183 protein-coding genes, 1 tRNA gene and 4 pseudogenes are annotated in these 219770 nt (G+C 62.0%); 96 read left to right on the forward strand and 92 right to left on the reverse strand.

Translation table 11 applies throughout. The annotated features are described in order from the left end of the window. Positions 1–188, forward strand: a 188-nt coding sequence (locus AC0L2B_RS15080) for a hypothetical protein (protein WP_473746028.1), incomplete at its 5' end; no start/stop codon positions are given. 158 nt (positions 189–346) lie between these two features. Here AC0L2B_RS15080 and AC0L2B_RS15085 read toward each other — a convergent pair. The 5 genes and pseudogenes from AC0L2B_RS15085 to AC0L2B_RS15105 form a co-directional block, all read right to left on the reverse strand. Beyond that, positions 347–522, reverse strand: a pseudogene (locus AC0L2B_RS15085) (YciI family protein); the annotation flags it as partial. An 11-nt stretch (positions 523–533) separates the two neighbouring features. Beyond that, a complete protein-coding gene (locus tag AC0L2B_RS15090; RefSeq protein WP_473745902.1) occupies positions 534–908 on the reverse strand; it encodes a PRC-barrel domain-containing protein in 375 nt (124 codons plus the stop codon). 160 nt (positions 909–1068) lie between these two features. Further along, positions 1069–1425: a hypothetical protein gene (locus tag AC0L2B_RS15095; protein ID WP_473745903.1), complete on the reverse strand. Its 357-nt coding sequence runs from the start codon at positions 1423–1425 to the stop codon at positions 1069–1071. Between the two features lie 520 nt (positions 1426–1945). After that, entirely contained in the window at positions 1946–2122 is a 177-nt protein-coding gene (locus tag AC0L2B_RS15100) for a hypothetical protein (RefSeq protein WP_023799002.1), read from the reverse strand. Positions 2123–2680: 558 nt separating this feature from the next. Further along, positions 2681–3273 (reverse strand): annotated as a pseudogene (locus AC0L2B_RS15105) (divalent metal cation transporter); the annotation flags it as partial. 349 nt (positions 3274–3622) lie between these two features. Here AC0L2B_RS15105 and AC0L2B_RS15110 point away from each other — a divergent pair. Then, positions 3623–4360 carry a DUF4336 domain-containing protein gene (locus AC0L2B_RS15110; protein ID WP_023801607.1) on the forward strand — a complete coding sequence of 246 codons (738 nt, stop codon included), beginning with the start codon at positions 3623–3625 and terminating at the stop codon, positions 4358–4360. Positions 4361–4398: 38 nt separating this feature from the next. Here the strand turns inward: AC0L2B_RS15110 and AC0L2B_RS15115 are convergent, their stop codons facing one another. The 3 genes from AC0L2B_RS15115 to AC0L2B_RS15125 form a co-directional block, all read right to left on the reverse strand. Further along, positions 4399–4806, reverse strand: a complete 408-nt coding sequence (locus tag AC0L2B_RS15115; protein ID WP_473745904.1) for a hypothetical protein — start codon at positions 4804–4806, stop codon at positions 4399–4401. Beyond that, positions 4803–5210: a hypothetical protein gene (locus tag AC0L2B_RS15120; RefSeq protein WP_473745905.1), complete on the reverse strand. Its 408-nt coding sequence runs from the start codon at positions 5208–5210 to the stop codon at positions 4803–4805. The genes AC0L2B_RS15115 and AC0L2B_RS15120 overlap by 4 nt, the downstream gene beginning before the upstream one ends. A gap of 769 nt (positions 5211–5979) precedes the next feature. Beyond that, positions 5980–6333 (reverse strand): KTSC domain-containing protein, encoded by a 354-nt coding sequence (locus AC0L2B_RS15125; protein ID WP_473745906.1) that lies wholly within the window; start codon positions 6331–6333, stop codon positions 5980–5982. 103 nt (positions 6334–6436) lie between these two features. Between AC0L2B_RS15125 and AC0L2B_RS15130 the strand changes: the two genes are divergently transcribed. Further along, the gene (locus AC0L2B_RS15130) at positions 6437–6697 is read left to right on the forward strand and encodes a DUF2934 domain-containing protein (RefSeq protein WP_473745907.1); all 261 of its coding nucleotides are present in this window, start codon (positions 6437–6439) and stop codon (positions 6695–6697) included. 262 nt (positions 6698–6959) lie between these two features. On the opposite strand, the gene AC0L2B_RS15135 is transcribed toward AC0L2B_RS15130, so the two are convergent. Both AC0L2B_RS15135 and AC0L2B_RS15140 read right to left on the reverse strand, forming a co-directional pair. Next, on the reverse strand, positions 6960–7856 hold the full coding sequence (locus tag AC0L2B_RS15135; protein WP_473745908.1) for a hypothetical protein: 897 nt from the start codon (positions 7854–7856) through the stop codon (positions 6960–6962). Between the two features lie 242 nt (positions 7857–8098). Beyond that, positions 8099–8299: pseudogene (locus AC0L2B_RS15140) on the reverse strand (protein-L-isoaspartate(D-aspartate) O-methyltransferase); the annotation flags it as partial. Positions 8300–8450: 151 nt separating this feature from the next. Here AC0L2B_RS15140 and AC0L2B_RS15145 point away from each other — a divergent pair. The 10 genes and pseudogenes from AC0L2B_RS15145 to AC0L2B_RS15190 all read left to right on the forward strand — a co-directional run bounded on the left by AC0L2B_RS15145 (position 8451) and on the right by AC0L2B_RS15190 (position 19892). After that, entirely contained in the window at positions 8451–9107 is a 657-nt protein-coding gene (locus AC0L2B_RS15145; RefSeq protein ID WP_473745909.1) for an ABC transporter ATP-binding protein, read from the forward strand. After that, positions 9107–11515, forward strand: a complete 2409-nt coding sequence (locus AC0L2B_RS15150; RefSeq protein ID WP_473745910.1) for an ABC transporter permease — start codon at positions 9107–9109, stop codon at positions 11513–11515. Before AC0L2B_RS15145 ends, AC0L2B_RS15150 begins: the two co-directional genes overlap by 1 nt. Next, on the forward strand, positions 11505–12560 hold the full coding sequence (locus tag AC0L2B_RS15155; protein ID WP_473745911.1) for a lipocalin-like domain-containing protein: 1056 nt from the start codon (positions 11505–11507) through the stop codon (positions 12558–12560). The genes AC0L2B_RS15150 and AC0L2B_RS15155 overlap by 11 nt, the downstream gene beginning before the upstream one ends. Before the next feature lie 403 nt (positions 12561–12963). Beyond that, positions 12964–13362, forward strand: coding sequence for a hypothetical protein (locus AC0L2B_RS15160; RefSeq protein WP_473745912.1), 399 nt, complete (start codon positions 12964–12966; stop codon positions 13360–13362). 30 nt (positions 13363–13392) lie between these two features. Then, positions 13393–14757 (forward strand): annotated as a pseudogene (locus tag AC0L2B_RS15165) (putative bifunctional diguanylate cyclase/phosphodiesterase); the annotation flags it as partial. A 129-nt stretch (positions 14758–14886) separates the two neighbouring features. Beyond that, a complete protein-coding gene (locus tag AC0L2B_RS15170) occupies positions 14887–15408 on the forward strand; it encodes a ubiquinone biosynthesis methyltransferase UbiE (RefSeq protein ID WP_473745913.1) in 522 nt (173 codons plus the stop codon). Further along, entirely contained in the window at positions 15405–16583 is a 1179-nt protein-coding gene (locus tag AC0L2B_RS15175; protein ID WP_091594694.1) for a class I SAM-dependent methyltransferase, read from the forward strand. The genes AC0L2B_RS15170 and AC0L2B_RS15175 overlap by 4 nt, the downstream gene beginning before the upstream one ends. Continuing rightward, positions 16580–18967 (forward strand): SpoIIE family protein phosphatase, encoded by a 2388-nt coding sequence (locus AC0L2B_RS15180; RefSeq protein WP_473745915.1) that lies wholly within the window; start codon positions 16580–16582, stop codon positions 18965–18967. Before AC0L2B_RS15175 ends, AC0L2B_RS15180 begins: the two co-directional genes overlap by 4 nt. 2 nt (positions 18968–18969) lie before the next feature. Next, positions 18970–19533 (forward strand): slr1658 superfamily regulator, encoded by a 564-nt coding sequence (locus AC0L2B_RS15185; protein WP_473585521.1) that lies wholly within the window; start codon positions 18970–18972, stop codon positions 19531–19533. Between the two features lie 20 nt (positions 19534–19553). After that, positions 19554–19892 carry a slr1659 superfamily regulator gene (locus AC0L2B_RS15190; protein WP_473745917.1) on the forward strand — a complete coding sequence of 113 codons (339 nt, stop codon included), beginning with the start codon at positions 19554–19556 and terminating at the stop codon, positions 19890–19892. Positions 19893–19992: 100 nt separating this feature from the next. Here the strand turns inward: AC0L2B_RS15190 and melA (AC0L2B_RS15195) are convergent, their stop codons facing one another. The 6 genes from melA (AC0L2B_RS15195) to melA (AC0L2B_RS15220) all read right to left on the reverse strand — a co-directional run bounded on the left by melA (AC0L2B_RS15195) (position 19993) and on the right by melA (AC0L2B_RS15220) (position 29094). Further along, positions 19993–21366: an alpha-galactosidase gene (gene melA, locus AC0L2B_RS15195; protein WP_473745918.1), complete on the reverse strand. Its 1374-nt coding sequence runs from the start codon at positions 21364–21366 to the stop codon at positions 19993–19995. Between the two features lie 23 nt (positions 21367–21389). Next, complete coding sequence (locus AC0L2B_RS15200; RefSeq protein WP_091594922.1) at positions 21390–23060, reverse strand: ABC transporter ATP-binding protein; 1671 nt, start codon at positions 23058–23060, stop codon at positions 21390–21392. A gap of 13 nt (positions 23061–23073) precedes the next feature. Next, positions 23074–24201, reverse strand: coding sequence for an ABC transporter permease (locus tag AC0L2B_RS15205; protein WP_473745920.1), 1128 nt, complete (start codon positions 24199–24201; stop codon positions 23074–23076). Beyond that, on the reverse strand, positions 24198–25211 hold the full coding sequence (locus tag AC0L2B_RS15210) for an ABC transporter permease (protein ID WP_473490982.1): 1014 nt from the start codon (positions 25209–25211) through the stop codon (positions 24198–24200). The genes AC0L2B_RS15205 and AC0L2B_RS15210 overlap by 4 nt, the downstream gene beginning before the upstream one ends. A 122-nt stretch (positions 25212–25333) precedes the next feature. Next, positions 25334–27418, reverse strand: a complete 2085-nt coding sequence (locus tag AC0L2B_RS15215) for an ABC transporter substrate-binding protein (RefSeq protein ID WP_473745921.1) — start codon at positions 27416–27418, stop codon at positions 25334–25336. 203 nt (positions 27419–27621) lie between these two features. Continuing rightward, entirely contained in the window at positions 27622–29094 is a 1473-nt protein-coding gene (gene melA / locus AC0L2B_RS15220) for an alpha-galactosidase (RefSeq protein WP_473745923.1), read from the reverse strand. A 230-nt stretch (positions 29095–29324) separates the two neighbouring features. On the opposite strand from melA (AC0L2B_RS15220), the gene AC0L2B_RS15225 reads away from it, so the two are divergent. The 5 genes from AC0L2B_RS15225 to AC0L2B_RS15245 all read left to right on the forward strand — a co-directional run bounded on the left by AC0L2B_RS15225 (position 29325) and on the right by AC0L2B_RS15245 (position 34304). Next, positions 29325–30191 (forward strand): helix-turn-helix domain-containing protein, encoded by an 867-nt coding sequence (locus tag AC0L2B_RS15225; protein WP_473585548.1) that lies wholly within the window; start codon positions 29325–29327, stop codon positions 30189–30191. 172 nt (positions 30192–30363) lie between these two features. Further along, positions 30364–30552 (forward strand): hypothetical protein, encoded by a 189-nt coding sequence (locus AC0L2B_RS15230; RefSeq protein WP_473745924.1) that lies wholly within the window; start codon positions 30364–30366, stop codon positions 30550–30552. A 104-nt stretch (positions 30553–30656) separates the two neighbouring features. Beyond that, positions 30657–31871, forward strand: a complete 1215-nt coding sequence (locus tag AC0L2B_RS15235; protein ID WP_473508194.1) for a glycosyltransferase family protein — start codon at positions 30657–30659, stop codon at positions 31869–31871. Between the two features lies 1 nt (position 31872). Beyond that, positions 31873–33117, forward strand: coding sequence for a glycosyltransferase (locus tag AC0L2B_RS15240; protein ID WP_287139471.1), 1245 nt, complete (start codon positions 31873–31875; stop codon positions 33115–33117). Further along, a complete protein-coding gene (locus AC0L2B_RS15245) occupies positions 33114–34304 on the forward strand; it encodes a glycosyltransferase family protein (protein WP_473745925.1) in 1191 nt (396 codons plus the stop codon). The genes AC0L2B_RS15240 and AC0L2B_RS15245 overlap by 4 nt, the downstream gene beginning before the upstream one ends. Positions 34305–34395: 91 nt before the next feature. Here the strand turns inward: AC0L2B_RS15245 and AC0L2B_RS15250 are convergent, their stop codons facing one another. After that, entirely contained in the window at positions 34396–35067 is a 672-nt protein-coding gene (locus tag AC0L2B_RS15250) for a methyltransferase domain-containing protein (protein ID WP_473746018.1), read from the reverse strand. 82 nt (positions 35068–35149) lie between these two features. Between AC0L2B_RS15250 and AC0L2B_RS15255 the strand changes: the two genes are divergently transcribed. The 4 genes from AC0L2B_RS15255 (at position 35150) to AC0L2B_RS15270 (ending at position 39983) form a co-directional block, all read left to right on the forward strand. Then, positions 35150–35509 carry a hypothetical protein gene (locus AC0L2B_RS15255; RefSeq protein WP_473745926.1) on the forward strand — a complete coding sequence of 120 codons (360 nt, stop codon included), beginning with the start codon at positions 35150–35152 and terminating at the stop codon, positions 35507–35509. A gap of 17 nt (positions 35510–35526) precedes the next feature. After that, positions 35527–38241: an ABC transporter transmembrane domain-containing protein gene (locus tag AC0L2B_RS15260; RefSeq protein ID WP_473745927.1), complete on the forward strand. Its 2715-nt coding sequence runs from the start codon at positions 35527–35529 to the stop codon at positions 38239–38241. Between the two features lie 302 nt (positions 38242–38543). Beyond that, complete coding sequence (locus AC0L2B_RS15265; protein WP_091594718.1) at positions 38544–38993, forward strand: cyclic nucleotide-binding domain-containing protein; 450 nt, start codon at positions 38544–38546, stop codon at positions 38991–38993. Between the two features lie 135 nt (positions 38994–39128). Beyond that, entirely contained in the window at positions 39129–39983 is an 855-nt protein-coding gene (locus tag AC0L2B_RS15270; RefSeq protein WP_128168946.1) for an MBL fold metallo-hydrolase, read from the forward strand. Position 39984: 1 nt separating this feature from the next. Here AC0L2B_RS15270 and AC0L2B_RS15275 read toward each other — a convergent pair whose 3' ends face one another. Then, entirely contained in the window at positions 39985–40749 is a 765-nt protein-coding gene (locus AC0L2B_RS15275; RefSeq protein ID WP_473745928.1) for a polysaccharide deacetylase family protein, read from the reverse strand. After that, positions 40746–41834 carry a glycosyltransferase family 4 protein gene (locus AC0L2B_RS15280; RefSeq protein WP_473745929.1) on the reverse strand — a complete coding sequence of 363 codons (1089 nt, stop codon included), beginning with the start codon at positions 41832–41834 and terminating at the stop codon, positions 40746–40748. Before AC0L2B_RS15280 ends, AC0L2B_RS15275 begins: the two co-directional genes overlap by 4 nt. Before the next feature lie 73 nt (positions 41835–41907). On the opposite strand from AC0L2B_RS15280, the gene AC0L2B_RS15285 reads away from it, so the two are divergent. The 8 genes from AC0L2B_RS15285 (at position 41908) to AC0L2B_RS15320 (ending at position 52911) form a co-directional block, all read left to right on the forward strand. Continuing rightward, positions 41908–43086: a DUF3095 domain-containing protein gene (locus AC0L2B_RS15285; RefSeq protein ID WP_473609567.1), complete on the forward strand. Its 1179-nt coding sequence runs from the start codon at positions 41908–41910 to the stop codon at positions 43084–43086. A gap of 111 nt (positions 43087–43197) precedes the next feature. After that, a complete protein-coding gene (locus tag AC0L2B_RS15290; RefSeq protein WP_473746019.1) occupies positions 43198–44541 on the forward strand; it encodes a nucleotide sugar dehydrogenase in 1344 nt (447 codons plus the stop codon). A gap of 205 nt (positions 44542–44746) precedes the next feature. Continuing rightward, the gene (locus tag AC0L2B_RS15295) at positions 44747–46087 is read left to right on the forward strand and encodes an adenylate/guanylate cyclase domain-containing protein (RefSeq protein ID WP_287360017.1); all 1341 of its coding nucleotides are present in this window, start codon (positions 44747–44749) and stop codon (positions 46085–46087) included. Positions 46088–46252: 165 nt separating this feature from the next. Then, positions 46253–48148: an ABC transporter ATP-binding protein gene (locus AC0L2B_RS15300; RefSeq protein WP_473745930.1), complete on the forward strand. Its 1896-nt coding sequence runs from the start codon at positions 46253–46255 to the stop codon at positions 48146–48148. Further along, the gene (locus tag AC0L2B_RS15305; RefSeq protein ID WP_473745932.1) at positions 48145–50043 is read left to right on the forward strand and encodes an ABC transporter substrate-binding protein; all 1899 of its coding nucleotides are present in this window, start codon (positions 48145–48147) and stop codon (positions 50041–50043) included. Before AC0L2B_RS15300 ends, AC0L2B_RS15305 begins: the two co-directional genes overlap by 4 nt. Positions 50044–50045: 2 nt before the next feature. Continuing rightward, the gene (locus AC0L2B_RS15310) at positions 50046–51044 is read left to right on the forward strand and encodes an ABC transporter permease (protein ID WP_023797971.1); all 999 of its coding nucleotides are present in this window, start codon (positions 50046–50048) and stop codon (positions 51042–51044) included. Further along, positions 51041–52222, forward strand: coding sequence for an ABC transporter permease (locus AC0L2B_RS15315; protein WP_091594734.1), 1182 nt, complete (start codon positions 51041–51043; stop codon positions 52220–52222). Before AC0L2B_RS15310 ends, AC0L2B_RS15315 begins: the two co-directional genes overlap by 4 nt. 209 nt (positions 52223–52431) lie before the next feature. Further along, on the forward strand, positions 52432–52911 hold the full coding sequence (locus tag AC0L2B_RS15320) for a class I SAM-dependent methyltransferase (RefSeq protein WP_473745933.1): 480 nt from the start codon (positions 52432–52434) through the stop codon (positions 52909–52911). Between the two features lie 51 nt (positions 52912–52962). On the opposite strand, the gene AC0L2B_RS15325 is transcribed toward AC0L2B_RS15320, so the two are convergent. Beyond that, on the reverse strand, positions 52963–54378 hold the full coding sequence (locus tag AC0L2B_RS15325; RefSeq protein WP_473535942.1) for a DUF5939 domain-containing protein: 1416 nt from the start codon (positions 54376–54378) through the stop codon (positions 52963–52965). A gap of 191 nt (positions 54379–54569) precedes the next feature. Here AC0L2B_RS15325 and AC0L2B_RS15330 point away from each other — a divergent pair, with 191 nt between their 5' ends. The 5 genes from AC0L2B_RS15330 to AC0L2B_RS15350 all read left to right on the forward strand — a co-directional run bounded on the left by AC0L2B_RS15330 (position 54570) and on the right by AC0L2B_RS15350 (position 61724). Then, complete coding sequence (locus AC0L2B_RS15330; RefSeq protein ID WP_023797975.1) at positions 54570–55394, forward strand: hypothetical protein; 825 nt, start codon at positions 54570–54572, stop codon at positions 55392–55394. 74 nt (positions 55395–55468) lie between these two features. Beyond that, complete coding sequence (locus tag AC0L2B_RS15335) at positions 55469–55993, forward strand: GNAT family N-acetyltransferase (RefSeq protein ID WP_128168936.1); 525 nt, start codon at positions 55469–55471, stop codon at positions 55991–55993. A gap of 58 nt (positions 55994–56051) precedes the next feature. Beyond that, complete coding sequence (locus AC0L2B_RS15340) at positions 56052–57437, forward strand: hypothetical protein (RefSeq protein WP_473745934.1); 1386 nt, start codon at positions 56052–56054, stop codon at positions 57435–57437. 287 nt (positions 57438–57724) lie between these two features. Continuing rightward, positions 57725–61024: an ATP-binding protein gene (locus AC0L2B_RS15345; protein WP_473746021.1), complete on the forward strand. Its 3300-nt coding sequence runs from the start codon at positions 57725–57727 to the stop codon at positions 61022–61024. Between the two features lie 19 nt (positions 61025–61043). Further along, the gene (locus AC0L2B_RS15350; RefSeq protein ID WP_091594747.1) at positions 61044–61724 is read left to right on the forward strand and encodes a peroxiredoxin-like family protein; all 681 of its coding nucleotides are present in this window, start codon (positions 61044–61046) and stop codon (positions 61722–61724) included. A gap of 1 nt (position 61725) precedes the next feature. On the opposite strand, the gene AC0L2B_RS15355 is transcribed toward AC0L2B_RS15350, so the two are convergent. Next, positions 61726–64734, reverse strand: coding sequence for a trifunctional glycosyltransferase/class I SAM-dependent methyltransferase/polysaccharide deacetylase (locus tag AC0L2B_RS15355; RefSeq protein WP_473745935.1), 3009 nt, complete (start codon positions 64732–64734; stop codon positions 61726–61728). Positions 64735–65649: 915 nt separating this feature from the next. On the opposite strand from AC0L2B_RS15355, the gene AC0L2B_RS15360 reads away from it, so the two are divergent. From AC0L2B_RS15360 to AC0L2B_RS15375, 4 genes are read left to right on the forward strand one after another with little or no spacing between them, the layout of a single operon-like run. Then, a complete protein-coding gene (locus tag AC0L2B_RS15360) occupies positions 65650–66312 on the forward strand; it encodes a coiled-coil domain-containing protein (protein ID WP_091594751.1) in 663 nt (220 codons plus the stop codon). A gap of 7 nt (positions 66313–66319) precedes the next feature. Next, entirely contained in the window at positions 66320–69385 is a 3066-nt protein-coding gene (locus tag AC0L2B_RS15365; RefSeq protein WP_473745936.1) for an OmpA family protein, read from the forward strand. 29 nt (positions 69386–69414) lie between these two features. Then, positions 69415–69888 carry a Rab family GTPase gene (locus AC0L2B_RS15370; protein WP_036262255.1) on the forward strand — a complete coding sequence of 158 codons (474 nt, stop codon included), beginning with the start codon at positions 69415–69417 and terminating at the stop codon, positions 69886–69888. A gap of 3 nt (positions 69889–69891) precedes the next feature. Beyond that, positions 69892–70962, forward strand: a complete 1071-nt coding sequence (locus AC0L2B_RS15375) for an adenylate/guanylate cyclase domain-containing protein (protein WP_473745937.1) — start codon at positions 69892–69894, stop codon at positions 70960–70962. A gap of 9 nt (positions 70963–70971) precedes the next feature. Here AC0L2B_RS15375 and AC0L2B_RS15380 read toward each other — a convergent pair whose 3' ends face one another. The 5 genes from AC0L2B_RS15380 to AC0L2B_RS15400 all read right to left on the reverse strand — a co-directional run bounded on the left by AC0L2B_RS15380 (position 70972) and on the right by AC0L2B_RS15400 (position 75299). After that, a complete protein-coding gene (locus AC0L2B_RS15380) occupies positions 70972–71703 on the reverse strand; it encodes an amino acid ABC transporter ATP-binding protein (RefSeq protein ID WP_077380278.1) in 732 nt (243 codons plus the stop codon). Then, positions 71684–72343 carry an amino acid ABC transporter permease gene (locus AC0L2B_RS15385; protein WP_473745938.1) on the reverse strand — a complete coding sequence of 220 codons (660 nt, stop codon included), beginning with the start codon at positions 72341–72343 and terminating at the stop codon, positions 71684–71686. The genes AC0L2B_RS15380 and AC0L2B_RS15385 overlap by 20 nt, the downstream gene beginning before the upstream one ends. Beyond that, positions 72340–73044, reverse strand: a complete 705-nt coding sequence (locus AC0L2B_RS15390) for an amino acid ABC transporter permease (protein ID WP_473745939.1) — start codon at positions 73042–73044, stop codon at positions 72340–72342. Before AC0L2B_RS15390 ends, AC0L2B_RS15385 begins: the two co-directional genes overlap by 4 nt. Positions 73045–73116: 72 nt before the next feature. After that, on the reverse strand, positions 73117–73923 hold the full coding sequence (locus AC0L2B_RS15395) for a transporter substrate-binding domain-containing protein (protein ID WP_128247125.1): 807 nt from the start codon (positions 73921–73923) through the stop codon (positions 73117–73119). A 449-nt stretch (positions 73924–74372) separates the two neighbouring features. After that, complete coding sequence (locus tag AC0L2B_RS15400; protein ID WP_473745940.1) at positions 74373–75299, reverse strand: SMP-30/gluconolactonase/LRE family protein; 927 nt, start codon at positions 75297–75299, stop codon at positions 74373–74375. Between the two features lie 223 nt (positions 75300–75522). Between AC0L2B_RS15400 and AC0L2B_RS15405 the strand changes: the two genes are divergently transcribed. Beyond that, on the forward strand, positions 75523–76566 hold the full coding sequence (locus AC0L2B_RS15405) for a LacI family DNA-binding transcriptional regulator (RefSeq protein ID WP_473746022.1): 1044 nt from the start codon (positions 75523–75525) through the stop codon (positions 76564–76566). Positions 76567–76598: 32 nt separating this feature from the next. Continuing rightward, positions 76599–77027 carry a GlcG/HbpS family heme-binding protein gene (locus AC0L2B_RS15410; protein ID WP_473745941.1) on the forward strand — a complete coding sequence of 143 codons (429 nt, stop codon included), beginning with the start codon at positions 76599–76601 and terminating at the stop codon, positions 77025–77027. Between the two features lie 9 nt (positions 77028–77036). On the opposite strand, the gene AC0L2B_RS15415 is transcribed toward AC0L2B_RS15410, so the two are convergent. Further along, on the reverse strand, positions 77037–78068 hold the full coding sequence (locus AC0L2B_RS15415) for an L-idonate 5-dehydrogenase (RefSeq protein WP_473745942.1): 1032 nt from the start codon (positions 78066–78068) through the stop codon (positions 77037–77039). Positions 78069–78079: 11 nt separating this feature from the next. Then, entirely contained in the window at positions 78080–79021 is a 942-nt protein-coding gene (locus AC0L2B_RS15420) for a 2-hydroxyacid dehydrogenase (protein ID WP_473746024.1), read from the reverse strand. Between the two features lie 125 nt (positions 79022–79146). Between AC0L2B_RS15420 and AC0L2B_RS15425 the strand changes: the two genes are divergently transcribed. The 8 genes from AC0L2B_RS15425 (at position 79147) to AC0L2B_RS15460 (ending at position 87049) form a co-directional block, all read left to right on the forward strand. Beyond that, positions 79147–79911: an SDR family oxidoreductase gene (locus AC0L2B_RS15425; RefSeq protein ID WP_473745943.1), complete on the forward strand. Its 765-nt coding sequence runs from the start codon at positions 79147–79149 to the stop codon at positions 79909–79911. After that, complete coding sequence (locus tag AC0L2B_RS15430) at positions 79880–80446, forward strand: gluconokinase (protein WP_473745944.1); 567 nt, start codon at positions 79880–79882, stop codon at positions 80444–80446. Before AC0L2B_RS15425 ends, AC0L2B_RS15430 begins: the two co-directional genes overlap by 32 nt. A gap of 3 nt (positions 80447–80449) precedes the next feature. Next, complete coding sequence (locus tag AC0L2B_RS15435; RefSeq protein WP_473745945.1) at positions 80450–81340, forward strand: NAD(P)-dependent oxidoreductase; 891 nt, start codon at positions 80450–80452, stop codon at positions 81338–81340. Between the two features lie 37 nt (positions 81341–81377). Then, positions 81378–82919, forward strand: a complete 1542-nt coding sequence (locus AC0L2B_RS15440) for a sugar ABC transporter ATP-binding protein (protein WP_473745946.1) — start codon at positions 81378–81380, stop codon at positions 82917–82919. 18 nt (positions 82920–82937) lie between these two features. After that, on the forward strand, positions 82938–83990 hold the full coding sequence (locus tag AC0L2B_RS15445) for an ABC transporter permease (protein WP_128168922.1): 1053 nt from the start codon (positions 82938–82940) through the stop codon (positions 83988–83990). Between the two features lie 45 nt (positions 83991–84035). After that, on the forward strand, positions 84036–85154 hold the full coding sequence (locus tag AC0L2B_RS15450) for an ABC transporter substrate-binding protein (protein ID WP_473745947.1): 1119 nt from the start codon (positions 84036–84038) through the stop codon (positions 85152–85154). A gap of 264 nt (positions 85155–85418) precedes the next feature. Continuing rightward, positions 85419–85766: a hypothetical protein gene (locus AC0L2B_RS15455; protein ID WP_128247119.1), complete on the forward strand. Its 348-nt coding sequence runs from the start codon at positions 85419–85421 to the stop codon at positions 85764–85766. A gap of 323 nt (positions 85767–86089) precedes the next feature. Next, positions 86090–87049: a DMT family transporter gene (locus AC0L2B_RS15460; RefSeq protein WP_473508170.1), complete on the forward strand. Its 960-nt coding sequence runs from the start codon at positions 86090–86092 to the stop codon at positions 87047–87049. A gap of 23 nt (positions 87050–87072) precedes the next feature. Here the strand turns inward: AC0L2B_RS15460 and AC0L2B_RS15465 are convergent, their stop codons facing one another. From AC0L2B_RS15465 to AC0L2B_RS15565, 21 genes are all read right to left on the reverse strand, one after another. Next, positions 87073–87879, reverse strand: a complete 807-nt coding sequence (locus AC0L2B_RS15465) for an ABC transporter permease (RefSeq protein ID WP_027153180.1) — start codon at positions 87877–87879, stop codon at positions 87073–87075. 21 nt (positions 87880–87900) lie between these two features. Continuing rightward, the gene (locus tag AC0L2B_RS15470) at positions 87901–88884 is read right to left on the reverse strand and encodes an ATP-binding cassette domain-containing protein (RefSeq protein ID WP_473519150.1); all 984 of its coding nucleotides are present in this window, start codon (positions 88882–88884) and stop codon (positions 87901–87903) included. Between the two features lie 182 nt (positions 88885–89066). Further along, positions 89067–89576, reverse strand: coding sequence for a superoxide dismutase family protein (locus AC0L2B_RS15475; protein WP_473519149.1), 510 nt, complete (start codon positions 89574–89576; stop codon positions 89067–89069). Between the two features lie 131 nt (positions 89577–89707). Next, positions 89708–90484 (reverse strand): sulfite exporter TauE/SafE family protein, encoded by a 777-nt coding sequence (locus AC0L2B_RS15480; protein WP_473519148.1) that lies wholly within the window; start codon positions 90482–90484, stop codon positions 89708–89710. A gap of 286 nt (positions 90485–90770) precedes the next feature. Beyond that, positions 90771–91886 carry an AI-2E family transporter gene (locus AC0L2B_RS15485; protein WP_473519147.1) on the reverse strand — a complete coding sequence of 372 codons (1116 nt, stop codon included), beginning with the start codon at positions 91884–91886 and terminating at the stop codon, positions 90771–90773. Positions 91887–92352: 466 nt separating this feature from the next. Continuing rightward, positions 92353–93864 carry an L-piperidine-6-carboxylate dehydrogenase gene (gene amaB, locus AC0L2B_RS15490; protein WP_473491036.1) on the reverse strand — a complete coding sequence of 504 codons (1512 nt, stop codon included), beginning with the start codon at positions 93862–93864 and terminating at the stop codon, positions 92353–92355. Positions 93865–94096: 232 nt separating this feature from the next. Beyond that, the gene (locus tag AC0L2B_RS15495; RefSeq protein ID WP_473745948.1) at positions 94097–95368 is read right to left on the reverse strand and encodes an RNA polymerase sigma factor; all 1272 of its coding nucleotides are present in this window, start codon (positions 95366–95368) and stop codon (positions 94097–94099) included. Beyond that, complete coding sequence (locus AC0L2B_RS15500) at positions 95365–95739, reverse strand: YciI family protein (RefSeq protein ID WP_473508169.1); 375 nt, start codon at positions 95737–95739, stop codon at positions 95365–95367. The genes AC0L2B_RS15495 and AC0L2B_RS15500 overlap by 4 nt, the downstream gene beginning before the upstream one ends. A 116-nt stretch (positions 95740–95855) precedes the next feature. Further along, positions 95856–96962 (reverse strand): DNA topoisomerase IB, encoded by a 1107-nt coding sequence (locus AC0L2B_RS15505; RefSeq protein WP_473508168.1) that lies wholly within the window; start codon positions 96960–96962, stop codon positions 95856–95858. A 157-nt stretch (positions 96963–97119) separates the two neighbouring features. After that, a complete protein-coding gene (locus AC0L2B_RS15510; RefSeq protein ID WP_091594789.1) occupies positions 97120–98004 on the reverse strand; it encodes a transglutaminase family protein in 885 nt (294 codons plus the stop codon). A gap of 21 nt (positions 98005–98025) precedes the next feature. Then, positions 98026–100431, reverse strand: coding sequence for a circularly permuted type 2 ATP-grasp protein (locus AC0L2B_RS15515; RefSeq protein ID WP_473519146.1), 2406 nt, complete (start codon positions 100429–100431; stop codon positions 98026–98028). 6 nt (positions 100432–100437) lie between these two features. Beyond that, on the reverse strand, positions 100438–103833 hold the full coding sequence (locus AC0L2B_RS15520; RefSeq protein ID WP_473745949.1) for a transglutaminase family protein: 3396 nt from the start codon (positions 103831–103833) through the stop codon (positions 100438–100440). Positions 103834–103956: 123 nt separating this feature from the next. After that, positions 103957–105162, reverse strand: coding sequence for an acyl-CoA dehydrogenase (locus AC0L2B_RS15525; RefSeq protein ID WP_023798013.1), 1206 nt, complete (start codon positions 105160–105162; stop codon positions 103957–103959). 332 nt (positions 105163–105494) lie between these two features. After that, on the reverse strand, positions 105495–107807 hold the full coding sequence (locus AC0L2B_RS15530; protein ID WP_473745951.1) for a Tex family protein: 2313 nt from the start codon (positions 107805–107807) through the stop codon (positions 105495–105497). Between the two features lie 128 nt (positions 107808–107935). Next, positions 107936–109117 (reverse strand): serine hydrolase domain-containing protein, encoded by a 1182-nt coding sequence (locus tag AC0L2B_RS15535; protein WP_287121829.1) that lies wholly within the window; start codon positions 109115–109117, stop codon positions 107936–107938. Positions 109118–109198: 81 nt separating this feature from the next. Continuing rightward, complete coding sequence (locus tag AC0L2B_RS15540; RefSeq protein WP_473745952.1) at positions 109199–110395, reverse strand: serine hydrolase domain-containing protein; 1197 nt, start codon at positions 110393–110395, stop codon at positions 109199–109201. Between the two features lie 66 nt (positions 110396–110461). Beyond that, on the reverse strand, positions 110462–111496 hold the full coding sequence (locus tag AC0L2B_RS15545) for an ABC transporter substrate-binding protein (protein ID WP_287053316.1): 1035 nt from the start codon (positions 111494–111496) through the stop codon (positions 110462–110464). 13 nt (positions 111497–111509) lie between these two features. Further along, entirely contained in the window at positions 111510–112316 is an 807-nt protein-coding gene (locus AC0L2B_RS15550; protein WP_287053270.1) for an ABC transporter permease, read from the reverse strand. Then, entirely contained in the window at positions 112309–113229 is a 921-nt protein-coding gene (locus AC0L2B_RS15555) for an ABC transporter permease (protein ID WP_287053271.1), read from the reverse strand. Before AC0L2B_RS15555 ends, AC0L2B_RS15550 begins: the two co-directional genes overlap by 8 nt. Continuing rightward, positions 113229–114323, reverse strand: a complete 1095-nt coding sequence (locus AC0L2B_RS15560; RefSeq protein WP_473745953.1) for an ABC transporter ATP-binding protein — start codon at positions 114321–114323, stop codon at positions 113229–113231. Before AC0L2B_RS15560 ends, AC0L2B_RS15555 begins: the two co-directional genes overlap by 1 nt. A 125-nt stretch (positions 114324–114448) precedes the next feature. Beyond that, complete coding sequence (locus tag AC0L2B_RS15565) at positions 114449–116116, reverse strand: amidohydrolase (RefSeq protein WP_287053273.1); 1668 nt, start codon at positions 116114–116116, stop codon at positions 114449–114451. A 141-nt stretch (positions 116117–116257) separates the two neighbouring features. On the opposite strand from AC0L2B_RS15565, the gene AC0L2B_RS15570 reads away from it, so the two are divergent. Then, positions 116258–117289 carry a histone deacetylase family protein gene (locus tag AC0L2B_RS15570; protein ID WP_473745954.1) on the forward strand — a complete coding sequence of 344 codons (1032 nt, stop codon included), beginning with the start codon at positions 116258–116260 and terminating at the stop codon, positions 117287–117289. A 156-nt stretch (positions 117290–117445) separates the two neighbouring features. Here AC0L2B_RS15570 and AC0L2B_RS15575 read toward each other — a convergent pair whose 3' ends face one another. From AC0L2B_RS15575 to AC0L2B_RS15590, 4 genes are read right to left on the reverse strand one after another with little or no spacing between them, the layout of a single operon-like run. Continuing rightward, complete coding sequence (locus AC0L2B_RS15575; RefSeq protein ID WP_287121835.1) at positions 117446–117994, reverse strand: dihydrofolate reductase family protein; 549 nt, start codon at positions 117992–117994, stop codon at positions 117446–117448. A gap of 40 nt (positions 117995–118034) precedes the next feature. Beyond that, the gene (locus tag AC0L2B_RS15580; protein WP_287121836.1) at positions 118035–118199 is read right to left on the reverse strand and encodes a hypothetical protein; all 165 of its coding nucleotides are present in this window, start codon (positions 118197–118199) and stop codon (positions 118035–118037) included. Positions 118200–118235: 36 nt separating this feature from the next. Continuing rightward, a complete protein-coding gene (locus AC0L2B_RS15585) occupies positions 118236–119162 on the reverse strand; it encodes an SRPBCC family protein (RefSeq protein ID WP_287053278.1) in 927 nt (308 codons plus the stop codon). Beyond that, entirely contained in the window at positions 119159–119503 is a 345-nt protein-coding gene (locus AC0L2B_RS15590; protein ID WP_287053279.1) for an ArsR/SmtB family transcription factor, read from the reverse strand. Before AC0L2B_RS15590 ends, AC0L2B_RS15585 begins: the two co-directional genes overlap by 4 nt. Positions 119504–119787: 284 nt before the next feature. Here AC0L2B_RS15590 and AC0L2B_RS15595 point away from each other — a divergent pair, with 284 nt between their 5' ends. After that, positions 119788–121431 (forward strand): MFS transporter, encoded by a 1644-nt coding sequence (locus AC0L2B_RS15595; protein WP_128183510.1) that lies wholly within the window; start codon positions 119788–119790, stop codon positions 121429–121431. 68 nt (positions 121432–121499) lie between these two features. On the opposite strand, the gene AC0L2B_RS15600 is transcribed toward AC0L2B_RS15595, so the two are convergent. Beyond that, positions 121500–122501: an NADP-dependent oxidoreductase gene (locus AC0L2B_RS15600; protein ID WP_473745955.1), complete on the reverse strand. Its 1002-nt coding sequence runs from the start codon at positions 122499–122501 to the stop codon at positions 121500–121502. A 126-nt stretch (positions 122502–122627) separates the two neighbouring features. Between AC0L2B_RS15600 and AC0L2B_RS15605 the strand changes: the two genes are divergently transcribed. Further along, positions 122628–123230 carry a TetR/AcrR family transcriptional regulator gene (locus AC0L2B_RS15605; protein ID WP_473745956.1) on the forward strand — a complete coding sequence of 201 codons (603 nt, stop codon included), beginning with the start codon at positions 122628–122630 and terminating at the stop codon, positions 123228–123230. Further along, positions 123227–124093: an alpha/beta fold hydrolase gene (locus tag AC0L2B_RS15610; RefSeq protein ID WP_473745957.1), complete on the forward strand. Its 867-nt coding sequence runs from the start codon at positions 123227–123229 to the stop codon at positions 124091–124093. The genes AC0L2B_RS15605 and AC0L2B_RS15610 overlap by 4 nt, the downstream gene beginning before the upstream one ends. A gap of 206 nt (positions 124094–124299) precedes the next feature. Here AC0L2B_RS15610 and AC0L2B_RS15615 read toward each other — a convergent pair whose 3' ends face one another. Beyond that, positions 124300–125721, reverse strand: a complete 1422-nt coding sequence (locus AC0L2B_RS15615) for a coiled-coil domain-containing protein (RefSeq protein ID WP_473746025.1) — start codon at positions 125719–125721, stop codon at positions 124300–124302. Positions 125722–126109: 388 nt separating this feature from the next. Between AC0L2B_RS15615 and AC0L2B_RS15620 the strand changes: the two genes are divergently transcribed. After that, on the forward strand, positions 126110–126394 hold the full coding sequence (locus AC0L2B_RS15620) for an SCP2 sterol-binding domain-containing protein (RefSeq protein WP_023798033.1): 285 nt from the start codon (positions 126110–126112) through the stop codon (positions 126392–126394). Positions 126395–126456: 62 nt separating this feature from the next. Here AC0L2B_RS15620 and AC0L2B_RS15625 read toward each other — a convergent pair whose 3' ends face one another. Then, positions 126457–127065, reverse strand: a complete 609-nt coding sequence (locus AC0L2B_RS15625) for a GNAT family N-acetyltransferase (protein WP_473745958.1) — start codon at positions 127063–127065, stop codon at positions 126457–126459. Positions 127066–127161: 96 nt separating this feature from the next. Then, the gene (gene odc2, locus AC0L2B_RS15630; protein ID WP_091594841.1) at positions 127162–128295 is read right to left on the reverse strand and encodes an ornithine/lysine decarboxylase; all 1134 of its coding nucleotides are present in this window, start codon (positions 128293–128295) and stop codon (positions 127162–127164) included. A gap of 544 nt (positions 128296–128839) precedes the next feature. Between odc2 and AC0L2B_RS15635 the strand changes: the two genes are divergently transcribed. The 4 genes from AC0L2B_RS15635 to AC0L2B_RS15650 all read left to right on the forward strand — a co-directional run bounded on the left by AC0L2B_RS15635 (position 128840) and on the right by AC0L2B_RS15650 (position 132831). Further along, positions 128840–130039: an amidase gene (locus tag AC0L2B_RS15635; protein WP_473745959.1), complete on the forward strand. Its 1200-nt coding sequence runs from the start codon at positions 128840–128842 to the stop codon at positions 130037–130039. 1 nt (position 130040) lies between these two features. Beyond that, positions 130041–130940: a LysR family transcriptional regulator gene (locus AC0L2B_RS15640; protein ID WP_473745960.1), complete on the forward strand. Its 900-nt coding sequence runs from the start codon at positions 130041–130043 to the stop codon at positions 130938–130940. Positions 130941–131024: 84 nt separating this feature from the next. Next, the gene (locus AC0L2B_RS15645) at positions 131025–131693 is read left to right on the forward strand and encodes a DUF1007 family protein (RefSeq protein WP_023798037.1); all 669 of its coding nucleotides are present in this window, start codon (positions 131025–131027) and stop codon (positions 131691–131693) included. A gap of 58 nt (positions 131694–131751) precedes the next feature. Beyond that, a complete protein-coding gene (locus AC0L2B_RS15650; RefSeq protein WP_473746026.1) occupies positions 131752–132831 on the forward strand; it encodes a nickel/cobalt transporter in 1080 nt (359 codons plus the stop codon). A 281-nt stretch (positions 132832–133112) separates the two neighbouring features. Here the strand turns inward: AC0L2B_RS15650 and denD are convergent, their stop codons facing one another. The 4 genes from denD to AC0L2B_RS15670 form a co-directional block, all read right to left on the reverse strand. Further along, positions 133113–134084, reverse strand: coding sequence for a D-erythronate dehydrogenase (denD, locus tag AC0L2B_RS15655; protein ID WP_473745961.1), 972 nt, complete (start codon positions 134082–134084; stop codon positions 133113–133115). Position 134085: 1 nt separating this feature from the next. After that, positions 134086–134292 (reverse strand): hypothetical protein, encoded by a 207-nt coding sequence (locus tag AC0L2B_RS15660; protein WP_473508140.1) that lies wholly within the window; start codon positions 134290–134292, stop codon positions 134086–134088. 62 nt (positions 134293–134354) lie between these two features. Then, positions 134355–135332 carry a cation diffusion facilitator family transporter gene (locus tag AC0L2B_RS15665; protein ID WP_473745962.1) on the reverse strand — a complete coding sequence of 326 codons (978 nt, stop codon included), beginning with the start codon at positions 135330–135332 and terminating at the stop codon, positions 134355–134357. A 186-nt stretch (positions 135333–135518) separates the two neighbouring features. Next, positions 135519–136202, reverse strand: coding sequence for a GNAT family N-acetyltransferase (locus tag AC0L2B_RS15670; protein WP_473745963.1), 684 nt, complete (start codon positions 136200–136202; stop codon positions 135519–135521). An 82-nt stretch (positions 136203–136284) separates the two neighbouring features. Between AC0L2B_RS15670 and AC0L2B_RS15675 the strand changes: the two genes are divergently transcribed. Continuing rightward, complete coding sequence (locus tag AC0L2B_RS15675; protein ID WP_473745964.1) at positions 136285–137469, forward strand: pyridoxal phosphate-dependent aminotransferase; 1185 nt, start codon at positions 136285–136287, stop codon at positions 137467–137469. Between the two features lie 33 nt (positions 137470–137502). After that, the gene (locus AC0L2B_RS15680; RefSeq protein ID WP_023798044.1) at positions 137503–137883 is read left to right on the forward strand and encodes a YciI family protein; all 381 of its coding nucleotides are present in this window, start codon (positions 137503–137505) and stop codon (positions 137881–137883) included. A gap of 193 nt (positions 137884–138076) precedes the next feature. Here the strand turns inward: AC0L2B_RS15680 and AC0L2B_RS15685 are convergent, their stop codons facing one another. The 3 genes from AC0L2B_RS15685 to trhO all read right to left on the reverse strand — a co-directional run bounded on the left by AC0L2B_RS15685 (position 138077) and on the right by trhO (position 141077). Next, the gene (locus AC0L2B_RS15685; RefSeq protein ID WP_473745965.1) at positions 138077–138832 is read right to left on the reverse strand and encodes an SDR family oxidoreductase; all 756 of its coding nucleotides are present in this window, start codon (positions 138830–138832) and stop codon (positions 138077–138079) included. Positions 138833–139110: 278 nt separating this feature from the next. Further along, entirely contained in the window at positions 139111–139908 is a 798-nt protein-coding gene (locus AC0L2B_RS15690; protein ID WP_473745966.1) for a tellurite resistance TerB family protein, read from the reverse strand. A gap of 245 nt (positions 139909–140153) precedes the next feature. After that, positions 140154–141077 carry an oxygen-dependent tRNA uridine(34) hydroxylase TrhO gene (gene trhO / locus AC0L2B_RS15695; protein WP_473745967.1) on the reverse strand — a complete coding sequence of 308 codons (924 nt, stop codon included), beginning with the start codon at positions 141075–141077 and terminating at the stop codon, positions 140154–140156. A gap of 191 nt (positions 141078–141268) precedes the next feature. On the opposite strand from trhO, the gene AC0L2B_RS15700 reads away from it, so the two are divergent. Next, complete coding sequence (locus tag AC0L2B_RS15700) at positions 141269–141907, forward strand: 2-dehydro-3-deoxy-phosphogluconate aldolase (protein ID WP_473745968.1); 639 nt, start codon at positions 141269–141271, stop codon at positions 141905–141907. A gap of 156 nt (positions 141908–142063) precedes the next feature. Here the strand turns inward: AC0L2B_RS15700 and mepK are convergent, their stop codons facing one another. Both mepK and AC0L2B_RS15710 read right to left on the reverse strand, forming a co-directional pair. Continuing rightward, complete coding sequence (gene mepK, locus AC0L2B_RS15705; RefSeq protein WP_473745969.1) at positions 142064–143965, reverse strand: peptidoglycan L,D-endopeptidase MepK; 1902 nt, start codon at positions 143963–143965, stop codon at positions 142064–142066. Positions 143966–144341: 376 nt separating this feature from the next. Then, on the reverse strand, positions 144342–145871 hold the full coding sequence (locus AC0L2B_RS15710) for a sigma-54-dependent transcriptional regulator (protein ID WP_473491089.1): 1530 nt from the start codon (positions 145869–145871) through the stop codon (positions 144342–144344). Positions 145872–146062: 191 nt separating this feature from the next. Here AC0L2B_RS15710 and AC0L2B_RS15715 point away from each other — a divergent pair, with 191 nt between their 5' ends. The 4 genes from AC0L2B_RS15715 to AC0L2B_RS15730 all read left to right on the forward strand — a co-directional run bounded on the left by AC0L2B_RS15715 (position 146063) and on the right by AC0L2B_RS15730 (position 150984). After that, positions 146063–147901, forward strand: a complete 1839-nt coding sequence (locus AC0L2B_RS15715; RefSeq protein WP_419694623.1) for a M3 family oligoendopeptidase — start codon at positions 146063–146065, stop codon at positions 147899–147901. A 359-nt stretch (positions 147902–148260) separates the two neighbouring features. Further along, the gene (locus AC0L2B_RS15720; RefSeq protein ID WP_473745970.1) at positions 148261–149052 is read left to right on the forward strand and encodes a proton-conducting membrane transporter; all 792 of its coding nucleotides are present in this window, start codon (positions 148261–148263) and stop codon (positions 149050–149052) included. Positions 149053–149227: 175 nt separating this feature from the next. Beyond that, the gene (locus AC0L2B_RS15725) at positions 149228–150373 is read left to right on the forward strand and encodes an aminodeoxychorismate synthase component I (RefSeq protein WP_473745971.1); all 1146 of its coding nucleotides are present in this window, start codon (positions 149228–149230) and stop codon (positions 150371–150373) included. After that, positions 150322–150984, forward strand: coding sequence for an aminotransferase class IV family protein (locus AC0L2B_RS15730; RefSeq protein ID WP_473745972.1), 663 nt, complete (start codon positions 150322–150324; stop codon positions 150982–150984). The genes AC0L2B_RS15725 and AC0L2B_RS15730 overlap by 52 nt, the downstream gene beginning before the upstream one ends. A 128-nt stretch (positions 150985–151112) precedes the next feature. Here the strand turns inward: AC0L2B_RS15730 and aztD are convergent, their stop codons facing one another. Further along, positions 151113–152324 carry a zinc metallochaperone AztD gene (gene aztD, locus AC0L2B_RS15735; protein WP_473745973.1) on the reverse strand — a complete coding sequence of 404 codons (1212 nt, stop codon included), beginning with the start codon at positions 152322–152324 and terminating at the stop codon, positions 151113–151115. Positions 152325–152405: 81 nt separating this feature from the next. Next, positions 152406–153389 (reverse strand): zinc ABC transporter substrate-binding protein AztC, encoded by a 984-nt coding sequence (gene aztC, locus AC0L2B_RS15740; RefSeq protein WP_473745974.1) that lies wholly within the window; start codon positions 153387–153389, stop codon positions 152406–152408. 358 nt (positions 153390–153747) lie between these two features. Between aztC and AC0L2B_RS15745 the strand changes: the two genes are divergently transcribed. The 9 genes from AC0L2B_RS15745 to AC0L2B_RS15785 all read left to right on the forward strand — a co-directional run bounded on the left by AC0L2B_RS15745 (position 153748) and on the right by AC0L2B_RS15785 (position 162927). Then, entirely contained in the window at positions 153748–154128 is a 381-nt protein-coding gene (locus AC0L2B_RS15745; protein ID WP_128183636.1) for a Fur family transcriptional regulator, read from the forward strand. A 90-nt stretch (positions 154129–154218) separates the two neighbouring features. Continuing rightward, positions 154219–155223, forward strand: coding sequence for a CobW family GTP-binding protein (locus AC0L2B_RS15750; RefSeq protein WP_473745975.1), 1005 nt, complete (start codon positions 154219–154221; stop codon positions 155221–155223). Positions 155224–155295: 72 nt separating this feature from the next. Then, positions 155296–155556, forward strand: a complete 261-nt coding sequence (locus AC0L2B_RS15755; RefSeq protein ID WP_473745976.1) for a nitrate reductase — start codon at positions 155296–155298, stop codon at positions 155554–155556. A gap of 368 nt (positions 155557–155924) precedes the next feature. Beyond that, on the forward strand, positions 155925–157370 hold the full coding sequence (locus AC0L2B_RS15760; RefSeq protein WP_473745977.1) for a homospermidine synthase: 1446 nt from the start codon (positions 155925–155927) through the stop codon (positions 157368–157370). Between the two features lie 197 nt (positions 157371–157567). Continuing rightward, positions 157568–157939, forward strand: a complete 372-nt coding sequence (omp10, locus tag AC0L2B_RS15765) for an outer membrane lipoprotein Omp10 (protein ID WP_091594946.1) — start codon at positions 157568–157570, stop codon at positions 157937–157939. 178 nt (positions 157940–158117) lie between these two features. Then, the gene (locus tag AC0L2B_RS15770) at positions 158118–160139 is read left to right on the forward strand and encodes a 5'-nucleotidase C-terminal domain-containing protein (RefSeq protein WP_473745978.1); all 2022 of its coding nucleotides are present in this window, start codon (positions 158118–158120) and stop codon (positions 160137–160139) included. Positions 160140–160287: 148 nt separating this feature from the next. Further along, complete coding sequence (gene hemH, locus AC0L2B_RS15775) at positions 160288–161352, forward strand: ferrochelatase (protein ID WP_473745979.1); 1065 nt, start codon at positions 160288–160290, stop codon at positions 161350–161352. Between the two features lie 149 nt (positions 161353–161501). After that, on the forward strand, positions 161502–162452 hold the full coding sequence (locus tag AC0L2B_RS15780) for an SPFH domain-containing protein (RefSeq protein WP_091594884.1): 951 nt from the start codon (positions 161502–161504) through the stop codon (positions 162450–162452). 4 nt (positions 162453–162456) lie between these two features. After that, positions 162457–162927, forward strand: coding sequence for an NfeD family protein (locus AC0L2B_RS15785; RefSeq protein WP_473745980.1), 471 nt, complete (start codon positions 162457–162459; stop codon positions 162925–162927). A gap of 78 nt (positions 162928–163005) precedes the next feature. Here the strand turns inward: AC0L2B_RS15785 and AC0L2B_RS15790 are convergent, their stop codons facing one another. After that, complete coding sequence (locus AC0L2B_RS15790) at positions 163006–164007, reverse strand: KpsF/GutQ family sugar-phosphate isomerase (protein ID WP_473745981.1); 1002 nt, start codon at positions 164005–164007, stop codon at positions 163006–163008. A gap of 162 nt (positions 164008–164169) precedes the next feature. Between AC0L2B_RS15790 and AC0L2B_RS15795 the strand changes: the two genes are divergently transcribed. Continuing rightward, positions 164170–165900 (forward strand): outer membrane beta-barrel protein, encoded by a 1731-nt coding sequence (locus AC0L2B_RS15795; protein WP_473745982.1) that lies wholly within the window; start codon positions 164170–164172, stop codon positions 165898–165900. A 68-nt stretch (positions 165901–165968) separates the two neighbouring features. Here AC0L2B_RS15795 and galU read toward each other — a convergent pair whose 3' ends face one another. Then, the gene (gene galU / locus AC0L2B_RS15800) at positions 165969–166874 is read right to left on the reverse strand and encodes a UTP--glucose-1-phosphate uridylyltransferase GalU (protein WP_023798070.1); all 906 of its coding nucleotides are present in this window, start codon (positions 166872–166874) and stop codon (positions 165969–165971) included. A gap of 212 nt (positions 166875–167086) precedes the next feature. Here galU and AC0L2B_RS15805 point away from each other — a divergent pair, with 212 nt between their 5' ends. Then, complete coding sequence (locus AC0L2B_RS15805) at positions 167087–168310, forward strand: lytic murein transglycosylase (RefSeq protein WP_091594951.1); 1224 nt, start codon at positions 167087–167089, stop codon at positions 168308–168310. 127 nt (positions 168311–168437) lie between these two features. Next, the gene (locus tag AC0L2B_RS15810) at positions 168438–169673 is read left to right on the forward strand and encodes an SGNH/GDSL hydrolase family protein (protein ID WP_473745984.1); all 1236 of its coding nucleotides are present in this window, start codon (positions 168438–168440) and stop codon (positions 169671–169673) included. A 35-nt stretch (positions 169674–169708) separates the two neighbouring features. Here the strand turns inward: AC0L2B_RS15810 and AC0L2B_RS15815 are convergent, their stop codons facing one another. Both AC0L2B_RS15815 and gltB read right to left on the reverse strand, forming a co-directional pair. Further along, the gene (locus AC0L2B_RS15815; protein WP_473745985.1) at positions 169709–171163 is read right to left on the reverse strand and encodes a glutamate synthase subunit beta; all 1455 of its coding nucleotides are present in this window, start codon (positions 171161–171163) and stop codon (positions 169709–169711) included. Positions 171164–171307: 144 nt separating this feature from the next. After that, entirely contained in the window at positions 171308–176056 is a 4749-nt protein-coding gene (gene gltB / locus AC0L2B_RS15820; RefSeq protein WP_473745986.1) for a glutamate synthase large subunit, read from the reverse strand. A gap of 588 nt (positions 176057–176644) precedes the next feature. On the opposite strand from gltB, the gene AC0L2B_RS15825 reads away from it, so the two are divergent. Continuing rightward, a complete protein-coding gene (locus tag AC0L2B_RS15825) occupies positions 176645–177697 on the forward strand; it encodes a threonine aldolase family protein (protein WP_473745987.1) in 1053 nt (350 codons plus the stop codon). Between the two features lie 70 nt (positions 177698–177767). Here AC0L2B_RS15825 and AC0L2B_RS15830 read toward each other — a convergent pair whose 3' ends face one another. Continuing rightward, a complete protein-coding gene (locus AC0L2B_RS15830) occupies positions 177768–178232 on the reverse strand; it encodes an Hsp20 family protein (RefSeq protein WP_023798077.1) in 465 nt (154 codons plus the stop codon). Between the two features lie 562 nt (positions 178233–178794). Here AC0L2B_RS15830 and AC0L2B_RS15835 point away from each other — a divergent pair. Then, positions 178795–179769: an alpha/beta fold hydrolase gene (locus tag AC0L2B_RS15835; RefSeq protein ID WP_473745988.1), complete on the forward strand. Its 975-nt coding sequence runs from the start codon at positions 178795–178797 to the stop codon at positions 179767–179769. A 111-nt stretch (positions 179770–179880) separates the two neighbouring features. Here AC0L2B_RS15835 and AC0L2B_RS15840 read toward each other — a convergent pair whose 3' ends face one another. The 3 genes from AC0L2B_RS15840 to AC0L2B_RS15850 all read right to left on the reverse strand — a co-directional run bounded on the left by AC0L2B_RS15840 (position 179881) and on the right by AC0L2B_RS15850 (position 182742). Further along, on the reverse strand, positions 179881–180423 hold the full coding sequence (locus AC0L2B_RS15840) for a DUF1579 domain-containing protein (RefSeq protein ID WP_473745989.1): 543 nt from the start codon (positions 180421–180423) through the stop codon (positions 179881–179883). A 120-nt stretch (positions 180424–180543) separates the two neighbouring features. Continuing rightward, the gene (hisN, locus tag AC0L2B_RS15845) at positions 180544–181317 is read right to left on the reverse strand and encodes a histidinol-phosphatase (RefSeq protein WP_091600418.1); all 774 of its coding nucleotides are present in this window, start codon (positions 181315–181317) and stop codon (positions 180544–180546) included. Between the two features lie 468 nt (positions 181318–181785). After that, positions 181786–182742, reverse strand: a complete 957-nt coding sequence (locus AC0L2B_RS15850) for an N-formylglutamate amidohydrolase (RefSeq protein WP_091600417.1) — start codon at positions 182740–182742, stop codon at positions 181786–181788. 147 nt (positions 182743–182889) lie between these two features. Between AC0L2B_RS15850 and cpdR the strand changes: the two genes are divergently transcribed. Together cpdR and AC0L2B_RS15860 are read left to right on the forward strand one after the other, a co-directional pair. Further along, positions 182890–183252 carry a cell cycle two-component system response regulator CpdR gene (gene cpdR, locus AC0L2B_RS15855; RefSeq protein ID WP_006199474.1) on the forward strand — a complete coding sequence of 121 codons (363 nt, stop codon included), beginning with the start codon at positions 182890–182892 and terminating at the stop codon, positions 183250–183252. A gap of 118 nt (positions 183253–183370) precedes the next feature. Continuing rightward, positions 183371–183445, forward strand: a tRNA-Val gene (locus tag AC0L2B_RS15860). A 678-nt stretch (positions 183446–184123) separates the two neighbouring features. Here the strand turns inward: AC0L2B_RS15860 and fcl are convergent. Together fcl and AC0L2B_RS15870 are read right to left on the reverse strand one after the other, a co-directional pair. After that, on the reverse strand, positions 184124–185086 hold the full coding sequence (gene fcl / locus AC0L2B_RS15865; protein WP_473745990.1) for a GDP-L-fucose synthase: 963 nt from the start codon (positions 185084–185086) through the stop codon (positions 184124–184126). 143 nt (positions 185087–185229) lie between these two features. Next, the gene (locus AC0L2B_RS15870; protein ID WP_473745991.1) at positions 185230–186384 is read right to left on the reverse strand and encodes a dihydrodipicolinate synthase family protein; all 1155 of its coding nucleotides are present in this window, start codon (positions 186382–186384) and stop codon (positions 185230–185232) included. 240 nt (positions 186385–186624) lie between these two features. Between AC0L2B_RS15870 and AC0L2B_RS15875 the strand changes: the two genes are divergently transcribed. From AC0L2B_RS15875 to AC0L2B_RS15935, 13 genes are all read left to right on the forward strand, one after another. Beyond that, positions 186625–187668: a LacI family DNA-binding transcriptional regulator gene (locus tag AC0L2B_RS15875; protein ID WP_473745993.1), complete on the forward strand. Its 1044-nt coding sequence runs from the start codon at positions 186625–186627 to the stop codon at positions 187666–187668. Beyond that, entirely contained in the window at positions 187665–188675 is a 1011-nt protein-coding gene (locus AC0L2B_RS15880; protein ID WP_473745995.1) for a Gfo/Idh/MocA family protein, read from the forward strand. The genes AC0L2B_RS15875 and AC0L2B_RS15880 overlap by 4 nt, the downstream gene beginning before the upstream one ends. After that, positions 188672–190273: an acyl CoA:acetate/3-ketoacid CoA transferase gene (locus tag AC0L2B_RS15885; protein ID WP_473745996.1), complete on the forward strand. Its 1602-nt coding sequence runs from the start codon at positions 188672–188674 to the stop codon at positions 190271–190273. The genes AC0L2B_RS15880 and AC0L2B_RS15885 overlap by 4 nt, the downstream gene beginning before the upstream one ends. Continuing rightward, positions 190266–191042 carry an enoyl-CoA hydratase/isomerase family protein gene (locus AC0L2B_RS15890; RefSeq protein WP_473745997.1) on the forward strand — a complete coding sequence of 259 codons (777 nt, stop codon included), beginning with the start codon at positions 190266–190268 and terminating at the stop codon, positions 191040–191042. The genes AC0L2B_RS15885 and AC0L2B_RS15890 overlap by 8 nt, the downstream gene beginning before the upstream one ends. A 26-nt stretch (positions 191043–191068) precedes the next feature. Next, on the forward strand, positions 191069–192580 hold the full coding sequence (locus AC0L2B_RS15895; RefSeq protein ID WP_473745999.1) for an aldehyde dehydrogenase family protein: 1512 nt from the start codon (positions 191069–191071) through the stop codon (positions 192578–192580). 59 nt (positions 192581–192639) lie between these two features. Next, on the forward strand, positions 192640–193893 hold the full coding sequence (locus AC0L2B_RS15900; protein WP_473746000.1) for an ABC transporter substrate-binding protein: 1254 nt from the start codon (positions 192640–192642) through the stop codon (positions 193891–193893). 144 nt (positions 193894–194037) lie between these two features. Then, a complete protein-coding gene (locus tag AC0L2B_RS15905; RefSeq protein WP_473746001.1) occupies positions 194038–194994 on the forward strand; it encodes a carbohydrate ABC transporter permease in 957 nt (318 codons plus the stop codon). Further along, a complete protein-coding gene (locus tag AC0L2B_RS15910) occupies positions 194991–195935 on the forward strand; it encodes a carbohydrate ABC transporter permease (RefSeq protein ID WP_473746002.1) in 945 nt (314 codons plus the stop codon). Before AC0L2B_RS15905 ends, AC0L2B_RS15910 begins: the two co-directional genes overlap by 4 nt. 4 nt (positions 195936–195939) lie before the next feature. After that, on the forward strand, positions 195940–197055 hold the full coding sequence (locus AC0L2B_RS15915; protein WP_473746003.1) for an ABC transporter ATP-binding protein: 1116 nt from the start codon (positions 195940–195942) through the stop codon (positions 197053–197055). A gap of 5 nt (positions 197056–197060) precedes the next feature. Next, a complete protein-coding gene (locus tag AC0L2B_RS15920) occupies positions 197061–198563 on the forward strand; it encodes a GMC oxidoreductase (protein ID WP_473746004.1) in 1503 nt (500 codons plus the stop codon). Between the two features lie 208 nt (positions 198564–198771). Then, positions 198772–199533: a 3-ketoacyl-ACP reductase gene (locus AC0L2B_RS15925; RefSeq protein WP_473746005.1), complete on the forward strand. Its 762-nt coding sequence runs from the start codon at positions 198772–198774 to the stop codon at positions 199531–199533. A gap of 12 nt (positions 199534–199545) precedes the next feature. After that, positions 199546–201174, forward strand: a complete 1629-nt coding sequence (locus tag AC0L2B_RS15930; protein WP_473746006.1) for a GMC family oxidoreductase — start codon at positions 199546–199548, stop codon at positions 201172–201174. 10 nt (positions 201175–201184) lie between these two features. Further along, positions 201185–201499: a Dabb family protein gene (locus AC0L2B_RS15935; RefSeq protein WP_128173795.1), complete on the forward strand. Its 315-nt coding sequence runs from the start codon at positions 201185–201187 to the stop codon at positions 201497–201499. 130 nt (positions 201500–201629) lie between these two features. Here the strand turns inward: AC0L2B_RS15935 and AC0L2B_RS15940 are convergent, their stop codons facing one another. The 14 genes from AC0L2B_RS15940 to AC0L2B_RS16005 all read right to left on the reverse strand — a co-directional run bounded on the left by AC0L2B_RS15940 (position 201630) and on the right by AC0L2B_RS16005 (position 216817). Further along, a complete protein-coding gene (locus tag AC0L2B_RS15940) occupies positions 201630–202475 on the reverse strand; it encodes an EamA family transporter (RefSeq protein WP_473746007.1) in 846 nt (281 codons plus the stop codon). A gap of 7 nt (positions 202476–202482) precedes the next feature. Next, the gene (locus AC0L2B_RS15945; protein ID WP_473746008.1) at positions 202483–203397 is read right to left on the reverse strand and encodes an endonuclease/exonuclease/phosphatase family protein; all 915 of its coding nucleotides are present in this window, start codon (positions 203395–203397) and stop codon (positions 202483–202485) included. Between the two features lie 95 nt (positions 203398–203492). Next, positions 203493–205043: a cation:proton antiporter gene (locus AC0L2B_RS15950; RefSeq protein WP_473746009.1), complete on the reverse strand. Its 1551-nt coding sequence runs from the start codon at positions 205041–205043 to the stop codon at positions 203493–203495. Between the two features lie 212 nt (positions 205044–205255). Then, positions 205256–206320, reverse strand: coding sequence for an ABC transporter ATP-binding protein (locus tag AC0L2B_RS15955; protein WP_287285612.1), 1065 nt, complete (start codon positions 206318–206320; stop codon positions 205256–205258). Positions 206321–206349: 29 nt separating this feature from the next. Further along, positions 206350–207144 (reverse strand): ABC transporter permease, encoded by a 795-nt coding sequence (locus AC0L2B_RS15960; RefSeq protein ID WP_128173799.1) that lies wholly within the window; start codon positions 207142–207144, stop codon positions 206350–206352. Then, positions 207141–208049, reverse strand: a complete 909-nt coding sequence (locus AC0L2B_RS15965) for an ABC transporter permease (protein WP_128173800.1) — start codon at positions 208047–208049, stop codon at positions 207141–207143. The genes AC0L2B_RS15960 and AC0L2B_RS15965 overlap by 4 nt, the downstream gene beginning before the upstream one ends. A 59-nt stretch (positions 208050–208108) precedes the next feature. Continuing rightward, positions 208109–209215, reverse strand: a complete 1107-nt coding sequence (locus AC0L2B_RS15970) for an ABC transporter substrate-binding protein (RefSeq protein WP_473746010.1) — start codon at positions 209213–209215, stop codon at positions 208109–208111. A gap of 243 nt (positions 209216–209458) precedes the next feature. Then, a complete protein-coding gene (locus tag AC0L2B_RS15975) occupies positions 209459–210631 on the reverse strand; it encodes an iron-containing alcohol dehydrogenase (RefSeq protein WP_473746011.1) in 1173 nt (390 codons plus the stop codon). Positions 210632–210649: 18 nt separating this feature from the next. Then, a complete protein-coding gene (locus tag AC0L2B_RS15980) occupies positions 210650–212089 on the reverse strand; it encodes an aldehyde dehydrogenase family protein (protein WP_473746012.1) in 1440 nt (479 codons plus the stop codon). Further along, a complete protein-coding gene (locus AC0L2B_RS15985; RefSeq protein WP_473609636.1) occupies positions 212067–212480 on the reverse strand; it encodes a type II toxin-antitoxin system VapC family toxin in 414 nt (137 codons plus the stop codon). Before AC0L2B_RS15985 ends, AC0L2B_RS15980 begins: the two co-directional genes overlap by 23 nt. Then, on the reverse strand, positions 212480–212932 hold the full coding sequence (locus AC0L2B_RS15990) for a DUF7662 domain-containing protein (protein WP_473609635.1): 453 nt from the start codon (positions 212930–212932) through the stop codon (positions 212480–212482). The genes AC0L2B_RS15985 and AC0L2B_RS15990 overlap by 1 nt, the downstream gene beginning before the upstream one ends. Before the next feature lie 60 nt (positions 212933–212992). Then, the gene (locus tag AC0L2B_RS15995) at positions 212993–214363 is read right to left on the reverse strand and encodes a glutamine synthetase family protein (protein WP_473746013.1); all 1371 of its coding nucleotides are present in this window, start codon (positions 214361–214363) and stop codon (positions 212993–212995) included. 96 nt (positions 214364–214459) lie between these two features. Continuing rightward, a complete protein-coding gene (locus AC0L2B_RS16000; protein ID WP_473746014.1) occupies positions 214460–215974 on the reverse strand; it encodes an amino acid permease in 1515 nt (504 codons plus the stop codon). A 21-nt stretch (positions 215975–215995) separates the two neighbouring features. Beyond that, a complete protein-coding gene (locus AC0L2B_RS16005) occupies positions 215996–216817 on the reverse strand; it encodes an N-formylglutamate amidohydrolase (RefSeq protein ID WP_473746015.1) in 822 nt (273 codons plus the stop codon). A gap of 152 nt (positions 216818–216969) precedes the next feature. On the opposite strand from AC0L2B_RS16005, the gene AC0L2B_RS16010 reads away from it, so the two are divergent. Then, positions 216970–217797, forward strand: a complete 828-nt coding sequence (locus tag AC0L2B_RS16010; protein WP_473746016.1) for a MurR/RpiR family transcriptional regulator — start codon at positions 216970–216972, stop codon at positions 217795–217797. A 181-nt stretch (positions 217798–217978) separates the two neighbouring features. Then, a complete protein-coding gene (locus AC0L2B_RS16015; RefSeq protein ID WP_473746017.1) occupies positions 217979–219529 on the forward strand; it encodes a Fic family protein in 1551 nt (516 codons plus the stop codon). Positions 219530–219770 lie beyond the last annotated feature (241 nt).

Consider the following 219770-nt stretch of genomic DNA (forward strand, 5'->3'; position numbering starts at 1 on the left):
TCGCGCCATCGCCGACATCTGCCGAAATCCGAAATCCCCATAGCCATCGCCTGTGGCCCGCGGGTTCCTTCCTCGGGACTTTCGTACGCCTGCCGGCGCCCGAAACTCTTCACGACAGCCGACTGGCAGCTTTGGGCTGCGAATATTCAAGATCGGACATTCAGGTTGGTGTGGGCGTCGTGACCTGACCCTGACCGGACCTTCCGGGACCGATTGTACTTTCAGAAACCGGACATTCGGGCCCAACCAGCGCGCATGACCCTAATCGGCCATTCCGGCCGCCTATTGGCGTCACGGAAGCGGACGTTTGCGGCTGGTGGAAGTAGCCGGGGCATTTCGAAGCTAAAAAACGGGCGGTCTCGCGCACCACGATCGCCCCCATCCGAGCGAGCGAGTCCCGCTCCGCGATCTCCATCGCCTCCGCAAGGTTCTTCGCTCGATGAGCAGGAAGCCACCCAGATGCTCCTTGGTCTCTGCGAAGGGCCCGTCGGTCCAACTCGCCTTGCCGGCACGAACGCGCAATGGAGGCTTCGCTACACCCAATACGGTCTGACGCCGTAGTAGTCGTAAACGCGGCGGCCACTCTCGGCATTCCAGTCGAAATCCCGGTCGCGAGCATAGCGCGGAGCGCCTTCAACTTGCTCCTTCGTGATGTCAATGCGGAAGCCTGCAAGGCTCTCGTCATAGTCGAGCTTCTGCCACGGCAGCGGATAGTAGTCGTCGCCAATTCCAAGAAAACCACCAAAGCTGAGAACGGCATAGGATACCCTGCCGCCCCTCTTCTCGAGGATCAGCCTTTCGACCTGCCCGATGTGATTTCCCTGGATGTCATAGACGTTGGTGCCGACGACCATGTCGCTGGCGATAAGATCGTGGGTCTCACGAATGTCGGGGTCCTGGTTTGTCATGATTTGCTCCTTCCCGTCGGTATGGAGCAAAAACGGGTCCATGCCCTCGAAGTTCCAAGGATTGTGCGGACCAGCCGTTAGCAATCTTCTGGCTTGAGCGAGCGAACCATCCGGGTGACGACCGGATCGTAGGCAACTTTTGACTCCATGCTGTAGTCCATCAGAAACATGGCGGCGCGATCGCCGCAACCGTTATGCCTCTGACATATCGGATCTGGTCGTCTTTGATCCCCGAGTAACTTGCCCATTCACGCGTCAGCCGCCGATAGATGAATTTCCAGCCTTCTTTTTCGTCCTGACTGATCTGTTTCTTGACCTGAGGCAGGAAGTCGCTTTCGGCGACGTCGGTGCCCCAGACGGCGAGGAGGGCTCCGTCGGGGGATTGGAAGGCCGCGCCATCGCCGTCCTTTGAACGATGCAACAGTTCGAACTCGGGCGGCACGTCGAAAACAAACCCAAACCTTTCGATGCCGAACTGCTGCCTTTCCTGCGCCCCCGCCTGAGCGAAGGAGAGCATTAGCGCCGAGAAAACCAGCAGGGTTCGGCCCCATGGCCCGGTTCTCTTGTTTACATTACACTAATGTAAACTGCGACAATGTAGGGATGTTCCGTTTTCAAGAATCGACTCTTCAGTAGCCGCACAGGAGACGATTTTCACTGTCGCCGGAGGTTGGTAGAGTTGCACGTCGCGACCGGAAGAGGTCGCGAAATCGATGCCGCCAGGTGAAGTTCTAAACGGCAGTTTCAGACAGATCGGTTGTGCAGAATCGGCCGTTGACGTCCCAACCGGCAGAGTTGTTTAGCGCTCTAAGTCCGACCTCAATGCATATCCAAGGCTTGGTGCGGGAAACCGGCATCGCCGCCGAACAAGGTCGCGAGTTCCGTGAACTTGGCAAGCGGCAAATGACCGACAAGCCTGAAGTCACTGATGCGGGTGAGAACAGGCTGTGTAGGTGCTGCGGTCGGTGACCGTCAACGATCCGAATGTAAGGGTCTAGGCAGCAGGGCCGCGATACGGTTGCGGCCCTGACGTCTGATCAACCCTTGAGACGATCCTTGATCTTGTCCTCGGTCTTCCCAAGGCCCTTCTTGGTGCTTTCGTCAAGCTTGCCGGCAGTTCCGCCGGCACTCATTTTCTTGTCACCAGCCGGTTTGCCAGGCTTTGCCTTCACTTCGCCGCTTTTCGCAGAGCGCTTCACTTCATCCTTGTTCATGGTTTCTCTCCCATAGCTGGGAAACCAACATGCGCTCTCACTGAAAGTTCCAGTAGCCAAGGAAAATAAGCATGGCCGGCTCCGAAATGAAATCGATCGCACATCTCACGCGTGAACGAAGGAAAATGGGTGCGTCGATGAACGCGTTCGACGGAATGCCAAGATGGCCGGATAGTCGAAAATGCGATCAATTGGGAGCAACTCCGCCATGCCGCCAAGGTCAGGCCCCGGTCCAGGTGGGCAAGATGGACGCGGTGATGTCCAACCCGGTTTCCGCAGCGTGGGATCGACCCGCGTAATCGGCATTTGAATTCCACAGCCGGTAGACGCCTTCCCATCGGCTCGCTGCGCAATCGGCTGCATCTTTGCCCCGCAGGCATCCCTCACGCCTGACGGCGTAGTCTAGCGGTTGGATCGGGCATCATGCCGGAATGGCTAACGCTGACCAACGAAACGGCTTGCCCGATCGCCAAATACTGTGAAGGACATGCAGGCAGGCCGCGAAGATTGACCGAATTTGATTTGCCAGGGAATCGGGCCCCTCCTACGCCCGGCACGTCAGGCGAAGGCGGCCACCCCCATCGTTACAACAGCCACAGCCATCACGACGGTGGTCAGCCATCCAAGCGATTTGAGCACCCCGGTGACGACGAACTGCCCGAGCACATCCCGGCGTGTGGCGAAATACATCATGATCCCCATGACCGGAACGGCGACGATGCCGTTTATCACCGCCGTCCAGACAAGCGCCTTTATCGGATTTATCGGCGTGAAGTTGAGCACCGCCCCGATCACGGTCGCGAGCATGATTGTTCCGTTGAAGGCTTTTGCTTTCATGGGCTTTTCGCGTCAGCCCGGTGGGCCAGCGTAGCGCTTCGCCGATCGCGTAAGCTGTGCCGAGCCGGCCAGAACAGGCACTGCAAGGAGGCCCGTGCCGACGATGCCCAGGGCGAAAAGCGTCGAAGCAAGGGGCCGGCAAGAGGGCGCAGCGCTTCCGCCGCCTGTGCCGAGGTCTCTATCTCGGTGATGCCGCCCGGGTGCAGCGTGGACGCCGCGGTCAGAATAATCGCCAAGCCGACGATGTTGGAGGTTGCCATCCCGGCCATCGTGTCGAAGCTTATACGTTCAAGAGCAGCCGGGCCTTGGGCGGGCTAATAATCGGGATGTTAGCATCATGAACCTTTATCCTGTGTTCTCCTATCCGGATGACAACCAGTGTCCGCAAAAGGGGTCGACTCCGGCCGGTGGCTGAAGGTCAGCTAACGAGGCGCGCTGCGAATGACCGGTAGTGGCGCAACCACGACCCTTCTTGGGATGTCGGCTTTCAGGAAGGGGCAACGCTGATCTCAATGTCCGATTTTGAGCGCAAAGCTGCCGTTGGTCCGTTGCAACATAATGATTTGCTTTGGCCAGCAGACGAACTAGGCCGTCACGCATTTCCCCGGAACAGATCCTCTCGAAGCGTGTTGCGCCAGCTCCAAGCTAAATTGGAGCACAACCATAAAGCCCGAAGACGCCACCTACCCTCCTCTTGATGTCGCCAAGCCTGTCGCTCCGGGGGTCTGGATCGTCGACAGCGGACCGCTGAGCGTGATGGGCATTCCAGTCCCGGTGCGCATGACGGTTATCCAGCTCGGGAATGGCGGTCTCCTGCTGCATTCACCAACACGGTTCGCTTTTGAGCTGAGAGAGCAACTCGAGCAGATTGGCCCGATACTGCATCTGGTTGCGCCAAACAGTGCACACTGGACCTTCGTCAAGGAGTGGCAGGACCATGTGCAGGGAGCGCCGACATGGGCCGTTCCGGGCTTGCGCCATCGGGCAAAGGTCCGCCGGGCCGGCGTCAGGATCGATCACGATCTGGCCGCTGCGGCGCCGGACGCCTGGTCGAAAGATCTCGATCAGGTTGTCGTTCCAGGAGCCGGTAGGTTCACCGAAGTCGCATTCTATCACAAGAACAGCCGAACTATGGTGCTTACGGATCTAGTTCTGAATCTCGAGCCGGAAAAGCTGCCATTCATCATCAGGCCGGCGGCGCGCCTCTTAGGCGTCACGGCACCTGGGGGGAAGGCCCCCATTTACCTGCGGATGATCATCAAACGGAAGCATGAGCAGGCGAAGGCGGCCGCGGAGCGCCTCGTGGCTTTCCAGCCAAAGCGCGTGATCTTCAGCCATGGCCGGTGGTTCCACAAGGATGGGACGACATTACTTCACCAGTCGCTGGCCTGGCTTCTCTGAGGGCGGCCGCAGAGAAGATTGTCAGCAGGAACTAGCCATCAACTCCCGTTGCCGTTCCCATTCGACGGGCAAACCCCTGACGAGCGCCTGGAGCTGAACCCCACGGGCTGCCGTCCGTCGAGTATGGCTTCGACCAGATCGGGCGCGAGCAGCGTCAACTGGAGCACATGGGATACGAAGGAGCGGTCAAGCCTTTCGGCCGCGGCAAGTTCGATCACTGTGGCGAACTCGCCTGTTTCCAGCATGTGTTTCCACCGGAACGCCCGCGCCAGCGCCCGGATCAGAGTGTTGTCTATGGGTGGCCGTGCTGGGGTCCATTGCTGTGCGCCGGCGGGCGAGATGATGATCTTGCGGCCACTACGCTTGCGCAGGGTCAGCGGCAGATGGACGGTGAGCGATTTGCCGTCAGGGCTGAGTTCGGCATATTTGGCCCCCGACGGCATCATGCGGTCCTCCTGTGCTCCGGCTGCTGTCGCAGCTCCGTCGCGAGGCTGGCCATGCCTTCCGTCCGAAGCCGGATGGAAATGCCCTCGACGGCGACATCCACCCGCTCGACCAGAAGCTGGACGATGCGGGCCTGCTCGGCCGGGAAGAGCTCATCCCAGAGTGGATCCAACTGAATGAGGGCTTCACGGACCTCGGTTTCAGTGATGTCGGAATCGTCCTTTCGCGTGGCCATCCAGGTCTTTACGATCATCTCGGGTGTTCGAAGCAGCGCCCGAAGCTGGTCGATGACCGCAGCCTCGATCTCGCCGGCAGGCACACGGCGGACCGGGCATGTCTCCGGTCCGAGCTTCTGCACGCTCGTGGTGAACTTTTTCCCGAATTGCTCATCCGTCGCGCTTGGCATTTGAGTGCCGAGCCAAGTCCGAGCGAGAGGCCATCGAAATCAAGCAAGGTTGTGGCGGCGAGCCGGACCTTTGCCGCGCGTTGGTAGAGGGATCGCGTGAGGGAACCGGCGTCGACAAGAACACGTTGCTAAGTCATCGAACTTCACAAAAGGATTCGCGCGATGTTGAGAGACTTATCTCGCGAGGAAGAGAAACGCGGCACCGGAAGGGTCCTCATGTGGGGCGCCGTGATCGCCGCTTTGCTTTTTGTTGCGCTAATGGCCGTGTTCGTCCTCGGGCCGTTCTGGTCTTAGCCACCATGGACGAATGAAGCCCGCGCCCCCTTGGGGGGTAAAGGACAGGCATCGCGAAACGGATGCGGAGAGGACGCCACATGCAGCGACCGCCGCACATCGTGCCGATGCGGGGCGCGCATGAGCGCGGCCCTACTGATGCCGCGCGAGCCGGTGCATGGGTGCGTTTGCTTCGGCCAAACTAGCCAGCGCTTGCTCGACTTTTTGAGCCGAGGCGTCAGTGCGATTGATGTGCCGGATCATTTGCTGCCTCAGCCGCGCGAGCCTTTCGGCGCGATATACATCGCCGTATCTCGCAGTTTCAAGGTGGAGAGCCGCGAGCCTAATGGGCGACGATTCCGATTATCTAGCAATAGAAATTCGCGAATCCGCCTTTCGTTCCGATGTCCGACCTTGCCCCTCGCAAAGGCTGGCCGGACGGCCGCGACGAATGAGCCGCATCCCTGCCAAAAGAGAGATCGTCCGCTGATGCTGCTCAGTCGACCGCGGGTCCAACCAGACGGTAGCGGAAGTGATTGCGGATGTGCTCGTTGAAGTAGCGGCCCTTTGCGAAGGCCGCTTTGAATGCGGCAAAGGTCTCCGGCGGCACGCCCTCAAACTCATATCGTTTTCCGCTGGCGACGAACCACACTGAAAGGATTCGGCTCTCCGGATCGTATTCCGTTTTGCGTATTGAGGTGGATGGCATGACGGCCGCTCGATCAAAAGTAATCAACGAGCGGAGCGGCGGTCGCGTTCCCTCGTGGTATCGCTCCCGAGCAGCGCACGAGGATTTTCTCCAGGCCACCTCACGCATCGCGGCGTCGCAAAACGCGGCAGGCACGGTCATCCGGAAGCCAGTCTTTCGGTCCCTCTTTTGTCCGAAATCGGCGTGCAGGGTCGGATCGTTCCGTAGCCCCACGCGTTGGAGAAACGCAACGGGAGGAACGAACATGTCAGACGAGAAACACGAACGCATTAGGCGCCGCGCTTATGAGATATGGGAACGAGAAGGCCATACGCACGGCTTGCATGAGCGCCATTGGAATCAGGCGATCTTGGAGATCGAGACCGAAGATCGCTTGCTCGGTGCTCGGCCACCGGCAATATCTGGTGCCGATGTACCACCTCCCGCGCAGACCCAAAGCCGAGAGAAAAAGGCAAGCGCGCTGCTGGTCAATCGGATGTTGAGGCGGCGGAAGCACTGGCGATGAGAACAGGCATCACCGGCGACCAAGCTCAAGAGCTCATCGACCGCCTCGGTGACGATCCGCTGGCACTCGATGAGGCGGCGCGGAGCCTCAGGGCATCCGAAAGGTAACCGCCGGCTTTCTCAGGCAGCCCATCGCTGTACTCGACACATCACCACAGATTTTCAACCTCGGCCCCCCGCCAGCGGACCGCCGCATCGGCCAAACAAATGAAAGCCCGCGCCCCTGGCGGAGAGAGCGGGCCGGTCGGGTCGCGGTCTGAGTTTCACGACATTGGACTGAGACGGCGGTTTCGCCTTCGACGCTCGATGATGTGTGCGTTTCGGCGAGCAATTCTAAGTTCGCCAAGCGTCGGCCGCCACCAGCCCCGGGCGTGCTCCATCGGTCCGGCCTCACGACGAGCCGGCCATGTCCTGATGAGTTCCGTCAGCGTCGCCGAGCACCACGTTCCCCACACGTAATCGATGTCCGTCCGCGTCGCATGCGGATAGAAGGCGGCCAATACTGGCGGCTCGGCGACTTCGCCTGACACATCGGTAAAGACGACGACGCCGTACTGCTCTGTTGCGACGGGGCGGCCCATCGGAGGCAAGTCTTCAGCCGACAACGGATAACGTTGGCGGCGGCGTTCCGCATATCGCAACCGTGTGGCTCGTTGAGCCTCCGAGTCCTTCTCCGCCTCTCGTCGTCGCTTCCTTCCCTCGGGTTCGCTAAGTTTGGCAGCCTCTTCGATTGTCGGCCATCGGCGCCGCAGTTCCTCATAGGACCGAAACGGCACGCGCCACGCGCGGAGGTCATCGTCCCAACTTGCCCAGGGAATTTCGTGTAGTTCCCGAAGGACGGTCTTGGAATAGGGTGTTCGAATGCGCAGGTCGTCGGCAATCTCGAGATAGCGACTGGAGATCGGGTCAAAAGCGAAGGCGTCGCGTCCCTTGCTGTCGGCGTGGATCGCCAGCAATTCGGCCTCACGCGCCAGCCAGCGGTCGATCCGGCGGGCTGCCGTCTTGCCTGGTACAAACCAGCTCCTGCGCTCGTCGCTCCATCTCGCTCGCGGAAATTCCTCCCGAAATCGTTCGACCGTCATCCGGTCGTAAGGAAAGTTCGCCAAGGCACCGGGGGTGTCTTGTTTCTGCAGCGCAGGCTGATGCTTGGATTCCTCCACGGTCGTGCCGTCAATGGTGTTGGATTCGCGGAAAAACGTCCCGCCGGCCCTAATGGTTCACACGCGAACCAGAACGCAACTGCCCTTCGCGACTGAAGGTCGCCAGGCGGACCGCTAAACCGCCAATGTAGCAGCTGCTAGCCGCTCGATCTTCGCAGGCGTCCCTACGGTTCGCAGGCGTCCCTACGGGTTGCAACTCGGCGTTAGCTCGAATCCCCACTCCCTTCGCCGGCATAACGGAGCAGCGGCATGCCCTGGTAGGCATATGGAGCAACCGATGCTGGCACGAAGAGATGCCGCGGCATCCGCCTCATCGCCGCCCTTACCCGCTCATCGAGCGTCGCCTTGCCGAGTTCTTCGCTTGTAAGGTCGGTATGGATTGCAATCACCTCGACCATGTGCCTGCGTAGAACCGCGAGGTGCTCTTCTTTCATCGGCTTCATGACGGTGGGGCTTTCCTCAACCAGTCTGCTGCCAGATAGCTTTATGCCTTGTTCGTCTGTCACAGTAACGACCGACACCGTGGTTCGACCACTCACTCGATCCACCCGCCGTGTCAGATGCACGCGGACCTCCGGGGAGTAAGATAGTAACATGCTGCTGAGGCTGCACCAGATCGATAAATTCTACTCCACTGGCGAGGGGCCGTTGCATGTTCTGCACGGGATCGATCTTTCGCTGGAGGCGGGCAAGAGCCTTGCGCTGACCGGCGAGTCGGGCAGCGGCAAGAGCACGCTTTTGCACCTCGTTGCAGGGCTCGACAGCCCTGATGCGGGAGAAATCCACCTTGGCGGTATCAATATTGTGGGGCTGAACGATACGGCCCTTGCCGCCCTGCGGCGGGGAACAGTCGGACTTGTGTTCCAGCAGTTCAACCTGATCCCTTCGCTTGATGTGGCAGCCAACCTTGCCTTTCAGGCTCGACTTGCCGGCAGTCCTGATCCGGCGTGGTTGAAAGTCCTTGCCAAACGGCTGGGCCTCGCCCAAGTCCTCACGCGCTACCCTGAACAACTGTCGGCCGGCCAGCAACAGCGGGTGGCGATCGGCCGGACCTTGGCCGCCCGGCCCCGGCTGGTTCTGGCTGATGAGCCCACGGGCAATCTGGATGAGGCAACAGGGGACGCTATACTCGATCTTATGCTGTCGCTGGTGGCTGAAACGGGTGCCGCCCTGTTAATGGTCACCCATTCCAACCGTCTGGCAAACCGGCTGAACGCCCGCGTTCACCTGCACGCGGGCCGGCTGGTGTGATGGTGTGGACCGGGCTGACAGCGCTCTTGTCTCACTGGCGCAGGCGGCCTGTCCAATTGGCGATGCTGCTTTTGGGGCTATCGCTGGCAACGGCGCTGTGGTCAGCGGTTCAGGCGATCAACGGTGAGGCGCGGGCGAGCTATGACCGTGCAGCGGCGATCCTTGGGCAGGACCGGCTCGCGCAACTAGTGCGTGAGGACGGGGCCCGGATGGATCAACAGGAGTTTGTGAGACTGCGGCGAGCAGGCTGGCTGGCTTCGCCGGTGATTGAAGGTGAAATGCGGTTTGGGGATGTGCGTTTGCGCGTCCTTGGCATTGACCCACTGACTTTGCCGCCGCAGGCGCAGCAGGTGGATATTGCGGTGGGTGATGATCTATTGCCGTTCATCACGGCGCCCGGTGTGCTCTATGCGGCCCCGGAAACCGCGGCACGACTAACCGAACAAGCGACACCTCCCGTGCGCGTGGCCGAGGGTTTGCCGCCTGGCACAGTCCTCACCGACATCGGGCAGGCGCAGGTCCTGCTTGGGGCAAAGGACAAGATCTCTCGTCTTTTGCTCTGGCCGGACCAACCGATTGGCCGTGCCCCTCTAAAGGTGACAGCCCCCGGCCTGACCCTGCGCGAGCCGAGCGAAACGGGGGATCTTGCCAGGCTGACCGACAGTTTTCACCTGAACCTGACGGCTTTCGGTTTTCTTGCCTTTGCGGTGGGGCTCTTCATCGTGCATTCCGCCATCGGTCTGGCTTTTGAACAGCGCCGCCCGGTGTTTCGCACGCTGCGCGCACTGGGCTTGCCGGCCCGCGTGCTGGTCCTTTTGCTGATCGCCGAGCTGCTGACCTTCGCCCTCCTCGCGGGGCTGGTAGGCGTGGCACTTGGCTATGTAGTCGCCTCGGCCCTTTTGCCCGACGTCGCCGCCACCCTGCGCGGGCTTTACGGGGCCGATGTGCCGGGAACGCTGTTGATCCGCCCCGCAGTGTGGGCAGCGGGGCTGGCCATCGCGGTAATCGGCACGCTGGTGGCGGCCGCACAAAGCCTCTGGCGGCTATGGCACCTGCCACTACTTGCACCGGCCCAGCCTCGGGCCTGGGCGCGGGCTTCGGAGCGGGCACTGCGCGCGCAAGGCGTGGCTGCGATGGTGCTCCTGCTGACGGCGGCGGGAATTGCACACTTCGGATCCGGCCTCGAGGCGGGCTTTGCGCTTCTGGCGGCACTGCTGTTGGGGGCGGCACTGGCGCTGCCGCTCGTGCTGACGGGGATATTGCACCTTGGCGGCCGCTTGGCGCGTGGACCATTGGCCGAATGGTTTTGGGCCGACACGCGTCAACAGCTTCCCGGCCTGTCATTGGCGCTAATGGCACTGCTGCTTGCGCTGGCCGTCAATGTGGGCGTCAGCACGATGGTGTCGAGCTTTCGGCTGACCTTCACCGGCTGGCTCGATCAGCGTCTCGCCTCAGAGCTTTACGTGAGCGCCCGCACCGAAGCAGAGGCCACGGCGATACGCGACTGGCTGGCCCAGCGCAGCGACGCGGTCCTGCCGATCTGGAGCATTGAGGGCCGGGTCGCAGGCCAGCCCGCGGCAATATACGGCGTGGCCGATCATGCCACCTATCGCGACAACTGGCCGATCCTCTCTGCAGTGCCGGAGGTGTGGGACCGGATCGCCACAGGCGACGGCGCCCTGATCAACGAACAACTGGCGCGGCGCCAGGAGTTGGGCTTGGGGGATCAGATCACGCTGCCTGGTGGCTGGCGGGCCAGCATCGTCGGCGTCTATGCCGACTATGGCAACCCGATCGGCCAAGTGATCATCGGGATCGACACACTGCTCCAGCACTATCCTGACGTCTCCCGCCTGCGCTATGCCATTCGGATTGCCCCCGGCAAGGTCGAAGCACTGGCTGCGGGTTTGCGGGCGGAATTCGGGCTGCCCGCGCAGAACGTGATTGACCAGGCCGGGATCAAGGTCTTTTCGCTCAAAGTGTTTGAGCGCACATTCAGAGTGACAGCCGCGCTGAATGTGCTGACGCTGGGAGTCGCGGGGCTGGCGATGTTTGCGAGCCTCATGACCCTGTCGGGGATGCGCCTACCGCAACTGGCGCCGGTCTGGGCCATGGGTCTGCCCCGCCGCCACCTCGTATGGCTGGAGCTTTGGCGCGGCTTGTTGTTGGCAGCCTTGACCATGCTGGCCGCTCTGCCTGTAGGTATCGGGCTCGCCTTTGTTCTGCTGGCGGTGGTGAATGTGGAGGCTTTTGGCTGGCGTCTGCCGATGCACCTTTTTCCCGGTGACTGGGCGCGGCTGGCGGCGCTCGCGCTGCTGGCGGCCGGACTTGCAGCCGCCGTGCCTGCCTGGCGGCTGGCGCGTCTTTCGCCATCGGATTTGCTGAAGGTATTTGCACATGAGCGTTAGAGCATTGCTGATCTATATGTGCTTGGCCGCACCTGCCTTTGGCCAAGGTTTTGCTGGGCTTGGCACAGAGGCTGACGGGTTTTCAGTGCCGCAGCCGGGGACTGCATTCAACTTTCCGGCAGACCACGGCCCGCACCCCGGTTACCGGATCGAATGGTGGTATTTGACGGCCAACCTGCAAGCTGCGGATGGAGCGGACTATGGCGTGCAATGGACTCTTTTCCGATCCGCCCTGGCCCCGGTGGAGCGGTCAGGCTGGTCCAGTCCGCAGCTTTGGATGGGCCATGCGGGGCTGACGACGCAAACGCACCAATTCGTGGCCGAACGGATGGCACGGGGCGGCATCGGCCAAGCGGGGGTTACGGCTGCACCCTTTGCGGCCTGGATTGACAACTGGCAGATGGCAGGCCGGGCCCTGCCAGAAGCGGATGCGCTGTCGGCGCTCGATCTGCACGCGGCGGGACAGGCGTTTTCCTACGAACTGGCACTGGACGCCAAAGGCCCTCTGGTGCCGCAGGGAGTGCAGGGCTACTCGGTGAAATCCGAGAGGGGGCAGGCGAGCTATTACTACTCGCAACCATTCTACCACGTGACCGGTACACTGACCCTTCCAGCGGGCGTGATTGCGGTGACCGGTCAGGCGTGGTTGGACCACGAATGGTCCTCGCAGCCGCTGGCTGAGGATCAAACCGGGTGGGACTGGTTCTCGCTGCATTTCGACAGCGGCGAAAAGATGATGGGCTTTCGCCTGCGCGACAGAGGCGCGGGCTTTACATCGGCCACATGGATCAAGGCCGACGGCAGGCCGCAGCCGCAGGCTCCCGGCGCGCTAAGGGTGACGCCGCTCGAAACGGCGGCAGTCGTGGGACGTAGCGTGCCGATCCGCTGGAGGGTGCAATTGTCGGAAAAAGGGGTGGATGTGACCATCCGGACGCTAAACCCAGAAGCCTGGATGGACACACGCTTTCCCTATTGGGAAGGCCCGATCCGATTTGAGGGCACCCATGCCGGGCGCGGCTATCTCGAGATGACAGGCTATGAATGACTGGAGGACGCTGCTCGATCGCGAGATCGCGACGGTTGGCGAATTGCCGAAAATGGAGAAGGTTAGTTTCCAGCGCCCTTCCCTCTACCACCTTCAAAATTGCCCAAACAATTCTCCGGCCCCTTCATGGCTTCCCGGAAGCCCAGCGTTTGCGGGATGTGCGGCCGAAAGCTGGGGAGAGCGGAAACAACCTTCCCATTCAATCTGCTCTCCGAATGTCCATCATTCTCCGAAGCTGGGGAGCCTTTTGGATCTTCGGTCCGGCCCATCCGCGGGCACAATCTTTGCGTTCCGCCAACGGTTCCGCCAATGGCGTCTCTATGACTTGCCCGCAGGCACCGCCGCAACCTATAGGTTTGCAACTAGCCTTATGGTTTGCTAGCTTCACCGTAGGGATGAGGAGATGCGGATTTTGTACCGCCTTTGGAAGTGGCTCTTACGTCCGAAAGCACAGGGTGCCGGAGCGAACAGGGAAGAGCTTTCACCGAGTCATCCGTCCTCCATCAGCGAAGCGCGTCTCCTGGACTTTTTGGCGAACACGACTGATGGTGTGTCGTTCTATGATCAGGACTTCCGCCTGACGCACTACGCAACCAACCTCAAAAGCATCCACAGCCGCCCGCTAGTTGCGGGCGTCGCTCTGAGGGAGATTTATCCGAACGTCGACACTGAGCTCATCGAAAAATTTGTTCGCGTGCTGCGCGGCGGCACTAAAATAAATTTAAATCTCCAGCGTTGGGGGGGGTACGCGCCGGTTTCCGTTGTCTTTTTGGGCGTTGCTATTGTATTTGTAATATTTTAAACCAGATAATGGGTGGGGGGGGGGCGGGGCTCACCGGAAGAGCAAGAGCGTATGATGCTCCTTCATCAGGCGACGCACGACGCATTAACCGGATTGCAGAACCGGCGGGGGTTCAGCGAAAACCTGCAACAAGCTCTGTCGGTGGTCGATGAGCCAAATGCCACTGCCCTGCTGCAAATCGACCTTGACGGTTTCAAAGCGGTCAATGACACACTCGGCCATGGCACGGGCGATACGTTGCTTCAACTGGCAGCAGGCCGGATCCGGGACACGCTGCAGGACGGCGAACTCGCATACCGGTTAGCCGGAGACGAGTTCGCCGTCATTCAATCGCGTACGGGACAGCCCGCCGAAGCGGAACGCCTCGCGGGGGCGTTAATTGAAGCATTCAAGGCGCCGTTCATGATCAACGACATCCCCGTCTTCGTCGGCGCGAGCATCGGAATTGCATTCGGACCGGGACACGCGACCGAGGGCGAGCAGTTGATGAAGGCCGCGGATATCGCCCTTTATGCGGCCAAAAGAGACGGACGCGGCTGTGCGCGAATTTTCAATCGCTCGATGCAGCTCCTGCTCGAACAGCGTGAAAACCTGAGGCGCAGTCTTCGAATGGCGCTGGACCGGAACGAGCTTTATCTTGAATATCAACCGCTCATTCGGGCTCCCGCGTCGGTCGTGGGCTTCGAAGCGCTGCTGCGATGGCGGCATCCCGAAGTCGGGACCATTCCTCCGAGCGTGTTCATACCGATCGCCGAAGCCGACGGTCTCATGGACGAGATTGGACGATGGGTGATCGAAGAAGCCTGCCGCCAAGCAACGAGATGGCCGTCTTCACTGACGGTCGCCGTGAACCTGTCGCCGGCGCAGTTCCTGAGCGGTTCGCTCACGGACACGGTTGCTCAGATCGTCGACGCAGTCGGAATCCGCGCCGACCGGCTTGAGCTCGAGATTACCGAAACCGTTCTTCTCGAGCAAACCGTCGACAACATTGACACACTGAATACCCTGAATGTCCTCGGGATAAGGATCGCGCTAGACGATTTCGGCACCTACTACTCCTCGTTGAGTTACCTTAAGAACTTCCCGTTCGATACGTTGAAGATAGACCGATACTTCATAAAAGACTTAGAAACCGATCGAAAAAGTCAGACGATCGTGCGATCGATCATAGGCATGGCGCACGGCTTGGGGATAAGCGTCACCGCGGAGGGAGTTGAAACGCCAGGACAGGCACAGTGGCTGATCAGGGAAGACTGTGATTACCTCCAGGGCGACTTCCTGGGACGGCCACTCGGAGCCGAGGCGACGCGCGATTTCATCAGGCGATCTCCCAAGGAACTGATACGCGAAAGTGGGGACGAAATCTGGCGATCCAGCGTCCGGCCCCATGCATAGCGGCGTGGACGAAACTGAGGGATGCGAGGTAGAGCGATATGGATTTCCAGAGGCAGGTCAACTGCCGTCCGGGAAGGGTTCGTCGCATCGCTCGACTACAATGCAGCCAGAAACGAGTGAGGAACGCCAATGAATATTGCTTCTCATAACGAAGATGGCGAAGCAGTCTTTGAGACAATGATCCAGATCGATTTGGACGTCAAAACTTTTATGTCTGATTGGATACTCTGCGATCAACTCTCGACCTACTCGGCGCGAATGATCAGCCATAACAGACCTGACTCCGTACGGCATTCAAACCTCTTTTCCTCTGCGTTGAACGAATTATTGGAGGTCGCCTTTCGTACGCGGCATTACGGCGGTGAAATAGCCTTTAGGGTGTCCCGCCGGGGTGAGACGGACAGGATCGAACTGACATTCCCTTGCATGCCCGAAGAACGACAATTCTTTGAAGAAGCGGTGTTTCAAATTACGGGATCCGAGGCAATGGAGCGCTATCTCAACTCAGTGTCCGGAGACCTCGCGCCCAGTCGTGAAGTCGTTCTCTTGGAACTCGCCATCGACTACAACGCGACCCTTCGAGTCGAGCAAGTCGGCGCTGATATCATCACCCTTGTCGTCGATCTTCCGCTTGAGGGCATGCCAAGTTGAGCGCGTACAACCTTTTCCCGCGTTTCAGAGCGCAATACGATGTAAACGATCAGGAGTTCTCGATATCGGGAATACTGCGGCCCCAGTCGATCGATGAGCTTGCGCCCAGCATTGCCCTGTTGAAGGAATCAATCGCTCGTGTACGCGGTACCCTGTACGTAAACGTCAAACGATTGACGCAAATGAACAACACCGCATTTCATGCTTTCTCGCGGGTCATTATTGACGCCTGTCGCGCTCGACCAGATCTCAGGTTCGTACTCGTAACGTCAAGCGTTGTCGGGTGGACGACCAGAAAATTCGGGCGCCTGAATGGAATCGAAGCGAACATCACGGTTCAAGAGTATGACAGTGATTTCTATCCGGGGCAGAGCTTCCTCGAAGAAGGCGGGTTCATTCCGATCCTCCGCACACAGACGAAGATGACTTGGCGCCACGAGCGCACAATCTTGCCGCGACACGGCATGCAACCCGGTATCATCATGGCCGACATCTGTTGCGGAATTGGTGATTTCGCCGTACTCGTGCAGAAAGAATTTCAGCCGTCACGGATTGTCGCTCTCGACCATTCCAGATCAAGCCTTGCTTATGCGCGAAGCGTGGCTGCGGCGTTCGATATCGGCGGAATTGAATATACCTATGGCGACGCGTCAGAAATGCTGCTCGACCAAGATCAGTTTGACTTGGTCACATGCCGACACTCCCTGCAGGTGTTCAACAAGCCCGAACTGATTCTCAAGGAACTCTTTCGCATCTGCAAGCCGGGCGGACGCGTCTACATCACGAATGAAAAGAACTCGCACTGTCTGGGCGAACCGCGCGCCGATAGCATCCAGTGGACCTATAATGAAGTCGCCAAGCTTTGGGCGCACTTCCAGATGGATATCGAGCTTGGCCCCAAAAGCCGTCGATACCTGGTCGAGGCGGGGTTCGAAGACATTCGAGTCGAGTCTTTCGTGGTCACCAACCACGACGGCGATCCGCAGGACTTCGCAGATGTCGTCGCGGCATGGGAGAACGTCTATGCAGGCGAGATGGCGACAAAGCGAGGTGACCCGCCGGCGTTCATCAGACGGTTCCGACAGGGTTTCCAGGATCACATTTTCGCTGCGCTCCACCCCAAGGGATACGCCGGCTGGCCAATCTGGGTTGCATCGGGACGTAAGCCACTGTGAGCGAGTCGCATGCCATTTCCCGCAAACCCTGGTCCGTTTTCCGGCCTAACAGCTTCCGCGCGAAATTCATAATCGTTGTAGGCGGGGCGGTGCTCTTCGACCTCCTGGTCGGTGGGAGCGTGGCCCTTTGGAACGTCAACCGGCTTTCCCGCGACGCGACGTACCAGATCGAGAGCGGCCTCACCAAGGCGAGCCAGGAATACCTCCAGAATTATATCGAGACGACTGCTCTGCGCGCCGATCTCCTCTTCGACCAAATGCACTCCGAGGTTACCGCACTTGCAGGCTCCATGCAGAGACTGATCGACCATCCAGAGGCGAAGGAGGCAATCGGCAACGCGCTGGCGATGGACTCCTATTTCAATGCGCCGCTTATACATGACCCCAAGGGAAACTGGATGCAGAGCCCACAAGGGTCGCCTTCGGTCTTGAGTATCTGGGGATATCTTCTCTCCCCCGATGGCCGACCGAAGCCCGAAATTCTCCACAAAATTCAGGAGAGTGCGGCGTTCGACATTTTTGGCCCAAGCCAAATGGCAACAGGCGCCAGGAAGTTGCAGGTCTATTACGTTGGACCGAAGGCAGCACCTATCATGCGCACGACTCCTTACTCCGATCAGGCGCAAACCTTCGACAAGCTCTATCCGGGCCACAACAACGCAAATTTCTGGGATTTCTTCTTTCCTGGCGTCTATGAGCGCTGGCAGGGGTGGATCAGGGACCCGAATTCGCGCCCCGTAAAAGGCGATGACATCACGGCGACTGCCCCATATATCGATGCGATTACCGGCAAGCTCATAGTGAGTTTCTTCCATCCGCTCTGGACGAAGGACCGCAAGGATGTCGCCGGCATGGTCGCTTCCGACGTAACGCTCGATCAGCTCGCTGAAATCGTCGAAAGCGTGAAGGTCGCGGAGACGGGCTTCGGTTTTCTCACCATGTCGAATGGCAATGTGCTCGCGATCAAGCCCGAAGGCGAGAAAACGCTCGGGCTCAAGATTGCAAGCGGTGCGGCGGGTCAAGGCGTTACCGGACTCGATCGCTCGCTCAAAAAGAGTACGCATTCGGCCGTTGCGGCGCTCGAACTTCCTGCCGACGACAAGACGGTCATCAAGCATATTTCGATTTTGGAGGAGGATGGCGAAGCCGAACCTCACATCGTCGCGCTTCGCCGACTGGAGGCAGTCAATCTCTGGAACAGCACGGGGTCCATCACAGCCGAAAACCAGATGCTCGGCTTCGTCGTCCCGGAGCGGGAAATCTATGCTTCTCTGCTTGCAGCGCAACAGAGCATTTCCAGCGCGACCAACCGGATCCTGGTCTCCCAGATCATCGCAATCATCATTTCGCTCCTGATTGTCTTTGCGGCTGTCTTCGGAATCTCAAAGCGGATCACCGCAGGACTCAGCGCGCTTGCAGCAGCCGCAAAGCGGCTCCAGGCACAAGACTATTCAGTTCGAGTAAGCATTCCGACGCATGACGAAGTGGGAGAGGTGGGGGTCGCGTTCAACCGGATGGCGGAGGAGATCAGCTTCCATACGGAAAATCTCGAGCAAATCGTCGATGAAAGAACGAAGGAGCTTGAAGACGCAAATCAGGAGATTTCCGCCCTCAACAGCAAGTTGCGAGATGAGAACCTCCGCCTTGGTGCAGAGCTTGCAGTTGCCAAACATATCCAGATGATGGTTCTGCCGAGAGCCAGCGAACTCGAAGCCATCCACGGGGTCGAAATCGCCGCTTATATGCGGCCGGCCGACGAGGTCGGCGGCGACTACTACGACGTCTTGCAAGAGGGATCGCGGGTCAAGATCGGGATCGGCGATGTGACAGGCCACGGGCTCGAAAGCGGTGTGCTGATGCTGATGGTTCAATCCGTTGCACGCGCACTGCAGGAGACTGGCGAGGACAATCCACGTCAGTTTCTCGATCGACTGAACAGAGCCATCTATAAAAATATCGAACGGACCAACACCGACAAGCATCTCTCGCTGGCCTTCCTTGACTTTGAGAATGGGAGGGTGACCCTGTCAGGGCAGCATGAGGAGGTTCTCGTCGTTCGTGCAAATGGAGAGATCGAGCGTATCGATACCGCCAATCTTGGTCTGCCGATCGGCCTCGAACGCAACATCTTGCCGTTTATCGCAACGCGCGACATTCCGTTCAACAGCGGCGATGTGATCGTGCTCCACACGGATGGTGTGACCGAGGCGGAAGATCAGGAGGGAAAATTGTTCGGTTTGATACGCCTCTCTAACAGTGCGCGCCACTATCATCGCAGGAGCGCCGAGGAGATCAAAACTGGAATTATTGAGGACCTGATGGCGCATATCGGAACACAGAAAATCCACGACGACATCACGCTCGTGATCATGAGGCACAAGTAGGAATGACAACACTGTTCGGAACAGCCGACTTTGCAATTGGAATGAGAGAGAGCGTCAGCCGCGTGCGATTGTTCGATGGACCTCTCGACCTGAGTTGGCATCATTGCGCTACTACTTCGGACTTCATCGCGGACGTTTTTGCCCTGCGCTTCCAGTCTTCTCGCAACGACTACAGGGAAGTGCGACACAGCATTGGCTATCTAGTCAACGAACTGATTGAAAATGCGGTCAAGTTTCGTGCGCCCGGCGAGATCACGATCGAGGCGGCCATAGAATCGGAAAGTTTTAAAATCAAGGTTTCGAATGTTGTTGACATCGAAACGACCGCTAAATTTCAAAATCTTCTGTCGGAGATCACAGCCGGCGATCCGGGTGATCTCCTGATCCAGCGAATCGAAGAGAATGCCGCGGATCCTCAGACAACAAATTCCGGTCTTGGATTGCTGACGTTGATGAGCGACTATGGCGCGAGCCTGGCTTGGGTCTTCAGCCCCGCCGACGAAAGGGATCAGGTTCGCCTGGAAACATATGCTTCGATTGTGGTATCATCAGAAACTTATAACTAAAACGAAATGAAGACAAAATCGTGGACATAACAACGACAAATTATCGCGTGTGGAACGAAGGAAGCGATGTTTATTTTGACGGCGTAATGAGGTTGTCCAGTTCTGAGGCCTATGCGCCCATTTTGCAGCTAATGATGAATGTCCTTACCTCCAATCCTACTACTATAACGATACATGTATCAGACTTGGAGTTTCTTAACTCGTCGGGCATCAATTTATTGGCCAAATTTACCATAGAGGTCAGAAAGCATCCAGAGATCCAACTCGTTGTCCGGGGAAGCTCGGAAATACCTTGGCAGTCGAAATCGCTGCCAAATCTCAAAAAACTACATCCTGCGATGGTACTCTTCGTTGGCTGACAGGCGGTTTATCCAGGCGCCAAAGACCATTCGGCTACACTTTCCGGACGTCTGCCTTTTGAGATGAGAATCGCGGCTCCAAACCAGGACCGTTCCGTCCTTACGCTGCCTGCACGTTTTTCGAGATCCGCGCCCACTCCGGAATCCAGTCGCGGTGCGCGGCGAGCAGATCGCTGACCAGCGACCAGATCTGGTCGAGATCGAGCTCGGCGGCGGTATGCGGATCCATCATCGCCGCGTGATAAAGATGCTCGCGGTTTTCCGTCATCAAGGCCGCGACAGTCAGTTCCTGCACATTGACATTGGTGCGGATGAGCGCCGTCAGTTGCGGCGGCAAGGTGCCGATGAAGGTCGGCTGGATGCCGGACGCATCGACCAGGCACGGCACTTCGGCCGCGCAATTTTCCGGCAGCGAGGTGATGCAGCCATTGTTGCGGACATTGCCGTAAATAACCGAGGGCTCGCCGGTCCAGACCGAGTTCATGATCGAGGAAGCATATTCATGGCTCTCCTCGATCTCGATGTTCTCGGCGCTCCGGTAGGCGGCCGCCTGCCCTTTCCATCGCTCTATCTGCTCGATGCAGCGCTTGGGATATTCATCGAGCGGAATGCCGAACTTCTCGATCAGATCGGGCCTGCCGTCCTTGATGAAATAGGGCGTGTATTCGGCGAAATGCTCCGAGCTTTCGGTGACGAAATAGCCGAGGCGGGTCAGCATCTCGTAACGCACCTTGTTCGGACAGCGCGGATTCCAGTGGCTGGGTTTCGGAAATCGCCCGTCGCGGTAGCCGCGCACGAGATCCGGATAAAGGTCGCGGTAGCTGCCATCGGCCTGCCGATGCTCGAATTTCAGGTAGAAGGCCATGTGGTTGATGCCGGCGGCACGGTAACGGATTTCCTCGAGCGGGATTTCGAGATCTCGGGCGAGTTCGAAAGCCGTTCCCTGCACCGAATGGCAGAGACCGACCTGCTTGATGAGCGGATACTTTTCCGCAATCGCCCAGGTGTTGATCGCCATCGGGTTGACGTATTGCAGGAGGATGGCGTCGGGGCAGATTGCCATCATGTCTTCGCAGATTTTCCAGAGATGCGGCACGGTGCGCAAACCCCGCATGATGCCGCCAACACCGAGCGTATCGGCGATCGTCTGGCGCAGGCCGTATTTCTTCGGCACCTCGAAATCAGTGACCGTGCAGGGCTCGTAGCCGCCAATCTGGAAGGCAACGACGACGAAATCCGCGCCTTCCAGGGCCTTGCGCTGGCTGGAATGCGTCTCGATGGTCGCCGCAGCGCCAAGCGTCTTGACCAGCTTTCCGGCGACGATCTCGCTTTCTTCCAGGCGCTGCGGATTGACGTCCATCAGCGCGATGGTAGCGCCCGAAAGAGACGGCCGCTGCAGCACATCGCCGATGACATTCTTCATGAAGACGGTGGAACCGGCCCCGATGAACGTGATTTTGGGTTGTCTCGTCATGAATTGCGCCTCTTGTCTGCGATTTATGCGGCTACCTCGAACGCGGCCTTGACGAGCCGTTCAGTGTAGGCGGTCCTTGGATGGGAAAGAACCTCGTCGACGGGTCCCTCCTCGACGATTTTACCGTGCTGCATCACCACGACCCGATGACAAAGCGCGCGTACGACCTTGAGATCGTGGGAAATGAAGAGATAGCTCAGGCCGCGCTCGTCCTGCAGTTTGCGCAGGAGGTCGATGATCTGGGCCTGAACGGAGAGATCGAGCGCCGATGTCGGCTCATCGAGCAGGATGAATTCCGGTTCGAGTGCGATTGCCCGCGCAATAGCGATGCGCTGGCGCTGTCCGCCGGAAAACTCGTGCGGAAAGCGCGACAGGATGTTGTGCGGAAGCCCGGCGCTGACAAGCGCCTGCTCCACGCGCTGCAACCGATCACTTTTGTTGTCGCCGAGCCGATTGACGATCAGCCCCTCCTCGATGATCTGGCCGACCGACATGCGCGGATTGAGCGAGGAGAACGGATCCTGAAAGACGACCTGCATGCGCGATCTGAGCGGCCGCATCTGGTCACGTGTCCTTGCGTGGATCGGTTCGCCGTCGAAGAAGATTTCGCCGCCGTCGGCCGTCAGGAGCTTCACCAGCGCCTGCCCGAACGTCGTCTTGCCGGACCCGGATTCGCCGACCAGCCCCAGGGTTTCGTACCGGTGAAGCTTTAGGCTGAGGCTGTCGACGGCGACGAGTTCCTTGAGCCGCGGCTTGAAGAACCCGCCGTGCTTCAGCATGAACGACACCCGCACATTGCAGCCCTCGAGAATGACGGCTGAGTCCACCGGTGTCGGATTGGCCATACCCTTTGGTTCGGACGCCAGAAGATGGCGCGTATAGGGATGCTGCGGGTTCTTGAAGAGCGCTTCAGTGGTGTTGTGCTCCTTCACCTCGCCCTGGCTCATGACATAGACGTAGTCGGAAAACTGGCGAACGACTGTCAGATCGTGAGTGATCAGGATTACCGCCATACCGAGCTTCTGCTGCAGATCACGGATGAGGTTGAGGATCTGCGCCTGCACGGTGACGTCGAGTGCCGTCGTGGGTTCGTCGGCGATGAGTACGTCCGGATTATTGGCGAGCGCCATGGCGATCATGACGCGCTGGCGCTGACCGCCTGAAAGCTGGTGCGGATATTGGTTGAAGCGGCTTTCCGGGTCCGGAATCTGCACCTGCCGCAACAGCTCCAGCGTACGCTCCGCAGCTTGCCTGCGGCTCATCTTCTGATGAACGCGGATCGCCTCGATGATCTGCGCGCCGACCGTGTAGACCGGATTGAGCGAGCTCATCGGCTCCTGGAATATCATCGAAATGCGGTCGCCGCGCAGCGCCCGGCGCTGCCGGTCGGAGAATTTCAGCACATTCTTCCCATCATATTCGATCCGCGAGTGCACGGCCACGGTGGCGCGCTTGGTGAGCAGGCCCATGACCGTGCGCGCCGTCACCGACTTGCCGGAGCCGGATTCTCCCACCACAGCGATGGTCTCGCCGCGATAGAGCTGAAACGAGACATCCTTGACCGCGTCGACGGTTCCGCCTTCTACCTTGAAGGTCACCGCGACATTGCGGGCGTCGATGATCGGACTGCCGGTCCTCACCGCATGATCGTGACGTTCGTCCGGCGCCATCGAGGTCTTTTCCGTCAGAGCCATGGTGCCGGCCTTCTCAATAGGGATCGACGGCGTCGCGAAGACCATCGCCCAGCGCATTGAACGCAAAGACGGTGACCAGCACGAAACCCACGGGGGCAAGGATCCAGGGATAGGACCCAATGACGGAGTATGTCGCGGTATCCTGCAGCATCAGCCCCCAGGAGATCAGCGGCGGCTTCACCGCGAAACCGAGGAAGCCGAGGAAGGACTCAAGCAGCACGACATTGGGGATCGCCAGCGTGACGGCGACGATGACGTGGCTCATGACGTTGGGGAAAATATGCTGAAAGATGATCCGGCGGTCGGTTGCGCCGATCGCCATCGCCGCCCGCACATAGTCGATCCGCGCCAGCGCCAGAGTCTTGCCTCGAACTTCGCGCGACAGCTGTGCCCAGCCGAGCGCCGACATGACGACGATGACGAACGCGAGGAAGACATTGGTCGGCGCCGTCACCGGAATCAGCGAGGTGAGCGCGAGATAAAGCGGCAGTTGCGGAAAGGCGAGCACCAGTTCGACGAAGCGCTGTATCCATGCGTCGAACCTTCCGCCGAAATATCCGGACACCATGCCGACCGTCGTGCCGACTACCGTGATGATGAACACCACGGTCAGGGCGATCATCAGCGAAATGCGCGAGCCGTAGATGATGCGCGACAGCACATCGCGGCCGAATTTGTCGGTGCCGAGGAAATTGACCGGGCTTCCGTCGGTGGCGCCGAAGAAATGCCGCTGCGCCGGGATCAGTCCGAAAAGCCTGTATCCGAACCCTTTGACGAAAAAGCCGAGCGTCTGCGGGTTTTCGTAGTCGGGGCCTACGATCGGCTGGAACGTGACGGGGTCGAATTCATCTGTTTCACGAATCGGATAGCTGCGCGGCGGAAAGACGAAGTTCCCGCCCCGATCCGTCATGCTGATTGTCTGAGGCGGCGCGAAACCGACGCCGGTCAGCTTCGGATCGACGGGTGCGAAGAACTCCGCGAATATCGTCATGATCATCAGGAGGCAGACAAGGATCAGCCCTATCATGCCGGTCCAGGATCGCTTCAGACGGCGCCAGACAAGCGCGGTATAGGTTTCGTTGCCATTGCCTTTGGCCGGCGGCACGGAGGCGCAGATTATGGATTGGACGTCGGCTTTCATGCGTCGGCCCCTCCCCCAAGGCGAACCCGCGGGTCGAGCGCTGCAAGCAGCATGTCGGCGATGATGTTGCCGACGATCAGGGTCACCGACAGAACCAACATGAAGGTCGCCGTGACATAGACGTCGCCGATCCACATCGAGCCGACGATGGCCGGGCCGACCGTCGGCAGGGCGAAGATGATCGCGGTTTCGATCTCGCCGGTCAGCATGTAGGGCAGCACGACGCCCTGATACATGACGAGCGGATGCAGCGCGTTCGGCACAGCGTGGCGCATGACCACCGTGTGCTCGCTCAAGCCCTTAGCCCGAGCCGTTTCGACATATTGGGCGTTCAGCGTATCGAGAAGATTGCCCCGCATGACGCGCATGTTGTAGGCGAGCCCGCCCAAAGTGGCGATCGCGATGACCGGCCAGACATGCTTGACCAGATCGACGAACTTGCCCCACGACCAGGGCGCCCCGCCGTAGCGGGCGGAATGGAAACTGTTGATCTCAGTGACATTGAAGTGGAACACCAGGATATAGACGATGATCAGCGCCATCAGGAATCGCGGTACCGTCATGCCGAGAAACGAGATCCCCGACAGCACGCTATCCACCCAGGAATATTGCCGGGTTGCCGCCAAAACGCCGAAGGTGATGCCGATCACCGAAGCCAGGATATGGCAGACGAGCGCCAGCGCCAGCGTACGGGGCAAACGTTCGCCGACCACATCGGCGACAGGCTTGTTGTAGAAGAGACTGTGGCCGAAATCGCCGCGGGTGACGATGCCGGTGATCCAGTTGACGTACTGGAGGGGCAAGGGCTTATCGAGGCCATGCGCGATCTTGTAGGCCTGCGCCTGGGCGTCGGCCTTTTCGAAGGATGCGCCACCCTGGTTGATCAGTTGCGAGCGCACATAGTCGCTGTAGTCGCCCGGCGGGGCCTGGATGATCGCGAACGTCACGACGCTCAGGACGAAGAGGACAGGAATCGCCGAGGCGATACGCACAAGCAGAAATCTGAACATGATCGTGTTTGCTTCTCTTGTGGCTCGTGGCGATCTGCTCCTTCACGAGGCGCGGTATCTCCACGGTTCAGTTCGCAACCTCCCCTCCGGCGGATGCTCGCCGGAGGGGAAATCGACTGCGGTCAGTTGATCGGACCGCCTTCACCGGGCTTGCCCGGAAGCTGCTCGCGGAACAGCTCGTAGTCGCCCTGCTTGTCGGCCGCGACGAAGACCCGTTCACGGATGATCGTGTCCTCCGCCCAATTGAACATGAAGATCGGCACGCCTTCCGGAATATTGGAGAAGCGCTTGTTGATGATGAGCGCACCCGGATATTCTGTCAGGCCGATCGTATCGAGATTCGTCGTCGAGACCTTCTGGAACTGCTTCATCAGATCAGCCCGCTCGTCATTGTCGTTGCTGGAGATGAACTTGTTGACGACGTCCACGAGTTCCTGTTCGAACGGCATCAGATCGACCGTGCCGTCCGTTCCTGCCCTGTGATGCCAACTCGTGCGCGGACCGGTCGGGGCAAGCTGGGTCGTGTTCTGCACAACCGAGGTCTGTTCCTGTTCGTTGCGGCGAACAAGCCAGTCGAAGCGCCCGGCATACTGGGTTGCGTCGCGCTTCGCGCCATCGATTGTGTTGAGCACGACCTTGAGGCCAAGCTGTTCCATCTGGCCGACCAGACCTTCCGCGAGATTGCGATCGGTGCTGTAGTCGGAATTCACCAGAAGCACGATCTGTACGTCCGAGCCGCCAGCTGTACCGGCCGGGAAGTTGACGGCGCCGTTGCCGTCCGTGTCCTTCAACCCGACCTTCTCCAGCAGCGCCTTGGCGCCTTCCAGATCAAACGGGTAGTACACCGTCGAGGCGCGGTCGTAAAAGCTCGTGCCAGAGGAAATGCCGCCGGGATAGATCGCGGTGAAGGGTCCTTTGACGAGGGATTCGCCGAGTTTCTTGCGATCGATGGCCATGGTCACGGCCTTACGGAAATCGACGTTGCGGTTGAGCTCGCGTACGGCCTGCGCCCGCTCGTCCGGCTCGCCCCAGCCATTGGCTGAAAAGTTCATGCGCAGATTGTAGCCGATCAGCCGGGCGCCAAAGGCCAGCCGCGCGGGAGCCGTTTCCTGTGCGGCGCGCTTCAGCGATTCCACGAAATTTTCAGGTTGCTCCAGGTTCGAGATATCGCCGGACCCGGCGATCGCCTGCACGTCGCGATCGGCCCAGGTCGAAAGCTTGTAGTGCAGTTCGTTGAGATAGGGCAGCTGATTTCCCTCTTCGTCCACCTTCCAATAGTAAGGATTGCGGCGAAGCACGATGACGTCGTCCGAACGGTATTCGATAGGCACCCAGGCGCCCATGACGGGCATATTCAAGTATTCCGGCGGAAAGCCGTTCTTGTACTCGTCGTAGGTGGTGCCTGCATATTTCGGATGCTTGGTCTTCAAAATGTGCGAGGGGCCAGGGCAGAAGGTTCCATAGGCCATCGCATAGAGATGCTGGCGCGGGAACGCGTCCTTAAAAGTCCATTTGACCGTATATTTGTCTACCGCCTTCAGGGTGGTGCCTTCTCCGAACGTTTCCGGTGTTGCACCGTTCAGCGGCGAGACGTTCGGATCGACGACATTGTCGTCCCAATAGAACATCACGTCATCGGCGTCGAAGGGATCTCCGTCGGACCACTTTGCGCCTTCGATCAACTTCATCGTCAGTGTGTGGCCGTCTTCCGACCACTCCCAGCTCCGGGCAAGATTGGGCAGCGGCTCGACGTCTTTGGCATCGACCTGGAAGAGCGGCGCGGTGCGCGTCAGGCATTCGAACATCGCAATGTCAATGCCGCCCCAGCCTTGCGTCTGCCCGGCACTGTAGTTCCAGCCTTCCGGCCGGCCGCCGACGACGTGGCGCATCGTGTCGCCATAGACGCCTATCCCGTCGGGCATGTTGCCTGTCTTGAAGACCATCGGCTCCTTCGGCAGCCGCTCGGCCAACGGAGGCAGTTTCCCGGTCTTGACGAATTTTTCGGTGACCCACTCCGGCTCGCGATACTCGGATAGCGCCTTGAATTCCAGAATTGAATCGCGCGGCACGTAATTGATCGTGCCTTGCGCCGGAAACGGCGGCTGTTCCGGCACGATCGTCGGCTCGGAGGCCACGGCCTGGATCACGAACGCCGACACACCAAACAGGAGCGCGGCGGCGGTTTTCATGCGGCCAAAAATGTTCATTGTCCTGATTTCTCCCTTATGCTTCGGGCCTGCCGCGATGGCATGGCTTTCCTCCTACAAGCATCGAACGAAGCGGTATTCCGCTTTCTCAGAAGCGGTATTCCGCTTCTCGGATGACAGTGCCGCGCTGCCCGGGCGCATTCGCCGAGGCACGATCCTGTCCGCCCGGTTTTCCGGAACATTGGCTTATCGCAACCAATGTCTCAGCCGGCCGCGCGCAACTTCATGGCGTCCTTTTCGGCCCTGATCTCTTCGATCGAGCGAACCTCGCGGCGGGCGACGCCCTTCCATTCCCGCGTTTTTACCGTCGCGCGGCTCAGCCGCTCCTTGGCGCTGTCGATCGCATGGGCGAATTGCGGCAGCCATTGCGCTTGCGCCACAACCATGTCGTCGACCATCTGCCAGACTTCTTCCGGCGTGCAGACGGCGCCAACCAGCGGATCGTGCAGCACGGCCAGTTTCAGGAGGTCGATGTCGCCGGAGATTGCCGCGTGGACGGACATGCGCTGGACATTAATCGACGAAATGCAGGTCGCGGCGCAGGCTTCCGGAAGCGTGATGCCGGCCACCATGTTGATGCCGAAGCGATCGACGAAACCAGGCGATTCGATGATTGCATCGGACGGAAGATTGGTGATGACGCCTTCGTTCTTGACGTTGAAGTGCCCGCGATAGACCCGGCCGGTCTCGAGCGCCTCCAGTATGTGGCTGGCGTGCTCGTTCGAGCGGCGCCCGGGATCGAAGGGCTTTCCCGCATCTTCGAGGAATTGCGGGAACTCGGTCTCGAACCAGTTCCGGGTTTCGGTCGAATAGCGCAGATAACCGCCGGTTTCGCCGTGGATCCAGTCCGACATGTCGATCCACTTGGCGGTCTCCTCAGGCCGTTTGCGGTACCAGGGCAGATATTCCGACAGGTGGCCGTTACTTTCGGTCGAATAGACGCCGAAGCGCTTCAACACGTCGATCCTGAGTTTCTCCTGCCGCGAGAAGACCGGATGCGCCTCGAAGGCGGCGACGAGCTCATCCTTGCCGATCTTGCGGCCCTTGACGCGAACGTCGACGAACCAGGTCTGGTGGTTGATGCCGGAGCAGACATAGTCGAGCTCGCCTTCCCCGGCGCCGAGGATCTCGGCAATCTGCTCGGCCCCATGCTGGACCCCATGGCAGAGACCGACCGTATCGACCTTGCCGAATTCGATCGCCGCCCAGGTGTTCATCGCCATCGGGTTGGCATAGTTCAGGAATTTCGCGCCTGGCTCGGCCAGTTCGCGAATGTCCTTGCAGAAATCCAGAATGACCGGGATGTTGCGCTGGCCGTAGAGAATGCCACCGGCGCAGATCGTATCGCCGACGCACTGGTCGACGCCATATTTCAAGGGGATGCGGATATCGTCGGCATAGGCGGCGAGACCTCCGACGCGCACACAGCTAATGATGTAGCGCGCGCCCTCGATCGCCTTGCGGCGGTCCGTCGTCGCGGTCACCCGTGCAGGAAGCTGGCTCGACTTGACGATCCGCAGGAGAATTGACTCGATCATCTTGAGATTGTGCTCGCTGATGTCGGTCAGTGCGAACTCGATGTCGCGCAGCTCCGGCACACACAAAATGTCCGTGAACAGCTTCTTGGTGAAACCGACGCTGCCCGCGCCAATGATTGCGATCTTAAATCTGCTCATTCGAACCTTCTCCGCAAGCGGATTGGACCGATAGGTAAAATTGGTTCGTGGAAATCCAGTCCAGGCGTGTTATTCGGAAGACACGCAACCAGGCGGCGTGCAACCGGGATTTCATCCTCATCTCTTTTGTTTTTGGTCAATATGCGTAAGATCACGCCCCTCCGGTAGGGCGTAGATGTGCTTTGTAGGGTAATTTTGTGCTGCAAAAACTCGTCGACCTTGGACCAGTGATGAAAATGATTTCCCTGCCGCGGGCTCGGCAGCGATTGCACACCATGCCGACGAGCACCGGCTACGACGTGAGAACGGATGCCGGCTACAGCTGGGATGGCCGCAGGCGCGGGCAGACGCCGTTCACAGTGATGCAGCACACCATCAGCGGCACCGGAAACCTGCGTTACGGAACCAGGTCCTACCGCATCGCTCCGGGCGAGACGATGCTGTTGGTTGTTCCGCATTCGCACCGCTACTGGGTCGAAAAAGGCGGGCGCTGGGAGTTTTTCTGGATATCGATGCATGGGGCGGAAGCGTTGCGCATCCATAGAGAAGTCCTGGCAACGAAAGGACCGGTGTTCAGCCTTCGGGCAGCCACCGTCGATAATCTGGCCGACTGCGCCTACCGGCTGGTCAAAGGCGACGGCTCAACGCCGGCACGCGCCTCGGCAATTTCCTACGAGGCGGCCATGGCACTCTATGACGACGTGTTCCAACTACACGGAAATGACGTGGCGGAGAATTCGGTAGTGCGTCAGGTGACTGACTATATCGGTGCGCATCTGCATCTGCCGTTGCCGGTCGATGAGCTGGCGCGGCTTTCCGGTCTCAGTCGCGCCCATTTCTCACGTGTGTTCGCGGCGCATGAAGGTATTCCTCCGGCTGAGTTCGTCCTCAACCGACGCCTCGACCGCGCCGCAAAGCTACTGACCATGTCCGCCGACCTTCCGGTGAAGGATATTTCCGGCATGTGCGGCTTCGAAGATCCCAACTACTTCGCCAAGGTATTCCGACGTGGCTTCGGCGTCAGTCCGACAGAATTCAGAACCACTGGCATGTATGCAAGCGCCGGTTATCAGCAGGGGCAGATTTTGGACAGATGACAAATAGCGCTGACCTGTCATCCTTTGATGGCTGCTTTTAGCGCGAGAGAGACCGTCAACCTGATCACTCGGACATCGGCTTTCAGGAGGCGGCAAAGCTGGCCTTGTAAGCAAAAGGCGTCCCGAAAGGCGCCTCTCAATAGCTTGATTCCCTTGAAAGAACTTGGAGCGGATGAAGCGCTTCGAACTCTCGACCTCAACCTTGGAAACGTCTATTTCTGCCAACGCCGCCTTGTCCGAATCTTCGCTGCCAATCCGAGATGATCAAGACCAGAAAATGATGCAGGTTCTCTGGACCAGCGTGGCTGCTGAGCAGACGCAGCTTCCTGGCTTCTGCATATGGACCCTCTTGGGTAATTGATAATTGCGCCGTCATGTTCCAAAACAGGTCGGCAGACCCGCGAGGATGGTTTCGTGCGGGGTCGTCCACGGTCCTCAGGCGAGAATTCCAAAAGACGTTCAACAATGACCCAGCACGTACAAAATGCTCGAATTCTCATGTACAGCCACGACACGTTCGGGCTCGGCCACTTGCAGCGCTGCCGCACGATCGCGCATTCGCTGGTCGAGGATTTCCGCGGACTTCAGGTGCTTATCATTTCGGGTGCGACTATCGCTGGCGCCTTCGACTACCGCGCCCGTGTCGACTTCGTGAAGATCCCCAGCGTCATCAAGTTGCGCAACGGCGAATACACCTCGCTGGAAAAGGATATCGATCTGCATGAGACGCTAAGGATGCGCCAGTCGATCATCCGCCACACAGCCGAGACCTTCCGGCCGGATATTTTCATCGTCGACAAGGAACCGCTCGGCCTGCGCGGTGAGATCGAGGACACGCTGTCCTATCTCAAGACGCGGGGCACCACGCTCGTGCTTGGCCTGCGCGAGGTGATGGACGCGCCGCATCTGCTCGAAGCAGAGTGGGCACACAGGGATGTGATGCGCAAGATAGGCCTGTTCTACGACAAGGTCTGGGTCTATGGTCCGCCGGATTTCTACGATCCGCTGATCGGTTTGGACGTGCCGCCGGCTGTCAGGGCAAAGATGAAGTTCGTCGGTTTCCTGCAACGGAGCCTGCAGAAGAACGAGTTGCCCGGCCACCGGCCCGACGGCGATTATATCCTCGTTACCACCGGTGGCGGCGGTGACGGCGGCGACCTGATCCACAGTGTCATCGATGCCTATCAGCAGGATCCGCAATTGCAGCATAGGGCGCTGATCGTGCTTGGGCCTTACATGCCGGCGCGCAAGCGCAACAAGCTGCTCAAGAAGGGGGCCAAGATCCCCTATATCAAGATCATCGAGTTCGACAACCGCATGGAAGATCTCATTGCCGGCGCCAAGGCGGTCGTGGCGATGGGCGGTTACAACACCTATTGCGAGATACTGTCTTTCGACAAGCCGGCGCTGATCGTGCCGCGCGTCAAGCCCCGCGAGGAACAACTGATTCGAGCACGGCGCGCAGCCGAACTCGGCCTCATTGAGATGCTTTTGCCGGAAGAAGCCGAGGATTCCCAGCGGTTTGCCAATGCGCTGGAGGTGCTGCCGGCCCGGCCCGGCCCATCGCAGAGCCATCCGCATCTGACGCTGGAAGGGCTGCCTCACATTTCTGAAATCGTCGCGGAACTGCTCGACCGGCGGGGCGGCCATCACCTTTCGGTCATTGAAGGCATGATCTGAGTTGCAACATCGCAAGATCGTCGTGGTTCTGAAGGGCTATCCGCGGCTGTCGGAAACCTTCATCGCGCAGGAACTGCTCGGTCTGGAGCGTGCGGGGTTCGACCTGATACTCTTCGCCCTCAGGCGGCCGACCGACGCAAAACGCCACCCCGTGCATGACGAGATCAAAGCGCCCGTCCATTATCTGCCGGAATATCTGCATGAAGAGCCGCTGCGCGTGGTTCGCTCGCTGTTTGCTTATCTGCTTCGGCCGGGCTTCTGGCGCGCGCTCGGATCGCTGGCTATCGACCTCGGCCGCGACTTTACGCGCAATCGCGCGCGCCGCTTCGGGCAAGCGCTCGTGCTGGCGGCCGAATGGCCGGAAGACGCGGGCTGGCTGCACGCACATTTCGCGCACACACCGGCATCGGTGACGCGCTATGCCAGCCAGCTTCGTGGCCTGCCCTGGAGCTGCTCGGCCCATGCCAAGGACATCTGGACTTCGGCGGACTGGGATCTGGCTGGCAAGCTTTCCTCGGCCCGCTGGACGGTCACTTGCACGAAAACCGGCTTCGACCGTCTGAAAAAACTCGCTAACGGCAACGCGTCTGTGCATCTGAGCTATCATGGGCTCGACCTTGATCGCTTCGGCAGTTTCGGCGAGGCGCGAAAACAGCATGACGGCTCGGCGCCGGACGAACCGGTTATCATTCTGAGTGTCGGGCGCGCCGTTGAAAAGAAAGGTTACGATACGTTGCTGGAGGCCCTTGCCCTCTTGCCTGGTGATTTGGCGTGGCGTTTCGAGCACATCGGCGGCGGCGAGGAACTGGAACGGTTCAAGGCGCTGGCGCAAAAGCTCGGCCTGGATGGCCGCGTCTTTTGGAAAGGCGCGCTTGCGCAGGAGGAGGTGCTTGAGCACTACCGCTGCGCCGACATCTTCGCCCTGGCCTGCAGGATCACCGCAAATGGCGACCGGGACGGTCTGCCGAATGTCCTGGTGGAGGCGGCTAGCCAGCGGCTTGCCTGCGTGTCGACCGATATTTCCGGCGTGCCGGAGCTTCTATCGCCGGATGAAACCGGGCTGCTGGTTCCGACGGAAAACCCAATTGCCCTGGCGCAGGCGCTGGAGCGCCTGATCCGTGATCCCGTGCTGCGCGCCCGCCTCGGCGACGCCGCAGAGCGGCGCGTGCGCGGTAATTTCGATCATTTGGCAAGCATTGGACAGCTCAAGGAACTGTTCGAGCGGGAGTGGCGGGCCGCCGAATGAAGCGGCTGCGCGCTTTCTTCTATGTTCAGCACCTGCTCGGTATCGGCCATCTCGCGCGCGCCAGCCGCATTGCGGCGGCTCTGGTCGATGACGGGTTTGACGTAACGGTCGTGACCGGCGGAGCGCCGATCGCGGGGTTTCCGGGAGTGGGTGTGAAATCTGTAGCCCTGCCACCTGTCACCTCCGGTGATGAAGGATTTTCCGGACTTGTCGGCCTGCAGGGCAAACCCATCGACGATGATTTCAAGAGATGGCGTTCAGAGATGCTGCTGCAGGCCTTCCGGGATTGCAGGCCTGATATCGTCATTATCGAGGCGTTTCCATTTGGACGCCGGCAGATGCGTTTCGAACTCCTGCCGCTGATCGAGGCCATCGACGCGACGTCGCCCAGACCGCTGCTGGCGACGTCGGTCCGTGATATCCTTCAGCAGCGCGTCAAGCCGGGCCGAAACGAGGAAACGGTCGATCTGATCAACAGGCATTTCGACCTTGTCATGGTCCACGGCGATCCGGCTTTCGCAACCATCGACAAGACATTTCCACTGGCTGGGGCGATCAAGGCCGAGGTCACCTACACAGGGCTCGTTGCCGCGCCGCCATCGCCCGCGGCCTCCGAGCGCTTCGACGTTCTGGTGTCGGTTGGCGGCGGGGCTGCCGGAAAGAGCCTTGTCAGCTCCACGATCGCAGCGGCGCGGCATGCCAACAACGCTGGGAAATGGTGTTTGATCACCGGCCCCCACCTGCCGAAAGAGGAGTTTGACGCGATCACACGCGATGCCTCGCCGGTCCTGTCCATCTTCCGGTTCCGCGAGGATTTCGCCAGCCTGCTGACCGGCGCCCGCCTGTCGGTCTCGCAGGCGGGTTACAACACGGTCTGCGATGTCCTGCGCGCGGGTTGTCGCTCTCTGCTCGTTCCATTTGCAGCCGGCGGGGAAACCGAACAGACGGTTCGCACACTGAGGCTCGAAGAACTCGGTCTTGCAACGGTGCTGATGGAGAAGGACCTAACGCCTGAAGGTTTGGCGCAAGCGATCGAACAGGCGCTTGCGGGACCGACGCCAGCCGCGCATCGTCTCGATCTGGAGGGCGCGCATCGCTCGGCGCAAATTCTGCGCCAGCGGTATCGAACATGGTCCCTAAAAGTGGGGCCCGGTTTCGGAGAAGTTCATGATCAAAACAGACGATAGATGCTAACGCGCATCGCATCTGGCGAGATTCGTGCGACGCGCTTCAACTCCTCGTTTATGCATGTCGTTGTCCCAAACCGGGCGAAATGCGTCACACAGTTCCAATCAGCATAAAGCGCGTATAATTTTTTGTCGGCAGTTTGCCGGAGAACCGCACCTCCTGTAACGCCGCCATTGCTTCGAAGGCTGCAAGCGAAGCCACGCAGTTGATGTGCGTCGGCTCGCTGAAATAATCGTTCGATTGCAGCAGTACAGTCGTGCCCCGCGGAAGCAGAGCAAGCCAGGCGCGCAGATCGGCTATGTGTTCGCAGCTCGTATTGACCATGAGGTCGGGCCGCCCGGCCGCATAGTCGAGTGCGTACATATCTGCCGTCAGTGCCCGGAAACGGTCGCCGGCTTCCCGGTTGAGGGTCCGGGCGACCGGCGCGACTTCGGGATCGATGTCGATGCTATCGACCGCCGCGATGTCGAAGCGAGCGTCGTTGAAAAGCATAGCCGGCAATACGCCGTACCATCCACCCAGAACCCATATGCGCCCGAACCGGCCGCCGCAGCTTTCGAACAGCCTGTCGAGCGCCCACATCTTGCAGGCGACCTGCTTGTGGTTGAAGGCGTTGGCGATATCGGCGTTCGGATGCCTGGTGATGACGCGCGCCAGCGCTGCCACCAGGGGGCACTTGACATAGGCAGCAATTCCCCGCGTCAGGTCAAAAGCTTGCTCGTGCCAGTCCATGCCGGCATTGCGTGGTTGCGTGACATCCATCATATTCGTCTTGTAGGTTGGGATTTCGGGCGACACAACGCAATCTTGCCTCCCGGAAGGCTGTTGATTCGCGGACGTGATTATGCTGCAAGCCGCTTCGCCATTGCCCGGTGCCGGAGAGAGCCTGTTGCATCTGTCCGGACCAGCGGCGTCCATTCGCCAGCACCAGCCGCTCAGCTGCGGCTTCGTGCTGCTCGGCTATTCGCCGAAACCCTACCGAAGCCGCGAACCGTTTGGCCAGCCGCCTTCTTCGATGATCAGCAATGCCCATGTCGTTGTCATCGACCATGCGCCGGAACTGGATCGCGCCGCCTCGCAGGTTCCTTCCATCGTTGAGCGCAGGACAATCTCCGTGCGCTGCAGCTTCGAGCTTGTCTTTGGCGACGAAGAAATTGCCGACACGCCATTCGCCAGCAGGTGCATCCTGCATTCTTCCAACTGAAGGGTCCGCAGCCGCATATGGAACCCAGCCTAGCCCGCTATATCTGGACGCACACCAAGAAGCAGCAGCTCTGGATATTGATGATCGTCGTGCTTTCGATGATCCCGTATTTCATGTCCTTCGACCTGCCGAAGCTGATCATCAACGGCCCGATCCAAGGTAGCGGGTTCGAGCAACCGGGCGCGACCCAGCCATTCATGAGGCTGCACTATAACCTGCCGTTCATCGGAGAGGTCCAGTTCTTCTCCGGTTTTCAGCTCGACCGCGTGGCGACGCTGTTTGCGCTGAGCCTTGTGTTCCTCTTGCTGGTCGTCATCAACGGCCTGTTCAAATTCTATATCAACACCTACAAAGGCCGCCTCGGCGAACGCATGCTGCGGCGTATCCGCTTCGATCTGGTCGATCGTGTGCTGCGGTTTCCGCCGTTTTACTTCAAGCGGGTGAAATCCGCCGAAGTGGCGACCATGGTGAAGGACGAGGTGGAGCCGCTGGGCGGCTTCATCGGCGATGCCTTCGTGCAGCCGGTGCTGCTCGGCGGCCAGGCGCTGACGGCCATGCTGTTCATCGTGGTCCAGAATTTCTGGCTCGGAATGATCGCGGCCGGGATCGTGGCGGTCCAGATCGTGCTCATCCCGCGAATGCGGCGGCGGCTGATCGTGCTCGGGCGCGAACGGCAGTTGACGGCGCGCGCGCTTTCGGGCCGGGTTGGCGAAATCGTCGACGGCATCGGCGCGGTTCACGTCCACGACACATCAAACTACGAGCGCGCCGACATAGCTGCCCGGCTCGGGCTCATCTTCAAGATCCGCTTCGATCTTTACCAATGGAAATTCATGGTGAAGTTCCTGAACAATTTTCTCGCGCAGCTCACGCCCTTTCTGTTTTACATGATCGGCGGGTATCTGGTCATCCAGGGGCGGCTGGACGTCGGTCAGCTCGTGGCCGTGATCGGCGCCTACAAGGACCTGCCCGGACCGATGAAGGAACTGATCGACTGGGATCAGGCGCGGCAGGATGTCCAGGTCAAATATCAGCAGGTCGTTGAACAATTCACCGTCGATCGGCTCATTGCGCCGAGGATCGGGGCATTGACGATCGATGATCCCGATCCGATGACCAAGCCCCTGTCGGCGATCGGTCTGTCGATAGCAGATGATGGCGGTGCAATGCTCCTCGACCGTGTCTCCCTCAAGATCAAGCCGGGTGAGACGGTGGCGCTGCTAAGTACCGCAACAGGTGGAGCCGAGGCGCTTGCAGAAGCCTTCGCAAGGCTGAACTGGCCGGACAGCGGAAGGGTCGCTTCGGGCGCCGACGACTTGCTTGAACTCCCCGAAGCAGTGACCGGCCGGCGCATGTCCTATGCCTCGTCGGATGTCTTCCTGTTCCAGGCAAGCCTGCGCGATAACCTGCTCTACGGGTTGAAGCATGCGCCGCTGACATCGGTGCCTTATGACGATGCTGCGGCAGACCAGCACCGCTGGAACATGCACGAGGCGCGCCTGTCGGGCAATCCGGATCTTGATATCCACAGCGACTGGATCAACTATGCTTCCGCCGGCGCTACCGGCCCGCACGACCTCTTTGAAGCCGTGCGCCGGGTACTCGACGCGGTTGTTCTATCGCGCGATATCCTGGATCTTGGCTTGCGCTCTTCGGCCGACCTCACGCGTCACTCCGAGCTTGCCAGGCGGATCGTCGAACTGCGTGCGGCGCTGCGAACCCGGCTGGAACACGAAGGGCTGAGCGGACTGGTTGTTCCTTTCGAACCGGGCGCCTACAACAAGGAAGCAACGATCGGCCAAAACCTGCTCTTCGGCGCTGCCGCCGGCCCCGAACTGGCCGACAGGGCTCTGGCGGCCAATCCCTATTTTGCTTCTGTGCTGAGGCAAGCCGGCCTCGACCGCACGCTCTACGAAATGGGCATGGAGATCGCCGAACAGGCGATCGAGCTGTTTGCCGACCTGCCGCCCGATCACCCGTTCTTCCAGCAACTTGCCTTCATGAGCGCCGAGGAGATACCCACCTACGAAACCTTGCTGCAACGGCTCAAGAACCGTCCCCACGAGGCGGTTTCGGAGAGCGACCGCGCCATGATCGTCACCTTGAGCTTTGCCTATATCGAGCCCCGGCACCGCTTCGGCCTGCTGAGCGACGAACTGATGAGCAAGATCGTCGCTGCACGCAACCTGTTCTATGAAAACCTGCCGCCCGAGCTGCAGAATGCCATCGAACGGTATGATCCCGCCAAATACATTGCCGCGGCCACCGTCATGGATAATGTCCTGTTCGGGCGTGTGGGCAACAACCATCCCGACGCGCCGGATCGCATACGCTCCATCGTCTATGACATTCTTGACGAACTTGGGCTTTATGCCGAACTTCTGGATGTCGGCCTGGACTTCAACGTCGGCTCCAGCGGCAGGCGGCTGACCAGCGGGCAGCGACAGAAACTCGATGTTGCCCGGGCCCTGCTCAAGCGTCCTGATTTTCTCATTCTCAACCGGCCGCTGTCGGCGCTCGACCAGCGCATGCAGGACAAGGTGCTGCGGAACGTGCTCGAGGAAGCCAGGCGCGACGGCCATTCGCCGGCAATTGTGTGGGTCGTGACGAATCCGGCGATGGCGATGATGTGCGATCGCGTTATCGTCTTCGATTCGGGTAAATTGGTGGAAGACGGAACACCCGAGACACTTTTGGCAGGGAACGGTACATTCAAGGGACTGTTGTCATAGAGCAGCGGACATTCAGATGGGATCATTCTGCCGGTGGGAATTTACTGCAAGGTCAAGGGATTCGACGACGGGCGTAGCGAGGTCACATCCCGCCGAAACCCGAAGGGTTTGCCGCAGATTCATCCGGCTCTTCGAGTTTCCGGTTGGCGGACGCCATTGCCAGGCGGCATCGCCCGATCGCACGACAGCGGGCTCGCCACCTTTCGCGCGGTTCGTCTCGCCATCCCGGAAACAGAATTCATTCCATCTGGGCGTCCATTGCTCTAGTCTGGCAAACGCGAATTTTGGGAAGGTTTGCGACAATGCTGCTCAAGGATGAAGTTGCAATGCTGCAACGCGTTCCCTTGTTCTCTGCCATCGACCCGACAAAGCTCAAGCTGCTTGCGTTCACATCCGATCGTGTGAGCTACAGCGCCGGCCAGATCCTTTTCCGGCAGGGCGACGAGGGAGACGCCGCCTATGTCATCCTTTCAGGCAGGGCGGATATTCTGGTCGATTCCGACAGCGGACCGATAAAAGTTGCCGAACTGGAGCCAAATTCGATTGTTGGCGAGATCGCCATATTGTGCAACAGCTCTCGCACCGCCACCGTCAGAGCGGCAAGTCCGCTGGAAGTCTTGAGGATCCGCAAGGATCATTTCCTGAGGCTTATGAGGGAGTTCCCGGAAATGACCATCGAGATATTGCGGGTTCTTGCCGATCGCCTAAGCCATACGACCGCGGATCTGATCGACGCACGAAGCACCAAATAACGGATGACGTGCGCTCGATCCTCGCCGTCGCGATGGCACTGGCCTCTTGCTGAGAAGGTTACCCCGGAGAAAACCTGTCTCGCCTAGCAGCAGTTGTTTGGCTACGATGGGCGACGGGGACTGGGAAGGGGTAGCATGGACTACGAAGTTTTCCTGGTCAGGTTTTGGGGCGTGCGCGGCAGCACTCCGGTATCAGGGCCAGAATTCTCTCGCTATGGCGGCAACACGAGCTGTATTGAGATGCGATGCGGCAAGCATACGCTTCTGTTCGACGCGGGCTCTGGCCTACGGCCTGCCGGCGCCGCACTTCGGGCGTCAGGCGTGACCGATTTCGACCTGTTTTTCACCCATTGCCATTACGATCACATCATCGGGCTGCCGTTTTTTGCGCCGATCTATGACCGGAGCGTCAAGCTTACGCTTTGGTCCGGGCATCTTGCAGGACGCATGACGACCCGGCAGATGGTCGATGAGTTCATGCGGCCGCCGTGGTTTCCGGTGAAACTGGAGATCTGCAAGGCAAGCCTCGACTGCCGCGATTTCGTATCCGGAGACGTGCTTCGCCCGCGCGAAGGGGTGGTGGTCCGAACCGGCAGTCTTATCCATCCGGGCGGCTGCATAGGCTACCGGGTCGAATGGGGCGGCCGGGTCGTGGCGGTGATCACAGACACTGAGCACGAGCCGGACAAACTCGATCAGGCGGTGCTCGCCCTGATCGAAGATGCCGACCTCGTCATTTACGATTGCACCTACACCGACCAGGAAATGAAACGCCGCCGCGGTAACGGGCACTCGACGTGGCAACAGGGCGTCAAGCTCTGTGAGGCGGCCGGTGCGCGGCGGCTTGCGCTGTTTCACCACGATCCGACACGCACCGACGAGCAACTGGACGAGATCGAGCAACTGGCCAAAGACAGGTTTGCCGGCGCTTTTGCCGCTCGGGATGGCCAGACGCTCGAATTTCCGGGCTCGTTGCACAAAAAGCGCTGAGCTATTTTCCTCTACCGGCGCTGCGCCCGATCAATGTCCCGATCGGAAGCCATGCGCAAGCTTCAGTCTGTGCGGTGACTGTGAACAGCCGTTCGAGGAACAGCCAGGCCGATTCATCATGTACGAGATGGTGGGTAAGCAGGCCGACCGGTTCGCCGCCGTCGATTGCACGCTGCAATTGCGCGATGATAGCCTGAACCAATAGGCCATGATCTCGGCAGCCGCGCGTGCCATGCCAATCCATGATGTCGACATTGCTGTTGATGACCGCCAGTGGAGCCGGCTTCGGCGGCCCATAGACCGACAATGCCGCAAATCCTATCGATCCAAGGTCGGATACCAAGCCGGCGTCGATCCTGTTCCAGGGTGGCACCAGCATCGGAACGGCACGTGCGCCGTGCAGGCCGGTTATATGCGACAGCCCGCGAGCCAGGTCATCGAGCACCGCCTCGCGTGGCCGATGCGCGCCGAGCTCCTGCTTTTTCTGGTCCTCGGGCGCATGATTTCGGTGCGCCCAGCCGTGGATGGCGACCGCGGCATGCGGCGCCTCGTCAAGCCGGGCGACAAGCTTCTCATCAGTCAGGGCCGGAATGACGGCCAGAGTGACCGGAACCGCGAATTCACCGGTGAGGTCGAGCAGCCGATCGAGCGCAGGCGTCGGATCCACGGCGTCATCGTCACGCAGCCAGAACTCTGCCTTACGGTCCGCCCGTTGCCGGCACGCCAGTTCTTTCACCAAGGGCCGCCAGATCCGATCGGATGTCATGAGACCGGGATCTTCGCAAGAAGTTCGGCCAGACGCCCCGCTGCAACACCGAGGGAGCGTTCTTCGAGGATGAAACGTCTGGCTTCCGCGGCCATGATGGTTCTTTCGTCGTTACGGGCCAGAAGCCTTTCAATGGCAGAAGCGAACGCCGCCACATCGCCCGGCGGGGTGAGAAACCCGGTCTGGCCATCCCGCACGACCTCCGGCACGCCGGCGATGTCCTGAGCCACCACCGGAAGGCCGGCGGCCTGTGCTTCAAGATAGGCAACGCCATAGGCCTCCCCGTAACCCGGCCAGACGTAAATTCCCCCACTGTAGAGGACATCCGGCACGGCGGCTGGCTCAATCGCGCCAAGCCATACGATACGGTCGGCGGGCAAGCCGGCGAATTGCGCTTTGACCTCGTCACGGGCAGGCCCATCCCCGACGACCGACATGGTCCAGGGCAGGTGGCCGATCGGACCGAGCGCTTGCGCCAGCATGCGATAGCTTTCGACTTTGTCGCCCGGGCGCATCATGGCGACGGTAACGAGGCGCGTCGGACAACCCCGTGCCGGCATTTCCCCGAATGCCGATGTGTCGATGAAGGGCGAAAGCATACCGAGAGCGGCGTCGGGGATCGCATCTGTCAGTCCCTGACGATCCCTTTGCGTGAAGCAGATGTTCAGCGCTGCCTGTTCGACGGCTCGCGCCACCAACGCCTGCGTGTCGGCCCACAAACCGGCGTTGCGCCGCCTTGAATAGGAGGCTTCCGCTGTCACACAGGGGATAGCAAAGGCCGACGCCAGTTCGGGTCCGATCAGGTCGGGCGCCTTGTAATAGGGATGATAGCAGAACCAGAGATCGGGCTTGCCGTCACGATCCCAAAGCTTTTTTAGCCGCGCGGCTTCCTCTCGGGCTTCGATCTTGAGGGCATCGAAACTTTTCGGAACCGGTTCGCGTAGATAGAAGCGCAATTCGGATGCCAGTTCGACGCTATGCCCCGCATGCTCCAGCGCCTTGACCAGCGTCCGTGCCATCTGGCGGTCGCCGGAGGCAACGGGATGATTGGGCGACTTCAGCGGCGCGTAGAAGGCAATTCGCATCGTCGGACCCTATCATCGGAAAGCCTGCGCAAGTCAATTTCGAAGCATGATCGACTCACTTTCAAGCAGTGGAATGTGGTATCTGATGCTCATGGAAACAGCTGCAGCGTCCGATCCGTTTGTCGCTTCTTTGCCGGTCTTCGCAAGGTTCGAAAGCGTTGCCGATATCGATAACTATCGGCCCCTCCCGGATGGCTGGGCGCTGGCCACCGCCGACATCGTCGGCTCGACCAAGGCGATCGACGCTGGGCGCTATAAAACCGTCAATATGGCCGGCGCCAGCGTTATCTCGGCGCTGCTCAATGCGCTGGGTCGGCGAGATCTTCCCTTTGTCTTCGGCGGCGACGGCGCGCTCGTGGCGTTTCCCGGCTCAGCGCTGGAGATCACCCGCAACGCGCTGGCCGCTGTCCAGAGATGGGTGGCGGACGAACTGGACCTGACCTTGCGTGCCGCAATCGTGCCGATAGAGGATATAAGAGCGCAAGGCCTCGACGTTCGCGTGGCGAGGTTCCGGGCCTCCGAAGCGGTCTTCTATGCCATGTTCGCGGGCGGTGGCGGCAGTTGGGCGGAAGCCGAGATGAAAGCGGGGCGTTACCGCATCGATCCTGCGCCGGCCGGCACACGGCCGGATCTTACCGGCCTCTCCTGCCGCTGGAACCCGATCGACGCCCGGCACGGCGAAATCGTCTCGATCATAGCCATCCCGGGGCCGTCGCGCGACTTGCGCGGTTTTCAGTCTTTGGCTTCCGACATCATCGCCCTTGCCGGGGGGCAGGAACGCGATGGCCACCCGTTGCCGGTGAACGGTCCGGCCTACAGTTTTTCGCCCGCCGGCCTCGATATCGAGGCGCGGGCCATGGCGCCGGCAGGATGGCGGTGGCTGTCGAAGCTGTGGATATTGTTCCAGCTGACGCTTACGGCTGTCACCGATAGATATGGCTGGACGATCGGCAGCTTCGATCCGAAGATCTACAAACGCGACGTGGCCAGCAATTCGGATTTCCGGAAGTTCGACGACGGCTTGAAGATGACTATCGACGTTGACGCGGATGTGTTGCAACGGATCGAGAACCGGCTGAAACAGGCGGAAGAGGCGGGCATCTGCAACTATGGCCTGCACCGCCAGAAATCGGCCTTGATGACATGCCTCGTCGCCTCGCCGCTGCAGCGCGATCACGTTCATTTCATCGATGGCGCCGCCGGCGGCTATGCGATGGCCGCCGCAAGCCTGAAGGCGAAGGTGCCGGTCTGACGACAGCTTGCGGAAATCGATTTTCCGCAATATGCCTCGGGGTTCTTGGGGAACCAGGTGAGCCTCGCCATAGGCGCGGACGGCCTGTCCGAATTGACGGAAAGCAGATTTTTGGACGCCTCACGATCGACATATGACTGTCTTCTGAACCTGATTTCGACGCGCGCCGCGCAAGTCGGCGTGATCGGGCTGGGCTATGTCGGGTTGCCGCTGGCAGTTGCGATCGCACGCGCCGGCTTCCCGGTTTCCGGCTTCGACATCGAAACCCAGAAGGTCGAGAGCCTGAACAACGGCCAATCCTACATTGAGGCGGTGACGTCGACAGCCCTTGCCGACCAGGTGGCGAGCGGACGGTTCCGCGGCACTGCGGATTTTGCCGAACTGGCCGTCTGCGATGTCATCATCATCTGCGTTCCGACACCGCTGACGAAAAACCGTGAGCCGGACCTCTCCTTTGTCAGGAACACAGCAGGCACCGTCGCGAAGCATCTGCGTCTCGGCCAGCTGATCGTGCTGGAATCGACCACCTATCCCGGCACCACCGACGACGTGATCAAGCCGATACTGGAAGAGACCGGCTTGCAGTCGAAGATAGACTTCTTCCTCGGTTTCTCGCCCGAACGCGAGGATCCCGGCAACCGCGGCTTTGAAGTCGCGACGATCCCCAAGGTCGTGGCAGGCGACGGCATTGAAGCGGCGATACTCGTGCAGGCTTTCTACCAGGGCGTGGTCAAGACCGTCGTTCCGGTTTCGACCACGGCGACCGCCGAGGCGGTCAAGCTGACGGAAAACATCTTCCGCTCGGTCAACATAGCCCTGGTCAACGAGTTGAAGGTCGTGCTCGGTGCGATGGGCATCGACATCTGGGAGGTGATCGAGGCGGCAAAGAGCAAGCCCTTCGGCTACATGCCTTTTTATCCTGGCCCCGGACTTGGCGGGCACTGCGTTCCGATCGATCCCTTCTACCTGACGTGGAAGGCGCGCGAATACGAAATGCCGACCCGCTTCATCGAACTGGCGGCAGAGATCAACACGGCCATGCCGCGTCATGTGGTCGATGAACTGGCGAAGGCGCTGGACCAGCGCTGCGGCAAGGCGCTCAGCCGCTCGCGCATTCTCATCATCGGGCTCGCCTACAAGAAGAATGTGCCCGATATCCGCGAAAGCCCCTCGTTGCGGCTCATTGAACTCATCGAGGAATGGGGCGGCAAGGCGGAATTCCACGATCCGCATGTTACCGAGATCCCGGCCACACGGGAACATATGGCGATCAAGGGGCGGCGCTCGGTCGAATTGACCGAGGCGGTATTGAAGGATTTCGATGCTGTCGTCGTTGCAACCGACCACGACGCGATCGACTATCAGGCGATCGCTGATCACGCTCTTCTGATCGTCGACACACGCAATGTTTTTGGCCGCCTCGGGCTAGCCCGAGAGACGGTGGTGAAGGCCTGACGGCGTCTGGGCTGGCGAGTTTTTTGCCTGATGTCAGGATCGTGATTGAACTCCGCCGGCAGCCTCGCCACATAATGCCCCTTCGCCGGCTTTTGCCCCAAGCCGGCTTCATTGACTTCGGGGGTCTTGTCTCTGGGGTCGTTAGCGGAGCGTGTTATGGCGGATCAATGGAGAATGGCTCGTCTTCGACGGGTCTCAAGATAGCATGAGCACAGCGCAAGCAGAAATTTCCACCATTCTCATGGACAAGGTTGCCGATTGGCTGACCCAATCGGCGCTGGCGGGCGACGCCTTGGAAACATTGGTAAAGGGCTTTTGTGAACGGCTGGCTGCTGCCGGCCTGCCGCTGAAGCGGGTGCATTTGAGCTTTTCGATGCTTCATCCGCTTTATGACGCGCTTGGCTTCACCTGGCTTCGCGGCCAAGGCATGGAAGTGGAAGGCTTCCGCAAAGAGGACGGCGTTCATTCTGACAGATTCCTGACCAGCCCATACTACCATCTGCTCAGCAACAAGCTCGACCATCTGCGGCGCCGGCTCGACCCGTCGATGCCGTCGGAATTTCCTGTTTTCGATGATCTCCGGCTTATGGGCGTGACCGATTACATGGCTTTCGTCCATCCCTTCAACGGCAATACCAGTCAGGGCATGATGGGATCCTGGTCCACCGACAGCGCTGCAGGCTTCAGCGACAACATGATTTCAGCGCTGCTGCGCATCCAGAACCATCTCGCTATCGCAACGAAGATGGCGGTGCTCACCAAGCTGGCCGACAACATGATGACCACTTATCTCGGCGGCGACGCCGGCAGGCGCGTGCTGGACGGCCAGATCAAGCGCGGCGAGGGCGACACAATCCGGGCCGCACTGGTCATGGCCGATATGCGCGGGTCGACAAGGCTTGCCGAAACTTCCGGCCGCGAAATTTACATCGATACGCTGAACCAGTTTTTCGATGCCATTGCTGCACCTTTCAATCGCCGAGGCGGGCAGATCATGAGTTTCCTGGGGGATGGCTTCATTGCCGTCTACCCTTGCGAAAGGCACCGCTCGCAGTCCGAGATCGCCTGCCAGGCTGCTCTTGCGGCAGCGCACAAGGCCACGGCGCGCATGATGGATCTCAATCTGCGCAGAAAGGAGCAGGGATTGGGCGACATAAAATTTGGCATTGGCCTGCATGTCGGCAATGTGATGTTCGGCAATGTCGGGCTTACCGACCGGCTCACATTCTCTGTCTTCGGCTCGGCTGTAAACGAGGTCCAGCGCCTCCAGACCCTGACCAAGAAATATCCGCACAGCGTTCTCGCCAGCAAAGACTTCGCCGGCTATTGCGGCGCCAACAGCTGGCTGACGCTCGGCAACGAGGAACTGGCGGGCATCAAGCAGAAGCTGACGGTGCTTTCACCCGATCTGTCGGGTGCTCTCGCACTCGATGAGGACGGTGCGCTGGAGCCGATCCACGACCGAATATCCGACGCCGAGCAGGTCATGCTGCTTCATCGCGATGCCGCGCGGCTGTCGGCGGCCGACCCGAGGAAGCTCCAGTAACCGCCGGGATCTGATCCGAACGCCTTTCGGATGCAGTCCGGTCGCCGGTTCCGCCAGGGAACTGGCGACCGATTTCGAATCCAAGTTGCTCTGCGCTGCCAATGCGTTAGTCTCGCTTTCTGGGCCCGCCGCCCGGCGGGCTGCCAGAGTGGGGCTGGTGTGAGAATGAATTCGGGTGTTGATCTGCTGCGGATCGAGGATGTTGGCATCTCTTTTGCCATTATCGGGGGACCGTTGCATGCCGTCAGGCGTGCAAATCTTCGCGTCCTGCCCGGCAAGGTTACTGCGCTTGTGGGCGAGTCCGGTTCCGGAAAATCGGTTCTCAGCCAGGCAGTGATGGGCATTTTGCCGAACACAGCCCATGTTCGCGGCCGTATCCTGTTTTCCGATCCTGAAAAGCCCGGCACGACGCAGGATATCCTGCAGATGCCGCGTGACGGACCCGAAATCCGGGCGTTGAGAGGCAGCCGCATCGGCAAGATCTTTCAGGAGCCGATGACATCACTGTCGCCGCTGCACACGGTCGGCAATCAGGTCAGCGAATCCCTGCAGATTCATACGCCCATGGCGCGGGCGGAGCGCAAGGCGCGGGCCGAGCAAATGCTCGACCTTGTCGGCTTTCCCAACCCCAAGCGCGCCTATGACATGTATCCGTTTGAACTTTCGGGAGGATTGCGTCAACGCGCCATGATCGCCATGGCGCTTATCTGCCGGCCCGCCCTGTTGATCGCCGACGAGCCGACAACGGCGTTGGACGTCACCATCCAGGCGCAAATCCTGCAATTGCTGCGCGGGCTTCAGGCCAAGCTGAACATGGCGATGCTGCTGATCACGCACGACCTTGGCGTGGTCGCCAATGTCGCCGACGAGGTGGTGGTCATGTACCATGGCGAGATCATGGAAGCGGGACCCGTCGAGGCGATATTCCGCCGGCCAGGCCACCCTTACCTGAAGGGCCTGATGGCAGCCGTTCCGCATTTCGACCTGAAGCCTGGCGAAAGGCTAAAGGCGCTCCGCGAGGTGCCGGTGAATGTCGGGAACCTGCTCGGCAAGCAGACGGCGCCGGCATCGAAGGGGCCGGACGACATCCTGCTGTCGGTCAGGGATCTGACAAAGACCTTCACCATCCGCAAGTCCGGATGGTTCGGCGGAGATCATCAAACCTCTGTTCGCGCCGTCGACGGCGTTAGCTTCGATATCAGGCGGGGTGAGTGTCTGGGTCTTGTCGGCGAAAGCGGCTCCGGCAAAACCACCGTCAGCAAAGTCCTCATGCGGGCTGTCACACCAAGCGGCGGCTCTGTGATCTTCAACGGCAGCGATGGTCCGATCGACGTCCTGGAAGCCGAGGGAGACGCCCTGCGCATGCTGCGCGCGAAAATCCAGATGGTCTTCCAGGACCCGGTTTCGTCGCTTTCACCTCGCATGACGGTGGAGAACATCTTGAGCGAGCCGCTGGAGATCCATCAACGTGGCAATGCCGCGTCCCGACTCGTCACAGTCAAGAGCCTGATGCAGGCAATCGGGCTCGATCCGCGCTTCATAAAGCGTTATCCGCACAGTTTCTCCGGCGGGCAGCGTCAGCGTATCGGCATCGCGCGCGCGTTGGCGCTGGGGCCTGAACTCCTGATCTGCGACGAGCCGGTTTCGGCACTCGATGTCTCCGTCCAGGCGCAGATCCTGAACCTTCTGAAGGACCTGCAGAAGGAACTGGGCCTGACCTACCTGTTCATATCCCACAACCTGGCGGTGGTGGACTACATGGCAGACCGCATCGCGGTGATGTGCGGCGGCCGTATCGTCGAGCTCGCGCCGCGCGAAATTCTGCTTAGGAAACCGGTCCACCCCTACACGCGCTCACTGGTCGCCGCAGTACCTTTCCCCGATCTCGACAGGCCGATGGACTTCACAACGCTGAAGCTCGACGGCGCTTCCGACACCAGCGCATGGGGACCGCAATTCCGCGACGAGAGCGACAAGGATATGCTGTCGCCGCTCGACCTTGGGGGCGGCCACCTCGTGCTGGCCCGGCGTACGGCCGATGTTAGCGAGTTACGCCATTGATCAGCCGGCGCACCGTCCTTGGACTTATGGCTTCGGCATTTCTGCCGGGCACGTCGCGCGCCGGCGATCTGGAGCCGGAATTTCTTCAGCCGCAGCTGAAGGCCAAGGCGCTGCCGGCACTCGCCGAACGCTTGCCCAAGAGCCCGCGCGCGTTGAACCTCGCCGCGATGGGCCGGCAGCCCGGCCAGTATGGCGGCACGCTGCGCACGATCATCGGCAGCCAGAAAGATATCCGGATGATGACGATCTACGGGTATGCTCGCCTGGTCGGCTATGACGAAAAGCTCAACTTGCAAGCCGACATTCTCGAAAGTTTCGACGTAGCGGATGATCGCGTCTTCACTTTCAAGATTCGGGAAGGCCATAAATGGTCTGACGGTAGCCTGCTGACGCCGGAGGATTTTCGCTATTGCTGGGAAGACGTCTGGCTGAACGATGAGCTTTCGCAAGGCGGGCTTGCCCCTGCCCTGCTGGCGAACGCCAAGCCGCCACGCTTCGAGATCGTCGATCCGTCGACGGTCCGCTATAGTTGGGATGCGCCCAATCCCGACTTCCTGCCCAAGCTTGCTGCTGCTTCGCCGCTATCGCTGGTTCTGCCGGCCACCTATCTCAAGCAGTTCCACAAGAAATACCAGGATCCATTTCGGCTCGCCGGCCTGATGAAGGAGAACCGGGCCAAGAAATGGACGCTCCTGCATATCCGCATGTCGCGGCAGTATCGCCCGGAGAACCCGGAACTGCCGACGCTCGATCCATGGCGGAACCGGACCAAGCCCCCGGCCGAGCAATTCGTCTTCGAGCGCAACCCGTTCTTTCATCGAGTAGACGAGAATGGCCGGCAAATGCCCTATGTTGACCGGATTGTCATGAATGTCAGCTCGCCGGCGATCATTTCCGCCAAGACCGGTGCGGGCGAGAGCGACCTGCAAAGCATGGGAATTGACTTCACCGACTACTCCTTCCTGAAGGATGCGGAGAAGCGCTACCCGGTGAAGATGCATCTCTGGAAACGCACACAGGGTTCGCGGCTGGCGCTGCTGCCCAATCTGAATTGTGCCGACCAGGTGTGGCGTGGCCTTCTTCGTGACGTTCGCGTGCGCCGCGCCCTTTCGCTCGCTGTGGATAGGCGCGAGATCAATTTGGCCGTGTTCTACGGACTGGGACAGGAAAGTGCCGATACGGTCCTGCCGGAGAGCCCGCTCTACCGGCCGGAATTCGCGAAAGCCTGGGTCGCCCATGATCCCGACCAGGCCAATGCCCTGCTCGACGAGGTCGGGCTTCAGACGCGTGACGATGAAGGCATGCGGATACTTCCCGATGGACGCCCTGCGCAGATCATAGTGGAAACGGCCGGCGAAAGCACGCTGGAAACCGACGCGCTCGAACTCATCACCGATCACTGGCGCAAGATCGGGATCGCCCTGTTCATCCGGACTTCGCAGCGCGATATCTTCCGCAGCCGCGCGCTTGGCGGCCAGATCATGATGTCGATGTGGTCGGGCATCGACAATGGCGTGCCGACCGCCGATATGAACCCGTACCAGTTGGCCCCAACTATGGACGACCAGCTGCAATGGCCGCTCTGGGGTGCTCACTACTTGTCTCATGGCAAGGTCGGTGAGGCGCCCGATCTTCCGCCTGTGGTCGAGCTGATGGCTTTGCTCAAGCGCTGGAACGCATCGACCGAAGCCACGGAGCGCGCCGAAATCTGGAATTCAATGCTGTCGATCTACACCGATCAGGTGTTTTCGATCGGCACCGTGAACGGAACGCATCAGCCGGTTCTGGTGTCCTCGCGGCTGCGCAATCTGCCTGACAAGGCGCTCTACGGCTACGACCCGACCGCCTATTTCGGCGTCTACATGCCGGATACATTCTGGCTTGGAGAGTCCTGAGCGTGCTTCGATATTTTGTCTGGCGCATTGCCGTGATGGTTCCAACGCTGCTGGTCATATCGGCACTGGTGTTCACGATCATCGAACTTCCCCCTGGCGACTATTTCGACAGCTATGTTGCCGAGCTTCGGGCTCAGGGCGAAGCGGTGGATTCCGATCGCATCGAGATGATGCGCAAGGACTATGGTTTCGACCAGCCACCGGTCATTCGCTACTTCTACTGGGTCGGCGGGATGCTGCGCGGCGATTTTGGCTATTCCTTCGAATATGAGCTGCCGGTCCGCGACGTCGTCGGGGACCGAATGTGGCTGACCGTGCTGGTTTCCTTCGTCACGATCATCTTTACCTGGCTCATCGCCTTTCCGATCGGCATGTACTCCGCCACGCATCAATACAGCTGGGGCGACTACGGCCTGACTCTCTTCGGCCTTCTCGGCCTTGCCATTCCGAACTTCATGCTGGCGCTGATCCTGATGTATTTCGCCAACATCTGGTTCGGCACATCCATCGGCCATCTCATGGACCAGCAATATCTCGGCGAGCCGATGAGCTGGGCCAAGGCGAAGTCGATCCTCGCCCATCTCTGGATTCCGGTCTTGATCATCGGCACCGGGGGCACGGCAAGCATGATCCGGCGGCTGCGCGCCAATCTCCTCGACGAGCTACACAAGCAATATGTCGTGACCGCGCGCGCCAAGGGACTTCATCCGTTCAAGGCGCTGGTCAAATATCCGCTGCGCATGGCGCTCAATTTCTTCATTTCCGACATCGGCTCTATCCTGCCGGCCATCATCTCCGGCGCCGAAATCACGGCGATCGTGCTGTCTTTGGAAACGACCGGGCCGATGCTGATCAAGGCGCTGCAAAGCCAGGACATGTATCTGGCAGGGTCGTTCCTCATGTTCCTCGCCTTCCTGACGGTCATCGGTGTCCTGATTTCCGACCTGGCGCTGGCGCTGCTTGATCCAAGAATTCGTTTGCAGGGCGGTAGCACCAAATGAGCACGCATTCGCCGCTGCCCGCTCCGGGTGCTCCGCTGCAACACTACGTTTCCACCGCGCCCTTTGACCTGGAGTCGGTCGAGGCGATGACGCCGGAGCAGTCGAAGGTCTTTCAGGCGTCGCAGTTGCGGCTGATGTGGTGGAAATTCCGGGAGCACCGGCTTGCCGTTATTTCAGGCATATTCCTGGCAGCGCTTTATTTCGGAATACTGATCTGCGAGTTCCTGGCCCCCTACAATCTGCACACGCGCAACATGGACTACATCTATTCGCCGCCGCAGCGGGTGCACCTGTTCCACAACGGCCAGTTCGTCGGGCCGTTCGTTTATGGCCGCCAGATGACGCTGGATATGGACACGCTCAAGCGGAACTACATCGAGAATCAAGATGATGTTCAGCGGATCCGTTTCTTCTGCAAGGGCGACAGTTATCGGTTCTGGGGCCTGATCGAAGGTGACAGGCATTTTGTCTGCCCTGCCGAAAACGGCCAGCTCTTTCTGGCCGGCACTGACAGGCTGGGGCGCGACGTGCTCTCGCGCATCATCTATGGCGCACGCATTTCACTGACAATCGGCCTCGTCGGCATCAGTTTCAGCTTCCTGCTCGGCATCGTCATCGGCGGACTGGCTGGCTATCACGGCGGTATATTCGACCTGATCGTTCAACGGATAATCGAAGTTCTGCAGTCAATCCCCAGTATTCCGCTATGGCTGGCTCTGGCGGCGATCATGCCGATAACCTGGAGTCCGATCCTGATCTATTTCGGCATCACCGTCATCCTCGGGCTACTCGACTGGACCGGATTGGCGCGGGCCGTGCGTTCGAAGCTTCTAGCGTTGCGCGAGGAGGATTACGTTCTGGCTGCGCAATTGATGGGCGCCAGAAGCAGCCGCATCATCGGGCGGCATCTCATTCCCGGCTTCATGTCGCATCTGATCGCGACGGCGACGATCTCCATACCCGGCATGATCCTGGGCGAGACGGCGCTGAGCTTCCTCGGGCTCGGCCTGAGGGCGCCGATAACCAGCTGGGGCATCCTGCTCACGGAGGCGCGCAGCGTCAGCGTCATCGCGTTCTATCCATGGCTGCTTTTGCCGATGCTCCCCGTCATTCTCGTCATCCTGGCGTTCAACTTCCTCGGCGACGGCCTGCGGGACGCCGCAGATCCCTACAAGTGAGATCGCTATTCCGCCGCGCGCCGGGCCACCCGCTCCACCCGGTATGATCCTGTCGGCAGCCTGTTCGGTTGTTGCAGGGTTCATCGTTCGCCTCTATACGTGCCGGGACGCGATCGGCGGTTAACATGTCGCCCTCGGGTTTCACCCGTGAACCGCTCTGGTCGCGGGCATTGCTGATCTCTTGAGCTGGTTTCAGGACACACACGCATATGACTCGCCTTGAGAATTTCATCAGCAGGATGACCGCACAGCGCGACATTCTCGATCAGGTTTGCCCCGAGGTGGCGAAGATGGAAGGGCCGGTGCTCGAGCTCGGCCTTGGCAACGGCCGGACGTACCACCATCTGCGCGAGCGCCTGCCCGGACGCCGGATCGTGGTGTTCGACCGTGAACTTAGCGCACACGCCAGCTCAATTCCCGACGCTGAAGACTTCGTGCTCGGCGAAATACGCGAGACGGCGAAGAGGTTCATTGGCAGCGACGCGGCTCTCGTTCATGCTGACATCGGCACCGGCTATGACGATCGCGACGCAGTGACCTCTACCTGGCTTCCCGATCTGATCGCGCGCCTGCTTCGCGTCGGCGGCTTCGCGGTCAGCGGCACGCCCCTCGACCACCCGCTGTTGCAACGCCTCCAGCCGCCGCCTTCGGTGCCCGCCGATCGTTATTTTGTCTGCAGGCGCGTGTGAGGGGCCGAGACGACCCAAACATTTGGCGGCCAAATCTTCGGGGCCAAATCTTCAGGGGATCATAAATACTGCTATCTCCCGCTCAATGCCGCGCAGCGAGACGTCGTGGGGCACGGGCGTCAGCGCGTTCCTGTGCAACAGATCGGCGGTGAGATTGTCGCCGACCACGGCACGAGTGGCGAAGATCGCCTGTGCATTGGCAAGGTTCTGGACCCGCGAAGCAATGTTGACCGTCTGGCCGAAATAGTCCTGTCGCTCGTTCATGGACACGGCGATGCACGGGCCGGCATGGACTCCGATCTTGAGCAGCAGATCCTCGCGCCCGCTCTTGTCGTTGAGCTCACGCATGGCATCGCGCATCCTGAGGGCCGCAGCAATCGCACGATCAGGCGTCGCGAAGGTCGCCATCACCGCATCACCGATCGTCTTGACCACCGCGCCTGCCTCCGCCGCAACGATCTCGTGCAGAACCTGGAAATGCACGCGCACGAGATCGAAGGCCGAAAGATCGCCCACCCGCTCGTAAAGCTCGGTCGATCCGCGCAGGTCGGTGAACAGGAAGGTCAGGCTGGTGATTTTCAGGCGCTGGTCGATGTCGAGCGTATCCGTGCGATAGAGATCGCGGAACGTCTGGTTGGTGAGCAGGCGCTTGGCGGTCAGGAAGGGCCGGCGTTTACCCAGGAGACCATGCAATTCCTGGCCGGCGATGAAGACCGTCGGCAGCACGCGTGTGTCGGTCCTGTTCTCCAGCGAAATGCGCAACGGGCCGGGTTGCATCTCCAGCGTCTGGTTCTGGACATGGTCGCGGTCGAAGACCAAAGAGAGGCTTCGGCGCTCTTTTGTTGGTTCGCCCTTCACGTCGATGAACTGTGCTGAATGGGTGACCGGCTCGAAGACGATGACGAATTCAGACGGAAGCTGTATGGGCAGAACCGCCTTTTCGCCGGGGGCAAGCTCGATATCCTCCAGCGAGAACGCTTCGATCTTTTTCGCGAAATCCTCTTCCGGCAGATCGACGCCGGACGCCCAGTAGATCTGGCGGTAATATTCCAGCAAGGGCAGTTCGTGTGGATTGTGGGCGGCAATCCTGCGCACGCGGGGACTGACGGTGAATGTCACCTCGACCATCTCGTCGAGGGTCGGCGAATAGCCCTCGGAGCACAGCGCGCAGGTGTATTCGTCCTTCTGCAGGGTTTTCAGCGTGGCGTTTGTGTCGAGCACGCCGCCACAGCCGGGGCATAGAACATTCCAGGAAATGTCGAAGATGCCTACCCGTGCCGCATGGAGAAAGGCGCTTATGGCGCGTTCCTCGTCGAGGCCATGCTTGCTGGCGAAGGCTGGCGCATTGATGCGGCAAAGTTCGCGGTCCTTGCCCTCCGCGATGGTTCGCTTGATCGCGTCGATTGCCTGCGGATCGACACCGGTCGATTGCCGCAGAAGCGAGAACAGATCCTGAGCTTCGTTCATCGTGCAGGCTCCGGAAAATGCGCCCCCGGAGGCGTCTTTGGTCCCAGTTCTCCATCTTACTTCGAAACGCATCCTACGGCCAATCGAATAGATGGGCATGGTGACAGTTCAATTTCCATTCGGCGGATTTTCACCGGCCGCAAGCGGCACTATGATGGTCCATGGGGCATTCATCTTGGGGACTTTCTCCCATGCCGACATCCAACAACCCGCCATTTCCCGCGGCCCTGCGCCTATTCTCTGTGGTGGTCATCATCGTGCTGATCGTAGGCGCCGGCCTGTTTTTCGCGCCTGTGCTGGTCAAGCCGCGCTGGCCTTGGGCCGTGACGCCGTTCAATGCCCGCTTCCTCGGCGGCTTCTACACCGCCGAAATGGTCGTGATGGCGGCGCTGCTGGTCTGGAATCGCTGGTCGCCCGGCAGGCTCGTGCTCGTCATGGCCTTCATCTTCACCGTCATCGTGTCGCTGGCTTCGTTCATCAATCTCGGCTATTTCAACTTCGAGCGCAAAGCGCCCTGGCTCTGGTTTTTGGTCTATCTCGCTTCGGTCGCGGTATCCGGGCTGTTCCTGTGGAGGGCCAAGGCCCGTCCTTCTGCAAAAGGCGTGACCTTAAATCCGGCATGGCGCGGCTACATGCCGGTGGAATCGGCGATCCTTGGGCTCTATGGCCTTGGCCTGTTGCTGTTTCCCCTGACATTCGGCAGCCTCTGGCCATGGCCGATCGATGCCTTCCATGCTCAGGTCTACAGCGCCATCTTCCTGGCCGGTGCGGGCGGTGTATATCTCGTCTGGAGAAGCGCGCCGCGCGAGGAACTGCTGGTGCTCGGCCTGGCGCAGTTTCTCACTGGCCTGCTTGCCATCCTTGGCCTCGTTATCACCGACGCTGCGGTGCACCGGATTGACTGGACAGCGACCAGGACATTGTGCTGGCTCGGCCTTTTCGGCTGGATCGGCATCAGCGGCGTCTTCAAATTCTACGCCGCCTCCCGGTATTTTAGCTCGCAATCGGCGTCATAGGTTGAAGAGACCGCTGGATTTTCAGGTGACGTCCGGTGCATCGTGCCGGGCCGATCGCCTTTGCCGGGAAAGCCATGACCAGCACGACCTCGCCATCCCCAAAGAAAATCCAGCCGCAGCTCCGGTCCGTCCGGCTAAGCGATGCGGAGGCGCTTTGCGCTATCTTCAACATGCCGGGCTTCCGCTGGGGCACGCTCAGGATGCCCTTCGAGATGGTGGAGCAGGTGGAGCGGCGCATCGCCAAGTCCGGCCAGGAAACCACCTGGATCGTTGCCGAGTTGGACGGCAAGGTCGTCGGCCATGGCAGCCTGGTCGTGCAGGGTTCGCCGCGCCGTTCGCATATCGGCGAGATCAATATCGGGCTTGACGATGCCTTTGTCGGCAAGGGTATCGGCTCTGCCATACTTGGCGCGCTGCTTGACGTGGCCGACAACTGGCGCGCCCTGAAGCGAGTCGAATTGACCGTCTTTGCCGACAACGAGCCGGCCGTCCGTCTCTATACAAGCCACGGCTTCGAGGTCGAAGGCCGGCATGTGAAGGCCGGGTTTACCGACGGGCAGTACCACGACCTCCTGAGCATGGCCCGGCTGCGGTTCTGATATCCGCTGTTGTCTGGTCTCCCTTGGCGTTTGCACGGCAAGCGGCTAGACGGGACCAATGACCGCCGTCTTTGACCCATCCCCTACGCCTCCGGCGGAAATTCTGGCAGTGCTGTCGCTGCTCTGCCCGGAAGTCGTGCGCGACATCGAGCAGAACTGGAATGCACCGGTTTCAGATTATGCCCGCCATCTGTGGCGACCGGTGGCAAGGCCTGCATCGGGCCCGGCGATTGCTGCCCGCTCGATCCTGCGCGAAGTCCTGCACCAGCGCCTTGGTGTGATCATGCAGCCCGAAGAGATCGGCAAGATCCTCGACGAGTTCGAGTACAGACCGGTGATTCAGTCCGGCCTGCACTGCCTGCTTCTGATGGACCGGATCACCTTCGATGCCCTCCTGGTTGCCTGGCTCGGCGCGGTCGAAAACGAGCTGTCGGCCTTCTTCAGCTTCATGGGAACGACGATGACCATGGAGACAATTGGCCGGGAGGGGCCGGGATGGCTCGATGTCGGTGACGACAAGGTCAACCTGTTTGGCATGGGGCGCCACAAACTGTGCCGCAAAAGCGCCTGCGTGGCCGGTCCCGTCACCCTCAACAAGCGCGCGCTCGAAGCGGTGAGCGACGAAACGGATGCCAGCCGCTGGCTGGGCACACTGCTTGCCAGCCAGGACAAGGTGTTTGGAACCGCCGCCGATGCGCTGACAGCCCTCAACCAGGATCTGGTCGCCGATTGGGATCATTCCGGCATGGCCCAGCCGGTTTTCATCGATGATCGGCTCGCCGCGGCTGCCATGGCGCGGCATCTGGAATATGACGGCAGCCTTGTTTCCAGGCTGCTCCTTGAGCCCGCAAGGCGCCAGCGTCTCGAACGTGCCTTGCAAGCAGCCGCTTCGAGCCCATTTGGCAGGTTCCTGCCCAATGCCACGGCCTATTTCTGGGGTATCCGCGAGGAGCGCGTGCGCAAGCTCGTCCTCGAGAACGGGCACCTGATCGAGCCTGGCAGGCCGCATGGTCTTTCCATCCCGTTCGAGCGGCCGCATCTCAGGCAGGCGCTGCTGGACGGCGTGCTGCTGCCGAACTTGTTCCTGATGTTCCTCGTCCTGGCCATATTGCCGCGCGTGCGGGTTGTGGGCGGCCTGAGACAGATTGGTTATGTAGCGCTTTTCCACTCGATCCTGCTGGCTGCGCTAGATGAAAACGCGCCGGAAGAGCGCGATCTGGCTGCGGAGCTGCAGGTTCGGGAAAATGCCTGGGGCATGCGGGTCATCGACGAAAAGATCTCGGTCCGCGAGCAGCTTGCCGGACTGCCGGAAGGGGCGCTCTTCCCGGCCCTGCTCCGGAAATACCGTTTGCGGACGTTTGCCGAGGCGACCGACGACCTGAAGCTGGTTCGCGAAAACGCCCGATGGCGCAAGATCGGCCAGGCAGAGATCAAGGCGAACTGAGCCTACTTCAGGTTGATTTTCTGGTGCGCAACCGCAAGCGACGGCGATCTATCGGTGAGCCTCTGGCGTCTGATCCGGCCGCTTCCTTGACGCTGATGCATTTCGGGATTTCGACGACGGCTTCCGCCTCGATCGGCAGCGCTATGCCACCGGACCCACACGGATCGCTCGATGCCCATTTGCGCTGCCGCTTGCTGGTCGACGGCTATCGGTTCATTCTTGTGAACCTTGGCCGTGAAGTGCGTAGCGAGATCACGCCGTCACGGCCCCTAGTGAGGTCTTGTTCGATGGACTGCTCGGGCTGCGGTTTCGAGGTTGAGGGCGGTTACGCTTTCTGTCCGAGGTGTGGCAGGCGCCAGCCCGTGCCATGCGCCAGTTGCGGCTACCGCTGCGCACCTGATTTCGAGTTCTGTCCGAAATGTGGGGCAAGCGTCGGGGCGCCCGCAAAAGCCGTCGAACGGCCTGCTCCGACGCCAAGCCGGACCATTGTCCAGCCTTCTCGAACTCCGTCGCTGCTTCCGAACATCGAAAGCGAAGATGGGCTGTATCCCGTCTCTGACGCCGAACGCCGGACGGTAACGGTCCTGTTCGCCGACCTTTGCGGCTTCACGACACTCAGCGAGCAGCTCGACCCCGAGGTCATGCAAGCGCTGCAGAACGAACTGTTCAAGGAATTGACGGCGGCCGTGCGAAACTTTGGTGGTTTCGTCGACAAATTCATCGGCGATGCACTGCTCGCTTTGTTCGGTGCGCCAGTCGCGCATGAGGACGATCCGGAACGTGCGCTTCGCGCCGCTCTCGACATGATCGCCCGGACGGCGCGGCTCGGCGAAAGCACCCGCCACTCCGGCCCGCCTCTGTCACTCCATATCGGCATAAACACTGGTCCGGTCGTCACTGGCGGATTTGGCGTCGGCACGGCCAAATCCTATTCGGTGACCGGCGACACAGTGAATACGGCGCAACGCCTGCAATCGCTGGCCGCACCGGGTGAGGTGCTGGTAGGCGAGCTCACTCACAGGCTGACCCGGCATGCCTTCTCTTACGAGTCGCTGGGTGATGTCGTGCTTCGCGGCAAGGCTGGCAGTGTGCTCGTCCATCGGCTGGATGCACCGCTTGCGGCGCCGCGTGCAGCACGTGGGCTCGAGGTGCTCGGCCTCAGTGCGCCGATGATAGGTCGTGGTGCCGAGCTCAATAGAATGCTGGCCAGCCTTGACCAGGCGTGCGGCGGCTCGGCCCAACTTGTCCGCCTCGTCGGAGAAGCCGGTATCGGGAAATCGCGGCTGGTGAAGGAGTTCGTCGCCCGCGTCGGCGACGAGGATCGTTTTCGCAACGTCGCCGTGCGGCTGGCCACGTGCTCACCGCTGGGCGAACAATCATTTGGCGCCTTGGGCGCAGTGGTGCGCAGCGCTGCCGGGATGATGCAGAACGACAATGGGGACGAAATGCGGGGGAAGCTCGCAGGCTTGCTTGCGAATCTCGGCCTGGAGGGCGAGGAGGCGAAGCGGCTGATGCCTTTGCTCTACCATGTGCTCGGCCTTGGCGACCCCGATGCCACCTTGCAGCATGTCGAGCCCGAGCAGCTGCGACGGCAAATTCTCTACGCAGTCCGCACAATCATCGAACGGCGGCTTGCGTTGTCGCCGCTGTTGATTGTCGTCGAAGACCTGCACTGGGCCGACGCCGTGTCGCTCGAGGCACTACGTTTCGTGATGGACAGGTTGGAACGGACGCGCTTGATGTTGCTGGTCACGCATCGTCCGGCGCCGGACAACGACCAGCTCGGCTCAAGCCGGGTCAGTCACACAGCGCTCAGGCTTTCGCCGCTCAACAATGATGAAGGTCGCAGCCTGCTGGCGGCGCTTTTCGGCGAAAGCTGGGTAAACTCCGCAGGAGGGCTTCTCGACCAGATCCTCGAGCGCGCGGGTGGCAACCCCCTCTTTGTAGAGGAGATCGTCCGCGGCCTTATCGATCGCGGCGTACTGATGCGCGAGGGCCAGCGATGGCGGACTGCGGCAGGCGAAGTCGCAACCGGCATTCCCGCCACTATCCAGGCGATGTTGCTTGCTCGCGTCGACCGGCTGCCCCAAGAGGTGCGCCGGTTGGCCCAGGAAGCCGCGGTCATCGGCCCGCGCTTCGATGCCACAGTTCTGAAAGCGGTGACGTCCGACCCCGGCCGGCTGGAAGCCGGCTGCGAACTGCTTTGCGATGCGGAAATCATCGAGGAAGTTGCCGGATCAGGCTCGGTCTCGTCGCAAAGCTACCGCTTTACGCAAACATTGCTGCAGGATGTGATCTACCAGAACATGCTCCTGCAACGCCGGACCGACATCCACGGGCGGGTCGGTGCTGCCTTGGAGCAATTGTGCGGCGACAAGCCGGAACGGCTCGAGGATTTGACCGTGCTCGGTCATCATTTCGCACAGAGCGCCGAGCGGGAGAGAGGCGCGCATTACCTGCAGGCGGCGGGCGATCGCGCTCGCATGATATACGCCAACGACGACGCACTTCGTTTCTACGAGCGAGCACTGACTGCGTTGAGCGCGATCGGGCAAACACCGCTCAAACTGGAAATTGCAGAGCGCATTGCCGATTTGAGCGGCCCGATGGGCCGCCGCGAGATCGCGCACCGCCACTACGAAACGGCGTTGCAGGCATACCGCGAGTCAGCCAATCGTGTCGCGTCGGCGCGCGTTTTGCGAAAGATGGGTCGGCTGCTCTGGGACGTCGGCAAGCGGGACAACGCAGAATCCCGCTATGCTGAAGCGGCAGCGCTCCTCGATGGAGCGGATGCCCCGATCGAGCAGGCGCATCTCTGGCAAGAACGTGGCCGACAGGCGTTCCGTAGCGGAGATCACGCTCTCGCGGCAAAATGGGCAGACGCGGCGCTGGATTGCGTACGCTCTCTGACGACGGAGCATGTCTCCGAGGTAGGGTGTGATGCCACCCTTGTGACCGCCGAGGCACTTAATACCAAGGCTGTCGCGCTGGCTCGCCTTGGGCGAAACCGTGAAGCCGTGCGTCAGGTTGAGCGTAGCATTGAATTGGCCGAAGCCGCCGGTCTGCTGGGCGCGGCCTGCCGCGGCTACACCAATCTGGGCGTGCTTTACACGACCATCGATCCGGCACAGGCGATGGAGGTCTGTCGGCGCGGTCTTGAAGTGGCGCGCCATATTGGTGATTTGGGTTTCCAGGCGCGCCTCCTCGCCAATCTGGCGGTCGCTTGTTGTACTTTCACGGATCGCTGTCCAACGGAGGGCGTGCCTGCTGCCGAGAAGGCCATCGAGATCGACCGGGCGCTCGACCAGCGCGAGCACCTGCCGGTGCCGTTGATCGTGCTTGGGCAGATCCACCAGTGCAACGGCCATCCGGAACTAGCGGTTGGCTTGTTCCACGAAGCACTGGACGTAGCCCGCGAAACGGGCGAACCCCAACTGCTGTTTCCGTGCTATGATGGTCTCGCAACGCTTAATCTCGACCTCGACAATCTGGCCGAGGCCGAACGCTACTTTTCCTTGGCGCAGGGTATATGCGCCCAGCACGGGCTCGACCCGGAAGCGCTTGTGGTGCTGCCTTTTCTCGATTAACCGGGGTCGGAGGTTGGAAATGTCCGCGCGTAGCGACTTGGTACCGCTTCAACCGGGCGACCGTGCGCCGAACGTGGTACTCGACGCCATTACCCAGGAAGGCAAGATCGCGCTTGACGACTTTCGCGGACAAAAGCCGGTGCTGGTCGGCCTGTTTCGAGGTCTGCATTGTGCGTTTTGCCGGCGCCATATCGCCGCCCAGGCGCGGCTTGATCCGGAGCTGCGCGAAAAGGGCGTGGAGAGCCTGACGGTGGTCAACACGCCGATCGAACGGGCGCGTCTCTATTTCCGCTACCACCCGATGCCGAATCTGCTTGCGGCCTCCGACCCTGAACGCGCATCACATCGTGCTTTTGGACTGCCCAATCTCGAATTCACCGAAAACGAGACGAACTGGCCGTACAAGGTCTCGATGGCAGCGGCAAAGGATATGCGGGTCGACATACCAGGCGAGTTGCCTGGTCCTATGGATCCTATTGCGGCCAGCGAACTCCTCAACAAGAGGGACCATTACGAACTGACCGAAGCCGACGAGCAGATGATCGCAACCGGACACGGACAACTGGTCGGTCAGTTCCTGCTGGACCGGCAGGGGATCGTCCGCTGGAGCTTCACCGAGATTCCAGAGGGTGGGCGATACATGTTTGGGGCGCCAAACCCGCAGGAGCTGATGTCAGCCGTTTCCCAAGTCGCCCAATAGACTAGCGAACGAGGTAAACGGGCGGGACACTGACAAGTTCACCGCTCTTCAGCACCGCCTCGACCCTGGCAACAAAGTCATCGAGTGAGCGATCCCCGCGAATTTCGATGCGCGGAAGGTCGATGGGATCGCAATCGAGGTCCGCCGGCCCGTGTCTGCCGCCGAAGCCGATCCGATAGCCGCACTCCTTGGCCAGCCGGCCAAGCCGTCGGTCGGTGACAGAGAAGGGTGCCGCGAACGCCGTGGTTGGCCGACCGGTCCACCGTTCGATGAACATGCGAGAGCGCAGGAGCTCGGCGGCCAAGTCAGAACTCGACAGACCATCGATCGCGCGATGCGTCGCCAGATGGCTTCCGAAGAACGCACCTTCGGCGGCGAGACGTCGCACCGTGCCGGCGTCCATAAGCGGCGTCGGCGGGCCGCTGTCGGCGTCCCACAGTGCACTTTCCCCCACCAGGTCCGTCACCAGGAACACTTCCGCGGTCAGGTCGTTGGCCCGCAAGATCGGCCAGGCATGGTCGGCAAAGTTCTGGAAGCCGTCGTCGAAGGTGATGAGCACTGGGCGGCCGGCGACAGGTTGACGGTTGGCGATGAACCGTTCCAGCTGCTCGGACATGATGGCGTGAAAGCCATTGGCGCGCAGCCATGCCATCTGGCCATGGAATGCGGCGGGCGCGAGCCGAAAACGGGCGAGCGCGGCCGGACCTTCGTCGGCGACGCTGTGATACATGAGGACAGGGATACGCTGCCGCCGCTCGCTACGCGCAACGTCGCGGCGCAGGGCCCGCGCCCCGCCCCAGACGATATTTCGCGCGACCCCGATTTCGAGGCGCGCGCGGATTGGCGCATGATCAATCATCGGTTCCGTCGCCGCCTCGTCCGGTGACTGGCGGCGGAAGCGGTCTACGCGATAGAGCTCGGTCTGGATCGATTGATCGAGGACGAGACCTTCGGTCCCTGCCAGCGTCTCTGAGATCGCTTGTGCACCGAATGTGTTCCAGTCGAAGCCGGTCCTTTCAATATTGTCGCGTAATACGAATGCGTGTGCGTTGATGAAACTGCCGCCAGGCGCCAATGCCTCGACGATTTTTTTGGCGATGCGCCGCAACTCGGCGAGATCATCCAGATAGTAGAGCACTTCCGAACACACGATCAGGTCCATCTCACCAGGCAGCGTGTCCGCGCAGAAGTCCAGTACGCCGAACTCAACATTCGGCTGATCGCTGCATCGCGCGCGCGCTCGCCCGATAGCGACGGCGGAGATGTCGGTTGCGGTCAAATGGGCCACTCGCGGCGCCAGCTGCCGCGTGAAGTGGCCCTCCGCGCAGGCCAGCTCAAGCGCCCGTCCGATAGGACCGGCAGGCAGGATTTCGAGCTGCCGCTCGTATTTTTCCTGCTCATAGGAGGAACCGTAGTTCCAGGGATCCTCGGTCGCGAAATAGCCATTCCAGAACGACGTGCGATCCTTGTCGTGCCTGGGCCGTGCGCGTCGCGGCGCCGCAGGAGGCTCCGCAGGTTCGGCGCTCGACCGAACCAGCTCCCGCGCTTGCGCGGCCAATTGCGCGAGTTTGCCAAAGTGGCTGTCCGGATCAGGCCCGCGTTCGGCTGTGGCTGACAATGCCTCGGCTGCAGATATGTTTGACTTGTCGGCACCGGCGCCCTGTTGCGGGGCATGTACCGGCGGTCGCCTCGCAAGCCGCGCGGCATTCTGTGTAAGCCGCTCAGGGGGCACGAAATCCCGGATCAATTCAATCCAATGGCGCCTTGTCACTTTCCCGAGTACGCCGAACTGTGCGACAGCCTCGATCTGGCCATCCATCGTCAGATAGGCATAAATTTGATCGATTCCGTCCGGAAGTTCGATCGAGGTCGGATTTTGAGTATCGACGCGAATTCGAAGCGTCCGCGCCAGCCTTCGCGGCGCGGCAAGATCGTCTACGTCGAGAAGCATTTGCTCAAGCTGATACTGGACGCGGCGACCCGCGACGGGATTGTCCCAGACCTTGCCGAGTTCGATGATCAACTCGGTGATGGAGCCGCCGAACCTGTCCCATTTGGCAGCCAATTGCGCTGGCACCGATAGGCTTCCTACCATAAGGCCATCGAAGGCCACCTTGGCGATGTCATGCGCCCACTTACGTCCTGCCGGGAGCGCGCGCAGGGTCTGCGGGCTGATCGAGCGGCGGCCGCTGCCGCAATCCGACGCGGCGTTCCACAACGCGAACCACGCGAGTGCTTCGGAAGCGGTGCCGCCGTTCGCCTCGATCGCTCCATTGGCATGAGCCGATGGCGGCTGTTTGACCCTGGGATCAGCAGAAAAGCCGCGGGCGATCACGATTTTCGCATCTGCCAGCATCTGCGTCGAATTGCGGGAGAGCGCGTTGGGGCTGATACGATAGAGAGCGAGCGGCTCGTCGACCATCACCCAATTTTTGCCTAGACGTGCGAGGCGCTGCCACAGATCCCAGTCCTCGCAGGTGCGCAGCGACACATCGAAACCGCCCAACTCGACAATTGTCTCCCGGTCGACGAGCAGCGCGTGAGTGCGGATGGCACACCGGCGCGCGAATGTTTCGAAGGGCTGGATCGCAACCTCCGTCGGGATGCTCGACGGGGTGAGTTCGCCATCGGGCATCACGCGCCGGGAACCGCAATAGGCGGCGACTGCATCGGGCGCGGTTTTCAGTGCGGCCAGCATTTTCGCAAGGAAGCTGGCGTCCACCCAATCGTCAGCATCCAGGAACATGAGCCAGCTTCCGCGCGCTGTCGAGATCCCGCTGTTGCGCGCGCCGGCGGCGCTATACGCGCAAGAGCTCAACGTCCGAAACCGGGCATCGCGCTCCACATAACCGGCGATGATCGCGGAGGTGCGGTCAGCGGAGGCGTCGTCGATGACGATCGCCTCCCAATCCACTATTTCCTGATCGACAAGGCAATCGAGTGCGCGCGGCAGCGTTACCTCCGCGTTGTGCGCAGGAACCACGATTGAAACCAAGGGATTATGCGCCACGCCGTCTTACCCGCGCCTGGTTCGAAGGTAGAACAAGAGTCCCGAAACATAGCCGGCGATTTCCTGCCAAAGGAAACGGTCCTCAGCGACACTGCGTCCAAACAGTCTCCTGCGAACGCTTCCGAGCCGCCGCGACGCCGCCATTTGGCTGCAGAGCGAGCTTGCTCCTGTCGTGCTACAGATGTTGGAAGCCGGGCGCAGCATTCGCATCCGTGCCGCCGAGCTTGGGCGCCAGCTGTCGCAGAGGGACGTCAAGGCCAAGCATGCCGCATACTCATGTCGTCGATCCTCGGAGTCGGCGCCATGGCCACAAGCTGCGGTCCCTGGCATCGTGCAATAGCTATGGCAACCTGACGTCTTTTGCAATCGGGGCGCAATAGATGCAAGCCCACTGAAGCGTTGGTGTGAATGACTGCAGTGATTGGGACTATTGCTCCCCTGCTATCGACCGAAACGCCTCGATTCCGAGGTGCATTCTCGAACAGCCATTCTCCGTGCGAAAGAAGACCTTCCTTCTACTGTTGGGCCCGCATCGGAAGCTGATCGTCGCAGTATACAGCCGGGTGCGAGACAGTATGCGCACCGCCAGACCTGCTATTTTAGATACTTCTAATGAATATGCGCTACTCAATTGAGTTCCCAGTAGCTATAGACTGACATTGTATTACTAACTTCTATAGTAGATTGCGTCAAATGGTCGATTAGATTAGCCGGTTATGCCTGCTATAACGAAGAGATGTGCGAGCGACGTAACTCGGAACCCGTTCATTTGCCGCTAGTCAAGAGATGTAAAAGGGACCCACGAATTGGCTTAAGGCAAGAAGATTCCGGCTTGCGAGTCGGCTATTTTGCTGACATGTTTGGGCGTTTTTGAGTTTTGCACTGTGGCAGGTGTTCAAATGAAGGGGCATAAGGATGGCTAAGGAATCTTCGAGTACCGCTTCAGCAAGTAAAGCGGACGAAAATCTGATAGGTAATGCAGATGGAAACGGGCTGGCCTTCATGGGGGTCCAGGCCCGCGAGGCCGGCGTCTCCGGCGACGCTGTAGGTGTCGACAAGATACGTGATCTGCTGTTCGGCAACCAGATGCAGGACTACGACCGCCGTTTTTCCAAGCTTGAAGAACGGTTCTTGCAGCGCTTCAAGGATGTCGAATCCGAGGCCAAGCGCAATCTTGAAATGTACGAGTCAAATGCAAAAAAGCAGGTCGAATCGCTCGCGGCGCAATTGCGGAACGAAAAAGATGCACGAGCCGAGGCCGACAAGGAGATTGACCGGAATCTTCGCGAGCAAAATCAGGCGCTTGAAAAGCAGGTGCGCGCGTTGTCGGATCAATTGAGCGAGCTTGAGCGCGAAGTGGCGGACCGGATAAATCGAAGCGATCAATTGCTGCGTGAGGAAATCAAGCAAAAGAATGAAAGCATTCAGATGCTGATTGAGAAAATGTTTTCCGATCTCAGCAACGTCAAGACCGACCGAAATCTTTTGGCCGGCCTGTTTGTCGAGGTTGCAAAATGTCTAAATCAGGATCCCGTCGGCAGCAAGCACAACTCGGAACGCAGCTGGAAAGTGAGTTGATCGGAACTTGACGTCGACCGTCGACCCAATCAGCCTTCCTCAAAGAGCAGCTTCGAACGATCCAGAGATTGATCGCGAGGCTCTGGCTAATCTTTTGGTCGAAATTGCCCGGAACGTCGATCCGGACTATCGTGCGCGTCTCGACGGAGTTCCAACCGCCGATCCTCGCATGGAAACGCTGCGCCAGTTGCTGGTCGGCCGCGAAATTTCGGAGCTTTCACGAGTTGCGCACCTGCTCGACGAACCTGAGCAGCTTGCGTCTGCAGTGGGGGGTGTTCTCCCCAGCGCAGCCGCACGTGCGCCTCATGTACAACTCGGCGAGGCCCTTACGCCAGCTGTCGAGAGGGCCGTGCAACGGTCCATCCAGAAGAGCCCGCGTACGCTTACGGATATATTATACCCGGTGTTTCTGCCGGCAATTCGCAAGTCGATCGGGGAAAAGATCGATCAGACCTTTCAGTCGCTGAATGAAACTCTAAGACATATATTTACCTGGCATGGGCTCAAGTGGAGATTTGAAGCTTGGAGAACGGGTGCAAGCTTCTCAGAAGTTGTTCTTAAGCATTCTCTTGTCTATCGTGTAGAGCATGTATTTCTCATCAACCGCAATTCCGGGATTTTGATAGCGCATGTAACAGCCGATAATGCAACGAGCGAAGATCCTCAACTCATTTCTTCGATGCTTAGTGCTATTCAAGATTTTGTGAAAGACTCATTTAACGAGAAAGAACAAAGCGGCCTGGACACTATCCGTTTCGGAGAGCTTCGTCTCTGGTCGGAAGTTGGACCGTTTGCGACCTTGGTCGCGGTGATCCGGGGAAATCCGCCAGAGGAATTACATGAAATCGTTCGCGATGTGTTGTTTCGCATCCATGATGAATACTCCCAGGCTTTAGAGCAGTTTGACGGCGACAGTTCGCAGTTGGCCGGCATAGAGACGCAGTTGCAATCCTGCGTTGAACTGAAGCAGGAGGACTCAAACCAGGGATTTCCGTGGCTGGTGGTGGCTGCAGTCCTGCTGGTTTTGATTCCAGCAGGCGGTTGGTTCTTTCTTTCCTGGCAATCCGGGCAACGCTGGCAGGCCTATGTGTCGCGGCTGAGTACCCAGCCGGGCATCATCGTTGCCGAACAAAAGATGCGCGATGGCCAATTCTATATTGCCGGCCTGAGAGACCCGCTTGCCGCCGACCCGCAGGCTTTGCTGTCCGGAACGCAGGTCGATCCCGCCCGCGTTCATTCGCAGTGGCAATTCTATCAGAGCCTTGATCCGGAGTTCGTGCTGAAGCGGCTAACGGCGTCGCTGACCCCGCCGAAATCGGTTCGGCTTTCGATCGTCGAGGATCGCATCGTTGCCGAGGGTGAGGCTCCCGACACCTGGATAGATCGGGCACGCGCAGCGGCCCGACAGCTTTCGGCAGGCGGACCGGTATTCGACATCTCCAAGGTTCGTGATGTGAGCCCCGAAGCACGCGCGGCGGAGCACTGGCAGATTTATGTGTCGCGACTTGAGGCCCAACCGGGAATCATCGTCGCCCAACAAACCGCGGGGGGCGGACAGTTCTATATTTCCGGCCTGAGAGACCCGCTTGCCGCCGACCCGCAGGCTCTGCTGTCCGGAACGCAGGTCGATCCCGCCCGCGTTCATTCGCAGTGGCAATTCTATCAGAGCCTTGAGCCGCAGTTCGTGCTGAAGCGGCTAACGGCTTCGCTGGCTCCGCCAAAATCGGTTCGGCTTTCGATCGTCGAGGATCGCATCGTTGCCGAGGGTGAGGCTCCAGACGCCTGGATAGATCGGGCACGCGCAGCAGCCCGACAGCTTGAGGCAGGCGGACCGGTATTCGACATCTCCAAGGTTCGTGATGTGAGCCCCGAAGCACGCGAGGCGGAGCGCTGGCAGGCCTATGTGTCGCGGCTGAGTACCCAGCCGGGCATCATCGTTGCCGAACAAAAGCTGCGCGATGGCCAATTCTATATTGCCGGCCTGAGAGACCCGCTTGCCGCCGACCCGCAGGCTTTGCTGTCCGGAATGCAGATTGATCCTGCCCGCGTTCATTCGCAGTGGCAATTCTATCAGAGCCTTGATCCGGAGTTCGTGTTGAAGCGGCTAATGGCGTCGCTGACCCCGCCGAAATCGGTTCGGCTTTCGATCGTCGAGGATCGCATCGTTGCCGAGGGTGAGGCTCCCGACACCTGGATGGATCGGGCACGCGCAGCGGCCCGACAGCTTGAGGCAGGCGGACCGGTATTCGACATCTCCGAGGTTCGTGATGTGAGCCCCGAAGCACGCGCGGCGGAGCACTGGCAGACTTATGTGTCGCGACTTGAGGCCCAACCGGGAATCATCGTCGCCCAACAAAGGGCGAGTGGCGGGCATTTCTATATCTCCGGCCTGAGAGACCCGCAGGCCGCCGACCCGCAGGCTCTGCTGTCCGGAACAGGGGTTGATCCTGCTCGCGTCCATTCGCAGTGGCAATTCTATCAGAGCCTTGATCCGAAGTTCGTGCTGAAGCGGCTGGAGGCGTCGCTTGCTCCGCCGAAATCGGTTCGGCTTACGATCATCCAGGATCGCATCGTTGCCATGGGTGAGGCTCCTGCCGCCTGGATAGATCGGGCGCGGGTCGCCGCCCAACAACTGGCCGCGGACGGACTCTCTCTAGAAATTTCCGAGCTGCGCGAGGTGACCCCTCAGGAACTCACGCATTTGAGGGAGGCTATTCAAGCGGTCGACATTTTCTTCGATTCTGGCAAGGCTGTACCGGGACCAGAGCAACTGCCAGTTCTCGACCAATTGGCGAATCAATTGAAGGAATTGGCCAAGGACGCCCGCAAGGCAGGCGTAACAGCACAGTTCATGTTGACCGGCCATTCGGACGCCGTGGGCCGTGAGACGGCCAACGCGTCGATCAGCGCCGCCCGCGCCGAGACAGTTCGTGCGCTTCTCAAGAAGCGCGGCGTCGCTCCGGAATCGCTTTTGGTTCGCGGCGCGGGCACTTTTGAGCCGGCGGAGACTGAGAATAGCCGAACCGGGAGCTCCGCCAATCGCAGAGTTTCGGTTACGGTAAACTTCCACTAGGGCCCAGGTTATTGCAAAAAAAGATCTGCATGTTGGGCGGGTTCGCTGTCGGAAAGACGAGTCTGGTTCGCAGGTTTGTGCAAAGCATCTTTTCAGAAACCTACTTGACCACGGTGGGAGTGAAAATCGACAAGAAGAGTGTTGTACTGCCGGATAAAACCGTGGATCTGATTTTGTGGGATTTGGCCGGCGAAGACGATATCGGCTCATTCCGCGTCAGCTATGTGCGAGGTGCGAGCGGGCTCGTGCTTGTCGTCGATGGAACCCGCGCCGCTACTCTTGCCGTGGCGCTCACGCTGCGCGAGCGGGCCGAGGCCGAATTCGGCGCCATGCCGTTCGTATTACTGTTCAACAAATCCGATCTGGCCGATCGGTGGGCAATACCGGATAGTGAGATTAACGAACTGAGGCAACTTGGATGGCAAATCTATCTGACAAGCGCGCTTTCAGGTGAACATGTTGATGATGCATTTCGTCAGCTTGCTTCGATGGTCACCAAATAGACCATGCATGGATTGCCAAGAGAAGTCAGAAGCTGGATTTACGATTTCTTCTCCAACGAGCACTCTGTCGCATATCTGAAAATTGATGCCCAGCTTTGCATCGCTGAGAAGGGCGGAAGTGTTGAACATTACGGCCTATCATCACTTTGCATTGGCAAGCCCGTTGCCGAGCAGCTTGCGTTCATGGAAGGTTTGCTGCCTTGCCCGGAGCTTCCATATCATATGGCCATGGTCGAACTGCCCAGCGGGCGTGTCGCGGACCTTCATCTTTTTGCTGGCAATGCCTGCGTATGGCTGCTCTTTCTTGACGCCACTGCCGAACGCGACAACAGGCAGCGGCTTCAACAGAAGGCTTATGAAATGACACTCCTGCAAGAGAGGGAGCGTCAACTCAACGAAAAATTACAATTGACGAACGAGGCGTTGAGGGAGAGCCAAGAGGGATTGTCGCGTGAATACCAGCGCGCCGAAAGCCTGCTCCTCAACATTCTTCCGGCGTCGATCGCGGAGCGGTTAAAAGCGGACGAACAAATTGCAGACAACCACGCTGAGGTGAGTGTGCTTTTTGCCGACATCGTCGGCTTTACAGAAAGAGCGCGGAGCGTCGGAGCCGAGACGACGCTCGCTATGTTAAATTACTTCTTCAAGGCGGCGGATCTGCTCTCGGAACGATACGGCTGCGAAAAGATCAAGACAATCGGCGATTGTGTGATGGTGGTCGCTGGCCTGCCCGCCGCGCGATCCGATCATGCAGAAGCCCTTGCGCACTATGCACTTGAACTGCGGAAGGCGGTTAAGCTCGAACGCTTCGCGGGACAACCGCTAAGACTCAGGATTGGAATTCACTCAGGGCCAATCGTCGCGGGCGTCATAGGCAAAAGGCGGTTTGCCTATGACCTTTGGGGCGAGACCGTTAATCTCGCCGCACGTATTCAAACGTCAGCGGAGCCCGACGAAATCCGTATTTCGGATGCAACTCGCAAACTGCTTGGACCAAATTTTGCTTGCGACCCACTCGCGGAAACGGAATTGCGTGGTACAGGTCGTGTGCGAATGTGGCGGCTCCCGGCCTGATTTGCCGGGCTACTTCACGTCCGATTTAATAAACTGCTGCAGTTCCGGGGTCTTCGGCCTGCCGAAGAGTTCAACCGAAGGCCCCTCTTCCCAGATCTTTCCGTGATGCATGAAAATCGTTGTGGTCGCCACCCGGCGGGCAAAACCCATCTCGTGGGTGACGAGCAGCATGGTCATTCCGTTACGGGCGAGCGTTTCCAGCACGTTCAGCACCTCCTCGGTCAGTTCCGGATCGAGCGCCGACGTCACCTCGTCGAACAGCATCACCTTGGGACGCATGGCGAGCGAGCGGGCGATCGCCACGCGCTGCTGCTGGCCGCCGGAAAGCTGGTCGGGATAGGCGTCGAACTTCTCCGACAGGCCAACCATGCCGAGAACTTCCTCCGCAGTGGTTTTGGCTTCAGCTTTCGACACCAATTTGACGATCCGCGGCGCCAGCATGATGTTTTCGCCCACCGTCAGATGCGGAAAGAGATTGTAGCTTTGGAAGACGATGCCGACATCGGTGCGCAGCTTGCGCAACTCTTTCGGGTCTCGGCCAACGGCGTGGCCGGCAACTTCGATGCGGCCGGAATTGATCTTTTCCAATCCGTTGATGCAGCGCAGAAGCGTGCTTTTTCCGGAACCGGAGCGGCCGATCAACGCAAACACATCGCCCCGATTGACGGACAGCGAGACGCCCTTGAGGACTTCGACAGCTCCGAAGCTCTTGTGGACATTATCAATAAGCACTTCCGGCATGGAGCCTCCTTTCCAGCAGACGCGACAGCTGGGACAATGGATAGCAGACGACAAAGTAGAGAGCCGCGACTGCGAGAAAAACGCGGAACGGCTGGAACGTCGCGTTGTTGATGAGTTGCCCGGCGCGGGCGAGTTCAACGAAGCCGATGATCGAGGTGATCGACGTGTTCTTGACCACCTGCACGGCAAAGCCGACGGTGGAAGGGAGCGCGATGCGTAGAGCCTGGGGCAGGATGACGTAGCGGTACTGCTGGGCTCGCGTCATCGCCAAGGATTCAGACGCCTCCCATTGCTGCTTGGCCACGGCCTGAATGGAGCCGCGCCAGATCTCCGCAAGGTAGCCCGAGGCATAGATCGTCATCGAAACGCCGGCTGCGACCAGGGGCGGCATTTGAAAGCCGGCGAGGCTGAGGCCGTAATACGAAAGAAACAGGATCATCAGCACGGGAATGCCCTGGATGATCTGGATGCAGGTTGCGGCGGCAACCCGCACGGCCTTGCGTGTCGAGGTCCGCGCGAGTGCAATGATGAAGCCGATAAAACCGCCACCCGAAAGCGCAATGACGGTCAAAAGGATCGTCCACTGCAGCGCCGAGACAAGGAAACCGAATTCGCTGAAGCCGAAAGTCCGGAGCGTCATGCCTGCACCTCCGCAAGGGAGGTCGTCGTCGTGCGCGCCACACGGCGCCCGAACAGGCCCCAGCCGACGAGCGCCAGTATCGCGCGCAACGCCAGGGCGAGAGCCAGATAGATCAGCGTCACGACGATATAGACTTCGAACGAACGAAAACTTTGCGATTCGACAAAGGCTGCGGAAGCGGCGAGTTCCTTGGTCGAAATCGCCGAGCAGATGCTTGAAGCAAGCATCATCAGGACGAATTGGCTGCACAGCGCCGGATAGACCTTGGCGATCGCCGGCATCATGATGACATGGCGATAGATTTGAAAGGACGTGAACCCGAGCGCTTCACCCGCCTCGATCTGCGACTTGTGGACGGCTTCTATGCCGGCTCGGATAATTTCGGTCGAATAGGCGGCGAGGTTTATCGTCATGCCGATCAGCGCCGCCGTCGTTGCGCTAACCCGCAGACCAACGCCGGGTAGTCCGAAATAAATGATGAAAAGCTGAACCAGGAATGGCGTGTTGCGGATGATCTCGACATACGCGTCGACCATGAGCCTTACCGCCCGGCCGTGCATCGAACGCAGCGACGCGAGAACGATGCCGAACGAACTTCCCATCACGATCGAGGCGGCGGACAACATGATCGTCAGCCATATCCCGGCGACAATCTCGTCGGTGTATTGCGCGATAGCGCCGAACTGGAATGTGTAAGACATTCTTGGTCCTCGATCGGAACGTCACCAACGAATTTGCCGGACGCAGATCGTCCGGCAAACGCTTTTCGGAGATCAGAACAAAGGCAGTTGCGGCATCGGGGTGCCCGTCCACTTCGTCGCGATGGCGTCAAGTTCGCCGGAATTCTTCATCAGATAGATCGCGGTGTTGAGCCACTGGTGCACCTCGAAATCCTGGAGCGTGGTGGCCATGGAGTTGCCTTGCCGGAAAAAGGTGAAGCCGACCTGCAGACCGGCGTCCGGCCTCTGCTGAATGATGGCGTTGGCAACCGTCGAGGGGAGCGCGGTCGCATCGACCTGGCCGGCGAAGAGCGCCTGAGCGGTTGTCGAATCGTCCTCGAACACGACGATCTCGAGCCCCGGCACGGCGACCCGCCGCAATGCGGCTTCCTGCGACGAGCCCCGATTGACGCCAACGCGCTTGCCTTCGAGCTCTGATAGCTGGGCGAATTTCTGATCTGGGCCAGAGACGATCACCATGTTGAAGGCACTGTAGGGCTGGGTGAACATGACGGTCTTGGCCCGTTCTCCGGTAGGCGCCAGTGTGGCCACCAGGAAATCGACCTTGCCGGTTTGCAGGGCTGGGATTCGCGACGGCGGCGTCAGCGGAACGAGCTCTGCCTTAACTCCAAGATAACCGGCAATGAGGTTGGCGACGTCGACGTCGTAGCCCGTCGGATTGCCGCTTTCATCGACCATGCCCATCGGAGGCGCGCCGGTCACGACGCCGATACGGACGCTGCCGCGTGACGTGATCTCTTCCAGAGTGATGGCACTGGCGGGCGCGTTGGCCATCGCTAGCATTGGGACGGCAAGGCTGATCGCGGCGAATATTGCGCGGATTTTGACAAGCGGTTTCATGGTGTTCTCCTCCGTGAAAGATCCTGAGGCGCCGACTGCGAGGCGCCTATCAAATATGTCCGTGCATCCACCGGCATTGACACGATCGGACAGATGGCTGTGTCTGCTCCTAGAGCTTCGATGTTGGAAAATTGGATCTGCACACTGCCCTTGGCGACTGCACAGGGCGTTCTCCGCGGGCCTTAGCCCCGCATTTGCTAGCGTGCCGATCTCATTTCTCCTCCACCGCCCTATATTGATGTTATCGATAACATGTGTCAAGTGCCCAGCGAGTGTTTCATGGATTGTTAGCCCCAAATGCGCGAAATACAGGAGATTCGCGGCTTGGTTGCGCGTCTGAGTACGTTCGCTCCAGCGAGTCCCCACATCTTGGCTCTACCTCGATGCTCGAGTTGTAACATTGTCGAGCAGTCGCAGACGCCGGGATGGCTGACCGTTCTGCTGCAGTGTCAGCCCAGTTTGGATCCGTTGGCGATAAGGTAGACGGCATAAAGCGAAGTCGTCGCGCAGATGAAGAGCCGGTTGCGGCGAGCGCCGCCGAAAGTCACGTTCGCGACGGTCTCGGGAATGCGGATCTTGCCGATTAGCGTTCCGTCCGGATCGAAGCAGTGAACCCCATCGCCGGCGCTGGTCCAGACGCGGCCTTTCGTGTCGATCCGGAAGCCGTCGAAAAATCCGCTGGCGCATTCGGCAAAGACGTCGCCGCCGCTCAGCCTTCCTTCGTCGCCGACGCGGAACTTCCGGATGTGACGGGGTCCGCGCTCCAGGTGCGTAGCGCCCGTGTCGGCGACATAGAGCAGTTTTTCGTCGGGGGAAAACGCAAGGCCGTTGGGCTTGACGAAGTCGTCGGCCACTCGAGTGACCGCGCCCGTCGCCGCATCGACCCGGTAGACATGGCACCCGCCGATCTCTTCCTCGCCGTAATCGCCCTCATAGTCGTGCATGATGCCGTAGGGCGGATCCGTGAACCAGATCGCGCCGTCCGACGCAACCACGACGTCGTTTGGCGAGTTGAAGCGCCTGCCTTCGAACCGGTCGGCAACGATCGTGATCGCGCCGTCGAACTCCGTCCTTGTCACCCGTCGCGCCAGGTGCTCGCAGGTGACAAGCCGCCCATGATTGTCGACCGTGTTTCCGTTGCTGTTATTGCAAGGCTGGCGAAACACCGAAACCGAGCCGTCGGTCTCATCCCAGCGCATCATCCGGTTGTTCGGAATGTCGGACCAGATGAGATAGCGGCCCGACCCGAACCATGCAGGGCCCTCCAGCCAGCGCCCGCCCGACCAAAGCCGCTCGACGCGTGCGTGCCCGACGAAGCAGGCGGCAAATCGCGGATCGAGCATTTCGAAACCTGTATCCTCAATCTCTCCAAACACTGGGTTAAGTTCTCCTGGTTACTGGAGCGGCAACGGGCACTTGACCGGCGTGCATCGATCTCGTGCGGCGGCGGCGCGACGGCTGTTGCCAGCGCGGCATGATAGCGATAACATACATGTCGTAGTTTAATTTCCAAGGGGGCATGCATGAGGACAAGCGCGCGATGAATCCATGGCACGCTCGGTCGTTAGCGTGCGTCCCGCAACCGGCTTGCGGAACGTCATGATGCCCAAGGAACTGAACGCCAAATCTCCCGAGAACCAGGTGCCGACGATGCTTGACGTGGCCCGCCGGGCCGGCGTCTCGGCGATGACGGTATCGCGAGCGCTCAAGAAGGACGGCCGCGTCTCGGATGCAACCCGTGAACGGATCCTGGCAGCGGTAAACGAGCTTGGTTATGTGCTCGACCAGTCTGCCGGAAGCCTGTCGTCACGCAAGACCGGGTTTGTGGCCGCGATCATTCCCTCGATCAACAATTCGAATTTTGCCGACACCGCCCGCGGCATCACCGACGAACTGGAGAATACGGGTCTTCAGCTTCTGCTCGGCTACACCGACTACACGGCGGAAAAGGAAGAAAGGCTGATCGAGGCGATGCTTCGCCGACGTCCGGAGGGCATTATCCTGACCGGCGGCACACATACCGATCTTACGCGGCGCATGTTGGAAAGCGCGGGCATTCCGGTGGTTGAAACGTGGGAATTGCCGCCGAAGCCGATCGATCAGGTCGTCGGCTTCTCAAATGAGGAAGCCATGGCGCTGCTCGTCAGGACATTGGCGAAAAAAGGCTATCGGAAATTCGGCTATATCGGCGGTACGACGTCACGGGATACGCGCGGCAGCCAGCGGCGGGCCGGATTCGTCAAGGCGATCGAGGAACTCGGCCTGCCGCCCGGCCGCCTGGTTTCATTCGGCGTGCCTCCAATTTCGATCGAGCAGGGCGGACAGGCGGTCGTCGGCATGCTGGAGCGCTGGCCGGATACCGAGGTCGCGCTGTGCGTCTCGGATTTGTCGGCGTTTGGTGCGGTGATGGAGTGCAAGCGCCGGGGCATCCGGGTTCCGCAGGACATCGCGATCGCCGGCTTCGGCGATTTCGAGATTGCAGCTTACTGCCATCCGACACTCACGACGGTGAACGTGGACTGCTACGGCATCGGCAAACAGGCAGCACGCAAGCTGATCCAGTCGATCAAGGGCGAGGACAACGGCTTGTCCCAGGAAATTATCTTGACCAGCTACAAGGTGGTGGAGCGGGAAAGCGCCTAACACTCAACCATTCCGGCGATAGAGGCCGCACCATGGCGATGTTCCGCGAAACCCTAACTCTGAGCCATGACGGCGCAATGAAGACGCTGAGCGCAGGCATGACGCCAGCAAGCGCAATGGGTGTCCCGCAATGCTTCGTCGTGGTCGACGCCAGCGGCGAGACGATCGCCAGCCTGCGCATGGACGGCGCCAGGTATTTGAGCATGCATACCGCGCGGGCAAAGGCGCGCACGGCGGCAGCCATCAACGCCGCGACAGGCGCAATGTCATTCGAGGCAGCGGCGGCAGTCGCATCGCAGGGCGGCGTGAGCTGTCTTCCCAGCGGATTGCCCATCCGCTTCGGCAGCAGGCTTGCGGGCGCGATTGGCGTTGGATCGGCAAGCGGCGAGCAGGACATCGACGTCGCGCGCCGCCCTGGCAGCGATCGGCGCCGCTATGCTGTGAGCGGCTCGCTCCGGTAGCGTAGCCCTTCAGAAGGCGATCTGGACCTTCATCGACTTGTTGCGGTCGCCGGCGATCTCGAAGGCTGCGACGGCTTCCTTGAGCGGATAGATCCTTGTAAGCAGCGGTTTCACATCCACCCGGCGGCGGTTGATCAGGTCGACGGCGAGCGCGAACTCGTCGTGGAAGCGGAACGTGCCGCGCATCTCGATTTCCTTCGCGACGACGAGATTTTGCGGGATCGCCAGGTCGCCGCCGAGCCCGAGCTGCATCAGCACGCCGCGCGGCCTTAGAACCTCAAGACCGGCGCGAACAGCGCGCTCGTTGCCCGACGCCTCAAACATCACGTCGAAATATCCCTTGTCGGCGTTGTAGGCCGCCAGCTTGTCGGCGTCGGTCGCGACGTTGATCGTGCGATCGGCGCCGATTTCCGTGGCTGTTTTCAAAACGCCGGCCATCACATCGGTTGCGACGATTTCCAGTGCCCCGTGCGCGCGGGCGGCGATGATGCAAAGCGCCCCGATCGGCCCGCAGCCCGTGACGAGAACCCGCTTGCCCAACAGCGAACCCGCCCGGTTGACGGCGTGCAGCGTAACCGCGAACGGCTCGGCGAAGGCCGCCTCGTTGATCGAGACGTGGTCTGCTATCCGGTGGCACTGCGAGGCGTCGGCGACCAGCCGTTGGCGGAATGCTCCCTGGATATGCGGCATCGGCATGGCGCTGCCGTAAAAGCGCATGTTGAGGCATTGGTTCTGTTGGCCCTTAAGGCAATAGCGGCAGGCATTGCACGGCCGGCTCGGCGAGACCGCAACCCGATCGCCTGTCTCGAGGCAGGAAACCCCCTCCCCGACCGCCCTGATCGTGCCAGCGACTTCGTGGCCGAGGATCATCGGTTCGCGCAGCCGGATCGCGCCGAAGCCGCCGTGGTTGTAGTAATGCAGGTCGGAGCCGCAGATGCCGCCGGCCTCAATGGCGATGTCGACCTGTCCGGGTTCGAGCGCGCCGGGGTCGGTTTCTTCGATCCGCAGATCCCTTGCGGCATGAATGACGAGCGACTTCATGGACGCGCCTCCTAAACGACCGGCGTCAGCAGGGCCTGCCCGCTGAAATGGGCGGCGAGATTGTCGCGCACGAGCTTGCCCATCGCCTTTCTTGTTTCGACCGTGCCGCTGGCATGGTGCGGCTGCAGCACGACATTGCCGAGCTTCAGAAAGCGCTCGTCGATCGCCGGCTCGTTCCAGAAGACGTCAAGCCCCGCTCCCTTGATCGTTTTCGATTCCAGGGCTGCGAGCAGCGCCGTTTCGTCGATCGTGCTGCCGCGCGAGATGTTGACGAGAATGCCGTCAGGACCGAGCGCTTCAAGGACGGAGGCGTTGATGATGTTTTTTGTGCTTTCGCCTCCGGCGAGTGTTACGATCAAAAATTCGCTGTCGCGCGCCAAGTCCACGAGGTCGCCGACATAGGCGTAAGGCAGGTCGCCGCGCCTGTTGATGTCGTAGTACGAGATGGCACAATCGAAGGCGGCCGCGCGCTTTGCCACCGCGGCGCCGACCCGGCCCATGCCGACAATGCCGAGCTTTTTGCCGCAGACGCGGGTAACGAGTTGCATATTGCCCTTGGTCCAGCTTCCGTTCCGCACATAGGCATCCGCCTGAGGGATATTGCGCGCCACCGATAGCAGAAGACCGATGCCGATGTCGGCGACGTCTTCGGTAAGCACATCCGGCGTGTTGGTGACCCGGATCCCGTTCGCCCTGGCGTGGCCGAGGTCTATCGCGTCGGTGCCCACTCCGTAGCAGGAGACGATCTCCAGCTTAGGCAGCCTTGCCATGAGCGCGGCGCTCGCGCCCAGTTCGCCGCGGGTTGCGATGGCGCGGATGGCATCGGCCTTTCCGGCGAGCAGCGCGTCCGTGTCCTTCGCCTCCCAGAGCTTATGCATCCGGTATTTTGCTTCCAGGTCTTCCATGTCCCAGGCGGGGTAAGGGCCTATCATCAGGATGTCGGTCACCGGCAGGTCTCCTCCGAATTTTCACCTTTTCTATTGACTATGTTATCGATAACATCCATGTCAATAGGGTAGAAAGGCGGAGCAAGAAAATCGGATCGCCTGGAATCGTTTTGCCTTGCAGGGAGGTTGGAGTGAGTTCACTCTTCGATTTGACTGGGCTTCGAGCCCTGATTACCGGGTCGAGCCAAGGCATCGGCCTGGCGCTGGCCGAGGGTCTGGCGCGTCATGGCGCGACGATCGTAGTCAACGGCCGCAACGCCGACAAAGTCGCGGAGGCGGCTCGAACGCTCGCCGCGAAGGGCTTCAAAGCCGATGGCGCGGTGTTCGACGTCACCTCAGCAGAGGCTGCCGCAAAGGGCGCCGCCGACATCGAAGCCAATCTTGGGCCGATCGATATTCTCGTGAACAATGCTGGCATGCAGTATCGCGCGCCGCTCGAGGATTTTCCGGCCGACAAGTGGGATGAACTCCTGCGCACCAACATTTCGAGCGTCTTTTATGTCGGTCAGGCGGTGGCCCGGTACATGATCCCACGCCAGAAAGGCAAGATCATCAACATCGCCTCTGTGCAGAGCGAATTGGCCCGGACCAACATCGCGCCGTATACCGCCACCAAGGGCGCCGTGCGCAATCTGACGCGCGGCATGTGCGCGGACTGGGCCAAACATGGCCTGCAGGTCAACGCGATCGCACCCGGCTATTTCAAAACCCCGCTCAATCAGGCGCTGGTCGAAAATCCGGAGTTCTCGGCCTGGTTGGCCAACCGCACGCCGGCGGGGCGGTGGGGCAATGTCGACGAATTGGTTGGCGCGGCGGTCTTCCTCGCCGGCCCGGCTTCGTCATTCGTCAACGGTCATACGCTTTATGTCGATGGCGGCATCACGACCTGCCTCTGAGCCGGCCCTCATCGTGGTGATGGGCGTCAGCGGCTGCGGCAAAACCAGCATTGGCGAGGGCATCGCCGCGCGCCTGGGCATCGGATTTGTCGAGGGCGACGCGCTGCATCCCTTCCAGAACGTCGAGAAGATGTCGGCCGGCGTTCCGCTTGACGACGCCGATCGCTGGCCTTGGCTGGACCTTGTCGGCCGGGCGCTGCGTACGGCGCAAGGCGATGGCCTTGTCGTCACCTGCTCGGCACTCAAGAAAGCTTATCGGGATCGCCTTCGCCAGGCGGCCGGAGGCGATCTGGTCTTCGTGTTCCTGGAAGGATCGCACCAATTGCTGCGGCAACGGATCGGCGAGCGGCGCGGCCACTTCATGCCAGCCTCGCTGCTGGACAGCCAATTCGCGACGCTGGAAGATCCCACGGCCGAGCAGGGCGTGGTCACGGTCAACATCGCCGCGACGGTGGACGCGATCACAGACGCCGCGTGTGCACTGCTGGTGGAGATGGGGATCGGGGTGCAGGTTCAGCAAATGAAGGGAACGTGAGATATGTCGCAAGCCCCAGCAATAATCGCCGTCATCGGCGCCGGCATCATGGGCTCGGCGATCGCGTCCCGGCTTCTCGAGGAGGGGCAGGCGGTGACGGTGTTCGATCTCGACAGCGCCAAGGTATCCGCTCTTGCCGGTAAAGGCGCAGCATCCGCCGCCTCCGCTGCCGCCGCGACGCAGGCAAGCGATTTCGTCATCCTCAGCCTCAACCACGCCAACATAGTGCGTGCCGCGGTCTTCGGCGCCGAGGGCGTCGCTGAAGCAGCCGGACCCGGGAAGATCCTCATCGATATGTCGTCCATCGATCCGGTCGATACCGCGCAATTGTCGAAAAAACTTGCTGACGAAACCGGCATGAAGTGGGTGGACTGTCCGCTTTCGGGCGGCGCACCCGGCGCGCTTGCGGGCCGCCTGACGGTTATGGCCGGCGGCGACAAGGCCGATTTCGAGCGCGCCCGGACCGTCATGCAGCATCTTTGCGCGAACTACACGCTGATGGGCCCGAGCGGCGCCGGCCAGACGACCAAGCTGATCAACCAACTCTTTTGCGCCGTTCTGTTCCAGGCGGTCGCGGAAGCCGTGAAACTGGCCGAAGCCGGAGGCGTCGATGCAGCACTAATTCCCGCTGCGCTCGCCGGCGGTCGCGCCGATTCCAACATCATGCAGGAGTTCATGAAGAAATTCGCCGCGCGCGATTTTTCGCCGACCGGCCGGATCGACAACATGCTGAAGGATCTCGATTCCCTCCAGGCGTTCGCGCTGAAGACGAAGACTCCGCTGCCGATGACTGGGCAGGTCGTCGAAATTCATCGCCTGCTTTGCGCGGCCGGTCTCGGAGCCCGCGATTCCGCCGAAATGATGCGCCTGCTCGATGGCATGCGCCAGGACTGACGCATGATTTACGCGGGCGGCGCTTGACTATCCCGGTATGTTATCGATAACATATGCTTTATTGGCTTTGGGAGGAGCGTGCGTGTTCGGGAACAAGCTGGTCGAGTTTCAGTCGATTACCAAGGAGTTCGGCGGCACGCGCGCGCTTTCCGACGTATCGCTCGATCTGCATGATGGCGAAATTCTCGCCCTGCTGGGAGAGAACGGCGCCGGCAAATCGACGCTCATCAAGACGCTCGCCGGCATCCACCGGCCGGATGGCGGACGCATCCTGTTTCGCGGCGAGCCGTATCAGCATCGGCCCCCGCGTCCCAACCAGCGCCAGCAGGTCGCCTTCATCCACCAGGACCTCGGCCTGATCGAATGGATGTCCGTCGGCGAGAATGTCGGGCTGGCACAGGGGTTTTCGCTCCGCTCGGGCCTCATCGACTGGCGCGCGACTGAAGAGAGGGCTCAGGCCGCGCTCAGCCTCGTCGGCTGCGATTTCGATCCGACGACCCGGGTCCAGGATCTCACCCGGACGGAAAAGTCGCTCGTCGCGATCGCCCGAGCGCTGGCAACGGAAGCCGATGTGCTCGTGCTCGACGAACCGACGGCGAGCCTTCCCGCCGATGAGGTCGACCGATTGTTCGACGCGCTTCGTCCCCTGAAGCAGCGCGGCGTCGGCATGATCTATGTTTCGCACCGACTCGACGAGATTTTCCGCATCGCAGACAGGGTAGCCGTGCTGCGGGACGGGAAGATGGTCGGCCAGAAGAAGGTAGCCGACACAAAGCCGGACGAACTGGTGGAAATGATCGTCGGGCGACCGGCGAGCCAGATCTTTGCCAAGGCGGTCACCAAGGCGGGCGCGACGATCTGTGCGGTGCGCGACCTGGTTTGCGCGGGAGCCGGGCCGGTTTCCTTCGACGTCCGCCAGGGTGAAATGCTCGGCCTTGTCGGGCTGCGCGGCGCCGGGCAGGAACTCATCGGGCGGACGCTCTTCGGCTGCACAACTTTTGCGGGCGAGATTTCCATCGACGGCAAGACGCCTGATCTCTCCAGTCCCATTGCGGCGATGCAGGCCGGCGTCGGCCTCATCGCCCGCGATCGCACCGAGGAGTCGATCGCGGCTGCACTCTCAATCCGCGAAAACATTTTTATCAATCCGGGCGCGGCCAGGCGCAGCCTGTTTTCCTTTCTCGCGGGCCACAAGGAGGCGGCACTTGCTCGGGCGATCGGCGACACGGTCGGCCTCAGGCCCAACGATCCGGACCTGCCGATCGAGGCGCTGTCCGGCGGCAACCAGCAGAAGGTCGTCGTCGGCCGTTGGCTTCATACCGGCCGCAAGCTGCTCATCGCCGAAGACCCGACCGCCGGCGTCGATGTCGGCGCGAAGGCCGAGATTTACCGGCTGATCGGGCGGGCGCTCGAAGCCGGATTGGGCGTCGTCGTTGTTTCGACCGACTTCGAGGAGATCGCCCATATCTGCCACAGGGCGCTGGTCTTTTCCCGCGGGCAGATCGTTCGCGAACTCGCCGGCGATGAACTCACGACATCCGCCGTGATCACCGCCGCATCGGCATCCGAAGCCGCCTGACCGACCCGGAGCAAGACCATGCAATCCATCGAATCCACCGCTCTAGAGCCGACACGGGGCGAAATGACCGGCCTGCCGGCGCGGCAGAAACTCATCAGGCTCGTCCCGGTCTACGGGCTCGTCATCCTCACACTCATGCTGATCGTGCTGTTCTCAATCCTGCTGCCGAAAACGTTCCCGACACTGCTCAATTTGCGCTCGATCGTTTCCGACAAGGCGATCATCGCACTGCTGTCGCTGGCCGCCATGATCCCGATGGCTTCGGGCCGCATCGACCTGACCGTCGGCTACGGAATAGTATTGTGGCACATCCTCGCCATCAGCCTGCAGACCATGCTGGGCATCCCCTGGCCCCTCGCCGTGATGATCGTCCTGTTTCTCGGCGCCGGTACGGGCTTCCTGAACGGGCTCCTCGTGGAAGTCGCCCGGATCGATTCCTTCATCGCCACGCTTGGCACGGGAACCGTGCTCTATGCGCTTGCCCTTTGGCACACCGGCGGGCGGCAGGTGGTCGGTGTCCTGCCCGACGGGTTCTATGCGCTCAACGGCACCATGCTGTTCGGCCTGCCGATCACCGGCTTCTATGTGCTGGCGATCGCCGTCACGTTGTGGATCGTGCTGGAATATTTGCCGATCGGCCGCTACGTCTATGCGATCGGCGCCAATCCCAAGGCGGCTGCCCTCAACGGCATTCCTGTGCGGCGCTTTGTCATCGGGGCTTTCGTCTCATCGGGGTTTCTCACCGCACTGACGGGCGTTCTGCTCGCTTCCAAGCTGCGCATCGGCCAGGCGAGCGTCGGCCTTGAATATCTGCTGCCGGCGCTTGTCGGTGCGTTCCTCGGCTCAACCACCATCAAACCCGGCCGGGTCAATGTCTGGGGCACGATGATTGGCGTCGCCATCCTTGCCGTCGGAATTTCCGGAATCCAGCAATTCGGCGGCTCCTTCTTCGTTGAGCCTCTATTCAACGGCGTGACGCTTCTCGTCGCGATCGGCATTGCCGGATACGCGCAGCGCAAACGGGGCGCCGCGGCAAAACTGCCGCGGAAGCCAAATCCGTCCGGAAGCTAATAGCCCGGACAGTCGATCAGGATCTCAAAAGCAGGGAGGTAGGTTATGCAGCGCAGGAACTTCTTGAAATCATCGGTGGCAATGCTGTCGGCCGCCATCGTGGCCCCGGCAATGTTTGCCGACCAAGCGCGGGCCGATGCGATGGCCGACGCCATGGCGATCGTCGAAAAATATGCCCAGAAAGTTACGGCCTGGGATGGCCCGACCTCCGGTCCGAGGGCCCAGGAAGGCAAGACAATCGTCGTTCTTGCCGGCGACCTGAAAAATGGCGGCATCCTTGGGGTGACGACCGGCGTCGAGGAAGCGGCCGAGGCGATCGGCTGGGAGGTCAAGGTAATCGACGGCGCCGGATCGATCGGAGGCCGCACCGCCGCCTTCGGCCAGGCGATGGCGCTGCAGCCAAGCGGCATCATCATCAACGGCTTCGACGCGGTCGAACAGGCACCGGCGATCGAGCAGGCCAAGGCCGCGGGGATCCCGATGGTCGCCTGGCATGCCGGGCCGACAATTGGGCCGGACGATAAAATAGGACTTTTCGCCAACGTCTCTACCGACGCCATGCAGGTTTCAGCCGCGGCCGCGAACTGGGCCTACGCAGACGCCAAGGGAAAACCCGGAGTGGTGATCTTCACCGATTCCACTTATGCAATAGCCATCGCCAAGGCCGATCGGATGAAGGAAGAAATCGAGAAGCTCGGCGGGACCGTGCTCGAATATGTCGATACGCCTATCGCCGAAACGTCGCAGCGCATGCCGCAGCTGACCACCTCACTGCTGCAGAAGTACGGCGACAGCTGGACGCATTCGCTGGCCATCAACGATCTCTATTTCGACTTCATGGGCCCCTCGCTCGCGTCAGCCGGCAAGACGGGTACCGACGCGCCGATCAATGTCGCCGCCGGCGACGGCTCGGAATCGGCCTATCAACGCATCCGCGCCGGCCAGTTCCAGAAAGTAACGGTGGCCGAACCGCTCAACCTGCAGGGCTGGCAACTGGTCGACGAGCTGAACCGCGCGATCGCCGGTGTAAAATGGTCCGGCTACCTTTCGCCGCTCCATGTCGTGACAGCGGACAACGTCGAATTCGACGGCGGGCCGAAGAACAGCTTCGACCCCGACAATGGCTATCGCGACGAATACAAGAAAATGTGGGGCAAGATGTAGGCGCAAGCCGTAGCGGGGGGGGGGGGGGGGTGGGCCCCCCACGACTCGCCCCCCCCCCCCCCCCCCCCCCCCCCCCCCCCCCCCCCCCGGCGCGGCCCCCCCCCCCCCCCCCCCCCCCCCCCCCCCCCGCCTTTCCTCACCCCCCCCCCCCCCCCCCCCCGCTACGACTCACCCGGCCACAGCAGCCCACCTCAACCGATCCGGCGGTCGCGCGGCCTCGCGGCCGCACCGGGAAATGTTGCAGGCCGAAACACCGGAGAAACCATGATCATCCGATACGCGCTCTTCGAAGGCGAAATCCATAGCGGCAGGGAAGCTGAGTTCCGCCAGTTCGTGAAAGACCGGCTTGTCCCGCTCTGGACGCAGTTTCCCGGAGCCGAGGAAATCCGCATCCTCGACGGAACTATCCGCGACGAAGGCGCCCCGGCCTACGCAATGGCGCTGGCCATCCGCTATCCGGATATGGCGGCGTGTGAATTGGCGCTTCAGTCCCCCATCCGGTCCGAAAGCCGCCAAGTTACCGGCGAGCTGCTGAAGATGTTCACCGGACGCGTTCACCACCACGTGTTCGACGCGAGCGAATACGAGCCGACACGTGCACCTGAAGAATGAGCGGGCGGTAAGCAGAGATCGGCTTGGCGTCATGGGACGCCATCTTCCGCTCGGTTTTCCACAGCGGTTTGAATCCTTTTGTCGACGTGGCAAGCCGAGCTGGTGAGACAGCCGCACACCACCGCGGACCAGATCTAAATCGGCGATCCTGTCCGGCGCTGCATCGGCACGCGTCAGCGCGATGAAGATACTTCGGTATCCGCACGCGCCATCCTCCAGATGTTGCGCTCGAGCAGGCCGCACAGGGATTGGTGACATAGCTGACATTGCGGCTCGGCAAGGCGCAGCAATCTTGCTAAGATCGGCGGTGGGAGGAGACGGGCATGCAATCGCTGCCGATAGCCCATCCTGGCGTAGCCAAGACGACAGCCGACGCATCGCTTCCACTCGCCTATTCCACCGCGACGCTCTGCTGGCTCCTGTCCGCCGGCGTCTACATCGCAGCCAAGTGGGTCGCCCCCGAGTTGCCCCCTTGGGCGCTCTGCTTCTGGCGGCTGGCGCTCGCCTGCGCGATCCTGCTGCCTATCGTCCATCATCATCACGGGGCGATGCTCGCACTGATCCAGTCCCGGGCGATCGAGGTGCTGGCCATCGGCGCCATTGGGCTGACCCTCTGTCAGGGCATGATCTACACGGGCCTCAATTACACCGACGCGACGACCGCCGGCATCATCATGGCGCTGTCGCCGATCATGACCATGGTGCTTGCCCGCTTCGTGCTCGGCGAGCCCCTCGGCATCTGGAAGGCGCTTGGCGCGCTGCTCGCTTTGGTCGGGATGGTGGTGATCGTGGCGCGCGGCGACCTTACCGCCCTGATGCGGCTCCAGTTCAATCCCGGCGAGTTGTGGATCGTCGGCAGCGCGTTTTGCTGGGGCCTCTACACCGTGCTGCTGCGTCGCGCCAAATTCGCCATCGAACTGCTGCCGACGGTGGTCCTGCTGCTGGGGGCCGGCGCGCTGGCCGCACTGCCCCTCTATCTCTGGGAGCTGTTTTCCGGCGAGCGTTCGGCGCTGCATGCGAACGGCCTTCTGGCACTCGCCTATGTCGCTGGCCCGGGCGGCGCGCTGATGTATTACCTCTACAACCGCAGCGTCGAGACGCTTGGCGCCGGGCGCGCCAGCATGCTGCTCTATCTGCAGACTGTCTTTGTCGCCGTGCTCGCTTATCTTTTCCTAGGCGAAAGCTTGCACGACTACGACCTCGCCGGCGCCGCCTTTATCGTCGCCGGCCTGCTGCTCGCCACCGCGATCAAGCCGAGGCAGCGCACGGCCCATGTCGCGTAGGGATACCTCTCCCGCTACGCCTCTCACCTTCTGAGATACAGCCATAGTGTCGTCGGCGCCAGGATCGCGGTCAGCGCCACCGGCGCGATCAGGGCGAGGACGACCTGACTGAGTGTCGCCCCGCCACCCATCAACCCGCGCAGCGCCGTCGTCATCAGTGACACCGGATTGACTTCGACGAAGGCCCGCAGCCAGTCCGGCATGGTCCCGGGGTCGACCATGATGTTTGAGGCGAAGACGAGCGGGAACAGGAAGGTAAAGCCGAGCGTCATCACTGTGGTTGGCGTGCGGATCAGCAGGCCGAGCACGATGAATACCCAGCCCATGCCGAACCCGATGGCGATCAGCATGGCGAAGGCGGCAAGCACGCCGAGGATGCCCGCCTCCGGCCGGTAGCCGAGGATCAGCCCGATGATGAGAATGATCGAGGCGGCAATCAAATGGCGCAGGATGTCGCCTACCATCAGACCGGCGAACGGAGAGAGCGACCAGATCGGCAGCGATCGGAAGCGGTCAAACAAGCCCTTGCCGAGGTCGGTCGACAATCCCATGCCCGAATAGACTGCGTTGAACACCACGGTCTGAACCAGGATGCCGGGCAGGAAGAACTGCAGGTATTCGCCAGGCGAACCGGCGAGCGCACCGCCGAAGACGAAGGTGAACAGCAGCGTGAACATGATCGGAGTCATCACCAAGTCGAACAGTTGCTCCGGCACATGCTTGAATTTCAGCACCGCGCGCCATCCGAAGACCAGCGCGTTGGAAAGGGCTGATGGGGATCTCGGTCGGGCAACCCTTTGCAGCCGCTGCAGGGATGTCGTGTCGATCATGGCTTGTCGTCCTTCCGGCTTTCACCCCAGTCTCGGCTGGCCCGTCAGCGCGAAGAAGACCTCCTCAAGGCTGGGTTGGCCCATCGAGAAATCCGACAGTTCGATGCCGGCAGCGACCAGGTCGGCGAGCGCCTCGTTGGCGGCCTTCGCCGTGCCGGCAAGGACGGAGAGTTCCGCGCCCTCGGCACTGCGTTGGACAGGGTGCTCCAGCCGGCGTTCCAGGATCGACGCCGCCTGGTCCAGCCGCGCAACATCGGCGAGCGCGACATGGAGAAACCCGGAGCCGGTGGCCGCCTTCAATTCGCGGCTGGTGCCCTCGGCAATCTTCCTGCCGTGGTCGATGACGGCGATGCGGGCCGCGAGTTGATCGGCCTCTTCGAGATATTGCGTGGTGAGCAGGATGGTGACGCCGGCCTCGGCGAGGCCGCGGATCATGCCCCAGACATCCTTGCGGGCGTTCGGATCGAGGCCCGTGGTCGGCTCATCGAGGAACAGCACGCCCGGCGTGACGATCAGCGAGGCGGCTATGTCGAGCCGCCTTCGCATGCCACCCGAATAGTCCCTCACCTGCTTCGTCGCCGCTTCGGACAAGCCGAAAGCCGCGAGCAGGTCGTCCGCACGGGCTTTTGCGGCGCGACCGCGAAAACCCCAGAGTCGGGCGAGCAGGACGAGGTTCTCCCGGCCCGTCAGGTCCTCGTCGAGCGAAGCGAACTGCCCGGTCATCGCGATTGCCGCACGGACCTCGTGCGGGGCCTGCACGAGATCGTGCCCCATCACGGTCGCGGAGCCGGCGTCGGGGCGCGACAGCGTCGCAAGCATCCGCATCAGCGTTGTCTTGCCGGCGCCGTTCGGACCCAGTATAGCGAAAATCATGCCGCGCGGCACATCGAGGTCGATGCCATCGACGGCACGCAGCTTGCCGAAGGTTTTGACCAGGCCGCGGGCGGAAATGGCTGACTGGGCAAGGCCCGTGGCGGGCACAGCCATAGGAGAAGTATCGTTCATGCAATCATCCGGCAGTCGCAAATGAAGGCCAACCTCGGCGCAATGGCTGCGTCGCCAGTTCCTCTGCAGGCTCATGAGCTTACCGTCTGGCTTATCGTCATGCCAGAGGCTCCGACCATCTGCCCGGCCGCCGAACTGTAGCGCCGGTCAGATCATATGTCGGCTACGCCCCTGGGGTTTTCTCACTCGATCACGGCACAGGCCTGACGTTTTCCGGCATCGCCGGCAGGCTGGCTTTTGTAGTCGTCCTCCCCACCGTGGATCATCAATGCCTTGCCTCGTATCGCCGTTTCTCCACCATCCAGCTTGACCATGCTGTTGAAAACCTGAGCACGCAAAACGCCGTCGGCGCCGACCCGCTGATTTGGCATATCGCCCGCGTGCGGGCCTTTTCCGGCGAGATATCCATGTTCGGCATTCGTCGGATTGAAGTGCCCACCGGCCGAGTCATGGCCGGTCTGATGATCGCACTTTCCGGTCTCATGAACATGGAACGCAACCAATTCGCCCGCCGGCAGTCCCGTCACCTGCAACTCTATCAGCACACCCTGCGCCGTCTCGGTCAGCGTGGCCGTTCCGTTCTTCTCGCCGGCCATGTTAACGAATTCGGCTTTCGCGGTCGCTGCGTCCTGCGCCGCTGCAGGCATCGCGACCGCCAGCGCCAAACCTGCTGTTGCAACCAATTTTCTCATCGACTCGGCCTCCGGTTGTCCAAGGCATCCAAACAATAACGGGGCCTCTTCGTTCCATTGGGGAATTGAGTTTTTGTCTCCGGCACGGCCGCCAGGGAAACGACGCCGACACTTTTTTCGACGTGTCTCAGTTACACCAATTCGAAGAGTTGCGCGGTTTGCCAGCCCGCCAGCAGTATGATGAGAGTACCAACGAGCCTGAGAAGCGTCTTTTCTGCGATCGACTTCACCATCAATCCGGCCATCGGCGCTGCGATCACCCCGCCAAGGACCAGGCCGGCAACGGCGATCAGATTTTCTGTCAGTCCTCCTGCCTCCGCCCAATGGCCCGTTAACAACGCAAACAGGAAGGTCAGAGACACCGACAACGTGGTAAGGAACTCGGTGGCATTTACCGTACCAATAACGTAGCGGGGCGTCCCGCCAAAACCGAGAAGGCCCGTCGTCACGATGGGTCCCCATCCGCCACCCCCTGCCGCATCGAGAAACCCACCACCAAGTCCAAGCGGAGGCACCACGGCTGCAGGCACCGGATTGCTTGGGATCCGCCGGAAGGAACGGAACAGGAGCCAGGCTCCGACGAGCGCAAGATATGTGGTCACATATGGCTTCATGACGGCCCCCTCAAACGAGGTGAGCACAAAAGCGCCGAGAACGCCGCCGAGCACGCCAAACGGCATCAACCGCCAGAAAAGCTTCCAGTCGATATTGCGGTGATAGAGGTGAGCCGAACCCGAGGCCGCCGTGGTGAACAGCTCAGCCGCGTGAACTGAAGCCGAAGCGTGCGCAGGAGACACGCCAAACCCCAGCAGTGTTGTCGAGCAAACCACGCCGTAGGCCATGCCGAGAGCGCCGTCCACAGCCTGAGCTAAAAACCCTACGATCACAAAAAGAAAGAATTCCTGCATTTGGCTCTCCAACAAAGCGCGGTCGTACTCGACGAAAGAGAAACCTGCTGCCTAAAACGCATGCAATCTTCATGCTTCCACAACTCACCAAACGCCTGGCATCGATAATGGGACGACGAACGGGAAACTGTCCACCCGATCGACGCCTTTCTCCGCACCCGCTGCGATCGAATAGCACTGCGCCCACCTCCCCTGACCTGAGGTTTTGGGGTAGCGCACCTTTCGCGAGCGATACCGCGTTCGACATCTTTAGGTCCACAATCGAACTGGTGGCGCGGGGCGGCGCTTATTCACGACTAGGCGCGGCTCCCGACTGCCGCGATGGCTTTGTGTCGCGCTTTGGCGTCAGTTCCGCCCCGGGTTGCTCGTTCAGTCGTTTCTTGAGGATGTCAACCAGGCTGACGGTGACCGCAATCACCGCAGGGCCAAGAACGAGCCCGGATGCTCCGAACAGGACGATGCCACCGACAGCACCGACAAAGGCGACCACCGTGTGGAGCCGCAGCCGGTTCCCGACAAGTATCGGATAGAGCAGATTGTCGATGCCGGCGACAACCACGCCGCCCCAGACGGTCAGGATCGCCGCGCTCGCCCAAGCCCCCTCCAGCGCGAGATAGATCGCTGCGGGCACCCAGATCACGAATGCGCCGAGCACCGGCACGATGGCAAGAAGTCCCATTGCCAGGCCCCAGAAGACCGGAGTGGGCAGGCCGAGCCACCAGAAAATCAGGCCGCCCAGCGTCCCCTGCACAGCTGCGACAAGCACGGTGCCTATCAGGATCGCATGGACCGTCTCGGCAAGCCGGGACAGCGTGTATGCCGTCTCCGCGGTACGCAGGGGCGAGAGACGCTCGATCCCGCGCAGGGCGGATTCACGGTCCCGCAGAAAATAGAACAGCAGATAGAATGTCAGCACGAACATCACGGCCTGATTGATCGAGCCGCGCAACAGCGATGTGCTTTGTGCCGTCAGCCATTGAACAAATGCGGCGACCGTGCCGGCCGGATCGATTTGGTTCTCGATCCACTGGGCAACCGCCGAAAGCCTGGGATAGCCCGACATGAAGGCATCTGTGTTCCAGCCCCGGATGACCTCCTCCATATAGGTGGCGCCATTTACCGTCTCGCGAACAAGCTGCTGGGCCACGAAGATGAGCGGCAGGCCGACCGCCACCGCCGCGATGCTGACAGACATCAGTGCAGCCAGGTTTTTGTTCCTGAGCCTTTCCTCGACCTGTCGATGAGCCGGATACAGGATGATTGCCAACACCACCGCCCAGGTCAGTGCGGGCAAAAAAGGCAACGCCAGGAGATAACAGACATACAGGCCGATCGCCGTCGCGGCGACGATGCCGAGCAATCTCATTTGCTTCATATCGGGCATCTGTTTCAGGTCGGGCATCTCTCGCCGCCTCGCAAACCAAGCGAGACTAGTGGATTTTCTGACAAAATGGCAGCTTCCGTCGTCGCACCCCCTACTGCCAAGCCGCTGTCGAGCGTGACGAAATTGGCCATTTCTCGGTCATTGGGCTGGCTAGGCCGGTTGGGCGCCCGTCCGCGCTGCCAGCACCACGACGGCCTGCCGGTCGTGGATGCTCTGACCTACGGCGGTTCTACATCTCGCTCGCGGCAGCGCAGCTTCACAGGGCCAAAAAGAAAAAAGGCCGGACTGTTAAAGTCCGGCCAGGCATGAAGGTTCAAAACCTCCAGAGGGGAACGCGCCGGACGCAATGGGAGGAAAACATCCGACGCAATGCTCATATGGGTCGGCACGGATGACGTTTCAACGACATGGGGTGGGCCACATCGGCCGCTCCATAGAGCCACCCGGGCTCATGGGTGCCGCCACAAAAGGAGCCCTGGCGTTCTCAATCGATGTCGAAGGACACGCCTTGGGCCAGCGGCAGCGCCTTGGAAAAGTTCACCGTGTTGGTGGCGCGCCGCATGTAAGCCTTCCAGGCGTCGGAACCGCTCTCGCGGCCGCCGCCGGTCTCCTTCTCGCCGCCGAAGGCGCCGCCGATCTCGGCCCCCGACGTGCCTATGTTGACGTTGGCGATGCCGCAGTCGGACCCGTCGACGCCGAGGAAGCGCTCGGATTCCTGCAGGTCGCGGGTGAAGATCGACGACGACAGCCCCGCTCCGACCGCATTGTGCTCGTCGAGCACGGCGTCGAAGTCCGAGTATTTCATCACGTAGAGGATCGGCGCGAAGGTCTCTTCCGTCACCGGCGAGACCTGCTCGGGCATCTCGACCAGCGCCGGACGAACGTAATAGGCGTCGGGATGGCCATTCTCGACCCGCGCGCCGCCGGTGACCTTGCCGCCGTGAACGGCGGCTTCCTTCAACGCATGCTGCATGCTGTCGAAGGCTGCCATGTCGATCAACGGTCCGACCAGCGCTGATGTCTCCAGCGGATTGCCGACAGAGACGCTTTCATAGGCCTTTTTCAGGCGCGGAACGAGTTGGTCGTAGACGCTCTCATGCACGAACAGGCGCCTGAGCGTCGTGCAGCGCTGGCCGGCGGTGCCCATGGCGCCGAAGGCGACGGCGCGCAAGGCCATGTCGAGATCGGCCGTCGGGCAGACGATGCCGGCATTGTTGCCGCCGAGCTCCAGCACGGCGCGGGCAAAGCGCTTCGCCAGCCGTGGACCGACATCCCTGCCCATGCGGGTCGAGCCGGTGGCCGAGACCAGCGGCACATCAGGATGATCGACCAGAATTTCGCCGACGGCGCGATCGCCGATCAGCACCGAAATCAAGCCTTCCGGAGCATCGCCGAAACGTTCTGCCGCACGCTTGAAGATCGCCTCGCAGGCGAGCGCCGTCAGCGGTGTCTTTTCCGACGGCTTCCAAACCACCGCGTCGCCGCAGACCAGCGCCAGCGCGGCGTTCCACGACCACACCGCGACCGGGAAGTTGAAGGCCGAAATCACGCCGACGACGCCCAGCGGGTGCCAGGTTTCCATCATGCGATGACCCGGGCGCTCGGTGGCGATGGTCAGGCCGTACAATTGCCGGGAGAGGCCGACGGCGAAATCGCAGATGTCGATCATCTCCTGCACTTCGCCGAGCCCTTCGGACGGGATCTTGCCGACCTCGATCGACACCAGCCGGCCAAGCTCTGCCTTGTGCGCGCGCAGTTCCTCGCCTAGCAGCCGCACCAATTCGCCGCGCTTCGGCGCCGGCACCAGCCGCCATGCCTGGAAGGCTTTATGCGCCCTGTCGATGGTCTCTGCCGCACCGGCCGGTGAGATCGTCTTCAGCGCGGCGATCTGCTCACCCGTCACCGGGCTGCGCACGATGAGATCGCCGCCTGAAAGCGCAGCCTCGGCAACGCCCAGTTTCGCCAGCAGCCCGGCTGTTTCCTTCGCAATCGTCATTTTCTTTCCCTTTCAGACCCGTCGCTCAACTATGCATGTCGCCCAAAAGCATGCCCTCGGGCCTGACCCCAAAGTGCGCAGCGGTTTTGGGACATGCACCCTTGCACCATGCCGTCCCTGCACCGATCGGCACATCAGGCGCTGTCATGGCGTGGCATTACTCGTTTCAGGGAAAAATCGCCACCCCGGCATGGTCTAAGCCAAAGGCAGACCGTTGAACCAGCGAGTCGTCTCAGCGCGCTGCCTGCGCGCCCCGCACGGCGCCTTCCTTCATCAGGCGGTCGATGTGCATGCGGATATGGGCGGCCTCGGCGGCCGTATTGGCAAGCGCAATGGCGCGGTCGAAGGCGATGCGCGCCTCCTCACCACGACCGAGCTGCATCAGCAGGCCACCCCTAAGGCCGAAGAAGTGGAAATAGCCGGAAAGCCTTTGTTCCAACGGCTCGATCATGGCAAGTGCGGCTTCCGGCCCGCGCACCTTGGCGACCGCGACGGCGCGATTGAGCGTCACCACCGGCGACGGCTGCATCTGCTCGAGCAGGCTGTAGAGCAGCTCGATCTCGTTCCAGTCCGTGTCCTCGGGCCTTTCCGCGCGCGCATGCAGGGCGGCGATCGCCGCCTGCACCTGGTAGTGACCGGGCTTGTGGTGGCGCAGCGCTTTGTCGACCAGCGCCAGCCCCTCGTCGATCATCTTGCGGCTCCACAGGCTGCGGTCCTGGTCTTCGAGCAGCACGATTTCGCCGTTCTCGTCGAAACGCGCCGGCGCACGCGCATGCTGAAGCAGCAAGAGCGCCGTCAGGCCCATGATCTCCGGCTCGGTCTGGAACAGCCTGAGCAGCAGCCGGGCCAGCCGGATCGCCTCTTCGCAGAGCGGCGCGCGCGCCGGCGCCTCGCCGCTGTTGGTCGAATAGCCTTCGTTGAAGATCAGGTAGACCATGGCGGCAACCGCGGCGAGCCGTTCGGAGCGCTCGACCGCGCCGGGCGTCTCGAACGGCACGCCGGCATCGGCGATGCGCGCCTTGGCACGGGTGATGCGCTGCTCCATGGCGCTTTCGCCGACGAGAAAGGCGCGGGCGATCTGCTTGACGCTCAGGCCTGAAACGATGCGCAACGCCACGGCGATCTGCTGCGTCGCCGGCAGGTCGGGATGACAGCAGATGAACAGCAGCCGCAATATGTCGTCGCGGTAGTGCGCGCCGTCCAGCCGTTCGGCGATATCGGTTTCGGCATCTTCCAGATCGGAGATCTGGTGCTCTTCCGGCAGCGGCGCCTGCTTGGCACGCTTGCGCACCGCGTCGATGCCGCTGTTGCGGCCAACGAAGATCAGCCAGGCCGCCGGGTCGCGCGGCGGGCCGTTTGTCGGCCAGTTCTTCAGAGCGCGCAGGCAAGCGTCCTGGAAAGCTTCCTCCGCCGCGTCGAGATCGCGGAAGTAGCGCAGCAGCGCGCCCATCGCCTGTGGGCGGGCGGTGCTGATCGCTGTGCTGATCCAGGTAAGGTCGGTCATGCTGAAACCTTGGCGGGATTGAAGAGCGAAACCGGCCGTATCTCGTAGGAGCCGCCGCTCGGGTTGACCTCGGAAAGCTCGCGCGCAAAGTCGACGGCCTCGTCGAGATCGGCGCATTCGAGCGTGTAGAAGCCGAGGAACTGTTCCTTGGTCTCGGCAAACGGGCCATCGATGACGACCGATTCGCCTTTGACCTTTCTCAGCGTTGTCGCAGCGGTCGTCGGCAGCAGCCGCGCCACCGGGCCAAGCCGGCCGGCCTGAGCGTATTTTTCCTGCACGCCCAGGAGTTTTTCCATGACGGCATCGTCCTGATCCTTGCTCCACGAGCAGACGACGTCTTCGGAGGCATAGCAGAGGATTGCGTAGAGCATGGGTGCGTCCTTTTCTCTGTCAAAGGACGAAACAGTAGGACCGATCCCGACACAACGTCGATAAAAAAAATCACGTGCTGCGAGCACAATGAAGGCCTGTGGCTGCTCTGTTCGGTTCAGCTTTCCTGCACCTTCAGCCATCTCAGAACGACGGCTTCTTCGTCATCAAGGCCGGCTATCGATCGCTTCCGCTTGTTCGCATCCGCCATTTCGCTGAGCAGCCGACCTTCGGACCAGGCTTCGAAAACCTGTGGGTGGATGTAACAGCTGCGGCAGATGGCGCGCGTGTTGCCCAGCCGCTCGGCCACCTTGTCGATGACGCCGTTCATCACCCGCTTCTGTTGTGCCTGGCTTTCGGGTCGTTCGGTTTGCGCAAACAACGACGCCGCATGGATGGTGCCGCCCCAGGTTCGGAAATGCTTCGAGCTGACATCTGCCCCTGCCGTCTCCCTGATATAGCGGTTGACGTCGTCGGAGCGGATTGGTCGCCTGCTTCCGTCCTCGTCGAGATACTGGAACAGCTTCTGGCCCGGCAGATCCTGCGCCCCGCGCACAATCCTGGCGATCCGGCGATCGACGAGCTTCAGCTTCCATTCCTTGCCGGACTTGCCCTTGAAAGCGAAACGCAGACTCGAGCCTTTGATGTCGACATGGCGGTCGCGCAGCGTGGTCAGCCCAAAGCTGTTGTTGTCGCGAGCGTAGGCGGCATTGCCGACGCGAATCATCGTGTTGTCGAGCAGCCAGACCACAGCGGCGACAACGCGTTCCAAGGGCAGGCCGTGACGGCGCAGGTCGGCGTCGATCTGGCGTCGCAGTTCAGGCAGACTCTCTGCAAAGGCAACCAGGCTCGAATATTTGACGCCGTCGCGCTCCTCGGCCCATTGCGGATGATAGCGATACTGCTTGCGTCCGCGCTGGTCTCGGCCGGTCGCCTGGATGTGACCGTCAGCAACGGGCGAAATCCACACATCCGTCCACGCCGGTGGGATGGCGAGCGCCTTGATGCGGGCCATGGTGTTCTCGTCGACGCCCTGCCCGTCAGGTCCTTTGTATGAAAATCCCCTGCCGGTCCTGAAACGGCGGATACCGGGCTCGGTATCGGTGACATAGGTGAGCGAGGCTCGATCGGCCGAGGCCTCTCCGCCATTCTTCGGCGCCCCGTTTTTTGGTGCACCCTCCTTGGCAGCCGACCGGCCAGTCGACGATCCGGATTTGTCCAGCATGTCCTCTCCACGAGAAATTTTCCCGTAGATAAGCGCAGCAACGGCTGCTGGTTCCGCGTGTGGCTTTCAGAATGATGTCAGCGCACCGCATGTGCGTTCGACGGGCCGTCTCTGTCTACCTTCGGCGCCTACAAATCGATCGCTGCCTCGCTTGCCGTCATGCCTTTTCCAGCACGACCGGAATGACGTCGACCGCCTGCTCGCCGACCTGTCCGCCCGTCGTCTTCAGGACGCCGACGATCGGCGCTACATCCGAATAGTCGCGGCCGTGGCCAACGGTGATGTGGTCGTTGCTTGCCCGCATGCCGTTGGTTGGATCGAATTCCTGCCATCCGGTGTCGCGCCCGCACCACACCTTGACCCAGGCATGCATGGCGTCGGCCCCTTCCAATCGCGGTTTTCCGGGCGGCGGAATGGTGCGCAGGAAGCCGCTGACATAGCCGGCGGGGATACCGAGGCCGCGCAGGCCGGCGATCATGATGTGCGAAAAATCCTGGCAGACGCCCCGCTTCAGGCTGAAAGCATCGCTCGCCCGGGTCTGCACCGTGGTCGCCTCGCCATCGTAGGTGAAATCGCGATGAATGCGGTTGCACAGGTCCATGGCGGTACCGACGACAGAACTGCCGGCACTGCTCCGCGCATACCCCGTGATATCAGCGTCAATGCCGACATGGTCGCTGGCGGCCAGAAAGTGATGCGGTGTATCAGGCGACAGCGACCGCACCGCTTCGAGTTGGCTCCGCAGCCGGCGAATGTCGGGCGACACGTCAAGCCCGGGTTCCGGCCGCGAGACGGCGACGCGCGCGCTCATCCTGATGTCGAGCGCATCATGGGCATCGCGAAAGGCGATCGACGTGACATTGTTGCCGAAGAAATCGGAAAAGTCGGAGCGTTCGCTCGGCGCCGGCGCGAAGGACAGCGAAGCGGCGATCACCCGCTGCACGCCCGATATCGTCGGCGGCAGCACGCGCACCTGATGGCGGCCGCCGCCGGCTGCAGCATCATAGTCGTAACGCAGATTGAGTCTGATGTCGTAGAGCATGCCAGCCTCCGGGTCCCGTCCTTAGCCGAAATAGGCCTTGGCGAGGCTGTTGTAGAGGCCGCCGATCTCGGTGGCGAGATCGTCCAGGGCCTTCGCCGTCATGTCCGAGGGCTCCTTGATGGCGATTGCCGTATTGAGCTGCAGTATCTCTTTCGCCGCCGGCGACATATGCCCCTCGCCACCGACAGCAGGCAACAACGCGATCTCGGCCTTCAGCCGCTCGAGCTGGAACAGGATGGAGCGCGGGTTGAGCGGATCGAGCACCAGGAGGTCGATCACCGTGCGCCTGCCGGCCTGCACCGGATACTGCCGCCGGTGGGTCATCACGCTGTCGCCGATCTCCAGCATCATGTCGAGCGCGCCTTCGGGCGCCGCAGCCCCGGTCAGCCGGGCCAGCGTGCGGGCGATCTGGATGCCGCGTTCCAATCGCCGGCCGATCTCCAGGAAGCGCCAGCCGGTGAAGCGATACATATTCTCATGCAGCAGGCCGGAAAACCCGGCGAGCTTGCGCAGGATGACCGTCATCGCCCGCGTCGCATCATCGCCAGGCGCCACCGTTGTCGCGAATTGATGGATGGTCTTCGACAGATCCTTCAGCGCCAGCCAGCCGTCGGGCGAGAAGCGGTCGCGGATCTGTCCGGCGCTGTAGACGGCGCTGTCCAGCGTGCCGATCAGCCCCGGCGGGATCGCCGCCGCGACGTCGATGCCGAACGGTTCGAGATGGTCTCTGATATCGGCAAGCAGCGGCATGTCCGGGTCGGAGGCCTCGGCCAGCCGCACGTGATAGGCGCGCAGGATGCGCACCGTGCCTTCCGATCGCTCGATATAGCGGCCGAGCCATGTCAGGTTCTCCGCTGCGCGGCTGGGCAGGCTGCCTGGCGAGGTGCGGATGAAGCTGTCGTGCTCCTGGGGCAGCAGCGTCTCGCGTTCCACCGGCCTGTCGCTGACCACCCATACATCCGCAGCCTGGCCGCCGCGCTGCATGGCGATTGCGGTCGGGTCGAGCGAAAAGCCGACGCGGGCAAAACCACCGGGCATCACCGTCCAGCCTTCCGGCGTTCGCGCCAGATAGACGCGCAGCGCTGCCGGCCGCGGCTCAAGCCAGCCGCCGACATAGACCGGCGTGGTCGAAAGCGTCACCGCTTCCTGTCCGACGAAGGCGCCGCCGTCCCGTTCGATCCGGGCTATCAGTTCGGCCCTTTCCCCGGCAACCAGCGCCGAGCCCAGCCTGGTGCAATCGTCATCCTCGAAGGCAAGCCGCGTCGACAGCGCTGGACCGATCACCATGCGGTCGAGGTTGGCCAGCACATGGTCACGGTCCGCGTCCCGCCCGCACCACCATGTCGCGACGCTCGGCAAGAGAAGCTCCTCGCTCCGTAATTCGCGCGAAATTTTTGGCAGGAAGGCGAACAGCGCCCGCGTTTCCATCAGCCCCGAGCCGAGCGCGTTGACGGCTGAGACGGCTCCCCGGCGGATCGCCTCGACCAGCCCTGGCGTGCCGATCTGCGATTCCGGCCGCAACTCCAGCGGATCGGCGAAGGCGGCGTCGAGCCGCCGCCACAGCACGCTGACCGGCATCAGCCCGGAAACCGTGCGCACCATCAATCGACCGCCGGAGACGGTCAGATCCTCGCCTTCGAGCAGCATGATGCCGAGATAGCGGGCGATATAGGCATGCTCGTAATAGGTTTCGTTGAGTGGCCCCGGCGTCAGGATGGCGACACGACCGCCCGATCCCTTGGCCATGCCGTTAAGCGCGTCGCGAAAGCGACGGAAGAAGCCGGCAAGGCGGTGCACATGCATCTCGCCATAAACGTCGGACAGCGCACGGGTGGTGGCGACGCGGTTTTCCAGCGCAAAGCCGGCACCTGACGGGGCCTGGGTGCGGTCGCCCAGCACCCACCAGCGGCCATCCGGTCCACGGCCGAGTTCGAACGCGCAGAAATGCAGGAAATGGCCGCTGGCCGGTCTGGTGCCGACGACGGGGCGCAAATATTCCGGGCTGGCCGCGATCAGCCCCGCCGGCAGGATGCCTTTCTCGACCAGGCGGTTCGGCCCGTAGATATCGGCAATCGTTTCCTCGAACAGCTCGGCCCGCTGGACCAGGCCGGCACTGATCGCGGCCCATTCCTGCTCCTCTATCAGGAGAGGCACATGCGCCAGCGGCCATTCGCGCTCATTGGCGCCGGCCTGATCGTAGAGACGGTAATAGACGCCGGCGTCGCGCAGATACTGGTCGGCGCGGGCGAAGCGCTGGGCGAGCTTTTCAGGCCCCAGATCTTCCAGCGCCTCGATGAACTCCTTCCAGACCGGACGGGGATTGCCTGATGCATCGACCATCTCGTCGAGGACGCCGTCGATCGGCTGGTAGTGCTCCAGCAGGTTATGCGGCCTGCCGCGTATTTCCTGGTGATTCCCCTTTGCCATTGCTGATCAGAGTCTTGCAGGCCGCCGCAGGTCAAGGGTCATCGGGAAATCCTCAGAGGCTTGTTCGTCGCGCAGCACGTAGGCGGACGGCGTATGGCCGCGCGGCTCGAAGCGGGCGAGCCGCCGCGCCTCCGCTTCGTTGCCGTTGACCGGGAAAGTGTCGTAGCTGCGCCCGCCGGGATGCGCGACATGGTAGACGCAGCCGCCGATGGCCCGGCCCGACCAGCGATCGTAGATGTCGAAGACCAGCGGCGTGTTGACCGGCAGTGCTGGATGTAGGCCAGATGACGGCTGCCAGGCCTTGAAGCGGACGCCGGCCACCGCGATCTCTCTGGTGTCGGTCACCTTCATCGGCACGATACGGCCGTTGCAGACGACCGCATGACGCTCCGGATTGAGCCCTTCGGTCTTCACCTGCAGCCGCTCGACCGAGGAATCGACGAAGCGCACGGTGCCGCCGATCGCGCCCTGCTCGCCCATGACATGCCACGGCTCCAGCGCCTGCCGCAGTTCCAGCTTGATGCCGGCATGCTGGACCTCGCCGCAGAACGGGAAGCGGAATTCAAGCTGCGCGTCGAACCATTCGGGACGGAACTCGAAGCCGTTCAGCTTGAGGTCGTCCAGCACGTCGAGAAAGTCAGCCCAGACATAGTGCGGCAGCATGAAGCGGTCATGCAGCGACGTGCCCCAGCGCACGAAGCGGCCATCGAGCGGGTTCTTCCAGGCGCGGGCGATAATGGCGCGTACCAGCAATTGCTGCGCCAGGCTCATGCGCGCATTGGGCGGCATCTCGAAGCCGCGGAACTCGACCAGCCCCAGCCGGCCGGTCGGGCCGTCGGGCGAAAACAGCTTGTCGATGCAGATTTCCGAACGGTGGGTGTTCCCCGTCACGTCGGTCAACAGGTTACGGAACAGCCGGTCGACCAGCCACGGCAACGGGGCGCTGCCACTGTCCGGATGCGGCACCTGCGCCATGGCGATCTCAAGCTCGTACAGCGAATCGTGGCGCGCCTCGTCGAAACGCGGCGCCTGGCTGGTCGGGCCGATGAACAGGCCTGAGAACAGATAGGACAGCGACGGACGGCGCTGCCATTGCAGGACCAGGCTCTTCAGCAAATCGGGGCGGCGCAGGAACGGACTGTCGTTGGGTGTCGCGCCGCCGACGACGACATGGTTGCCGCCGCCGGTGCCGGTATGACGGCCGTCGATCATGAACTTGTCGGCGCCGAGCCGCGTCTGCCGCGCCTCCTCGTAGATCGCTGTGGTCGTCGCCACGCAGTCCTGCCAGTTTGCAGCCGGATGGATGTTCACCTCGATGACGCCGGGATCCGGAGCCACGCGGATGACGTTGAGGCGCGGATCGTGCGGCGGGCCATAGCCCTCGATATGCACCGGCAGGCCGATAACCTTTGCCGCATTCTCGGCCGCCGCGACCAGTTCGAGATAGTCCTCCAGCGCCTCGACCGGCGGCATGAACACACAAAGCCGTCCGTCGCGCGGCTCGACCGACAGCGCGGTGCGTACCGCGCCACCGATCTCGGTAATCTCCTGTTCGACACGGTCCTGCTGGCCGGTCGCTGCGGTGAAGGACGCCGCCTGCTGCCGGCGCGCCATTTCGTCAGCGCCTTCAAGTTCGGCCGGTGCAGCCTCCGGCAAAGGAGCGGCTTCAGGCAAAATAGCCTCGCGCGCCGGCAATGGTCCGCGCGGCAGCGAAGGATCGACCGGCACGATGTAGGGGAACTGCGCCGGCGGCACATGGGGAAGCGTGCCGAGCGGCAGGCGGTAGCCGACCGGTGAATCGCCCGGCACCAGGAACAGCCTGCCGCGCCGCGTCTTCCACTTCTCCGAACGCCAGCGCGGTCCCGACGCCTGGCTGTTCCAGCGCTGGACAGGCAGTACATAGCCCGACGGCTTGGTCAGGCCGCGTTCGAACACCCGCGCCATGCGGCTGCGCTCCTCGGGGTCGTCCAGCTTCGAATTGGACGGATCGACATTCTCCGGCAGCTTGCCTTCCTTGAGCAGCCACTCAGCCGGGTCCTCATAGGCTTCGCTGACCATTGACTTGTCGATGCCGAGTTCATCGGCAATCGCCGTCAGCAGGCTTTCAGCCTGCTTCGGCCCCACTTCTGCTTCGCCTGCTTCATCTGCTTCGCTGTTCTCCCGCGCGATCAGCGACGGGTCGCTCCACACCGGCTCGCCGTCGGCGCGCCAGTACAGCGAGAAGGTCCAGCGCGGCAGGCTTTCGCCCGGATACCACTTGCCCTGCCCGTAGTGCAGGAAGCCGCCGGGCGCGAAACGCTCACGCAGCCGGCGGATCAGCGCATCGGCCTTTTCGCGTTTTGTCGGGCCGACGGCGGCGGTGTTCCACTCCTCCGCCTCGAAATCATCGATCGCCACGAAGGTCGGCTCGCCACCCATGGTCAGCCGCACGTCCCCGGCTTCGAGTGCGGCGTCGACCTGCCTGCCCAATGCGTCAAGCGCCTGCCAGCTTTCGTCGGAGAATGGCTTGGTGATGCGGGGGTGCTCGGCGATGCGGTCGACCCGCATGTCGAAGCCGAACTCGACATTGGCGAAGCTCGCCATGCCGGAAATAGGCGCGGCGTTGCGGAAATGCGGCGTGGCCGCCAGCGGCACATGGCTTTCGCCGGTGAGCAGGCCGGAGGTCGGGTCGAAGCCGATCCAGCCGGCCCCCGGCAGATAGACCTCGCACCAGGCATGAAGATCGGTGAAGTCGATCGCCGTGCCGGGCGGTCCGTCAAGCGCGACGAGGTCGGGCTTCAGCTGGATCAGGTAGCCGGAAACGAAGCGCGCGGCGATGCCGAGGTTCCTCAGGATCTGCACCAGCAGCCAACTCGTATCGCGGCACGAGCCTTTCTTGGCGGCCAGCGTTTCCTCCGGCGAAAAAACGCCGGTTTCCATGCGCACGATATAGGCGACCTCGCGCTGCAGCCGCGCATTGAGGTCGACGACGAAATTGACGGTGTTGGTTGGGTGGCGATCGATGGTTTGCAGGAACGCCGACAGCAGTGGTCCAGCCGGTTCCGGCGTCCGGTAGATGGCGAGATCGGCGCTGATCTCTTCCGGGTATTCGAACGGAAAGATCTCGGCCGCCGGCTCGACGAAGAAATCGAACGGATTGTAGACCGTCATGTCGGCGACGAGGTCGACCTCGATCTTCAGTTCCGTCACCGGTTCCGGAAACACGAAGCGCGCCAGGAAATTGCCGTAGGGATCCTGCTGCAGATTGACGAAGTGGTTCGCCGGCCCGACCTTCAACGAATGGCTGAGCACCTTGGTGCGGGAATGCGGCGCCGGCTGCAGCCTGATGACCTGCGGGCCGAGGACGACCGGCCGGTCATATTTGTAATGGGTCAGGTGGTAGACGGCTGCCAGAATTGCCATGGGACCCCGAAAGTCGGCGTTTCAAACGAACTCGCCGAACCCTGACACAAATGCTGGCCATTCTCCAAGCAGAGATGTTGCGGTGCAACTAATTTAAGCAGCGTTGCTGGCCTCGGGGCCGGCTTAGAAAAACGCCTGCAATCCGGTCTGCGCTCGTCCGAGGATCAGCGCATGCACGTCATGCGTGCCCTCATAGGTGTTGACCGTTTCCAGGTTCTGCGCATGGCGCATCACGTGGTAGCCGATCTGGATGCCGTTGCCGCCATGCATGTCGCGGGCCTGGCGGGCGATGTCGAGCGCCTTGCCGCAATTGTTGCGCTTGACGATCGAGATCATCTCGGGCGCCATCTTGCCCTCATCCATTAGCCGCCCGACCCGCAAGCTGCCCTGCAGCCCCAGCGCGATCTCGGTTTGCATATCGGCGAGCTTCTTCTGGAACAGCTGCGTGCCGGCCAGCGGCTTGCCGAACTGCTTGCGGTCGAGGCCATATTGGCGGGCCCGGTGCCAGCAATCTTCCGCCGCGCCCATCGCCCCCCAGGAAATGCCGTAGCGCGCCCGGTTGAGGCAGCCGAAAGGCCCCTTCAGGCCCGACACGTCAGGCAGCAGCGCGTCCTCACCGACCTCGACGCCTTCCATCACCACTTCGCCGGTGATCGACGCGCGGAGACTGAGTTTGCCGTCGATCTTTGGCGCCGACAGCCCCTTCATGCCTTTTTCCAGCACGAAGCCGCGAATCTCGCCGTCATGCGCGCCCCCACTCTTGTCGGACAACTTTGCCCAGACGACGAACACGTCGGCGATCGGCGCGTTCGATATCCACATTTTCGAGCCCGAGATCCTGTAGCCGTTCGCCGTCTTCTCGGCCCGCGTCTTCATGCCGCCAGGGTCGGAACCGGCATCCGGCTCGGTCAGCCCGAAGCAGCCGATCCATTCGCCTGACGCCAGCTTCGGCAGGTATTTTTTGCGCTGCGCCTCCGAGCCATAGGCATGGATCGGATACATCACCAGCGACGACTGCACGCTCATCATCGAGCGATAGCCAGAATCGATGCGCTCGACTTCGCGCGCCACCAGGCCATAGGTGACGTAGTTGGCGCCGAGCCCGCCATATTCTTCCGGAATGGTGATGCCGAGCAGACCCGCTTCGCCCATCTCGCGAAAGATCCCGGCATCTGTCTTTTCCTCGAGATAGGCTTCCTCGATCCTGGGGGCGAGCTTGTCGGCGGCGAATGCCGCTGCGCCATCGCGCACCATCCGCTCGTCTTCCGACAGCTGGTCCTCGATCAGGAAAGGATCATCCCAGACGAATGCGTTCTTGTCGGCGGCCATGGCCTCGGTCTCCAGATCACAGAATTGCGCGGCTTATCGGCTTCCGACTCGGAAAAATCAAACGAAATTGCTTCGCCGATCGATGAGCGATTGTAATGCTGTTAGCTCTTCCTTCTCCCCTTGTGGGAGAAGGTGGATCGGCGCGTAGCGCCGAGACGGTTGAGGGGTGTTGGACGGAGTGCCGGCGGTGCCAAGCTGGAACACCCCTCATCCGACCTCGCTTCGCGAGCCCACCTTCTCCCACAAGGGGGGAAGGAAGAGCCGCGCTGCTGGCCCCCTCACATTACGTGGAGAAGGTGCCGGCAGCGCCGACGCCGACAGCGCAGTATCAGCTACTTCCGCTTCAACGCATCGGCCAACGCGGCGCCGAACGCGCCTTGTTGCACCGGCCGCTCCGGCTGGCGCTGCGGCGCCGGCGCGCGCGGCACCGGTCTGTTGCCATTGTCGCGTGGCTTCGGTGTACCGCCGTCACCTTCCCTGCGCATCGACAGGCCGATGCGCTTGCGTTTTATGTCGATGTCGACGACGCGCACCTTGACCACGTCGCCGGCTTTCACCACCTCATGCGCGTCCTTGACGAAACGGTCGGCCAGTTGCGAGACATGCACCAGGCCGTCCTGGTGCACGCCGATATCGACGAAGGCGCCGAACGCGGCGACATTGGTGACGGTGCCTTCCAGCAGCATGCCTGGCTTCAAATCCTTGATGTCGTCGACGCCGTCGGCGAAGGTCGCGCTCTTGAAGCCGGGGCGCGGATCGCGGCCGGGCTTTTCCAGTTCCGCCAGGATGTCGCGCACCGTCGGCAGGCCGAACCGCTCATCGACGAAGACACGCGGATCGAGCGCCTTGAGAGCGGCACTGTCGCCCATCAGCGAGCGGAGGTCACGTCCGCAGGCGGCAACAATTTTTTTCGCCACGCCATAGGCTTCAGGATGCACGGCCGAGGCATCGAGCGGTTCGGTGCCGTTGGGAATGCGCAGGAAGCCGGCGCATTGCTCGAACGCGCGGGGTCCAAGGCGAGAGACCTTCAACAGGTCACGGCGGCTGGCGAAGGGACCCGCCGCGTCACGATGCGCGATGATCGCCTCGGCCAGCGAGGCGCCAAGGCCCGAAACCCGGGCCAGCAGCGGCGCCGAGGCGGTGTTGAGGTCGACGCCGACCGCGTTGACTGCGTCCTCGACCACCGCTTCCAGCGAGCGGCCGAGCCGGTACTGGTCGACGTCATGCTGATACTGGCCGACGCCGATCGACTTCGGCTCGATCTTGACCAGTTCGGCGAGCGGATCCTGCAGCCGCCGCGCGATCGAGACCGCGCCGCGCAGCGACACGTCGAGGCCGGGGAATTCCGCCGCTGCCGTTGCCGAGGCGGAATAGACCGAGGCGCCCGCCTCGCTGACGATCACCTTGAGCGGCTTCGGCCCAGAATCCGACGGCATGTCCGACAGCATGTCGGTCACCAGCCTTTCCGTCTCGCGGCTCCCGGTGCCGTTGCCGATGGAAATCAACTCGACCTTGTGCAAGCGGATGAGCTTTGCCAGTTCGGCTTGCGTGCCGCGCACGTCATTCCGAGGCGGAAAAGGATAGACCGTCGTCGTTGTCAGCAGCTTGCCGGTGCCGTCCACAACCGCCACCTTGACGCCGGTGCGGATGCCGGGGTCGAGCCCCATCGTGGCGCGCGAGCCAGCCGGGGCGGCGAGCAGTAAATCCTTCAGATTGCGGGCGAAGACATGGATCGCCTCCTCTTCGGCCCGCTCGCGCAGATCGCGCATCAAATCGAGCGTCAGGTGCAGCGACAATTTTATGCGCCAGGTCCAGCCCGCAACCTCCATCAGCCAGCGGTCGCCCGGCAACTGGCGGCCGATGGCGTAGGCATCGGCGATCATCCGCTCGACCGGCTTCACCGGCAACGCGTCGTCGGCATCGACTTCTATATCGAGCGACAGCACTTCCTCATTGCGGCCGCGTAGCATGGCCAGGGCGCGGTGGCTCGGCACGTTGGCCCAGCGCTCGACATGGTCGAAATAGTCGGAGAATTTCGCGCCGGCTTCCTGCTTGCCGTCGACGACGCGCGACCGCATGAAGGCGCGTTCCTTCATGTAGGTCCGCAGCCTGCCGACCAGATCGGCATTCTCGGCGAACTGCTCGGACAGGATGTCGCGCGCACCATCGAGCGCCGCCTTGGCATCGGCTACCTCTTCACTGATGTAGGCCAGCGCCAGTTCTGCGGGCACTGCGGCGCGATCGGCAAGGATGGCCTCGGCCAGCGGTCCCAGCCCGCGCTCGCGCGCGATCTCGGCCTTGGTCCGGCGCTTCGGCTTGTAGGGCAGATAGATGTCTTCGAGTTCCGCCTTGGTGACGGCCGCCGCGATCTTGGTTTCAAGCTCTTCGGTCAGCTTGCCCTGCTCGCGGATGGAACCGAGAATGGTGTCGCGGCGCGCATCGAGCTCGCGCAGATAGACGAGCCGTTCGGCCAGCAGGCGCAGCTGCGTGTCGTCGAGGCCGCCGGTGACCTCCTTGCGGTAGCGCGCCACGAACGGCACTGTCGCGCCTTCGTCCAGCAGTCCAATCGCCGCCGCGGCCTGTTCGGGCCGGGCCGCGATCTCGGCTGCGATGATTGCTGCGATGCGCTTGATGTCGGATGCCATGTCGTTCCTGCTGTCCTGTCGAAAAGAGCGGCGACCATAGGCGCAGAGCGTCGCTCCGCCAACCGCGGCGTTTTCGATCACCCTGACAGGTCCACAGGAAAGCTGCGATCGCGGTCGGCCTGGATTGGTCAGATCATCCTGCTCAGCGCTTCAAAGAAGGCGACCACATCGACATCGAGCGGCTCGTCGACCGGTTCCGGCTGCGACGACATCTTGGCGATGACGACCTCCGCCTTGGGATCGACGTAGAGCCACTGGCCGTGGATGCCGATGCCGCAGAAGGCGCCGCTGGCCGCGCCGATCTGGTACCATTTGTTGCGGTAGCGGCCTTGCGGGAAGAGGAACGCCATCGTGCCCCGCTGCCAGGCCTCGGCATCTCCGCCTGTGCTGACAGTGTCGCGCACCCAGGCTTCCGGCACGATGCGGCGGCCATTGGCGATGCCGCCCTGCCGCATCATCTCGCCGATCCGCGCCAGATCGCGCGGCGTCACCGAAATGCCGCCGGCCGTGCGCGCAGTGCCGGCCATATCGACTGTCACCGAGGCTTCGCTCATTGCACCAAGCGGCAGCCACAATTTCTCGTGCATCAACTCGGCGAAGCGCTGGCCGGACGCGCGTTCGAGCAGGATGCCGAGCAGGTCGGAATTGGGCGAGCGGTAGCGGAACGTCCGGCCATGCGGCTCGTCAAGGCGCTGCAGCGTCAGGATGAAGTCGGCCAGGCTTTCCCTGCCGCCGCCCGGATTCCACAGCGTCGCACGACGATAGCGAGCAAAGGCGCTTTCCGGATCGACATAGGCTTCTTCGAAGTCGAGGCTGACGCTCATATCGAGCACATGCCGAACGCTGGCATCGCCATAGGCCGAGCCGGCAGATTCCGGCAGATAGCGGGTCACCGGCGCCTGCGGATCGAAAAGTCCCTCGCCTTCCAATATGCCGGCCAGAATGGCGGTCAGCGACTTGCTGATCGAGAAGATGATGTGGCGCGCACCGAACTCCATATGCGGTGCGAACCAGTCGCCAACGAATTTGCCGGCTTTCATGATGGTCAGCGCGTCGGTGTCTGAGCGCGTGAGAAAGGCCGCAACGGTCTCGGCGCCGCCAGCCAGCGCGATCTTTTCGCCGAGCAGCCCACCGAAATCCTGAACCGGTATTTCGCCACTGCCTGGCACCGCTGCGACACATGCGCTCGGCACCAATTCGCCGACATTCTGGAACGACCACCGGCTGAACGGGCTTTCGCGCCAGTTGCCGAGCAGCACCTGGTTGCGGGCAAAGCCATGTCTGGTCTCGAACGCGGTCTTGCCGGTCATGGCTTTTCCTTCCGGTTTTTAGGAACTTCGAGCCTGTTTCGAAATCGGATGGCCGCCAGAGTAGAGTTGCCAAACGGTCTCTTAGGCCAGCGCGGCGGCGATCGCGTGGACGGCTTTCAGCGTCGCCACCGAAAAGGCGATGTCGGTGAAATCCGGGTAGCTCGAAAGCTTCACCACGACCATTCTCGTGTTCCAGTCGATATGGATCAGCTGCCCGAATACCCCCCGGCACATCAGCGCGCGCGAACGCGCGGCCTCGATCCAGAACTGGTTGCGGTAGCTGCCTTCCGGCAGGCTGGGATTGAAGTCCGGGCCATGCCTGCCGGTGCGCGTCGCCTCGATCCAGTCGGCCGGCACGACGCCCCCGCCATTGTCGAGGATCAGCTGGCCGAAACGGCCATAGTCGCGCAGCGTGGCGTTGAAGCCGCCGTCGGCGATGGCGTAGCCGGCGCTGTCGACGGTGAAGCAGGCGCTTTCATCCGCGCCGAGCTTTTGCCAGAGTTCTTCCGAGACCAGTTGCGCCAACCGCTTGCCGGTCACCCGTTCCATGATGAAGGCGAGCACGTCGGTCTCGATCGAACGATATTCGAACGCAGCGCCATGCGGCCGGCTTGTCTCCTTGAGCCGCAGGATCAATTCGAACATATGCGACGGCCACTCGAAGGCCGGGTCGCTGTCCGGCGGCACCGGCTTCCAGCCGCTGGCGACATCGACCTGACCGATATCGGAATAGCGGTTGGTGTATTCCTCGGAAAAACGCACGCCTGTCGTCATGTCGAGCACGTGCTGCACGCTGGCGCCGGCCCAGCCGGTAGCTTCCAACTCCGGCAGATAGGTCGTCACCGGCAGGGCCGGATCGATCAGGCCGCGCCCGGCGAGTATGCCGAATACCGAGCCTGTGACCGACTTCGCCATCGATTGCGACAAATGCAGCGTGCGCTCGGTCATGCCGTTGCAATAGCGCTCATAGGCGATCTTGTCGTCCTTGAGCACGAGAAACCCGTCCGTATAGGTTTCGTCCAGCAGCCCGGCCAGCGTCGTCGGCTGACCCGTGCTGTCGCTCACCGGCAGCGCGTCGAGATCGACCTCGGTCCGCTCGAACCGGCGGCGATGGCCATTGCCGCGCCAGACTTCGACGGTCGGCAGAATTTCGCGGATGTGCTGGAACGCCCAGCGATTCCAGGGTCCCCTGTCCCAGTCGAGCTTCGGCGGCACCATCCTGGGCGGCGAGCCCTGCATGATCGGCGGCCGCGGATCGGAGTTGCGATAGGATGTCATGAGATGCGTCCCGGCAATATGAAACGGACCCGGCGGCGCGCGCCGCCGGGTCCGTCAACGATGCGATCACTTCTGCAGTTCGGTCCAGATCCTGGTGTAGAGTGCCTGCACGTCGGGCGCGCAGGTCAGCATGAACGTGCCCTTGTCGGCGAACTCAGCGGGGATGTTGACCTCCGGCGCCGTTTTCATATCCTCAGGCATGAAGGCTTCCGATCCCTTGATGCCGTTGGCGTAGCGCGCGAAAGACGAGATCATCGCGGCGTTCTTTGGATCCATGACGAAGTTCTGGAACAGCTTGGCGTTTTCGACGTTCTTGGCGTCCTTCAGCACCGCGAGATTGTCCATAAAGATTGGATAGCCCTCCTTCGGATAGCCATAGACGATATCCTTGTTCTGCAGGCGGGAGCGAAACGACGCGCCGTTCCAGTCAACGCTGGCAGCGAAGTCGCCCTTGGCGAACTTCTCGACCGTACCGTAGTCCATGGAGATCCATTTCGGCTTGGCCGCCACCAGCACATCGCGCACCTTCTTCAGCACCTCCTTGTCGCCGGTGCACGGCTCGCCGCCGACATATCTGATGGCGAGATGCATGACGTCGGCCATTTCGGGAACGACGTTGATCTTGCCGACCAGTTCCGGCGGCGGATCCAAGAAGATGGCCGAGGTGTTGGGATCGCCCTTGTAGACTGCGGTGTTGACCGTGACGCCGGTCGTGCCCCACTGCCACGGCACGGTGTATTTGCGGCCCGGATCGAAGGGAACATCGACCCATTTCGGATCCATGTTCTTGAAGTTCTCCATCTTGTTCGGCTCTGTCTCCAGGAGCAGCCCTTCCTGGATCCAGATCGGCACGAAGCTCGCCGAGGGCACCACGACATCGAAGCCGCTGCCGCCCTGCCTGATCTTGGCCAGCGCCGTGTCGTTGGAATCGTAGTCGGTGACGGTCACCTTGACCTTGTATGTCTCCTCGAATTTCTTGACGAGTTCGGGGCTGGTGTAGTTGCCCCAATTGTAGATGTTGAGTTCGCCGTCGGCGCGGGCGAGACCGGCCGAGGCGAACAGCGCGGCGCTGAGCGCCGTCGCAGTCAGTTTCCACTTCATCGTTTCTCTCCTGTCACTCATGATCCTTTTTCCTGCTGACGAAAAAGAAGACGGTGACGATCAAGATCGAGATCAGCAGGAACACCGTCGAAATTGCGTTGATTTCCGGCGTGATAAAGCGCCGGAACTGGCCGAGCATGTAGGTCGGCAACGTGTCCTGGCCGCCGGACTTGACGAACTCGGTAATGACGACGTCGTCCAGCGAGATGACGAAGGCCAGCATCAGCCCGGCAAGTATGCCCGGCCACAGCAGCGGAAAGGTGACGCGTCGAAAAGCCTTCCAGGGCGTCGCGTAGAGGTCGGCCGCCGCGGTTTCCAGCGACAGGTCCATGCTCTCGAGCCGTGCCCGGATCGGCAGATAGGCAAAGGGAATGCAAAAGGCGGTATGCGCGACCATCAGGTAGCCCAACCCCGAATAGCCGGTCCAGATCTTGATCCGCGAGAAGAAGATCAGCAGCGCCACCGCAGTGACGATCTCCGGCACCATCAGCGGCTGGTTGATGAAGGCGTATTTGAAGCCGAGGCCGGGATAGGGTTTGGTTCGGGTCGTAGCGAGTGCAGCCATGGTGGCGACGATGGTGGCAACAGTCGCGGCGACCAAAGCGATTTGCAGCGACCGGATGGCGGCATCGACGACCTGGTTGTTGTTCCAGGCCTGGTAGAACCAGCGCAGTGACACGCCTTCCCAGATCGCGATCGAATTGCCAGCATTGAAGGCATAGACGACAAGCGTGACGATCGGCAGGTACAGCGCGAAGAAGCAGACCATTGCGATGGTGGTGAAGCCGGTCTGCCGGCGGATGTCGAAGCGGCTAGCCATGCGCGCCACCCCGGCGCCCGGCGGAGCGGACATATAACAGCATCGCGACCATCACGATCGCCATCAGCGAGAGCGACAGCGCCGAGCCGAGCGGCCAGTTGCGGCCTTGCCCGAACTGCAGCTCGATCAGATTGCCGAGCATCATATTCTTCGACCCACCGAGCACCCGCGGGGTGACATAAGCGCCCAGCGCCGGGATGAAGACAAGGATCGAGCCGGCGATGATGCCGGGCTTGACCAGCGGGATGATGACCCGCCTCAGCACCTGGAAGCGGTTGGCATAGAGGTCGTAACCCGCCTCGACCAGCCGGAAATCGATCTTTTCCATGCTGGCATAGAGCGGCAGCACCATCAGCGGCAGATAGACATAGGTCATGCCGACCATCAGCGCGAAATCGGTGAACATCATCTGGATCGGCTGGCTGATGATGCCGAGCTTGATCAGCACCGTGTTGACGAGACCCTCATTGCGGATCACCTCCTGGATGGCGAAGGTGCGGATCAAGAGATTGGTCCAGAACGGGATGGTGATCAGGAACAGCCAGATGTCGCGCTGGCGCGCCGGCCGTGTGGCGATGAAATAGGCGGTCGGGAAGCCAAACAGCAGCGTCAGGATCGTTGTCAAAAACGACAGCTTGGCCGAGCGCCAGAAGATCGACAGATGCGCGTCGGCGAAGGCCAGCGTGTCGTCGAAGATGTCACGCTGCATCAGCACCGACAGCCAGCCGTCGGTTGAGAATTTCCACACCACGTCGCCATACGGACCAGGCGTCAGGAAGGAATAGATCACGACGATCAGCAGCGGGCCGGTCGCGGCGAGAAAGATGATGATCAGTGCCGGTGCCGACAGCAGCCAGCGATCGCGGATCTCTCGGCGCTCGGCTTCCTCCGCGACTTGTTCCGCGCTCGCCATCAATCCCTCAGCACTTGTGCGGCGTCGTTGCCGATCGAAATGCCGACCTTGTCGCCCCGCTCGAAACCGCAGCCGGCGCTGCGCGTGTTCTGCTGGCGCACGGTGAAGCTCTCGCTGCTGTCCAGGCGAACATGGATGTGCGTGTCGGTGCCGAAATAGACGATGTTTTCGACCGTGCCCGACAGGTCGCCCTTGCCGCTGGTCAGCTTGGCATGTTCGGGCCTGACCACCACGGTGGCATTGTCCTTCGGCTGGAAGCCTTCCGCCACGGTCGCGTCGATCGTCGCGCCGGATTTGAGCGTTGCCCGTGCCTTGCCGTTGCCCATGCCAGATATGGCCGCGGTCAGGAAATTGGTTTCGCCGATAAAGTCGGCGACGAAGCGCTCCGCCGGCTTGTCATAGATATCCCAGGGTGTGCCAACCTGCAGGATCTTGCCCGACGACATCACCGCGATACGGTCCGACATGGTCAGCGCTTCTTCCTGATCGTGGGTGACGAAGATGAAGGTGATGCCGGTCTGGTGCTGCAGTCGCTTCAGCTCGATCTGCATCTCCTTGCGCAGCTTGAAGTCGAGCGCCGACAGCGGCTCGTCGAGCAGCAGCACTTTCGGCTGTGGCGCCAGAGCGCGCGCCAGCGCTACGCGCTGCTGCTGGCCGCCGGAAATCTGGCTGGTGCGGCGGTTGCTCAGCGCCTCCATCTTGACCAGCTTCAGCATCTCGGCGACCCGCGCCTTCACTTCGGCCTTGGGCTTGCCAAGCATTTCGAGGCCGAAGCCGATGTTCTCGGCCACCGTCATATGCGGGAACAGCGCATAGTTCTGGAACACGGTATTGACCGGCCGCTTGAACGGCGGCAGCGGCGCGATGTCCTGGCCATGCAGCAGGATCTCGCCGGCGCTGGGGAAATCGAAGCCGGCGATCAGCCGCAAAAGCGTCGTCTTCCCGCAGCCGGACGGACCAAGCAGCGTGAAGAACTCATTTTCGCGGATCGACACCGAAACCGTGTCGAGGGCGGCGACCTGTGACTCCCCGCTACCGAAGACCTTGCGGACGCCACGAACTTCAATTGCACTTTTACCCGGTTGTTCCGGCACGATTACCCCATTCTTGTGTCCGCTCTTCTGGCGGATCCAGTTCCCACTCGATTGTCAGCACACGGCGCATGGCTTGGCAAGCACACATCTGAATGTCGATCCAGAAGGCAATTCCCGTGCCACCGTCAGGCTTGGTAGGTGATCTTGCCGCCGCAGATCGTCGTCGCCGGCCGCACCATATGCAGCGCTTCCGGCGCGGTCGCCTCGATGTCGCCTGAGAGCACCACGAGATCGGCCATAAAGCCTGGCTTCAGGCGGCCCTTGCGGTGCTCCATGAACTCGGCATAGGCGCCTTCCACCGTGTAGCCCGCTAGTGATTCATGCAGCGAAAAGCTCTGGTCGGGATCGCCCTCTGCCCAAGGTTTGCGCAGCACCGCCGCCTGAATGCCCAGGATCGGATCGATCGGCGACACCGGCCAGTCGGAAGCGAAGACGACATGCGCGCCCGCCTGCTTCAGCGTCCGCCAGGCATAGCTCAGCGGCCATCTTTCGCGGCCGATGCGCGAAAGCGTCGGCTCCAGCGGGAAGTCCATGGCGCCGGGCGGGTGCGGCGGCTGCATCGAGGCAATGACGCCAAGCTCTGCGAAGCGCGGTATGTCGGCGGCAGTGACCACCTCGATATGCTCGACCCGGTGCCGGCTGTCGCGCCTGCCGTTCTTCCGCCGCGCCGCCTCATAACCATCGAGGACCGCGCGCACCGCGCCGTCGCCGATCGAATGCACGGCGACCTGCAGGCCGCGCCGGTCGGCCTCCACCGCTACCTCGGCGAGATGCTGCGGCGTAAACAGCGGCTCACCGCGCCAGCCCGGCCGGTCGGCATAGTCGTCGACCATAACCGCGGTCCAGCCTTCCAGCACGCCGTCGTAAAACATCTTGACCATGCCGGACGACAGCCATTCCGATTGGTAGGAGTTGGCCATGCTCGATGCCTTTTCCAGCCTGTCGAGCGTCATGAAATTCTTGAAATGAAAAGGTATCTTGGTGCGGCAGAGCAGTCGCCCTTCCTGTTCCAGCCCGGCTAGCAGCTCGAGCTGGTAAAGATTGCCGTCCATGTTCTGGATCGAGGTGATGCCGTGGCGGGCGCACCATTCCAACCCGCGATGCATCAGGTCACGATCGGCCGCGACTTCGGCGGCGGAAGGGTACGGCTCGGGCTCTCCGCCTGTCGCAATGCCGAGCCGCACTCGGTTCTGCCCCGAAAGCTCGAGGATTGGCCCGAACGCTTCCCCCTCGCGCAATTCGCCCGCCGCCAGGCCATCCGCTCCCATGACGATCTCGTTGCCGGGACCGAGTTGCTTGCCGTGCAGGACGCCAGCCAGCTCCAGCGCCTTGGTGTTGGCCCACATCGTGTGATGATCGGAAGCCGACATGGCGAACGGCCGGTCGGCGATGATGCGGTCGAGATGATGGCGGGTGACCGGCTCTTCCTTGGAAAGGATGGTGTAGTCGACGCCGGCCCCAAGCAGCAATTTGGCGTTAGGCCGTGCCGCCGCATAGGCGCGGATCGCGTCGCTCAGTGCATCGAAGCCATGCACGCCCTGAAGGTGCAGATTGTCGAGTTCGGCCGCGCCGCCGAAAAGATGCATATGCGCTTCGATAAAGCCCGGCACCATCGACCCGCCTTGCGCATCGATAATCTTCGTGGCCGGCCCTTTCAGCGCCTCAATCGTCCGGCGATCCCCAATCGCGAGGATGTTGCCGTCCTTTATCGCCACCGCCTCGGCCGTCGGATTGCCTTCGTCCATGGTCAGCACACGGGCATTGATGACGATCAGGTCGGCATTTGAACTCATGATTACCCGCGGTTCGGTTGCGCTACCGACAGGCTAGACGAGTAGCTGCCGTGCCAGCAAGCCATGGCTGGTTGGCCCAGCGCCTTGTGAAAGGCAGTGCAAGACGGCTAGGGTCGCCGCATCTCACCACGGAACAATTTCATGAAGACTGTTTTTTCGCCCCTCCATGCCGGCCATTCCGGCAATGTCGAATTGATCGCCGGCGCCATCGTGCCGGCCTTCGAGAAGCCCTCGCGCGCCGAGTTCATCAAGGCGAGGGTGGAGAGCGAAAAGCTCGGCCCGATCCTGCCACCCGACACGCACGACCTCGCTGCTGCCAGGCAGGTGCATAGCAGCGACTACATCGACTTCCTGCCGACGGTATGGCCGCTCTGGGAAGCGTCGGGCCGCACGGGCTCGGCCCTCCCCTTCACCTGGCCGACGCGGGGCCTGCGCGGCGATGTCCGCCCCCAAACCATCGATGCGCTGCTTGGCTTTTACTCCTTCGACGGCGGCGCCGGCTTCGTCGCAGGCACCTGGGAGGCGATCAAGTCGTCCTATGATGTGGCGCTGACCGCAGCCGCCCTGGTCAAGGGCGGCGAGATATCAGCCTTCGCGCTCTGCCGCCCGCCCGGCCATCATGCCGGCGCTGCGTTCATGGGCGGCTATTGCTATATCAACAACGCCGCGGTTGCCGCGCAATGGTTCCGCGACCAGGGCGCCAGGCGCGTCTCGATCCTCGATGTCGATTACCATCACGGCAACGGCACGCAGGAGATCTTCTACAGCCGCGGCGACGTGCAGGTGCTGAACCTGCATGGCGACCCGATGACCGAGTATCCATTCTTCCTGGGCCATGCCGACGAGCGCGGCGCCGGGCCCGGCGAAGGTTTCAATGTCAACTACCCCATGCCGTTCGGCACCACATGGGATGACTGGAATGCTTCGCTGGAGGACGCCTGCGCAAAACTTGCGGCTTACGCTCCCGAGGTCGTTGTCGTCTCGCTCGGCGTCGACACGTTCGAGAAGGACCCGATCAGCAGGTTCAAGCTGAAAAGCGCCGACTATCCCAAGATTGGCCGTCGCATCGCCAAGCTCGGCCTGCCGACGCTGTTCGTCATGGAAGGCGGCTATGCCGTCGAGGAAATCGGCATCAACGCGGTCGGCGTGCTGACCGGATTCGAAGATCGGTAATGCATGTCGCCCAAAGGGCTGCCCCAGGCGTTCGACCCGAGAGCGCAGCGGTGATGGCAGCTACGCCCCTTGGCCGCCGATCGTCTGGAGCGCGCCACTTCCCCGGGCCCTCCCAATTTCGACAAGCCCGGTTGACGAAAAAGAGTGGATCGATCGTCATTGTCTGCTCTGCGGCGCGTAATGGAGGATGACAACACCTGACTTGAGCGTCTTGGTCTCGAGATGCTTCAGGGGTATCCGGCTCGGGCCGCCCTTGAAGAGCGGCGTGCCTCTCCCGAGAATAACGGGGTTGATCCCGAGGTGATACTCGTCGATCAGGCCGTGCTCCATCAGGGTCGCCGTCAGGTCGGCGCTGCCGAACACGAAGATGTCTCCGCCGTCCCTGCTCTTCAGCTTGGAGACTTCTTCCGCGACATTGCCGTTGAAGAGCTTCGTGTTGTTCCAGTCGGCGCTTTTCAGCGTGCGCGAGAAGACCACCTTCTCGATCTTGTTGATGAAATCCGCGATCCAGCCTTGCTCGGACGGCCAATAGGCTGCCATGAGCTCGTAGGTCACCCGGCCGAACATCAGCGTGTCGGCGTTTTCCTGGGTCTCACGAATGTAGTTCTCGAGTTCCTCTTCGAAGACGAACCAGCTGATGTCCCTGTCCGGACCTTCGAAGAAGCCGTCGACGCTCACCATGTCCCATATGATCAGTTTTCTCATAGAACACTCCTCTTCGTGTATCCCTTTGTGAATTCTCGGCCTATCCCGTGAAGCGGAAGCGCATGTTGGTGATCTGCCCCGCTTCCGAGAGCTCGGTCTTCTCCAGCCTGACCGCTCCAGTCCGACCGGCTATGCCGTTCTGACTGAAGCGGCGGATGCCGTCGCTATTGAGGACGGGCGCGACATGGAGGAGGACCTCGTTCACAAGCCCTGATTCGGGCCGACGGGAAATCGCAGCATTTCAGCGGGATGCGACGAAGCGTTCCAGTTTGCCGAGAGTTTGCAGTCCCAGTTCCACGGCACCGAAGCCCTTCGCCTCCTGGAACTCGGCGGCCGTGCTGAATACCATGCCCAGCGTCACCTTCGTTGCCCCGTCCTGGTCCTCGAACGAGGCCCAGGCGTCGGCATGTTTCGGCCCGTTCTCGCCCCAATGCAGCGTATAGCCGATCCTCTCCTCGGGCCGGACCTCGTTATAGAGATGGTGGTTCGGGAAAACCGTGCCGTCAGGCCCGATCATGTCGAATACCCACTCGCCGCCCGCTCGCAGGTCGATCCTCTTCGTTCGACAGGAGAAGCCTTCCGGCCCCCACCATTGCGGCAGCGTTTCAGGGTTCATCCACGAGCCCCACACCATGGACCGCGGCGCCTGAATCACCCGCTGCAGCACCATGGTCCGTTCGGCCGCGCCCGCGAGATTGTCCAGGCCGGCGCCGAAGCCCGCCCGGTAGCCTGCTTCCATGTCCTGCGCCAGCGAGGAAAGTTGCACCGTCACGACCAGCCGGCTGCGCTCGTGCGTGCCTGAAAGATTTGCCGTCACCAGCGCTGCTGATTGCGTCACGCCTTCGCACGAGATCACCTCGTAGTTCACACTGCACATCGATGGCTGCAACGCCAGCCAGCCATTCTCGCAGCGGATGTCCGGCTGGCCCTCTGCCTTGCAGAGCGAGATCTCGCGTCCACCCACCCTGGTGTCGGCCTCCAAAAACTCCACGGTGACCGAGGGCGACGGCGCAGCCCAGATCGCCCGCGCGGCCGGCGCCGTCCAAGCCTCCCACAGCACGGCCAATGGCGCGGCCACGTCCCGTTCGAAGGTCAGCGTCGCAAAACGGCCCTTCCTATCATCGGGCACCGCACGGGTCGCACTGTTTGTAGCGAGGTTCTGTGTCATTCTGCGCGTTCCTTCTTCATCACATTCATCACAAATGCGTCCAACCGGTCGAGCCGAGATTCCCAGATGGCCCGCTGTTCATCGAGCCATGTCCGCGCTGGATCCAGAGCCTCGGGTACGATGGCGCAGGTGCGTATCCGCCCGTCCTTGGACGTGGTGATCAACCCTGCCTCCTCCAGCACGGAAAGGTGCCGCATCACCGTGGGCAGCCGCAGTCCCGTGGGCCCAGCCAGATCCGTTACCCGCGCAGGTGTTTCGGCGAGCCGGGTCAGGATCGACCGGCGGGTCGGATCAGCGAGCGCGTGGAAGAGCAGCGAGAGATCAGGGTCATGCTTAGCCATGTCGCTAACTATCGCCCAAATTGCCGGTGGCGCAAGCGAAAACTTCGTCAAGTCGCTAAGTATTTTTTGCCCAATGCGCCGATTTCTGGGAGCAGGCGGCCGAAGCGCCTCACGCCGCCTGCACGAATGGCCGCTGACCTGTCGCAGCCACGGCTATCTTGTTGTTGGACCATGATCTTCTTTGAAAAGGCGTTCGCCCTTTGCGAGGTCTTGCTCTACTTCTAGGGACGGCATGAGGGCACCGATTCTGGAAGAACGCAGCATTTGAAGTCGGGGAAGTAGCCATGATCGACGACGAGCCGGACAGCGAACGCGTCTCGGCGCTGGCGCCGTTCCGGCACGGCATTTTCCGCGCCGTATGGTCCGCCAGTCTGGTTTCGAATTTCGGTGGCTTGATCCAGGGCGTCGGCGCCGCCTGGATGATGACCACGATCGCCACCTCGTCCTATCAGGTTGCGCTGGTCCAGGCCTCGACCACCTTGCCGATCATGCTGTTTGCGCTCGTTGCCGGGGCCATCGCCGACAGCTTCAACCGGCGCAAGGTCATGCTGATTGCCCAGATCTTCATGCTGGTCGTCTCGGTTCTGCTGACCGTTTTCACCTATCTTGGCTTGATGACGCCATGGACGCTGCTCGCCTTCGCCTTCCTGATCAACAGCGGCACGGCACTTTACAACCCGTCATGGCAGGCTTCCGTCGGCGACATGGTGCCGCGCGCCAAGCTGCCGGCTGCCGTTGCGCTCAACTCGTTGGGCTTCAACCTGACGCGCAGCGTCGGTCCGGCGATCGGCGGCATCATCGTCGCCGCCGCAGGTACCGCAGCGGCCTTTGCCGCCAACGCATTGAGCTATGTCGGGCTGATCATCGTGTTGGCCCGTTGGAAGCCGGACCTGCCGGCCTCGACACTGCCGCGCGAGACGCTTGGCGCGGCGATGGGTGCCGGCCTGCGTTACGTCGCCATGTCGCCCAATATCGGCAAGGTGCTGGTCAGGGGTGCGGCCTTCGGCTTCAGCGCCGGCGCGGTCCTGGCGCTGCTGCCGCTGGTGGCGCGCGACGTCGTCAAGGGCGATGCCTTGACCTACGGCATCATGCTAGGTGCTTTCGGTATCGGTGCCGTCGGCGGCGCGCTGATCAGCGTCCGGCTGCGGCAGATCCTGTCGAGCGAGACGATGGTGCGCATGGCGTTCGGCGGGTTTGCGCTCTGCGCCTTCAATGCCGCCGTCAGCGACCAGGCTTGGCAAACGTCGCTCGGGCTGCTCATCGGCGGCGCCTGCTGGGTGGTCGCGCTGGCGCATTTCAACGTTACCGTGCAGATGTCAACACCGCGCTGGGTGGTCGGCCGGGTGCTCTCGGTCTATCAGACGGCGACCTTCGGCGGCATCGCCCTCGGCAGTTGGATCTGGGGTGTTGTCGCTGATGCGCAAGGCGCCGAATTCGCTCTGACCGCGGCCGCCGTCACGATGCTGGCGGGCGGCGCGATCGGCCTGTTGCTGCCCTTGCCGCAGCAGGCAGTGCTCAACCTCGATCCGCTGAACCGTTTCAAGGAGCCGCATCTTGCGCTCGACCTGAAACTGCGCAGCGGGCCGATCGCCATCATGATCGAGTACATCATCCGCGAGGCGGACGTGCCGGAATTCCTGGCCACCATGGCCGAACGCGGCCGCATCCGCCGCCGCGACGGCGCCCGCAACTGGACGCTGGCCCGCGATCTCGAAAATCCCGCAATATGGATCGAGCACTATCACACGCCGACATGGCTCGAATACATCCGCCACAACAAGCGGGCCACCCATGCCGACGCCGTTGTCGGCGAGCGCCTGCGGGCGCTGCACAGCGGCGACGAGCCGCCGCGCGTCCGCCGCATGATCGAGCGTCCGACAACCGCCGGCACCGCGATCGTCATGCCGAAAGGACCAATCGAGCATTAGGTTGGCGGAAGCCCTGTCGGAGGAAGCACGCGTAAGCTCATTCGCTTGTGCCGCGTTGCGCCGAGAAGCTATTTGACCTTGATGATGACCTTGCCCTTGGCCCGGCCCTGTTCAATGTATGCCAATGCCTCGTTGGTCTGCTCAAGCGGAAAGACGCGATCTATAACCGGGCGGATGACGCCCGTTTCGATGAGCGACGTGATTTTTGTCAACTGCTCGCCATTGGCCGCCATGAACAGGAACGAATATCGGACATCTGCGCGTTTTGCCCGTCTCCTGACGCCTGCGCTCAGAACGCGCATGACCAGGTTCAGCACCCAGTTCAGCCCCTTCTCCCTGGCAAACCCAGGATCGGGCGGACCGGAGATCGAGACGGCTACGCCACCTGGCTTCAACACACGCAGGGACTTTTCGAGGGTCTTGTTGTCCTGGCTGTTCAGGACGACATCGTAGCCCGAAAGCACTTTCTCGAAGTCATCCTTCTTGTAGTCGACAATGACATCGGCGCCCAGCTTCCTGACCATATCCGTGTTCGACGCGCTTGTTGTCGTGGCGACCGTTGCGCCGAGGTGCTTTGCCAATTGGATGGCGAATGTCCCCACTCCGCCGGAGCCGGCCTGAATAAAGACCTTCTGTCCTTTCTTCAGCTTCGCCCTTTCAACCAGCGCCTGCCAGGCGGTCAGCCCCACCAGGGGAATGGACGCAGCCTCTTCCATACTGAGGTTTTTTGGCTTCAGGGCCACGTCCGCATCATTAATGGCGATGTACTCGGCGAACGCTCCGATCCGACCGTCGCGCGCTCGCGCATAGACCTCGTCGCCCGGTTTGAACTGTCGGACTTTCGCGCCGACGCGAATGACCGTTCCGGCCACGTCATGGCCTGCAACGAAGGGCCGGCCGTAGGGCAGGATCAGCTTGAACTCTCCGTCCCTGATCTTGGAGTCCAGCAGATTGACGCTGGCGGCATGGATCTGCACCAGCAGATCATTCTCCCCTACTTCCGGCTCTGGAACCTCTCCAAGCCGTAGGGGAGCTTTTTTTGCATATCGATCGACGATGAAGGCTTTCATTGCAGCTTTCCCAAATTGAGGAGACCCGAAGCGCCAGATCGACATCTCCGAAGCGTCGCCCTATTGCATTATGGTCACTTACTGATAATATGATCGTAATGCAATAGCTGATCGAAGGAGAAAAACATGCGCTACGAGAAAGGCAGGAGGGAAGCATCGCGGCAGCGGATCATGGATGTGGCGACCGAACGGTTTCGCTCCGACGGCATCGCTGCATCAGGTATAGCCGGCATCATGGGCGAGGCGGGACTGACCAACGGCGCTTTCTATCCGCACTTTTCGTCCAAGGCGGCGCTCGTGCGTGAGAGTGTGGCGATCGCCCTGGAGGTTCAGGCGACGCAGATTCAAGCGGCGCTGGCGGCCGGTGGCCTATCCATGGCCATCGACACGTATCTGTCGGCGGAACACCGCGACAATCCAGGCAAAGGTTGCGCTTCAGCCGCGCTGTTGCCCGAAATTGCGCGTGAGCCGGTCGAGACGCGCCAGGTTTACGCCGAGCACCTGCTCAAGCTCGTACGCCCGGTGGCGGCTGAGCTTGCGCCCGACGCCCGTGATCCCGAGGCTGTCGCATTCGGCGTCTTCGCAACCCTGATCGGCACGCTTGAGCTGTCGCGAGCGGTGAACGGAACCGAGCTGTCCGATCGCATTCTTGCGGCTGGCGCGGCAGCGGCGAAGGCGCTGCTTCAGCCCAGCCAAAACGACAAGCCAGTAGAAAGAAAACCATCATGAACGTGCATCATCTGTCGCGACCTGCCGCGATCGTCAAACACAGGGACGTGGCGACGAAAACGGTCGACGTCGGCGGTACGGAATTCGCCTACCGCGAACTCGGGCCCACGTCAGGGGTACCGGTGATCTTTCTGACCCATCTAAGTGCGGTCCTCGACAATTGGGATCCCCGGGTCGTCGATGGCATTGCCGCAAAACGGCGCGTTATCACCTTCGATAACCGCGGTGTTGGCGCATCAGGCGGCTCCACTCCCAACACGGTGGAGGCGATGGCCCGCGACGCGATCGCCTTCATCCGCGCCCTCGGCTTCGAGCAGGTCGACCTGCTCGGCCTGTCTCTTGGCGGCTTCATCGCCCAGGCGATTGTTCAGCTGGAGCCTGATCTGATTCGCAAGATCATCCTCGCGGGAACCGGCCCAGCCGGGGGTACCGGCATCGACAGGGTGACGTCCGTCACCATCTTCGACATGATCCGCGGCGCGCTGACCATCAGGGACCCAAAGAACTACCTCTTCTTCACCCAAAGCCCCAACGGCAAGAAGGCGGCGCGCGAGTTTCTGCAGCGCTTGAACGAACGGACCAATGACCGCGACAAGCCCATCGCCCTCGGCGCTTTCAGCCAGCAGCTCAAGGCGATCCGTGCCTTTGGCCTTGAGCGCCCTGCCGACCTGTCGCGTATCCGGCACCCGGTCCTTGTGGTGAATGGCGATCACGACAGAATGGTGCCCACCAGCAATTCCGTCGACCTGGCACGGCGCTTACCCAATGCCGAGTTGGTCCTGTACGAGGACGGCGGGCATACGGCCATTTTCCAGTATCACGGCGCCTTCGTGGAGAAGGCGCTGGACTTCCTCGAGGGCTAGTCAGGCGGTGCCGGTGTGTCGAGTTTGGTGAGAAATGACGCTTCGATCCATGCGCTAACCTGACGGGCAACACCGTACACTAGGTCGGGGAAGCCCTGAGGAAGGAAGCGCACGCAAGCTAATTCGCCGAATCTGCGTTGCGTCGACAACGGACCTTCAGTCTGTTCCCGTAAAGCAAACAAGACTGCCAAGTGACAACCCGCGCGTCAGGATGCAGCGCGCAGGCTCGTACGGACGCGCCGCCTGCTTGTGGCGCGGGACTTCTCCGCCACGACACCGGTGATCTCGACCACGCCGTTCTCATGCGGTTTGGCGTTTGTGACCTTGTGGAGACGCTCATAGGGCAACAGTTCCTTGACCCGGGCGTCGAGCACCGCGACTTCGGCTCGCAGATCCTCGCATTCCTGCCTCTGGACATCGAGCTGTATCTGTTCGGATGCCTGCTGCAGGGAAAGCTGCGAAAAATTCGCACTCACGGTCGAAAGGTGCATCTTGTCGTTTTCGTTCTCCTTTCTGAGAACGGACAACCTTTCCTCCGCAATTTGCTTTTCGGCGACAGCGTCGCTCCATTGAGCCTTGAGATTGGCGATCTCGCTCGCGGCTTGATTGTTCTCGCTCGAGGCGACTTCCAATCGTGATTGGAGGTTGCGAATTTCAGAACGCAGGCCGCCGATCTCCGTGAAACTACGCGCACGTTCGGCTTCCCTGTCACCTTCCATGATACGGGCCGCTTCCGTCATTTCCGACAGCTTCGCTTGCGCGATATCGAGCGATTTCTGCAGCCGCATCTCCTCTTGTTCGCTCTTGCCGAGCGCAGCCAGCAGTTCCGAAAGTCGCGCCGCGTCACTGGCATGAATCGTCGAGATCTCGTCCAGCCTGTGCCGCGCCTCAGCTTCCCGCTTCAGCGCCTTGTCGAAATCGATCGACAAGCTGACATGCTTTTCCCGCAATATCTCGTTCTCGCGCGCGCATCGGTTGGCCTCGGCCGTTCTGGCCGAGAGCGTTTTGACGAGGTCGCCGAACTCCGCTTCGCGTTCTGCGCTCGCATTGCCTGCCACGACGAGTTCCAGCCTTGCTGCAGCCAGCGCACTGCGAAGTGCCTCCTTGTCCTCGGCCAGGCTTATCTCGCGCTGCTGCAGGGCCTCGACGGCGCTTTCGCGCTCGCGCTGCTTTCTGGTCGCATCGTGGAACTGCTCCGATAGCACCCTTTGCTGCGTGGTCAGGCCGACATTTGCCAGTTCCAGTTCGTTGGCGCGAAGAATGTCCCCGTGAAGCAGCTTCAGGAATTCGCCGGTCAGATGATGCGAGGTCGCGATCTCCGACAGTTTCGTGTTGATCTCCTCCAGATACTCGTGCGCATCGTCAAACAGCCCCTCAACGGCATCCAGCGCAGCCAGGCGGGTTTGTGTGTGGGAGGTCAGGCGCCGTGCGATCTCGGGAGTGTCGGCATCGTCCTCGGGCTGAGAGTTGTCGTTCCTTGCCGCGAGATTCTCATCCGGAACGTTGTCCAACGGCGATTGGTCGTCCAGGTTGAGACACTCATCGAACGCCTCCGCCAAATCGGCTTCGAGTTCCTTGAATGCCCTGTCCACCGTCTCGGCACGCTTGATCAGACTTCTGATTTTCATGACTGAACATCCCCTACTGTAACGCCATCTGGGGTCTCGATCCTCGCCTCCCGGATACGGGTTCATCCCCTTCCCCCTGATCGCGCGGTGGCGCATGAGGCGAGCCCACGCTAGGGACGGGCTTGGCCACTGTCCTCGTCTGTTTGAATGATGCAAACCTTGTAACTGCCAGTGTGGACAGCGCAGCTCCACTGCGGCGATAAAACCCATCGTCATATCGGGAACCGCGTTGACGTAAACGTCAACCCGAAGCTATATGCGCCGGCGACCTTGATCGCGAAATGCGCAAGACGGCGACTTCGGGCCGGATCAAAGTGCCCCAGACCGAAGTGCCCCAGACCGAAGTGCAATGGGGTGCGACAAACGCAACGAGACGAGGAGAACGGCCATGGGCGTTCAGGAAATTGCCGACAAGATCAGCGCGCGCGTGGCGAGTGCCGGGTTCGATCGTTCCGTGAAATTCGATACCGGAGGCGACGGCGTCATCGTCATCGACGGCGCTGCTGTATCGACCACCGACGCGCCGGCCGACTGCACGATAAAGCTTTCGCTCGACGATCTGGAATCGCTGATATCAGGCGATCTCAACCCGACCATGGCGTTCATGTCCGGCAAGATAAAGGTCGAAGGCGACATGAGCGTCGCCATGGCGCTGAGCCAGTTGATCGGCTGATCCACTCCAAACCTGGATGGAAACAAACCGCCGCCCGATGGCAGCGGCTTGTTTCCGATCCGTCAGGCTGCCAGCGGCAGCCGCTGTGCCTTCAGCTTGCGCCCCGCCGCCTTCAGCGTGCCCTGCGCGCCGGCGAGCACGCCTTCCACCAGTTCCAGCGCCAGCAGGCGGTGCCGCTCATAAGGTCCCGGCATGGCCAGCGAGCCGGTTTTTTCGGCCGAGAACCCGAAGCGTTGGTAATAGGGCGCATCGCCGACCAGCAGGACCGCAGCATGACCGAGGCGCGCCGCTTCAGCGATTGCATGGCGCATCAGCGCCGAGCCGATGCCGGCATTCTTGATTGTCGGCTCGACGGCGAGCGGACCAAGCAGAAGGGCTGACCTACCGCCCTCGCCCAGCACGACATCCCAGAGCCGCACGGTGCCGGTGACAGCGCCCGATGCGTCGCGTGCGACAAAGGTCAGGCCTTCCGAAGGCCGGCGGCCGCGCCGCAGCTTTTCCGATGATTTCTTCCGGCGCTTCGGCCCCATGGCGCGATCGAGCAAAGCCTCGCGCGCCGGGACGTCGGCGGCGGTTTCGGCGGTGATGACGAAAGCGCTGGTATTCTCCCCCCTCGAGGGGGAGATTGAGCGCTGCACAGCGCCATCAACGATGAAATCCAAAACGTCCATTTCCGCGATCCTTCACGAGCGGATTGTTCCACAGGCGAACCGAAGCGGGCGATCTCGTCGCCCGCACCGGGTGATCTGACCGGCTCTTGCGAGCCGTCAGATCACGTAGGATCGGAGAGGCTCGAAGCCGTTGAAGGCGACCGAGGCGTAGGTCGTCGTGTAGGCGCCGGTGCCCTCGATCAGCACTTCGTCGCCGATGGTCAGCGACAGGGGCAGCGGATACGGCGTCTTCTCGTACATCACGTCAGCCGAATCGCAGGTCGGGCCGGCGAGCACGCACGGCGCGGTCTCGGTGCCGTCATGCGCGGTGACGATCGGGTAGCGGATCGCCTCGTCCATCGTCTCGGCGAGACCGCCGAACTTGCCGATGTCGAGGAACACCCAGCGGACATTGTCGTTGTCGGCCTTCTTCGAGATCAGCACGACTTCCGACTTGATGACGCCGGCATTGCCGACCATGCCGCGGCCCGGTTCGATGATGGTCTCGGGAATCGCGTTGCCGAAATGCTTGCGCAGCGCCGAGAAGATCGCCTGGCCATAGGCCTGGGCCACCGGCACGTCCCTGAGGTAACGGGTCGGGAAACCGCCGCCCATATTGACCATCTTGAGCACAATGCCTTCGTCAGCGAGCGTAGCGAACACCTTTTTGGCGTCGCCGAGCGCGCGGTCCCAGGCGGTCAGGTCGGTCTGCTGCGAGCCGACATGGAACGACACGCCATAGGCGTCCAGCCCGAGCGCCCTCGCATGGCGCAGCACGTCGACCGCCATCGCCGGCACGCAGCCGAACTTGCGCGACAGCGGCCATTCGGCGCCTTCGCCGTCGGTCAGCACGCGGCAGAACACACGGGCGCCGGGTGCAACGCGGGCGATCTTCTCGACCTCCTCGACGCAATCCACCGCGAACAGCCGGATACCGAGCTGATAGGCGCGCTGGATGTCGCGCTCCTTCTTGATGGTGTTGCCGAAGGAGATGCGGTCCGCCGGCGCGCCGGCGTCCATCGCCATCTCGACTTCGGCAACGGAAGCGGTGTCGAAGGACGAGCCCATCGCAGCAAGCAGGCGCAGGATTTCCGGCGCCGGATTTGCTTTCACCGCATAGTAGATTTTCGAATCGGGAAGCGCCTTCTCGAAGGCGCGGAAATTGTCGCGCACGACATCGAGATCGACGACGAGGCAAGGGCCGTTCGGACGTCGGGTGGCGAGGAAGTCAAGGATGCGCTGGGTAGCCATCGGGGTCTCTCCATAGCGCCTTTCGGCGCGCACAAAGGCTGCGGGACGCGGGTCATCGACCTCACGAACACGCGGTGGACAAAGGCGGGACGTCGATCCATGGAACCAGCCGGTGGAGACCCCGGAACCATGAAGCGCCGTCTCGCGGCGGTGAACCTTGGCCTTGCCCGGCCTCGGTTCGCTTTGTCTGCCTTGGCTTGGATTGGGAGAACCCGTTCCGCACTGCCGGCAATGAAGGTGTGCCTCTTCAGTAACCCCGGTCTTTGGACGACCGGCAGAACACCAGAAAGGCCCGCACCGTCGTTGCTTCAAGGTGTCCTCGGTCTGGCGGTTGGCCGCTAAACCGACTGGAGGGGTTAGCTCCAGTTACCTTACCGATATCCCTCACCATTTTGAGGATCGGCGGACACCCACAGGCACGTGCGACTTTGGGCAAGCGCGATATAAGGTCGATGGATTTCACAATCAATAAAAATCGTACGCCAGGTTGTAAAATTCCTGGCGTCGAACAATGTTGCAACAACTGTATCCGGATATCGAACGCATGGCAGGCACTCGCGGCCCTCTGAACGCTTTTCTCGACCTCGATGGTATACCTGTATCCAATGCGCAATCCGGCCCGCTTGCCGCCCTGCGACTGGCCGTCAAGGATATTTACGACGTCGCCGGCTACCGCACCGGCTGCAGCAATCCGCGAAAATACCAGCAGGCTTCACCCGCCTCGGCGACGGCGCCGGCCGTCCAGGCGCTGCTTGATTCGGGCGCGCGCTTCGTCGGCAAGACGCAGACCGACGAACTGGCCTTCTCGCTGATGGGGCTGAACGCGCATTTCCCGTCGCCGGTCAATCCGGCAGCACCTGATCGCGTCACCGGCGGCTCGTCCTCCGGTTCCGCCGCCGCGGTCGCCGGCGGGCTGGCCGACATCGCCACCGGATCCGATACCGGCGGCTCGATCCGCGCCCCGGCAAGCTTTTGTGGGCTGATCGGTCTGAGGACCACGCATGGCCGCATCTCGCTAGAAGGCGCCATGCCGCTGGCCCCTTCACTTGATACGTTCGGCTGGTTCGCCAGAGACATGGTCACCTACGAAAAGGTCGGCGCGGTGCTGCTCGGCGACGATCCTCACAACCACAAATTGCAGCGCCCCCTCGTCCTGGATGCGCTGGACGGGCTCGTGCTCGGCCCGCGGGAAGCCAACGAGTATCGCGCCATGGTCCGCACTGTCGCATCGATGCTGGGCGCGCCGCGCACCGTTGCCCCGCTGTCGCATTCCACCGACGATCTCTATTGGTGCTTCCGCAAGTTGCAGGGGTACGAGGCGTGGCAAAATCATGGTGCCTGGATCGCCGGCGGCGATCGGATGCTCGGCCCCGGCGTTAAGGAGCGTTTCGAGCATGGCGCAACCATCGACGCGGCAACCGCGCAATTTGAAACGGAACGTCGCGTTTCGTTTCGGCTTGAGCTTGCCGACCTGCTTGGCGAGGACGGTGTTCTTGTGCTGCCGACCGCTCCGGGTGCCGCCCCGCTCAAGGCCGCCTCATTCGACGATTTGCAGATCTATCGCGAACGCGCGCTAAGACTGTTGTGTCTTTCCGGTCTGTCCGGCTTTCCGCAGATCACCCTGCCGCTGGGCCTGGTTGACGGCGCCCCGTTCGGCCTCTCGCTGCTCGGACCGAAAAACAGCGACCGGCAGCTGATGGCGCTTGCCGCGCGCATCCTTTCAGCCCACCAGAGGAGCGCATGACATGGATACGCTGACCCGCATGCGCGCCTTCATCGACGTTGTCGAGGCCGAAGGATTTTCGGCAGCGGCGCGCAAGATCGGCCGCTCCAAGGCGCTGCTGTCGAAATATGTGCGCGAGTTGGAGGACGAGCTCGGCGCGCTGCTGCTCAACCGCACCACCAGGCAGTTCTCGCTGACCGAGGCCGGCCACACCTATTACCGCCGCGCCTCGGAAATCGTCCGCGAGGTCGACAGCCTGGCCGATGCGGTGCGCGAATCCTCCGGCGACGTGCGCGGCAGGATCAAGCTGTCGGCGCCGCGCACCTTTGCCGATGCGCCGATCGGCCTATCGCTGATCGACTTCGCCAAGCAGCATCCCGACATCGTGCTCGACATTCATCTCGACGACCGCTTCGTCGATCTGGTCGAGGAAGGTTTCGATCTCGCCGTGCGCATTTCGCGGCTGGAAAGCTCCTCGCTGATCGCCAGGCGCCTGGCGCCGTTCTCGGTGCGGCTGTGCGCATCTCCCGAGCTGATCGCCAGGCACGGCATGCCGGCGCGGCCGCAGGACCTTGGCCGCATGCCCTGCATCATCGACACCAATGGCCGCTGGCTGACCAACTGGCCGTTCAAGGGCGACAGCGGCGACACGGTGACCGTTTCGGTCTCCGGTCCGATCGAGGTCAACAGTCCGATGGCGGCAAGAGCCGCCGCCGTGGCGGGATTGGGATTTTCCGTCCTACCGGATTTCATCGCCGCGCCCGATATCGACAGTGGCCGGCTGGTGACCGCGCTGGATGACCGCATCCTGCCGGGTGGCGGCATTTTCGCCGTCTATCCGCACCGGCGCTATTTGCCTGCGAAAGTTCGCGTCTTTGTCGATTTCCTGGTGCAGTGGTTCAAGTCGATTGACAATGCATGAGCTTTTAGCCGCCCGGGGTCCCATTTTCGCCCGCTTTCTGGTAACTCTCGACAATCACCGAAGTCGATGGAATCACCACCCAGAATGAACCTGAAGCGGCAAGCAATCATGATGGCTTCGGCCATGGCGGCGACATTTGCCACGGTCGGGCCAGCCGACGTGCATCCCCACGTCTTCGCCGAGGCTCGCCTCGAAGTGATCCTCAGCCCGGATCACCAAAGCGTGAAGGCCTTGCGCCATGTCTGGCGCTTCGACGATTTGTTTTCGAGCACGGTGATGATGGAGTTCGACAAGAATTCCGACCTGAAGCTCGACGACAAGGAACTGAAGGAAGTCGCCGATACCGTCCATGCTTCGCTGGCGGAGTTCAATTACTTCCAGCTCGTCACCGTCGACGGCAAGGATGAGGCGATGAGCCCGCCGCCGCAGCTGATGGCGAATTTCGACAACGACCAGCTCATTATCCTGTTCGAATCCGAACCCAAGGCGCCGACCAGGCTGGCCGGCAAGATCGATATCGGCGTCTATGACCCGACCTTCTACACGGCGATCGACTTCACCGAGGATGCCAATATGCAGGTCGCCGACTTGCCGTCGACATGCACGAGCAAGGTCGTTCGTCCGAACCCCGACGAGGCGATCGCCGCGAACCAGAAGAACCTGACGGACGCCTTCTTCAATGATCCGACAGGCACCGATATGAGCAAGATATTTGCGACCAAGCTTGAACTGAACTGTCAGCCAAAAGGATAATCCGGTGACGAAACCGTCCCTGCGTTTGGCTTTCGGCCTCTTGGCCGCCGCCCTTGTCATGACGCACGTCCTCGGCTCAGCCCACGCCCAGAGCTCGCTCGGTATCGGCACCAATGACGGGATGGCTCCCACCACCGGCCCGTTCGCCCAAATCCTGATGTGGATCAATCTGCGTCAGCAGGAATTCTACCGCGCGCTTGCCGGTGCGATGAAAGCGATGCGTGAGGACGGCAGCAAGCTGTGGCTGCTTATCGGCCTGTCCTTCGCCTACGGCATTTTCCATGCCGCCGGCCCCGGTCACGGCAAGGCGGTGATCTCGTCCTACATGGTCGCGAACGAAGTCGCGCTGAGGCGCGGCATCATGCTGTCCTTCGTCTCGGCCCTGTTGCAGGCGCTGACGGCGATCCTGGTGATGATGCTCGCCTACTTCGTCCTGCGCGGCACCACCATATCGATGACCGACGCGGCATGGTTCCTCGAAGTCACGAGTTTTGTCTTTGTCACCCTGTTCGGCGCCTGGCTTTTATGGCGCAAGGCCGGCCCTGCCATCCTTCGCCTGTTCGGTGCGAACCCTGCCTATAGCCTTTCGGCGGCCCATGCCGGCCATTCGCAAACTGCACATGCGCATTCGGTGCATGCGCTTCACGCACATGGCCATGACGGCCACAATAACCAGGATCATGGCGCACACGACCATCACCATGACCATGGCGGACACGATGACCATGGCGGGCACCATCACCATGCGGCGGGCGAAGTCTGCGAGACATGCGGACATTCGCACGCGCCCGACCCGGCGCTGCTTTCCGGCGACCGCTTCGACTGGCGCACCGCCTGGTCGGCGGTGGCTGCGGTCGGTATCCGCCCCTGCTCGGGCGCGCTGATCGTGCTGAGCTTTGCCATGCTCAACGGGCTGTGGTTCGGCGGCATCCTGTCGGTGCTGGCGATGGCACTCGGCACCGCGATCACCGTCTCGATCCTGGCGACGCTGGCGGTGACGGCCAAGAACTGGGCGGTGTATTTCGCTGGCGACGGCCGCATGGGCAACCGCATCCATTCAATCGTCGAGATCGGCGGCGCCGCCTTCGTCTTTTTGTTCGGGTTGCTGTTGTTGTCGGCGAGCCTGACTGGCGGATAGCGCCTCGATCGGACGGGCAAAACTGTTGGTGTTGGCGCCGCCCCTCATCGCCCTGCCGGGCACTTCTCCCCGTATAGTGACTGTATAGTGACGGGGAGAAGGGCGCCTTCGCAGAGGATTTCGCCAATATCCAGCGCTGCAAAAAAACGCGCCGAGGGTGCGGCCAGCCCCCTCTCCCCGTCACTATACGGGGAGAGGATGCCGGCAGGCAGGTGAGGGGCAGCGCCGAGGTCGGCAATTGGCGCAGTACCAGCCCGCCGTGACCCGAATATCAACGCAAATTAAAACTTCCCGTCCAACTCGTCCTCGATATGCGCGCGGATGATGTCGTCGAAGCTGGTTTCGGCGGCAAAACCAAGCTCCCTCGACCGCCGCGCCTCGAACCGTGTCGGCCAGCCCTTGACGATCGCCCAGATCGTATCGTCGGGCTCCTCGCGGATCAGTTTCACCGCCTTGGCGCCGGCAATGCGTTCCAGGGCCTCGATCTGCTCGCCGACCGTGACGGCGACGCCGGGCATCGTCAGATTGCGGCGCGGCCCGACGGCGTCGCCGTCGATCGCTGCTGCGTGGATCAGAAAATTCACCGCCGAGCGCGGGCTGGCGTGGGTGTGTACGACAGAGCGCGGTGCCGGCAATATTGCTTCCTGGCCGTTCAACGGCTCGCGGATGATGCCGGAGAAAAAGCCTGAAGCCGCCTTGTTGGGCTTGCCCGGCCTGACGCAGATGGTCGGCAGCCTGATGCCGATGCCATCGAAGAAGCCGCGCCGCGTATAATCGGCGAGCAATGCTTCGCCCATCAGCTTCTGCGTGCCGTAGGAGGTCAACGGCGTCGGGTGGAATTCGTCTGATATAATGTCCGGAAACGGTGCGCCGAACACGGCGATCGACGAGGTGAAGACGACGCGCGGCGCAAACCCCGCCAGTCTTATGGCATCGAACAGCGCCCTTGTGCCGTCGAGATTGACGCGATAGCCGAGATCGAAATTGGCCTCCGCCTCGCCCGACACGACGCCGGCGAGATGAAAGATCACGTCTGGGCGCGACGCGACCAGCCGTTCCATCGCGCTCGCCGCGGCGAGATCGCCTGTATGGATGGTGACGTCGACGCCATCCAGTGTCGGCGCCTGCGGCGGCACGATGTCGTGAAGGTCGAGCGCGGCGATCTTCCGGCCGCTGAGCGTTCCATCCTTCGCCAGCCGGGCGATGAGCTTGCGGCCGACCATGCCTGCCGCGCCGGTAATCAAAACACGCATATCAATGATCCTTTTTGCGCTGGCTGCGGCCACGCAACCAAAACACGACGAAAATGGCCACCGTGAAGACAGCGGCAATAATAGCGGCAAGAATGGTCGACACGCGGCCGACCGCCAGCATCACGGTTGGCAAATAGTAGGCGGCGATGCCGAACAGCAGCAGCACCCACAGTGCGCCGATCGCCGCATTGCGCGTGTCACGATCCATCACGCGGCCCTGACACGGCGGGGATTCGTCAACTTCGTTACCATGCCATGGAACTCCTGGGATCAGTGATAGTGGCGATGATGCGGAGCCGCATCATGCGCATGGTCGTGCTCGCCATCATGCTTATCATCGGCGCAATGGCCGAATTCCGGTTCTACGGTGGCGTGGGCAATGCCATGCGCGGCAAGCCGCTTCTTGATGGCGCTGACCGCTTTGTGGGCATCGACGCCATCGTTGAGGCAAGCATGCAAGGTCGCCATGTTGCTTGACCCGTCAAGCGACCAGACATGCATGTGATGCACCTCGCGCACGCCGTTCACCGTCCCTTCTATGTCCCTGGCGATCAGGTCGCGATCGAGGCTCGCCGGCACGCCTTCGAGCAGGACATGGGCCGCTTCACGCATCAGCGACCAGGCGGTGGACAGGATCAGCAGCGAGACAAGGACGGACAGGATCGGATCGATAGGCGTCCAGCCCGTTGCCAGGATGATCAGCGCAGCTAAGATCGCCGCCGCCGAGCCAAGCAGATCGCCGAGCACGTGCAGGATGGCGCCGCGCATGTTCAGGCTGTCGCGGTCGCCGCCATGCAGCACGAAGAAGCAGCCGATATTGACCAGCAGGCCGGCGATCGCAACGACCAGCATCGGCCCGCCGAGCACGGGCGCAGGCGCCAGCAGGCGTTCCCAGGCCTCATAGATGATCCACAGCGCAATGGCGAAGATGGCGATGCCGTTGGTATAGGCGACCAGCGTCTTGACCCGGCCGAAACCGTAGGTGAGGCGAACCGTGGCCGGCCGGCCGGCCAGATGAAAAGCATACCAGGCAAGCCCGAGCGCGATACAGTCGGCGAGCATGTGGCCGGCATCCGCCAGCAGCGCCAGCGATCCCGTCAAGAGACCGCCAAGCGCTTCTACGATCATGAAGCCCGCGGTCAGGCAGGCGGCGATCAGCACGCGTTTCTTGTCGGTCGAGCCGTGCACATGACCGGCGCCGTGGCTGCGGTCATGCCCTTGCGAACCATGGTCGTGGGTATGCGCCACCTGCGAACTCCTGTCAGAACTGATCCATCCAGGCAGAATCCGGACGAAGGCTCTGTGTTCTTGTTTGACCATGATCTTTGCCCGAAAACCGGCTTCCACTTTTCGGGATCATGGTCCTTCTGGTTTGACCACGATCTTGCCCGAAAACTCGCCTTCACTTTTCGGGATCGTGGTCCTGGGTCATGGTCAGGCGCCGAACTCGGCGCGGAAATGCTCGAGCCGTCGCTTCTGCCGGCCGTCGCCGTCGAAATTGCCCGGATCGAGCCATGCCTCATAGGCTCTACGCAGTGCCGGCCACTCCTTGTCGATGATCGAGTACCACGCGGTATCGCGGTTTTCGCCCTTGACCACAAGATGCTGCCGGAAAATGCCCTCGAACTTGAAGCCGAAACGCTCCGCCGCGCGCTTCGACGGCTCGTTGCGGTTGTTGCACTTCCATTCGTAGCGGCGATAGCCAAGCTCGAAAATGTATTTCATGAACAGGAATTGCGCTTCAGTCGCCGCCGGCTTGCGCGAGATCAGCGGACCCCAATAGATGTTGCCGATCTCGATCACGCCATAGGCAGGGTCGATGCGCATCAGCGTCTGGCGTCCGGCGACCTTGCCGCTGGCCTTGTCGATGACGGTGAAGAACAGTGGGTCCTCGCTGGCTTCGGCCTTGTCCAGCCACGGCTGGAAGGCGGCGCGGGTCTGCGGCGGATAATCGGGCAGCCAAGCGAAGCGGCCGTCGACATCAGGCACCGACGACGCCTCGAACAGGCCGTCGCCATGCTTTTCGGAGGTCAGCGGCTCAAGCCTGACAGTGCGCCCCTCCAGCACCTTGCGTTCCGGCCGCGGGCGCGGTTGCCAATTCTTGAGATTTTCCGACACCCAAAGCTCCAATCCGTTTGACTTTGCGAAAGGACGCTCACAAAAACGCTCGCTCGGTGAAAGAACCACAGGGACGGGAAAAATGCTCCACACGATTTCGGCCTTCGATCGTCTCGGCGAGGAAAACGCCTTTGCGGTGCTGGCTCGTGCCACCGCGCTCGCCCATCAGGGCCGCGATATCGTCAATCTCGGCATCGGCCAGCCCGACTTCAAGACGCCGCAGCACATCGTCGAGGCCGCGATCAAGGCGCTGCGTGACGGCCACCACGGCTATACGCCGGCCAACGGCCTGCTGGCGACACGCGAGGCGGTGGTGCGCCGCACGCTGACCACAACCGGCGTCGAGGTGTCGCCCGAGGCGGTGATGATCCTGCCCGGCGGCAAGCCGACCATGTTCGCCGCTATCCTGATGTTCGGCGAACCGGGCGCCGAGATCCTCTATCCCGATCCCGGCTTTCCCATCTATCGCTCGATGATCGAGTTCACCGGTGCTGCTCCGATACCGGTGCCGATGCGCGAGGAGAACGGCTTTGCCTTCTCGGCGCAGGAGACGCTGGCGCTGATCACGCCGAAGACCAGGCTGCTCATCCTCAACTCGCCGGCCAACCCGACCGGCGGGGTCACCCCGCGCGCCGAGATCGAGAAGCTGGTCAAGGGGCTGGAAGCGCACCCGGACGTCGCCATCCTCTCCGACGAGATCTACGACGTGATGACCTATGACGGCGAGACGCACTTCTCGCTGCTCAATTTCCCCGAAATCCGCGACCGACTGATCGTGCTCAACGGCTGGTCGAAGACCTGGGCGATGACCGGCTGGCGCATGGGCTGGTCGATCTGGCCGAACGGCGACAAGGGCGCCCACCTCTACGACAAGGTGCGCAAGCTGGCGGTCAATTGCTGGTCCTGCGTCAATGCGCCGAGCCAGTATGCCGGCATCGCGGCCATCGACGGTCCGCAGGACGACGTCGACAAGATGATGCGCGCCTTCGACCGCCGCAGGAACGTCGTGGTCGAAGGCTTGACCGCCTTACCGGGCGTTTCCTGCATCACGCCGAAAGGCGCTTTCTATGCCTTCCCTAATGTCTCAAAAACTGGTTGGAAGGCCAAGAAACTCGCCTCGGCTTTGCTTGAGGATGCCGGCGTGGCGCTGATCGGCGGACCTGATTTCGGCGTTCTCGGTGAAGGCTATATCAGGCTGTCCTACGCCAATTCCGAAGAGAACATCCTGCGCGCGCTGGAACGGATCAAGGCGTTTCTGGGCAAGTGAGGGCGGGTCGCGACCGACGAAAGGAGATGTCAGATGTTCTATGCCATCCTTGCCTATCACGTGGAAGAAGTGATCACGGCGCTGACGCCGGAGGAGGACGCGGCGCTGATGGCCGACCTGCTCAATATCCACGAACGGCTTTACCGGGATGGCAGCCTCGGCCCGGCGGCGCGGCTCGGGGCGACCCAAGACGCGTGCACCTTGCGCGGGCCGGGCGCCGGAATGGTCATTGACGGACCCTTCGCCGAGACCAAGGAGCAATTGTTGGGACTATACGTCGTCGACTGCGCCACGCGCGACGCCGCGATCGCGATTGCGCGCGACTTTCGCCGTGTCAATCCGACGGCCGTCTACGAAATCCGCCCTATTTCGTTATATCTTCCGGGCGTGCCGCTTTCGGTGACGCAGTCCTAAAGCGCATCGCGTTTGAAGGATGCGACGCGCTTTAGTTCTTGTTTGATTCATGTCGTTATCGCAAAACCGCTGCGCACTTTTGCGCGACATGCATTAGCCAAAATTGAACGCCGTCCGGCCGGGTCCCCCCGGCGTTCGCCGGCCTTTCATCGTGCCAGTGGCACGGATGAATTCGCTGACGCGAACCGGCCGTTCACCCTCGCCCGACATACGGCATCTTCGTCGCCATCACGGTCATGAACAGCACGTTGGCGTCGAGCGGCAGGCTGGCCATATGGAGGACGGCATTGGCGACCTGCTGGACATCCATCACCGCTTCGGCGGCGATGGAGCCATTGGCTTGCGGTACTCCGACCGTCATCGCCTGCGCCATGTCGGTCAAGGCGTTGCCGATGTCGATCTGGCCGCAGGCGATGTCATAAGGCCGGCCGTCCAGGGCCAGCGTCTTGGTCAGCCCGGTAATGGCGTGCTTGGTCGCGGTGTAGGGCACTGAACCCGGACGCGGCGCGTAGGCAGACACCGAGCCGTTGTTGATGATGCGACCGCCCATCGGCTGCTGCCTGCGCATGGCGCCGAAGGCAGCGCGGGCGCACAGGAACGAGCCGGTGAGATTGACCCCGACAATTTCGTTCCACACCTCGACCGGTATCTCGTCGATCAATGTCGACTTGTAGCCCGTGCCGGCATTGTTGAAGAGCAGGTCAACACGACCGAAAGCCGCCGCCACCGTCTCGAACAGATCGTCGACCTGGTCGGCCTTGCTGATGTCGCAGGCGACTGCCAGCGCCTTGGCTTGTGTCGATCCGGCATCAGCGATTGCCTTGTCCAGCACCGGCTTGCGGCGTCCGCAGAACACCGTATTCCAGCCGGCCCTGAGCAGCGCCGTGGCAACGGCTTTGCCGATGCCCGTGCCGGCGCCAGTGACGATGGCTGTTTTGTAGTCTGTCATAACTGTCCTCCTGCAGCGCCGCATGCCCGCAAGGACGCTATAGCACCATGATTTTGAGCAATTTTGAATTTGCACATGATCGCTTCCAAAAATCGATTCCGATTTCGGCTCATGCGCTAACCGGCTGCGTCAAAAAGGGCGGCCATTGGCGGCCGCCCTGATCTGAACCGGCTGGGAGGAGGAAAGCCGATCCGACTGCTTAAAATCATGCGCTTCCTGGGTAAACGAGAGATTAACGCGAAAGGACGCCGGATTGCCGCTCTCCGCGGCCCTGAAGCCTACCAGCGCGAATTGGCGGTTGCCTTGCCCGATCCCGGCACCCCTGACGCCGGCACCCCTGACTCCGGCACCCCAGACTCCAGCACCTTTGGCGCCGGCACTTTTGCCGCCGCCACCGTCGCCTCGACATGGTCGAGCAGTGCATCCGGCAAGCTGAGGCGGCCGGCGAGCAGATCGAGATAGCCACGTTCGGCACGTGTATTCGGATCGATGGCGAGGCGCGAGGCGGTGTAGAGCTCGAGCTTCTGGGCGTCGGTTTGGGCGCCGGCGACCAGCGTATCCAGGTCGAGCGGCCTTTCCAGTTCCGACAACAGGAATTTCTCCGCGTCGGCGTCGATGCCCGAGAGGCTGAGCTTGCCGGCGATCTTTTGCCGTTCGTCGTCGTCGATATGGCCGTCGGCCTTCGCCGCCGAAATCATCGCGCGCACCAGCGTCAGGGTGAATTCGTCCTCGCCTTGCGGCGCTTGCGAGGGATGAAAGCTGGTGTCGGCGGGCGGCGGCAGCAATTCCGGTTCACCGGCAACTTGCGTTTCAGCCGGCGCCTTGCCGTTCTTGTAGTTCTGGTAGGCCTTGTAGGCGAGGCCGCCGACCACGGCCAGGCCGCCGAGCTTCACCGCCGTGCCGGCGACCTGACGGCCAGCGCCGGTTCCGAGCAGCACCGCGGCCAGCGCGCCAGCGGCCAGCGGATTGTCCTTGGCCATTTGCACCGCCTGGCCCCCTCTGTCGCGCACGGTCGATCCGGTTCCGGGAATTTGCGAGCCGAGCAGATCGTTGAGGAGCTTCTTGGGATCGAACATCAATGCCTCCAGAATTGGCCGGCCGAAAGCGCCGGGCAGGTTTTCGGACGTTGAACAGGTAGGCCCCGCATATGGACATTACAATGACGGATGGGCGCTTTGCCGGTGATGGCACAAACGAGATGATGTCAGGATCTGCCTTGTCCAACGCGTTGGGCCGAAAATCGGAATCGATTTTCGGAAGGCACGATTTATGGATTCAATGTTAGAGCGTACTTTGTGCATCCAAGCTGACGCACGTCGCTTTAACGTCCGATATGCGGAGCCCTGCCTTGCGCTTGCGCCAGCTCGACCTGGCGTTGACGCTCGGCGTAGCGGGCGCGATCCTCGTCGGAACGGACATCGTAGCAATGCGGGCATGAGATACCGGCGGCGTATGTCGACGACAACAGGTCCTGCCCGGTCAGCGGATGCCGGCAGGCGCGGCAAAGTTCGGCCTCACCCTCGACCAGGCCGTGCGACACCGAGACGCGTTCGTCGAAGACGAAGCACTCGCCCTGCCAGAGGCTTTGCTCGGCAGGCACCTCTTCGAGATATTTCAGGATACCGCCCTTGAGATGGAACACATCCTCGAAGCCGAGCGACTTCACATAGGCCGTTGCCTTCTCGCAGCGTATGCCGCCGGTGCAGAACATGGCCACCTTGCGGCCGACGAGCTCGGCCCGGTGCTGCTCGACCCAGGCCGGGAATTCGCGAAAGCTCGTTGTCGCGGGGTCGACCGCTCCCTTGAACGTACCGATCGATACCTCGTAGGCGTTGCGCGTGTCGATGACGATCGTGTCCACATCCGATATCAGCGCGTTCCAGTCGGCCGGTGCGACATAGGTGCCGGCGCTTGCCGCCGGATCGAGATTCCCAACACCCATGGTGACGATCTCGCGCTTCAGCCGCACCTTCATGCGGTGAAACGGCATCTGCGCGGCGCTGCTGTACTTGACCTCGAGACCGGCGAGACCTTCGATGGATTCGAGATGATCGATGAGCGCGGCTATGTCAGCTTCGCTGCCGGCGACCGTGCCGTTGATGCCCTCATGCGCCAGCAGCAGCGTGCCCTTGATACCGCGTCCGCAGCAAAAGGCGGCGAGCGGCGCGCGCAACGCCTCAAAGTCGTCGAGCCGGGCAAACCTGTAGAGCGCGGCAACGCGCAGGGGTTGATTGGGCAGTGTCATCGCCGAAGCCACTAAACGCTCATGAAAGCCGATTCAAGGCCGCCGCGCGGAGCAGCCTCTCCTTGGTGGCCTTGACGGCCGGTCTGACGGACTTGCCGGCAGCGCGTGACATCGCGACACGCCTCGCTTCGTGGACAGAAAACCGGCCTTCTGCTAACCGATTGAACGGATCAATACCGGAGAGACGACAAATGCCCAGCAAGACCGAAAAGCTCCTGTCGCTCCTCAACGGCCAACCGGTTATCCCGGTGCTCAAGATCGCCAATCTCGCCGATGCCGTGCCGCTGGCGCGCGCGCTGGCGCGCGGCGGCCTGCCGGCGATCGAGATCACGCTGCGGACCGCTGATGCGCTGGAGGCGATCCGGCTCGTGACAAGCGAGATCGAGGACGCCATCGTCGGCGCCGGCACCATTCTGGACATCAGCCAGTTCGACGAGGCGGCGGCAGCCGGATCGAAGTTCATCGTCAGCCCCGGCATCACCCGCGAGCTTCTGGCGGTGGCGAAGGACAGCGACGTTCCGTTGCTGCCCGGCGCCATCACGCCCGGTGAGATCATGGCCGCCCGCGAGGCAGGCCTGCGCTTCCTGAAATTCTTCCCGGCAGAACAGTCGGGCGGCATCGCCTCGCTCAAGGCATTCGCCTCGCCGCTCGCCGATGTCCAATTCTGCCCGACCGGCGGCATCACCGACAAGAACGCCAGCGACTATCTGAGCCTGCCCAACGTCATCTGCGTCGGCGGCTCCTGGGTGGCGCCGGACGATTTGGTCAAGGCCGGCAAATGGGACGAAATCGAAGCCCTGGCGCGCGCCGCGAGCAAGCTCGGGCGATAGAGACAACTCTCACCCCAAGCAGACCAATGCATGCCCGCGCAAAAGCATGCCCTCGGGCCTGACCCGAGGGCGTGCAGCGGTTTTGCGATAACGACATGCATAAAAAAAAGCCGCGCGGGTTACCGGCGCGGCTTTTTTTATTGGTTGGTCGATCCGCTACTCGGTCCTGAAGCGGGCGACCGACAGGAACTTGACGGCATTGCCGGTGAACCGGTTGGCGTCGGCCAACTGATCGTCCGCCTGGAAGCCCACGGTATAGACTTCGGTTGGGGGCGTGTGCACGATATTGTAGGCGTAGCGCTGCGCCGTCGTCGCGCTGGAGACGGTGGCGACATTCTCGCCGCTGTTCAACGCCCAGCGCGCCGCCGTCGGCTCTGCGGCGACTACCACGGACTTGGGACCAGGCTTCAGGTCACGGGCGGTTGCCCTGGCTGCCTTGCGGGTGGTCTTCACACCCGTGCCGATCGCCGCGGCCGGATCGGAGCCAGCCGGGCGGGCAAAGACAGCCTCACGCGGCGATGCGGCATTGCCCTTCGCCAGCTCACCGAGGACCGCGCTTGGCTGGGAGAGCGAAGCGACCTGGTATTCGTCGGTTGCGCTGACCCGTTCGAGGACGGCTTTGACCGCATCAGACTGGACTGCGGCAGACTGGACTGCGGCAGACTGGACCTGGTCAGGCTGGGCCAATTCGGGCTGGGCCAGATCGGGCCGAGCCGACGGCAGCACCGAGAACACATCGGTAGCGGTCTTGCCGTGCCCGGCGGTATCTGCCAGCGCCAGAAGCACAGCCTTGTCCTGCGGTGCAAGGTCGGCCGCTGCAAGGTCGGCCGGCAACGAGTGATTGGGGCGCCAAGTCGGCAACGGAATATTGTTGGCGGCAACCTGCGCAGCATCGGCGACAACGGACGGTTGGTCCATGCCGAAGGGGGCGCTCGCCGGCGCTTGCGCGGTCGTCACCGCCTGTTCGGTGGTGGCGGTGGCATCCGCCACGCCGAACGGAACGTTTTCGGGCGGCTGAGCGACATCGGCCTTCGGACGCGGGGCGAAATCGGGCAGCGGCACGCTGCGCGCCGGCAGCGCCGCGATGATCGTTTCCGGCGTGTCCTCCTCCGGTTCCGGAGCAGGCGCATCGGCGATTTGCGGAATCTCGGCGCGCTTCGCATCCTCAGGCGACACGATGGCAATGCCCGGAAGCTTGCTGTTCCTGGCGGCCGGCGCCGGCTTGGCGTTCGCCAGCTTCACGCTCGCCGCCTTCACATTGGTTGACTTCGGCGTTGGGGCGGCCACCACATCGGCGCTGTCATCGGCCTCGTCTTCACCGCCGCCGAAGAAAGCCGCCAGCAGACCGCCGGATCTTTTGGCACCGCCACCTGCGCTGGCCATTTCGATGGCGGGAGCGCCGGCGCCCTTGCGCGCCTTGTACGAGGCGAGCGCCTGTGAATAGCCGGGCAACGGCTTGCCGTCGCTCGGCACATGCAGCGTCTTGCCGTTGGGGAACACGCGCGCCAGTTCCTGGCGGCTGATGCCAGGCCAGTGCCGCACATTGCCGACATCCATGTGGACAAAGGGCGAGCCGGACCTCGGATAATAACCGACGCCACCGCCCTGCATCCGCAGACCGATGTCGCGCAGTTTCTTCAGCGGCACCCCGGGAATGTAGAAGTCCATGGCCTTGCCGAGCGTATGCTGGCTTTTCTTGGCAACGCCCCTGCTACGGCTGCGCAGCATCGAGTTCGTCGACGACGAGCGATAACCGCACACGACCTGGATATAGTCGCGGGCGCCGCTCTGCCGGTAAGCCTCCCAGACCAGGTCGAGCAGGCGCGGATCCATCTTGGTCGGCTCGTTGCGGCGCCAGTCGCGCAGGATGACGTTGATCTTTTTCAGACCCGCCTGATCGTAGCGGCCGCCGCGCTTGAAGACGATCTCCGCCTTCTCTTTGGTGTGCAGGTTGTAGAGTTTCAGCGAACGTGTCTGGGCGCTGGCGCCGGTCGCAGCCGCTGTAAGGAAGCCAAAGGCGAGAATCACCGCTGCCAGCCATCTCGGCCAGGCGCTCATGTGATAGTGCCGCCCGTTTGTGTGTCGTTCGACTTTGTTCAAATCAAAAGGCCTTGCAGGCTGCCGTTTGTCCCCGGATTTGACCAACGGATGCGGTGGTGTTCACATCCGAATATCGATCCTAATGGTTAATCATCGCTTATTGAAGCCGAAATGCGGTAACACCGTGGCGATATCCCGTCAAAAATATTGCACGGGGTTTCTTGGTAAACTGCTGGTTTAGATCATGTTTCTGGCTTTGCCTGAACACGATCTGTTACCAGACGCTTCAATGCGTGAATACTGCCGGCAAGCGCGTCGCCCGACCGCGTCACGCCCGATTCGCGACTGTCGATTGTCCTGATGCCGGGTTGGCAAGCTGGTCCGGGCTTGCCTGTCAGGAAGCAAGCCGGTCGATACGGCCTGTTTCCGGATCGATGCCGTATTCCTTGAGCTTCCTGTAAAGCGTCGAGCGGCCGATGCCGAGACGGCGGGCAACTTCGCTCATCTGGCCGTTATAATGGTCGATGGCGAGCTTGATCATTTCGAGTTCGACATCGGCCAGGGCCCGCACATTGCCGCGTTCGTCCAGCGCCCGCAGCGTGCCGAAGCGGGGCTGCTGCCTGGCAGGCGGATCGAGCTCGGTCACAGCGATGCCATTATTGGCGCCCTCGCCCAGCGGCTCGGTGACCAAAGGCAACGCGGGCAACCAGTCATGCGCATCGAGGTTGACGGTGCCCTCGACCTGCGCCCGGATCTGCGGAAACTCCTCCTCGGTCAGCACATCGCCTTCACAAAGCACCGAGGCCCGGAAGACGGCGTTTTCCAGCTGGCGGATGTTTCCCGGCCAGTCGTAGGCCTGCAGCATGGCGAGCGCCGCGGCCGAAATGCCGTGCAGGCGATGACGTGGACCGGTGGGCGCAACCTTGTCCAGAAAATGCTCGACCAAATACGGAATGTCGTCGCGACGGTCGCGCAGCGGCGGCACGAAGATCGGATAGACGTTCAGGCGGTAGAACAGATCCTCGCGGAACTTGCCGTCCTTGACCTGCTGCAGAAGATTGCGGTGTGTCGCCGAGATCAGCCTGATGTCGACCCTGACGGTCGAACGCCCGCCGACCGGATCGACCTCACCGTCCTGCACGGCGCGCAGCAGCTTGACCTGCACATCGAGCGGCAGGTCGCCGATCTCGTCGAGGAAGAGCGTGCCCGAATGCGCCTCGACGAACTTGCCGGTGTGTTTTTCGGTGGCGCCGGTGAACGAGCCCTTCTCGTGGCCGAACAGGATCGATTCGACCAGATTGTCGGGGATGGCGCCGCAATTGACGGTGACGAACGGTTTTGAGCGGCGATCGCCGCTGCCCTGGATGGCGCGCGCCACCAACTCCTTGCCGACACCGGATTCGCCCTCGATAAGGATCGGGATGTTGGACGCGGCCGCCTTCTGGCCGAGACGGATCACCCGGTCCATCGCCGGGCTGTGCGTGATCATGTCCTTGAAGGTCAGATGGCCGCCGCGCCGCCGCGACGTGCGCTTCACTTCCCCCTCGACCGCCTCGACTTTGAGCGCGTTGCCGATCGATGCCTGCAGCCTGTCGGGAGATGCCGGCTTGACGACGAAATCGAAAGCACCGTGACGCATGGCCGAAACGACGGTTTCGATGCCGCCCTGGGCGGTTTGTACGATGACCGGAACCTGGATGCCGCGCTCACGCATCGCCTTCAGCACGCCGATGCCGTCGAGGCCCGGCATGACGAGGTCGAGGATGACCACCGACACGTCGCGCGCCTTGGGCCCGTCGAGCGCATCGAGACCGGCCTCGCCGCCATCCGTGATGATCGCGCTGTGGCCGAATTTCGTCACCGCCGCCTCGAGCAGCCTGCGCTGCACGGGATCGTCATCGACTATGAGTATGGAACCTGTCATGACTGGTTCAACGATGCTCGCCCAATATGCCCACCCCACTGTGCCCACCCAATGGGGAACCCTATGGATCATCCTGGCACAGGGTTCTAAATAAGATTTCAAAAAACCCGGTGAACGAATTGCTTAGGATTTGACCGGCTTTCTCATCCCCTTGATTCTTTGGCCCTTTGACAAACTGGAAAGTGTCGGCAATGAGCATGGTTTTTAGTCGGCAGCTTGCGGCGGCGGCGTCCGGTCAGGGCGCGGCGGAGCTTGGTGATCTGCCGGAATGGGATCTCGCCGATCTCTATTCCGGCATGGACGCCCCCGAACTGAAACGCGACATCGCCAAGGCGCTCGCCGATGCCATCAGCTTCGAGAGCCGCTGGAAAGGCACGCTCGCCGCCGAGGCGGAGCGTGCCGACAGCGGCAGGCTGGGCGAGGCGCTTGCCGCCTATGAGGCGCTGGAGGAACTGATTGGCCGGATCGTCTCCTATGCCGGACTGATCTACGCCGGCAACACCGCGGATCCGCAGCGCGCCAAGCTCTATGGCGACATTCAGGAGAAGATGACCGACGCCAGCGCGCATCTTCTGTTTTTCGCGCTCGAACTGAATCTTGTCGACGATGCCGCGATCGAAACCGCGCTTGCTGCCGATCCCGCCTTCGCTCACTACCGGCCGTGGGTGCTTGATCTGCGCATGGACAAACCCTACCAGCTCGAAGACAGGGTCGAGCAGCTTCTCCACGAGAAGTCGATTACCGGACGCGGCGCCTGGAACCGCTTGTTCGACGAGACGATGACCGACCTGCGCTTCGACATCGATGGCGAAGAGCTGACTCTGGAGCCGGCGCTGAACCGCCTCCAGCACGCCGATGGCGAGGTGCGCCGCCGGGCTTCTGAAGCGCTGGCCGCAACCTTCCGCAAGAATCTGCGCACGTTCACGCTGATCACCAACACGCTGGCCAAGGACAAGGAGATCTCCGACCGCTGGCGCGGCTTCGCCGACATCGCCGATTCGCGGCATCTCGCCAATCGCGTCGAGCGCAGCGTGGTGGATGCGCTGGCCTCAGCCGTTCGTGACGCTTACCCGCGCCTGTCACACCGCTACTACGCGATGAAGGCGCGCTGGCTCGGCATGGAAGTGATGAACCACTGGGACCGCAACGCACCGTTGCCGGAAACCCCGCAAGCGATCATCGGCTGGGACGAGGCCAAGAACACGGTGCTTTCCGCCTATCAGCGCTTTTCACCTGACATGGCGGAGATTGCCCGGGTTTTCTTCGACCGCAACTGGATCGACGCGCCGGTAAGGCCTGGCAAGTCGCCGGGCGCCTTCGCGCATCCGACCGTGCCGTCGGCGCATCCCTATGTCCTGCTCAACTACATGGGCAAGCCGCGCGACGTGATGACGCTGGCGCATGAGCTTGGCCACGGCGTGCATCAGGTGCTCGCCGCAAGCCAGGGCGCGCTGATGGCCTCGACGCCGCTGACACTGGCCGAGACGGCGTCCGTCTTCGGCGAGATGCTGACGTTCCGCTCGCTGCTGGACCAGACCACCGACAAGCGCGAGCGCAAGGCCATGCTTGCCCAGAAGGTCGAGGACATGATCAACACGGTCGTGCGCCAGATCGCTTTCTACGAGTTCGAGCGCAAGGTGCATGCCGAGCGCAAAAACGGCGAGTTGACATCGGACAGACTCGGCCAGTTCTGGCTGGAGGTGCAGGCGGAAAGCCTCGGGCCGGCGATCAAGCTGCGCGAGGGTTACGAGGTCTTCTGGAGCTATATTCCACACTTCATCCATTCGCCTTTCTACGTCTACGCCTATGCGTTCGGCGACTGCCTGGTGAATTCGCTCTATGCGGTCTATCAGAATGCAGAGCGTGGCTTTCAGGACAAATATTTTGCCATGCTGCGCGCCGGCGGCACCAAGCATCATTCCGAGCTCCTGGCTCCCTTCGGTCTTGATGCCACCGATCCTGCTTTCTGGCAGATCGGCCTTGGCGTGATCGGCGGGCTGATCGACGAGCTCGAAGCTTTGGACAATTGACGCACAGCGCTGAACATCCAGGTTCGACAGAGCAGATTAGCTGCAATGCATATTGAAGGCCATTCTATTCTTTCCCTAAATATCTGTTCTTAAATAACTCCATGGAATTTTTCCGTTAGCTTTCCGGAAGCTGTATGATAGCGTCCCGCCTCAAGCTCAGTCGGGCGCGGGGCTTAGGCCAAATCTTCGGCCGGTCACGGCGCTTCGACGATTGCGACAGCGCCGTTGGCCATGGCAGGAAAGCCGGTCGCCGACAGCGCGATTTAAGCCGGCTGTTCCACGAGCAGCGGAGCCACCATTGAATGGTCCTTGTGCCAAGGTCCCAGGCCACGGCAGATGGATCGGACTGGAGAGAGACAATGGGCACTTTTTTCTACATGCTCCTGGCGTTCCTGGTAGGTGTGTTGGCTGGCTGGTTCATCTGGGGACGCCCGCGTGGCGATCTCGACAGCCTGCGCGGTGACATGGACCGCACCCGCAGCGAGCGCGACAGGCTGCGCGCCGACGCCGACCGCCTGACCCGTGAGCTGGAAGTATGCCGCGGCGCCCGCGCCGACCTGGAGCGCCAGTTGGGCGAGGCGCAAGGCACCAAGGCCGGTGCGACAAAGGCAGCAATCCCGGCACCGCCGGCATTGATGGCGACATCCGCGCCGGCCAACACGACGCCCGCCAAGACGACGCCGGCCAAGACCGGGCCGGCAACGTCCGGGCCGGCAAAGACCACGTCCAAGAAACCGGCGGCCGGGAAGGCGGCAGCCGCGCCGAAGGCCAGTGCATCGAAAGCGAGTCCGTCGCAGGCAAGTGCGCCAAAACCCCCCGCATCGAAAACCAGTGCTGCACCAAAGAGCGCTGCGCCAGCGGCAAAGAAAGCCGCGACAACAAAGGCGGCGGTGGGCAAAGCCAGCAATCTGCGTCGCCTGATCGGCATCGGCCCGGCCAACGAGCGACTGCTCCACGGGCTCGGAGTGACGACCTACGCGCAAATCGCCGCCTGGACGGCCGCCGACGTCAAGCGGATCGAGGAGACGTTGAACTTCGACGGCCGCATCGAGCGTGAGCGCTGGATCGAGCAGGCGAAACTGCTTGCCGCCGGCGATGAGGAGGAATTCGCGCGCCGCTTCCCGACCGCGGGGACCGGGAGCAACACCTAAATTGCCTGCTGGCATCGAGCACATATAAGAGACCGGCGACGCCCGCGAGGTGCCGCCGGTTTGCTTTTTGCACCAAGCTGCGTTTGCGTCTTGAGACGCCGGTCTCTCGATTGCGCGCGATCGAGCCGCCATATAGAGCGATAGCTGGCGTCATCGATCGCAGCATCAGAGTCCCATGCCCCTGCCCTCTGCAATTTTTCGAAATGACGAGCGCGCTCATCAGCTCGTCTTCGACCAGCCGGCCGACATTATCGTGGCGCATGAGGCGGAGGATTTCCTGCCGGCGCTGGACATTGCGCAGGCCGCGCATGACGCCGGCAAATGGCTGGCCGGCTATTTCTCCTACGAGGCCGGCTACCTGCTCGAGCCGAAGCTCGTTCCGCTGCTGCCGGGCGGACGCCGCGCCCCGCTTGTCTGCCTGGGGATCTTCGACGCGCCTGTCGAACAGCCGGTCGTGCCCGGCGACGCGCCGTCGACCAACGGCCCGATCTTCAATGCGAGGGCCGCCTGGACTTCGGAAGACTATGCAAAACGCTTTGCGCGGCTCCACAATCACATTCGCAAGGGTGATTGCTATCAGGGCAATCTGACCTTTCCGGTTCATGCGCAGTGGTCGGGCGATCCGCTGGCCGCCTTCGATGCGCTGACGGAGCGCCAACCGGTGAAATACGGCGCGCTGATCGCGCTCGGCGATCCGGTCGTCTTGTCGCGTTCGCCGGAACTGTTCTTCGAGATCGACGCCGCAGGCATGATCGAGACGCATCCGATGAAGGGCACCGCCCCGCGCGGCGCGACCAAGGCGGAGGACAAGCGGCTGAAGACGTTCTTGCTCAATGACGAGAAGAACCAGGCTGAGAACCGGATGATCGTCGATCTCCTGCGCAACGACATTTCGCTGATCAGCGAAGTCGGCACGCTGGAGGTGCCGGAGCTTTTCCGCATCGAGAGCTACCCGACCGTCCACCAGATGGTGAGCCGCGTGCGGGCCAAGCTGTTGCCCGACCTCAGCATCCGCCGGATATTCGCTGCGCTGTTTCCATGCGGATCGATCACCGGCGCCCCGAAAATCCGCGCCATGGAAATCCTGCACGATCTGGAAGCCACGCCGCGCGACGTCTATTGCGGCGCCATCGGCTGGATCGCGCCCGGCGGCACGATGCGCTTTTCGGTGGCCATCCGCACCATATCGCTCTTTTCCAGCGGCGAGGCCGTCTACAATGTCGGCGGCGGCGTCGTCTTCGATTCGACCGCCGAGGAGGAGTATCAGGAGTGCCTGCTGAAAGCGCGCTACGCGACGGGAACACCGCCGATTTCGAGCTGATCGAAACCATGCGCTGGCAGCCGGGCCAGGGCTTCCTCCGTTTCGACCGCCATTTGGCACGCCTTTATGGCTCGGCGGCCGAACTGGGTTTTGCCTGCGATCCGCAGAAGGTCGGCGAGATGCTCAGGAACGCCGTCGACCGGCCGGACATAGCCTTGCGTACACGCCTGGTCCTGTCGCGCAGCGGCAAGGTGACGGTCTCGGCGCTGCCTTATGAGCCGCACGCAGCCGACAAGGTCTGGAGGCTGCAACTGGCGCGGGTGCGGCTTCAATCAAGCGACACGCTGCTGCGCCACAAGACGAGCCGCCGGGACATCTATCAGCGGGCGCGCGCCGAATATCTGATCAGTCGGGCCGACGAGGTTCTCTTGGCCAACGAGCGCGGCGAAATCTGCGAGGGCACGATCACCAATCTGTTTGCCGATTTCGGCGACGGCGCGCTGGCAACACCGCGGCTCGATTGCGGCTTGCTGCCTGGCGTGTTGCGCGGCGAATTGCTGGACGAAGGCCGCGCCCGCGAAGCAATCTACAGCCTGGATGATCTGAAGTCGGCCAAAGCGCTGTTCGTCGGCAATTCACTGCGCGGACTGATCCCGGCACGGCTTGGCTGAAATGCAATCGGTGCCGGACGATGCGCCCATTGCTGTGTCTCGAGCATGGTTCCCTTGCGAGTTGGAGAAGATGCGTCCGGCCCGAGAAGGAATTGGCCGGACGCGCGGCAGCCGCTTGGGAGGAGCGACTATTCGCCTTCGTGGGTCTGACCGGTGCCGCCGACGGAAACGATGTTGAAGGGCTTGCCTTCGACGGCAATGTCGCCGGTTTTCTCGAACGACGTCGCGTCAACGACATGCAGCACGCCTTGCAGGGGATCAGTGATCACGATCTTGTCGCCGGCGACCGCGACACGCGGCCTCGGATCGCTCCAGTGACCGTCCATCGAATAGGGGTCGGTCAGCTTGAGCGAGTTTGCGATCTCCCCCTTCACCACGTCGAGCTGGTGAAGCTGGCCGTCCTCGGTGAAGACGTAGGCGAATTTTGCACGAACGGGGTCGATCGCGAAATGCACGCGGCGCGTCGGAAGGTTGATCAGCCGGAATGCGTCGCTCTCGATCGTCGGATCGATCAGCACCACCTTGTCGGCGCCGTAGTTGCCGAGGAAATATTGCAGGCCTCTGCCGCCGATCAGCGTCGTCGTTTTGCCATCCGGCAGGCTGTCGGCATAGGGCAGATGACGGATCGCCGGGCTGCTGTCGCCATGGCTGACGACAAGCAGGCCGGTCGCGCAGGCGAAAGCCAGGATATTGCCGGAAGACGCCTCGCCGTGGAGGTCTGGGCAGGCGTGGATGCCGCCGATCGGCGCGCCGGCTTTGTCAGCGACGCTGATCCCGACCGGGAGTTCGTCCGGCTTTTCCCGGTTCGGCTCCGAAAGCAGGACATGGGAGCCATAGGCGACTGCGACGCCATGCTGCGGCGCGTCGGTCTTCACTTCCCTGAAATCCGGCTTGCCTTCCAGGACCGACTTCTCGGAGATGATGCGCACGACACCCTCGCCGTCGAAAAAAACGGCGAAGTCTCCGTCATGCTCGACGAAATGCGACGGCTTCTTGCCTGTGATCTCGACGCCGGCAAGTTTTGGCGCTTCGACGTCGATGTCGCCGTGCTCGCCGTGGTCCTCGAAGGAAATGCCGCTCGCGATCCCGGCAACGACGCCGGCCGAGCCCTGCACGGCAAACACGGTCCTGCCGCTTTCGCTGCGATGGAGCGACGCTGGCCCTTTGATCTCGAGCGTGTCGAGCTTTTCGCCATCGACCGCATCGATTACGGTCACCTTCGGGTTTGCGTGGTCCGAGATGAAGAGGCGCCATGCGGTCACCTCCTCGGCATGGGCAGCACTTGTTGATAGGGACACAAGCAGCGCGATAGCCGTGGCTGACGCCCAATTTATCCTCACGGTATTCTCCTTAATGTTATTACATAACTCTTGGTGATCGAAGAGGCGGATTACTCCGCCTTTCCATCGCAGGGCTGGCGGTCAGCTTCCGAGGATCGCGCCTTTGATCGTCGTGATGTTGTGCCGCATCATCTCGAGATAGGTCGCAGCCGGCCCGTTCTTATCCGACAGGGCGTCGGAGTAGAGCTCACCGCCGACTTTCAGGCCCGTCTCGCTGGCGATCTGCTCGATCAGGCGCGGATTGGTGACGTTCTCCACGAAGATTGCCGAAGCCTTGTCTTGCCTGATCTGTTTGATCAGGGCCGCGACGTCGGAGGCTGAAGCCTCGGATTCGGTGGAGACGCCCTCCGGTGCCAGGAATTTTATGCCGTATTCGTGTTCGAAATAGCCATAGGCGTCGTGGGAGGTGATGATCGTGCGCTTGTCCTCGGGGATCTCAGCTACGGCAGCCTTGATCTCCGCTTCCAGTGCCTCGAGCTGCTGGCCGTATGATTCGGCATTGGCCCGATAAGCGTCGCAGCCGGCTGCATCGGCGGCACAGAAGGCGTCGGCGATGTTCTTCACATAGAGTTCGGCATTGTGCACCGACTGCCATGCATGGGGATCGGACTCGCCGTGATGATGGTGCCCTTCCTCATGGCCCTCTTCCGCCGCGGCGTGTTTTTCCCCGCCCTCGGCGGCTTGATCCTGATCGTGGTGACCTTCTTCCTCGGCGTTGCGCAACACCTCGCCACCTTTGGTCAATTCCACGATCGGCGCCTTGGTGGCGCTCGCCTCGACGAGACGCTGGAGGAAACCCTCGAACTGGAGGCCGTTGACCAGCACCACGTCGGCCGAACCGACGGTTGCCGCGTCGGCCGGTTTCGGTTCGTAGACATGGGCGTCGCCATTCGGGCCGACCAGCGTGATGATGTCGACACGATCGCCGCCGACATTCTTCGCGAAATCGGCGATGATCGAGAAACTGGCGACAACCCTGAGGTTCTCGGCGGCGGCCACCGACGGAGCGATTGGCAACGATGTTAAAGCGCCTATCACGGCGGCGAGTTTTAGCGTCCTGGACATTCGACCGACTCCTTTGTTCAAGCGGTTCTGTGGGAGATGCGCCGGACGCGTGGCGAGCAGCCGCACACCCCGGCAGAGATAAAAGGGAATGTGGATCGTGCCCGCCGACATATGATCGTCGTCCTGCACGATCCCATCGAGGCGCGCTGTTGTGGCCCCAGCGTCAGGATTTGAAGTGTCAGGTCTTGAAAGATCAACACAGGCAGCCATTCGATCCATCTCCGCGGGAGCCATAGAAGTCAGCCCGCTCTTGACGATCCGTTATGTTATGTTATCACGCTCGTCAATCCAAAATGTTATACTATAACTGACGCCCGCCATTGTGCTCGAAACTGCCTGGAATACGAGGGAACAGCGGATGCCTGGACGCAACCAGCAGCTGGTACTCGACGCGCTGACGCGCTCCGAGAGGCCGATGGGGGCCTATGAACTGCTTGGACTTCTTCGCCAGGAAGGGCTCCGCTCACCGCTACAGATCTATCGCGCTCTGGATCGGCTCGTCGAGCAGGGCCTGGTTCACCGGATCGAGAGCCTGAGCGCGTTTGCGCTCTGCGTCCACAGCGAATGCGGCACCCATGGCCGCGCCGCCTTTGCAATCTGCGCGAATTGCGGGCGGGCAAGTGAGGTTCATGACCCGGCATTGGAGCGGGTGCTGCGCCGGATTGCCCGACGGCAGGGCTTCCAAACCAACTCTGCCACGGTGGAGCTTTCGGGTCTATGCGAGGCTTGCGCGCATTGAACAGACGCCGGCCTTCCGTCTACGGGCGATCCAATCGGCTCGCGCCTGACCCAGCTTCAATCCGCAACAATCCAACATCCGGAGACGACCATGCCGCTTGAACCCTCCCAGAAAATGCCCGTCACGGTTCTTACCGGCTACCTCGGCGCCGGCAAGACGACGCTGCTCAACCGTATCCTGTCCGAACAGCACGGCAAGCGTTACGCCGTGATCGTCAACGAGTTCGGCGAGATTGGCATCGACAACGACCTCATCCTCGATACCGACGAAGAAGTCTTCGAGATGAACAACGGCTGCATCTGCTGCACGGTGCGCGGCGACCTGATCCGGATCATTGAGAGCTTGATGCAGCGCAGGGACCGTTTCGACGCCATCCTGATCGAGACGACCGGCCTTGCCGATCCCGCCCCCGTCGCCCAGACCTTCTTCGTCGACGACGATGTGAGGCAGAAGACGACACTCGACGCGATCATCACCGTCGCCGATGCCAAGCATCTCCTCGGCGAACTGGATCATGCGCATGAGGCGCAGGAGCAACTCGCCTTCGCCGATATCGTCATACTGAACAAGACCGACCTGGTGGCGCCGGCCGAACTCAAGGCAGTGGAGGCGCGCATTCGCAGGATCAACCCGACGGCTGCGATCAAGCATTCCATACGTTGCAACGTTCCACTCGACGAGGTTCTGGATCGCGGCGCGTTTGATCTGAACCGTGTCCTCGAAGTCGAGCCGGACTTTCTCGACGCGGGCCACGACCATGTGCATGACGATCACGTCACCAGCTTCTCTCTCGTCACCGAAGCGTCGATCGATCCGCGCAAGTTCTTGCCGTGGATCCAGATGATCACACAGAAATTCGGCATCGACATGCTGCGCATGAAAGGCATCCTGGCGTTCAAGGGCGATGAACACCGCTTTGTCGTTCAGGCCGTCCACATGCTGCTCGAAGGCGACCACCAGCGCCCCTGGAAAGAGGGGGAGAAGCGCGTCAGCCGCCTGGTATTTATCGGCCGCAACCTGCCCAAAGACCTGATCGAAGACGGCTTCCTCAAATGCCGCGCCGAAATGGGCTCCCTGGTGGCGCTGAATGCATAGGGGCAAGGCCGACGACAGCGCGCGTCCTTTATCCCGTTGCCGAGCGCCTTCGTCTTCGGGACGGGATTGGATATGAACCGTCTCGCGAACCCACTCGCCCCGCGCGGCCTTCCCCTTCCGGAGAAGACCAGACAGATCAAGCTCTGGGTTCGCAGGGCTTGCGGGCTCGATGACGATGTCGTCGTGTCCGTCACGGAGCTGGCATGCCGCAAAAATGGCTGTCCCGACATCGAAACGGTGATCGGCATAATGCGTCCCGGCGAGAAAATCGAGACGATCCGGGTCAAAAAAGCAATCGCCGACGTGACCTCGCACGATCTGCCGCGAGGGTGAATGGATCGGGATATGCGCAGGGTGTCGGCCTCTTGGCCAAAGCTCTGGCGCGTACCGAATGTCACCGGCATGGGACCGAGATCGGGAACCGTCGACGAGAGCTGGTGCTCGCCACATCTTTCGCCGCGCCATTGCTGGCGGCCGACTTCGCCCAACTCGACTACAAGGGCCAACTCGGGGAATGACGGCCGGCCGTCAGCGGCTGGTCGTCCTCCTTAACCACATGACGAATGCGGCGTAGCTCGCGGCTTTTCGCTGGTTTATGACAATGATCTGTGGTTGTAGCGCGTGGCGGTCGGGCAAAAAAGTGCTCCGCTTTGCGTCTGTTTGCCCGGCTTTTCAGCCTGTCTGAGGGAGTAATCGATAAAATGGCGAATGAAAACTGGCCCGTTTACGGTGAGATCACCGGCCCTGTCGTGATGATCGGCTTCGGCTCGATCGGACGGGGAACGCTGCCGCTGATCGAGCGCCATTTCAAGTTCGACAAGTCGCGCATGACGGTCATCGACCCACGCGATACCGACCGCAAGCTGCTCGACGAGCGCGACATCACCTTCATGCAGGATGCGGTGACCAGCAAGAACTACAAGAAGCTTTTGACGCCGCTGCTGACCAAAGGCGGTGGCCAGGGCTTTTGCGTCAACCTGTCTGTCGACACCGGCTCCGTGGATTTGATGCGGCTCTGTCGCAAGCTGGGTGTGCTTTACATCGACACCGTCGTCGAGCCATGGCTCGGCTTCTATTTCGACACCAAGGCCAACACTGGCAGCCGCACCAATTATGCGCTGCGCGAATCCATGATCGAAGAAAAGCGCGCGCACCCCGGCGGGGCGACCGCAATCTCCACCTGCGGCGCCAACCCAGGCATGGTCTCGTGGTTCGTCAAGCAGGCGCTGGTCAACCTCGCCACCGATCTTGGCCTCGAATTCTCCGAGCCCGCGCAGCACGATCGCGATGCTTGGGCCAGGCTGATGAAGAAGGCCGGCGTCAAGGGTATCCACATCGCCGAGCGCGACACACAGCGCACCAAGAAGCCGAAGCCGATGAACGTGTTCTGGAATACCTGGTCGGTCGAAGGCTTCATCTCGGAAGGGCTTCAACCGGCCGAGCTCGGCTGGGGCACGCATGAGACGTGGATGCCGAAGAACGGCAAGAAGCACAAGCATGGCTCGAAGGCCGCAATCTATCTGGAGCAGCCGGGCGCCAACACGCGTGTGCGCAGCTGGTGCCCGACGCCGGGCCCGCAATATGGCTTCCTGGTGACCCACAACGAGTCGATCTCGATCGCCGACTTCTTCACCCTGCGCGGCAAGAAGGGCAAGGTCCAATATCGCCCGACCTGCCACTACGCCTACCATCCCTGCAACGACGCCGTGCTGTCGCTGCACGAAATGTTCGGCGCCGCCGGCAAGGCACAACCGGTGCATCACGTGCTCGATGAAAACGAACTGGTCGACGGTGTCGACGAACTCGGCGTGCTGCTCTACGGCCACGACAAGAACGCCTATTGGTACGGCTCGCAGCTGTCGCTGGCGGAGGCGCGCAAGCTGGCGCCTTATCAGAACGCCACGGGCATGCAGGTCACGTCGGCAGTGCTGGCGGGCATGGTCTGGGCGCTGGAAAATCCCGAGGCCGGCATCGTCGAGGCGGACGAGATGGACTACAGGCGCTGCCTGGAAGTGCAGTCGCCCTATCTCGGGCCGATCAAGGGCTATTACACCGACTGGACGCCGCTCGACAACCGCCCTGGGCTGTTCCCGGAAGACCTCGACAAAAACGACCCATGGCAATTCCGCAACATCCTCGTTCGATAGTTCAACATCGTCGTTCGAAAGCAATGTCTCACTGCCTTGCAATCGTCTGGAAATCGGGCGATTGAAGGAAGGCGGCCTGGAGCGACGTGCATCCATTTGGACGCACAAAGTACGCTCTGGCGGTTCGAGTGTACGCATCTGCTTTCCGAAAAATCGCATCGATTTTCGGGCCAATGCGAGAGGAGAGGATCTTGATGATGACGATTGCGCGCAAATTGCTTTCGGCCGGCGTTGTCGCGGCCGCTGCCGCCTTGGCGGCGTGCACCACCGCCGGCCCGGGCGGGCCGCCATCGGCCACGCGGAGTCCGGTCGAAGGCTCATGGATCGACGCGCAGGGCACGGGCCTGTCGACCTTCGCCGGCGGCAGCTTCAAGACCGTCGCCACCGACACCGGCCAGAAGCTTGCCGACGGCAGCTACGCCATGACCGGCGGCACCTCGGTCCAAATCCAGGGCACTTCGCTGATCCGCCAGACGCCGATCGGTTTCAACTGCTTGTTGATCTCCACCTCGCAGCTTAATTGCACCAGCGTGAGCGGGCAGAACTTTGTGCTGACGCGACGCACCTGAGCCCATACTGAACTGCTTTTGCAAAGGGCGGCGGCTTGAGGCCGCCGTCCTTTTGTGCCGGCAAAGCTGGGCCCGATTCCACTTGCATCGGCCAAAACGCGATGTGAACATGGGCGAAAAGCCGGCTGTTATATTCCAGTCGAGCGAGGGCGTTAAACAGGTCATCCGGGAGACGAAGATGAAGAAGATCGCCGCCATTGCCGCCCTTTCGGCGTCTACGCTTGGCCAGTCGACCGGCATGTCCTTTGCCGACTACACTCTGAACATCCTGCACATCAACGACTGGCACAGCCGCATCGAAAGCAACAACAAATATGAATCGACCTGCTCGGCCGAAGAGGAGACCAAGGGCGAGTGCACCGGCGGCGCGGCGCGGCTGATCACGGCGATCGCCCAGCAGCGCAAGAAGCTGGAAGGCCAGAACGTGCTGCTGCTCAGCGCCGGCGATAATTTCCAGGGTTCGCTGTTCTACACGACCTACAAGGGCAAGACCGAAGGCGAATTCCTCAACCAGATGAAATTCGACGCCTTGGCGGTCGGCAATCACGAGTTCGACGACGGCGAGGCGGCGCTGGCGCCGTTCCTGGATATGATCAAGTTTCCGGTGCTCGGCGCCAATGTGAAGGCCAACGCGCAATCCAAGCTCGGTGACCGCGTGAAACCGTCTGTTGTGATCGAGGTCGGCGGCCAGAAGATCGGCGTCGTCGGCGCGGTCACCAACGACACGCCGGAGTTGGCTTCGCCAGGCCCTAACGTCACGATCGAGGACGACGTCAAGTTGATCACATCAGAGGTCGAGAGGCTGAAGGGAGAAGGCGTCAACAAGATCATCGCGGTCACCCATATTGGTTACAAGCGCGAGCGTGACGTCATCGCCAAGATCCCGGGTGTCGACGTGGTGGTTGGCGGCCACAGCCATTCGCTGCTGTCCAACACCGACCCCAAGGCTGAAGGCCCCTACCCGACGATGGTCGACAATCCGGACGGCTACAAGGTGCCGGTCGTCCAGGCGGCGTCCTATTCGAAATATCTCGGCGAGTTCAAGGTCGTGTTCGACGACAACGGTGTCGTCAAGCAGGCCGGCGGCGACCCGATCTCCCTCGACAAATCGATCACGCCAGACCCCGCCGTGCTTGCCCGCATCAAGGAGCTCGGCGCGCCGATCGAGGCGTTGAAGAACCAGGAGGTCGCCGAAACCACCAAGGCGATCGACGGCAGCCGTGAGAACTGCCGCACCCGCGAGTGCGAGATGGGCAATCTTGTCTCCGATGCCGTCCTCGACCGCGTCAAGGACCAGGGTGTCGAGATCGTCATCACGAATGGCGGCGGTCTGCGCGCTTCGATCGACCAGGGCACCGTCACCATGGGCGAGGTGCTGAACGTGCTGCCGTTCCAGAACACAGTGGCGACCTTCCAGATTTCCGGCAAGGATCTGGTTGCCGGGCTGGAGAACGGTCTCAGCCAGATCGAGGACGGCGCCGGCCGCTTCCCGCAGGTTGCCGGCCTGAAGTATTCATTCGACAAATCGGCCGCCGCGAATGCCGGGCGCGTCAAGTCGGTCGAGGTCATGCAAGGCGGCGGGTGGACGCCGATCAATCCGGACAAGGATTACCTGGTCGCCACCAACAACTATGTGCGCCAGGGTGGCGACGGCTACAAGGTGTTCGCCGACAAGGCCAGGAACGCCTACGATTACGGTCCGGGCCTCGAACAGGTGGTCGCCGATTATCTCGGCGCGCATCGGCCCTATACGCCGAAGCTCGAGGGCCGCATCACCGAAATCACGACCGCCGCCGCGGCGGAACCGGGCCAGCAACCGGCGCAGGATCCGGCCCAGGAATCGGCGAAGCCGGCCGAGGCTCCCGCTCCGGCCGAGCCCGCAAAACCGGCAGAAACGGCTCCAGCCGCACCGGCGATGCCCGAACCGCCGGCCGGTTCGGACGATATTGCCACGACACCGCCAGCCGTGCCGACGGAACCCGCCCCGACAGCGCCGGCACCAGCGGAGGCTGCGCCTGCCGAGCCGGCAAAGCCGGCCGAAAGCAGCCATGTGATCGTTGCCGGCGACACCTATTGGGATTTGGCGGAAAAGGCCTATGGCGATGGCGCCAGGTGGAAAACGATCTCCGACGCCAACCAGGACTACGAGCCGCGCCGGCTTCCCGTCGGCGCAACCTTGACCATCCCGGCCGCAAACTGAATTCTTCTGTCATTGTTGGAAAACCCGTCCGGCAAACCGGGGCGGGTTTTTCTGCTTTCGCCTCCCAAGCTTAGATAAGGTGCGGCCAGACGCTGCATTGAAAACCGGCGCGGCATCGCTAGTTTCGCGCGGTGTCCGGAGATCCTTTATGACGCCTTCCAACCCTGCCGATCCCAAGGCCGCGACGGTCCTCGACCCGCTGCCGGAAGGACAGCCGCCGGCCGGGGCGGGCAGGATCGGCGTCATGCTGGTTAATCTCGGCACTCCCGACGGCACGGAATTCAAGCCGATGTGGCGCTATCTCAGGGAGTTCCTGTCCGATCCGCGCGTCATCGAACTCAACAAGGCGATCTGGTACCCGATCCTCTACGGGCTGGTTCTCACCACACGGCCGAAGAAGTCGGGCGCCAACTATGCCAGGATCTGGAACCGGCAGCGTGACGAGTCGCCGCTGCGCACCTACACCCGCGCTCAGAGCGAAAAGCTGACCGAGGCGCTGCGCGACCTGCCCGGCGTCAGCGTCGACTGGGCAATGCGTTACGGCAATCCTTCAACCGAGAGCGTCGCCAAAGGGCTGGTCGCGCAGGGCTGCGACCGCATTCTGACTTTTCCGCTTTATCCGCAATATTCCGCGACCACGACCGCCACCGCCAACGACCAGTTGTTTCGCGCGCTGATGAAGATGCGCCGCGCCCCGGCGATCCGCAGCGTGCCGCCCTACTATGCCGAACCGGTCTATATCGAAGCGCTCGCCGCGTCGATTGAGCGCCATCTGGCGAGCCTCGATTTCGAGCCGGAAATGGTCATCGCCTCTTATCACGGCATTCCGAAACCCTATTCCGACAAGGGTGACCCCTACCAGGCCCATTGCCTTGAGACGACCCGGCTGCTGCGGGAAAAGCTCGGCTGGGATGAGAAGAAGCTGATCACCACGTTCCAGTCGCGCTTCGGCGCGCAGGAGTGGCTGCAGCCTTACACCGACAAGACGGTCGAGAAATTGCCCGGAGAAGGCGTGAGATCGATCGCCATCGTCAATCCGGGCTTTTCTGTCGACTGCATCGAGACGCTGGACGAGATCGGCAGGGAGGCGGCGGAAACCTTCCATCATGCCGGCGGCGAAAAGTTCGCGCATATTCCCTGCCTCAACGACAGTGCCGAGGGCATGGCGGTGATCGAGGCGATGGTGCGACGCGAACTGTCGGGCTGGATCTGAAGCGGACATAATCGAGCGCCGCTAACCGGCTTTCTATGCACCGGTTATCCACTATCAAATGATTGTAACGTTCCTGAAACACACTTAAGTGTTTGGTGAAGTCGGTCGCGTTGAAACATTTCCGTGGCCGGCATCTGAGGGAGACCCAAATGGATTTCAGTGGTTTCGATATCGCGCTTCTTGTTCTTGTCGCTCTTGTCGTGCTCGTGCTTTTCAAAGGCATCCGGACAATCCCGCAAGGCTACAATTACACCGTCGAACGCTTTGGCCGCTATACCAAGACATTGAGCCCCGGCCTCAACCTCATCGTGCCGTTCGTTGACCGCATCGGCTCCAAATTGAACATGATGGAGCAGGTGCTCGACGTCCCGACGCAGGAGATCATCACCCGCGACAACGCCACTGTCGCCGTCGACGGCGTCGCCTTCTACCAGGTGCTCAACGCGGCGCAGGCCGCCTACCAGGTCGCCGGTCTGGAGAACGCCATCCTCAACCTGACGATGACCAACATCCGTACCGTGATGGGGTCGATGGACCTCGACGAGCTTTTGTCGAACCGCGACGCCATCAACGAACGCCTGCTGCGCGTCGTCGATGAAGCGGCACATCCCTGGGGCATCAAGATCACCCGCGTCGAGATCAAGGACATCAATCCACCGGCCAATCTCGTCGAATCGATGGGTCGCCAGATGATGGCCGAGCGCAACAAGCGCGCGCAGATCCTCGACGCCGAAGGCCTCAAGCAGTCGCAGATCCTGGAAGCCGAGGGCCGCAAGGAAGCCGCCTTCCGCGACGCCGAGGCGCGCGAACGCTCGGCCGAGGCCGAGGCCCGCGCCACGCAAGTGGTGTCGGAAGCGATCGCCAAGGGCGACGTGCAGGCGCTCAACTACTTCGTTGCGCTGAAATACACCGAAGCACTGACCAGGATCGGCTCCGCCACAAACAGCAAGGTCGTGCTGATGCCTATGGAAGCTTCGTCATTGATCGGCACGCTCGGCGGCATCGGCGCGATCGCCAAGGAAGTTTTCGGCGCAGAGGGCACTGCCGGCACCACGCGGCAGGCTGCACGCCCGCCCGTGGTTCGTCCCAGCGAGACCTGAGGCCATGTTCGAACGCATCATTTCCGAACTCGGACCCTGGGTTTGGATGGTTCTCGGCTTCGTCCTCCTGGTGATGGAGGTCATCGCACCGGGCATATTCATGCTGTGGATCGGCATCGCCGCGCTGCTGATCGGCGTGGTGTCCCTGCTCATCTGGGACGCGGACTTCTGGACCTGGCAGATCCAGGTTCTCGCCTTCCTGGCGATGTCGCTGGTTTCAACCTATGTCGGCAAGAGACTGGTGGGTGGGCGCGATGATGACACCGATCAGCCACTGCTCAACCGCCGCGGCGCACAGATGATCGGCAGGATGGCCACCCTGGACGAGCCAATCAGGGACGGCCGCGGCCGCATAAAGCTGGGCGACACGCTATGGCGTGTCTCCGGCCCCGACCTGCCGGCCGGCACGCAGGTGCGCGTGACGGGCGCGGCCGACACTGATCTGGAACTGACGGTCGAGGCGGTCCTGGACTGATCCGACCATCTCGGCGGGCGACTTTTCAAACAGGCCTGATGTCTGTCAGAGACTGTTTCGAAATTCGCTCTGGCGAGCTCAGGCCGCGCCGATGCGCAGCAGATCGTGCAGATGGACAAGTCCGACCGGCCGTCTGCCTTCGACAACCATCAGGCTGGAGATGGTCGAACTGTTGATCGTCTGCAGCGCGGTCGCCACCAGCGTATCCGGTCCGGCCGTCTTCGGCTCCTTGGTCATGACCTGATCGACGCTCATCGCCAAAAGATTGCTGCCGATGTGGCGCCTGATGTCGCCGTCGGTGATGATGCCGATCAGCGCACCATCCGCAGCGGTTATCGCCACGCAGCCAAACCCCTTGCGCGACAATTCGAGGATCGCTTCGCGCATTCCAGTGCCGGAAGGCACCAGCGGCAGCCTGTCGCCGACATGCATGATTTCGCGGATCTGCGTCAGATTGGCGCCAAGCTGCCCACCGGGATGGAAAGTGCGGAAATGATCCGGCGTGAAGCCGCGCGCTTCGAGCAGCGCGATGGCCAGTGCATCGCCGATCACCAGTTGCAGCAGCGTCGATGTCGTCGGCGCCAGGCCGTGCGGGCAGGCTTCCGGCGCACGCGGCAGCAAAAGCACCACATCGGCCGCCCGCGCCAGCGCCGATCGCTCTCCGGCGGTGACTGCGATCAGCGGAATCGAGAAGCGCCTGGAATAGGCGATGATGCCCTTGAGCTCGCGGCTCTCGCCCGACCACGATATGGCGATGATGGCGTCGTCCCTGGCGATCATGCCGAGGTCGCCATGATTGGCTTCGGCAGAATGGACGAAGAAAGCCGGCGTGCCGGTCGAGGCGAGCGTCGCCGCGATCTTTGAGCCGATATGGCCGCTCTTGCCGACGCCGGTGACGATGACGCGGCCGGCGATATGCGACACCATATCGACGGCGCGCGCGAACGGTTCAGTCAACCCGTTCTCGAGCGCGGCCGCCAGCGCCGCGACACCGGCCTGCTCGGTCGCTACCGTTCTAAGCGCCGAGGCGATCGAAGCCTGCCCATCGAGCCGCTTCTTGTCTGGGGATCCCGCATGCATGGCTGATGCGATTAGCGCTTTGCTGCGCGCCTGTCCAACGGAATTGCCATCCGTTAGCCGTCAAGTGGGCTTTGATCGACCGCCGCCTCAACCCAACGTTAACCATCCCCGTTTACGGTTCGGTAAGTATGGCGCGCGTGCGCCGCGCAAGCAGTGGTAGCGATGTCCGAGGCCCCGCCTGAAAAGAAAAGAAGACGAAACGGCAAGGCGGTCTGCGCCTTGCTGCTGGCGACCAGCGTCTTCGCCTTGCTGCGGCCTGCGCAGCCCTATGCCCAGGTAACCGAGCTGCGCGGCGAGGTTTCGGAATCGGCGATTCTGGACGACCAGCAGCGCAAAACCAGGCAATTGAGCATCGCCCAGGATCAGACGGCGCAGGCCGGTGCAACCACCCAGAGCACGGCGCCGACGCCCGCCTATCAGCCGGCCAGCCCGGGCGCCGTGCAGGACGAAGACGCGGCACCGGCGACCGGAAGCATTTTTGATCCGCCGGAAGCAACCGACGATCCGTTTGCGGACGCCCCCGTTCCCGTCCCGCCGCGCCGGCCATCGAGCGCAACCCAGGGCGCAGCCGATCAGGACGAAGCCGCCGAGACTCAGGCCGCCACCGCGACGACGGTCCCGACGGATGACGAGGACACCGCCGAGACGGACCCAATCAATTCCCGTGCCGTGACCATCGATTCCGCCGACAGGCAGCAACTCGATCCGGGCGCCGAGCGCGCCGAAGCCATCGAAGGCCGGGACAGGAGGGCCGAGGACGACCCGTTCGCCGCCACCGGCATCAAACTCGGCTCCTTCGTGATCAGGCCGACGCTCGAGCAAGGCCTGAAGGCATCATCGAATGCCGATTCAAGCAGCGAAGGCAAGCCGGCCCTGCTGTCGGAAACGACGCTGCGCTTCAACGCCATCTCCGACTGGCGGGAGAATTCGGCTACCGTCGACGGCTACGGCACCTTTCTCAAGACCCTATCGGGCGACGAGGTTGAGGAGGCGCGCGGCCGTGTCGAAGGCACGCTCAATGTCGACTTCGACAACGATCTGCGCGCCATCGCCAGGCTCGGTTACGAGGCGGCACCGGAATCGGCTTCCTCGCCGGTCGTCATCGAAGGCACCGCCGAGCAGCCGGTGCGCCAGACCATCGACGGCAGCCTGGCGGTCGAGAAGGATGCCGGCAAGATGCGCTTCGCCCTGACCGGCGCCGTCGAACACGACATCTACGGCGACGCCAGGCTTTCGACGGGCGGAACGCTGTCGCAGAAAGACCGCGATTCGACGCTCTATACCGCCACCTTGCGCACCGGCTATGAGATTTCGCCCGCCATCACCCCTTTCACCGAGGTCGAAATCGGCCGCCGGGTCTATGATTTGCGGGTCGACAGCAATGGTTTCGAACGATCCTCGACGCGGCTTGGGGTTCGGGCCGGCGCCGAGCTCGACCTCGGCGAGAAGCTTGCCGGCGAGTTCTCGGCCGGCTGGCTGCGCGAGGCGATCGACGATGACCGCCTGCCGGCAATTTCGGGCGCCACGGTGAACGCCGACCTCAGATGGTCGCCGCAACGCGGCACCACGATCGGCCTCACCGGGCAGACGATCGTCGAGGGCACGACAACCGCCGACGAAAGCGGCACCATCCTTTACTCCAGCCGCCTCACCGCCGAGAGGGAAATCCGTGCCAACCTGATCGGCAACGCAGCTCTCGGGGTAGACTGGCGCGACTACATCGGGTCGGACGGCCATGATCTGACGCTGAGCGCCGAGGCCGGACTGACATGGTGGCTGAACCGATATGCCGGACTGACCACCCGCGCCAGAACTGAAAAACAGACCAGCAACATCGAGGGCCGCGACTACACCGCCCACAGCATCTTTGTCGGGGTGACGCTGCAGCCGTAAACCAAGCCGCCGCGCACCCTCGGTTCAGGCCCGAGAGCATGCTTTTGCGCGCATGCATTAGCCCGGAGTTAGAACGCCGCGCCCCGCTGCTCTGACGGTTTCATCTCGTCGAGAAGCTTGCTGATAACGCCCGCCATGCGTCCGTTCATGTCGCTGCGCCACAGCGCGAAGGCGACGTTGGCCTCGACAAAGCCTTCCGGCGATCCGCAATCGAAGGTGCGCCCTCGGTAGTGGCAGCCATAGAAGGGCTGCTGCTTCTCCAGCTTCAGCATCGCATCGGTGAGTTGTATCTCGTTGCCGGCGCCCTTCTCCTGGCCTTCGAGTATCCCAAATATCTCCGGCTGCAGGATGTAGCGCCCGTTGATGTATAGGTTGGAGGGTGCCGTGCCGGTCTTCGGCTTTTCCACCATACCGGTAATGCGGAAACCGTGATGCGTATCCTCGCCGCGGCCGACGATACCGTATTTATGGGCCTCGGCGGGGTCGCATTCCTGAACCGCGACGATGTTGTTGCCGGTCTCGGCATAAAGCTCGACCATCTCCTTCATGCAGCTTTTTTCGGACTGCATGATCATATCGGGCAAAAGCAGCGCGAAGGGCTCGTCGCCGACCAGCTCGCGGGCACACCAGACGGCATGGCCAAGGCCAAGCGGCACCTGCTGGCGGGTGAAGCTGGTCTGCCCTGGCGAAGGTTGCAGCCGCTGCAGGCGGGCGAGCTCGTCGTCCTTGCCGCGTTGGGCGAGCGTGTCATAGAGTTCGAACTGAACGTCGAAATGGTCCTCGATCACCGCCTTGTTGCGTCCGGTCACGAAGATGAAATGCTCGATGCCGGCTTCGCGTGCCTCGTCGACCACATACTGGATGACTGGCCTGTCGACGACGGTCAGCATTTCCTTGGGTATGGCCTTGGTGGCCGGGAGAAAACGCGTGCCGAGGCCAGCGACCGGGAAAACTGCCTTGCGAACTCTCTTCATGCTGTCAAATATCCGCTTCTAAGGCTGTTCGGCAATCCCGCTTCAAGACATTTTCGTGCCGGAATCTGGGATTATGGAACGGCTGGTCAGAAAAAATCTGTAGTCCGTAAAGCACCAACCCGCCTTTTCGTTCCCAACGGCACCTATGGTAAACTAAATGCTAACCGGGTTCGGCGATGAATGATCTTCCTGTGATGAAGAAGGAGGAAAAGATGTCCGTTCGCGACGCCGCAAAGCGCTTCACCAGCATCGTTGCGGCCGCCAGTCTGTCGCTTGCCTTGCTGATGCCCACCGGATCGGCTTTTGCCGACGCCGGTTTTCGGCAATGGGTGGCGAGCTTCCGCGCCACCGCGGTGCGGAGCGGCGTTTCCGGCGCCGTTTACGACCGCGCATTCGAGGGCATCAGCGATGCCGACCCGGTGGTGCTGGAAAAAGCGCGTTATCAACCCGAATTCACCGCGCCCGCCTGGGACTATTTCGACAACCGCGTCCATGACCAGTCGGTCGCTGTTGGCAAGCAGATGGCCAGGAAGTGGAAGCCGTGGCTGGACAGGATCGAGGCAAGATACGGCGTCGACCGTCACATCCTGCTGGCGATCTGGTCGATGGAATCGAACTACGGCGAAATCCTCAAGCGCGACGACGTCATGCGCAATGTCGTGCGTTCGCTGGCCACGCTTGGCTATGCCGATTCGAGACGATCGAAATTCGCCCGCACGCAGTTGATCGCGGCGCTGAAGATCCTGCAAAGGGGCGACATTGATAAAAGCCACCTCAGTGGCTCATGGGCCGGCGCCATGGGCCATACCCAGTTCATTCCCACCAGCTACCAGGCCTATGCGGTCGACATGGACGGCGACGGCAAGCGTGACATCTGGAATTCGATTCCCGATGCATTGGCAACGGCCGCCAATCTGCTCAGGAAGAACGGCTGGCAGGCCGGCAAGACCTGGGGCTATGAAGTCAGCCTTCCCGACGGAAAGAAGTTCCCGGCCGGATCGAAGTCGTTGTCGCAATGGCAAGCGCTGGGTGTCACGCGTGCCAACGGCAAGCCGTTCAAGAGTGGGGAGAAGGCCACGCTGAAGGTGCCAGGCGGCCGCGGCGGCCCGGCTTTCCTGATGGTCAAGAATTTTTCGGTCATCAAGCGTTACAACAATGCCGACAAATATGCGGTTGCCGTTGGCCTTCTTGCCGACGAAATCGCCGGTTATGGTGGGCTTGTGCAGGACTGGAAGCGGCCTTTCACGAAGCTCTCCTTCGAGGAGAGGCAGGAGCTTCAACAACGGCTTTCCCAGTACGGCTACTATGACGGCAAGTTCGACGGCAAGATCGGCGAGGGATCGAAAGCCGCCATCATGGCCTTCCAGGCGAAGGCTGGCTTGACCCAGGACGGACATCCGAGCATGGAAGTGCTCAAATGGCTCAGGCAGAACTAGCCTCGCATAGGGCAGACCTGTAGCATCGGACCCAAACCGGTTTTGAGGAAATCCGATGCTCAACTTAAGGTAGAGCGGCGGCACGGTTGTATCAGAGTCCGGCGCTCTTTAGGGATGGAGACGGTAATTGGTTTCGGCTGCGCGTATCCGTGTGATCCTTCGTCGCGTGCCGATCCTGATTCTGGCTATTGCCGTCCTGGCCGTCGGCACTGCCGCCGTCTTTCACACGCCGGCCGTGGCGCAGGAAGAACAAAGGCGTGGCTGGTCGCTGCGCGACCTGTTGTTTCTGCGCCGAAGCGAGCGGATGGAGCCGCCACGACTGATTGAGCCGCGACGGATTCAGAGGATCGGGCCACGCAAGCCAAAAGTCAGAAAGTCGCGTGCCGCGCCGCGCCGGCCGGCTGAGCCGGCAGCCCCCATTGTCGAGAAGGCGCCGGATGCCCGCACTGTTCTGGTGGTCGGCGATTTCATGGCGACCGGCCTCGCCGAGGGTCTCGAGACCGCCTTTGCCGAAAACAACAAGGTCAGGATCGTCGTTCGCAGCAATGGTTCGTCCGGTTTCGTGCGTGACGATTTCTACAACTGGCCCGAACAGATCAAGTCGCTGATCGAGGCCGAAAAACCGGCGGCCGTGATCGTCATGCTGGGTTCCAACGATCGGCAGCAGATGCGCGTGAACGGTGAACGCGAACAGCCACGGTCCGAAGCGTGGACCAAGGAATACGAACGCCGTACCGAAGCGTTCGGCAGGGCCATCGCATCGGCCAAGGTGCCGTATCTGTGGGTCGGCATGCCGGCCTTCAAGGCGCCGAAGATGACCTCCGACATGCTGGCTTTCAACGACATCTACCGCTCGACGGCCGAGAGCCATGGCGGCGAATTCGTCGACATCTGGGACGGTTTCGTCGACGAGGAAGGCGCCTTTGTCACCAGCGGGCCTGATATCAACGGCCAGCCGGTGCGCCTGCGCACCGACGACGGCATCCGTGTGTCGAAAGCCGGCAAACGCAAGCTCGCCTTCTATGCCGAAAAACCCTTGCTGAAGATCCTTGGAATGACCTCGCCTCCGGGCACACTGGCAGCTTATGCGCCAGCCGGCGCTCCGGTCGGGGCGCCGACACCGACACCCATGCCCGTCGATCGCACCGTGCCAATGCTGCTCAGCGATCCGGCACTCGACGGCGGTTCGGAACTTCTCGGCGCCGCAGCGCCGGCAAAGGCGGACGGGCCTGGCGAAAAACTCTTCGTCGAGGGCAAGGTATCAGCTGCTTCGCCCGGACGCGCCGACGATTTTTCCTGGCCGCCAAGGAAGCAGCCTGCGGCGCCGGCCGTGCCCGAAACGACCACCGCGATCACTCCGTAAACCTGCCGGGCGGGCCGCACAAGTAGGAGACGGTCTCAGCGCGGCAGCACGCTCGATCCCATCAGCGCCTCGTCGATCGAACGCGCTGCCTGACGGCCCTCGCGGATCGCCCAGACGACCAGCGATTGACCGCGGCGCACATCGCCCGCCGCATAGAGTTTTTCGACGCTGGTCTTGTAGTCGCGATCATTGGCCTCGACGTTGTTCGAGCGGCGGCTGTCGATGGCGATCTTCATCTGGCCAGCCAGTTCCGACACCGGCCCGACGGCGGCCGGCCCGGCAAAGCCGATGGCGATGAAGGCGAGATCCGCGCGGATGACGAATTCCGTGCCGGCGATCGGCTTGCGCTTTTCATCGACCTCGCAGCATTTGACGCCGGTCAACGCGCCGTCCTCGCCGATGAATTCGAGCGTCGCCACCTGGAACTCGCGCTCGGCCCCTTCCGCCTGCGAGGACGAGGTGCGCATCTTCGTCGCCCAGTAGGGCCAGACCGAAAGCTTGTCTTCCTTTTCCGGAGGCTGCGGCCGGATGTCGAGCTGGGTGACGCGCACGGCGCCCTGGCGGAAGGCGGTGCCGACGCAGTCGGACGCGGTGTCGCCGCCGCCGACGACGACGACATGCTGGCCGCCGGCGACGATCGGCGGCGACGGCCACGCCACCGACTGGATCGGCTCGCCGCCGATGCGCTTGTTCTGCTGCACCAGGTAAGGCATCGCGTCATGCACGCCGTCGAGATCGTCGCCGGGAATGTTGGCCGGGCGCGGCGCTTCCGAACCGCCGCAATAGAGCACCGCATCATACTCGGCGAGCAGCTCCGCAACCGGCTTGTCGACGCCGACATTGATCCCGCAGTGAAAACTCACGCCCTCGCCTTGCATCTGCTCGATGCGCCGGTCGATGTAGTGCTTCTCGATCTTGAAGTCGGGGATGCCGTAGCGCATCAGCCCGCCCGGCCGGCTCTCGCGCTCGTAGACGTGGACGTCGTGGCCGGCGCGGCCAAGCTGCTGGGCGGCCGCCATGCCGGCCGGCCCCGAGCCAATGATTGCGACGCGCCTGCCGGTCTTCCTTTCCGGCGGATAGGGCCGGATATGACCGGTTTCATAGGCCTTGTCGGCGATCGCCTGCTCGATCGTCTTGATGGCGACCGGAATGTCCTCGAGGTTCAGCGTGCAGGCTTCCTCGCAAGGTGCCGGACAGATGCGGCCGGTGAATTCCGGGAAATTATTGGTCGAATGCAGGTTGCGGATCGCATTGTCCCAGTCTCCATTGTAGACGAGGTCGTTCCAGTCCGGGATCTGGTTGTGGACCGGGCAGCCGGTCGGCCCATGGCAGTATGGAATGCCGCAATCCATGCAGCGCGCGGCCTGTTTCTCGACCTCCTTGTCCGACATCGGCAGCGTGAACTCGCGAAAATGCCGGATGCGGTCGGAAGCCGGCTGGTACTTGTGCACCTGCCGGTCGATCTCGAGAAACCCTGTTACCTTGCCCATAGTCCAGTCCCTGCTGTCCAGATGGCGCGCTCGACGACGCACCCGTTAACCTCATAAGGCAGCCATGGCAACCTTCAGTCCGAGGCCAGGATTGTTGATGAAGGCGTCGACCGGGAAGCTTTGCTTCCCGGCAACTCCCAAAGCCTATTCCGCCGCAACGCCCATGCGCATGCGTTCCATTTCGATCAGCGCACGGCGGTATTCGACCGGCATGATCTTCCGGAATTTCGGCCGGAAAGTCGCCCAGTTGTCGAGGATTTCGCGGCCGCGCACCGAACCCGTGTAATGGACGTGGTTCGAGATCAGCTGATAGAGCCGCTCCTCATCATGGCTGGTCATGTCGCCGGACACGTCGACGCGGCCTTTGTGGTCGAGGTCGCCGCCATGATGGAGCAGTTTCTCCATCAGGTCGTCTTCTTCGGGAACGGGTTCCAGTTCGACCATCGCCATGTTGCAGCGCTCGGCGAAATCACCCACCTCGTCGAGCACATAGGCGACACCGCCCGACATGCCGGCGGCAAAGTTGCGGCCGGTCTGCCCGATGACGACGACAATGCCGCCGGTCATGTATTCGCAGCCATGGTCGCCAACACCTTCGACGACGGCGGCGACGCCCGAATTGCGAACCGCAAAACGCTCGCCGGCGACGCCGCAGAAATAGGCCTCGCCCTCGGTCGCGCCGTAAAGCACCGTGTTGCCGACGATGATCGACTCCGCTGCGACGATTTTCGTGTTCTCAGGCGGGCGGATGACGATGCGGCCGCCCGACAGGCCCTTGCCGACGTAGTCATTGGCGGCACCGACCAGCTCGAACGAAACCCCACGCGCCAGGAAGGCGCCGAAGGACTGGCCGGCGGTGCCGGTGAGCTTGACCGAGATCGTGTCCTCGCGCAGGCCCTTGTGCTTGAAGCGCTTTGCCACTTCGCCCGACAGCATGGCGCCGGTCGAACGGTCGACATTGCGGATCGGCAGCTCGATGCTGACCGGCTGCCTGGCGTCGAGCGCCGGCTTGGCCAACTCGATCAGCTTGCGGTCGAGCACGTCGTCGATCGGATGCTTCTGCCGCTCGGTCCAGTGCACCGCCTCATGCGGGGCATCCGGCTTGAAGAACATCTTGCTGAAATCGAGCCCGCGCGCCTTCCAGTGCTGGATCAGCGCACGCTTCTCCAGGAGTTCGGTGTCGCCGATGATCTGGTCGAGATGGGTGTAGCCCATCTCGGCGAGCAGCGCCCGGACCTCTTGCGCCACATAGAAGAAGAAGTTGATGACATGTTCCGGCGTGCCCTTGAAGCGCTTGCGCAACACCGGATCCTGCGTCGCGACGCCGACCGGGCAGGTGTTGAGATGGCACTTGCGCATCATGATGCAGCCGGCCGCGATCAGCGGCGCGGTCGAGAAGCCGAATTCGTCGGCGCCAAGCAGCGCGCCGATGACGACGTCGCGGCCGGTGCGCAGGCCGCCATCGACCTGCAGCGCGACGCGCGACCTGAGGCCGTTGAGCACAAGCGTCTGGTGCGTCTCGGCAAGGCCCATTTCCCACGGGCTGCCGGCGTGCTTGAGCGAGGTCAGCGGCGATGCGCCGGTACCGCCGTCATAGCCGGAAATGGTGATGTGATCGGCGCGCGCCTTGGCGACGCCGGCCGCAACCGTGCCGACACCGACTTCCGAAACCAGCTTGACCGAGACATCAGCCGCCGGATTGACGTTCTTGAGGTCGTAGATGAGCTGCGCCAGATCCTCGATCGAGTAGATGTCGTGATGCGGCGGCGGCGAGATCAGGCCGACGCCGGGCGTCGAATGCCTGACCTTGGCAATGGTGGCATCGACCTTGTGACCGGGCAGCTGACCGCCCTCGCCAGGCTTCGCGCCTTGCGCCACCTTGATCTGGATCACATCGGAGTTCACCAGATACTCCGCCGTCACGCCGAAACGCCCGGAAGCGACCTGCTTGATCGCCGAACGCTCGGGGTTCTTGCCGCCGTCCGGCAGCGGCAGGTAACGGTCGGCTTCTTCGCCGCCCTCGCCGGTGTTCGACTTGCCGCCGATCATGTTCATGGCGCGCGCCAGCGTGGTGTGCGCTTCCCTGGAGATCGAGCCGAAGGACATCGCCCCGGTCGAGAACCGCTTGACGATATCGGCAGCCGACATGACCTCGTCGAGCGCGACCTTCTTGCGCCCGGTTTCTTCGGCCAGCCTGATCTTGAACAGGCCGCGAATGCTCTGCGCCCGCGCCGTCTCGCTGTCGATCTGAGCGGAATAGTCCTTGAACGTCTGCGACGACCCCTGGCGCACGGCGTGCTGCAGGGTGGCCACCGCATCGGGCGACCAGATATGCGCTTCGCCGCGCATGCGGAACATGTATTCGCCGCCGACCTCGAGGCTGTTGCGCAGCACCGGGTCGTTGCCGAAGCCGTCGGCGTGGCGGCTGACCGTCTCGGCCGCGATCTCTTCCAGCCCGACGCCTTCGATCAGCGTCGCGGTGCCGGTGAAATATTTTTGCACGAAGTCGGTCTTCAGCCCGATGGCGTCGAAGATCTGCGCGCCGCAATAGGACTGGTAGGTCGAGATGCCCATCTTCGACATCACCTTGAGAATGCCCTTGCCGATCGACTTGATGTAGCGGGAGACGACCTCATTGGCGTCGACTTCGGCCGGCAGCTCGCCGCGCTTGTGCATGTCGAGCAGCGTGTCGAAGGCGAGATAGGGATTGATCGCCTCGGCGCCATAGCCCGCAAGGCAGCAGAAATGATGCACCTCGCGCGGTTCGCCGGACTCGACCACCAGCCCCACCGATGTGCGCAATCCCTTGCGGATCAAATGATGGTGGACCGCCGCCGTCGCCAGCAATGCCGGGATGGCGATGCGGTCCGGCCCGAGCTGACGGTCGGACAGGATGATGATGTTGTAGCCGCCGGCGACCGCCGCCTCGGCGCGCTCGCACAGCCGGTCGATGGCGCCCTGCATGCCGGCCGCGCCTTCGTTCGAAGCATAGGTGATGTCGATCGTCTTGGTGTCGAAACGGTCCTCGGTGTGACCGATGGAGCGGATCTTCTCAAGATCGCCATTGGTCAGGATCGGCTGGCGCACTTCGAGCCGCTTGCGACGCGAATTGCCGACGAGGTCGAAGATGTTCGGCCTCGGCCCGATGAACGACACTAGGCTCATCACCAGTTCCTCGCGGATCGGGTCGATAGGCGGGTTGGTGACCTGGGCGAAGTTCTGCTTGAAATAGGTGTAGAGCAGCTTCGATCTGTCCGACATCGCCGAAATCGGCGTGTCGGTGCCCATCGATCCGACCGCTTCCTGGCCGGTGGTCGCCATCGGCGACATCAGCAGCTTGGTGTCTTCCTGGGTAAAGCCGAACGCCTGCTGACGATCGAGCAGGCTGACGTCCCTGCGCAGCGCCCGCGGCTCGACCGGTTTCAGGTCTTCGAGGATGAGCTGGGTGTTGGCGAGCCAGCCCTTGTAGGGATGCCTGGTCGCGATCTCCGACTTGATCTCCTCGTCGGAAACGATGCGGCCCTTCTCCAGGTCGATCAAAAGCATGCGGCCGGGCTGCAGCCGCCACTTCTTGACGATCCTTTCCTCCGGCACCGGCAGCACGCCGGCTTCCGAGGCCATGATCACGCGATCGTCGTCGGTGACGATGTAGCGCGCCGGGCGCAGCCCGTTGCGGTCGAGCGTGGCGCCGATCTGGCGGCCGTCGGTGAAGGCCACCGCCGCCGGCCCGTCCCACGGCTCCATCAGGGCGGCGTGGTATTCATAAAAGGCCTTGCGATCTTGATCCATCAGCTTGTTGCCGGCCCAGGCCTCAGGGATCAGCATCATCATCGCGTGGGCGAGCGAGTAGCCGCCCTGCGTCAGGAATTCGAGCGCATTGTCGAAACAGGCGGTGTCCGACTGCCCCTCATAGGAGATCGGCCACAGCTTGGAGATGTCGTTGCCGAACAGTTCGGAATCGACCGAGGCCTGCCGCGCCGCCATCCAGTTGACGTTGCCGCGCAGCGTGTTGATCTCGCCATTGTGGGCGACCATGCGATAGGGATGCGCCAGCTTCCACGACGGGAAGGTGTTGGTCGAGAAACGCTGGTGGACGAGGATCAGCGCCGTCTCGAAACGCGGATCGGTCAGATCCTTGTAATAGGCGCCGACCTGATAGGCCAGGAACATGCCCTTGTAGACGATGGTCCGCGATGACATCGACACGACGTAGAAGCCATTGTCGACGCCCTTGGTCTCTTCGTGGATACGACCGGAAATGACCTTGCGCAGGATGTAGAGCCGCCGTTCGTAATCGTCGTCGCTCTCGATCTCGGCGCCACGACCCAAAAACACCTGCCGCTGGACCGGTTCTGAAGCAGCGATATCAGGCGCCTTCGACAGCGATGAATTGTCGACCGGCACGTCGCGAAAGCCGAGCAGCGGCTGGCCTTCGAGCTGCGCGACCTCGGCGATGATGCCTTCGATATGCGCCTGAAGCTCAGGATCGCGCGGCATGAACACATGGCCGACGGCGTAATGGCCGGGCTTGGGCAGTTCGACGCCCTGGCTGGCCATCTCCTCGCGGAAGAAGCGGTCGGGAAGCTGCACCAGCACGCCGGCGCCGTCGCCCATCAGTGGGTCGGCGCCGACGGCGCCGCGATGCGTCAGATTTTCGAGCACCGCCAGGCCGTCCGTGACGATCTGATGCGACTTGACGCCCTTCATATTGACGATGAAGCCGACGCCGCAGGCATCGTGCTCGTTGCGCGGATCGTAAAGGCCGTGGGCGGCGAACCCGGTAGGGGTCCGCCCGATCTTGGTCAGGCCAGTGGCGATGGACGGATTTTTGACGGCTGGCGCTTTCGTCTGCGCGGCCGGGCCGTTCGTCGCAGATGGCGTCACTTCCGTCATCGTCCTGTCCTCCATGCCAGCCCTTCGGGCGCTGGTTTCCGTTGGGAAGCGCATGAGCCTCCCTCTCATCCTTGCGGCACGTCTTGCGAAATCCCGTCTTGCGAAATCCTTGCAGAACCAGGCGGCCTGGTTCGCATCCGGCAATCGTACAGGCCAGAGCCGGGCTGTCTACCTGTCGCTCGCGGCAATGGCCGGAGAGGCCCAATGATACGCCAATCCAGCCTGTTTTGTGCGACAAAATAAGACAGCACTACTGTCCTAAATTTTTATGACAGAAATTGCGGATGCGCACAAGACCGATTCACAACAATCATGGGCATCTAGAGACAGAAAATTACGCGCCACTCCGCCAAAACGCAACCTTCAGTCGTCCGCCTTAATGCATGTCGCGCAAAAGTGTGCAGCGGTTTTGCGATAACGACATGCATGAAAACCAACCTAAAGCGCGTCGCATGAGGCCGGCCGAACGCGACGCGCTTTAGGTCCCCGGCCTCTCGCTGGCTTTACCGCTTTTCCGGCACTTGGCACTTGCGAGCGGCATGCGAAAGCGGCCAAGGTCGCCTTGATTTTCCCAGCACAGGCAAACGCATGAATTTCGCTTCCGACAATTGGGCAGGCGCCCATCCCAGCATCGCCGCGGGCCTGTCGGCCCATGCCGGCGGCTTTTCCACCGCCTATGGCGACGGCGCCCTCGACGAGGCCGCATACCAGCGCTTCAACAAAATCTTCGAGCGCGAGGTCGCGGTGTTTTTCGTGGCCACCGGCACCGCCGCCAATTCCCTGTCGCTGACCGCCTACAACAAATCGGGCGGCATTTCCTTCTGCCATCGAGAGTCGCATGTCATCGAGGATGAATGCGGCGCCCCGGAATACTTTACCGGCGGCTCACGGCTCCATCCCGTCGACGGCGCGCTGGGCAAGATCGATCCGAATAGGCTGGACAGGGCGGTCGACCGGTTCGCGGCTGAAATCGTCCATTCCGGGCGCCCGATGGCGGTGTCGATCACCCAGTCGACCGAGGTCGGCACCATCTACACACTGAACGAAATTGCCAGGATTTCGGCGATCGCCAAGCATCACAAACTGCCGCTGCACATGGATGGCGCCCGCTTCGCCAATGCGCTGGTCGCGCTCGAGACAACACCGGCGCAGATGACCTGGAAGGGCGGCGTCGACATCCTCTCTTTCGGCGGCACCAAGAACGGCTGCTGGTGCGCCGAGGCTATCGTGCTGTTCGACCTCGACCGCGCCAGGGAACTGGCCTTCCTGCGCAAGCGCGCGGCGCAATTGTTCTCGAAATCGCGCTTCATCGCAGCGCAGTTCGAAGCCTATTTCAAGGACGACCTGTGGCTCGACACGGCCCGGCATGCCAACGCCATGGCAGCACGCCTCGCAGCACTGATCGAGGATTCCGCGTCGGCGCGTCTGGCCTGGCTGCCGCAAGCCAACGAAGTGTTCGCGGTGATGAAAAAGGCCAAGGCTGAACGGGTGCATTTGGCTGGTGCCGCCTTCTACGACTGGCACAAGCCGCACGACTTTGATGGCCATATCGGCGAGGACGAAGCGCTCTATCGTTTCGTCACCAGCTTTGCGACCACGGCCGAAGAGGTCGACCGCTTTGGCGAGCTAATTGCTGGATAGCGGCACCTATCCATCAAAAGGGCGGCGCCAGGCGCCGCCCTCGTCTGTTAGGTCGTCTTTGTGACGCAGCTTACGCGGTGGTCTTGGCCTCGATCTGCTTGGCCTTCGCCGAAGACGCGGTGATCGCGATCTTGCGCGGCTTCAGCTCCTCGGGAATATTGCGCTTGAGGTCGACGAAGAGCAGGCCGTTCTTCAGCGAGGCGCCGACGACATCAACATGGTCGGCAAGCTGGAAGCGGCGCTCAAAGGCCCGGCTGGCGATACCGCGATAGAGCAGTTCAGAGCCTTCGCCATTGCCCTCCTTGCGCTCACCCTTGACTGTCAGAACGTTGCGGTGAGCCTCGATCGAGAGCTCATCGTCCGAGAAGCCGGCGACCGCCATCGAGATGCGATAGGAATCCTCACCGGTGCGCTCGATGTTGTAGGGCGGATAGGTCTGTGCACCTTCCGGCTGCGCAAGCGAATCGAGCATGGTGAACAGCCGGTCGAAACCGACGGTCGAACGATAGAGCGGGGAAAAATCAACGTGACGCATAGTGTGTTCTCCTGTTGAGCAACAAACGTATGGCCGGTGCGAAACCCGTGACGGCGTTCCGGATGGGCCAGCGGCCCCGACATTGGCGGCCGCAACAGACATTTGGGGAGCACGAGAAGGCATTTCAAGATTCTGCCGCCTCGATGAACGGCAGATGAACCGCGGCTTCGGCGGACGTTCAGCTAAGTCGCGCTAGACTGCTTCCAGGATCAAGGAACAGGCGGCGGTTACGGCGTCGCGCGTCCTCTCGGACACGCAAAAGGAAGCTGTAACACTTTGATTGCGCATGATTCACGGCGAAATCGGCTGCGGTTTTCGCGGTTATGCGCGAGATGCCGCAACGAGGCCGACCGGGGTGTAACGTCCCTTCCTCCCGGATCGACGGGGGGCCGGAAGCACGCCGCAAGCTGCTTTCGGCCTCACTCGCCGGCTGGCTCGTTCAGCCTTTCCAACGCGTCCGGAATTCCTTTGCTTTTGCTGCCCTTTGCTTTTGCTGCATGGGGCGTCTATGCCTACCAAAGCTTGCGCCATGCAGGCAGCGACACTTAAAACGCAGCGCCGAATGACGGACCTCCTCGACAAAATTCCCCTCTTCCACGAAATTCCGGGCAATCCGCTGCCGGAAAATGCGGCCCGTGGTTTCTTCACCGCGCGCGACGGCAAGAAAATCCGTTATGGCCTCTTTCCCGCCGTTGCCCGCCCGATGAAGGGCACCGTGGTCCTCTTGACCGGCCGCAACGAGTGCATCGAAAAGTATTTCGAGACCATCCGCAACCTCGCCGACCGCGGTTTTGGCGTCGCCACCTTTGACTGGCGCGGCCAGGGCGGTTCCGACCGGCTGATCAGCGATCGCGAGCGCGGCTATGTCCGCAGTTTCTTCGACTACACCGGCGACCTGGAACAGTTCTTCGAGGAGATCGTGCTGCCCGACTGCCGGGGGCCGTATTACATATTGGCCCATTCGGCCGGGGCGGTGATCACGCTGCTTGCCGGGCCGTCGATGGTGAACCGCGTACGGCGCATGGTGCTGATCGCGCCCTTCCTGGCGGTGCCCGACCTGCCCGTCTCGACAACCACCGTTCGCCGCCTCTGCTCGCTGTTCTGTCTGCTGGGGCTTGGCAAGCTTTATGCCGCCTGGGGTCCGCGGCCCAGAAAAACCATACCCTTTGCCGTCAACAAGGTGACATCGGATCCCGAGCGGTATCGGCGCAACACGCTGCTCTACGAAACCTACCCGCAGCTGGCGCTCGGCGGCCCGACGATCCGCTGGCTGAAAGCGGCAGCGCAGGCCTCCGAGGTCATCAGCGATCCCGACTTCATGGCCAGGATCCGGGTTCCCTTGTTGGTGGTCGCCGCTGGCGCCGACCAGGTCGTCTCGACTAAAGCGGTGGAAACCTACACCAGACGCCTGCGTCTCGGTTCACTGCTGGTGATCGATGGTGCACGCCATGAAATATTGCAGGAAGCCGACTTTTATCGCGAGCAGTTCTTTGCCGCCTTCGATGCCTTCATTCCGGGAAGCGACAACAACTCCTGATTGAGTGCTCCCTCGTGACGCGCAAAAGACCGCTCCAAATCATTGAAATCCATGACTTGGCTTGAAAGAATGACTTGGCTTGAAAAAATGCCTGCCAGGTCGATCGTCGGCCTACACTTGCCGGGCGAAATCCATGATCCAGTTGGTCTCCCAGGTCTTGCCGCTATCCGCTGAAAAAGCCTGCTCCCAGCGCGCCGATTTTTCAGTGATCCGCGACCACAGGAAGCGAATCTGGATAGCGCGTCCGTCAAAAACGTCTTCACACAGGAACGTGCCGACGCCTGCTTGGAAGGCGCCGCGCATCGGAATATCGATGGTCGCCGGGCTGCGGCCGTCGATCCACCAGATCGACCATTGTCTCGTCGCCGGATCGAAGGTCCGCAGCGTAGCGGCGCGATAGGCGCCGCCGGGCAATTCAATCACATTGTCATCGACATTGCCGAGCCCGCCAAGGATCGGGCGCACCTCGCATGTCCCGCCAAACACGTCCCAGTTCGTGTCGCCTTGCAGGCGCTCCTGCAACCTTCGATGGCTGACGTTCCAGCGTCCGAAGAAGAAATCGAAATCGGCCCGCCCATCTCCCAGGGCATTTTCTGCCGGCGCATTTTCTACTGGAGCATCTTCGGAACGGCTGGTTGTTGACTGCGTCGGCATGAGACTCCCTCCCGTGGCATTGTCTCCATAGCCGAGAGCTGCTGACACCCTGCCGTCAGGAGCATTGGGTTATCGTCGCTGTGGGCACCACAGTGCGTAATGGCCAGCTGCCCAGCCGGTTCAGCCACGCAGCGCCGCCATCGCGGCGGCATGAAGCTCCGGCGTTGCCGCAGCCAGGATGTCGCCGCCCCTTTCCGCCGGTCCGCCTTCGAAGGTGGTGACGACGCCGCCGGCCTTCTCGATGATCGGGATCAGCGCGACGATATCGTAGGGTTTCAGACCGGGGTCGGCGACGATGTCGACGCTTCCCGCCGCGACCATGGCGAAGGCATAGCAGTCGGTACCGTAGCGGGCGAGTTGGACCTGCCGCTCGAACAGGTCGTAGCGCAGGCGCGCGTCTCCCTTGAACAGTGCCGGCGTGGTGGTGAACAGCGTCGCCTCGGCGAGGCTTGTCGTCTTGCGCGTCGTCAGCCTTCGCGGTCCGCCCGGGCCTTCATAATGGGCGCCGGACGCGTTGGCGTAGAAAAGCTCGCCGGTAAAAGGCTGCGACATCATGCCGGCGACGGCATCGCCGTCGACGGTCAGCCCGACCAATGTTCCCCACACCGGCAGGCCGGAAATGAAGGCACGGGTGCCGTCGATCGGATCGATCACCCAGACATGCCTGCTGGAAATGTTCTCGCTGCCATGCTCCTCGCCGAGGATGCCGTGATCGGGATATTCCGCTGATATGAGCGCGCGGATGACCCGCTCGGCCTCGCGGTCGGCCTCGGTGACCGGGTCGAAGCTGCCTTGCTCCTTGTTGGCGACCGCGCCCTGGCTGCGGAAGCGCGGCAAGGTTTCGGCTGCGGCGGCATCCGCAATGCGCCGCATGAAATCGATGCTGATGTCCAACTGATTCTCCCGCGTAATGCATGTCGCGCAAAAGTGTGCAGCGGTTTTGCGATAACGACATGCATAAAACAACAACCTAAAGCGCGTCGTTCGGTCAAACGCGAGGCGCTTTAGCGTGCTGGAACCATCGTCTGCCTGTGGATTTCCGCCAAAACAAGGGCGTGCGGGACTTTTGCGCATCGACGACTGTTGCTCGAATGCAACGCTGGCGCCCTCGAAACGCAGTTTCCACATCATTGTGAATTAAAAACGCCGCACGGCGGCTTGACATTTGTGCATCGCACAATAGATTTGTTCTCGGACAGGTTCTCCTGTCCATGCCCTCCTTGGGCGTTTCCTCCCTAGACTTCGACCGTGTCGTGCAAACGATGCGGTCTTTTTTTCGGCGCGGCACTCAGCCGATTGCGCGTCCCGACCCGCACGCCGATGCCTTTATCCGGCGCAAGATCTCGTTTCGTTTTTCGGCAATCATTCGGCGGCAAGCGGCAGGTCGATAAAATTGTGGTCGGGCATTGCCATCAGATCGGCCGAGAATTGCGCCAGATCGTCGGCGAGCGCATCGAAGCCGGCGGATTTCTGGAACGTCCGCTCGTTCATGTAGAGCCCGCGATTGACCTCGATCTGCAGCGCATGGAGATGGCGCACGGGGCGGCCATAGTGCTCGGTGATGAAGCCTCCGGCGTAGGGCTTGTTATGGGCGACGGTATAGCCCATGCCGATGAGCAGGCCGATCGCCGTCTCGGTCAACGCTGCCGCAGCGGACATGCCGAAACGGTCGCCGACGATGAAGTCGGGCCTGACACCGCTGTCGCCGACCCTGATGCTCGCCGGCATCGAATGGCAATCGATCAGCACGGCAAAGCCGAACCGCGCATGGGTCCTGGTCAAAAGCCGTTTCAGTGTCTCGTGATAAGGCTTGTAGACGGCCTCGATACGCGCGACGGCTTCCGCCAGCGGCAAGCGGCCGGCATAGATGTCGAGCCCTTCTCCCACCAGCTTGGGCACGGTGCCAAGCCCGCCGGCGACGCGCGCCGAACGGATGTTGCAGAACGACGGCACCGGTTCGGCGAACATGCGCGGATCGAGTTCCCACGGCTCCCGGTTGACGTCGAGATAGGCGCGCGGGAAGTTTGCCGCCAGCATCGGCGCGCCGAGCGCAACAGCGCCACCGAACAATTCGTCGACATAGCAATCTTCGGAGCGGCGGATGGCGTTTCGGTCCAGCCTTGCCATGGCCAGGAACCGGTCCGGATAGTGACGGCCGCTATGCGGCGAGTTGAAGAGGAAGGGAACACGCTGTTCGGCGCCCGACCGGATTTCGAAGGGGGGAACGACCGAAAAATCCTCGGCTGCCGTTTTCAATTTGAACGTACCCGGAAACACCAATGCATCATGGTTTGAAAGGTGCCACCTCGCCGGCCGCATGTCCAGCGTTTCGGCGTCCGGACCGCTTTGTCAAAGCCGGATCGGGCCTTTATCGTTCACTTGATGTTTACCCTCACCTCCTCATATACAGGATGGTTAACGGGCTGCCCCACGGCAGTCCCGGGCGGGTGATTCGGACGGGACAAGATGGCACGCATTCTACTGGCGGAAGACGACGATGACATGCGCCGGTTCCTCGTCAAGGCGCTGGAACGTGCCGGCTACCAGGTCAGCGACTTCGACAATGGCGCCAGCGCCTATGAGCGGCTGCGCGAAGAGCCTTTCTCGCTGCTCTTGACCGATATCGTCATGCCGGAGATGGATGGCATAGAACTCGCCCGCCGCGCCACCGAGATCGACCCCGACCTCAAGGTCATGTTCATCACCGGCTTCGCCGCCGTTGCGCTCAATCCGGATTCCAAGGCGCCGAAAGACGCCAAGGTGCTGTCGAAGCCGTTCCATCTGCGCGACCTCGTCAACGAGGTCGAAAAGATGCTGCAGGCAGCCTGACACGTTTTCCGCCGCCGGCTTCCGGCGCGCCTTCGACGGTGCGGCAAGACGAAGCTTTCTTTCCCTTTTCCTGCTATTGACGCGCCGTGGCAAAAATGGTGTATGCGCGGCTTCGGATGGGCGTGTAGCTCAGCGGGAGAGCACTGCATTGACATTGCAGGGGTCACAGGTTCAATCCCTGTCACGCCCACCATCCAGACAATCCGCCGTCACTCGTACCCGGGAATGCCGAGCCTATCCCCAGGCAAGGGAAGGACGGGCCATGACAGAAGACAATGCTCTTACTCGGTGTCGATGTGTCGAAAGCCAAGCACGCGATTGCGATTGCCGAGCACCGCTCAATGGCGAGGTCCGCTATTTCGGCGAGATCGAGGCGACACCCATTACTGCGGCCCAGGATAAATGCTGATCCGTAGTGATCCTTCGCGCCCCCCTCTGTCCTGCCGGACATCTCCCCCACTTGGGGGGAGATCGGCCGTCATTGCGGCCTTCGCCAATGTCCAAAGTTGAAGAACAGGCGCCGTCACCGAAGCTGCCAATCTCCCCCCAAGTGGGGGAGATGTCCGGCAGGACAGAGGGGGGCGCCTCGCTCCGCCATCAAAAATTCTGCACCGTCGTGACACTCTGATGTCACGGAATGGATCCCCAAGGCCTGCGCCGCTTCGCTTCGCTCCTGCTCCTCCCTGGGATGACGAAGGTGTGGTGGCCTGTGGCGTTGGATCGGCGGCTGCAGGCCGGCCGGCAGCGACCGACAGTCACAGAACCAAATCCCTGTGCAGAGGAAATAGTTTTGCGATTTTGCATTGGACATGGCCAAGAGACGGCCGCCCAAGCCGTCATCTCTGGTGGCAGCAATCAGCGTCGATTGAGATCAGGCCGCGCCGAGGCGGAGATCGCCCGTCTCGATATGCTGGAGAAACCAGGCATAGGTCTGCTCCAATCCGCTCTGCAGCGAGTAGCGCGGGCGCCAGCCCGTGGCAAACAGGCGCGACACGTCCATCAGCTTGCGCGGCGTGCCGTCCGGCTTGGTCGCATCGAATGTGAGCGCCGCCTCGGCGCCGACGACGGAGAGCATGGTGCGGGCCAGCTCGGCAATGGTGATGTCTTCGCCCGAGCCGACATTGACGTGGCTGTCGCCGGCATAGTTTTTCAGCAGCCAGACCAGAGCGTCGGCGGCGTCGTCGACATGCAGGAACTCGCGCATCGGCGTGCCCGATCCCCAGACCTCCAGGGTTTTGTCGCCAGCGCGCTTGGCCTTGTGCGCCTTGCGCATCAGGGCTGGCACGACATGGCTGGTGGAGAGGTCGAAATTGTCGCCGGGGCCATAGAGGTTGGTCGGCATCGCCGAGATGTACTCGACACCGTATTGGCGCCGATAGGCCTGGCATAGTTTCAGCCCAGCGATCTTGGCGATCGCGTACCATTCGTTGGTCGGTTCGAGCGGACCGGTCAGCAAGGCATCCTCGGAGATCGGCTGCGCCGCAAACTTCGGATAGATGCAGGACGAACCGAGAAACAGCAATTTCTGCACCTCGTTGCGGAAGGCGCTCTCGATGACATTGGTCTGCATGATGAGATTGTCCTGCAGAAAATCGACCGGCAACCTGTTGTTTGCCAGGATACCGCCGACCTTGGCCGCTGCCATCACCACCGCGTCCGGCCTGTGGCCAGCCATCCAGCGCCGCACGCCGGCCTGGTCCATCAGGTCGAGTTCATCGCGGGATGCGGTCAGGACCTCGCAGTCCTCGTCCGCCAGCCTTCGCAATATGGCCGAGCCGACCATGCCGCGATGCCCGGCCACGAAAACGCGCTTGCCCCTTAGGTCGAAATCCATTGGCGTATCCCTATGCAGAACGGCCGCTATGACCATCTTGCGTCGGCGTGCCGGATGGTCCTGCGTCGGACGCATAGCGCATACGGATTTGCCGAGACAAGCCAAATCGGAGATTCGGGCGAGCTCTTCTTGTGGTATGGCGGTCAGACACCCGCCACGGCGCACAGGCTCTTCATTCTGGCGATGGCAAGCTCCGGGTCGGCCAGCAATCCGGCCTGGTCGGCGAGGCGGAACACATCGGCATAGTGGCAAATGCCGCGTGCCGACTGCATGCCGCCGACCATCGAAAAATGGTCCTGGTGGCCGTTCAGCCACGCCAGCAAGACGATACCGGCCTTGTAGTACTCGGTTGGCGCCTCGAAGATTTTCCGTGACAGAGGTACCGTCGGCGCCATCAGCGCGTCATAGCCGGCGCGATCGTCGTCGGCCAGCCTCGCCAGCGCGGCATTGGCGACCGGCGCGATAGCGTCGAAAATCCCGAGCAGCGCATGCGAGTGTCTTTCGCCATCGCCGGCGATCAGCTCGGGATAGTTGAAATCGTCGCCGGTGAACATGACCACCCCTTCCGGCAGCCGGTTGCGCAGGGCAACCTCTTTGCCGGCATCGAGCAGCGATATCTTGATCCCCTCGACCTTGCCGGCGTGGCGTTCGATGATGGCGACGACCGTATCGAGCGCGGTGTCGAAATCATGGCTGCCCCAATAATTCTTCAGCGTCGGATCGAACATGTCGCCCAGCCAGTGCAGGATGACCTTGCCGGAGGCATGGCGAAGGATGCGGTCATAGACGCTGGCATAGTCTTCGGGACCCTTGGCGACAGCCGCCAGCGCGCGGCTGGCCATCATGATCGCCTTGCCGCCCAGGCCTTCGATGAAACCGAACTGCTCCTCATAGGCCGCGACGACATCGTCGAGCGTCCTGGCGGCGCCCGGCGCCAGATGGTCTGTCCCGGCACCTGAGGCGAGGTCGGCGCCCTCGACGGTTCGCGCCTCGGCGATCGAGCGGCGGATCAGTTCCCTGGCGTTTGTCCAGTCGAAGCCCATGCCGCGCTGCGCGGTATCCATCGCCTCGGCGATGCGGAAGCCGAGCCGCCACAGATGATGGCGGAACGCCATCGTGCGCTCCCAGTCGACCGCTGGATGAGCCCACGGATCGGTCATCGCGAGGGGATCGGCAACGACATGGGCGGCGGCATAGGCGATGCGCGAAAACCGCGCGCCGATCACCGGCTGTGCCGGCTGGCCGACAAGGCGGTAGCGAGTGCTGCGACCGCCCTCCCCGGGCAAGGCAATGTCCATCGATCTCTCCCTTAGTCGCGCTATTAAATGGAACGTTCCAAAAAAATCAAGGACCTTTGTGGATTCTCGGTCCATACCCCAGAATGCTGCATTGCAGCGAAGAAAGCCGTTTAAGAGCGGCATTTAAGCGCCAATTGCCAGATTTTTCGAATTCGGGAAAAATCCTGATTGACTCAAATCCGGCTCAGAATTAGAACGTTCCAATAAATTCGGCCAGAAAATAGCGGAGGACGTATCTGAATGGCCAGCAGGCCCAAGGCGACCATACTCGACATTGCCCGTGAGGCGGGCGTGTCCAAGTCGACGGTGTCGCTGGTGCTGCAGGGCAGCGGCCTGATCCGGCCTGAGACCGCGCTGAAGGTTCGCAAGGCGATCGAGGATGTCGGCTATGTCTACAACCGCGGCGCCGCCAATCTGCGCAAGGCCCATTCCAACGTCATCGGCATGGTCATCAACGACCTTACCAACCCGTTCTTCGCCGAAATGGCGGTCGGCATGGAGCGTGTGTTCCAGTCGGCTGATATCGTGCCGTTCATCGCCAACACGGCGGAAAACCCGGTGCGCCAGGAAGAGGTGCTGAAATCGCTGATGGAGCAAGGTGTCGCCGGGCTGATCGTGTCGCCGGCGCGCGGCACGACCCCTGGTGCCTTCCGTCGCATCGAGATGGCGGGCCTTCCGATCGTCTTCACGATGCGCCGCCTTCCTGAAAGCCGCATCCCGGTGATCGCGCCCGACAATCATCGCGGCGCCTGGCTCGCCACCGCCCATCTGATCGGCAAAGGGCATCGCCGGCTGGCGTTCTTCGGCGGCTCATCGGATCTGGTAGTTTATCACGAGCGGCTGGGCGGTTTTCGCGAGGCCTGCGAGGGGCTCGGCATCGCCAAGCGCGATACACTGGTCGTCGAAGGCGAAACCAGCCGCAAGGGCGGCATTGCCTGCCTGGAGACGGCCCTCGCCATGGCCGAGCCGCCAACCGCGGCGCTGTGCTTCAACGATGCGGTTGCCTTCGGCGTCATGCTGGCGCTGCGCAAGCGCGGCCTCGAGCCCGGCGTGGATTTCGCCGTTGTCGGCTTCGACGACGTGATCGAAGCCCAGCACTACATGCCGGCGCTGACCAGTGTCGCGGTGGATTCGGCAGGCCTCGGCGAGCGCGCCGCCCATGTCATGCTGAAGATGATCCAGTCGCGCACCACGCGCGCCGAGGATCATATCGGCGCCGTCAACCTCGTCGTCAGGGACAGTTGCGGTCCTGATCGCCGTGCCGGAATGGGAGACGCGGCATGACCGTGAAATGGGGACTGATCGGCGCAAGCACGATCGCCAGGCAATTCGTGATCAACGCCATCCGCGCGCAACCGAACAGCGAGATCGCGGCGGTGATGAGTTCCAGCCCGGAGCGAGCCGCTGCCTATGCCAAGGAGAACGGCATTGCGCTCGCCGTCTCGACGCTTGATGCATTGCTCGGCTCCGACATCGACGCCGTCTACATCTCGACCACCAATGAATTGCATCTCGAACAGGCACTGGCCGCCATCAGAGCGGGAAAACATGTGTTGTGCGAAAAGCCGCTGGCGCTGACCAGCGCCGATGCGCGGAAGATGGTCGCCGCCGCCAAGGCGGCCGGTCTCGTGCTCGGCACCAACCATCATCTGCGCAATGCCGGCTCGCACCGGGCGATGCGCGAAGCCATTGCCGCCGGCCGCATCGGCAAGCCGATTGCCGCGCGCGTCTTCCACTCGGTCTATCTGCCTGAAAATCTGCAGGGCTGGCGGATCACCAGGCCGGAAGCCGGTGGCGGCGTGGTGCTCGACATCACCGTGCACGATGCCGACACGCTGCGTTTCGTGCTCGGCGACGATCCGCTCGAGGTTTCGGCGTTCACCCAGGCCGCAGGCATGGCCAGCGGCGGGCTGGAAGATGGCGCCATGTGCATCTGGCGCTTCAAATCGGGCATCATCGCCCAGTCGCATGAAGGCTTCACCACCAAATTCGCCGGCACCGGCTTCGAGGTGCATGGCAGCGAAGGCTCTCTGATCGCGAAAGATGTGATGACGCAGAAGCCGATCGGCTCTGTGCTGCTGCGCACGGCAAAGGGCGAGGAGGAATTGAGCTTCGACCGCGAAGATCTCTATGTCCTGCGCCAGTTCCACGCGGCGATCGGTGGCGAAGGCCAGCCGTCGGCCACCGGCGAGGACGGCGTCTGGTCGCTGACATCAGCCGAAGCCGCGTTGCAATCCGCGCAGTCCGGAAAATCGGTCGCGATCGATCCGAATCTCGGGGGCGCAGCGTGAGCAAACTCGTCTCCGCAGCGCAAGCCGCCAGCCTGATCATGGACGGCATGGTCGTTTCGGTGTCGTCGTCGAGCGGTCTCGGCTGCCCGGATGCGGTGCTCGCCGCGATCGGCGAGCGCTTCGACGCGGAAGGCCATCCGAAGAACATCACAACGCTGCACCCGATCGCCGCCGGCGACATGTACGGCATCAGGGGTATCGACCATCTGGCCAAGCCCGGCCTGTTGAAGCGCACGCTGTGCGGCTCCTATCCGTCCGGCCCTTCATCCTCTGAACCGCCGCAGATCTGGAAGATGATCGGTGACAATTCGGTCGCCGCCTACAACGTGCCCTCAGGCATCCTGTTCGACATGCATCGCGAGGCCGCTGCCAAGCGCCCCGGCGTGCTGACCAAGGTCGGCCTCGACACCTTCGCCGACCCGCGTCATCAGGGCTGCGCCATGAATGCGGCGGCCAGCGAGCCGATCGTTTCGGTGCAGCAGTTCGACGGCGAGGAATGGCTCTATTTCCGCTCGATCGTGCCTGATGTCTCCATCATCCGCGCCACCACCGCCGACGAGCGCGGCAACCTCACCTACGAGCACGAGGGCGCCTATCTCGGCGGGCTGGAGCAGGCGCTCGCCGCCCGCAACAATGGCGGTATCGTCATCGCGCAGGTCAAGCGCGTCGTCGAGAACGGCACGCTGAAGCCGCATGACGTGCGCGTGCCCGGTGTGCTGGTCGACCATATCGTCGTGGCGCCCGATCAGTTGCAGACGACGCTGACACCCTACGATCCGGCAATCTCCGGCGAGATCTTCCGCCCGCTGTCAACTTTCCGTAACACCGAGATGAGTGTCCAGAAGGTCATCGCGCGACGCGTCGCCATGGAGCTTGCCGACGGCATGGCCGTCAATATCGGTTTCGGCATCTCGGCCAACGTGCCGCGCATCCTTATCGAGGAAGGCCAGCACGGCAAGGTCACCTGGGTGATCGAACAGGGCGCGGTCGGCGGCGTGCCACTGCTCGACTTCAAGTTCGGCTGCTCGTCGAACGCCGACGCCTTCATGCCTTCGCCACACCAGTTCATCTATTTCCAGGGCGGCGGTTTCGACGCGTCGCTGCTGTCCTTCCTGCAGATCGACCGCCATGGCTCGGTCAACGTGTCGAAGCTTTCGGCGCGGCCGCATGTCACCGCCGGCGCCGGCGGTTTTGTCGACATCACCGCGCGGGCCAAGAAGATCGTCTTTTCCGGTTTCTTCAATGCCGGCGCCAAACTGTCGCTGGCCGATGGCGGCATCCGTATCGACGGGGAAGGCAAGGTCAAGAAGGTGGTCGGCGAGGTCGAGCACATCTCCTTCTCCGGCAAGCGCGCAGTCGCGCAAGGACAGGACATCACCTATGTCACCGAGCGCTGCGTCATGAAGCTGACGCCCGATGGGCTGATGGTGACTGAGTTGGCACCGGGCATCGACCTAGAGCGCGACGTGCTAGCGCAGGCCGAGTTCCCGCTCGCCGTCGCCAACGACCTGAAGGTCACGCCGGACGCTCTCTACCGTGGCCGGCCGATCGGACTGTCGCTCAATGGCCGCGCCTCGCTTGGAGGCGCGCATGGCTGAGCGTCTCGTCACCTTTGAAACCGACGGCGACCTCGGCATCGTCACGCTGCGCCGGCCGGAGAAATTCAACGCGCTCGACATCCCGATGCTGCGCGCGCTGGAAGCCGCGCTCGATACGGCGGAAGCTGCGGACAGCGTTCGTGTCGTGCTGCTGTGTGGCGAAGGCAAGGGCTTTTGCGCCGGCGGCGACGTCGAAGCCTGGTCGCAAATGAGTGCCGCCGATTTCCAGGTGCAATGGGTTCGCTACGGCCACCGCGTCTTCGATCGACTGGCGCGGTTGCGGCAGCCGACGATCGCCGTTCTGTCCGGCCATGCACTGGGTGGCGGGCTGGAACTGGCGGTCGCCTGCGACTTCCGCGTCGCCGAGGCGCAGGTCAAATTGGGTTTTCCGGAAACCTCGATCGGCGTGGTGCCCGGCTGGTCCGGCACGCAGCGCGCGGTGCGCCGCTTCGGCGCCCAGACGGTGCGGCGCATGGCGCTTGGCGGAGAACTGTTCGTGGCTGCCGAAGCACTCGCTCTGGGCATCGTCGACCGGGTGGTCGAAACGGGCTACGCATTCACCGAGGCCAGGGCCTGGGCCGGCAAGATCGCCGAGCGCGGCCCGCTGGCAACCGAGGCCGCCAAGCTGATGATCGCGATCGCCGAAGGCGAGGACAGTACCGCCGCAACCGAGGCGCTGGCCAGCGGCTTCATCGCGCTGACCGGCGATCTCAAGGCCGGTGTCGACGCCTTCAAGGCCAAGCAGAAACCAGCGTTTTCAAGATCATGAGAATGCAAGCGGAACCCAGAACTCACATGAACTTGCCCCTCACCATCGCCATGCCGGCCGAGGCATCCGCAGCACCGAAGACCTACCGGCTGCTGATCGACGGCAAGTTCGTCGATGCCCGCGACGGCCGCACGCTGGAGCGCAACAGCCCTGGCCACGGCTTCACCGTTTCGCGCTATGCGCAAGCCGGCGAAGCGGAAGTCGAGGCGGCGGTGACCGCCGCGCACAAGGCCTTCGAGACCGGCCCCTGGCCGCGCATGAAGGCCGGCGAGCGCGCCGCGATCCTGCTCAAGGCAGCAGACCTGATCGAGGTGCGGCTCGAGGAGATTGCCCGGCTCGACGCGCTGGAATCCGGCAAGCCGATCGCCCAGGCGCGCGGCGAGATCGGCGGCGCCGTCGACATCTGGCGCTATGCCGCGGCGCTTGCCCGCACGCTGCATGGCGAAACCTACGCCAATCTCGGCGATGCCATGCTGGGCGTCGTGCTGCGTGAACCGATCGGCGTCGTCTCGATCATCACGCCATGGAATTTTCCGTTCCTCATCGTCAGTCAGAAACTGCCGTTCGCGCTCGCCGCCGGCTGCACGGCGGTGGTCAAGCCGAGCGAGATGACCTCGGCCTCGACCTTCGTGCTCGGCGACATCCTGATGCAGGCCGGCTTGCCGGATGGCGTTGTCAACATCCTCGCTGGACTGGGCGCCGATGTTGGCGCGCCGATGGTCAGCCATCCGCTGGTCGAAATGGTGTCGTTCACCGGCTCCACCCGGGTCGGCAAGGTGACCATGGCATCGGCTGCAAACGCGCTGAAGAAGGTCTCGATGGAGCTCGGCGGCAAGAACGGCCAGATCGTCTTTCCAGATGCCGACCTCGAAGCCGCCGCCGACGCGGCGGTGTTCGGCGGCTTCTTCAACGCCGGCGAATGCTGCAACGCCGGCAGCCGGCTGATCGTCCATGAGGCGATCGCCGACGACTTCCTCGGCGCAGTGAAGGCGCTCACCGCCAGGGTCACCGTCGGCGATCCGCTCGACAACAGCACCAAGGTCGGCGCGATGATCTCTTCCGAGCACCTTTCCAAGGTCACCGGCTACGTGGCGGCGGCGGCAAACGACGGCAGCAGCGTCTATAGCGGCGGCAAGCAGATCGCCTCCAGTGCCGGTCAGTATCTCGATCCGACCATCCTTCGGGGCGTCACCGAAGACATGGCCATTGCACGTGAGGAAGTGTTCGGCCCGGTGCTGTCGGTGTTGACGTTTGGATCGATTGAAGAGGCGTTGCGCATCGCCAACAACACGCCCTATGGTCTATCGGCGGGTGTGTGGAGCGCCAGCATCGACACCTGCATGTCGGTGGCGCGGAGTGTGCGTTCGGGAACCGTTTGGGTGAACACGTTCATGGAAGGTTATCCCGAGCTGCCTTTCGGAGGCTACAAGCAATCCGGTCTCGGACGCGAACTCGGCAAGCGCGCCGTCGAGGATTATACCGAGGAAAAGACAATCCAGTTTCATCGCGGCCAGCGCACCGGATGGTGGGTCGGCTGAGCTGTGAAGAACCCGGCGGACAGCCGCCGGTCGTGTAGCTGCAACAAGGGAGGAAGTACATGTTGCGCAAACTGCTTATCGGAACGGCTCTCGGCTCGGGTCTTGCGTTCGCAGCCCATGCCCAGGACGTCAAGGAAGTCGAGATGCTGCATTGGTGGACGTCTGGCGGCGAAGCGGCTGCCTTGAACGTGCTCAAGGAGGATCTGGCCAAGCAAGGCTTTGCCTGGAAGGACGTGCCTGTGGCCGGCGGCGGCGGCGACGCCGCCATGACCGCGCTGAAGGCGATGGTCGCGGCGGGCAACTACCCGACTGCCTCGCAGATGCTCGGCTATACCGTGCTCGATTACGCGGCTGCCGGCGTAATGGGCGACCTGACCGAGACGGCGGTAAAGGAAGGCTGGGACAAATCCGTGCCGGCCGCCCTGCAGAAATTCTCGGTCTATGACGGCAAGTGGGTCGCGGCTCCGGTCAACGTCCACTCCGTCAACTGGCTGTGGATCAACAAGGCGGTGATGGACAAGATCGGCGGCACCGAGCCGAAGACCTTCGACGAATTCATCGCGCTGCTCGACAAGGCCAAGGCGGCGGGCGTCATCCCGCTCGCGCTTGGCGGCCAGAACTGGCAGGAAGCCACCATGTTCGATTCGGTCGTGCTGTCGACCGGCGGACCTGAGTTCTACAAAAAGGCCTTCAACGACCTCGACGAAGAGCAGCTGAAATCCGACACGATGAAGAAGTCGTTCGACAACCTCGCCAAGCTCGTCACCTATGTCGACCCGAACTTCTCCGGCCGCGACTGGAACCTCGCCACCGCCATGGTCATCAAGGGTGATGCTCTGGTGCAGGTGATGGGCGACTGGGCCAAGGGCGAATTCAACGCCGCCAAGAAGACCCCGGGCACCGACTTCCTGTGCTATCGCTTCCCGGGCACCGACGGCAGCGTGGTCTACAACTCCGACATGTTCGGCATGTTCGACGTTCCGGAGGACCGCAAGGCCGCCCAGGCCGCATTGGCCACCGCCACTTTGTCGAAGAGCTTCCAGTCGGCTTTCAACGTCGTCAAGGGCTCGGTCCCGGCCCGCACCGACGTGCCCGATACCGACTTCGACGCTTGCGGCAAGAAGGGCATCGCCGACCTGAAGGCCGCCAACGAAGGCGGCACGCTGTTCGGTTCGCTGGCGCAAGGCTATGGCGCGCCGCCGGCCGTCGCCAATGCCTACAAGGACGTCGTCTCGAAATTCGTCCACGGCCAGATCAAGACCTCGGACGAGGCCGTGACCCAGCTGGTCAACGCAATCGAAGACGCCAAGTAAGAACCGGCATGAAAGGACCTTCCCCGCTCCGGTGGGGAAGGTTCCACCAAGTCGGAATGGCGCCGGCGATCAACCAACACGCCCCGTCTCGACGGGGCTATCCTTCCCCGCCTGACGGTGAAGGGACCCGCGAGGGAGGAGCCCATGACAACGGTCGCGACCCAGATCAAGCTGACGCCGGAGCATAATGCGCGCCCGGGCGTCTCGGTGCGTTCGCGCCTGCAGGACGCGCTTCCGAAGATCGTGCTGGCGCCAAGCTTTGCGATCACCATCGTCTTCGTCTACGGCTTCATCCTGTGGACGGTCTATCTGTCCTTCACCAACTCCAAGACCTTCCCGTCCTATGCGCTGACTGGGCCGCGTGCCTATCAGAGGCTATGGCGCTGGACGTTCGAGAACGACCCGCCGTCGAGCTGGTATACGTCGATCACCAATATGGGCATTTTCGGCTTTCTCTACATCTTCATCTGCCTGGCGCTCGGCCTCTTCCTGGCCATCCTGCTCGACCAGAAGATCCGCGGCGAAGGCATGTTGCGGCCGATCTATCTTTATCCGATGGCGCTGTCCTTCATCGTCACCGGCGTCGCCTGGAAATGGTTCCTCGATCCCGGCCTCGGCCTCGAGCAGACGCTGCACCAGTGGGGCTGGACGAGCTTCCATTTCGACTGGATCAAGAACAAGGATTTCGTCATCTACACCGTGGTGATCGCCGGCGTCTGGCAGGCCTCGGGCTTCATCATGGCGATGTTCCTGGCCGGCCTGCGCGGCATCGACGGCGAGATCATGAAGGCGGCGCAGATCGACGGCGCCACCACGTTCCAGCTCTATCGCCGGATCGTCATCCCGCTGCTGCGGCCGGTGTTCCTCTCGGCCTTCATCGTGCTCGCTCACCTCGCCATCAAGTCCTACGACCTGGTCGTAGCACTGACCAGCGGCGGGCCGGGCGGCTCGGCCTGGCTGCCGTCGAACTTCATGTACGAGTACACTTTCAAGCGCAACGAAATGGCCGTCGGCTCGGCCAGCGCCGTGATCATGCTGATGACCATCACCGCGATCATCGTGCCCTATCTCTATTCCGAGCTCAGGGAGCGACCGCGATGAGCGTCATTGCCACGCCCACTCGCCAGAGCACTGGCGGCATCAGCGCCAGGACCGTCAACCGCATCGTCATCTACGGCCTGCTGGCGCTGTTCGCGCTGTTCTACCTGATGCCGCTGTTCGTCATGCTGGTGACCTCGTTCAAGACAATGGACGAGATCCAGAACGGCAACATGCTGGCGCTGCCGCAGGCGCCGACCTTCGAGCCGTGGCTGAAGGCGTGGGGCGAGACCTGCGTCGGCCTGACCTGCGCCGGCATCAAGGGCTATTTCTGGAATTCCATCAAGATGGTGGTTCCAGCGGTGCTGATCTCGACGCTGCTCGGCGCGCTCAACGGCTATGTGCTGACCAAATGGCGCTTCCGCGGCCACACGCTGGTTTTCGGGCTGATGCTGTTTGCCTGCTTCATTCCGTTCCAGTCCGTGCTGTTGCCGATGGCGACGATCCTCGGCAGCCTCGGCCGTTTCGGCGTGACGCTGCGAAACGCCACGGGATTCTCATTCGGCTTGGGCAATCCGACGGTCAACCTGGTCTTTGTCCACGTCGTCTACGGGCTCGGCTTCACCACCTTGTTCTTCCGCAATTATTACGAGGCGTTCCCGACTGAACTGGTCAGGGCGGCACAGGTCGACGGAGCCAGCTTTTTCCAGATTTTCCGGCGCATCATGCTGCCGAATTCGATGCCGATCTTCGTCGTCACCGTCATCTACCAGTTCACCAACATCTGGAACGATTTTCTGTTCGCCTCGGCCTATGCCGGCACCGGTGACGCGATGCCGATGACCGTGGCGCTGAACAACGTCGTCAACACCTCGACCGGTGTCGTCGAATACAACGTCAACATGGCGGCGGCGATGATCGCCGCACTGCCGACCCTTCTCGTCTATGTGGTCGCTGGCCGCTATTTCGTGCGCGGCCTGATGGCCGGCGCCGTCAAAGGATAATCGAATGGCTTTTCTCGAAATCAATGGGCTGAGGAAGCGGTTCGGATCGGTCGAGATCCTGAAGGGCATCGACGTCGATCTCGAAAAGGGCGGCTTCCTCGTGCTGGTCGGCCCATCCGGCTGCGGCAAGTCGACCTTGCTCAACACCATCGCCGGCCTGGAAAGCATCACCGAAGGCGAAATCCGTGTCGACGGCCGGACGATCAACGATCTCCACCCCTCGAAGCGCGACATCGCCATGGTGTTCCAGAGCTATGCGCTCTATCCGAACATGACCGTCGCGGGAAACATTGCCTTCGGCATGGAGATGCGCGGCGTGCCGGCCCACGAGCGCCAGAAGGCGATCGACAAGGTGGCGAAGGTGCTGCAGATCGGCCACCTCCTGCAGCGCAAGCCGAGCCAGCTTTCCGGCGGCCAGCGTCAGCGCGTCGCCATGGGCCGGGCGCTGGTGCGCGACCCCAAGCTCTTTCTCTTCGACGAGCCGCTCTCCAATCTCGACGCCAAGCTGCGCGTCGACATGCGCATCGAGATCAAGCGGCTGCACGCAACCACCGGCACCACGATCGTCTACGTCACCCACGACCAGATCGAAGCGATGACGCTGGCCACCAAGATTGCGGTGATGCGCGACGGCGAGGTGCAGCAGTTCGGCACGCCTGCCGAAATCTACAACAACCCGACCAACCTGTTCGTCGCCGACTTCATGGGCTCGCCGGCGATGAACCTGATCCCGGCGACGATCGGCGGCAATGGCAATGCGCTTTCCGTGGTGCTGCAGCGCGAGGCGCGCGAGCCGATCTCGCTGCCGCTGGCCGATGCGCCAACGGGTCTGTCGGCATTCCACGACAAGCCGATCATTTTTGGCGTCCGTCCCGAGGCCCTGACCGATCCTGAAGGAGCCGAACGCAACGCATCGAACATCGCCACCGCCGACTGTCACATCGAGGTTGTGGAACCGGCCGGCTCCGACACCTTCGCCGTCACCAATCTCGGCGGCAAGGCGGTGGTGGCGCGTCTGCGCGCCGACGCCAACATCCAGCCGGGCAAGGTCACGCCGCTCGCCTTCAACCTGACCAAGGCGGTGTTCTTCGATCCGGCGACCGAGAACCGCATCCTCTGACAGCCATGACAAACCCGGACATCGTCATTATCGGCTCCGGCATCGGCGGCGCCACGATCGCTTCCGGCCTTGCCGGCAGTGGCGCCTCGATCCTGATGCTGGAGCGCGGCGAACTATTGCCGGCGACGCCGCACACGCGCGACACGCGCGCCATCTTCGTCGACGGCCACTACCGGCCGAAGGAGATGTGGCGCGAGGCCGGGGGTGCTGCGTTCAACCCCGGCAATTATTACTATGTCGGCGGCAATTCGAAATTTTATGGCGCAGTGCTGATCCGCTACCGCAGGCAAGACTTTTCTGTCATGGAGCACTATGGCGGCGTCTCGCCGGCCTGGCCGTTCTCCTATGAGGAATTCGAGCCTTGGTATTGCAAGGCCGAGCAGCTTTTTCGCGTGCGCGGCGCACTCGGCGAAGACCCGACCGAACCGTTCCACTCGATCCCCTACCCCTTCGGGCCGGTGCCGGACGAGCCGCCGATCGCCCGCGCCCGCGCCGAACTCATGGGCCTCGGCCTGCATCCGGCATCGCTGCCGCTCGGCGTCGACATCGATGCCTGGCTAAAGGACGGCAAGACAGGCTGGGACGCGTTTCCCAACACCGGGACCGGTAAGGTTGACGCCCAATCGGGGCCGCTGACAGCGGCACTTGCCGACCGGAACATCAGGCTCGAGACCGGTGCTCATGTCGAATACCTCGAAGCCTCATCGGATGCCAGGACGATCGCCGCCGTTCACTATAGCCAGGACGGCAGGCTGAAGAAAGTGACGCCGAAACTGGTCATCCTCTCGGCCGGAGCGGTCAATTCCGCCGCCATCCTGCTGCGTTCGCCGTCCCCGAACGGAAACGGCCTTGCCAACCGCTCCGACCAGGTCGGCCGCAACTTCATGAACCACAATTCGAGCGCCATGCTGGCGATCGATCCGCGCCGCAGGAACACCTCCGTCTACCAGAAGACGCTGATGCTCAACGACTACTATTTGTCCGACGGCGAGGGCGGCAGGCCGCTCGGCAACGTCCAGCTTCTCGGCAAGATCGACGGTGATATCCTGAGAGCCAACGTCAAGCTTGCGCCCAAATTCGCGCTGGACTTCATGGCCGGCCACGCCGTCGACTGGTACCTGATGTGCGAGGACCTGCCGGACCCCGAAAGCCGCATCATGGTCGACGGCAAGGACATCGTCATGCAGTGGCGGCGCTCCAACATGCAGTCGCTCGACGGGCTGACCAAGGTGATGCGCGAGAACTTCCGCGCCTGCGGCTATCCGATCGTCCTGTCGCGGCCTTTCGACAAGCGCACGCCGTCGCACCAGTGCGGCACGGTCAAGATGGGCGACGATCCGGCAACCTCGCCGCTCGACCCGTTCTGCCGCTCGTTCGACCACAAGAACCTGTTTGTCGTCGACGCTGGCTTCCTGCCGAACTCGGCCGCGGTCAATCCGGCGCTGTCGATCGCCGCACAAGCGCTGCGCGTTGCCGACCACATCCGCAAGAGCGAGCTTGTCCTATGATCGGTCTGCGCCGCCCCTCATCCGCCTGCCGGCACCTTCTCCCCGTGAACGGGGAGAAGCCCGCTGGCCGCAACCTCGGCGCCTTTTTTGCAATGCTGGCGATTGGCGAAGCAGGCGATGAAGGCGTCCTTCTCCCCGTCCCTATACGGGGAGAAGTGCCCGGCAGGGCGATGAGGGGCGGCGCCAGCCTGCGGGAGCTTGTTCTCAAATGACCCGCCCGGCAGCCATCATCACCGGCGGCGCGCGCGGCATCGGCCTTGCCTGCGCCGAGGCGCTGGCCGATGCCGGCTTCGATATCCTTGTCGTGGACCTTGCCGAAAAAGCCGGCGACGGGCTTGTCGCTGACATCACCGCCCGCGGCGCGAAATTCGCCTACCATTGCGGCGACATTGCTGACCTCGACGACCATGCCGCATTGGTCGATGCCGCGACGAGCGCCTTCGGCCGCATCGACTGCCTGGTCAACAATGCCGGCATCGGCGCCGTGGTACGCGGTGACCTGCTGGAATTGAAACCGGAAAACTTCGACCGGATCCTCGCCATCAATCTGCGCGGCACCGTCTTCCTCAGCCAGGCCGTTGCCAGGGCGATGCTTGCGGCGCCGGGTGATTTTCCAAAAACGATCATCACCATCACCTCGGTCAGCGCCGAAATGGCCTCGCCGGAACGTGCCGACTATTGCATCTCCAAAGCCGGGCTTTCGATGTGGGTGAAGACCCTGGCGCTGCGGCTTGCCGCCGAAAATATCGGCGTGTTCGAGGTGCGGCCAGGCATCATCCGCACCGACATGACTGCAGGGGTAACCGCCAAATACGACGCGCTGATCGACGGCGGTCTGGTGCCGGCAAAGCGGTGGGGCGAAGCCGCCGATGTCGGCGCCGCCGTAGTGGCACTCGCCGGCGGCAAGCTCGGTTTTTCGACCGGCTCGATCATCAATGTCGACGGCGCGCTGTCGGTGCCGAGGCTGTGAACAGGTGACGCCATGACCGACTACATCATCGTCGGCGCCGGCCCGGCCGGCTGCGTGCTGGCCAACCGGCTGAGCGAAGAGCCATCGAATTCAGTGCTGCTGCTCGAGGCCGGCGGCAAGGACTGGCACCCGCTGATCCACATGCCGGCCGGTTTCGCCAAGATGACCAAGGGCATCGCCGCCTGGGGCTGGTCGACCGTGCCGCAAAAGCACATGAAGGACCGCGTCTTCCGGTACACGCAGGCCAAGGTGATCGGCGGCGGCTCCTCCATCAACGCCCAGATCTATACACGCGGCAACGCCCGCGATTACGACGCCTGGGAGAAGGAAGAGGGCCTTGCCGGCTGGGGCTATCGCGACCTGCTGCCCTATTTCAAGCGGGCCGAGAACAACCAGCGCTACGCCAACGATTTTCACGGCGACCAGGGTCCGCTCGGCGTGTCGAACCCGATTGCGCCGCTGCCGATCTGCGAGGCTTATTTCCGCGCTGGACAGGAGATGGGCATTCCCTTCAATCCGGACTTCAACGGGGTAGCCCAGGAAGGCGTCGGCTATTACCAATTGACGCAGAAGGACGCGAGACGCTCCTCTGCCTCGGTCGCCTATCTCAGGCCGATCCGCGCGCGAAAAAACCTGACCGTCAGGACTGATGTGCTGGTGACGCGCATCGTCATCGACAAGGGCCGCGCCGTCGGTGTCGAGATCGTCGACAGGCCGGGCGGCCAGCCGACGACCTTGCGTGCCGAACGCGAAGTCATCGTCTCGTCCGGCGCCATCGGCTCGCCGAAGCTGCTGATGCAGTCGGGCATCGGCCCGGCCGACCATCTGAAGTCGGTCGGCGTGACGCCGGTGCACGATCTGCCCGGCGTCGGTTCCAACCTGCAGGATCATCTCGACCTGTTCGTCATTGCCGAATGCACCGGCGACCACACCTACGACAACTACGCCAAGCTGCACCGGACGGTGTGGGCCGGCCTGCAATACCTGCTGTTGAAAAAAGGCCCGGTTGCCTCCAGCCTGTTCGAGACAGGCGGCTTCTGGTACGCCGACCCGACCGCCGCCTCGCCCGACATCCAGCTCCATCTCGGCCTCGGCTCCGGCATCGAGGCCGGTGTCGAAAAACTGAAAAATCCGGGCGTGACGCTGAACTCGGCCTTCCTGCGCCCGCGTTCGCGCGGCACGGTCCGGCTGAACAGCGCCGACCCCGCCGACCACCCGCTGATCGACCCGAATTACTGGTCCGACCCCTACGATCGCAACATGTCGATCAAGGGACTTAGGCTGGCGCGCGAGATCATGCGGCAGAAGGCGCTTGCTGCCTACGTGCTGCGCGAGGTGCTGCCGGGACCGGAACTCACCAGCGACGACGAACTGTTCGACTATGCCTGCCGCAGTTCCAAGACCGATCACCACCCTGTCGGCACCTGCCGCATGGGCCATGATGCGATGAGCGTGGTGACGCCCGATCTCAGGCTGCGTGGTATCGAGGGCTTGCGCGTCTGCGACGCTTCGGTGATGCCGCGCATCCCCTCCTCCAACACCAATGCGCCAACGATCATGGTCGGCGAAAAGGGCGCCGATCTGATCCTTGGCCGCGAGCCGCTGCCGCCGGCCGTGTTTTCCACCAACCAAGCAGCATGAGATTCCAAGAATGATCAGGCACTGTGTTTTCGCTCGATTCCGCAATGACGTCACCGACGACGAGCGCGCGGCAATCCATGCCGATCTTGAGGCGCTGCGGTCGGTGATCGACGGCATGGCCAAGGTCGAATTCAGCGCCAACACCAGCCCAGAGCCGTTCGCGCGCGGCTTCACGCACGGCTTCACCATCGACTTCAGCGATGCCGCCGCACGCGACGCCTATCTGGTGCATGAGGCCCACAGCCGAGCCGGCGCTCGGCTGGTCGCGGCGCTTGAAGGCGGAACCGACGGGCTGATGGTGTTCGACCTCGAGATAGGCGCTTAATGCATGTCGCGCAAAAGCATGCCCTCGGGCACTGACCCGAGGGTGTGCAGCGGTTTTGCGTCAACAACATGCATAAAACAACAATCCAAAGCGCGTCGCGTGAGGTCGGTCGAACGCGACGCGCTTTAGCCTATCCAAGCCTCAGCGCGACGACGCCGGCAACGATGCTGAGCACGGCGGCACCCCGCCAGGCGGTCATCTTCTCGCCGAGCGCAAACACCGAGATCATCATGGCGAACAGGATCGAGGTTTCGCGCAGCGCCGCGACCGAGGCGATCGGCGCCTTGGTCATCGCCCACATCACGATCCAGTAGGCGGCGCCGCTGAGCACGCCGGTGTACACGCCCGCCTTCCAGTCTCGCGCCAGGACCGGCAGCGCCTTTGGTCCGCGGAAGATCAGGCACAGCACCAGCGCCCACAGCGCATCGCAGACGAACAGCCATGCGGCATAGCTCGACGCCGTCGCGGCCAGCCGCGCGCCGCTGCCGTCGGACAGCGTATAGCCGGCGATGAAGATCGAGGTGCCCAGCGCAAAGCCGACGGCGCGCAGGTTCAGCCTTTCCAGATGCGCGCCGCCGCGAAACGACAGCACCAGCGTCCCGGCCGACAAGAGAACAATGCCGAGGATGGCGAGCGGCGCCGGGACTTCGGCGACGACCACGATGCCGCCAAGTGCAGCCAGCAGCGGTGCGGTGCCGCGCGCCAGCGGATAGGTCTGGGCGAAATCGCCGGCCCTGTAGGCGGCGATCAGGAACGTCCTGTAGCCCATGTGGAAGATTACCGAGGCGATGATATAAGGCCACGCTTCCGCTTTCGGCACCTCGACGAAAGGCAGCGCCAGAAGCGCCACGGCGCCCATGCCGAGCGTCATCAGCGTGATCGACAAAAAGCGGTCGAGATGGACCTTGACCAGCGCGTTCCAGATCGCGTGCATGGCGGCGGCAGCAAGCACCGCGAAGAAGACGAACAAGGTCATCGGCGGCTCATGCGCCTTCGGCCCCCGTCCCGAACGGTGTTTCCAGGTCGATCTCGACCCGCAGCGGAAAATGGTCCGAGGCGATTTCGTCGATATCGGCACTGGCCGAGCGCACCCGTCCCGCCAACATGCCGCCGACGAAGCAGTGGTCGAGCCGTCGCTTTGCCAGCCTGCCGTCGATGGTTTTCACATGGGTGTGGAAATCTCTCGGCGGTTCGCTGGCGACGGCGGCGGCATCGACGAAACCGTCGAGATAGACGGCACCGCGATGATATGGCGTGCTGCCAACGATGCGCCGGTACTCGGCGCTGCCAGGCTCCATGTTGAAATCGCCCAGCCAGATCGCCGCCAGCGGGTTTTCCGGCTCCGGCTCGCCATTGCTCCAGTTGCGGACGGGCTCATCGTCGGCGCCGCTCCACGGGCCGCCGTCGGACGGCGCGCGGCGATGCTCGGCGAGCAGATAGTCGATCTGCTCCAGCCGCTCTTCGGCGGCGATATGCGCCAGATGCAGCGACAGCACCCGCACCGGACCGGCAGGGGTGTGGATCATGCATTCCAGCGCTGCGTTGCGGGTGTTGAGCGGACGCACGGTGCGGCGCAGCGGCAGCGTGTGCAGGCGCGACCAGACGATCGGCAGCCTGGACAGGACCATGGTGCCGAATTGCCGCCGCCGGTTGACGATGCGGCCGTCACGCCGCTCGCTGGCGTCCATGTCGAAGGCCGGCCCATAAACCCAATAGTATTCGGGCAGCAGTCGCGAAAGGATTTCCGGCTGGTCATCCTCGTTGCTGCGCAGCCAGTGCCGTTCCACCTCCTGCAACGCGATGATGTCTGCGCCGGCGACGATCTTGGCGCAGCGCGAGAGATCGTAGCGACCGTCGCCGCCGAAACCGTATTGGATGTTGTAGCTGACCAGCTTCATTGCTTAACCGGCTCAATTTCGTGATGGCAGTAGCGGTTTGGCGGATTGGTTGCAATGTGCAGCCGGATGCAGAGAGCTTGGGCCAGATAGCGCAGCTAGGTCGTCAGCGGCTGGAATCGTCCCGGCGGAGAGGCGGCCAGTTCCGACCAGTCGATTTCCTCCTCCAGGCGATGATACGCTTCGTCGCCGATCGTCCCGTCGATACGCAATTGCTCCAGCGCGTCACGCTGGCTCTTGATGGCATAGAGGCGCAACCTGTCGTACTCGGTCGCTGCCTGGGCGTCCTCCGGGTTTTCAGCGATCGTGCGCTGCGCGGCAAATTGCTCGCGGACCACGGCCGCGGCATTCGATGTCTTGCCGCTCAACACGTCCAGCGCGGCCTGCATGATGGCGACGCGTGCCTGCGCGACCTCGCGGTCGACAGTTCCGTCCGGATCGAGACGAAGCAGGCGCAGCAGCGGCTTCAGGCTGATGCCTTGCAGCACCAGGGTGCCGAGGACGACCGAGAAAGCGGCGAGCACGATTGGGTCGCGGCCGGGAAAGTCGGCTGGCAAGGCAAATGCTGCTGCAAGCGTGACAAGGCCGCGCATGCCGCACCAGCCGATCAGCACGCCGCCGCGAAATGACGGCGCCTCGGCCTGCCGTTCCGCGTCACCGAAGCTGGCGAGCCACCTCATGATCGCGCCGCATCCCAGCACCCAGACGAGACGCGAGACGATGACGACAGCCAGCACGGCTGCGGCAAAGACATACGCTTCGACCTGCCCCTGCTCGGCAAGCCGGCCGACGATCGATCGCGCCTGAAGTCCCATCAGGACGAAGGCCAGCACGTTGAGCACGAACACCGCCGTCTCCCAGACCGAATAGGAGCTGACGCGATTTCTGGCCGGCATGCGGCGCGGCGCGGTACGTGCGATGGTCATGGCATAGACGACGATCGTTATGATGGCGGAGAGCCCGATCCTGTCGGCCAGGATCCAGACGCCGAACGTCCCGGCAAATTGCACCACCGTGCCACTTGCCGGATCTCTGATGCGACTGAGGGTGACGAGAGACAACCGGCCGAGCACGTAACCAGCGGCAAGGCTGCCGACCGTCGACAGCAAGATCACCGGAACCGCGCTGCTCACCAGGATGGAGCCGGCAGCTGCCGAAACCGCCATGCGGTAGATCAGCAGTGCCGTGGCGTCGTTGAGCAGGCTTTCGCCTTGCAGGATCGCGGTGACGCGGTGCGGCACCTTGAACTGTCCAAGCACGGCCGACGCCGCCACGGCATCGGGCGGCGCCACGATCGCGCCAAGGGCAATAGCCGCAGCGATCGGCAAGCCTGCCATTGTCCATCCGACGAGCGCGACGGTCGCAGTGGTGAAAACGACGGCGCCAAGCGCCAGCAGGATGAGCGGCAGCCTGTAGCGATTAAGATCGCGCAGCGACGTGTCGTAGGCCGCGTCGAGAAGCACCGGCGCGATGAACAGGGCGAGCGCCAGCTCGGGATCGATCTCGATAGTCGGCGCAAACGGCAGAAAGGCGATGCCCGCGCCTGCCAACGCCAGCAACGACGGATAGGGAACCTGGAGACGCCGCGACAACGCCGTCAGCGCGACGGCGATCAGCAGGAGAACAAGGGTCAGCTCGAAAAGCGCCATGCCTTATCGTAGCGGCGAAGCCGGGCGATTGGCACTGCAAAAAACGGGCACGGCTACTGCTGCTGGTGAATGGTGAATGGTGAATGGTGAATGGTGAATGGTGAATGGTGAATGGTGAATGGTGAATGGTGAATGGTCGCTTGCAGAGAAATCTCGGCGCGTAAAGCGCCTTCTTGCTATTCACTATTCACTATTCACTACTCACTCCGCCCCTAATGCAGCACCAGCATGTCACCCGACGAGAACGAAATCTCGGCCTTTTCGCCGACAGCGGGCGGCGGCGCGGCCGGGCTGTTGAACGTGTCGAGCGACACCGTGCTGCCGCCGATGCCGACGCGAACCCGGATGACCGAGCCGAGGAAATGCACTTCGGTGATCTCGCCCGAAAGACTGGAGTCGCGGCCGGGATGGCGGCCGAGCGAAATCGCCTCGGGCCGCAGCGCCAGCGACAGCGTGTCGCCGGACTTGGAGCCGTTTAGCTTTCCCTGCAGCGAGACCTCTTGCGAATTGACGCGCACCTTGCCCGAGGCTGCATCGGTGACGGTGCCTTCGAGCACGTTCAGCGTGCCGACGAAATTGGCGACGAACTTGGTCGCCGGCCGGTTGTAGATCTCGAACGGCGTGCCGACCTGCTCGGCCTTGCCGCCATACATGACGGCGATGCGGTCGGAGATCGACAGCGCCTCTTCCTGGTCGTGGGTGACGAAGACGGTGGTGATGCCGAGCTTCTTCTGGATCGAGCGGATTTCCTCGCGCAGCGAGACGCGCACCTTGGCGTCGAGCGCCGACAGCGGTTCGTCGAGCAGCAGGAGCTTCGGCTTCGGCGCAATCGCCCGCGCCAGCGCGATACGCTGCTGCTGGCCGCCGGAGAGCTGATAGGGATAGCGGTCGCCCATCTGCGGCAGCTTGATGAGGTCGAGCATCTCGGCAACGCGCCTGTCGGCATCGGCCTTTGGCATGCCCGCGACCTTAAGCCCGAAGCCGATGTTTTGCGCCACCGTCAGGTTGGGAAACAGGGCATAGGCCTGGAACACCATCCCGACATTGCGCTGGTTGGGTTTGAGCCGGGTGATATCCTTGCCGGCCACGACGATCTTGCCGGCGCTCGGCTCCTCGAAGCCGGCGACCATACGCAGCACCGTCGTCTTGCCGCAGCCCGACGGTCCGAGGAAGGAGACGAATTCGCCCGGCTCGACGTCGAGGTTGAAATCCTGGACGACGGTGGTGGCGCCGAAGGATTTTCGAACCTGCTGGATGGAGAGGAATGGCTCGGCCATGGCTTTTCTTTCGGTCAGTACTTTTTCGATCAGTTTGGCCGGTTCGCCGATCGCGGCGCAAAACGCGACAGGATCTGGATCAGCGACATGCAGCCCCAGGTGATGGCGAAGGAAATGAGCGCCAGTGCCGATGGCTCATAGGCACTGTTGGCGCCGATGTTCTGCAGATAGGGGCCGAAGGCCGGGCGATTCAGCAGCGAGGCCATCGTGAACTCGCCGATGACGATGGCAAAGCTCAGGAACGCGCCGGACAAGACGGCGATCAGCACGTTCGGCAGGATGATGCGGGCGATGATGGTGGTCCAGCCCGCGCCGAGGATTTGTGCGGCTTCGGTGAGCGTTCTGACGTCGATGGTCCTGAGACCGGTATCGACCGCCCGGTACATATAAGGCAGCGCCAGCACTGCATAGCCGATGACCAGCAGGGCATCAGCGCCGCGTGCTGTCGCCAGAAAAGGCAACGCCGAATTCGAACCGAACATTCTGATGTAGCCGAAGACGATGACGATAGCGGGGATAACCAGCGGCAGCAGGGTGATGAACTCTACGACCGGCCGCAGATGCGGTAGCCGCAGCCGTATCCAGTAAGCCGTCGGGACGACGAGGAGCACGCCCAAGAGGATGGTGAAGACCGCCACAACGACGGAATAGGTAAATGTCGCCTGGAAATTCGGATCTCCGAAGACCGAGCGGTAGGCGTCAAAGGAGTATTCCCCTCGCCGCTTCCGCAAGGAAAATTCGAAGGTCGCCAAAAGCGGCAGGATAAAATAGGTGGTTCCCACGCCAAAAACCAGCCAAGCCCAAAAACGGCTGCCTTGCTTCATTTCAGCCACCGTTCGGCTCGCCGTTGGAACAAGATGTAGAAGAGATTGGCCAAGCCGGTGATGACGATCATGCCGAATGCAAGCGCATAGCCTAGATTCGGATTGTAAAGCACGTCGCCGCGAATCTGCGCGAACAGCTGGATTGGCACGATGTTGAGTGACGGCCCCGTCAGTGCATAGGCCGTTGCGACCGCGCCGAACGCGTTGGCAAAGAGCAGGACCGTCGTGCCGAGAAAACTCGGCCATAACACCGGGATCACCACCATGCGCCAATATTGCCAATTGGTTGCGCCGAGCGTGGCGGCAGCTTCGCCCCATTCCTTCTTCAGCCCATCGACCGCCGGCGTGATGATGACGATCATCAATGGAATCTGGAAGTAGAGGTAGGTGAGGATCAGGCCCCAAAACGAAAAGATACTGAAGCCGAGCGAATAGATGTTAATGCCGAAAATGTCTCGCAACAGGATCGTCGCCACGCCGAGCCGACCTAGCGTTGCGATGAACGAGAATGCCAGCGGCACGCCGGCGAAATTCGAGGCGACGCCAGAGAAGGTCAAGGTCGCCGAGCGTAACCACGACGGCAAGCCCCCGCGAACCACTGCCACGGCCATTGCCAGGCCGATCAAGGCGCCAAGGATCGCAGAAACAAAGCTGATCTGAATGGATACCCAATAGGCGGCTGCGAGCTTGGGTTGCGACAACGCTATGATGTTGTCGAGCGTATAGTCGCCGGCTGCATTTTTGAACGCGCCCGCGATCAGCCCTACCGTGGGCAAGATCAGAAAGAGCAGCGCGAAAACGAAGAACGGAGCTACGCCTAACCAATGCAGTGGCAGCCGAAGGCGGCTGATCTCCGGCGCGCCAGGGCTGACGCGGGCTGTCTCGGACACTATGGAGTCTGCCATGGACTTCCCGAATTTGGCATAGGGCGCCGGGCGGCGAACCGGCCCGGCGCCCTATGGAATTACTTCACGACGGCGCCAACGATGGCATCCCAGTTCGTGCTGATTTCCTTTTTGGCGGCGTTCTGCTCCTCCAAGGTCGGGAAGATCGCTTTTTCGTAGTTCTCGGCGGCCGGCAGCTTGTCCAGCATCTCCTTGGGGATCACGCCCTTCTTGGCGAGGTCATTGAAACGGATCGGGTGGCAGTAGCCCTTCAGCCAGCCGAGCTGGCCTTCGTCCGAGTAGAGATACTCCATCCACAGCTTGGCGGCGTTCGGATGCGGCGCATAGGCGCTGATCGCCTGTACGTAGACGCCTGCGACGACCGCTGCCTTTGGCACGACGATTTCGATTTCCGGATTGCCGGCCATCTTGTCGCGCATGGCGAGCAGGTTGTAGTCCCAGTTCATCACGATCGGCGTCGTGCCCTGGGCGACAGCTGCCGCTTCACCGTCGACCGGCACGAAGTTGCCGGCATCGTTGAGCTGCTTGAAGAACTGCAGACCCTTGGCGGCGGCATCCTGGCCGCCGCTGCCGCCAGCCGCGAGGCCCGAAGCGTAAACCGACATGACCGCGTTGTTCGACGTGCGCGGGTCTCCGGCGAGCGCCACCGAGTTGGCATATTCCGGCTTCAGCAGGTCAGCCCAGTCCTGTGGCGCGTTCTGCACGACGGCCTTGTTCACGCCGAAGGCGAGCACGCCGTAGTAGTCGCCGTACCAGTGGCCATCGGCGTCCTTGGCGCTGTCAGGGATCGAATCCCAGGTCGACACCTTGTAGGGTTGGATCAGACCGTCTGCCTTGGCGGACGGGCCGAAAGACAGGCCGACGTCGATGACATCCGGCGCCTGCGGACCCTTATTGTCCTTGTTGGCCTTGATCGCCTCGATCTCGTCGCCGGAGCCGGCATCGGGATTGAGCTCGTTGACGGTGATTTCCGGATACTTCGCCTTGAAGCCGGCGATGACGTCGCCGTAGCCGCACCAGCTGTGCGGCAGCGCGATGGTGGTGAGCTGGCCTTCCGCCTTGGCGGCGGCGACCAGTTCATCCATGGACTGCGCCGACGAGATGGCAGAGGTCGCCATCAGGGCGACGGCCGTAAGGGAAAGTACTTTTCCCGTGAATTTGAACATGTGTTCTCTCCGTTGAACTGACGCCGTTGGACGCCTGCGATGCGGTATCGTTTTCGTGTGACAGCCCGATGAATGGTTTGTGAAAGCGATGCCCTGCAGTACGAAAAAGTAAACTCTTTTTAACCGGCTGGAGCAATCGCTTCGCGACTATTTTTCCGGCTAACGAATTTCGGTCTTACCTTTCATCCCTTCCCCCTTTCTTTGCCCTCATTTCCCAGATCAATTTTCGGCGCGAATACTGTCTCAGACGGTGCCGGCAATGGCATTGTCGAGCAGCGTCAGCGCCGCCTTCCTGGTCAGCTTGACCGGGTTGCCGCCGGCGGTCGGATCGACCACCGCCATGTCGGCGATCAGGCCCTTGCGCTTCTTGTCCATGTCGAGCCCCTGGATCAGGCCCGGCAGCGCGTGCGGCACCTTCAATTCCTTGCGCAGCTTGATGACGGCCTTGGCGAAACCGTCGAAGCCGCCCTTGATGCCGCAATAGGCCGCGAGCCGGGCGATGCGCGCCTCGATGGCGTCGCGGTTGAAGGCCAGCACATAAGGCATGAACACGGCGTTGGTCATGCCGTGATGGGTGTCGTAGAGCGCGCCGATCGGATGCGACAGCGAGTGGATGGCGCCCAGCCCCTTCTGGAAGGCGGCGGCGCCCATGGCGGCCGCGCTCATCATGTGGGCGCGGGCGACGAGATCCTTGCCGTTGGCATAGGCCTTCGGCAGGTTCTCGAAGACGAGCCGCACGCCTTCGACGGCGATGCCGTCGGCCATCGGATGATAGCCCGGCGCGCAATAGGCTTCGAGGCAATGAGCGAGCGCATCCATGCCGGTGCCGGCGGTGATGAAGCCGGGCATGCCGACCGACAGTTCCGGATCGGCGATGACGATGGCCGGCAAAAGTTTCGGATGGAAGATCACCTTCTTGGTGTGGGTCGCTTCATTGGTGATGACGCCGGCGCGGCCGACTTCCGAGCCGGTGCCGGCCGTGGTCGGCACGGCGATGATCGGTGCGATCGCGTCGGCGTTGGCGCGCGTCCACCAGTCGCCGATATCCTCGAAATCCCAGACCGGCCGCGTCTGGCCGGCCTGGAAGGCGATCAGCTTGCCGAGGTCGAGCGCCGAGCCGCCGCCGAAGGCGATGACGCCGTCATGCTTGCCCTTCTTGAACACCGCAATGCCGGCGGTCAGGTTGGAGTCGACCGGGTTCGGCTTGACCTCGGAAAACACACCATAGGGGACCTTGGCATCGTCGAGGATCTCCAACGTCGAAGCGACGACCGGAAGTTTGGCCAGCCCCGGATCGGTGACGAACAGCGGCCGCTTGATGCCGGTGGCTTCAAGCACATCAGGCAATTCCTTGATGCGCCCCGCGCCGAAGCGCACGGTCGTCGGATAGTTCCATTTGGAAATCAATTTTGTCATTTCTGTCTTTCAAAAAAATCAGATGGCTTCACGCAGATGATATGATTTCGGCCTCGTTAGATTGTCGTAGCCGATGGCCGAGAGTGCGGCGCCCTTGCCGGTGTCCTTGACGCCGGTCCAGACCAGCGCCGGATCGAGATAGTCGCAGCGGTTCATGAACACGGTGCCGGTCTCGACGCGATCACCGATCGCCGCCGCATGCTCGGTGTCGCGCGTCCAGATCGAGGCCGTCAGCCCGTAGGGGCTGTCGTTCATCAGCGCGATCGCCTCCTCGTCGTTGCGCACCTTCATGATGCAGACGATCGGCCCAAAGCTCTCCTCGCGCATGACGCTCATCTGGTGGTCGACCTCGGTCAGCACTTCCGGCGCCAGATAGGGCGAGCCCGGCTCGTCATTGGCCAGCTTCATGTTGATATGCGCCCTGGCGCCCTTGCGCAGGGCCTCGGCCTTCTGCTCGCGGATCAGGTCGGCAAAGCGCGCCTGGGCCATCGGCCCCATCGTCGTCGCCTGGTCGAGCGGGTTGCCGACGACGTAGTTCCTGGTTTCGGCGATGAAGCCTTCGACGAATTCGTCATAGACCTTCTCGTGGACATAGACGCGCTCGATGCCGCAGCAGCACTGGCCGGAATTGTAGAAGGCGCCGTCGACCAGGTTGGCGACGGCATGGTCGATCTTTGCGTCGGCCAGGACATAGGCCGGATCCTTGCCGCCGAGTTCAAGGCCGAGCGTCATGAAGGTGCCCGCTGCGGCCTTTTCGATGGCGCGGCCGCCGGCGACCGAGCCGGTGAAATTGACATGGTCGATCTTGCCCGAGCCGAGCAGTTTTTCGGTCTGCGCATGGTTCATGACGAGGTTCTGGAACAGACCCTTGGGCAGGCCTGCTTTGTCGAACGCCTGTTGAAAGCGTTCGCCGACCAGAAGCGTCTGCGCCGCATGCTTGAGGATGACGGCGCTGCCGGCCATCAGCGCCGGCACGATCGTGTTGACGGCGGTGAGATAGGGATAGTTCCACGGCGCGATCACCAGGATCACGCCGAGCGGCACCTTCTTCACATAGCGGCGAAACCCATCCTTGGGATTGGAGGCCATCACCGGCTTGAGTGCCGCTTCCGCAATCTCGACCATGTAGCTGGTGCGTTCCCTGACGCCGCCGAACTCGCCGCCATAGCGCACCGGGCGGCCCATCTGCCAGGCGATCTCCGGCACGATCTCGTCGGTCATGGCGACCAGCGCTTCCAGCATGGCGAGCATGTACTTGCCGCGCTCGACGATCGGCGTCTCAGCCCATTTCTCCTGCGCCGCCTTGGCACGCTCGACCGCGGCATTGATCGCCTGGTCCGTGGCGATGGGCCGTTCGGCATAGATCGAACCATCGACGGGGGATTTGAGTTTTACGGTTTCCAAGTGGGCGTCTCCATATATCGAAGGCAAAGCGTCAGCAGGCAAGGGCGCGAACATGCCCGGCTCTTGCATAATCCAGTATTGACTGATCGCGCGTCACGAGCGTCAAATCGAACGCCCGCGCTGTCGCGATCAATATCCTATCCGCCGGATCGCCGTGGAGCGATCCAGGCAAGAAAGACGATTCAATCAACAATTCCGGCGAAAGAGCCTCGACCTTGATGCCTGGCGTGGCGATCACTTCCCCAAAAATGCTTGCTGGCGACTTTGCTGCCGCCAACCGGCCCTTGGCGCTCAGCAGGCCCAACTCCCAGGCCGAAATGGGGGAAACCCGGACCTTCTCGTCAACAGCCGCGGCGCTGTTGATGGCAATCTTGGCTTCCGGCGTGATTGGCTCGTTCAGCGCTATCCATATGATCGCGCAAGTGTCGAGCAGCAGCCTGTGCATCACGGCAGCACGTCAGGCTCAAAGGCCGGCCTCGTGTAATCATGTCCTTGGAGAAGCGTGACCTTGCCCGTCCATATGCCGAAAAGAGGATGGTCGGTATTTCCCTGCGGAAGTTCGTAGCTGGCTTGCGCTTGTTCCGCCATTCCTGAACGAGTCTTGTCTGTGGTAGCCATATTCGGCTTTCGATAACCTTCGGGCCATCCCTCCAGTTTGAAATCCACCCGCTCGTTCGCAAGATCGACACGAGATGCCCGGTAGTTTGCGCGCAACCAAGCGCGCGCCTGGCTGTGCCCGCTCGGGCTGTTCGCCCACCATTCCTCCCGCTGTCGTGCCGACGGCGGCAAGCGGCCACCGATAACTTGCTCGATCTCTGCGAAGCTCATCGACATCTGGCCCTGGCCCGAGAACAGGAGATGCTCGAAAAGCGGATGGTATTTGGTTCCTTCGGTCATCGCACAACCTAGCTCAAGCCGCATTTTCGGTCAAGGTATTGATAGTATCTTACTATCTTTCTAATAACGCTCGAACCCCCTGTGCAGTTCCCAATCGGTAATGCGGCGGTCGTATTCGAACTGCTCCCAGTGCGCCGTATGGACATAATGCTCGAGCACGCCGTCGCCGAGCGCCTGCTTCAGCATCTCCGATTTCGCCAGCGTCTCGGTGGCGTCACGCAGGGTCTTCGGAATTTCCGGCAGCTGCGAGGCCTGATAGGCATCGCCGACGAAGGGTTTTTGCAGTTCAAGCTTTTCATCGATGCCGGCAAGGCCGGCCGCGATCAGCGCGGCGAAGGCGAGATAGGGGTTTAGGTCGGCGCCGCCGATGCGGCATTCCATGCGGATGCCCTTGGTGCCCTCGCCGCACAGGCGAAAACCGGCGGTGCGGTTGTCCTCGCTCCACATGATCTTGGTCGGCGCGAAGGTGCCGGCCTGGAAGCGCTTGTAGGAGTTGACGTAGGGCGCCAGGAACCAGGTGAATTCCCTGGCATATTTGAGCTGGCCCGCCGCCCATTGCTGGCCGAGCGTCGACAACGTCCATTCTGCCTTTTTGTCGTAGAAAAGCGGCGTCTCGCCGTCGGCGCTCCACAGCGAATTGTGGATATGGCTGGAATTGCCGGCCAGCCCGTAATTGTACTTGGCCATGAACGAGACCGCCTTGCCTTCAGACTCGGCGATTTCCTTGGCGCCGTTCTTCAGGATGACGTGGCGGTCGGCCATCTCGAGCGCCTCGGCATAGCGGACATTGATTTCTTCCTGGCCCGGACCCCACTCGCCCTTGGAGTTCTCAATCGGAATGCCGGCTGCCTGCATCTCGTTGCGCAGCCGGCGCATGACGCCTTCTTCCTTTGTGGTGATGCCGATCTGGTAGTCGCCGATATAGGGCGAGGCTGTGTCGAGGCCCTGCCAGTGCTTCTTGCGGGCGGAATCGTAGGTTTCGCTGAACAGATAGAATTCGAGCTCGGAGGCGAAATAGCCGAGATAGCCGCGTTCGCTCAGCCGCTTGACCTGCTTCTTCAGGATGGCGCGCGGCGAATGCGGCAGGTCGTCATGGGTGTGGTGGTCGAGCACATCGCAGATCACCAGCGCCGTCTTTTCCAGCCATGGAATGCGCCGCAGCGTCGACAGATCCGGCTTCATGACGAAGTCGCCATAGCCTTTCGACCAGCTCGCCGCCCTGTAGCCGGGCACCGGTTCCATATCGATGTCGGCGGCCAGGAGATAGTTGCAGCCATGCGTCTCGTCATGGGCGGAATCGACGAAATACTGTGCCAGGAACCGCTTTCCCGCCAGCCGCCCCTGCATGTCGACAATGCACGCCAGCACCGTATCGACCTCACCGTTGGAGACCGCCTTTTTCAACTGATCGAACGAGAAATTTCCGGCCATTCTTCCAAGCTCCGCCGCCTTTGTGGCGCTTCGAGAGTTCAACTCTGGACCCGGCCGCAGGAAGCGGCCGGGTGTTTCTTGAGGTCCGAGACAGGGTCAGGCTTTCTGCGCGTGCTCCAGCGCGAACTCTTCTTCCGGCGACAGGATCAGCTTGTGACGGCCGACCAGCCCGAAATAGACGATCGCGATGGCGAACCACAGCGCCACCCAGACCACGCCCTTGGTGAAGTTCGCGTCCTGAATCTGGTAGAGCAGGGTGACCACGCCGATGATGATCGTCAGCACGGCGCCCGGGACGCCGAGCGGGCTGCGATAGGGACGTTCCATGTTCGGCTGGTTCTGGCGCAGCAGGATGAAGGACACCGCCTGCAGGATGTAGGAGAACATCGCGCCGAACACCGCCATATTCAGCAACACCGAGCCGATGAGCGATCCGGCCGTAGCGCCGCCAAGCGCGAACCACATGATCAGCATGATGCCGAAGCCGACGATGGCGCCCGCAAACATCGCCACATACGGCGTCTTGTACGATTTGTGGGTGACCGACAGCGCCGACGGGAAATAGCCGGCGCGGCTCAGCGAATAGACCTGGCGGCCCATGGCGAAGATGATGGTGTGGAAGCTTGCGATCAATCCAATCAGCGCGATGACGCCAAGCAGCACTGCGCCCGAGTCGCCATAAATCGCCCGGAACCCGTCAAGCAGAGGCTCGCCGGAAGTCGCGAGCTTGAACGAACCAACGCCGATGACCGACGGGTTGAGCAGCACGATCATGAATGCCGAGACCATCAGCGTCAGCATGCCGGCGATAATGCCGCGCGGCATGTCGCGCTTGGGGTCGACCGATTCTTCCGCCGCCAGCGGAAGCTGCTCGATAGCCAGGAACAGCCAAACCGCAAAAGGCAGCGTCGCCAGCACGCCCGAAAAGCCGAACGGGAACATTGAACCATTGCCTTCGGGAAGCTCCATCGCCGCTCCGTCCGGGCCGACGCCGATGTTCAGCGCCCAGCGCGAAAAGTCCATGCTCGGGATGGCGCTGATCCAGAACACGATCAGCACGGCGAGCGACAGCAGCGTGACGATCAGCGTGACGCGGAAGGACAGCGCGACGCCGAAGATATTCAACGCCAGGAACACGGCATAGGTCACCAGCCACCAGAGCGGCGGCCAGACGCTGGAGTCGGGAAAGGCGACCGACCAGATGCCTCCCATATAGGAGCCGATGAAGAAGGCGATGACGGCGGGCGTCACCACATACTCGACGTTTTCGCAAAGCCCGGTGATGAAGCCGCCCCACGGCCCCATCGCCGTCCGGGCGAAGGAGTAGGCAGCGCCGGTGTGCGGCAAAGCCGGGCTCATCTCGGCGATCGAGAAGACGAGGCCGACATACATGATGGCGATGATGATGCCGGCCACCAGCATGCCGCCCCAGCCGCCTGTCCCGAATCCGAAATTCCAGCCCGAAAAATGCCCGGATATGACGGCGCCGACGCCGAGCGCCCACAGATGCCAGACATTGGCGTGACGCACCAGTTGCCGGTCCTCGAAATAAGATTTGTCGCGCTTCGCGTATGCGACGCTGCCAACTTGCTTCGTATTACCGCCTGCCATTTGAAAGTCCCCTTCTTCTTGTCAGTTGACCGGTTCCACCGGATGGCCGAGCCCGCGCCGGCCAGATCCCTGGGATCCGGATGACGGCTCGAGATCGGAAAAAATCCCCGTGAGCAGATCCGCCCATTTTCGCTGCCCGGCTTCGTCGGATATTTCGTCGTTGCGGATTTCGATCATCGCGCAGGGTAGCTCCCGCGGGCGCGCGTGCCGTTCCAGCGTGAAATAGACACGGTCGGCCGGCGAATAGGGTTCGTTGATGCCGACTGTGACGCCGGCGAGCCGCTGCAGCGCGGCGACGAGCGGCGCTGCCAGTCGACGATCCTCGTCATGGATGACGCCGATGTGCCAGGGCCGGCTCTTGCCGTTGTAGACCGGGTTGAAGGAATGGATTGAAACCAGCCGCGTCTCGAGCCCGCGCGCCAGCCTTGTGTCGATGATGTCAGCGACCGCATCGTGAAAAGGTTGCCAGGACAGGGCGATGCGCGCGGCGCGCTGCTTTTGCGACAGGCCGGCATTGCCCGGAATGGTTGTGGTCTCGCTGACCGGCGGCACCAGATCGGGTGCGTCGAGCGGGCGGTTGCAGTCGATGACAAGCCGCGAAATGCGGGTCTCGACCAGCGTCGCGTCAAGCGCCGCGGCCATGCGGCGGGCCACCGGCAGCGCGCCGGGATCCCAGGCGATGTGGCGGGAAAGCTCTTCGGCAGCAAGGCCGAGCGTTCCGAATTCCGGCGGCAGGAAATTGGAGGCGTGGTCGCAGGTCAGCACGAAAGGGCTCGATCCGCCGGGGTTCGTCACCCCTACGGTTTCAGGCGATGCAAGGCTGGCGGGCCGTGCTGTCTCCATTATCCTGTCGTCCCCGGGGAGCGCTGTATCGTATGTTACGTATTTTGCCTCATTGCGTCCCTGTGGATGATTTCATACAGTTTGTCCGGCTTTGTCAAACGCGATTTCGGGTCAAATGCGATTTCGGCAAAACGGCCGGGCATGGGGAAAAGATGATTTCGAGCATTGCCGAACTGATCTCGGACCGCATCGGCACGATGCCGGCGGGCGAGCGCCGCGCAGCGCAGACGCTGATCGCCAGCTATCCGCTGATCGGCCTGAAGACGGTCGCCGAATTCTCAGCTGCCGCTGGCGTCTCCTCGCCGACGATCCTGCGTTTCGTCGCCCGCCTCGGCTTCCAGAACTACCCGGAATTCCAGTCGGCGCTGCAGGACGAACTGGCGGCGCAACTGCAGTCGCCGGCATCGCGCACTCTCAACCCGCCATCGCCGAACGGCGGCGCGGTGTCGCCGATGCTGGAGGCGACGCTCGACAACATGCGCGAAACGTTCAGGCACCTGTCCGACAAGCAGCTTGCCGACATCGTCGCAAAGCTTGCCGACCGACGCGGCAAAACCTTCCTGATCGGCGGCCGCTTCACCGATCCGCTGGCGCGCTACATGGCCGCCCACCTCGCCATCATCCAGCCCAACGTCTTTCACCTCGCCGGACAGGAAAGCGTCTGGCGCGATCGGCTGGTCGACATGGGCAAGCGCGACGTGCTGGTGATCTTCGACATCAGGCGCTACCAGGACAGCCTGGTCCGCTTCGCCGAGACGGCACACCAGCGCGGCGTGCAGATCGTGCTGTTCACCGACCAGTGGCTGTCGCCAATCGCCCGCTTTGCCCGGCATGTCATCGCCGGGCGCACCGCCGTGCCCTCGGCCTGGGATTCTTCGGCGGCCCTTTTCGTCGTGGCCGAAACGCTGATCGGCGCCGTCACCCGGCAACTCGAGGCCGACGGCGCCAAACGCATCCGCGAGTTGGAAAGCCTGCGGTAGAGGCGCGGGCTGAACAGACGAACCCGGCCAGCAGCAAAAGTATTTTCAAGCAGTTTTTCAGCTACCCGCGGAATCACTTTTCGCGAGGTACGCATTTGACGCATCATTTTTCATAAGTTAGAATCATTTTTCAGGGATTTTGGTGGATCGTGCCAAAATTCGAACGCGAGGTACGGTTTTCATGGCTGCTCCGCAGGAGCATCAATTTTCAGGGCCGGTGAACGTTTTTCAGGAACTGCGCCTTCCTGAAACCGCGACTCTTGCCGGCTACAGCGCGCTGATCGGGGCCCATGGGCTTGCCGTGCCTCTGCCGCGGACTCTCTCCGCCACCGGCGAGCATCACCGCATCACCGAGCGGGACGGCTGGCGCATCATGACGCCCCGGCATGCGCCGCATTCAACCCTTGAAGGCCACCTGACCTTCGCTCTCAAATACGAAGGACTGGACCTGGCAATCCTCAAGCGGCTGTTTCTGGCGACCGGAACCGCACCGATTGAAGCGCTTGTTCGCAAAAGCCCGACCGGCAGCTACGCCCGCCGGATCTGGTTTCTCTATGAGTGGCTGACGGACACGCGCCTCGATCTCCCCGACGCGACCGCCGGACGCTATGTTCCTGTTGTCGACCCCGAACTGCAATGGGCGGCGCAGGGCAAGACCGCTCCGCGCTACCGCGTGAAGGACAACCTGCCCGGCACGCCGTATTTCTGCCCGCTCGTGTTCCGCACCAAAGCCCTTGAAGAATTCATCGGCCTCGACCTGCCTCGGCGTGCGCAGGCGATCGTCGCGAACGTGCCGCGCGACCTGCTTGCTCGGACGGCCGCTTTCCTTCTGCTCAAGGACTCGCGATCAAGCTATGCGATAGAGGGCGAGCGTCCGCCGCAGGACCGCATCCAGCGCTGGGGCCGCGCCATCGGCGAGGCCGGTCGTCAGCCGCTTGACCGCGATGAGCTGCTGCGCCTGCAAAGGATCGTGCTCGGCGATGCCCGCTTCGTGAAGCTCGGCTTCCGGCAGGAGGGCGGCTTCGTCGGCGGGCATGACCGCGACAACCGCATGCCGCTGCCCGATCACATCAGCGCCCGGCCCGAGGACCTGGAATCGTTGATCGACGGCATGGTCGCGTTCGACCGCGGCCCCGCCCAAAGCCTCGATGCGGTCATCGTCGCGGCGATCCTCGCATTCGGATTCGTCTACATCCACCCGTTCGAAGATGGAAACGGCCGCATTCACCGCTACCTGATCCATCATGTCCTTGCCGCGCGCGGCTTCAACCCGCGAGGAGTAGTGTCCCCTGTTTCGGCCGCGATACTGGAGAAAATCGACGAGTACCGGGGCGTGCTTGAGAGTTATTCGCAGCGCCTGCTGCCGCTGATCGAATGGCAGCCGACGCCGCAATTCAATGTCCGCGTCCTGAACGACACTGGGGATTTCTACCGCTTCTTCGACGCGACGCCCCACGCCGAATTTCTCTACGCCTGCGTCCGGACGATAGAAAAGGATATTCCCGACGAGACCGCCTTCCTACGCCGCTACGATCAGTTCCGGCAGCAGGTCGATGCCTTCATCGACATGCCCGAGCGTCTAACCGATCTGCTCTTTCGCTTGCTTCATCAGAACGGCGGCCGCCTTTCGAACCGCGCCCGTGAAAGGGAATTCGCCGCTCTAACGGATGACGAGGCGGAGCGGATCGAGGCGATCTACCACCAAACCTTCGGACCCGGCCTGCAGGCATGATTGTTCCATGGGTAACATCTATCGCGGCGCTTTCGTCACTTCCGGCAATCGAACCGCTCCGTTGGCGACCTGAACTCGACCGCCTGATCGCTTCCGCGCCGGAGAAGGCGTGCGCGCCAGGCTGCAAACGCAAAACGGCCCGCGTGATGCGGGCCGTTTTGTTATTTGGTTGCGGGGACAGGATTTGAACCTGTGACCTTCAGGTTATGAGCCTGACGAGCTACCGGGCTGCTCCACCCCG

The sequence above is a fragment of the Mesorhizobium sp. WSM4815 genome, from assembly GCF_055811575.1.

Bases quoted from the DNA above. Each gene is read 5' to 3' on its own strand.
- AC0L2B_RS15395 (WP_128247125.1), bottom strand. From the start codon at position 73,923: ATGAAACCGCTTGTCAAAATCCGCGCAATATTCGCCGCGATCAGCCTT.
- AC0L2B_RS15545 (WP_287053316.1), bottom strand. From the start codon at position 111,496: ATGAAGTGGAAACTGACTGCGACGGCGCTCAGCGCCGCGCTGTTCGCC.
- AC0L2B_RS15975 (WP_473746011.1), bottom strand. From the start codon at position 210,631: ATGACAAAATTGATTTCCAAATGGAACTATCCGACGACCGTGCGCTTC.
- AC0L2B_RS15500 (WP_473508169.1), bottom strand. From the start codon at position 95,739: ATGCTCTACGCAATCCTCTGCTATGCCTCCGAAGACGTCGTCTGCTCG.
- AC0L2B_RS15645 (WP_023798037.1), top strand. From the start codon at position 131,025: ATGAACCTGAAGCGGCAAGCAATCATGATGGCTTCGGCCATGGCGGCG.
- AC0L2B_RS15200 (WP_091594922.1), bottom strand. From the start codon at position 23,060: ATGGCTCTGACGGAAAAGACCTCGATGGCGCCGGACGAACGTCACGAT.
- AC0L2B_RS15320 (WP_473745933.1), top strand. From the start codon at position 52,432: ATGACTCGCCTTGAGAATTTCATCAGCAGGATGACCGCACAGCGCGAC.
- AC0L2B_RS15325 (WP_473535942.1), bottom strand. From the start codon at position 54,378: ATGAACGAAGCTCAGGATCTGTTCTCGCTTCTGCGGCAATCGACCGGT.
- AC0L2B_RS15780 (WP_091594884.1), top strand. From the start codon at position 161,502: ATGGATTTCAGTGGTTTCGATATCGCGCTTCTTGTTCTTGTCGCTCTT.
- AC0L2B_RS15455 (WP_128247119.1), top strand. From the start codon at position 85,419: ATGATCATCCGATACGCGCTCTTCGAAGGCGAAATCCATAGCGGCAGG.
- AC0L2B_RS15980 (WP_473746012.1), bottom strand. From the start codon at position 212,089: ATGTTCGCGCCCTTGCCTGCTGACGCTTTGCCTTCGATATATGGAGAC.
- AC0L2B_RS15370 (WP_036262255.1), top strand. From the start codon at position 69,415: ATGTTGGGCGGGTTCGCTGTCGGAAAGACGAGTCTGGTTCGCAGGTTT.
- AC0L2B_RS15230 (WP_473745924.1), top strand. From the start codon at position 30,364: ATGAAGCGCTTCGAACTCTCGACCTCAACCTTGGAAACGTCTATTTCT.
- AC0L2B_RS15725 (WP_473745971.1), top strand. From the start codon at position 149,228: ATGCCCCTGCCCTCTGCAATTTTTCGAAATGACGAGCGCGCTCATCAG.
- AC0L2B_RS15790 (WP_473745981.1), bottom strand. From the start codon at position 164,007: ATGCATGCGGGATCCCCAGACAAGAAGCGGCTCGATGGGCAGGCTTCG.
- AC0L2B_RS15385 (WP_473745938.1), bottom strand. From the start codon at position 72,343: ATGACGCTCCGGACTTTCGGCTTCAGCGAATTCGGTTTCCTTGTCTCG.
- AC0L2B_RS15745 (WP_128183636.1), top strand. From the start codon at position 153,748: ATGCCTGGACGCAACCAGCAGCTGGTACTCGACGCGCTGACGCGCTCC.
- AC0L2B_RS15835 (WP_473745988.1), top strand. From the start codon at position 178,795: ATGACGGACCTCCTCGACAAAATTCCCCTCTTCCACGAAATTCCGGGC.
- AC0L2B_RS15960 (WP_128173799.1), bottom strand. From the start codon at position 207,144: ATGAAGCAAGGCAGCCGTTTTTGGGCTTGGCTGGTTTTTGGCGTGGGA.
- AC0L2B_RS15625 (WP_473745958.1), bottom strand. From the start codon at position 127,065: ATGGACGTTTTGGATTTCATCGTTGATGGCGCTGTGCAGCGCTCAATC.
- AC0L2B_RS15430 (WP_473745944.1), top strand. From the start codon at position 79,880: ATGTCGATGGCGGCATCACGACCTGCCTCTGAGCCGGCCCTCATCGTG.
- AC0L2B_RS15300 (WP_473745930.1), top strand. From the start codon at position 46,253: ATGAATTCGGGTGTTGATCTGCTGCGGATCGAGGATGTTGGCATCTCT.
- AC0L2B_RS15555 (WP_287053271.1), bottom strand. From the start codon at position 113,229: ATGGCGAGCGCGGAACAAGTCGCGGAGGAAGCCGAGCGCCGAGAGATC.
- AC0L2B_RS15095 (WP_473745903.1), bottom strand. From the start codon at position 1,425: ATGCTCTCCTTCGCTCAGGCGGGGGCGCAGGAAAGGCAGCAGTTCGGC.
- AC0L2B_RS15485 (WP_473519147.1), bottom strand. From the start codon at position 91,886: ATGCCCGACCTGAAACAGATGCCCGATATGAAGCAAATGAGATTGCTC.
- AC0L2B_RS15235 (WP_473508194.1), top strand. From the start codon at position 30,657: ATGACCCAGCACGTACAAAATGCTCGAATTCTCATGTACAGCCACGAC.
- AC0L2B_RS15595 (WP_128183510.1), top strand. From the start codon at position 119,788: ATGATCGACGACGAGCCGGACAGCGAACGCGTCTCGGCGCTGGCGCCG.
- AC0L2B_RS15340 (WP_473745934.1), top strand. From the start codon at position 56,052: ATGACCGCCGTCTTTGACCCATCCCCTACGCCTCCGGCGGAAATTCTG.
- AC0L2B_RS15895 (WP_473745999.1), top strand. From the start codon at position 191,069: ATGAACTTGCCCCTCACCATCGCCATGCCGGCCGAGGCATCCGCAGCA.
- AC0L2B_RS15785 (WP_473745980.1), top strand. From the start codon at position 162,457: ATGTTCGAACGCATCATTTCCGAACTCGGACCCTGGGTTTGGATGGTT.
- AC0L2B_RS15890 (WP_473745997.1), top strand. From the start codon at position 190,266: ATGGCTGAGCGTCTCGTCACCTTTGAAACCGACGGCGACCTCGGCATC.
- AC0L2B_RS15920 (WP_473746004.1), top strand. From the start codon at position 197,061: ATGACAAACCCGGACATCGTCATTATCGGCTCCGGCATCGGCGGCGCC.
- AC0L2B_RS15445 (WP_128168922.1), top strand. From the start codon at position 82,938: ATGCAATCCATCGAATCCACCGCTCTAGAGCCGACACGGGGCGAAATG.
- AC0L2B_RS16000 (WP_473746014.1), bottom strand. From the start codon at position 215,974: ATGGCAGGCGGTAATACGAAGCAAGTTGGCAGCGTCGCATACGCGAAG.
- AC0L2B_RS15550 (WP_287053270.1), bottom strand. From the start codon at position 112,316: ATGGCTAGCCGCTTCGACATCCGCCGGCAGACCGGCTTCACCACCATC.
- AC0L2B_RS15830 (WP_023798077.1), bottom strand. From the start codon at position 178,232: ATGCGTCACGTTGATTTTTCCCCGCTCTATCGTTCGACCGTCGGTTTC.
- AC0L2B_RS15925 (WP_473746005.1), top strand. From the start codon at position 198,772: ATGACCCGCCCGGCAGCCATCATCACCGGCGGCGCGCGCGGCATCGGC.
- AC0L2B_RS15345 (WP_473746021.1), top strand. From the start codon at position 57,725: ATGGACTGCTCGGGCTGCGGTTTCGAGGTTGAGGGCGGTTACGCTTTC.
- AC0L2B_RS15145 (WP_473745909.1), top strand. From the start codon at position 8,451: ATGCTGCTGAGGCTGCACCAGATCGATAAATTCTACTCCACTGGCGAG.
- AC0L2B_RS15410 (WP_473745941.1), top strand. From the start codon at position 76,599: ATGGCGATGTTCCGCGAAACCCTAACTCTGAGCCATGACGGCGCAATG.
- AC0L2B_RS15955 (WP_287285612.1), bottom strand. From the start codon at position 206,320: ATGGCCGAGCCATTCCTCTCCATCCAGCAGGTTCGAAAATCCTTCGGC.
- AC0L2B_RS15995 (WP_473746013.1), bottom strand. From the start codon at position 214,363: ATGGCCGGAAATTTCTCGTTCGATCAGTTGAAAAAGGCGGTCTCCAAC.
- AC0L2B_RS15720 (WP_473745970.1), top strand. From the start codon at position 148,261: ATGGGCACTTTTTTCTACATGCTCCTGGCGTTCCTGGTAGGTGTGTTG.
- AC0L2B_RS15565 (WP_287053273.1), bottom strand. From the start codon at position 116,116: ATGAGTTCAAATGCCGACCTGATCGTCATCAATGCCCGTGTGCTGACC.
- AC0L2B_RS15815 (WP_473745985.1), bottom strand. From the start codon at position 171,163: ATGGGCAAGGTAACAGGGTTTCTCGAGATCGACCGGCAGGTGCACAAG.
- AC0L2B_RS15620 (WP_023798033.1), top strand. From the start codon at position 126,110: ATGGGCGTTCAGGAAATTGCCGACAAGATCAGCGCGCGCGTGGCGAGT.
- AC0L2B_RS15910 (WP_473746002.1), top strand. From the start codon at position 194,991: ATGAGCGTCATTGCCACGCCCACTCGCCAGAGCACTGGCGGCATCAGC.
- AC0L2B_RS15465 (WP_027153180.1), bottom strand. From the start codon at position 87,879: ATGATCGACACGACATCCCTGCAGCGGCTGCAAAGGGTTGCCCGACCG.
- AC0L2B_RS15900 (WP_473746000.1), top strand. From the start codon at position 192,640: ATGTTGCGCAAACTGCTTATCGGAACGGCTCTCGGCTCGGGTCTTGCG.
- AC0L2B_RS15985 (WP_473609636.1), bottom strand. From the start codon at position 212,480: ATGCACAGGCTGCTGCTCGACACTTGCGCGATCATATGGATAGCGCTG.
- AC0L2B_RS15120 (WP_473745905.1), bottom strand. From the start codon at position 5,210: ATGCCAAGCGCGACGGATGAGCAATTCGGGAAAAAGTTCACCACGAGC.
- AC0L2B_RS15375 (WP_473745937.1), top strand. From the start codon at position 69,892: ATGCATGGATTGCCAAGAGAAGTCAGAAGCTGGATTTACGATTTCTTC.
- mepK (WP_473745969.1), bottom strand. From the start codon at position 143,965: ATGAGCGCCTGGCCGAGATGGCTGGCAGCGGTGATTCTCGCCTTTGGC.
- AC0L2B_RS15265 (WP_091594718.1), top strand. From the start codon at position 38,544: ATGCTGCTCAAGGATGAAGTTGCAATGCTGCAACGCGTTCCCTTGTTC.
- AC0L2B_RS15795 (WP_473745982.1), top strand. From the start codon at position 164,170: ATGTCCGAGGCCCCGCCTGAAAAGAAAAGAAGACGAAACGGCAAGGCG.
- hemH (WP_473745979.1), top strand. From the start codon at position 160,288: ATGACGCCTTCCAACCCTGCCGATCCCAAGGCCGCGACGGTCCTCGAC.
- melA (WP_473745923.1), bottom strand. From the start codon at position 29,094: ATGAGCAGATTTAAGATCGCAATCATTGGCGCGGGCAGCGTCGGTTTC.
- AC0L2B_RS15870 (WP_473745991.1), bottom strand. From the start codon at position 186,384: ATGGACATTGCCTTGCCCGGGGAGGGCGGTCGCAGCACTCGCTACCGC.
- AC0L2B_RS15755 (WP_473745976.1), top strand. From the start codon at position 155,296: ATGAACCGTCTCGCGAACCCACTCGCCCCGCGCGGCCTTCCCCTTCCG.
- cpdR (WP_006199474.1), top strand. From the start codon at position 182,890: ATGGCACGCATTCTACTGGCGGAAGACGACGATGACATGCGCCGGTTC.
- AC0L2B_RS15880 (WP_473745995.1), top strand. From the start codon at position 187,665: ATGACCGTGAAATGGGGACTGATCGGCGCAAGCACGATCGCCAGGCAA.
- AC0L2B_RS15680 (WP_023798044.1), top strand. From the start codon at position 137,503: ATGTTCTATGCCATCCTTGCCTATCACGTGGAAGAAGTGATCACGGCG.
- AC0L2B_RS15700 (WP_473745968.1), top strand. From the start codon at position 141,269: ATGCCCAGCAAGACCGAAAAGCTCCTGTCGCTCCTCAACGGCCAACCG.
- AC0L2B_RS15915 (WP_473746003.1), top strand. From the start codon at position 195,940: ATGGCTTTTCTCGAAATCAATGGGCTGAGGAAGCGGTTCGGATCGGTC.
- AC0L2B_RS15215 (WP_473745921.1), bottom strand. From the start codon at position 27,418: ATGAACATTTTTGGCCGCATGAAAACCGCCGCCGCGCTCCTGTTTGGT.
- AC0L2B_RS15295 (WP_287360017.1), top strand. From the start codon at position 44,747: ATGAGCACAGCGCAAGCAGAAATTTCCACCATTCTCATGGACAAGGTT.
- AC0L2B_RS15650 (WP_473746026.1), top strand. From the start codon at position 131,752: ATGACGCACGTCCTCGGCTCAGCCCACGCCCAGAGCTCGCTCGGTATC.
- fcl (WP_473745990.1), bottom strand. From the start codon at position 185,086: ATGGATTTCGACCTAAGGGGCAAGCGCGTTTTCGTGGCCGGGCATCGC.
- AC0L2B_RS15505 (WP_473508168.1), bottom strand. From the start codon at position 96,962: ATGCTGGACAAATCCGGATCGTCGACTGGCCGGTCGGCTGCCAAGGAG.
- AC0L2B_RS15245 (WP_473745925.1), top strand. From the start codon at position 33,114: ATGAAGCGGCTGCGCGCTTTCTTCTATGTTCAGCACCTGCTCGGTATC.
- AC0L2B_RS15760 (WP_473745977.1), top strand. From the start codon at position 155,925: ATGGCGAATGAAAACTGGCCCGTTTACGGTGAGATCACCGGCCCTGTC.
- AC0L2B_RS15570 (WP_473745954.1), top strand. From the start codon at position 116,258: ATGAAGACTGTTTTTTCGCCCCTCCATGCCGGCCATTCCGGCAATGTC.
- AC0L2B_RS15750 (WP_473745975.1), top strand. From the start codon at position 154,219: ATGCCGCTTGAACCCTCCCAGAAAATGCCCGTCACGGTTCTTACCGGC.
- AC0L2B_RS15770 (WP_473745978.1), top strand. From the start codon at position 158,118: ATGAAGAAGATCGCCGCCATTGCCGCCCTTTCGGCGTCTACGCTTGGC.
- AC0L2B_RS15715 (WP_419694623.1), top strand. From the start codon at position 146,063: ATGAGCATGGTTTTTAGTCGGCAGCTTGCGGCGGCGGCGTCCGGTCAG.
- AC0L2B_RS16005 (WP_473746015.1), bottom strand. From the start codon at position 216,817: ATGGAGACAGCACGGCCCGCCAGCCTTGCATCGCCTGAAACCGTAGGG.
- AC0L2B_RS15635 (WP_473745959.1), top strand. From the start codon at position 128,840: ATGGCAGGCACTCGCGGCCCTCTGAACGCTTTTCTCGACCTCGATGGT.
- AC0L2B_RS15585 (WP_287053278.1), bottom strand. From the start codon at position 119,162: ATGACACAGAACCTCGCTACAAACAGTGCGACCCGTGCGGTGCCCGAT.
- denD (WP_473745961.1), bottom strand. From the start codon at position 134,084: ATGCGTGTTTTGATTACCGGCGCGGCAGGCATGGTCGGCCGCAAGCTC.
- AC0L2B_RS15950 (WP_473746009.1), bottom strand. From the start codon at position 205,043: ATGGCGCTTTTCGAGCTGACCCTTGTTCTCCTGCTGATCGCCGTCGCG.
- AC0L2B_RS15460 (WP_473508170.1), top strand. From the start codon at position 86,090: ATGCAATCGCTGCCGATAGCCCATCCTGGCGTAGCCAAGACGACAGCC.
- AC0L2B_RS15540 (WP_473745952.1), bottom strand. From the start codon at position 110,395: ATGACATCCTATCGCAACTCCGATCCGCGGCCGCCGATCATGCAGGGC.
- AC0L2B_RS15685 (WP_473745965.1), bottom strand. From the start codon at position 138,832: ATGACAGACTACAAAACAGCCATCGTCACTGGCGCCGGCACGGGCATC.
- AC0L2B_RS15315 (WP_091594734.1), top strand. From the start codon at position 51,041: ATGAGCACGCATTCGCCGCTGCCCGCTCCGGGTGCTCCGCTGCAACAC.
- AC0L2B_RS15255 (WP_473745926.1), top strand. From the start codon at position 35,150: ATGCTGCAAGCCGCTTCGCCATTGCCCGGTGCCGGAGAGAGCCTGTTG.
- AC0L2B_RS15940 (WP_473746007.1), bottom strand. From the start codon at position 202,475: ATGACCTTGTTCGTCTTCTTCGCGGTGCTTGCTGCCGCCGCCATGCAC.
- AC0L2B_RS15100 (WP_023799002.1), bottom strand. From the start codon at position 2,122: ATGAACAAGGATGAAGTGAAGCGCTCTGCGAAAAGCGGCGAAGTGAAG.
- AC0L2B_RS15360 (WP_091594751.1), top strand. From the start codon at position 65,650: ATGGCTAAGGAATCTTCGAGTACCGCTTCAGCAAGTAAAGCGGACGAA.
- AC0L2B_RS15575 (WP_287121835.1), bottom strand. From the start codon at position 117,994: ATGAGAAAACTGATCATATGGGACATGGTGAGCGTCGACGGCTTCTTC.
- AC0L2B_RS15660 (WP_473508140.1), bottom strand. From the start codon at position 134,292: ATGGATCGTGACACGCGCAATGCGGCGATCGGCGCACTGTGGGTGCTG.
- AC0L2B_RS15260 (WP_473745927.1), top strand. From the start codon at position 35,527: ATGGAACCCAGCCTAGCCCGCTATATCTGGACGCACACCAAGAAGCAG.
- AC0L2B_RS15475 (WP_473519149.1), bottom strand. From the start codon at position 89,576: ATGAGAAAATTGGTTGCAACAGCAGGTTTGGCGCTGGCGGTCGCGATG.
- AC0L2B_RS15160 (WP_473745912.1), top strand. From the start codon at position 12,964: ATGCGGATTTTGTACCGCCTTTGGAAGTGGCTCTTACGTCCGAAAGCA.
- AC0L2B_RS15285 (WP_473609567.1), top strand. From the start codon at position 41,908: ATGTGGTATCTGATGCTCATGGAAACAGCTGCAGCGTCCGATCCGTTT.
- AC0L2B_RS15205 (WP_473745920.1), bottom strand. From the start codon at position 24,201: ATGAAAGCCGACGTCCAATCCATAATCTGCGCCTCCGTGCCGCCGGCC.
- AC0L2B_RS15280 (WP_473745929.1), bottom strand. From the start codon at position 41,834: ATGCGAATTGCCTTCTACGCGCCGCTGAAGTCGCCCAATCATCCCGTT.
- AC0L2B_RS15875 (WP_473745993.1), top strand. From the start codon at position 186,625: ATGGCCAGCAGGCCCAAGGCGACCATACTCGACATTGCCCGTGAGGCG.
- aztC (WP_473745974.1), bottom strand. From the start codon at position 153,389: ATGTCCAGGACGCTAAAACTCGCCGCCGTGATAGGCGCTTTAACATCG.
- AC0L2B_RS15330 (WP_023797975.1), top strand. From the start codon at position 54,570: ATGCCGACATCCAACAACCCGCCATTTCCCGCGGCCCTGCGCCTATTC.
- AC0L2B_RS15155 (WP_473745911.1), top strand. From the start codon at position 11,505: ATGAGCGTTAGAGCATTGCTGATCTATATGTGCTTGGCCGCACCTGCC.
- AC0L2B_RS15390 (WP_473745939.1), bottom strand. From the start codon at position 73,044: ATGTCTTACACATTCCAGTTCGGCGCTATCGCGCAATACACCGACGAG.
- AC0L2B_RS15150 (WP_473745910.1), top strand. From the start codon at position 9,107: ATGGTGTGGACCGGGCTGACAGCGCTCTTGTCTCACTGGCGCAGGCGG.
- AC0L2B_RS15495 (WP_473745948.1), bottom strand. From the start codon at position 95,368: ATGACCGACCTTACCTGGATCAGCACAGCGATCAGCACCGCCCGCCCA.
- AC0L2B_RS15510 (WP_091594789.1), bottom strand. From the start codon at position 98,004: ATGCTCTACGACATCAGACTCAATCTGCGTTACGACTATGATGCTGCA.
- AC0L2B_RS15905 (WP_473746001.1), top strand. From the start codon at position 194,038: ATGACAACGGTCGCGACCCAGATCAAGCTGACGCCGGAGCATAATGCG.
- AC0L2B_RS15125 (WP_473745906.1), bottom strand. From the start codon at position 6,333: ATGACCGTGCCTGCCGCGTTTTGCGACGCCGCGATGCGTGAGGTGGCC.
- AC0L2B_RS15170 (WP_473745913.1), top strand. From the start codon at position 14,887: ATGAATATTGCTTCTCATAACGAAGATGGCGAAGCAGTCTTTGAGACA.
- omp10 (WP_091594946.1), top strand. From the start codon at position 157,568: ATGACGATTGCGCGCAAATTGCTTTCGGCCGGCGTTGTCGCGGCCGCT.
- AC0L2B_RS15225 (WP_473585548.1), top strand. From the start codon at position 29,325: ATGAAAATGATTTCCCTGCCGCGGGCTCGGCAGCGATTGCACACCATG.
- AC0L2B_RS15930 (WP_473746006.1), top strand. From the start codon at position 199,546: ATGACCGACTACATCATCGTCGGCGCCGGCCCGGCCGGCTGCGTGCTG.
- AC0L2B_RS15480 (WP_473519148.1), bottom strand. From the start codon at position 90,484: ATGCAGGAATTCTTTCTTTTTGTGATCGTAGGGTTTTTAGCTCAGGCT.
- AC0L2B_RS15965 (WP_128173800.1), bottom strand. From the start codon at position 208,049: ATGGCAGACTCCATAGTGTCCGAGACAGCCCGCGTCAGCCCTGGCGCG.
- AC0L2B_RS15185 (WP_473585521.1), top strand. From the start codon at position 18,970: ATGACAACACTGTTCGGAACAGCCGACTTTGCAATTGGAATGAGAGAG.
- trhO (WP_473745967.1), bottom strand. From the start codon at position 141,077: ATGACACTGCCCAATCAACCCCTGCGCGTTGCCGCGCTCTACAGGTTT.
- AC0L2B_RS15415 (WP_473745942.1), bottom strand. From the start codon at position 78,068: ATGAAGTCGCTCGTCATTCATGCCGCAAGGGATCTGCGGATCGAAGAA.
- galU (WP_023798070.1), bottom strand. From the start codon at position 166,874: ATGAAGAGAGTTCGCAAGGCAGTTTTCCCGGTCGCTGGCCTCGGCACG.
- AC0L2B_RS15130 (WP_473745907.1), top strand. From the start codon at position 6,437: ATGTCAGACGAGAAACACGAACGCATTAGGCGCCGCGCTTATGAGATA.
- AC0L2B_RS16015 (WP_473746017.1), top strand. From the start codon at position 217,979: ATGGCTGCTCCGCAGGAGCATCAATTTTCAGGGCCGGTGAACGTTTTT.
- AC0L2B_RS15610 (WP_473745957.1), top strand. From the start codon at position 123,227: ATGAACGTGCATCATCTGTCGCGACCTGCCGCGATCGTCAAACACAGG.
- AC0L2B_RS15520 (WP_473745949.1), bottom strand. From the start codon at position 103,833: ATGGCAATTCTGGCAGCCGTCTACCACCTGACCCATTACAAATATGAC.
- AC0L2B_RS15970 (WP_473746010.1), bottom strand. From the start codon at position 209,215: ATGTTCAAATTCACGGGAAAAGTACTTTCCCTTACGGCCGTCGCCCTG.
- odc2 (WP_091594841.1), bottom strand. From the start codon at position 128,295: ATGGCTACCCAGCGCATCCTTGACTTCCTCGCCACCCGACGTCCGAAC.
- AC0L2B_RS15530 (WP_473745951.1), bottom strand. From the start codon at position 107,807: ATGGCATCCGACATCAAGCGCATCGCAGCAATCATCGCAGCCGAGATC.
- AC0L2B_RS16010 (WP_473746016.1), top strand. From the start codon at position 216,970: ATGATTTCGAGCATTGCCGAACTGATCTCGGACCGCATCGGCACGATG.
- AC0L2B_RS15840 (WP_473745989.1), bottom strand. From the start codon at position 180,423: ATGCCGACGCAGTCAACAACCAGCCGTTCCGAAGATGCTCCAGTAGAA.
- AC0L2B_RS15405 (WP_473746022.1), top strand. From the start codon at position 75,523: ATGATGCCCAAGGAACTGAACGCCAAATCTCCCGAGAACCAGGTGCCG.
- AC0L2B_RS15615 (WP_473746025.1), bottom strand. From the start codon at position 125,721: ATGAAAATCAGAAGTCTGATCAAGCGTGCCGAGACGGTGGACAGGGCA.
- AC0L2B_RS15935 (WP_128173795.1), top strand. From the start codon at position 201,185: ATGATCAGGCACTGTGTTTTCGCTCGATTCCGCAATGACGTCACCGAC.
- AC0L2B_RS15825 (WP_473745987.1), top strand. From the start codon at position 176,645: ATGAATTTCGCTTCCGACAATTGGGCAGGCGCCCATCCCAGCATCGCC.
- AC0L2B_RS15590 (WP_287053279.1), bottom strand. From the start codon at position 119,503: ATGGCTAAGCATGACCCTGATCTCTCGCTGCTCTTCCACGCGCTCGCT.
- AC0L2B_RS15535 (WP_287121829.1), bottom strand. From the start codon at position 109,117: ATGACCGGCAAGACCGCGTTCGAGACCAGACATGGCTTTGCCCGCAAC.
- AC0L2B_RS15350 (WP_091594747.1), top strand. From the start codon at position 61,044: ATGTCCGCGCGTAGCGACTTGGTACCGCTTCAACCGGGCGACCGTGCG.
- AC0L2B_RS15115 (WP_473745904.1), bottom strand. From the start codon at position 4,806: ATGATGCCGTCGGGGGCCAAATATGCCGAACTCAGCCCTGACGGCAAA.
- AC0L2B_RS15275 (WP_473745928.1), bottom strand. From the start codon at position 40,749: ATGACATCCGATCGGATCTGGCGGCCCTTGGTGAAAGAACTGGCGTGC.
- AC0L2B_RS15990 (WP_473609635.1), bottom strand. From the start codon at position 212,932: ATGACCGAAGGAACCAAATACCATCCGCTTTTCGAGCATCTCCTGTTC.
- AC0L2B_RS15435 (WP_473745945.1), top strand. From the start codon at position 80,450: ATGTCGCAAGCCCCAGCAATAATCGCCGTCATCGGCGCCGGCATCATG.
- AC0L2B_RS15945 (WP_473746008.1), bottom strand. From the start codon at position 203,397: ATGAAGCTGGTCAGCTACAACATCCAATACGGTTTCGGCGGCGACGGT.
- AC0L2B_RS15805 (WP_091594951.1), top strand. From the start codon at position 167,087: ATGTCCGTTCGCGACGCCGCAAAGCGCTTCACCAGCATCGTTGCGGCC.
- amaB (WP_473491036.1), bottom strand. From the start codon at position 93,864: ATGACGATTGCGAAGGAAACAGCCGGGCTGCTGGCGAAACTGGGCGTT.
- AC0L2B_RS15450 (WP_473745947.1), top strand. From the start codon at position 84,036: ATGCAGCGCAGGAACTTCTTGAAATCATCGGTGGCAATGCTGTCGGCC.
- AC0L2B_RS15090 (WP_473745902.1), bottom strand. From the start codon at position 908: ATGACAAACCAGGACCCCGACATTCGTGAGACCCACGATCTTATCGCC.
- AC0L2B_RS15470 (WP_473519150.1), bottom strand. From the start codon at position 88,884: ATGAACGATACTTCTCCTATGGCTGTGCCCGCCACGGGCCTTGCCCAG.
- gltB (WP_473745986.1), bottom strand. From the start codon at position 176,056: ATGACGGAAGTGACGCCATCTGCGACGAACGGCCCGGCCGCGCAGACG.
- AC0L2B_RS15675 (WP_473745964.1), top strand. From the start codon at position 136,285: ATGCTCCACACGATTTCGGCCTTCGATCGTCTCGGCGAGGAAAACGCC.
- AC0L2B_RS15440 (WP_473745946.1), top strand. From the start codon at position 81,378: ATGTTATCGATAACATATGCTTTATTGGCTTTGGGAGGAGCGTGCGTG.
- AC0L2B_RS15605 (WP_473745956.1), top strand. From the start codon at position 122,628: ATGCGCTACGAGAAAGGCAGGAGGGAAGCATCGCGGCAGCGGATCATG.
- AC0L2B_RS15515 (WP_473519146.1), bottom strand. From the start codon at position 100,431: ATGGCAAAGGGGAATCACCAGGAAATACGCGGCAGGCCGCATAACCTG.
- AC0L2B_RS15600 (WP_473745955.1), bottom strand. From the start codon at position 122,501: ATGAAAGCCTTCATCGTCGATCGATATGCAAAAAAAGCTCCCCTACGG.
- melA (WP_473745918.1), bottom strand. From the start codon at position 21,366: ATGACGAGACAACCCAAAATCACGTTCATCGGGGCCGGTTCCACCGTC.
- AC0L2B_RS15850 (WP_091600417.1), bottom strand. From the start codon at position 182,742: ATGCGGCCGGCGAGGTGGCACCTTTCAAACCATGATGCATTGGTGTTT.
- AC0L2B_RS15250 (WP_473746018.1), bottom strand. From the start codon at position 35,067: ATGGATGTCACGCAACCACGCAATGCCGGCATGGACTGGCACGAGCAA.
- AC0L2B_RS15210 (WP_473490982.1), bottom strand. From the start codon at position 25,211: ATGTTCAGATTTCTGCTTGTGCGTATCGCCTCGGCGATTCCTGTCCTC.
- AC0L2B_RS15335 (WP_128168936.1), top strand. From the start codon at position 55,469: ATGACCAGCACGACCTCGCCATCCCCAAAGAAAATCCAGCCGCAGCTC.
- AC0L2B_RS15710 (WP_473491089.1), bottom strand. From the start codon at position 145,871: ATGACAGGTTCCATACTCATAGTCGATGACGATCCCGTGCAGCGCAGG.
- AC0L2B_RS15380 (WP_077380278.1), bottom strand. From the start codon at position 71,703: ATGCCGGAAGTGCTTATTGATAATGTCCACAAGAGCTTCGGAGCTGTC.
- AC0L2B_RS15640 (WP_473745960.1), top strand. From the start codon at position 130,041: ATGGATACGCTGACCCGCATGCGCGCCTTCATCGACGTTGTCGAGGCC.
- AC0L2B_RS15525 (WP_023798013.1), bottom strand. From the start codon at position 105,162: ATGGCCGCCGACAAGAACGCATTCGTCTGGGATGATCCTTTCCTGATC.
- AC0L2B_RS15690 (WP_473745966.1), bottom strand. From the start codon at position 139,908: ATGTTCGATCCCAAGAAGCTCCTCAACGATCTGCTCGGCTCGCAAATT.
- AC0L2B_RS15270 (WP_128168946.1), top strand. From the start codon at position 39,129: ATGGACTACGAAGTTTTCCTGGTCAGGTTTTGGGGCGTGCGCGGCAGC.